Genomic DNA, 226,586 nt, shown 5'->3' with positions numbered 1-226,586 from the left:
ATCGGTTTCAAGAAGTTCCTCGGTGAAGAGGCGCGCCGGCTCGGTTTCGACTTCACCGACTCGGGCTATGTCGTGGTGATCGGCTACGGCAAGGGCAAAGAGCGCGTCGGCATCGTCACGCACGGCGACGTCCAGCCGGTCGATGCGGCCAAGTGGAAGCAGTCGCCCTTCAAGCTGGACCGTACCAGCGAACCGGGTAAGCTGATCGGCCGCGGCGCCGAGGACGACAAGGGCCCGATCGCCACCGCGCTCTACGCGATGAAGGCGATCAAGGACCGCAAGGTCAAGCTGGACAAACGCATCGAGCTTTACGTGTACATGGCCGAGGAATCGGACTGGGGCCCGCTGGAGCAGTACCTCAAGACGCACACGCCGCCACAGATAAATATCACCATCGACGCCGAGTACCCGGTTGTGACTGCGGAAAAGGGCTGGGGCGCGCTGACGCTCACAATGCCGCCTGTCGCCGGCAAACCCGCGCCGGGACCAGCGCTGAACGAATTTACCGGCGGCTCATTCGGCAGCCAGATTCCCGAGGACGCATTCGCCGTGATCGACAACGCCACCCCGGCACTGGCTGCACGGATCAAGGCGCGCGGCGACACCCACAAGGGTATGCGCTACACGTTCGACTGGGAGGGCCAGCGCCTGCGCGTGAAAGCGCAAGGGCTGTCGGCGCACTCGTCGAAGCCGGAAGACGGTGTCAACGCCATCGCCATGCTGGCAGACGCGCTGGCCGTTCAGAACTGGGAAGGCAGCGCGGCGGCCAATATGGCGAGCCTGGTCGCCGAGCTGGTAGGCACCGGCCTGTATGCCGAAAAATTCGGCCAGGCTGCCTACAAGGACGACTTCATGGGGCCGATGACCTTGTCCCCGACAGTGCTGAAGCAGGCCGCGAATGGGCTGGAGCTGAACATTAACCTGCGGCGGCCGCAAGGCAAGCCGGGTGAGCTGCTTCGGCAGCAATTCGACAGCGCCTTCAACGCATGGAAGGCGACCCGCGCGCCCGGTGCGACCATGAAGGCCGTGATCACCGAGCCATGGCTGCGTCCGGACGCACCGCAGGTTCCGACGCTGCTCAACGTGTTCTCGCACTACACCGGCATCAAGGATGCGAAGCCGGTGTCGATCGGCGGCGGCACCAATTCAAGGCTGTTCCCGAATGCCGTCAGCTTCGGCCCCGGCATGCCCGGCGAGGTATATACCGGGCATTCGGAGCACGAGTTCATCACGACCAGGCAGCTGATGCTGAACCTCGAGATGTACACCGCGGCGCTGGTGGAACTGGCCCGCTGATTATCGCTTGGTGTTGGCGGCAAACATCCACAGCACGGCTTCGCGGAACTCCGCGCTCCAGAAGCCCTCATTGTGCTGCGCACCCGGCACGATCTTGTAGACCAGGTTGTCCGCCGGATGTCCGGTCTTCGCGATCAGGTCGGCCATGCTCAGCGCATCGCCGACCATCGATCCGCCTTCCTCGCCGCCCATCAGCATGAACACGCGCGCATCTTTCGGCAGCTGTTTCGCCTTGACGAAGTCAAACACCGGCTTGGCGGTCCAGTAGGCTGGCGAGAATACGCCGGCTTTGCTGAACACTTGCGGATACTGGTTGATCGCGTAGTGCGAGATCAGGCCGCCCATCGAGCTGCCCATGATCGCAGTGTTGGCGCGGTCGGGCAGGGTGCGGTAGTCCTTGTCGATCATTGGCTTGAGCACCTTGACGATGAAGTCCATGTACTTTTCGCCTTCGCCCGGGCCGAAGCGCTCGCTGCTCCACGCGTTCAGTTCCGTCATGCGCTTGTCCTGGCCGTTGTCGATGCCGACCACGATCAGTTCCAGCTGGCCTGACTTCGACAGCGCGTCCATCGTTTCGTCGACCTTCCATTCGCCCGCGTACGCGGTGGCATTGTCGAACAGGTTCTGCGCATCGTGCATGTAGAGCACCGGATAGCGCTTGCCGGAGGTCGCGTAACCTGGCGGCAGGTAGAGCCGCACCTGGCGCTTGCGGTCGAGGCCCGGCATGCCGAGTTCGGAGGCGAGCAGCGTTACGCCCGGCAGCGCGGTGGAGGGGCGGGCGCCAGGCGCGGTGTCGGCGGCCATGGCCGGCATGGACAGCGCGGCGCCAGCGATCAGCGGCAGCAGTGGTTTGATCAGCGATTGCATAGTCAGTGCCTTCCTTTAGTGTGATTAATGGGACGTCGCCAGGGCTGGCGACAATGCGCCGACCTGCTGCTGTTCGCGCACAAGCATCCACAGCGCGCCGGAGATTGCCAGGCACGCGCCGCAGATCACGAACAGGACAGCCTTGTCGGCGGAGCGGTTCAGCACGAAGCCGATCCCGGTCGACATCAGTTGGGGAATCACGACCGACAGGTTGAAAAGACCCATAAAATACCCCATCCGGCTCTTGTCGACCTTTTCGCTCATGATCGCGAACGGCAGGCTGACGATCGCAGCCCAGCCGACGCCCACCAGCGCCATCATCAGGTACAGCATCGCCGGCGTACGCGCCGCAAAGGCGATGCCGAAGTACGCCAGCGCCATGATGGCGACACAGGTAACCTGGGTGCGTACCCGTCCGAAGCGCACTGCCAGCGGCGCCAGCACCAGTGCCGGCAGCACGAAGCCGACCACGTTCATCACGGCGAACGAGATCGCGATCACCTTGCCGGACTGCGCCGAGGCTTCGGCGGCGGTTGCGGTAGCCGGGACGATGTGCTGCTGGATGAAGGCGATGATGTAGACGAACATGGCCTGCACGCCGATCCACGAGAAGCCGTGCGCGAAGTAGATGCGCCACAGCTGGCCCCACTCGGTGCCGGTGGCGGCCTCGGCTTTGCTTGGCGCGGCCAGCACCCGCGGTTCCTCGACAAAGAACATCGGCACGATCGAGAACACCAGCACGATCACCACGCCGACCGAGATCAGTACATAGTTGTCGATGAAGGCGCCGATCAGGTAGGCCATCACGCCCCAGAAGCCGGAGATGGTCTGCATCCACGTGAAGCCGCGCGTGCGCGCTTCGCCGTCCGGCGTGACGTCGGCGATCAGCGAGCGGGTAGGGTTGAAGCCGATATTGATCGACAGGTCGAGGGTCAGTGCGACGATCACGGCCACGACCAGCAGGTTGCCGATGCCGAGCACCTCGCTGACGACATCGATGCGCGGAAGCAGGAACACCATCAGCGCCGCCAGCGCGCCGCCGACCATGATGAACGGCCGGCGCCGGCCGCCCCAGAACCAGGTCTTGTCGCTGATGAAGCCGATGATGACCTGGCCAAGGATGCCGGCCAGCGGGCCGGCAGCCCAGACAATGCCGATCTCGTGGATCGCCAGGTTATATTTGGTACTTAGCAGCCAGCTCAGCGCTGAAATCTGGATGCACAGTGCGAAGCCCATCGCCGTTGACGGCAGGCCAATGATCGCAAAAAATGAATTGCTCAGGCGCTTTTGCATGTCGAGCATATTTGTCTCCATCAATGTTCTGTTATTTGACTACAAAAGCAATCGAATTGTTGCCCTACTCTGATCATTCTACTATGAAGAGGATTGGATTGACACCCAGAAAAGGCCATGTTATTTTGCTACAAATACCCGCCATCCTGCCCGTTCGACGATTCCTGCACGAACGAACCGCCCCCGGATACCGCATTGTGCCGTTGCAGTCGACGTTGCTTACCGACGCCGCGTGTTTTCTGCAACACCTGATCGGATATCATGCAGCGGCGCACAGGCGGCATCGGCCGCGGCAAGCCGGTGATCGGCGATTGAAACACAGGCCCGGAACTGGGCAGGTCTATTTGGGGACAATGCAATGAAGATGGAACTATCAACGCTCAAGCCGCGCCTGAGCTTCTGGCAGCTGTGGAACATGAGCTTCGGCTTTTTCGGCATCCAGTTCGGCTTCGCGCTGCAAAACGCGAATACCAGCCGCATATTTTCGACCCTTGGCGCCACGCCCGACGAACTGCCGCTGTTCTGGCTGGCCGCGCCGGTGACCGGGCTTCTGGTGCAGCCGGTGATCGGCTACCTGAGCGACAACACCTGGCACCCGTACTGGGGACGCCGCCGCCCGTTCTTCTTCCTCGGCGCGATCTTCGCGTCGATCGCGCTGTTCATGATGCCCAACTCGACCAGCCTGTGGATGGCCGTCGCGGTGCTGTGGATGATGGACGCCGCGATCAATGTGTCGATGGAGCCGTTCCGCGCTTTCGTCGGCGACAAGCTCGATACCAGCCAGCAGACCGCCGGCTTCGCGATGCAGACCTTCTTCATCGGCTGCGGCGCGGTGGTGGCGTCGTTGCTGCCGATGATCTTCTCCGACTACTTCGCGGTCAGTAACGTGCCGGTCGACGGCATGATCCCGGACACCGTGCGCTACTCGTTCTACATCGGCGCGCTGGTCTACCTGCTGTCGGTGATGTGGACCGTGTTTACCGCCAAGGAGGCGCCGCCCGAAGACCTGGCGCAGTTCCGCGCCGAGCGCAAGGCGTCCGCGGGCCTGGGCAAGGCGATCACCGAAATTCTCGGCGGCTTCTCGAAGATGCCGAAGACGATGGTGCAGCTCGCGCTGGTGCAGTTCTTTACCTGGATCGCGCTGTTCTCGATGTGGATCTACACCGGCACCGCGGTGGCTGACAATGTGTGGGGCACCACCGACGCGCAGTCCACCGGCTATCAGGATGCGGGCAACTGGGTTGGCATCATGTTTGGCGTGTACAACGGCGTGTCGGCCCTGGCGGCGTTCATCCTGCCGATGTTCGCGCGCGCCACCAGCCGCAAGTTCGTGCACACCACCTGCCTGATCATCGGTGGCCTGAGCCTGGCGAGCATCTTCATGATCACTGATAAGTACACGCTGATCTACCCGATGATCGGCGTCGGCATCGCATGGGCCAGCATCCTGACCATGCCGTACGCGATCCTCGCTGGCGCGCTGCCGGCCAAGCGCATGGGCTACTTCATGGGGCTGTTCAACTTCTTCGTCGTGATCCCGCAGATCGTCAGCGGACTGCTGCTCGGATGGATGACCACCCAGTTCTTCGGCGGCCATACCGTCAAGACGCTGATGCTGGGCGGCGCCTGCATGGTCATCGCAGGCATCCTGACCCTGTTCGTGACCGACAAGGCCCCTGCGGCCAAGTAAAGCGCCACAATCCATGCGCCGTCATTTTTCGTCCTGTCGTATCGTCTTTTCAACATAAGACCCGCCGACAGGACGACAAATGACCATCCATAACGTCAAGACCAATCCCTTTGCCGGGCAGCGCCCCGGCACTTCCGGCCTGCGCAAGAAAGTGGCCGAGTTCCAGCAGCCTGGATACCTCGAGAACTTCGTGCAGGCCATCTTCAACACGCTGACCGATTACGCCGGAAAGACCCTGGTCGTGGGCGGCGACGGCCGCTTCTACAACCGCCAGGCGATCCAGGTGATCCTGCGCATGGCCGCCGCGCACGGCGTCGGAAAAGTGCTGGTGGGGCAGGGCGGTATCCTGTCGACGCCTGCATTGAGCTGCGTGGTGCGCAAAGCGGGCGCGTTCGGCGGCATCGTCCTTTCGGCCAGCCACAACCCGGGCGGGCCGCAGGGCGACTTCGGCATCAAGTACAACAGCAGCAACGGCGGACCGGCCTCCGAACGCATCACCGAGGCCATTTACAGCAATACCCTGGCCCTCGACAGCTACAGCATCAGCGATGCCGGGCCGGTTGACCTCGACCGCCGTGGCCTTGTGCGGATCGAGCGGATGGACGTCGAAGTGATCGACCCGGTTGCCGACTACGCGCAGCTGATGGAGGCGCTGTTCGACTTCGACGCCATCCGCGCCCTGTTCAAGGGCGGCTTTCGCATGTGCTTTGACGGCATGGGTGCGGTATCGGGCCCGTATGCGCGCACCATCATCGAAGGGATGCTTGGCGCGCCGCAGGGCACCGTCATCAACGGCACGCCGCTGGAAGATTTTGGCGGCCACCACCCGGACCCGAACCCGGTCAACGCCGCCGAGCTGATCGCGCTGATGAACGGCGCGAACGCGCCCGACTTCGGCGCGGCTTCCGACGGCGACGCGGACCGCAACATGATCGTCGGCCGCGGCATCGCGGTGACGCCATCGGACAGCCTGGCGATCATCGCGGCGAATGCGCGGGTGGCGCCCGGCTACCGGGATGGCATCGTCGGCATAGCACGCTCGATGCCGACATCGTCGGCGGCGGACCGGGTGGCGCGCGCGCTTGGCGTGCCGTGCTACGAGACGCCGACGGGCTGGAAGTACTTCGGCAATCTGCTCGATGCGGGGATGGTCACCCTGTGCGGCGAAGAGAGCTACGGCACCGGGTCGGACCACATCCGCGAAAAAGATGGCGTCTGGGCGGTGCTGTTCTGGCTCAACCTGATCGCGGCCAACGGCAAATCTGTCGATGCCATCGTCCGCGAGCACTGGGCGCGCTTCGGCCGCAACTACTACTCGCGCCACGATTACGAAGCGGTCGACGCGCGCGCCGCGGCGGCCTTGATGACCGGCCTGCGCGCCACGCTGCCGGCCCTGGCGGGCAAGGCCATCGGCAGCTACAGCGTCGATTTCGCCGACGACTTCCTTTACACCGACCCGGTCGATAACTCAGTGTCGGCGCAGCAGGGCGTGCGCATCGTAATGACCGATGGTTCGCGCATCGTGTTCCGGCTGTCCGGCACCGGCACCGAAGGCGCCACGATCCGGCTTTACCTGGAGCGCTACGAAGCCGACCCGAAGAATCATGCAATACCAACGCAGGAAGCGCTGGCCGAACTGGCGGCGATTGCAGACAGCGTGGCGGGACTGCGCGCACATACTGGCCGCGAAGGGCCGACAGTCGTCACTTGAACCCACCTACATCAACAGGAACGATATCAATGAAAACTACCGCACTAGCCGTTTCCCTTGCGCTGGCACTTGGCACGATGGCGCAAAGCGCCGTGGCCGCGCCAATGGCCAAGCCCTTCCTGTGGGATAACGCGACGGTATATTTCCTGCTGACCGACCGCTTCAACAACGCCGACAAGACCAACGACCTGGCGTACGGCCGCAAGGCGGACGCAGCGCCGATGCGCGGCTACCAGGGCGGCGACCTGGCCGGTGTGACCAGGAAGATCGAGGAGGGCTACTTCAACAAGCTTGGCGTGACCGCCATCTGGATCACCCCGCCGGTCGAACAGATCCATGCCAGCACCGATGAAGGCACCGGCAAGTCGTACGGCTTCCACGGCTACTGGGCGAAGGACTTCACCAAGGTCGACGCCAACCTCGGCACCGAGGCAGACCTGAAGAAGCTGGTCGACACCGCGCACGCGCACGGCATCCGCGTGCTGCTTGACGTGGTGATGAACCACACCGGCCCGGTCACCGAACTTGACCCCGCATGGCCGGACGAATGGGTGCGTACCGGGCCGACCTGCACTTACAAGGACGCCGTCACCACCATTCAGTGCACGCTGGTGAAGAACCTGCCGGATATCCGCACCGACAGCGTCAACCCGGTGGCGCTGCCGCCGCAGCTGGTGGAGAAGTGGAAGAAGGAAGGGCGCTACGAGCGCGAAGTGAAGGAGCTCGACGAGTTCTTCGCGCGCACCGGCTACCCGCGCGCGCCGCGCTACTACCTGATGAAGTGGCACGCCGACTGGGTACGCGAGTACGGCTTCGACGGCTTCCGCGGCGACACGGCCAAGCACACCGAGCCTGGAATCTGGCTCGAACTGAAGAAGGTCGCCAGCGAAGCGTATGAAGACTGGAAGCGCGCCAATCCGAAGAAGAAGCTCGGCGACGACAAATTCTTCATGACGGCCGAGGTGTACAACTACGCGATTGGACACGCGCGCAAGTTCGACATGGGAGGCGCCAACTACGTCGACTTCTTTGCGAACGGCTTCGACAACCTGATCAACTTCAGCATGAAGGACGACGCAAAGCAGGGCTACGAGAAAGTGTTCGCATCCTACTCGGAGCAACTCAATGGCGCGCTGAAGGGCTATTCGGTAATGAATTACATGAGCTCCCACGACGACGGCCAGCCGTTCGACGCGATGCGCGCCAAGCCGTACGAGACCGCCAACCTGCTGCTGCTCGCACCGGGCGCGGCGCAGGTCTACTACGGCGACGAAACCGCGCGCGTGCTCAAGCACGAAGGCGCGGAAGGCGACGCCAACCTGCGCACCTTCATGAACTGGAAAGACCTCGCCACCAATGCCAAGCGCAACGGCTACCGCGTCGCCGAGGTGCAGCGTCACTGGTCGCTGCTCGGCAGATTCCGGGAAGCGCATCTCGCGGTCGGCGCCGGCGTCCACAAGAAACTCGCGGACGGCCCATACACCTTCTCGCGCACGCTGGAGCGCGGCGAGCTGCGCGACAAGGTCGTCGTCGCGCTCGATGTGGCGCGGGGTAAAGCGGTGCCGATCACGGTAGCCGGCGTGTTCAACGACGGCGAGACCGTGCGTGACTACTACTCCGGCAAGCACGCAGTGGTGAAAGGCGGAAAGGCCTCCTTCACCGCCAGCAACGGCGTGGTGCTGATCGCTAAATAAGCAAGGACTGCACCGAAAAGGGAAGCGCGGGAAATTATCGCAATTCAATTTTTGGTGCATTTCATACAATAGGGTATCCTTGTCATCACCCAGTTTTTGCTGATAGTGATGACCAAAGACCTCGACAACGAACAGAAGTACAGCCGCACTGCGTATGCCGATGGCCCGCGCCTGCTGGCCGACATCGGCGCCACCCACGCGCGCCTGGCGCTTGAAACCGCTCCCGGCGTGCTGCGCGCAGTGCGCGTCCTGAAGTGCGACGATTTCGCGGGCATCGTCCCGCTGCTGCATTCCTACCTGGCCGACCACACCGGCACGCGCATCAACCACGCCGCCTTCGCGCTGGCCAATCCGATCAGCGGTGACTTGATCCGCATGACCAATCGCGACTGGCAGTTTTCGACCGACGAGGTGCGCCGCGAGCTTGGCCTGAACACGCTGCTGATCGTAAACGACTTCACCGCGCTGGCGATGTCGCTGCCCGGCTTGTCGGGCGACGATGTGATGCAGGTTGGCCCCGGAGCGCCTGCCGATAATGCCGTCATCGGCGTGCTGGGACCTGGCACCGGCCTTGGCGTGTCGGGCGTAATCCCGACCCTCGATGGTTTTGTCACGCTGGGCAGCGAGGGCGGCCACGTCAATTTCGCACCGGCCGACGAGCGTGAATTCGCGATCCTGCAGTTTGCGTGGAAGGAATGGTCGCACGTGTCCAACGAGCGGCTTATCTCGGGACCCGGCATGGAGATCATCTACCGCGCGCTGGCGCAGCGTAACGGGCTCGATGTCAAGCCGCGTACCTCGCCCGAGATCATCAGCGGCGCGCTGGAGCAGAAGGACGCGCTGTGCATCGAGGTGCTCGAATGCTTTAGCGGCATGCTGGGCGGCGCCGCAGCCAACCTGGCGGTGACGCTGGGCGCGTTCGGCGGTATCTTCATCGGCGGCGGTATCGTGCCGCGCATGGCCGAGTGGTTCGCCAGCTCGCCGTTCCGCGCGCGCTTCGAGGCGAAAGGCCGCTTCACCGACTACCTGGCGCAGATCCCGACCTACGTCATCATGACCCCGAACCCCGCGTTCTACGGCGTGGCGACGATCCTTTCCGAACACCTGCGCGGGCGCAGCGGCGCAAACACGCTGATGGAGCGCGTGCAGCACCTGCAGCACGAATTGTCGCCGGCCGAGCAGCGCGTGGCGACGCTGGTGCTCGAGCATCCGCGTAAAGTGCTGAACGAGCCAATCGCCGAGATCGCGCGCCTGGCCGATGTCAGCCAGCCGACTGTCATTCGCTTCTGCCGTTCGCTGGGTTTCCTCGGCCTGGCCGACTTCAAGCTGAAGTTCGCCAGCAGCCTGACCGGGACGATCCCTGTGCGTCACAGCCAGGTGCGCCGTTCCGACAGCACGCACGACTTGTCGGCGAAGGTGATCGACAACACGGTGTCGGCAATCCTGAAATTCCGCGACCAGCTGGATGTGGTGTCGATCGACCGCGCCATCCACCTGCTGCGCAAGGCGAACAAGGTCGAGTTCTACGCGATGGGGAATTCACGCGTGGTGGCGCTCGACGGCCAGCACAAGTTCTTCCGCTTCCGTATTCCGACGTCATCGTATGGCGACTCGCACCTGTTCACGCTGGCCGCCGAGTTGCTCAAGCCGGGCGATGTGGTGATCGCCATTTCCACATCGGGCAAGCTGCCCGAGTTGCTGGCGGCCGTCGATGCGGCCCGCGCCGCAGGGGCCGATGTTATCGCCATCACCAGCAGCAAATCGCCGCTGGCGAAGAAGGCGACGATCTGCCTGTCGGTCGATCACAGCGAAGACAGCACCACCTTCCTGTCGATGATTTCGCGGATTCTCCAGCTGCTGCTGATCGATATCATTTCGGTCGGCATCTCGCTCGGCGCGCAAGGCGGCCAGGAGGAGGGGGAGACGGAGAACAAGCGCCTGCTGATCTCCCACACCGACGTTTGACGGTCAGCCCTGGAGGGCCTGTCATCCCTGGCGTTCCGGATTCCTGCTGCGCGGTCCTTGAACCCGCAGCCGATTTGTGGTGCCATGCAGATTATGCCTGTTGTTGGGCACCTGTCATGGAGGCACTGCAGATGCAAAACAAACTGTCCATACGCCGGCGCCGCATCCTGCAGGCGATGGTCTCGCTCGGCGCCGGCGCAACGATGCCTGTGTTCGCTGCTCCGGCGCCCATCGCGACGCGCGCCATTCCCTCGTCCGGTGAGGCAATTCCGCTGATCGGCCTTGGCAGCTGGATCACCTTCAACGTCGGTAACGACCCGGCGGGGCGGGCGGAGGCCACCGACGTCATGCGCAATTTCCTTGCGGCGGGCGGACGAATGATCGATTCGTCGCCGATGTACGGCTCGGCGCAGGAGGTCATCGGCAATGGGCTCTCCACCCTCGGCCGGCCGGCAGCGGTTTTCTCCGCCGACAAAGTCTGGACCAGCTCCGGCGGCCGGCAGCAAATCGCCGAGTCGCGCCGCCGGTGGGGCGTGCCAAAATTCGACCTGCTGCAGGTGCATAACCTGCTCGACTGGGAACGCCAGCTGCCGCTGCTGTTCGCGATGAAGAAGGCAGGGCAGCTGCGCTATGTCGGCATTACCACTTCGGAAGGCAGGCGCCACGCCGACATCGTCAAGCTCATGGCGAGCCAGCCGATCGACTTCGTGCAGGTCACCTACAACGCCGTCGATCGCGAGGTCGAGCAGCGCATCCTGCCGCTGGCGCGCGAGCGCAAGATCGCCGTGATCGCCAACCGGCCGTTCCGCCAGGGCGACCTGACCCAGGCCTTGCGGCGCCATCCGCTGCCGCCATGGGCTGCGGAGATAGGCTGCAAAAGCTGGGCGCAGGTGCTGCTGAAGTTCATCGTCTCGCATCCCGATATCACGTGCGCGATTCCGGCGACCTCCCAGGTGGCTCACGTTCGCGAGAACATGGCCGCAGGCGCTGGGCCGATGCCCGATGCTGCCTTGCGCAGCCGTATCAGCGCGCATGTGGGGCGCCTGGTGTGAGCGAGTGGGCTAGCTACACGCTGTCCGATTTCCTGATGTTCTCGGCGCGGACCTACTTTCGCCTGATCGAACTCCATAACGTGGCCGTCTGGCCGCTGCACCTGCTCGCCGCCGCGCTGGGCGTAGCGGTGGTGATGCTGGCGCGGCGCGGCGATGAACGCAGCGGCCGCATCGCGGCGATGTTGCTGGGCGCATGCTGGCTGTGGGTGGCGTGGGCGTTCCACATCGAGCGCTATGCGACGATCAATTCGGCGGCGCCGTATTTTGCAGCTGGATTCGTGCTTCAGGGCCTGCTGTTGCTCGTCGCCGGCAAACTGCAGTCGCCGCCCAGCCGCCCCGGTCTCGGCTTGCTGATGGTGGCGTTGCTCGGCTACCCGCTGCTGGCGCTGGCCAGCGGCCGCCCATGGCAGCAGGCCGAGATGTTCGGCATCGCCCCCGACGCCACTGCGGCAGTCACCCTGGCCCTGCTGGCGCTTTCCCGGCGGGCTCACTGGACGCTGTGGCCGGTGCCCCTGTTGTGGAGTGCTGTCAGCGGCGCGACCTTGTGGACCATGGGCGTGGCCCTTTTCTGGGTAGTGCCGCTGATCGCCGTGCTGGCGTTGCTGCTTACTCTACGAAGACCACCGCCGTCCGCGCAGGCACGCTGAAGGTGCCGGTGGCGCTGTCGTAGGCTGCTTCGGTCACGCGCTTGTCGGACTTGTGCGCCGGGTGAATCCGCAGCGTTTTCCCCTTCGCTTCCGCCACCGTCACTTTGTGCGCTACTTTGTCGACGTTGATGAAGTAGCTTACGCCTTTGAAGTTCGCACCAGCGTAATCCTTGCCGTCAATGTGCGCGGCGATCACGGTGGGTTCCTGCCCCGGACCGGTATTCAAGAAGCGCAGGCGCTGCTTGATGTCGTCCGCGGTGCGCAGGCGGAACAGCGTGCTGCTGGCGCGGATCGCGAGCAGGTCGCGGAACACATCGCGTGCATATGCGATGTCCGCAGGTGATGGCTTCAGCGCGGTATTGGCCAGCAGTGGCTTGAGCAGCGCAAAGTCCTTGCCGTTGTCTTCCTCGCGCGGCAGGCCGGTGCCATAGTAGTTGTCCTGGTAGCTCCAGTCGATGCGGTTGAACCAGTCGCCGGAGTTGAAGCTGTTCCGGTCGAGCGACTTGGAGCGCAGCGTATCGATCCCGGCGTGGTAGTACGCCACGCCCTGGCTGAAGGCGTTGATGGCAGCGCCCAGCATCTGCACGCGCGCACGGTCCGCAGTGCTGGTGGCGAGCGGCAGCTTGAAAACGTTGATGTCGTACAGCGTCTGGTTGTCGTGGTTCTCGACGTAATTGACTGCCTCGCCGGGCTGGCTTGCGTAGCCGGCCGGCTGGCCGCCGTAGTCGATGTCCTGCAGGGTCTTCTTTTCGCCCTTGTAGGTCGTCAGCGGGAAGCTGCGCAGCGATCCGGCCAGGCCCACGCGCACCATGTCGGCGCTGTGCATCAGGTCTGCGACCGGGCGCTTGGCGACGGCGCCGTTCGGGTCGTACACCAGTCCGTTGATGTAGCCCTGCAGCTTGATCAGTTTGTCGCCCGAGTCGCCGGCCGACCCGCCGCGCACATGGTCGCGCGAGCGGTCGCTGAAGGTGCCGATGCCGCTGCCATTGAGCGAGAGCTGCGACGCCTGCACAAAGCGTGCGCCGTCGGCCACTTCGCCAAAGTTCCAGCCTTCGCCAATCAGCTGTACATGGCGGCCGGCGGCCTTGTCGACGCGCTTTTGCAGCTGCTCCATCACGGAGCGCGGCTGGTGGCCCATCAGGTCGAAGCGGAACGAGTCGATCTTGTATTCGCGCGTCCACAGCTCGGCCGAATCGACCATCAGCTTGCCCATCATGAGGTTTTCGGTCGCGGTGTTGTCGCAGCAGGTCGACTGCTCGACGCCGCCGCTGGCGTTAAGGCGGTGGTAGTAGCCCGGAACGATACGGTCGAGCACCGACTTTTCTTTCTGGCCCGAGGCGAAGGTGTGGTTGTAGACGACGTCCATGCCGACCCGCAGGCCGGTGCGGTGCAGGTTCATGACCATGCCGCGGAACTCGATGATGCGCTTGGCGCCGTCGGCCGGATCGCTGGCGAAGCTGCCTTCCGGCGCGCTGTAGTGATACGGGTCGTAGCCCCAGTTGAAGCAGTCGGTATCCGCGGTCTTTTGCACCAGCGCCTGCTGCGCGTCGCTGTCAGGCGCGCCGGCAGGCTTCGGCTGGGCACAGTCCAGTTCGGGCACGCTGCCGATGTCGTACACCGGCAGCAGGTGAACGTCGGTCATGCCGGCCTTGGCGAGGGCGGCCAGGTGCTTCATGCCGTTTGACGTGAACTCGCCGAATGCCGCGTACTTGCCGCGCTTGTCCGCGCTTACCGTGTCGTCGTTGATCGAGAAGTCGCGCACATGCAGTTCGTAGATCGTCATGTCGGTCTGCGCCTTTACCGTCGCGGGCGCCTTGTGGCTGTCCCAGCCCTTCGGCTTGAGCGCCGGCGCCGCCAGGTTGGCGATGTAGCTGCGCTTGGAGTCGGTGGTCAGGCTGACCGAGTACGGATCGGTGACCAGGTTGCGTACAACGCCCATGCCATCGACGACGACATCGACCGCGTACGTGTAGTATTTGCCGCTCATGTCGAGCGGCTTCGACGCCGACCACACGCCGGTACTGGCGTCACGCTTCATCTGCTCGATACCGGTGGCGCGCGCGCTGCCATTGTCATACGTGCAGATCGAGACATCGCGCGCGGTCGGCGCCCACAGCTTGAAGGTGGTCCGGCCTTTGCCGAGTGTTGCGCCCAGGTCGCTGACTTTCGCCGCCGATGCATACAGTGCGTCGAGCGCGCCGGCGGACTGGATGCGCGTGGCAGCGATCACCGTGCCGTCCGCGGCTTCCTGTACCAGTACCAGCTGCTGCCGGTGCAGTTCGGCCGTATCTTTCGCGGCCACCGCAAGTACCGGTCCTTGTGCGACGTACTTGAAGCGCTTGCCGGCATCGGACGGCACCGCGCCCTTGAACGCGGCCAGCGTCAGCGCGCCTGCGGCGCCGCTGACTTTCGCGCCTTTGACAGCGGTGACGCCGCCGATTGGCGAGTGATACAGCTTGAAGCGTCCGGCAGCATCCGCGCCAGGCCACTTGACCAGCCGAGCGTTCAGCCACACGGCGCGCGCGTCGTATTGCGCGGGCGCCGCCTGCACCACCGTTTGAAACGACGCGGCGTCGCATGCTTCGATCGGCGCTGCGGCGCTGGCTGCGCAGGCTGCCGTGCTGGCGAGCGACACGACGATGAGGTGGGTAGGGAAGTGGCGCATTGGCTGTCTCACGAGTGATTGTTCTAAAATTACAGACTGTATGGACGTAAAGCGTCCCGCTGTCTCAATGGTAGCGCAATCTTTGTAGCTTTACTACGTGGATTTGAAATGCCCCTCCCAGGACGGGAGGGGCTACTTCGATCAGGCCGTGGCGGCCTTGGTGTCGACGCGGTAGTTGTCGACCATGCGGTAACGCATTGCATACAGGCCGAAAGCGACGGCCGCTGCAAACGCGAATGCGGCAAAGAAGAACATCTGGAAGGCCATCACGCCGACCCCGCTGTTGGCGATCTGCGCGAGCACCGCCTCATTCTTGACTGCCTGGTTGACGATCAGGACCCACAGGCTGCCGATGGTGGTGGACAGGAACCAGAACGCCATGATCACGCCCTTCATCGAGGCAGGCGCCTGGCTGTAGGCAAACTCAAGGCCGGTCGCCGACACCAGCACTTCGCCGAACGTGAGCAGCGCGTATGGCAGGATCTGCCATGCCATCGACATTGGCTCGCCGCCGTCCATCGCGACCTGGATCATGCCGATCACGATCCACGACAGCGCCGAGAACACGATGCCGACCGTCATGCGCCGCAGCGCGGTTGGCTCGATGCCGACTTTGCGGATCAAGGGGTACAGCACCAGGTTGTTGAACGGGATCAGGATCATCACCAGCAGCGGATTCAACGCCTGCATTTGCGCCGGCAGGATGGTGAACTCGGTACCGAACGCGGCGACCTGCGGGACCATCGCCTGGGCCTGGACGATCCAGGTGGAGGCTTTTTGGTCGAACAGCGACCAGAATGGCGTCGACAGGGCGAACACGATCAGGATGCGCAGTACTGCGCGCACGCCGTCGACCGCTTCGTCAGGGTGGATTCCACGTGCGCGTTCGAGCTGCATCGAGGTGCCGATGCCGCCGCCAGCGAGCAGCAGGACCACCGCGGTACAGGCGGCGATCACGAAGCCCCACTGGAAGCTCATCGCAAGCGACGCGACGGCGGCCGCCGCGCCGATGCCCGCAACCACCAGGCCGGGACGCGATTGCCCTGGCCTGGCGGCCAGCAGCGCGGTGCGCGCCACGCGGGTGAACGAGTTCGGGTCTTCCGGCGCAGGCGGTACATTGATGTACTTTTTGCGGCCGGACCAGAACACCATGGTGGCGATGAACATCAGGATGCCGGGAATGCCGAAGGCGATCGACGGGCCGAAGTCCTTCAGGAAGATCGGCATCAGCAGCGACGCGAAGAACGAGCCGAAGTTGATCATCCAGTAGAAGATGTCGAAGACGACTTTGGCCTTGCCCTTGTTGGTCTGGTCGAACTGGTCGCCGACGAACGAGGAGATCAGCGGCTTGATGCCGCCGGAGCCGAGCGCGATCAGGAACAGGCCGAAGTAGAAGCCATTCAGGTTGTCGTCCCAGATCGCCAGGCAGGCGTGGCCGGCGCAGTAGACAAGGCTGAGCCAGAAGATGGTGTCGTATTTGCCGAAGAAGCGATCGGCCAGCCAGCCGCCCAGCAGCGGGAAGAAATAGACGCCGATCACGAACGTGTGGAACACATGCTTGGCTTCGCCCGCGCGGTCCGGTTCCGGCATGAACAGCAGCAGGGTGCTGATCAGGAAGGGGGTGAGGATGTTGCGCATCCCGTAAAAGCTGAACCGTTCGCACCCTTCGGTTGCGATGATGAACGGGATTTGCCGGGGTAGTTTCCCCGTCCCGTCTTGAATTTCTGCCTGCGACATTTTCGCTCCGAATGTTTAAACCAGACGCGATGCTAAGCCGAAGCACAAATGCTGGCAACATAAAATTGTTGAGCTTTAAACATACCTGTAGTTTGACTACCCGTCTTCAAGCATCCCATCGCGCAAATGAGTTCTAAGTCGTTGATTCGACAGGTTATGTAGGGTGAATAGCGCTGTAGAGGGAAATTGTAAAACATCGACAAGTCATGTATATTGTGTACAAATTCTTGTCTCGCATTTCACCGGACCCGCCATGAACAAAGACATCGCCCCACATTCCGACGAAAAATCCACCTGGTATCGTGAAGCAATCATCTATCAGGTCTACCCACGCAGCTTCCTCGATTCCAACGGCGATGGCATCGGCGACCTGCCGGGCATCACCTCGAAGCTCGACTACATCGCGAGCCTGGGCGTCGATATCGTCTGGCTGTCGCCTTTCTTCAAGTCGCCGATGAAGGACTTCGGCTACGACATTTCAGACTACTGCGATGTCGACCCGATGTTCGGCACCCTGTCCGACTTCGACGCGCTGATCGCCAAGGCGCACAGCCTGGGCCTGAAGATCATGATCGACCAGGTCATGTCGCACACCGCCGAAGCGCACCCGTGGTTCGCCGAGAGCCGCAAGAGCCGCGACAATCCGAAGGCCGACTGGTATGTGTGGGCCGACCCGCTCGCGGACGGCAACCCGCCCAACAACTGGCTGTCGGTGTTCGGTGGCTCGTCGTGGCAGTGGGACAGCCGCCGCAAGCAGTACTACCTGCATAACTTCCTCGCCAGCCAGCCGGATATGAACTTCCACAACCCGGAAGTGCAGCAGGCGCACCTCGATGCGCTGCGCTTCTGGCTTGCGCGCGGCGTTGACGGCGTGCGCATGGACGCATGTAACTTCCACTTCCACGACACCAGGCTGCGCAGCAATCCGGCGGCGACCAAGCGCGATACCGCGACGGTCACCGACGTGAACCCCTACGGCATGCAGTCGCACGTCTACGACAAGACGCAACCCGAAAACCTGGCCTTCCTGCAGAAGATCCGCACGCTGCTCAACGAATTTGGCGCGGTGGCGATCGGCGAAGTCGGCGCCGACGACGCGCTCGGCGTAATGGCGGAATACACCGCCGACAACGACAAGCTGCACATGGCGTACAGCTTCAACCTGTTGACGCCGCAGTTCTCCGCGGCGCACATCCGCACCCAGGTCGAAGAATTCGAAGCCCGCGTCAAAGGCGGCTGGGCGTCGTGGTCGGTCGGTAACCACGACGCGATCCGGGTGATGACGCGCTGGGGCGGCGACAATCCATCGCCCGCGCTGGCCAAGATGGTGCTGGCGATGCAGCTGTCGCTCAAGGGCACGCCGTGCCTGTATCAGGGCGACGAGCTGGCGCTGGCCGAAGCCGACGTGCCGTTCGAGCTGCTGCAGGACCCGTATGGCATCACGTTCTGGCCCGAGTTCAAGGGCCGCGATGGCTGCCGCACGCCGATCCCGTGGACCGATGAAAAGCCGAACGCGGGCTTCACCACCGGTAAGCCATGGCTGCCGGTAGCCGAGCCGCACATCGCGGTGGCGGCGTCGCTGCAGGAGGACGATCCGGAGTCGCCGCTCAATTTCGCGCGCAGGGTAATCGCATGGCGCCGCAATACGCCGCAGCTCACGCGCGGCGAGATCGTGTTCTTCGATGCGCCCGAGCCAGTGCTGGCGCTGCGCCGCGACCTGGCCGGGTATCCGGGCGTGGTGGCGGTCTTTAACCTGGGCGCGACGCCGGTCGAGGTGGACCTGCCGGCCGTCGCTGGCGCGGTTGCGATGACCGGGCACGGACTGCAAGGCAGCGTGAACGGCACCAAGGTCACCTTGCCGGCCTTCGGCGGCTGGTTCGGCAAAGCCGAATAACAGGTGGCCGCAGGGCGGGTGGGCGAAAGCGCACCCGCCGTTTTTTTATGCAGATTCGGGCAAGCGCCAATAAAACCATGACCAACCTCGCCGACACCGCCAAACTCTCGCGCACCGCCTTTGCCGACGGCCCGCGCCTTCTGGCCGACATCGGCGCGACCCACGCCCGCCTCGCACTCGAGACCGCCCCCGGCGCGTTCGGCTCGGTGCGCGTCCTGCGCTGCGACGACTTCGAAGGCATCGTCCCGCTGCTGCAGTTCTACCTCGCCGACCACGGCGGCATCACCCTTCACCACGCCGCGCTCGCGGTGGCCAACCCGATCAACGGCGACCAGGTTCGCATGACCAACCGCGCGTGGGAGTTCTCCACCGACGCGGTGCGCCGTGAACTGGGCCTGCACACCCTCCTGATCGTCAACGACTTCACCGCGCTGGCGATGGCCCTTCCAGGCTTGAAGCCGGCCGACCTGATGCAGGTTGGCGCGGGCACTGCCGGCGCCAACGCGGTCGTCGGCGTGCTCGGGCCGGGCACCGGCCTTGGCGTGTCCGCCGTGATTCCGACGGTGGACGGCTTCGTCACCCTGGGCAGCGAAGGAGGGCATATGAACTTCGCCCCGGCCGACGAGCGCGAATTCGCCATCCTGCAGTACGCATGGAAGGAGTGGTCGCACGTGTCCAACGAGCGCCTGATCTCGGGGCCGGGCATGGAGATCATCTACCGTGCGCTGGCGCTGCGCAACGGCATCAAGACGGCGCCGCGCACCTCGCCCGGCATCATCGCCGGGGCCCTCGAAGAACGCGACCCGCTGTGCCTCGAGGTGCTGGACTGCTTCAGCGGCATGCTGGGCGGCGCCGCCGCCAACCTTGCCGTGACGCTGGGCGCGTTCGGCGGCATCTTCATTGGCGGTGGCATCGTGCCGCGCATGGGCGAGTGGTTTGCGACATCGTCATTCCGTGCGCGCTTCGAAGCGAAGGGACGGTTCTCGGATTACCTGGCGAGCATTCCAACCTACGTGATCACCACGCCGCACCCGGCGCTGTACGGCGTCGCGACGATCCTGTCCGAGCACCTGCGTGGGCGCAGCGGCGCCAACACGCTGATGGAGCGCATCGCCCACCTGCAGCACGAGCTCACGCCCGCCGAGCAGCGCGTGGCGAAGCTGGTGCTTGAGCAGCCGCGCCTTGTGCTCAACGAGCCGATCGCCGAGATCGCGCGCTTTGCCGACGTCAGCCAGCCGACCGTCATCCGCTTCTGCCGCTCGCTGGGCTTCCTCGGCCTGGCAGACTTCAAGCTCAAGTTCGCCAGCAGCCTGACCGGTGCGATACCGGTGCGGCACAGCCAGGTACGCACCGGCGACAGCACGCACGACCTGTCGGCGAAGGTGATCGACAATACGGTGTCGGCGATCCTGAAGTTCCGCGACCAGCTGGACGTGCGCTCGATCGACCGCGCCATCGAACTGGTGAGCAAGGCGAACCGCGTAGAGTTCTACGCGATGGGCAATTCGCGCGTGGTGGCGCTGGACGGCCAGCACAAGTTCTTCCGCTTCCGCATTCCAACGTCGGCGTACGGCGACTCGCATCTGTTTACGCTGGCCGCGGGCCTGCTCAAGGCGGGCGACGTGGTGATTGCAATTTCAAATTCGGGACGTTTGCCGGAGCTTCTGGAGGCGGTCGATGCGGCGCGCGCAGCCGGCGCCGATGTGATTGCGATTACCGGCAGCGGTACGCCGCTGGCCAAGCGCGCCACCGTCTGCCTGGCGGTCGACCATGCCGAGGACAGTACGACCTTCCTGTCGATGATCTCGCGGATGCTGCAGCTGCTGTTGATCGATATTGTTTCGGTCGGGCTGTCGCTCGACGGCAGCGGCAAGGAGCTGGGCGAGGCCGATCACCGCCGCATGATGATCTCGCACCTCGATAGCTGACGGTTACTCGCCGATCATCTCGCCCGAGGTGCGCTCCATCGGGCGCTTCTCCTTGCGCCACTGTTCGAGCGTGAGCGGGGTGTCGGTGCCGAAGTCTTCGACCAGGATTTCGTGGTCCCGCTTCGATACCAGGAAGCTCTCCCACGGGTGCGCGGCATCGCTGCCGTTTTCGACGAAGCTGAACTGCCAGTAGTGCTTGCCCTTGACGACGCGCGGCGCGCTGTCGTATTCGATCAGCGCACCGCGTACCTTGCCGGCCGAGGCTTTCTCCAGCTGGCTGGACCACGCCTGCAGCTCCGGCAGTGCCATCAACGCCGTCATGGCCTGTTCGCGGGTACGGGTCGCCCCAGGATCGACCGCGCTTGCCGACGCCGCCGGCGCCGCAGGCGCTGGCGCCTCGCGGCAGCCACCCAGCACCGAAACGAGCGCGATGGCTGCGAGCAGGGCTGCTGCCCGGACGCGCTGCTTGGACGATTCCTGCTTGAGCATGTTGACACCCTTTTTTATAGTTGCGGCCATACTAAAGCAAAGGCATGGCGGCGGCAATCATGCTGGGCTGGGAAGTAGCCGGACACATCCTTTGAGCTAGATCAAGTGCTTGAGCGAGCGCAAACAATAGATAAGAAGATAATGGACGCATCTTCTTTATAGGAGTGCGACCGTGAAACTTTTAGCGAAACGACTGATCTCGGGACTACTTGCCGCCTCCGCGCTGGCTTGCGCACCAGCCAGCGCGGAAATCATCAGCTTCGACGGCCTGCGCACGCCAGGACCGATGCCGGCCGTGTACCGCAACGTCGCGTGGGAGCAGGGCTGGTATTACCTGACCTCGGCTTTCCCGCCTTTCAATGCGCACACCCGGCCGACGCGCGTGTTCAGCGATGCGGCCGAAAAGAGTTTTACGTTCCTTGATGGCGACAAGATCTTCAAGGGTGCCTGGTTCGCCGGGTATTACTACGTCTCGTTTAATCTGTATAACGACGGGATGCTGGTGCATTCTTCGCCGATGCTGGAAATGTTTGGCGACGGGCCGGTGCAGTTTCTGGCCAGCGGCTACAAGGGATTTGTCGATACCGTGACCGTGGTAGGCGTGGCCGGCGGCTATGTGATGGACGATGTGACTTTCCGCGGCGAGGTGCCTGAACCGGGCGTGCCGGAGTTGTTTATCGCGGGGATGCTGGCGGCGGCGGTGCTCAATGTCGGCTTCCGCAAGACCGCAAAGGCCGGCGAGGCCGTCATCCCCGCACAGGCGGGGATCCATACCGGGCTGGATAGTCAAGGCCTGTGAGAATCGGGCCGTGTATGGGTTCCCGCTTTCGCGGGAACGACGGGGGTCGCGAGCACATTGAAAAAGCCTGCAAGGCGTAACCTTGCAGGCTTTTTTTGTGCTGCTGGGAGCAGGGCGCCTGGAACAAGCGCCCCTGTCCGGCAAAATTACATCATGCCGTCCATGCCACCCATGCCGCCCATGCCGCCCATACCGCCCATGCCGCCCATCGCTGGCTTGTCTTCAGCCAGTTCGCAGACCATGGCATCGGTGGTGAGCATCAGGCCAGCGATCGATGCTGCGTTCTGCAGTGCCGAGCGGGTGACTTTAGCTGGATCCAGCACGCCCATTTCGACCATGTCGCCGTAGGTGCCGTTTGCTGCGTTGTAGCCGAAGTTGCCCGTGCCAGCCAGAACAGCTGCAACAACAACCGATGCTTCTTCGCCAGCGTTCTGGACGATCATGCGCAGTGGCTCTTCCATTGCACGCAGGACGATCTTGATACCAGCATCCTGGTCAGGATTGTCGCCCTTGATGCTCAGGTTCGAGCGTGCGCGCAGCAGTGCTACGCCGCCGCCAGGAACGATGCCTTCTTCAACCGCTGCGCGGGTTGCGTGCAGTGCATCTTCAACGCGTGCTTTCTTTTCCTTCATTTCGACTTCGGTGGCTGCGCCAACCTTGATCACTGCAACGCCGCCTGCCAGCTTGGCAACGCGTTCCTGCAGCTTTTCACGGTCGTAGTCCGAGCTTGCTTCTTCGATCTGTACGCGCACCTGCTTGACGCGTGCTTCGATCGAGGATGCTTCGCCAGCGCCGTCGATGATGATGGTGTTTTCCTTGCCGACTTCAACGCGCTTGGCCTGGCCGAGTTCTGCCAGCGTGACCTTTTCCAGGGTCAGGCCGACTTCTTCAGCGATGACCTGGCCGCCGGTCAGGATAGCGATGTCTTCCAGCATTGCCTTGCGGCGGTCGCCGAAGCCTGGTGCCTTGACAGCAACGGTCTTCAGGATGCCACGGATGTTGTTGACAACCAGGGTTGCCAGCGCTTCGCCTTCGATGTCTTCGGCGATGATCAGCAGTGGACGGCCAGCTTTGGCGACTTGTTCCAGGATTGGCAGCAGGTCACGGATGTTCGAGATCTTCTTGTCGCACAGCAGGATGAACGGGCTGTCCTGGATAGCAACTTGCTTGTCCGGGTTGTTGATGAAGTATGGCGACAGGTAGCCGCGGTCGAACTGCATACCTTCAACGATGTCCAGCTCGTCGTTGAGCGACTTGCCGTCTTCAACGGTGATAACGCCTTCCTTGCCGACTTTTTCCATCGCTTCAGCGATACGCTCGCCGATCGAGTAGTCCGAGTTAGCCGAAATCGCGCCAACCTGGGCGATTTCCTTGGTGGTGGTGCATGGCTTCGAGATCTTGGCCAGCTCTTCGACGGTAGCAGCAACTGCCTTGTCGATGCCGCGCTTCAGGTCCATCGGGTTCATGCCGGCGGCAACGAACTTCATGCCTTCGCGAACGATTGCCTGCGCCAGTACGGTTGCAGTGGTGGTGCCGTCGCCGGCGTTGTCGCTGGTACGCGAAGCAACTTCCTTGACCATCTGCGCGCCCATGTTCATGAGCTTGTCTTTGAGTTCGATTTCTTTCGCAACCGAAACGCCGTCCTTGGTGACGGTAGGCGAGCCGAACGAACGCTCGAGCACAACGTTGCGGCCTTTCGGGCCCAGGGTGACTTTGACTGCGTTGGCGAGGATGTTGACGCCTTCAACCATTTTGGCGCGCGCTGCGTCGCCGAATACTACATCTTTAGCTGCCATGTTTGTTTCTCCGTTAAATTCGTTGGTGGGTCAAACGGTGCCGCTGATTACTTGACCAGCACGGCCATGATGTCTTCTTCGCGCATCACGAGCAGTTCTTCGCCTTCAACCTTGACGCTCTGGCCCGAGTATTTGCCGAACAGTACGCGGTCGCCAACTTTGACTTCCAGCGGACGCACATTGCCGTTTTCCTGCACTTTACCGTTGCCGACAGCGAGGATCTCGCCCTGGTCCGGCTTTTCAGCGGCTGCATCAGGGATGATCAGGCCGGACGCGGTTTTGGTTTCCTGGTCGAGACGCTTGACGATGACGCGATCGTGCAAAGGGCGAAGGTTCATGCAAAACTCCTTAGTTTTCAATGGTTTGACTTACTGTCGACGGAAACAGCGGGGCCGTTTCCTGCCGCATACGTGCCGTTCCAGAGACTGCAACGGCCAGAAAGAGTTGTTAGCACTCTCTACTAACGAGTGCTAATTATAGGGACGGTCAGGGTGGTTTTCAAGGCGCTAAGTGTTTTATTTAACTAATACCCTTGATCTTGCGCAAACGTCATGCTCGCCTGGCGGAAACTGTTGTCGTACAGATTGCATGAATAAAGTCCCCTAACGTACTGAATCGGTTGACGGAAATTCCCCGCCACCACTATAGTTACGGGATGATTTCCGAATTCCAAGACCTATCCGAAAAAATCGACCGGCTTGCCGAGCTGACGACGTCGCTCCGCCGCGAAAATGCCCTGCTGCGCCAATCGAATGCCCTGCTGGGGCGTGAGAACGAAGCCTTCATGGAGCGCCTGTCCGAGGCTCAGCGCCGGGTCGAGGCGCTGCTGGCCCAACTGCCCGCGCCTGACGCCGACGACGACGCAACCATCAAAGAGGCCGCCCAATGATCCATCTCGACGTTACCATCATGGGTACCCCGTATCGCCTGGTGTGCAAGGAGGGCGAGCAGGCCACGCTGAGAGAGGCGGTGTCCTACCTCGACGCCCGCATGACCGCGCTGCGCGACTCCGGCAAGGTGAAGGGCAACGACCGTATTGCCGTCATGGCGGCGATCAGCGTCGCGGCCGAATTCCTGTCGGTAAAATCGCCGCAAGGCGGCCCGCTTTCGGACATGTCGATCCTGGAAGTCAAGCAGAAACTGAGCGCGATGCATACCGTGTTGGACAGCGCGCTCACGCCGCAAGAAAATCTGTTTTAACAGCCCAAATTCGTTTGACACGGCGACACATCGGAGTAAACTTCGTTCCACCCTGCGGTGTTCGCGATTGCCATATATTCCTTGAACCATTTATGTGCATCGGTTGCGGAATTTTGTTCGATGGGCGTGAGCGTCGCTAGTCCGACGAACCCGAAATTGAACTAACTGTGACCACCTTGAACCATCAGGTTCGGGATGCCGGCAAAAACGGCACAGGCGGGGCTCTTATTCCAAAAGCGGTTGCAAGCATTCGATGCGCAACCGCTTTTTTTTATGGGCGCGTATTTCTCGCGCCAACTTTCAACGGGGAGTGCGGATGGCGTATTGGCTGATGAAATCGGAACCGGACGAAGTCAGCTTCGCGGACGTGCTGGCGGCGCCTGGAAAAACGGTGGCGTGGTTCGGCGTGCGCAATTACCAGGCACGTAATTTCATGCGCGACCAGATGAAGGTCGGCGACGGCGTCCTGTTCTATCACTCCAGCTGCGCGGTGCCTGGCGTGGCCGGGATTGCGGAAGTGGTCAGCGACCCGTATCCCGACGCCTCGCAATTCGACAAGAAAAGCCACTATTACGATCCGAAAGCCACGCCTGAGCAGCCGCGCTGGGTATCGGTCGACGTCAAGGCAGTCGAACAGGGCAGCTATCTGCCGCTGTCGGAAATGCGCACCATGGCGGAGCTGGAAGACATGGTGCTGCTGCAAAAGGGCAGCCGGCTGTCGATTACGCCGGTCAGCGCGGGGCAGTGGAAGGCAGTACTCAAGCGGCTTCGCGCGGCCAGCTAGCTATTGGCCATTCCGGGCCATCATCCCATCCTGGATACAGGCAGCGCAGGTAAACGGCGCCGCATATTCTCCCTGGCTGGTCGTCCGGCGTAGAATGGATGGATTCAGTCAGGAAACTATCGCATGAAATCAATGAGTAAGATTGCCGCACGACGGAGCGCCACCTGATGGATGTCGGCTTGATCGCAATGCTCCTCGTGATGGGAACGGCGGGCGGCTATGCCGCCGGCCTGCTGGGCATCGGCGGCGGCATGGTGCTGGTGCCCTTCCTCACGATGATTTTAACCTCGCGCGGCTTTCCTCCCGAGCTGGTCGTACACATGGCGATTGCGACATCGCTGGCGACCATCATGTTCACGTCGCTGTCATCGGTACGCGCGCACCACAAGCATGGCGCGGTGTTGTGGCCGGTCGTGCGCAAGCTGGCGCCGGGAATCCTGATAGGTTCGTGGATCGGTCCCTGGATCGGCAAGCAGCTCGATACGTCCGCGCTGGCGCTGGTGTTCGCGCTGTTTGTCGCGTTCTCGGCAACCCAGATGCTGGTGAATAAAAAGCCGAATGCGTCGCGCGATCTGCCCAAGGCCCCGGGCATGTTTGCAGCAGGCGGTGTGATCGGCATCGTTGCCGGCCTGGTTGGCGCAGGCGGGGGATTTATCTCGGTGCCGTTTATGGCCTGGTGTAACGTCAAAATTCATAACGCGGTTGCGACCAGCGCAGCGCTCGGATTCCCGATCGCGCTGGCCGGCACGCTGTCGAACGTTTATTTTGGAATGGGCGAGCCGCGCCTGCCGGAATACTCGCTCGGGTATATTTATTTGCCGGCGCTGGCCGTTATCGCCGCGGCGAGCGTGACGATGGCGCCGATGGGCGCGCGCGCCGCGCATAAAATGCCGGTGGCGAAGCTGAAGCGGATATTCGCGGTGATCCTGTATGCGCTCGCGGCCTATATGTTGTGGAAGGCCTTTTCCTGACAACGCTTGCCTTTCCTGGATGCAACGAATAGTATTGACGAGTTTGTAATTTTAATAACCCGTCATGTTCAAACTAGCGTCGTCCCTTCTCATGCTGGCCATCGGCGCGCTGGCGCATGCCGAGCCGGTTATCAGCCCTGCGACATCCGCGCCGGCACCTGTGATTTTTGCCGACCTGCCGTATTTGCCCGGTACGACATTTGCAGCGCTCTCGCCTAACGGTCAATATATCGCCATGATCCGATACGAGGACGGCGATTCGACGGTAATGGTTGCGGACGTGGCTGACCTGAAGTTCAAGCCCGTCGCCAAGAACAAGAAGGGGCGCGATGGTTTTTGGACATTCAGCAAAGTACCATTGGCCGTGCACTGGATCGGCAATGACCTGCTGGCGATCAACTATAACAAAGGCGCCGATGCGATAACCCGCGATGGGAAGTTTGTCGCCAATCTTGGCGATCGGGTGATCAGGAGCCTTCCAGGCTCCGATCCGGCAGCGCCGATGGTCATGGCCTACGCGGACCTCGACGATATGTCGCTGGTCCGCGTGAACGCCCGCAACGGGCGCAAGGACCACCTGAGTTTTCCCATGAGCGGCAAGCCGATCGCGTATGCATTCGATGCGCGGGGCGAGCCGCGCGCAGTCACCATGATCGATTCGTCCTTTTGGAAAGATGCGACGACCATCACCAACTGGTTCAAGCCGCCGGGCAAACAGGATTGGCAGAAGCTGGAGGAATCCAGGGTCGTCGACGATTTCTGGATCCCGCTGCACGTACCGGCCCAGGAAAACACCATCGTGATTTCTTCGCGGCGAGGACGGGATACCTACGCTATTTTCGAATACAACACCCAGACTAAATCCATCGGCGAGATGATGGCCGGGCACCCCTCGCTCGACATCGTGCGCGCGGTAGGGATGGATAAATCAACCTTCGAGCTGGTGTCGACCAGCGGCATGCGGCAAACCCAGGTGTGGTTCAATCCCGAATGGGCTGCCCTGCAAAAAGCGATCGATAAGCTGTTCCCGAAACACCACAATGTATTGAACGGCGATTTGAAAAGTAATGTACTGGTACATTCGCGAAGCGATGTCGATCCGGGCGCCTGGTACGTCCTGAACGTCGCCGCCATGTCGCTGCGCCATGTCGGCAGCTACCATTCGACCATTCATCCGGAATCGATGCGGCCGATGGCAAGCATGTCTTACCCAGTCAGCGACGGCTTTGTGGTACCCGCGTTCCTGACCTTGCCCGACGTGAAAACGCGTCCCTTGCCTACGGTCGTCATGATCCACGGTGGTCCAACCGAGCGTGATGAGTGGGGGTTCAATCCCGAAGTGCAGATGCTCGCGGCGAAGGGATATGCGGTATTCCAGCCCCAGTTCCGCGGCTCCACCGGCTTCGGCAGGAAATACGAGGAGGCCGGCTACGGGCAGTGGGGGCTCGGGATGCAGGACGACGTCACTGCCGGGGTCGAGTACCTGATCAAGAAAGGCATCGCGGACCCTAAGCGGATTTGCATCTACGGCGCCAGCTATGGCGGTTATGCGGCGATGTGGGGCCTGGCCAAAACCCCCGAGCTGTATCGTTGCGGTATCAGCTTTGCAGGGGTGGCTGACCTGGAGCTGATGTTCCGTGACTCTTCAAATCGCAATTCCAATAAAGCCGCCGCCGCGGTCCTGCGTCACCGGATCGGCGACCCGAAACTCAACAAGCAGCAGTTCGACCAGGTGTCGCCGCTCAAGCACGCAGGCCGAATCGTCGCGCCTGTGCTGTTGATGCATGGTGACGAAGACCAGATTGTGCCGATTATCCATGGAGAGAAACTGCGCGACGCCCTTATCGTGAATGGCAAGCGGGTTGAGTGGCGGAAGTTTGAAGGTGAAGGCCACGGCACTTCCACACGCGCCAACCTGCACACCTACTACAATGCGATGACCGCGTTTCTTGCCAAGCATATCGGACCCGGCGAAACCACTCCAACCCCGGCAGCCGCGCCGAAAACGCCACCCTGACAGGGCGGTCGCGACTAAGCGCGCGGCATTGAACCCGTGATAAGCGATTTCTCCATCCGGATCAACGGGATTTCAACCCCGTTGACGTCGACCGGATTGGGCGCCAGCGCGTGGTAAGCGCTCACTTCGTACAGCGGCACGCCGCTCAGCGTGGCCATTAACCCCACACGCGTGAAACCTTCGGCGGCTGCGGCTGTCTCACAGCTTAACAGGATGAGTTTTGCCACGCCCCGGCGTGCGAACTCGGGGTGCGTGTACATCGCGCGCACCCGCGCCGGGTCGCGCGTCGGGTCGAGCAAGGCCGGGTCGCGTGCGTGCACGCTGTTGTCGCCGCCGTACAGCGTGGCGCGCTTGCTCCAGCCGCCGCATCCGATCAGCCGTCCTTCGCATTCCACGACGAAGTAGGTGCCGTCACGCACCAGCTGGGTATCGAGTCCCATGATGGCGCGGCTGGCTTCAATCTGGGCATCGGTCAGGAACGACTTTTGCAGCGTGCCGACCGCCGCTGCAATCAGCGCCGGCAGGGCAGGCAAGTCGCGGTCTTCGGCTACCCGGATGGCGAAGCCAGCCATGTCGCTTAAGCCCGCGCAGGTGCGCGGCCTTCGCGCGAGTACGTCCATACCAGCATCGCGATGGCGGCGATGATCATCGGCAGCGACAGCATCTGGCCAGACGTGATCGGCAGGCCCGCAACCGTCACTTGCCAGTCCGGCACGCGGAAGTACTCAGTGAAGAAGCGTGCGCAGCCGTACAGGAGCGTGAACACCGCGCCGACCGCCAGGCGCGGGCGCGCCTTGCGTGAGTACATCCACAGCAAGATAAACACCAGCAGGCCATCGACCAGCGCCTGGTACAGCGGCGATGGATGGCGCGGCCCCTCGACACCAGGCCACAGCATTGCCCACGGCAGGCTGGCATCGGCGATGCGGCCGGGCAGTTCGGCGTTGATGAAGTTGCCGATGCGGCCAGCGGCGTAACCAAGCGGCACCAGCGGGGCGATGAAATCCCAGACGTCGAGCACATTGCGTTTTGACTTGCGCGCCCACAGCGACATCGCTACCAGCACGCCGAGGAAGCCGCCGTGGAACGACATGCCGCCCTGCCAGATCTTGAAAATATCGATCGGATTGGCGAAGAAATGCGCGGGTTGATAGAACAGCACTTCGCCCAGCCGGCCGCCGACCACCACCCCAAGCATGCCGTAGAACAGCATGTCGTCGAGGTCCTCTTTCTTCCAGCCCTGAGCGGCAATGTGCGGCTGCTTGATGCGCACGCGTCCCAGCAACAGGAAGAGGCCGAAAGCGACCACGTACATCAAGCCATACCAATGGATGGCGACAGGGCCAAGTTGGAGGGCAACGGGATCCGGCATCGGATGGGTCAGCATGTCTATATATTCTTTCTTAATAAGTCGAGGAAGCCTTGCAGCACGGGTGACGGGTTATCGCGGCGCCAGGCCAGGCCGGTTTCCACCAGCGGTGTCGGGTCGTGCAGCGCCCGGTATTCTACGCCGGGTCGCATCAAGTTACTGACGGATTGTGGCACAAGTGCCAACCCCATGCCTGCCGAAACGAGACTGACGATGGTCTGCATCTGGATCGCCTCCTGTCCGATCTGCGGCGTGATGCCTGCCGCGCGGAAAACGGCGAGGATGGCGTCGTGCAAGGCCGGTGCGATCGGGCGCGGGAAAATGATCAGCGGAATCCGTGGCAGGTCTTTCAGCCAGACGGCGCCGGGCTTGCCCAGGCCGTCGAGGCCGGCGGGAGCGGCCAGGATCAGCGGTTCGTCGAGAACCTTGAGGTAGTCGAGCACGCCCTCGGCTTTCTCCGGCAGCGGCGGAATGATCAGTCCCGCATCGACGCGCTCGCGCAGCAAGTCATCGACCTGGACGTCCGAGGTGGCTTCCTGCAGCACAATCTGGACTTGCGGGAAAGCCGCGCGATAGTTGCGCAGGAAGGGCGGCAGTACGCTGTAGTCGGCGGAGGACACGAACGCGAGCGCAAGGCGGCCCGATTCGCCGCCGGCCGCGCGCGTCACCAGGCCGGGAAGCTCCGCCGCCTGGGCGAGCATGCGGCGCGCTTCGGGCAATAACGCCTCACCCGCGGGCGTGAGCGCCACGGCGCGGCGGCTGCGGATGAACAGCAGCGTGCCAAGCATGTCTTCCAGCGTCTGGATCGCTTGCGACAGCGGCGGCTGGGTCATGTGCAGGCGATCGGCCGCCTTGCCGAAGTGGAGCTCTTCGGCGACGGCCACGAAATAGCGTAGTTGGCGTAGCTCGATATTCACTGATATGCGTTTCGTTTCAATATGCTGCCTGTGATATGCGTAGAGTATCACAGCGCTATGTATTCGGTATTTGACTTGCTACCGTGTCGGAGGCATTCTGACAAGATCAGAAAACAGGAGTCCACCATGGCCGACACGCCGCGCTACAACCGCCGATCCCGCAACGTTACCGAGGGCATCGCCCGCAGCCCGAATCGCTCGATGTACTACGCGCTGGGCTACCAGGAAGCCGATTTCGACAAGCCGATGATCGGCATCGCCAACGGCCATTCGACCATCACGCCATGCAACTCGGGGCTGCAAAAACTGGCCGACATCGCCATCAGCGCCGTGCGCGAAGCGGGCGCGAACCCGCAAGTATTCGGCACGCCAACCATTTCGGACGGCATGTCGATGGGCACCGAAGGCATGAAGTATTCGCTGATCTCGCGCGAAGTGATCGCTGACTGCATCGAAACCGCGGTCAACGGGCAATGGATGGACGGTGTCATGGCGATTGGCGGCTGCGACAAGAACATGCCGGGCGGGATGATCGCCATGGCGCGCACCAATGTGCCGGCCATTTACGTCTATGGCGGCACCATCAAGCCGGGCAACTGGAAGGGCAAGGACCTGACCATCGTATCCTCGTTCGAAGCGGTCGGCGAATTCACCGCCGGACGCATGTCGAAAGAAGACTTCGACGGCATCGAGCGCAATGCCTGCCCGTCGTCGGGCTCGTGCGGCGGCATGTACACCGCCAACACGATGTCGTCATCGTTCGAAGCGCTGGGCATGTCGCTGATGTACTCGTCGACGATGGCCAACCCGGACGATGAAAAGGTCGGCTCGGCGGCCGAGTCCGCACGTGTGCTGGTGGAAGCCGTCAAGCGCGACCTCAAGCCGCGCGACATCATCACCCGCGCCTCGATCGAGAACGCGGTCGCGCTGATCATGGCGACGGGTGGCTCGACCAATGCGGTGCTGCATTACCTGGCGATTGCCCATGCGGCCGAAGTTGAATGGACCATCGACGACTACGAGCGCATGCGCCGCAAGGTGCCGGTGATCTGCAACCTGAAGCCGTCCGGGCAATACGTCGCGACCGATCTGCACAAGGCCGGCGGCATCCCGCAAGTGCTCAAGCTGCTCCTCGACGGCGGCATGCTCAATGGCGATTGCATGACGATCACCGGCCGCACCATCGCGGAAGAGCTTGCTAATGTGCCTGCGCTCGACCCGAATCAGGACGTAATCCGCCCGCTCGACAAGGCCCTGTATGCCGAAGGCCACCTGGCTATCCTGAAGGGCAATTTATCACCCGAAGGCTGTGTCGCGAAGATCACCGGGCTGAAGAATCCGGTGATCACCGGTCCGGCGCGCGTATTCAACGATGAGCAGTCTGCGATGGCGGCCATTCTTGCCGACCAGATCAAGCCGGGCGATGTGCTGGTGATGCGCTACCTCGGCCCCAAGGGCGGGCCGGGCATGCCGGAAATGCTGGCGCCGACGGCCGCGCTGATTGGCAAGGGCATGGGCGACTCGGTCGGGCTGATCACGGACGGGCGCTTCTCGGGCGGCACCTGGGGGATGGTGGTCGGGCACGTCTCGCCCGAAGCCTTCGACGGCGGCACGATTGCGCTGGTACAAGAAGGCGACTCGGTGACGATCGACGCGCACCAGTTGCTCATCCAGCTCAACGTCCCGGACGACGAGATCGCGCGCCGCCGCGCCGAATGGAAGCAGCCTGCGCCGCGCTACACCCGCGGCGTGCTGGCAAAGTTTGCCGCTTTGACATCGAGTGCCAGCAAAGGTGCCGTCACCGGATAACAACGAGCAAAACTTCCAAAATCGGGGACAGACCGGGGCGCGCAGACCACCATTTAACTTCCAAAATCGGGGACAGACCACCATTTTAGAATGTTCTGAAATGGTGGTCTGTCCCCGATTTTGGAATATTACTTTTTGGTCTTGTCGAAGCTTTGCTTCACGCGCGCCTTGCGGCGCTGTTCGTCGACGTTGTGTTCTTTTTTCTTGTCCAGCCCGAGCAGCTTTTCGATGAATTCGAACCAGATGAACGCAACTACCATCAGGCCAACTATCCACCACCAGGAAATCTCGGCGAATCGCCAGACTTCGAAGTAGCGCAGTGGTATCAAGAGAACAATAATAATGATGAGTGGCATTCGAAACTCCTTTTCTTGAATGCATCTTACAAACTTTCGACTGCCTCGGGGGAATTTCGGTGTGTCCTTGGTGCAACATCAAGTCAACCGCCCAGGGGGCTGCTGCGTTAATCAAAGTGAGAGCCCGCCTGTGAGTTTTCGGCTTACGCGGTAGAATGCATTTGGTAGTCATTGTTATCTTGGAGAATTAAATGAAACGGTCCCTGTTGGTAGTTTTGGCAATGTCGGCGCTGGCTTCGTCAGGCGCGATGGCGAGTACAGACCTGGCGAAGGCCAAGAACTGCATGGCTTGCCACGCGGTTGCGAACAAGCTGGTTGGCCCTGCGTTCAAAGACGTCGCAGCCAAGTACGCCGGCCAGAAGGATGCGGAAGCGAAGCTGACCGCGAAAGTGCTCAAGGGCGGCTCCGGCACCTGGGGCGCGGTCCCAATGCCAGCGAACCCGCAGGTGAGCGAAGCTGAGGCGAAGACCCTCGTCAAATGGATCATGGCGCAGAAGTAATTATTCGCCAGCCAATAAAAAACGCGCCGAGGCGCGTTTTTTTACGTCCATCACTGCCTGGCCGGAAGCGCAGCTCCCGGCCAGGCCTGTGATTAATAGATGACGTCCATCTTGGTCTTCTTGCCGCCCTTGTAGGTGAACAGGGTCAGCGCGCCGTTCTGGATGTCGCCCTTGGTGTCGAACTGGATGTTGCCCGTCACGCCCTGGTACTTGATCTTCTTCAGTTCAGGCAGGTACTTGGCCGGATCGGCCGAGTTGGCGTTCTTCATCGCCGTCGCCATGACCATCACAGCGTCGTAGACATATGGCGCGTACAGCTGGACGTCGGCGTTGTACTTCTTCTTGTAGCGCGCCCGGAAGTCGGCCATGACCTTCTCTTGCGGACCCTTGACGCCGCCTGCTTCAGCGCAGGTGATGTTGCCTTCGCCCAGGCCATCGCCAGCCAGGCGCGACAGTGCCTCGGTGCAGATGCCGTCGCCGCCCATGAACTTGGCCTGGATGCCCAGCGCCTTCATTTGCTTGAGCATCGGGCCGCCGACCGCGTCCATGCCGCCGAAGAAGATCAGGTCAGGCTTCTTGGCCTTGATCGAGGTCAGGATGGCGGTGAAGTCGGTCGCGTTTGGATTGGTAAATTCCTTGCCGACGATTTTCACGCCTGGGAACTTCTTCTTCGCACCTTTGACAAACTCGTCAGCCACGCCCTGGCCGTAGGCCGAGCGGTCGTCGATGACGGCGATACTCTTGGCCTTCAGGTTGTCGACCGCATACGCGCCCAGCGTGCCGCCCAGCTTGTTGTCGTTCGCGACGACGCGGAATGCCGACTTGAAGCCCTGCTTGGTATATTGCGGCGTGGTTGCCGATGGCGAAATCTGTGGGATGCCGGCGTCGTGGTAGATCTTCGATGCAGGAACGGTGGTGCCCGAGTTCAGGTGGCCGATCACGCCGTGCACTTTGGCGTCGACCAGTTTCTGCGCCACTGCGGTGCCTTGCTTCGGATCGGCGCCGTCGTCTTCCGTCAGCAGTTCGAGTTTCACTTTCTTGCCGCCCAAGGTGAAGCCGTTGGCGTTCAATTCCTCAATTGCCATCTTGGCGCCATTCTCGTTGTCCTTACCGAGGTGCGCGCTGGCGCCGGAGATCGGGCCGACGTGGCCGATCCGAACGACTTCCTGGGCGCTGGCCGAACCGGCGAAGGCGATCGCGATAGCGAGTGGAATGAGTTTCGTCGTGAACTGCATATACTTCCTCCAATGGATAGAAAACGGGCGTTCGTGACGCCTTTATAAATTTTACGTAGGCAAAAGGTACAACAATTTAAAAGCTTAGCAAAGGCTAAACTTCAATTTTATTGGCCGTGCCGGGTTAACGCACCGACCCGGGGAGCGGTGCACCAGAATTTTGCGCCAGTTGTAAGCAGATGAAAGTGTTCAGGACGCTGGGGTGGGCTCCCGGGTGCTGCTGACGGCTTTGTATGCGCCAAGCGCGCCAATAATGCCGATGCCGGTATGGATCAACATCAACCACCACAGGCTCTGGGTCAGGTAATACGCAATCGTGAAAATGAAGGCGGAAATGATGCTGCTGATGAGCTGTTGCGGGCTTTTGTACCCATGCGCGAGGCCATAGGCGATGGCCGCTGCGGCTATCGCGGGGAACGCGCCAATCAATGGTGTCAGCACCGCTAGCAGGAAACCCCGGTACAGCAGTTCCCAGCCGGTGCCGACGAATAGCGATGCCACGAAAAACATTCGCAGCTCGGCAGCGGTTCGCGGCATCGCGTCACTGTCCATAACCTGCGATTCCAGTTCCGCGCGCTTGTCGTCTGTCAGTGACCTGGACGACATGGCGCCGGCCAGCCAGAGCACGGCGAGGAGAATCAGCGCGCCCACCAAGCCCCAGAATCCAGCGCGCGATAACGGCCAGTCGAGGCCCAGCGAATCCGCGCTGCGCCCGGCGAACATGGTAACGGCTGCCAGCATCGCCAGCAGGATCGCAATTTCCACGATCGTCTTCAGGTAGCGCGGGGCACGCGTAGCGGTCGCCTGCTTGTTCAGGCTCTTCCAGATACTCCGCGCGGGCATGACCGCAACGAGATAGGCAGCGAGGATAAGTTCCGGCATCGGCAAGGTCCGCGCTTTCAAGTAAGGACAACGATCGGCAGGGCAGCCACGCTTATCCGCCCTACATGGAGAAATCCGACGCTTACTTCTTGAGCGTCTGCAGGTGCGTCAGTTCCTGCGCCACCGCGCGCACGACGATCTTTTCGATGGTCTGCTGCAGTCCCTGCTGAATCTCGGCCGTCAGCCCCGCCACGGCGTGCCGCAGCACTTCTTCCATGCTGTCCTTGAGCCGCTGCTCCAGCACGAAGTCGACCCGGCCCTGCAGCTGCTGCAAGATCCGCTCCGACAGGCGCCGCTCAAGCAATGTCCATTCCGGCTCGGTCCAGGTATCGATTGCGCGCTGTTCGAGGTCCGCGTGCAGCGTGCCTTGCGCCGGCAACGCCGCCGCGGCTGGCGCCTCCTCCTTGTCGAATACCTCGGTCAGTACCGGAATGCTCGCGTCGAATGCCTGGTTGCTCATGTCTGTCCTGCGACGAAATGGGTCAGTGGGTAGGATTGCTGTTTGTAGGCGACGTAGCGCTTGCGGCCCGCCGCGGCGTCGTCTTCGTCAGTCGAAATAATCTCGAACACGCGCTGGAACTTGTCCACCGTCGAGGGCATCCGGCGCGTCAGGTTGACCAGCATGTCCGCGTGCGGGAACGCCGCTTCTTCATCGTGGGTGACGATGACCGGCGTATGCGGGGCGAGCGCGTCGCCCGCCATCACATGCGGCAGGAAGTCGGTCGGCGACACCGTCCACAGCGCCTCGTTCAGCGCCGCGGCCTGCGCGGCGTCTTCGGCCAGCAGCACCAGCTTGCCGCGCGCGGCGAGGGCCTTGCGGGTCAACCTGCAGGCGTAGGCCAGCTTGTCGGGGATGTTGGTATGGAAGTCGATGCGTGTCATGGGGTCAGAATTGGAACGCTGGCGTAGTGGATTTTTTCTTTTCGCGTGCCTGGGCTTCGCGCGCGGCAGCAGCGCTGGCTTCGGCGTCGGCGGCCTGCGCCGCTTCGCGCTGCTGGCGTTGAAGGGCTTCCGGCGATGGGCCGGTCGCTGGCGGCGCGGCGGCAACGGCTTCTGGATGGCGATAGCGCGATGGCAGCATGCTCTTGGCCGGGTAGGCGGCATTGGTCAGCGCGCTGTTCCACTCGCCCGTCTCGAATCCCAGCAGCTTGCTGCGACCGACCAGCAGCAGCGGCAACTGGCCATCGCTGCCTGCTTGCTTGAGTTTGTCCTGGTCCGCCGCCGTGGTCACCGTCTTCTCGGTAAACGGAATGCCGCGCGCCTTGAGCAGCGCCCGGCCCGAGTCGCAGCCCGAACATTTGGGCATCGTGTACAGCGTCACCGGCGAGGTGCGCGCGGCGCGCGCCAGCTCGTAAGGCAGCGGCACCAGCACCGCATCGGCGCCGCCATACGGCTTGACCTCGGCCTGCTTCGACGCCGGAGGCGTGTCGCTGTAATGCGTCACGCCCTTGGCGTCGACCCATTTGTAGATCTGCGCGCTGGCCGATGCGCCAGCCAGCAGCAGCGCCGCGCCAAGCGCCGCCGGGATCAGCTTTGCGATATTCATGGTCTTAATCAGCCTTCATGCCGCTATGCCGCAGCAGGGCATCGATTTTCGGTTCGCGGCCGCGGAAGGCCTTGAACGATTCGAGCGCCGGACGCGAGCCGCCCATGGCCAGGATCTCGCGCTGGAAGCGCTTGCCGGTTTCTTCCGACAGCGTGCCGCCGCCTGCTTCGACCGCTTCTTCAAAGGCGGCGTACGCGTCGGCGGACAAGACTTCGGCCCACTTGTAGCTGTAGTAGCCGGCGGCGTACCCGCCCGAGAAGATGTGGCCGAACGAGTGCTGGAAGCGGTTGAACGCGGGCGGCATCATCACCGAGAACTTCTCGCGCACGTCGTTGATCAGCTCCTGCACGCTGCGCGCGCTGGCCGGATCGTAGTCGTAGTGCAGGTGCATGTCGACCAGCGAAAACTCGACCTGGCGCAGCGTCTGCATCCCGGACTGGAAGTTTTTCGCGGCCAGCATCTTGTCGTACAGGGCGCGCGGCAGCGGTTCGCCGGTCTTGACGTGCGCCGTCATGTGCTGCAGTACGTCCCACTCCCAGCAGAAGTTTTCCATGAACTGCGACGGCAGTTCGACCGCGTCCCACTCGACGCCCGAAATGCCCGACACGCCCAGCTCTTCGACTTCGGTCAGCATGTGATGCAGGCCGTGGCCGAATTCGTGGAACAGCGTGGTCACTTCGTCGTGCGTAAACAGCGACGGCTGCAGCTGGCCGTCGACCGTCGCCGGCGGCGTGAAGTTGCAGGTCAGGTAGGCGATCGGCGTCTGGATCACGCCGCCGGTATCGAGCTTGCGGCCGCGCGCGTCGTCCATCCAGGCGCCGCCGCCTTTGCCGGCGCGGGCGTACAGGTCGAAGTAGAACTGGCCGACCAGCTGGCCGTCGCGTTCAATGCGGTAGAAGCGCACGTCCGGATGCCACACCGGCGCGCTGTCAGGCTTGATCTCGACCGAGAACAGGGTTTGCACGAGGTGGAACAGGCCGTCGATGACCTTCGGCTCCGGGAAGTATTCCTTCACTTCCTGCGCCGAGAAGGCATAGCGCTGCTCGCGCAGCTTTTCCGACGCATAGGCGATGTCCCAGGCTTCGAGCTTGTCGATGCCCAGTTCGGCGCGGGCGAAGGCGCGCAGTTCATCGAGGTCGTTCTGCGCGTACGGGCGCGCGCGGTAGGCCAGGTCTTGCAGGAATTCGATCACGTGCTCGGGGCTTTGCGCCATCTTCGGCACCAGCGATACTTCGGCGAAGTTGCGGTAGTCGAGCAGGCGCGCTTCTTCATTGCGCAGCTTGAGCAGCATCGAGATGTTCTCGCTGTTGTCCCACTTTTCCATTTCGCTGAAGAAGGTGCCTTGTTCCGACGCCTTGGTGGCGCTGGCGCGGTAGATGGTCTCGCGCAGCTCGCGCTTGTCGGCGAACTGCAGCAGCGGGAAGTACGACGGGAAGTGCAGCGTGAACTGGAAGCCTGCCTTGGCGTCGGCTTCGGCGGCGGCGCGCGCGGCCTGCTTGACGTCGTCCGGCACGCCGGCCAGGTCGGCTTCACTGTCGACCAGCAGCTTGTAGTCGTTGGTTGCGTCGAGCACGTTCTCGGAGAAGCGGGTCGACACCGCGGCCTGCTGTTCCTGGATGTCGGCGAAACGCTCCTTGCGCTCGGCCGGCAGCTCGGCGCCGCCGAGGCGGAAGTCGCGCACCGCGTTGCCGACCAGTTTCTGGCGCGCCGGCGACAGCGATGCGAAGTCCGGGCTGGCGGCGATCGCCTTGTATTTGGCGAACAGCGCTTCGTTCTGGGCCAGCGCGGTCCAGAACTCGGTCACTTTCGGCAGGTTGTCGTTGTAGGTGGCGCGCAGCTCGGGCGTGTCGGCCACGTTGTTCAGGTGGTTGACGATGCCCCAGGCGCGGCCCAGGCGCTCGGTGGATTCTTCCAGCGGCACCACGAAATTATCCCAGCTGACGTTGTCGCCCGGGGCTTCGAGGCTGGCGACAACGGCGCTGGCCTTGGCGATCAGTTCGTCGATCGCTGGGGTTACGTGTTCGGGCTTGAACTGATCAAAGCGCGGCAGGCCGGAAAAGTCGAGGAGGGGATTTGCAGTCGTAGTCGTCATGTCATTTTCCAGTTCGTTGATCGCGGCCTTGCCGCGCAAATTAAATTCGTTCAGCCGCTTCCACCGTATTCATCAGCAGCATCGTGATCGTCATCGGGCCGACACCGCCCGGCACTGGCGTGATGTACGACGCCACGTCGCGCACCGCGGCGGTGTCGACGTCGCCGCACAGCTTGCCGTTGTCGTCGCGGTTCATGCCGACGTCGATCACGATCGCGCCCGGCTTGACCATGTCGGCCGTCAGCGTGTTGCGGCGCCCGACCGCTGCGACCACCACATCGGCCTGGCGGGTGTGGTACGCCAGGTCCGGCGTCGCGCTATGGCATATGGTCACGGTGGCGTTGGCTTGCAAGAGCAGCAGGCCCATTGGCTTGCCCACCGTGTTGCTGCGGCCGATGACCACGGCGTGCTTGCCGCGCAGGTCGACGCCGGTGCTTTCGATCAGCTTCATGCAACCGTACGGCGTGCACGGGCGGAAGCCGGTCAGCCCGGTCAACAGTTCTCCGGCCGACAGCACCGAGTAGCCGTCCACGTCCTTGGTCGTCGAAATCGCTTCAATGACCTTGTGCGGATTGATGTGCTTCGGCAGCGGCATCTGTACAAGGATACCGTGAATCGACGGATCGGCGTTCAGCGACGCGATGCGGTCGAGCAGGGCGGCTTCGCTCAGGTCGGCGTCGTACTTCTCCAGCACCGAGTGGAAGCCGACGTCGCCGCAGGCCTTGACCTTGTTGCGCACATAGACCTGGCTGGCCGGGTCTTCCCCGACGAGGATCACGGCGAGGCCGGGTTGCTTGCCCTTGGCGGTCAGCGCGGCGGCGCGCTGGGCGATTTCCGCGCGCAGTTGTTGGGAGAGGGCGATTCCGTCGATCAGTTGAGCAGGCATGATTGGCAATGGGGCAGGGAAAATAGCGATTATAAGGCGTGGGGCGTAAGGTGGCGTCCATCGACGTCATTCCCGCGAAGGCGGGAATCCATGCTGAGATGCCATCGCGATAGGGCGTCGTTCACAAACCAGTCGATTTTGCATAGGTTCCCGCTTTCGCGGGAACGACGGCGAAGGCATATTCCACAATATGAAATGATCTTCCGCAATTTGAAAATCTTCAAGAGTGCTGTTAGAATTCCTGCACTAATTAATGGTATTTTTAAACACTTAGCAAAAACGTCCGCCAGCGATCCCGGGATCGGGTAGGGCACTAACAAAGGAGACGCACCAATGTCAGCTCAACTCGACCAGTTGACGGCACAAGCCGCCAACGATCCGGATACGCTCGAAACCAGGGAATGGCTCGATGCGCTCGAAGCGGTCATCGAAAACGAAGGCCCTGAGCGCGCGCACTACCTGATGGAGCGGCTGGTCGACCTGGCCCGCCGCCGCGGCGCCACCATCCCGTTTTCCAGCAATACCGCCTACGTCAACACCATCCCCACCCATCTCGAAGAGCACTGCCCGGGCAACCTGGAATTCGAAGAGCGCCTGCGCTCGTGGATGCGCTGGAACGCGATGGCGATGGTGGTCAAGGCCAACCGCGCCGACGGCGACCTGGGCGGCCACATCTCGTCGTTCGCCTCGCTGGCGAACATGCTGGGCATCGGCTTCAACCACTTCTGGCGCGCTCCGAGCGAAGGCCATGGCGGCGACCTGCTGTACATCCAGGGCCATTCCTCGCCAGGCATCTACGCGCGCGCCTACCTTGAAGGCCGCATCACCGAAGAACAGTTGCTGAACTTCCGCCGCGAAGTCGACGGCAAGGGCCTGTCGTCGTACCCGCACCCGAAACTGATGCCGAAATTCTGGCAGTTCCCGACCGTGTCGATGGGCCTGGGCCCGCTGATGGCGATCTACCAGGCGCGCTTCCTGAAGTACCTGCACGCGCGCGGCATCGCCGACACCGAAAACCGCAAGGTCTGGGTGTTCTGCGGCGACGGCGAGATGGACGAGCCGGAATCGATGGGCGCGATCGGCATGGCCTCGCGCGAGCGCCTCGACAACCTGGTGATGGTGGTCAACTGCAACCTGCAGCGCCTTGACGGCCCGGTGCGCGGCAACGGCAAGATCATCCAGGAACTCGAAGCGGACTTCCGCGGCGCCGGCTGGAACGTCGTCAAGGTCATCTGGGGCCCGGGCTGGGACGCCCTGCTGGCCAAGGACAAGGACGGCATCCTGCAGCGCGTGATGATGGAAACCGTCGACGGCGAATACCAGAACTACAAGGCCAAGGACGGCGCCTACGTGCGCAAGCACTTCTTCGGCAAGCACCCGGAGCTGCTGAAGATGGTCGCCAACATGACCGACGACGACATCTGGCGCCTGACCCGCGGCGGCCACGATCCGCACAAGATCTACGCCGCCTTCAAGAACGCGCAAGACAACAAGGGCACCCCGACGGTGCTGCTGGTGAAGACCGTCAAGGGCTTCGGCATGGGCAAGTCGGGCGAGGCGCGCAATACCGCGCACCAGACCAAGAAGCTCGACGACGAGGCGATCCGCGAAATGCGCGACCGCTTTGCGATCCCGATCCCGGACGACCAGCTGAAAGACATCCCGTTCTTCAAGCCAGCCGACGATTCGCCTGAGATGATGTACCTGCACGAACGCCGCAAGGCACTGGGCGGCTACCTGCCGCAGCGCCGCGAGAAGGCTGAAGAAGTCCTGCCGGTTCCGGAACTGGCGGCCTTCAAGAATGTGCTCGACGCCACCGCCGAAGGCCGCGAAATCTCGACCACGCAGGCTTTTGTCCGCATCATCTCGACACTGCTGCGCGACGAGGCCCTGGGCCAGCGCATCGTGCCGATCCTGGTGGACGAATCGCGTACCTTCGGCATGGAAGGCCTGTTCCGCCAGATCGGCATCTTCAACCAGCAGGGCCAGTTGTACGAGCCGGTCGACAAGGACCAGGTCATGTACTACCGCGAAGACAAGGCCGGCCAGATTCTCCAGGAAGGCATCAACGAAGCGGGCGGCATGAGCTCGTGGATCGCGGCGGCGACGTCGTACTCGACCAACAACCGCGTGATGATCCCGTTCTACACGTTCTACTCGATGTTCGGCATGCAGCGCATCGGCGACCTGGCCTGGGCGGCAGGCGACATGCGCGCGCGCGGCTTCCTGATGGGCGGCACGGCCGGACGCACCACGCTGAACGGCGAAGGCCTGCAGCACGAAGATGGCCACAGCCACATCATGGCGGCGACCATCCCTAACTGCATGCCGTACGACCCGACCTTCGCGCACGAAGTCGCCGTCATCGTGCAGGACGGCCTGCGCCGCATGGTGGCCGAACAGCAGGACGTGTTCTACTACATCACCCTGATGAACGAGAACTACACGCATCCAGGCCTGACGGCCGGCAGCGAAGAAGGCATCCTGAAGGGCATGTACCTGCTGCAGCAAGGCGACGCCAATGCCAAGCAGCGCGTGCAGCTGATCGGCTCGGGCACGATCCTGCGCGAATCGATTTTCGCCGCCGAACTGCTGCTGAAGGACTGGGGCATCGCGGCCGATATCTGGTCGGCGCCTTCGCTGACGCTGATCGCGCGCGACGGCCAGGATTGCGAACGCTGGAACCTGGTCAACCCGACCGCAGCGGCGCGTGTTCCTTACGTGACGCAGCTGATGGAAAACACCAGCGGCCCGATCGTTGCTACCACCGACTACATGCGCCTGTTCGCAGAACAGATCCGCGCGTTCATGCCGAAGGGCCGCACTTACCGCGTGCTCGGCACCGACGGTTTCGGCCGCTCGGACAGCCGCGTCAAGCTGCGCGAGTTCTTCGAAGTGAACCGCCACTACATTACCGTTGCGGCGCTGAAGTCGCTGGCGGAAGAGGGCAAGATCGAAGCGTCGGTTGTCGCCGACGCGGTAGCGAAGTATGGTATCGATCCAAACAAGCCAAATCCGGTGACTCAATAACGCCACCACGTCGTTCCCGCGAAGGCGGGAACCCATGCGCCGCGCGCCAAGCCGCGTGAGCATAGGTTCCCGTTTCCGCGGGAACGACACGCGGTTAACTCAAATAAGAACGGAGCAACGATATGAGCGTAGTGGAAGTTAAAGTCCCGGATATCGGCGACTTCAAGGAAGTCGAAGTCATCGAGTTGATGGTCAAGGTAGGCGACACCATCAAGGTCGATCAGTCGCTGGCCACCGTCGAATCCGACAAGGCCAGCATGGAAATCCCGTCCAGCCACGCTGGCGTGGTCAAGGAAATCAAGATCAAGGTCGGCGACAAGGTCGCTGAAGGCTCGCTGCTGCTGACGGTGGAAGCTGCCGAAGGCGGCGCAGCGGCCGAAGCGCCTGCGGCGGCACCAGCGCCTGCGGCGGCACCAGCTGCGCCAGCACCAGCGGCCGCACCTGCCCCGGCTCCGGCCGCAGCACCGGCCGCAGCACCAGCGTCAGCACCGGCTCCAGCGCCCGCGGCTGAAGCGCCAGTCTCGAACGGCAAGGCACACGCATCCCCATCGATCCGCAAGTTCGCGCGCGAACTCGGCGTCGACCTGACCCGCGTGCCGGGCAGCGGTCCTAAAGGCCGCATCACCCAGCAGGACGTGCAAAGCTTCGTCAAGGGCGTCATGTCCAGCGGCGCGCCGGGTAACGGCTCAGCGGCGGCCAGCGGCGGTTCCGGCGTCGGCCTCGACCTGCTGCCGTGGCCGTCGCTCGACTTCTCCAAGTTCGGTCCGACCGAACTGCTGCCGCTGTCGCGCATCAAGAAAATCAGCGGTCCGAACCTGCACCGCAACTGGGTGATGATCCCGCACGTGACGCAGTTCGACGAATCCGACGTCACCGACCTCGAACAGTTCCGCGTCGATTCGAACGCCGCACTGGCGAAGGCCAAGTCGACCGTCAAGCTGACCATGCTGGCGTTCGTGATCAAGGCCAGCGTCGCCGCGCTGAAGAAGTACCCGGCGTTCAATGCGTCGATCGACGGCACCGGCGCGAACCTGATCCTCAAGCAGTACTACAACATCGGCTTCGCGGCCGACACGCCGAACGGCTTGATGGTCCCGGTCGTCAAGGACGCCGACAAGAAGTCGATCTCGCAGATCGCCACCGAAATGGCCGAGCTGTCCGGCGCCGCGCGCGACGGCAAACTGAGCCCGGCCAACATGCAGGGCGCGACCTTCACGATCTCGTCGCTGGGCGGTATCGGCGGCACCGCGTTCACGCCGATCATCAACGCACCGGAAGTGGCGATCCTTGGCCTGTCCAAGTCGTCGATGAAGCCGGTGTGGGACGGTGCGGCATTCCAGCCGCGCCTGATGCTGCCGCTGTCGCTGTCGTACGACCACCGCGTGATCGACGGCGCCATGGCCGCACGCTTCACCGCATACCTGGCCGAAGTCATGGCCGACCTGCGCAAGTCACTGCTTTAAGGAGATCGGGCGAATGAGCACTATCGACGTTAAAGTTCCAAATATCGGCGACTTCAAGGAAGTTGAAGTCATTGAAGTCATGGTCAAGGCCGGCGACACCATCAAGGTGGACCAGTCGCTGGTCACTGTCGAATCGGACAAGGCCAGCATGGAGATTCCTTCGACCCACGCTGGCGTGATCAAGGAAGTCAAGGTCAAGGTCGGCGACAAGATCGGCGAAGGTTCGCTGATGCTGACGCTCGAGGAATCGGCCGGCGCGCCGGCTGCCGCGGCACCCGCCGCAGCACCGACTGCCGCAGCACCGGCTGCCGCTCCGGCGCCTGCGCAAGCTGCTCCTGCTCCTGCGGCAGCGGCGCCTGCACCTGCACCGGCCGCGATCCCGGCCGGCAGCTACACCGGCAAGGTCGACATCGAATGCGAAATGATGGTGCTGGGCGCAGGCCCTGGCGGCTATTCGGCGGCATTCCGCGCGGCCGACCTGGGCATGAACACGGTCCTGATCGAGCGCTACCCAACCCTGGGCGGCGTGTGCCTGAACGTGGGCTGTATCCCGTCCAAGGCGCTGCTGCACGTTGCTGCCGTCATCGACGAGACCAAGGGCATGGCCAAGCACGGCGTATCGTTCGCTGCGCCTCAGATCAACATCGACGAACTGCGCGCCTACAAGGACGGCGTGGTCTCCAAGATGACCGGCGGCCTGAACTTCATGGCCAAGTCGCGCAAGGTTAATGTGGTGAATGGCGTCGGCCAGTTTGTCAGCCCGAACCACATCGAGGTCACCGCGTCGGACGGCAGCAAGAAGGTCATCGCGTTCCAGAAGGCGATCATCGCTGCCGGTTCGGCCGTGGTGAACCTGCCGTTCGTGCCGGAAGATCCGCGCATCGTCGACTCGACCGGCGCGCTGGAACTGCGCCAGGTGCCGAAGAACATGCTGGTCATCGGCGGCGGCATCATCGGCCTCGAAATGGCGACCGTGTACTCGACCCTTGGCGCACGCATCGACGTCGTCGAAATGATGGACGGCCTGATGCAGGGCGCGGACCGCGACATGGTCAAGGTCTGGCAGAAGTTCAACGAGAAGCGCTTCGACAACATCATGACCAAGACCAAGACGGTCGGCGTGGAAGCGCTCCCGGAAGGCATCAAGGTCACGTTCGAAGCGGCCGAAGCCGGCGCCACCGCGCCTGAGCCGAAGATCTACGACATGGTGCTGGTGGCCGTTGGCCGCAGCCCGAACGGCGGCAAGGTCAGCGCCGACAAGGCTGGCGTGACCGTCACCGACCGCGGCTTCATTCCGGTCGACGGCCAGATGCGCACCAACGTGCCGCACATCTTCGCGATCGGCGACCTGGTGGGCCAGCCTATGCTGGCGCACAAGGCGGTGCACGAAGCGCATGTGGCCGCGGAAGCGGCGCATGGCGAGAAGGCCTTCTTCGATGCCAAGGTCATTCCATCGGTGGCGTACACCGATCCGGAAGTGGCATGGGTCGGCATTACCGAAGACGAAGCGAAAGTCAAGGGCATCAAGCTGGAGAAGGGCCACTTCCCGTGGAACGCCAGCGGCCGCGCCGTGGCGAACGGCCGTGACGAGGGCTTCACCAAGCTGCTGTTCGACGCCGAGACCCATCGCATCGTCGGCGGCGGCATCGTCGGCACGCATGCAGGCGACATGATCGGCGAGATCGCGCTGGCCATCGAGATGGGCGCCGACGGCGTCGATATCGGCAAGACGATCCACCCGCACCCGACCTTGGGTGAGTCGATCGGCATGGCGGCGGAAGTGTACAAAGGCGTGTGCACCGATTTGCCGCCGCCGCGCAAGCGCTAACCTGTCGTCCCCGCAAACGCAGGGACCCATACCAAGCGTGCGAAGCGCTTCAGCATGGGTTCCCGTTTTCACGGGAACGACGTGCAAAAAAGGGGGCGGACAATTTGTCCGCCCCCTTTTTCATTCTTGCATCCTACCGGACGCCAATCAGCCCAAGGCTGCCGTCATGTGTTCTTAGTTATAAATCGTCGAACGCGTCGGGATATCGATACTGCCCGAGCGCGCAGCGTCTGCATACGCGCGCATTTCCTGAACCATCGCTTCCATCTGGTCGCTCCCTGGATTTTGCAGGAAACCCTTGAGGCGATCGGTCAACGATGCTTGCTGATCGCGCCATTCATAACGTGCTGACTTGCTCATACTGCCTCCCTGTGGCACGGTCACCCGAGCCTATTATTCATTCTTAAAAAACGTCCCTTGGAGGCGTAAGCATGCCAGAACGTCAATAACTCATCCGTGCGATAGCGCACATTGACGATTACAATTGGCGTCTCGCGATCTTTTCCCGAAAGACTCCATGAAACAGTTTCTCGCTCCCCTGATCCTCGCCGCGGCAGTCGCCAGTGCCGTAGCCGCGCCTGCGCCGCCGGCCGCACCCGAGCTGGCCACGATGGCCAAGCGCTTCGAACAAGTCGACATGCGCGCCGATATTTCGCACCTGTCAGCCGGCGACAAGGCCGCCATCGCCAAGCTGATCGAAGCGGCGAAGATCATCGACACGCTGCAGCTGCGCCAGCGCTGGGCTCACAACGAAGCGCTGTGGGAAGCGCTGAAGAAGGACACTACGCCGCTCGGCAAGGCGCGCCTCGACTACTTCTGGCTGAACAAGGGCCCATGGTCGCACCTGGACGAGAACAAGTCCTTCATGCCGCCGCAGTACAAGGGCATCACGATCCCGGCCCACAAGCCTGCGGGCGCGAACTTCTACCCGGCAGGCGCGACCAAGGAAGCGCTGGAGGCCTGGATGAACGCCTTGCCGGTGCAGGACAAGCAGGACGCGCAGTGGTTCTTCACGACCATCCGCACCGGCCCTGACGGCAAATTCAAGGTGGTGAAGTATTCGGACGAATACCGCCCCGAGCTCGGGAAGCTCGCCAGCCTGCTGCGCGATGCGGCCGCCTCGACGGATAACGCCTCGCTCAAAAAATTCCTGACGCTGCGCGCCGACGCCTTCCTGTCCAACGATTACCTTGAGTCCGACTTCGCATGGATGGACCTCGATTCGCCGGTCGACGTCACGATCGGCCCTTACGAGACCTACAATGACGAGCTGTTCGGCTACAAGGCGGCGTTCGAAGCGTACGTGAACATCCGCGACGACAAGGAGACGCGCAAGCTGGACTTCTTCGGCAAGTACATGCAGGAGCTGGAAGACAACCTCCCGATCGACCGGAAGTACCGCAACCCGAAGGTCGGTGCGATGGCGCCGATGGTGGTGGTGAACCAGGTGTACGGCGCGGGCGACGGCAACATGGGCGTGCAGACCGCCGCCTACAACCTGCCGAACGACGAGCGCATCATCAGCAAGCGCGGCTCCAAGCGCGTGATGCTGAAGAACGTGCAGGAAGCGAAATTCAAATCGACCCTGACACCGATTGCGAAATTGGTGCTGCGCCCGGAAGCGCAGAAGGATCTCGACTTCGACTCCTTCTTCACCCACATCCTCGCGCATGAAATCATGCACGGCCTGGGCCCGCATGCGACCAAAGTCGACGGCAAGGATTCGACCCCGCGCCAGGACCTGAAGGAGGCCTATTCGACCATCGAGGAAGCCAAGGCCGACGTCACCGGCCTGTGGGCGCTGATGTACATGATGGACAAGGGGCTGCTGAAGGACACCCTGGGGCAGGGCGAAGCGGCCGAGCGCAAGCTGCACAACACCTTCCTTGCGTCGGCGTTCCGCACGCTGCACTTCGGCCTGACCGATTCGCACGCGCGCGGCATGGCGATCCAGCTGAACTACCTGCTCGACAAGGGCGGCTTCATTTCGCATGGCGACGGCACCTTCTCGGTCGACTTCAAGAAGATCCGCCAGGCCGTGACCGACCTCGATCGCGAGTTCCTGACGATCGAAGCGACCGGCGACTATGCGCGCGCGAAGGCGATGATGACCCGCTACGTGGTGATCCGCCCGGATGTCCGCAAGGCGCTAAACAAGATGAAGAAGGTGCCGAACGACATCCGGCCTGTCTTCAGTACGGCGCAGGCCCTCGCGGGCAAGTAAAAAAAAGGGACGGGCCAAGGCCCGTCCCCACAGCCAGGCGCGCGGCGCTCAGTCGCCGGCGAACGCCACTTCGCGCTTGCGGCTCAGGGCCGGCAGGGTCACCGCCGCCAGCGCAACCACGGCCAGCGCCAGCATCGTCGCGCTGAGCGGGCTCTCCACGAAGACCATTGGGTCGGCCCGCGACAGCAGCATCGCGCGGCGCAGGTACTCTTCCATCATCGGTCCGATAATGAAACCCAGCAGCAGCGGCGCAGGCTCGCAGTCGAGCTTGGAACACACATATCCGAACAGGCCGAACAGCGCCATCATGTAGACGTCGAAGTTGTTGTTGTTCAGGCTCAGCACGCCAATCGAACAGAACAGCAGGATGGCCGGGTACAGCATGCGGTACGGCACCATGATCATGCGCACCCAAAGTCCGATCATCGGCAGGTTCAGCACCACCAGGAAGGCATTGCCGATCCACATGGACGCAATCAGGCCCCAGAACAGCGCCGGCTGCTCGGTCATCACCGCCGGGCCGGGCTGTATGCCCTGGATGATCATCGCGCCGATCATCAGCGCCATGACCGGGTTGGACGGAATGCCCAGCGTCAGCATCGGGATGAACGAGGTCTGGGCGCCGGCATTGTTTGCCGCTTCGGGAGCCGCCACGCCTTCAATCGCCCCGTGGCCGAACTGGGCCGAGTTCTTCGACACCTTCTTCTCGATGGCATACGATGCGAACGAGGCCAGCAGCGCGCCGCCGCCCGGCAGCAGGCCGAGCACCGAACCAAGTGCCGTGCCGCGCAAGGTCGGCGCGATTGAGCGTTTGAGGTCGTCGAGGGTAGGCATCAATCCCGTCACCTTCTTGATCGTCAGGTCGCGCGTGGCCTCGTTTTCGAGGTTGCGGATGATCTCGCCAATGCCGAACATGCCCATCGCGACAACCACGAAATTGATGCCGTCGGCCAGCTCCGGCATCTCAAACGTGTAGCGGGTGGCGCCCGAGTTGATGTCCGTGCCGACCAGTCCCAGCATCAGCCCCGTCACCATCATGCCGAACGCCTTGAGCATCGAGCCGCGCGCCAGCACCACCGAGGCAACCAGGCCAAGCGTCATCAGCGAAAAGTATTCCGCGGGACCGAACTCCAATGCGACTTCGGCCAGCGGCGGCGCAAACCAGGCGATCAGGAAGGTAGACACGGTGCCGGCAAAAAACGAGGCGATGGCAGCGATCGCCAGCGCGCGGCCGGCATGGCCCGCGCGCGCCATCTTGTTGCCATCGATCGCCGTCACGACCGACGACGCTTCGCCAGGCAGGTTGATCAGGATGGCGGTGGTTGACCCGCCGTACTGGGCGCCGTAATAGATACCGGCCAGCATGATGAGCGAGGACTCGGGCGGCAGGCCGAAGGTCAGCGGCAGCAGCATCGCGATGGTGGCTGCGGGGCCGAGGCCCGGCAGCACGCCGACCGCGGTGCCGACGAACACGCCGAGCAGGCAATACAGCAGGTTGTGGATCGTGAAGGCGATGTCGAAACCGATCGCCAGGTTGCTGAAGACTTCCATTATTTTTCCCTTAAACGCCGAACCACGTGCCAAGAACTGGCAGCGGCAAACCAAGAGCCTTCACGAACAACATGATGCTGACGGCGGCGCTGCCGAACGCCAGCAGCGCCGACTCTTTCCAGGTGAATTTATGACTGGCGTATGCGCTGACCATGATCAGCACCGGGATGGCGACGGCAAGGCCGCCGCCCCGAAGCAAAAAGGCGAACAGCAATACTGACCCGAGCACGAGGAAGAGTTCCTTGAAGGCGACCTTCTCCAGCGCCTGGCCGTGTCCGATCATCGCCCGCACGGCGGTCGCAAATCCGATCGCCGCCAGCATCCATCCGAGCATCGTCGGGAAGAAGGCCGGCCCCATCCTGCCCGCGCTGCCCATCGCATACTCGCGCGCGATGTACACGCCGGCAAGGCCAAAACAAAGAAACATGATCCCCGACCAAAAGTCTTTCGGGCTTCGAATGGATAACGACAAGTTGCTCTCCTAACAGGTGACGGAACGCCGGTGGGCTTACTGGGCCTGGATGCCCGCGCGCTTGATGATCTTTCCCCACTTCACGGTATCGGTGACGACCGCCTTGGCCAGGTCATCGGAGGTACCCAGCCATGGGGTGACGCCGATCTTGCGCAGCGACGCGACGACGGCCGGGTCGGCCATGGTTTCCTTGACGCTCTTTTCCAGCAGGCGGGTGATCTCGACCGGCGCTTTGGCAGGCATGAAGATGCCGAACCAGCCCCACAGGTCATAGTCCGGCAGGCCGGCTTCGGTCATGGTCGGCACGTCCGGCAGCGCCGGGATCCGCTCGGCCGACGTCACGGCGAGGGCCTTGACCCGGCCGCCGGCGACCTGGGGGATCGCCAGCGAGGCATCGGCCATCACGAAGTCGGTGCGTCCGCCGATCAGGTCGATGATCGCGGGAGGCACGCCCTTGTACGGCACGTCCAGCGCATCGACGCCGGCCAGGTGGGTGTACAGCGCGCCGGCCACCTGGCCGGTCGCGTTGCCGGTGCCGTAAGAATATTTGCCCGGATTCTTCTTGAGCATCGCGGTCAGCTCGGCCAGGCTGTTGGCCTTGGTTTTGGCCGGATTGACCAGCACGACGAAGCCGAGCGTGGCAACCGGCGAGATCGGCGTGAAATCCTTGACCGGGTCGAATGGCAGCTTCTTGAACAGGTGGACGTTGGCAACCGGCGCCGAGTTGGGCGTAAACAAGATGGTATAGCCGTCCGGCTCGGCCGTCGCGACTGCCATCGCCGCGATGTTGCTGAGCGCGCCAGGCTTGTTGTCGATATACACTTGCTGGCCCAGCGTCTTCTCCATCCGGCCGGCGACCAGCCGCGCGACGCTGTCGATGCCGCTGCCGGCCGGGTAGCCGAGCATCATCCGGATCGGCTTGGACGGATAGGCCTCGGCCGCGGCAACCGGCGCGGCGAACGACAGCATGGATACCGCTTGCGCGGCTAATGCGAACTTCAGGAAGGTACGTTTCATGTTTTGTCTCCTGTGTATGTCTGTTTTATTTTGATGGCCCGGTTCAGAAACGGGCCGAGAGGGCAGTCGCCGCAAGGGTTGCGGCGAAACTGCTTGCTGCTTGTCCTGACATTTCAGGGGCAAGGTTCAGGTATTGCTTGACGGCTCTCAGCGTCACCGCGCTGTTGGCCAGCATTGTCGCCACCAGCTTGCCCGCTTCGGCGTCCAGGTCGGCCGCGGCGACCACTTTGCGCACCAGGCCGGCGGCCAGCGCCTGCTGCGCGTCGAGCGCCTCGCGGCTGTACACCATGTGCGCCAGCACCTTCACCGGCACGCGCCCGATCAGGGCGGTCATCACGAGGGTCGGCGGAATGTCGCGCTCCATTTCGGGAATCGCAAACGTCGCGGTGTCCGCGCAAACGGTGATGTCGCACACGCAGGCCAGTGCGCAGCCGGCCCCGGTTGCGCGTCCGCGCACCACGGCGATTACCGGCGGCGGGGTATTGCGGATCGCGTCGTACAGCGCCAGAGGCGGCGCCGCGACGACCTTGCGGATGGTCTCGGCCGACGGCTTCGGGCCGAGCGTCGGAATCGGCGAATCGCGGCCGCCGCAGAAATCGTCGCCACTGGCAGACAGGCGCACCAGCTTGACCGATTCGTCGATGCCGGCCAGCGCCGCGATGATCGCGTCGCCCATTTCGAGGCTTAGGTAGTTGGCCTGCGCGGGACGGTTCAGGACGATGTCGAGCACATCGCCCTCGTGTCGAATGATCACCTGTTCAGATGCCATCTGTACTTCCTTCGCGGTTGTGGATGATCGACCAGATCACGGCCGGCGTGGCCGGCATCGGGATTTCGTCGCTACTGATGTCGCGCAGCGCGTCGGCCAGGGCGTTGAAGATGGTGGCGGTGGCCGGCGTGATGCCGCTCTCGCCGCCGCCCTTGACGCGCAGCGGGTTGCCGCTGGTTGGGTCTTCGGTGAATTCGAGCGACAGCGGCGGCACGGCGCCGGCGCGCGGCACGCCGTAATCCATGTACGATCCGGACATCACCTGGCCGCTGTCGCGGTCGACGTGGTAGCCCTCCGAGAATGCCTGGCCGATGCCTTGCGCCAGGCCGCCGTGGACCTGCCCTTCGAGGATCAGCGGGTTGATCGGCTGGCCGACGTCGTCGATCGAGGTGTAGTGGGTCAGTTCGACATCGCCCGTTTCCGGATCGATTTCAAGTTCGCACACGGCGCAGCCTGTCGGATGGGCGGGAATGCGGGCGTCGATCTCGACCACCGCCTTGAGCGGCGCGGACGCGGCCACGTCGAACAGGCTGGCGCTGCGGCCCGACTGCGCATCGCGGTAGCTGCCATCGGCATACTGCAGCGCGTCTTGCGCCACGCCGAGCAGGCTGGCCGCGGCCGGCATGCCGTCGGCGATGATCTGGGCCGACGCCTTGACCAGCAAGGTGCCGCCAAGGCGCATGGTGCGGTCCGAATGCGAGCCGCCACCAAGGCTGACGAAGGCGGTGTCGCCGGTACGCAGGCGCACCGAGTCGAGCGGCACGCCCAGCTGGGCCACGACAACCTGCGCAAAGGTCGTCGCATGTCCCTGGCCCTGGGTCTGCGTGCCGGACACGATATCGACGATGCCTTCCGCGAGGATGCTCATCTCCAGACGCTCGCGTGGCGCGCCCACCGGCGCTTCGACGTAGTTGGCCATGCCGATGCCACGCAGCTTGCCGGCCGCGCGCGAGGCGGCGCGGCGCTCTTCAAAGCCGGCCCAGTCGGCGACGACCAGCGCGCGTTCCATATTGCCGGAGAAATCGCCGCTGTCGTAGGTCAGTCCCATCGGGCTGAGGTAAGGCAGCATCGCGCGGCTCACCAGGTTGCGGCGCCGGATCTCGATGCGGTCGATGCCCATCTCGCGCGCGGCGACATCGAGCATCCGCTCCATCATGTGGTGCGCTTCGGGACGCCCCGCGCCTCGGTACGGCCCGGTAGGGACCGTGTTGGTCATCACGCCGGAGATGTGTACCGCCGCCACCGGCACATGGTACACAGTGGTCATCACGCGGGTGCCATTTGCCATCGGCACATACGACACCGTGTGCGCGCCGACGTTGCCGATCCATTCGTTGTCGACCGCGAGAATGCGGCCCTCCTTGTCGAACGCGATGGCCGCGCGGGTGATCTGGTCGCGGCCCTGGTAATCGGACAGGAATGCTTCGCTGCGGTCGCCCGTCCATTTCACAGCGCGGCCGACGTGCTTCGCGCCCCATACCACGGCCAGCTGTTCGACGTTGACCATGCTGCGCGGCCCGAAGCCGCCGCCGACGTCGGGACACACCACCCGGACCTTGTCGGCCGGCGCGCGCAATGCGCCCATCAGGCACAGCTTCTGGCGGTGCGCGCCCTGGCTGCCCGAGATCAGGGTATAGCTCTGTGCGGCCGCGTCGTAGACGCCGATGGCGGCGCGCGGCTCCATCTGGCAGTTGACGATGCGGCTGTTGCGAAATTCGCGCCGCACCACATGCGCGGCCTGCGCGAACTGCTGCTGCGCCGCGTCGCGGTCGCCCAGCTGGACCTGGAAGCAGATATTGTGCGGGGCGCCTTCCCACAGTTCAGGCGCGCCCTCCTGCATTGCGGCGTCGGCGTCGACGACCGCGCCCAGTCCCTCGAAGTCGACCTCGATCAGTTCGCACGCGTCGCGCGCTTCCAATGCCGTGGCCGCAATCACCATCGCCACCGGTTCGCCCACATGGCGTACCTTGTCGACCGGCAGCGGCAGGTGCAGCTGGTTGAAGATGGCGCCGGTCAGCGACGTGGTGAAGGCCGGCTGGGTATGGGCGATGGCGTCGGCCGGATTCGGCACATGATGGATGCCCTGGAAGCCGGCGTCGAGATAGTCCTGGCCGGTCAGCACCGCCAGCACGCCCGGCGCGGCGCGCGCGGCGTCGACGTTGATCGAGCAGAGCAGGGCATGCGCGTGCGGCGAACGCAGGAAAGCGGCGTACACCTGGCCGTCAAGGTTGATGTCGTCGGTGTACTGGCCGTTGCCCGACACCAGCCGGCGGTCTTCGAGGCGCGGCAGCGGCTGGCCGATCATGGCTTCACCTCCGCGAGGTCAGGGTACATCCGGTGCGCGGCGTGACGCACCGCTTCGATGATATTGACGTATCCGGTGCAGCGGCAGATATTGCCCTCCAGCGCCGTGTGAATGGCTTCATCGGACAGCGACGCCGGCCGCTCGCGCAGGAAGTAGTCGATCGCCATCACCATGCCCGGCGTGCAAAAGCCGCATTGCAGGCCGTGGCACGCGATGAAGGCGTCCTGCACCGGGTGCAGGACGCCGTCCTTCGACAGGCCTTCGACCGTGGTCACGGCGCCGCCGCTGGCCTGGGCTGCCAGCACCGTGCACGACTTGACCGCGACGCCGTCCAGGTTGACGGTGCAGGCGCCGCATTGCGACGTATCGCAGCCGACATGGGTGCCGGTCAGGCCGCATTTCTGACGCAGGAATTCGACCAGCAGCGTGCGGTCCTCGACCTCGCTGCCAACCGGTTTCCCGTTTACCTGGAATTCAACGCGTACCATAAATTCACCCTTCGGCGCTGGCGTCCGCCAGCGCGCTGACGTTGGTATTGAAGCGCTTGAAGAATTCATCGGCCAGCTTGTTGGCCACCGACGACACCAGGCGCGAGCCGATCTGGGCCAGCTTGCCGCCCACTTCAGCGGTCGACAGGTAGGTCAGTTCGGTGCCGCCTTCGATGTCGACCAGGCTGACTTCAGCGTTCATCTTGCCGAAACCGGCGATGCCGCCTTCGCCCTTGCCGGATATCTTGTAGCTGATCCCTTCGATGCGTTCGGACAGGATCAGGTTGCCCTTGAATTTGGCCTTGACCGGGCCCACTGCGGCCACCACGACTGCGAGGAACTCGTCCTCGCTGACGGCGGTGAACGATTCGCAGCCGGGTACGCATGCCTGCAGCATCGCCGGGTCGTTGAGGCAGCGCCACACGATGTCGCGCGGGGCCAGGATTGATTGGGTACCTTTGAATTCCATGTTTGTCTCCTGTTCGTATTCTGTATGGCGTCAGGCGCCTTTGAGCACGGCCGCTAGCGCGCGCCGTGTGAAAACCTTCACCAGGTTGGCGCGGTAGCGGGCCGGTGCGGTCGCGTCGTCGAGCATCAGGTCCGGATCGATCGACAAGCCTGCCAGCGCGGCGTCGCTGAAGTCCTCTGCCAGCGCCTGTTCGGCGTCGTGCCAGCGGAACGCCGCAGGCCCGGCCCCGGTGACGCCAACCCGCACGTCGCCGCCAAGCTGCGACACGAACACGCCGGTGACGGCATAGCCCGAAGCCGCATGGGCGTATTTCAGGTAGGCGGCGCGCTCGGGGCGCGGGAACTCGATGGCCGTGACCAACTCGCTCTCCTGCAAGGCCGTCTCGAACATGCCGACGATGAAGTCCTCGGCGGCGATACGGCGCGAGCTGGTGACGACGGTCGCGCCCAGCCCGAGCAGGGCGGCCGGGTAGTCGGCCGCCGGGTCGTTGTTGGCCACCGAACCGCCGATGGTGCCGCGGTTGCGCACTTGCGGATCGGCGATCAGGCCGGCCAGCGCAGCGAGCGCCGGGATCTCGCGCCGCACCACATCGGATCCGGCGACCTGGGCATGCCGGGTGGCGGCGCCGATGCGCAGCACGCTGGCGTCATAGGTGATTCCCTGCAGTTCCGGCAGGCGGGTCAGGTCGACCAGGTGCGACGGCGCGGCGAGGCGCTGCTTGAGCGTCGGCACCAGCGTCATCCCGCCGGACAAGGGCTTGGCCTCGGGATTCGCTTCAAGGAATGCGATCGCTTCGTCGAGCGAGGCGGGGCGAAAATAAGTTAATGCGTACACTTTGTCTCCACGGCGCGCGCCATCACGGCCGCTGTAAGAAATCCTGGATTGCCGCTGCCAGTGCCAGCGGGGTTTCGTGCATCGGGTAGTGGCCGCTGTTGGCCATCGTTTCCAGCTCCGCATTCGGGTACCACGCCAGCCAGGTTGCGAGCATCACCTCGGCAGTCAGGGTCGGGTCGAACTCGCCGACGATGACCTTCACGCGGGTCGGATTATTTTGTACCAGCGGCGAGAAGTCGACGGTGGCCCATTGCTTCAGGTAGCCGCCGAAGGCGGCGCTGGTGGAGCTGGCCACCGAGCGCTCGGCCTTCTGCGCAATCCATGTTTTCGGCAACCGGCTTCCGGTCGAGAAATTGATGATGAATTCGCGCCTGGCGCGATCGCCGACCGCGCTTTCGAACATCTCCAGGCGGGCGGCGTCCATGCGCGAACTGCACGCCGGCACCGCCGTCACCGCCACCATGCGGTCGATGCGGTGCGGCGCCGCCAGCATCACGCGCTGGATCGCCGCGCCGCCCATCGAATGGCCGATCAGGGAAAAGCGCTTCCAGCCCAGGTGGTCGGCCAGGCGCACAACGTCGCCAGCGACTTCTTCGAACGTGTACTCGCCGTCGAGCTGCTTCGACAGGCCGTAGCCGCGGTAATCGAACAGCACGAAGGTGAATGCTTCGCCGTCCAGCGCTTCAAGCGTGGTGCGCCAGTCGTCGGCGACGCCGAACCAGCCGGCCATGACCATGACCTTGTGCGGGCCGTTCCCCAATTGTGCGTAACCGTTCAACATGCGAGTCTCCCTTGTCTTTTTTTATCAGTGCCGTGCGGCGCGGATCCGGCCGCGGCATTCGCCAAAGCCGATCGGCACCGCGCCGCCGTGCGCCGCGCGGGCGCGGAAAATCATTTCGTCGCCATCTTCAAGGGCGGTGCGCAGTTCGCCGTTACCGAGCTGCAGCGGGTCGCGCGAGGCGTTGGTCAGTTCGGTGATGCAGGCGCGCGCGAGGTCGCTCTCGCCGGAAATCGTACCGCTGCCGATCAGGTCTCCCGGGCGCAGGTTGCAGCCGTTGCTGGCGTGGTGGGTCAGCATCTGGCCGAAGGTCCAGTACAGGTTCTGCAGGTGGGTACGGGTGATCAGCGTCGGCTGCTGGCCGGCGCTGCGCTGCTTCGCTGTCGATAACTGCGCGTCGAGTTCGATGGCGATGCCGCCTTCGGCCTGGTCGCTGGGGCCGTCGAGGTGCGCCAGCAAGGCCGGGTCGCCGGGTGCGCGCGCTGGCGCGGGCAGGCGGAACGGCAGCAGCGCTTCCTCGGTGACGATCCAAGGAGCGATCGAGGTGTGGAAGCTCTTGCCGAGGAACGGGCCGAGGACCTGTTCCCACCACTGGATGCTTTTCGCCGACCAGTCGTTGAGCAGGCAGTAACCGAAGATATGCTCGCGCGCCTGGTCGATCGGGATCGGCGTGCCGAGCGCATTGCCGCGGCCGACGAAGGCGCCCAGTTCAAGTTCGAAGTCGAGCATGGGCGCCGGCCCGAACACGACCTGGCCCTGCGCATCCTTGTACTGGCCGTGCGGACGAATCACCTCGGCGCCGCTGACGCGGATTGACGACGCGCGGCCATGGTAGGCGATCGGCAGCGACTTGAATGCGGCCGGAAGCGGATCGGCCAGGCCCTTGAAGCGGCCATGGCGTTCGGTGTGGTGGAGCGACGTCAGGAAGTCGGAAAAGTCGCCGATATCGCACGGCAGCTGCATCTCCAGCTGGCCGATATCGAGCAGGATGCGCTGCTCGGCGGCGCGTGCAGCGGCCAGTTGCGGGCCGTCGGTGCGCAGCAGGTCGGACAGCTGCGCGCGCAGGGCGCTGGCGTAACGCGGTTCGAGCGCCATCAGGCGGTTCAGGGTGCCGCCCGCCGTCGCTTCGACCGCCACGGCGGCGTCGCCATCGAGCAGCCCGGCCGCCAGCGCCGCGTCGAGATCGACGACACGGTCGCCGATCGCCACGCCGGCGCGGCGCTTGCCGCCTTCGGTAAATACGCCGAACGGCAGGTTTTGGATCGGGAAGTCGGCGCCTGGCAAGTTGGCCGATTCGACCCAGGAACGGCGCGCCGGGTCATGTGTCGCGTTGCATTGTTTCATCGCCATCAGTCCTTGTGCATACGCCGCGCGGACTTGTCGCTGGTCCATTCGGCGAGCCGGGTGTGTGCGCTTGCATTATAGGCCTCGTGCTGTTCTTTGGTTCCTACAGGAACCGTAAACTCGAGCCGGAAACCGTTCGGGTCGAAGAAGTAGATCGACTTGACGAAGTGATGGTCGGTCACGCCCACCACCGCCACGCCGGCAGCTTCGAGGCGCTGCTTCATCGCGGCCAGCTGATCGAGCGACGCGAGGCGCAGCGCGATGTGGTTGACCCATGGCGGCGTGTTGGGCGAGGGGTCGGCGCACTGGTCGTCGCCAAGGTCGAAGAAAGCGATGTTCGAACCGTCTGCCATCTCGAAGAAGATATGGACATACGGGCAGTATTCGCCGGTGCTGGGCACGTTGTCGGCCTGGATCACATGCACCAGGCGCATGCCCAGCAAGTCTTCGTAGAATGCGCGGGTCTGTTCGGCATCGCGGCAGCGCCATGCGAAGTGGTGCAGCCCGAGCACCTGGGGAATGGCTGGCATGTGGTCTCCTTGGTTCATGGCGTAATCAGAGCGCGACGGCATCGACGTCATAATTGAACAGCCACTCGTAGCGTTCGCGCACCCGCTCTTCGTTCCATTCGCGTTCCACGTACTCGGCCGCGCCCTGTGCGTCGGCCAGGGCCGGATTGTGGAAACGCTTGGTATTGGCGGCCGAACCGATCACCACTTTCGCGGTGCGCTCGTGGCGCGCGTTTTCGTAGCTGGCGAAAGCCGTCGCCGGCGAATCCGGGTACATCGCAAGGGCGCGCGCCAGGATGTAGCCGTCTTCGATCGCCATGCCCGCGCCCTGCGCCAGGAAAGGCAGGGTCGGATGGCAGGCGTCGCCGAGCAAGGTGACATTTCCCTTGGTCCAGACCGGCATCGGATCGCGCACTTTCAGCACCCATTTGTATGGCACGTCGATGGCCTTGATGAGGGTGTGCACGTCCTCGTGCCAGCCTTTGAAATCGCCCAGGCACTCCTCGTGGGTGCCGCGTTCAGACCACGATTCGACTTCCCAGCGGTTGCCTTCGACGGCGCCGACGAAATTAATCAGTTCGCCGTTGCGCAGCGGGTACTGGATCACGTGGGCGCCGGGACCGACCCAGTTGGTGCCGTAAGGCGCACGCAGGCGCTCCGGCAGGTCGGACGCCTTGATCACGCCACGCCATGCCATGACGCCGGAGTAGCGCGGCGCGTCCGGGCCGAACTGCGATTCGCGGGTGCCCGAATGGACGCCGTCGGCGCGGATCGCGATCGCGGACTCGTACACGGCGCCGTTGGCGGCGCTGATGGTGACGCCGCCGGCGTGCTGTACGTTGCCGGTGACGCGCACGCCGAGCTTGATCGCATCGGGTTTCAGGCGCATCACTTCGTTTGCCAGCGCCGCATGCAGGTCGGCGCGGTGCAAGGTGAAGTAGGGATAGCCGTAGGCCAGCCGCGAGTTGGCGCCGAGGTCGAACAGCGGCCAGATCTGGCCGGTATTCCACAGGCGCACGCGCTTGCCGATCGGCTCGGAGGCGATCGCTTCGAGCGCCGGCCCCAGCCCCAGGCGGTACAGCACGCCGGTGGCGTTGGCGCTCAGCTGCACACCGGCGCCGATTTCCTTCAGCTCCGAGGCTTGCTCGAGGATCGTGACGTCGAAGCCCTTCCTGAGCAGGGCGATCCCTGCTGTCAGCCCGCCGATACCGGCGCCAATGATCGTTATTTTCATCATCTATTCCACGCTTACGAGCGTTCCAGGTTGAATGTTGTGTGCGGCAGCGAACTGGTTCCTGAACGGCAATTCCTGATCGCCAGCCCGGCTCTGCGGGGGGACGGGATGAACGTAATATATAGAGGCGAACGGCTTCTAAGAAGCAAAAAGATTCTATCGATTGATAGGAGAATGCGAACAATCGCGCACCGGCGGCACGGCATGCGCGCGTGCGCGGGGGCGGCGCGCGACAGTCCTCCCGAGGGCGCCGGGGAGCGGCGCCGGGAGGGGTGTTTCAGCGGGTTGGCCGGCGCGCGTCAGGCGCCCGGAACGTCGGCTTTTTTCTTGCGTGGGGCGGGTTTCGCGCCGCGTGACTTGTTGGCGAATGTCATCGCCACTTCGGCGAAGACGGCCGACAGTTGCTGCAGCGTTTCCATGTTGCCGCGCCCGCTCTGGGTGATGCAATCGAACGATAACTCGATCATCGGATGGATCGAGTCGAACCGTACCCGGTAGCGCTGGCAGGTGGCGTACGATACCGACGGCAGGATCGCCAGGCCGAAGCCCGCCTCGGCCATCGCAATCGCCGTCTCGAGGTGGTTGACCACCATGCGGCTGCTTGCAGAAACATATTCGGAGGCGAGGTTGGCGTCGACGATGCGCTGGATCGGATTGTCGGACGGGAAGCAGATCAGCGGCGCGTCCTGCAGGGACTTCCAGGTCACGGCGCCGTTCTCGGGCCTGGCCCAGGCGAACGCCTGGTCGAGCGGCGAGACCATCACCAGGTGGGTCGGGAACACCAGCACGCGGTCGATGCCGGAGGTTTTGTCGAAGAAGGCGCCGAACGCGACGTCCAGGCTGCCCGATTCGACCCGCCGCAGCAGCTCGCCCGGCGGCAGGTCGGTCAGCTCGACCCGTACACCCGGATGGGCTTCGAGGAACCTGCCGAGGACGGTCGGCATCATGCTGACCGCGATGTGCGGCGTGACGCCGACGCGCAGCACGCGCCGCTCTTCGCGCCCCATGCGGGCCACCTCTACCGCGCTGTTTTCGAGCACCTGGACGATGTGGGCGGCGGTCGGCACGAACACGCGGCCGGCCTCGGTCAGGTTGACCGTGCGGGTGGTGCGGTCGAGCAGGCGGCACTGCAACTGGGTTTCGAGTTCCCGGATAATGGCCGACAGCGCGGCCTGGCTCAGGTGCAGCCGCTGCGCCGTCTTGGTAAAACTGGAACTCTCGGCGACACCGAGGAAGACCTTAAGTTGTCTGAGAGAGAGATTCATCAAGACATTTTAAAGGACTTCGCGCTACCTGCGGAAATGGCGTGATGGTGCCGGCGGGTCCGCCCGTGCGCTGCCGTCACGGCGGCCAGGGGCGGCTCCAGCGGATGTCGGCGAGCCAGGCATGGCGGGCCAGGTGGCGCTGCGCAAACGCATCGATGGCACCCTGGTGCTGTTGCGTCAGGCTGATCTCGTCGAGCCCGTGCAACAGGCAGCGCTTGGTGAACGGCGCGATGTCGAATCCGTAGGCCGCCCCGGCCGGATCGCTGACCAGCTGGTTTTCGAGGTCGACCGTGAGCGCAAAGCCGGGGGTGGCGGCGACCGTGTCGAACAGCGCGCCGACTTGCTGTTCCGGCAGGCAGATGACCAGGATGCCGTTCTTGTAGCAGTTCTGCATGAAGATATCGGCGCAGCTGACGGCGATGATGACGCGGAAGCCGTATTGCCGCAGTCCCCATGGCGCATGCTCGCGCGAACTGCCGCAGCCGAAGTTGCGGCGCGCCAGCAGCACGGAGGCGCCCTGGTAGCGCGGCTGGTTCAGCACGAAACCGGGGTCGAGCGGACGGGCGGCGTTGTCCATGCCGGGTTCGCCGGTATCGAGGTAGCGCCACGAATCGAACAGGTTCGGCCCGAACCCGGTCCTGGCCAGCGATTTCATGAACTGCTTCGGCATGATCGCGTCGGTATCGACATTGTCGCGGTCGAGCGGGGCGACCAGGCCCGTCATCAGGGTGAATTTTTCCATGCCAGTTCTGCTCCTTCGTTATTGACGCCCATGATGCGCGTCACGTCCACGAACCGGCCTGCGATGGCCGCTGCTGCCGCCATCGCAGGACTGACCAGGTGGCTGCGTCCGCCCGCGCCCTGGCGGCCTTCGAAATTGCGGTTCGAGGTGGACGCGCAGCGTTCGCCCGGCGCCAGCCGGTCGTCGTTCATCGCCAGGCACATCGAGCAGCCTGGCGACCGCCATTCGAACCCGGCGTCGAGGAATACCCGGTCCAGTCCTTCCTGTTCGGCCTGGGCCTTGACGAGCCCCGAGCCCGGGACGACCATCGCCAGCCGGACGTTGGCAGCGATGCGGCGGCCCATTTTCTGCACGACCGCGGCGGCCATGCGCAGGTCTTCGATACGGCTGTTGGTGCATGAGCCGATGAACACCTTGTCGAGCGCGATGCTGGCCAGCGCCGTGCCGGGCGCCAGGTCCATGTAGCGCAGCGCGGCCTCGGTGGCGGCGCGCCGCGACGGGTCCGCCTGCAGCGCCGGATCGGGCACGTCGCCGTCCACGCCGGCCACCATCTCGGGCGAGGTGCCCCAGGTCACCTGGGGCCGGACCGCCGCCGCATCGATGTCGATCACGCGGTCGAAGCGGGCGCCGGGATCGGACACCAGCGTGCGCCAGTGGGCGAGCGCTTCGGTCCAGCCGGCGCCTTCGGGGGCGAACGGCCGGCCGCGCACGTAGTCGATGGTGTGCTGGTCGACCGCCACCAGCCCGGCGCGCGCGCCGGCCTCGATCGACATGTTACAGAGCGTCATCCGCGCCTCGACCGACAGGCCGGCGACCGCGGCGCCGGCAAATTCGATCGTGTAGCCGGTCGCGCCGGCGGTGCCGATCTGGCCGATGATGTACAGGGCCAGGTCTTTCGCGGTGCACCAGGGCGCCAGCGCATTGGCGACCCTGACCAGCATGTTCTTGCTCTTCCTTAGCGCCAGCGTCTGGGTTGCCAGCACGTGCTCGACCTCGGAGGTGCCGATGCCGAACGCCAGCGCGCCGAGCGCCCCGTGGGTGCTGGTATGCGAATCGCCGCACACCACCGTCATGCCCGGCAGGGTCAGCCCCTGTTCCGGCGCGATCACGTGGACGATTCCCTGGCGCGGGTCGGCCATGCGGAACTGGGGAATGCGATGGGTGCTGCAATTGTGTTCCAGCCGTTCCACCTGGGCGCGGGCCAGCGGATCGCGGATCGGCGCCGCGCGGCCGGTGGTCGGCACATTGTGGTCGCAGACGCCGAAGTTGGCCAACGGCCGCTGCACCGGCCGGCCGGATTCGGCGAGGCCCTCGAACGCCTGCGGGCTGGTGACTTCATAAAGGAGGTGGCGGTCGATATACAGCAGGGCGGTGCCGTCCTCGCCGGTATGCACGAGGTGTTCGTCCCATAGTTTGTCGTACAGCGTACGGGGTGTCGTCGTCATGTTGTGCGCACTGGGACCTGGAAAAAAGCCTCCCACGACGCGTGCGTCGCGGGAGGCCCGGGGCAAGGATCAGAAGGTGTGGGCCAGTCCGGCGACGATGCCGCTCATGGCGCCGCCCGGCAAGGTCTGGACGCTGCTGCTGACGCCCTGGCGGCTGGCGCCGTCATTGCTGGAACGGGCGAGGTTCAGGTAAGCCTGGGTACGCTTGGACAGGTCGTAGTACAGCGACGCACCGATCAGCGTCGCCTCGTTCGGCGTGTCCTTGACGTCGGTCTTGACCAGCCAGGCGCCGATACCGAGCTTGCCGGCGATCGGATGGCGCAGGCCAACCCAGCTCAGGTCGGTGGTCGCATCGAGCGCGGCCAGTTCGTTCTTGCGGCGCATGAAGCCGGCGTACAGCGTGGTTGCCGACAGCATGTATTTGGCGCCGGCGTAGGTCCGGGTATCGGTCTCGCTGGCGATGGCGGCGCTGGTGCCGTTCTGCTTGTCGTAGCCGAGGCCGACCGTGAACGGGCCGCTGGCGTAGGCCGCGTTGGCGCCGATCTGGCGGCCGATTTTCGAGTTGCCCGCCACTTCGCTCTGGGTGCCGCCGCCGGCCACCGCATCGCGGCCGAAGCTGTACAGCAGTGCGGAGCTGAAGCCGCCGCGCTTGAACGCGTACTTGACCGAGTTGTCGGCGCGCTGGGTGAAGAACGCCATGTCCGGTGCGACAGCGCCATAGCTGGTATAGCCCAATGGCGCGAACTGCAGGTGCAGGTCGAAGATGGCGTTGCGCTGGCGGCCGATGGTCACGGTGCCGAAATCGCCCGACAGGCCCACCGTCGCGGCGCGGCCGAACAGGCGTCCGCCTTGCAGGCTGACGCCGGTATCGGGGGCGAAGCCGGCTTCCAGGTTGAACAGCGCCTTCAAGCCGCCGCCAAGGTCTTCGGTTCCGCGGAAGCCGAGGCGCGATGCCTGCTGGTTGTTGATGGTCATGCGGGTCTGCGACTCTTCGGCAGCGCCGTTGGCGACGCCGGAAAGATGTTCGATGCCGAGGTCGACGATGCCATACACTTGCACGCTCGACTGCGCCGACGCCATCTGCGACGACATCGCGATGCCTACCGCTACGCACGCCTTAACCCACTGATTCAATCCCTTTTGCGACATATCTCTTCTCCTGATAGTTATAGTTTTCAGTAATCCGGCACGACCTTGGCGAGGCGTTGAAAGCTGAACCGTTCAACAGAATGTAGAGGAACTTGATGCTCAACAGAAGCGCAAATAATCTATCGATCAATCGAAAAAAGTGAAGGATGAAACGCGCGGGCCATGGCGCGCAGCCGCCGTAAACGCAACATGCGGCGCAGGCGCCGCATGTGTTGGAAGGGACGGCAAGGCCGGCCCCGGCTGGCGCGCTTTACTTTGCCGCGCGCATGATGGTGGTGTACTCCACCAGCTCTTTGCGGATGCGCTCGCCGAGTTCTTCCGGCGTGCTTGGCACGACGTCGGCCCCAAGATTGGCGGCCAGTTCGTGGATCCGCGCGCTTGTCTGCACCGCCTTGATCTCCTTGTTCAGCAGGTCGATGACCGGCTTCGGCGTGCCCGCTGGCGCGACGATGCCGAACCAGACTTCCAGGCTCAGGCCGGGGAAGCTCTCTTTCAGCGTCGGCAAGCCCGGGGCCGCTTTCTCGGTTCGTTCCTCCGCGGTCGACGCCAGCGCGCGCAGCTTGCCCTGGCGGACATAAGGAAGCGCCGAGGCGCCGCCTTCGAAGAACACGTCAACCCGGCCGGCCAGCACGTCGGTAATCGCCGGCGCGCTGCCCTTGTAGGGCACGTGCATGAACTTCACGCCGGCGCGTTTCTGGAACATCAGCGCACCCAGATTGGTCGAGGTGCCGTCGCCGATGGTGGCCACCGTGAGTTCGTCCGGCCTGGACTTTGCGAGCGCGATCAGTTCAGGTACCGTTTTTGCAGCGACCGAAGGGTGCACCACCAGGAACAGCGGCGAGGAGAACAGCATGGATACGGGCGCGAAATCCTTGACCGGGTCAAATGGCACTTTCTTTTGCGCGATCGGGTTCAGCACAAGGCCCGACTGGGTTCCCATGAACAGGGTGTAGCCATCGGGTGCCGCCTTTGCCGCGGCGGCGGCGCCGATCGCCTGGCTTGCACCTGGCATGTTCTCGACGATGACTGCCTGGCCGAGCCGCTCCGACAGGCCCTGGGCGACCAGGCGGGCAAACGAATCACCCAGTCCGCCGGGCGAATACGGCACGATGAATTTGATCGGGCGGTCGGGATACGCGGCGTGCGCCAGCGACGGCGCGGCGACGGTGCTGGCAAGTGCGAACGCCAGTGCGGCGCCGGCGCTGCGCACGACGGCGCGGCGGGTCTTGTCGATTTTTTTGAATGCCTTGTTCATTTTGTCTCCTGGTTTTTAATGGTGCGGCTAATGCATGGATAGCAAAACACGTTACTCAAACTGGTAGCGGCCCTCCTTGTCGCGGCCGATCGCGCGGCTGGCGCCGGTGTCTTCGATCCAGCGGACGATCTCGCGTCCGTCGCGCGTGCCGGTTGCCGCCATCAGCGCGGCGAAGGTCTTCGGTCCGTCTTCCAGCGCCGCGCCGAGCGACGCGAAGCGCGCGCCGTCGTAAGTCGGCGGGGCGGGGACCACGTGCTCGATCGACCGTGCCTGGCCCGGGCGCAGGAACGGCAGGGTCATGTCGAAGCCGGCCTTGGCGGTGTAGTGGGAACCGGCCAGCGACGGATCGAGCGGCATGGCGCGCATGCGGTCCTGCAGCACCAGGTTGGTGTCGGCCTGGAAGCGGGTCGCCAGCGCCCATTCCATTTGCTCGTCGGAGAAGATGTCGATGTCCGGATCGACGACAAACACGTGCTTGACGTTGGCCAGGCACGAGAACACTGCCGCGATCGCGTTGCGCGCCTCGCCGGGCACGCGCTGCTGCAGCGCGATCCGCACATTGAACATGCCGCCGGTGGCGGGATTGGCATACACCGCCTTCACCTCGCGCACCGCGACTTCAAGCGCGCGCCACACGGTCGCCTCGGTGCGCAGCGCGCACAACTGCGAGGTGTCGGTGTTGGCCATGGTGCGCCCGCTGATGGTGGCGGTCTGGAACACCGGGTCGCGGCGGTGGGTGATCGCGGTCAGGTGGAACACCGGGTTGAGCTTGACGCCGCCGTAGTAGCCGAGGAACTCGCCGTACGGCCCTTCCGGTTCGACGTGGCCGCGCTCGTCCAGATAGCCTTCAAGGATGAACTGGGCATCGGCCGGGACGCGCAGGTCGTTGGTGACGCATTTGACGACGCCCAGCGGGGCGTCGCGCAACGCCGCGATCAGCGCCAGTTCATCGGTCGGGATGCGCATGGTGGCGGCGACGTGGTCGATCGGGTGGGTGCCCACCGCAAATGCGATCGGCAGGCGTTCGCCGCGGCTCGCATGGTCGATGTAAATCGCGCGCAGGTCGGACGGCGCCACCAGGTCGATTCCTGCGGTGCGGCGCCCGCGCAGCATCAGGCGGCGCACGCCGACGTTGGTCCAGCCGGTGTTGGGGTCGACCACGAAATCGATCGACGCGGATACATACGGCGCACCGTCGAGGCCATGCTGCAGGTGGATGGGCAGTTTGGTGAAGTCGCACTGGTCGCCTGTCAGGACCACTTGCTGGACCGGCGCAGCGTCGCCCGCCACCTCGACCAGTTCGCCTTTTTTTCCAAGGCGCCTGAGCACCTCTCCCAGCAGCTTGTCGGGCGTGGTGCCGAACGCCGTCGCCAGGCGCTTGCGGCTGCCGGCGACGTTGCCGGCCAGCGGCACCGATTCGCCGGCGGGGCGCTCGAGCAGCACGACCTTCGGGTTGCCTTCCATGAGGCTGGCCGCATCGGCCAGGTCGGTCGGGCCGGCGAACCGCACAACCTCATCGGCGCCGAGCGCGTCGATGAAGCGGCGCAGGTCAAAGCGCTCCATATCCACTGCGCTTGCCGTTGCTGCCGCGGCGGCGCGGTCAGCAGGTGTCGATCCTGTACTCATCGTATCTCCGTGATGTTATGGGCATGCCCCGGAATGCCGGGCTTCCGCATTTTGTTACCCCTGAATCTATCTGAGTAAGACTAGGAAATGAAGCAACAATATTTGATTGTCTGATCGAAAAATGTGAACAATCCGGACGTACTCCGGAGCCCTTTGCTCTGGTACCATTCGCCAACATTGGAGAGTCCTCATGCACACAAAAACGCCCGCACGCCCACGCCTCGTTGTTGGAATCAGCGGCGCCTCCGGGATCATCTACGGCATTCGCATGCTTCAGGTCCTGCGCCAGCTGGACGTGGAAAGCCACCTCGTCATGAGCAAATCGGCACAGGTCACGCTGACCCATGAAACCGACATGAGCGTGGCCGACGTCAAGGCGCTGGCCGACGTCAATTACTCGAACACCGATATCGGCGCCGCCATCTCCAGCGGATCGTTCAAGGTCGACGGGATGGTTGTCGCGCCGTGTTCGATCAAGACGCTGTCGGAAATCGCCACCGGTGTCACCAGCAGCCTGCTGTCGCGCGCGGCGGACGTGAACCTGAAGGAACGCAGGCGCCTGGTGCTGATGGTGCGCGAAACCCCGCTCCACCTGGGGCACCTGCGCAGCATGGCCGCGGTCACCGAGGCTGGCGCGATTGTCTATCCTCCGGTACCGGCGTTCTACGCGCGACCTGCCAGCCTTGAGGAAATGGTCGATCACTCGGTCGGACGGGTGCTCGACTTGTTCGGCTTCGACGCCGGCACGGTTCGGCGCTGGAACCCGAACAGCAGCGGTGACTGAGCGGAGCGACGTCGCCCGGGTTTTTTGCGATGTACAGATTTAACTAATAGTAGTTTTTTCTCAATAGTGTGTGCAAATCGATTGCTATATTTTAATAGATGTTGCGCATCGCTAATATCTTCGTGCTAGAGTTGAGCTGTTGCCATGCGGAATTAATGTGTCGGCAGCAGCGTACGGACGCCTTCCGGTTATATTTCTCTACCGTCCACCACCATGACTAACTCCGGTTTAACGATCCGCGCCCGCCTTGCGCTGGGCTTCGGCGGCGTATTTGCGCTGATGCTGATCCTCGGCGCGCTCGCCGCAATGCGCGTCAACAACATCGATACCAGCCTCAATCGCATCAATGATGTCAACAACGTCAAGCAGCGCTACGCGATCAATTTCCGCGGCAGCGTCCATGACCGTGCGATCGCCTTGCGCGATGTGGTGCTGGCTGGCGATACCGCGGCGACCCGTCCGCACATCGACCTGATCAAGAAGCTGGAACAGAACTACCTCGATGCCGCCGGTCCGCTGGACGCCATGTTCCAGGGCCGCACCGATATTTCGGAAGAGGAAAAAGCGGCGCTGGCCGGCATCAAGGACAGCGAGCGCAAGACCCAGCCGCTGGTGGCGCGCGTGATCGAGCTGCGCCTGGCCGACAATACTGCCGAGGCGACCACGCTGCTGTCCGCGCAGGCCGCGCCGGCGTTTGTCGAATGGCTCGCCAGCATCAACCGCCTGATCGACCTGGAAGAGAAGCTGAACAAGGATGAAGCCGGCTACGCTACCGGGATCGCGCGCTCGTTCCAGCTGTGGATGCTGGCACTGTGTGCCATCGCCATCGCGATTGGTTCTGCCGCGGCGTGGTTCATCAGCCGCGGCCTGCTGCGCCAGCTCGGCGGCGAGCCTGGCTATGCCGCGGCAATCGCCGGCAGCATTGCCGCTGGCGACCTGTCGGTACGCATCGATACCCGGCCCGGCGATACGTCGAGCCTGCTGTTTGCGATGAAGGGGATGCGCGACGGCCTGATGGATATCGTCTCCCAGGTGCGCACCGGCACCACCGCGATCGCGACCGCGTCGACCGAAATCGCGGCCGGCAATCTCGACTTGTCGGGAAGAACCGAAGCGCAGGCCGGCACGCTGGAAGAAACCGCGTCGTCGATGGAAGAACTGACTGGGACGGTGCGCCAGAACGCCGACAATGCACGCCAGGCCAACCTGCTGGCGGTGTCGGCCTCGGAAGTGGCGGTCAAGGGTGGGGCGGTGGTGTCGCAAGTGGTCGATACGATGGCGTCGATTAACGAGTCGTCGAAGAAAATCGTCGACATCATCGGCGTGATCGACAGCATCGCGTTCCAGACCAACATCCTGGCGCTGAACGCGGCGGTGGAAGCGGCCCGCGCCGGCGAGCAGGGCCGCGGCTTCGCCGTGGTTGCGACCGAGGTGCGCAACCTGGCGCAGCGGTCGGCCGCGGCGGCGCACGAGATCAAGAGCCTGATCGGCAGCTCGGTCGAGCGCGTCGAAGTGGGCGCCAAGCTGGTCGACGAGGCAGGCGCGACGATGGAAGAAATCGTTACCAGCGTCAAGCGCGTGACCGACATCATGAACGAGATCAGTATGGCGAGCCAGGAACAGACCGCAGGCATCGAGCAGGTCAACCAGGCGATCGGCCATATGGACGAGGCGACCCAGCGCAACGCGGCGCTGGTGGAGCAGGCCACGGCGGCGGCGGCATCGCTGCAGGACGAGGCGCAGGCGCTGGAGCAGGTGGTCAGCATCTTCAAGCTTGATGCGTCGCAATCGGCGAGCGTGCACACAATGAAGCAACCCGCGCCGGCAAAGCGTCCGGCTGGACGCGCGCCGCAGGCAGTCCAAAAGATCGCCAGCTACTAAGGCCGATGGGGGGCAACTGGCGGCACCGGCCAGCTGCCCCCGGCCGGCTGCCGCACCTACTAATTATGCAAGGTTGCAGTTTTATTTCTACGCAGAAATAAACATCAAAAGAGGGCTCAGGAGGGCTATAGAATTGCCGTAAGGCATTTATGGACCTGTAAGGAGCCCGCCATGTTGAAGACCCTCTTCATCGCTTCCCTGTACCTGTTTTCCTCCCCTTCCCTGGCGTCGGCAGAGCTGACCGAGCAGGAAATTCGCTGGCTGAAAGCGGCATCTCCCGTGCTGGCTTACTCGAAGCGCATCAACCTTCCCATCGATGTTGTCGTCCAGCCAAACGCGCCGGCGGGCACGGTGCCGTTCGCGATGGGCTTTGTCGATGGCCGCTGCAAGCTGGTGCTGTCGATGCGCGGCAATCCCGACGCCGAAAGCGTGCTGAAAGATGTGCCGGAATCGCAGCATCGCCTGCTGATCGAGGCCATGGCCGCGCATGAGCTTGGCCACTGCTGGCGCTATGCGCAGGGCGCCTGGCACCAGCTGCCGGCCGGCTTTACGGAGGTGGGCGAGGAGTTCGCGAACGACAAGTCGCTGCTGGAGGCGGCCAAGGCGCTGCGCGAAAACCGCCGCGAGGAGGGTTACGCCGACCTGGTCGCGCTGGCCTGGACCAAGCAGCGCAATCCTGATCAGTATGGCAAGGTGTTCGGCTGGCTCGCATCGGTGCGCGGACACGCGCCGCAGGTGCGCACCTCGCACGACACCTGGGCGTGGGTCAAGCTTGCCAGGGACGGCAATGTTTTCGCAGCTACCGACAACCCGTTCGAGGATGCGCGCGCGACCTGGAGCCGCGGCCTGCTCGAGGATGAGTAAGCGATGGCGCACTGTCTGCGCGGCGCTGGCGCTGTCTTGCGCCAGCTGTCCCGCGCCGGCCGCCGAGGCCAGCGAACAGCAATGGATCGCCGCCGCGCGCCACGCGGTGGCGTTCGGCAAGGCGCACGGACTCGATATCGTGATGGAAGTCGAGCAGGGCAACGGCTTGTCGGGCCACACGCCGATCGGGGTGTGGAATGACAAGGGCCGCTGCACCCTGGTGGTGTCGGTGCGCGACAACCCGACCGCGCGGCGCCTCGAAGCGATGATCGATCCGGCGCTGCTCGAGCTGTTCCTGAAAGGCGCCGCGATCCACGAGGTGGGCCATTGCTACCGCCGCCTCAACGGCTATCCGCACAATGAAAGGCTGCTGCCGGTGGTGGCCTGGATCGCGCCGGTGCGCAACTGGTTTACGCGCCGCATCCGCACCGAGGAAGTATTTGCCGACATGACCGAGATCGCCTGGCTGGCACGCTACCATCCCGAACACTATGACGCGATGCTCGACCAGATCCAGCGCGTGCGGCGGCGTTTCTTCGAGCCGAAGCACGACACGCTTGCGTGGCTGGATGCGGCGCGCCGGGACGGCGCATTTGATTCCCACGGGAATATTTTTGCTTTGGCAGAAGTGCGAATGTTAAAATATTAATAACCCTTTGTGTTCGTTCTCGCACAGAACCGTCGCCAAAACGGGCGTTTAATCGTGTACCAACAATACACATGAAGGGACACCACCATGAAAGCATTTACCGCAACCCTGCTCGCCGCTGCCATCAGTGCCAGTTTTTCCGTCCATGCTGCCGATGCCCCAAGCGATCCTGCCAGCTACAAGAACATGACCCAGAAGGCCGCCGCCGACTACAAGGCCGCTGCCGCAACCTGTACTGGCATGACCGGCTCGGCGCGCCAGGTTTGCGTTGAAGAAGCGAAGGTGGCGCGCGCCCGTGCCGACGTCGATGCAGTGGCGCAGTATCGCAACACCCAGCAAGACCGTACCAAGGCACGCACCGCGCTTGCCAATGCCGACTATGCCCTGGCCAAGGCCAAGTGTGCAGTAGTTACCGGCGCGGAAAAGGAAAGCTGCGTCAACACCGCGCACACCGTGCATACCGCGGCGCTGGCCGATGCCAAGGCTGACCGCAACATGGCCGTTGCCAACACCAATCCAGCCAGCCCTGTCACCACCACCGACACCCGCGATCCAGCCAAGGCCGCCGCGGTCGACAAGTGCGCCCAGATCGCCGGCCAGCCAAGCACCGGCTGCCTGATCCAGCATGAAGGCAAGACCATCGCCGACCGCACCGAACGTGCAGCCGACCGCGCCGAGAACGCCACCGAACGCGCAGTAGCGCGCGCTGACAACGCCACTGACCGCGCGGCGGTCACTGCCGGTACCGCTGCCCAGCGCACCGAAAATGCTGCCGAGCGTGCCGGCGATCGCACCGAGCGCATGGCCGAAAACGCTGCGGTCAAAACCGAGCGCGCTGCCGAACGAGTCGGCGACAAGACCGAGCGCATGGCCGAAACCGCTGCCGTGAAAACCGAGCGCATGGCGGAAACCGCCGCCGCGAAGACCGAGCGCATGGCTGAAACCGCTGCTGCGAAAACCGAACGCGCTGGCGAGACCATTGTTGAAAAGTCCAAGAACATTGCTGCAGCCACCAAGGAAAACGTGACTGACGCGGTGATCACCACCAAGATCAAGGCCGACCTGTTCGCCGAGCCGGAGCTGAAGGCGCTGGCGATTGATGTCGACACCGAAAACGGCGTCGTCAACCTGAGCGGCTTCGTGTCGTCGAAGGCGGCGGCCGAGCGCGCGGTGAACCTGGCTAAAAGCGTCAAGGGCGTGACCAAGGTGCAAAACTCGCTGCAAGTGAAGTAATTTCGCGGGCTAACCGGCCTGCAACAAAAAGGGAAGCTGTGGCTTCCCTTTTTTTATCCTCGTGCATCCCTGAAAGCTTTACTCCCGCAGCGGGTACGGCAGGGTATAATTTTTCCCGTGAACAGACTAGAAGCCTTTGGATATATCGCCGCCCAGGCCGCCCGCGGGGAAATGACCTTTCCCACCAGCGTGAATGCGGCCGTGCGCCTGCAACTTGCCCTGGATGACCCGAACTGCCATATCGAGGACGCGATCAAGCTGGTGCTGAGCGAGCCGCAGCTGGCCGCGCGCACGGTCGCGCTGGCCAATTCCGCGGCCTTCAACCCGAACGGCGACGCCCCCATCACCAATGCGCGCGCCGCCGTCATGCGGGTCGGCTACCGCAGCTTGCAGACCCTGGTGGCCAGCCTAGTGGTGCGCCAGTTCGGCGCCCGCATCGTCGACCCCGCCATCCGCGCCAAGGCCGAACAGCTGTGGGAGCATACCGCCCACGTCGCCGCGCTGGCGCAGGTGATCGCCAAGCGCGTCACCTTCGTCAACCCCGACACCGCCGTGTTCGCCGCGATCATGCATGAGGTTGGGGGCTTTTACTTGTTGTCGCGCGCCGATGAATTCCCCGGCCTGCTCGATGACGATCCCGAAAAATGGTCGGAGCTGTGCGAAGAGGTGGTCAGCCGCGAAGTGCTGAAAAAACTCTCCGTGCCCGACCCGGTCCGCAGCGCCATCGAAGCCTTGCGCGACGCATGGCTGAGCATGCCGCCTTGCACTTTGCTCGACACGCTGATTCTCGCCAACCAGTTTTCGCCGGTACCGTCGCCGCTGGCCGCGCCGGTCGAGAAACCGCCCAACCATGAAGACTCGGTGCTCGACTTCGTGCTCGACGGCGATACCCTCGAGAGCATCCTCAAGGAGTCGGCCGACGAAGTGCGCTCGATGAGCAGCGCGCTGCTGGTCTGACCTGAGCCGATTCGGCCGCCCGGCCGGAACCTAATCCCGCGCCCGGCTTCTAACCCGACAAGCGACTGTTGTCCTGTCCGGGAGAAGCATGGTCCGTCCTACCCACATTCACGCGCCCATCTGGCGGTGCGCGCTGGCGGCCCTGCTGCTGATCGTGCTGTGCATGCCGGCGGCGCGCGCCGCCGCGCCGGTCTCGGTGCTGACCATCGACGGCGCCATCGGTCCGGCCAACGCCGATTACGTCGTGCGCGGCATTGCCCGCGCGGCGCGCGACGGCAGCCAGCTCGTGGTCTTGCAGGTGGACACGCCAGGCGGCCTCGACACCGCGATGCGCGAGATCATCAAGGCCATCCTCACCGCCCCGCTGCCCGTGGCAAGTTACGTGACGCCTGGCGGCGCGCGCGCCGCCAGCGCCGGCACCTACATCCTGTATGCCAGCCATATTGCCGCCATGGCGCCGGGCACCAATATCGGCGCGGCCACACCGGTGCAAGTGGGCATTGGGCCCGGCCCCGACAGCGGCGGGCCGCGTCCGCCGCCGGACAAGGAAGGCGCCGGCAAGGGCGGCGCCGCCAGGGACGACAGCGCGGCCGGTTCCATGGCGCGCAAGCAGATGAACGACGCCGCCGCCTACATCCGCAGCCTGGCTCAGATGCGCGGGCGCAATGCCGACTGGGGCGAACGGTCGGTGCGCGAATCGCTCAGCCTGCCCGCCGAGGAGGCGCTGCGGTTGCAGGTGATCGACCTGATGGCGCCCGACGTGGCCGTGCTGGTCGCGGCGCTTGACGGGCGCAAGGTGCAGGTGCAGGGGCGCGAAGTTACGCTCAATACGCGCGGCGCGCCGCTCAACGCCGCCCAGCCCGACTGGCGCACGCGCGCGCTGTCGGCGCTGACCAATCCCAGCATCGCACTGATCTTAATGACCCTCGGCATTTACGGCCTGATGTTCGAGTTCATGAGTCCGGGCGCGGTGGCGCCTGGCGTCATCGGCGCGCTGTGCCTGCTGCTCGGCCTGTACGGCTTGCAGCTGCTGCCAGTCAACTACGCTGGCCTCGCCTTCATCCTGCTCGGTATCGCCTTCATGATCGGCGAAGCCTTCCTGCCCAGTTTCGGGGTCCTCGGGCTGGGCGGAGTGGTGGCGTTCGTGGCCGGCGCGCTGATGCTGATCGACACCGACTTGCCCGACTACGGCGTGCCGCTGGGCCTGATCGCGGCGGTGGCCATCGTCAGCGCCGTGCTGATCGGGGCGACCGCCAGCATCGCCCTGAAAACCCGGCGCCGCGCTGTGTACGGCGGGCCCGACGATATCCTCGGCAGCGTCGGCGAGGTACTCGACGACAGCATTGGCGGCGAGGCCTGGGCCAATGTGCGCGGCGAAACCTGGCGCGTTGCCAGCGGCGCCGCGCTCAGGCGCGGGCAAACGGTACGCGTTGTCGGTCAACGGGGCGTGCTGCTCGATGTGGTGCCGGCCAACCATCAATAACAAGGAGAACAAGCATGATTTTCGAATTCAGCTTTGGCGCGGGGCTGTTGTTGCTGATCCTGGTGACGCTGTTCGGGATGTCGGTGCGCATCCTGCGCGAGTACGAGCGCGGCGTGGTATTCCAGCTGGGCAGGTTCTGGCGGGTCAAGGGACCGGGGCTGATTTTGCTGATTCCCGTAATCCAGCAGATGGTGCGGGTCGACCTGCGTACCATCGTGCTCGATGTTCCCACCCAGGACGTGATCTCGCGCGACAATGTGTCGGTGAAAGTTAACGCGGTACTGTACTTCCGGGTCATGGACCCGGCGCGCGCGATCATCCAGGTAGCCAATTTCCTCGAGGCCACCAGCCAGCTGGCGCAAACGACCTTGCGCTCGGTGCTAGGCAAGCATGAGCTCGACGACATGCTGGCCGAGCGCGAGCGGCTCAACATCGACATCCAGCAGGTGCTCGATGCCCAGACCGATGCGTGGGGAATCAAGGTGGCCAATGTGGAGATCAAGCATGTCGACCTGGACGAGTCAATGATCCGGGCGATCGCGCGCCAGGCCGAAGCCGAGCGTGAACGGCGCGCCAAGGTGATCCATGCGGAAGGGGAACTGCAGGCGTCGGAAAAATTGATGCAGGCGGCCGAGGTGCTGGCGCGGCAGCCAGGGGCGATGCAGCTGCGCTACATGCAGACCCTGACGACGCTGGCGACCGACAAGACCTCGACGGTGGTGTTCCCGATGCCGATCGAACTGTTCGAACTGATTGCCGGCCGGATTGCCCCGGACCGGCAGCGCGCTACTTGACGGTCACCACTTCGACGTCGAAGATCAGCGTCGCGTTCGGCGGAATGCCGGCGGTGCCGCTCGCGCCATAGCCGAGCGCCGCCGGGATCACCAGCGTGCGTTTGCCGCCGGCCTTCATGCCAAGCAAGCCGCGATCCCAGCCTTGAATGACCCTGCCAGCGCCTACCGTGACGGAAAACGGGGTGCGGCCGGCCGAGCTGTCGAACTGGGTGCCGCGCTTGTTGGCGGCGGTTTCGCTATACAGCCACCCGGTGTAATGCACCGTCACGGCGCCGCCTGGTACGACCTCTGCGCCGGTGCCCACGGTGATGTCGGTGGTGACCAGGCCATCCTGCGGGGTCGCTGCCAGCGCGCCGGCGGTGCGCGCTGCATTGGTGGCGGCCACGATCAGGCTGCGGGTGCCGCCGTCGTAAGGTGCATAGCTGAACGCGATGCCGGTGGCGCTCTGGCCCTGCAACGCGCAGGTGCCGGCGCCGAACGACCAGACGACGTCGAACACATTCTTGCCGGTCGCGCGCGGGCTAAACTTGCCGGTATAGCTGCACATGGCCGTGGTGGCGCTGAAGGTGCCGTCAGCATTGACCCGCATGATGTGATGTCCCATCGGCCCATCCATGCGCTGGCTGCCCTGGATCTCGGCGATGCTGGCCGGGGCGTTGTAGCGGTAGATTGATTCGGCGATGCCGGCGCCGGTAAATGGCAGGGTGCTGGCGGCGATCGAGATCGTTCCGTTCAGGCTGCTCATCGGGGCATAGCTTGCGGTCAGCGTACCTTGTACGGCCGGGTTAGGCCCAAAGTCCTTCAGCTCGCCGGTAGTGAATGAACCGGAGACCGAGGTTCCTTTGCCATGCACAAAGGCCACTGGCGCCAGCGCACCCGGTGTCGCGCTGCCGTAGAAACCCCAGTACTGGCCGTCTTCCAGCACCAGCGAATTGAACAAGCGGCCGCTGGCCGTCAGCTTGCCCGCATACATGCCCTGCGCGCCCAGCTGCGAGACCATGGTATTCAAGGTCGACTCCACATTGGCCTGGAAGGCGCCGAGGTCGGTCGACAGGTTGACCGTACCCAGCAGGTTGCGGACGATCACGTTGGCATCGAGGCCGCTGTAGGCGAGTTCGCGTTGCGGGGTATTCAGGGCGGTGGTGAAGCCGGCCGCGACCGCAACCTTGTTGTTGATGATGTCGCGGTCGGTGGTCTGGGCGGCGGCCATGATCTGAATCGCCGCGTTGGCGCGCGTCATGCGGCCTTCGTCGAGCGCCTGTACCCAGAACGCCTTGCCACCGGTATCGGATGCGCGCCCGAACAGGTTGCGGTACACCGCTTCGATGAACACGTTGTTGTCGCCCGCGTACAGCGCCTGCGATTCGGCGCTGGTGCCGAAGACGTTGACGACATCGCGCAGCGCGCTGTTGCCGCCATAAGCGACTGCAAGCTGGCCGATGTTGGTCGGCGCGCCAAGGTTGCTCAGATGTTGCGAGAAGTACGCCAGGCCGCCCGGATCGGCGGGCCGGCCGAAATAGGCGACATAGACCGATTGCACGAGATTGACGTAGGCGCTCGCTGCCTGCGTTTGCGTGGCCACCGAGGCGGACACGCGCGAGGCGGTGGTGGCGGGCTGGGAATCGACGCCGCGGTCAGCGCCGCACGCGGCCAACAGAAGAGACAGGGTACTCAGGGCTGCATACTTGATCGGCTTGGTCATCACGCGCTTTCGGTCAGCAAAAGGTGGCTTGTAAATCTGAAAGATTATACCGGGGGCAAATGTAGAAGACTTTCGCTAATTTGTAAGGCAGGCGGCGAAGTCCTCGAACGCGCCGTACGCAGGGTCGGTGGGGCGGGTGGTTCCGCACAGGTCGGCGCCGGCCAGCGGCACCGCGCCGCGCCTTGGCGGGTCGCCGCGCCAGCGCAGGTTCATGCTGTCGGCTGCGACAAACAGCGCGCGCAACGGGTGCGCTCCGGTCAGCAGGCGGGTGACGCCGGTGTCGAGGTTGTCGTCTGCGTCGATGGCCGCGCCGGCGCGCGCGACGATCCGCCCATCGATGATGTTGCCGTGGATGGTGGCGCTGCTTTCCGGCGACAGCACCGCCACGCCCGCGGTGTCGAGCACGGTATTGTGGGTGATCGCCGTTGCCGCGGCGCGCTGCAGGTGGATGCCTTCGTCGGAGCACGACGCGACCAGGTTGGCGTCGATCACGCCGCCATCCTGTTCGGCGGCGCAGCGCTTGCCGCGGCATTGCGACACCGTGCTGCCCGCGCCGCCCAGCGACACGCCGATGCGCAGCCCGGGCGCGCCGCGCAGGCGCTGCTCGCACACCACCACATTGCGCTCGATGCGGTTGCCCTTGCCGCCGCCGCGCGCCTGCAGGCCGTAGCTGGTGCGGTCGCCTTTTTCCTTGGCGAAGTCGCTGACCAGGTTGGCGCGAATCGCCCAGTTGCTCGCGGCGACAAGCTCGATCGCGCTGACGGAACCGACGGTGTCGCGCGCGCTGGTATTGCGGATCGAATTGTGTTCGATTACCCCGTTGTCTGGATAGGCACTGCCATTGCCGTCAATCTTGAACGGCGTATTGAAGTCAGTCACGGTGTTGTTTCGGGCGACGAATCCGGCGCCGCCGCCGATCACGTGGAAGGCATGCTCGCAGCCTGCCTGCACGTCGCAGGTGCCGCGAATGTGCAGGTTTTCAAACGTCCAGTTGGGCGAAGCGATCAGGAAGCCTTCGCGCAGTTCGAACTCCAGCGTCACGGTGCCGGGCCTGCCGGCGCGCACCGTGACGCCGCTGGCGCTGCTGGTTGCCAGGTAGGGGCGGCCGTTGAAGCGGTAGGTGCCAGGCGCAAAGGTGATCACGTCGCCAGGCTGGGCCTTTTCGAGCGCGCGGATGGCGGCCTCCTCGTGCTCGACCGGCACCACGTTGCCGGCCGACGCAGGACCGATCGACAGCGCCTGCGCGCCGACCCGCAAGGCGGGCAGCGCCGCCAGCGGCGCGCCGCGGTCGCGCTCGTTGAACGTACGGGCGACCCAGGCGCCCAAACCGGTCAAGCCGGCGCCGGCCAGGCGGCCCTCCAGCACAGGACCCAACTGGCGCGGCGGCAGCGCCATGCTTTCCAGGGTCCACGCGATGGCGGCGGCGATGAAGACGACGATCAGCAGCAGGGCAATGGCGATTTTTTTAAACGGTGGCGAACGGCGCCGGGATTTCTTGGGCATTGGATCTTCTTAGTTGCGGCCGATGGCTTCGCGCAGGCGGTACCAGGCGAGGCCGGCCAGCTCGTAGCTTGCGTAGTAGGATTTCTGCAGTGCCGATGCGCTTGGCACGAAGTCCAGCGGCGTCAGCGGTCCAGCGCCATAGAACATGGTTGGCGCAGCAATGACCTGCAGGCCGCTGCGCGCGAACACGCGCTCGGCGCGGGCCATGTGCATGGCGTCGGTGACCAGCAGGATACGCTGCACCTTGGCAGCCTTCAGGATGCGTGCGGAAAATAGCGCGTTTTCAAACGTGGTGTCCGAGGCTTCCTCGACCCACATGACAGGCGTGCGGAAATCGTCGCGCAAGGCGCGCGCCATGCTGCGCGCTTTCGGCTCGTGGCCCGCCGAGGCATTGCCGCCGGTGACCAGCAATGGCAGGCCGGTCTGGTGCTGCAGGCGCGCGCCGTAGCGCAGGCGCGCCAGCGCGGTCAGGTCGGGAATGTCGTGGCCGCCGTACTCGGGCGCGTGTTCCAGCCGGCCGGCGGCAAGCACGACAATGGCGCCGGCGCCCTCGACGCGCGCCAGGTCGAGCGGCGGCGCCAGCCGTTCCAGCGGGGCGATCAGCAGGCGCGCGCCGGCATTGGTAAACAGCACCAGCAGCAATCCCAGCGACACCCCGGCCAGCGCCCGGCCAGCCCGCGGTTTGCGGCGCAGGAGCGACAGTCCGACTAGCAGGCCCAGCAGCAAGCAAACCGGCGGCAGCAGGACAACATGGGTGAGGGTGGAGACGAGCAGGTCGGTGTTCATGTTGCCATTTTAAATGGCAACCTTGTTCTCCAACAAAAATCAATCGAACGGGGCAAAAACCCGGGGCCGGGCGCCGGCCCCGAGCTTGCTCAATTCATCGCGAAACGCACGGGATGCACGACGATTGGCGCCTGCGATAGCGCGCGGTCGCCCTTGCGGGTGTCGATCAGCAGGTAGCCGGTCACTTCGCCGTCAACCGGTGGCGACAGGACCACCCGATACTTCTCGTCGAGCGAGACAAAATCATAGTCCCCCACCGCAATCACTTCGGTGCGGGAGCCGTCGCCGACCTGGATGAACTTGCGGTTAATGCGCTTCATCATGGACATCGTGTCGCCGTTGGACAAGTCGTAGACGCCTTGCAGGCTGTCGAATTCGCCGCTTCGCATGCGGCTGAATTTGGCGGGCAGTTCGATCGACCGTGGCGCATCGCGGGTGATCGTAACCTGACCGAGGTCGGACGGCGTTTGCGCTGCGGCAGGCAACGCAAAGGCGGCGAGGGCTGCGGCTATTACCAGGGATTTCATGACATATCTCCAGAACCGTTGCCGGCCGGGCTGTCGTCGAAAAGGCACTCGGCGAGCGGAATGTCTGAACATGGCAACCACAAGGCACAGGTTCATCAGGTTGAAAAAAGGGTGCTCGCCCAGGCGGCAGGCCGCGAGGCGCTCCCGTCTACTAGCACTATAGGACGGAATTTCGGCGGTGTAGGAGAAGATTACGGTCCCGTCCGCTGGGCGTGTCAATTGACATGTCGGCCGTGCCCGCTTGCCGTGCCTGCGTTGCGCCAACTATTTCAGATCCAGCGTAAAGTCTCTTATCGAAATCACAAATGACGCTGGAGAAGATCATGAAATGGGAAGGCAATCGCCAAAGCGATAACGTGGAAGACCGGCGCGGCAGCGGTGGCGGCGGCGGGTTTGGCCTGGGCGGCAAGTCGATCGGCATCGGTACCATCGTGCTTGCGCTGATTGGATCGGCCGTGTTCGGCGTTAATCCGCTGACGATGCTCGACATGTTGAGCGGCGGCTCGGGACAGGTCGCTCCAGTCCAGCAAGGCCCGGCCCAGGCGCCGCCGGCATCGGACCGCAAGGCGGCGATGGTGTCGACCGTGCTGGCCGACACCGAGGATACCTGGTCGGAGCTGTTCCGGGCGAATGGCGGCAGCTACGTCAAGCCGAAGCTGATCCTGTTCTCGGGCGCCACCCGCACCGCGTGCGGCACCGGCCAGAGCGCCAGCGGCCCGTTCTACTGCCCGGCCGACCAGCAGATCTATATCGACCTCAGCTTCTACCAGCTGATGCAGGACCGCTTCCAGGTATCGAGCGAATTCGCGCAGGCGTATGTGATCGCGCACGAGGTCGGCCACCACGTGCAAACGATTACCGGCATCTCCGAGAAGGTGCGCGGCGCGCAGCAGCGCATGGCGGAAACCCAGGCCAATCAGATGTCGGTGCGCATGGAGCTGCAGGCCGACTGCTACGCCGGCTTGTGGGCCCACCACGCCAACCGCTCACGCGCCATTCTGGAGCAGGGTGACGTGGAAGCGGCACTGCACGCCGCCAGCGCGATCGGCGACGATGCGATGCAGCGCCGTTCGCAAGGACAGGTGGTGCCGGACTCGTTCACGCACGGCTCATCGGAGCAGCGCGCGCGCTGGTTCAAGAAAGGCATCGATAGCGGGCAGGTGGAAGCCTGCGATACGTTCAGCGCGAAGCAGCTTTGAACGTGGCAGGCGCTAGCGGAAAAGAACCATGTCGGTACCCACGACGGCCGCCACCGTCACCGACGCCACCAGATAGCACAGCAACTGGTCTTTCCAGGTGGTGCCGATCCGCTTGCTGCCGGCCCACGCAAGAACGACCAGCAGGCCGCTGACCAGCGCCGGCAAGGTCCATGCGGGCAAGCCGAAGTAGAGGCTGAGACGGGCTTCGTCGTTCAGGAAGTACAGGCTGACCAACGACGCCACGACCCGCATGAATGCGGCCTGGTAGAGAAATGCGAACGCCAGCTGCGACTGCGTTCGCTTGAGAACGGCGTACGCAACGACGCCCTGGAGCACGGTGACGGCCGGACCGCCCAGGTCGAACATGGCTCGCGAGAACGGGATGACGGGAGACAGGGTAGAGACGCCATTCAGGCGGAAGCTCATCTCAAAGCCGAACAATTTGCCGACTGCCCAGTGGCCCAGTTCGTGCGCCAGGGTGGTGACGACACCGGCAATGAACAAGGTGATATAAAACTGTAAACCGAAGAGACGCGCTTTTTTCATGATTGTCGCGTGATGTCTCACGGCAAGAAATGGAATGCCGATAGTACAACATTCCACTTTGCCTGACCCGCCTTTGTTAACTGCGGGTCAGTGCGTCACGACAATCAGTCTTCGTGGTGGGTTTTCTCGTACTCGTCGGCTTCGGCCTTGGTCTTGTGCACGATGCCGTCCGGATGCTCCGGCGGCATGTACAAGGAGTACAGGCGCATCGGTGAGTCCGTCGAGGTGTTGATGACGTTGTGCTCGGTGCCGGCTGGAATGACAACGGCCGTTCCATCTCGCAACTCGTGCCGCTCACCGTCCAGGATCGCCACGCCTTCGCCTTCTTCGACGCGGATGAACTGGTCGTGTCCGGTATGGTGCTCCATGCCGATTTCTTCGCCCGCCTTGAGGGTCATGATCACCAGCTGGCTGCGCTTGGTGGTGTAGAGAACTTCGCGGAAGTTATCGCTCGCGAGCGTCTTTTCTTCAATGTTGATGCTGTAGCCTGACATGCTGATTTCTCCTAACGAGTGAAAATGTGGACTGATTCATCATAATTCAAAAAAGCTAATCGAGCAGGACGCGCGCGTCGCCGGACCCGGTGTTGCCGGCAGGGCGAGGTGCTAAACTACGGCCTTCACACACAGGCCTCACTCCATGACCAAGAACAAACAAGCTCCCGCCCCGAAAACCACCGACGCGCCAGGCGGGCGGCCGGACAATCCCTTCCTCGACGCCGGTTTCTACTCGCGCATGCGCGACTACACCGAGCGCGACGCGGCGTTCTCGAAGGAATTGAAGGCGATTGCCGAGCACGGCGCCGGCAAGGAAGGGGCCAATCCGCTCTACGCGCCGTCGCTGGCGGTGCTGCGCGCGGTGGTCAAGAAAGGCCTGTCGCTGGAAGACATCCTCAAGCGTATCGTGGCCGGTGTGGAATCGGGCTCATGGGAATCGTGGCTGGCTGCTTACGGCTTCGAACTGCGCGGCGTGAACTATGCCAAGACCGAGCCGCGCAACGCACGGCTGGCGCTGGACCTCAGCCTCGGCTCGAAGGCCACCGCGGCCTTCGCCAATGCGGGAATCCCGAACTGGCGCAGCCTGGCAGCGGAAGACTGCGCGCAGGTACAAATTGAAAAGCCAACCGAAAAAACGCCCGCCAAGGCGTGGGCGATTTTTGTGCTGGACGCGCCGGACTGATTACTTGCCCAGCAGCGCCAGGGTATGCGTCCATTGCGCATCCCAGCCGTCAAGGAAGGCGTGCGCTTTGAACGTTTTGCTTAAACGTGAGATCGGTACCCGGTACATGTCGTTCAGTCCGAGCGCCAGCGTGACCGGATTCCACAGCGCATGCTTTTTCGATTTCCTGATGCTGCCCTTGATGCGGGCGCCTTCATCGCCAAAGATTCCGCCGCCATCGGCAAGCGCCTTGGCAAGGTCAATGCGCACCAGCATGCCGAAGGCGGCCAGGACCTGTTCCGTGTTGATGCCGTCGCGCGATTCCTGCGCCGTCTCGATCTTGACGGGCTTGGGTTCCGCATCGCGCTTGAGTTGGGCGGCCAGGCGCTCCAGGTCCTTTTTCTGGAAACGCAACTCGTCGAGCGAGCGTCTAAACCCAGGTGGCGGCAGCGTTGCCACGATCTTGTAGGCGTCCTTGGTCATCGTGATCAGCACATCGTCGCTGCCGGCCGCAAGGCGCTGGGTATCGCCTTCGAAGAAAACCGGCGCCGCATAGCCGCCATTGGCGTCGCCGAACAGCTCGGGATAGGCGGCATCGTAATCGAGCCAGACATAAGGAGTCAGTCCGCTTTCGATCAGCCGCGCCAGCGTCCAGGGGCCGGCGGCCTGCTGCTCCAGCCATGCGCAGGCTTGTTCAGTCGTGGCGCGGAAGGGAAGGTCGGTAGTGGTCATTGTCGTGCCGATCGCTGCGAGAATTTAAAATGGCTTAGAGGGTAACATTTAAAGGCCGGACGTTGGACCAACTACAGCAGGGATTTCTATTAACCCGTCACTGGCGCGATACGGCAGCCGGGACGGAAGTCGACTTCTGGCTCGCGACCGATAACGGACCGCGCCAGATCAGGCTTGCGCCGCATCCGTCCGTCGCCTTCATTCCCGACGAACAGCGCGAACAAGCCGAGAAGGTGTTACGCGACGAGAAATCCTGGGAACTGCGCCCGCTGTCCCTCGCCGATTTCCATCACCGTCCTGTTATCGGCCTGTACTGTGCCCAGTACCGCCAATTGCTCAAGCTGGCTAAGCGCCTGCGCGAATATGGCATCGACGTCTACGAATCCGATGTGCGCCCGCCCGAGCGCTACCTGATGGAACGCTTTATCACGGCGCCGGTCTGGTTCGGCGGCCGCGTCGCGGACCAGCGCGGCCCCTTGCTCGATGGTGTCTTGAAACCTGCGCCGGGATACCGACCGCGCCTCACGCTGGCATCGCTGGATATCGAAACGACAGCCCACGGCGAGCTGTATTCGATTGCGCTGGAAGGATGCGGGCAGCGCCAGGTGTATATGCTCGGGCCGCCGAATGGCGGCAACCAGGAACTCGACTTCGACCTGGAATACTGCGGCAGCCACGCGGTAATGCTGGAGAAGCTCAACGCCTGGTTCGCGCGCTACGATCCCGATGTCATCATCGGATGGAACGTGGTGCAGTTCGACCTGCGCGTGCTGCAGCGCCACGCCGAGCGGAACAAGGTACCCCTGCGACTGGGCCGCGACGGCAGCGAGATGGAATGGCGCGAGCACGGCAAGCAGCAGCATTACTTTGCGGGCGTGGCCGGGCGCCTGATCATCGACGGTATCGAAGCGCTCAAATCGGCGACCTGGAGTTTTTCCTCATTCAGCCTGGAGCACGTGTCGCAAACGCTGCTCGGTGAAGGGAAGTCGATCGACAATCCATATCAAAGGATGGCCGAGATCGACCGCCGCTTCGCCGAGGACAAGCCGGCGCTGGCGAAGTACAACCTGAAGGACTGCGAACTCGTCACCCGCATCTTCGACAAGACCGAGCTGCTGACCTTCTTGCTGGAACGCGCCAGCGTGACAGGCCTGGCGGTGGACCGCAGCGGCGGCTCGGTGGCGGCGTTTGAACACCTGTACATGCCGATGATGCACCGGCAAGGCTATGTCGCGCCGAACCTGGGCGACATCGCCGGGGAAAACAGCCCGGGCGGCTACGTGATGGATTCAAAGTCGGGACTGTACGATTCGGTGCTGGTGCTCGATTACAAGAGCCTGTACCCCTCGATCATCCGCACCTTCCTGATCGATCCAGTGGGGCTGGTGGAGGGCGTGCGCGACGGCGACGAGAATACGGTGGAGGGCTTTCGGGGAGCGCGTTTCTCGCGCACCAAGCACTGCCTGCCGGCGATTGTCACGCAGATCTCGGACGGCCGCGACCAGGCCAAGCGCGATGCAAACAAGCCGCTCTCGCAGGCGCTGAAAATTATCATGAACGCGTTCTATGGCGTGCTCGGATCGAGCGGCTGCCGCTTCTTCGATCCGCGCCTGGCGTCTTCGATTACCTTGCGCGGCCAGGAGATCATGCACCTGACGCGCAAGCTGATTGAAGACAAGGGCTACGAGGTGATCTACGGCGACACCGATTCCACGTTCGTCTCGCTGAAAAGCGCGCACGCGGATGGCGACGCCGATGTGATCGGCCGCGAGCTGGTGAGGCATGTGAATACGTGGCTGGCCCAGCACCTGCGCGACGCATTCGCGCTTGAAAGCGCGCTCGAACTGCAATACGAAACGCACTACCGGCGCTTCCTGATGCCGACCATACGCGGTTCCGACGAGGGCAGCAAGAAGCGCTATGCCGGACTGATCCGCCGCGCCGATGGCAGCGAGGAAATGATTTACAAGGGTCTCGAGACAGTGCGCAGCGACTGGACGCCGCTGGCGCAGCAATTCCAGCAAGCGCTGTATTCGAAGATATTCAAAGGCGAGCCATACCAGGATTATGTGCGCGACTATGCGAACCGCACGGCAAGTGGTGAGCTGGACGAGTTGCTGGTGTATCGCAAGCGCTTGCGCCGGTCGCTCGAGGACTACGAGCGCAACGTTCCGCCGCACGTGCGCGCGGCGCGTATTGCCGACGAATACAACCGCGCGCAGGGGCGGCCGCTGCAATACCAGAACGGCGGCTGGATCAGGTATGTGATCACGCTGGCGGGGCCCGAACCACTCGAAGTGCGGCGCTCGGCGATCGATTACGAGCACTATCTGACGCGCCAGCTGCAGCCTGTCGCCGACGCCATTTTGCCGTTTGTCGACGACGACTTCGACACGCTGACCAGCCGCCAGAAAAGCCTGTTTTGATGCCAATGCCTGGGTGAATCCGTGGCGGGCGCATCAATAAATTTCTTTTCTGGAAACAATCACTTAAAATGCGGTTTTCCCATATCGGGCACGGCAGCGTCTCGTCGCTGGCGCGCCATGGTGTTTTTCGGTTGACGCGCCGTCGCAGCAGCGAGGGAGCAGGCCCACACGTTCATGAAGGGGTGATAGATGGAAGGTTTTATTGAAGCGCTCAACGGCATCATCTGGAGCAATGCACTCATTTACCTGTGCCTGGGTGCCGGTTTGTTTTACTCCATCCAGACCCGATTTGCCCAAGTGAGGCACTTCAAGGAAATGCTGCGCCTGCTGTTCAAGCGCAAGGGCACCAGCTCCGGCATTTCATCCTTTCAGGCGCTGGCAGTGTCGCTGTCCGGACGCGTTGGCGTGGGCAATATCGCCGGTGTCGCCGCAGCGATCGGTTTCGGCGGCCCTGGTGCGGTCTTCTGGATGTGGGTCGTGGCCTTCCTTGGCGCGAGCACAGCCTATGCCGAGTCCACCCTCGGACAACTGTATAAAGTCGAGGAGAACGGCCTGTATCGCGGCGGCTCGGCGTATTTCTTCGAGCGCTGCCTTGGCTGGAAGTGGCTCGGTATCGCCTTTGCCGTCGCGGCGGTGATCGCGTGCGGCATCTTCCTGCCTGGCGTGCAGGCCAATGCCGTCGGCAACGCCGTGACCCAGGTCTTCGGCAACGGTGACCTGGTCGACACCTTCCTGGGCCAGGCCGGCATCAACAAGCTGATTGGCCTCGGCGTCATCCTGGCGTTGCTCGCGGTGATCATTTTTGGCGGAATCAAGCGCATCGCACACTTTGCCGAATTCGTCGTCCCGTTCATGGCACTGGGGTACATCATTCTGGCCGTGATCGTTATCGGGTTCAACATCGACAAGCTGCCGGGTGTATTCAGTCTGATCTTCTCGGATGCATTCACCGCCAAGGCGGGTTTGGGCGCGGCCATCGGCTGGGGCGTCAAGCGCGGCGTCTATTCCAACGAAGCCGGCCAGGGCACCGGAACCCATGCCGCAGCGGCTGCTGAAACCGAGCACCCATCCCAGCAGGGCTTGGTTCAGGCGTTTTCGGTATATGTCGATACCTTGCTCGTGTGTAGCGCAACGGCGGTCATGATCCTGATCACGAACCAGTACAACGTACAGGGTACGCTGCCGGCTGGCCAGTTCATCGTGCAGAACCTGCCGGCGGCCACCGAGATCGGTTCGGCGGCATTCACCCAGATGGCGTTGCAGAGTACCTTCGGCGGCTTCGGGCCGATCTTTGTCGGCGTGGCACTGTTCTTCTTCGCCTTTACGACGATTCTCGCGTACTACTACATCGCCGAAACCAACATCGCCTACCTGAATCGCTTCTTCAAGCGCGGCGTGCCAATGGTGATTGTGAAAGTGATGATCATGGTGATGGTCGCGTATGGCACGATCAATACCTCGGGCTATATCTGGAACCTTGGCGACATCGGCGTCGGCATCATGGCCTGGATTAACATCATCGGCATCCTGATTATTTTCTTCATCGCCAAGCCGACCATGCTTTGCCTGCGAGACTACGAGGCGCAGTTGAAGGCCGGGGGACCGATCACGTTCGATCCGGCCAAGCTTGGCATCAAGAACGCCACGTTCTGGGAAAAGCGCGCAGCGGCGGCGAGAAAATAGCGGCTGCGCGGCAGCAGTGCCATCAAGCGCTCTTGTTGATTCGGGGCTGGCCTGCCGGCAGAAACGCCGGTTTTAACGTCAGCCTCTAATTCCAACGGGGACACCGGTGGTATGCTGCGGCGTCACTTTTTCGCAGAACAGTCATGGCAATCAAACTCAGTAAAGACACCGAAGAACGCCTGCTTGTATCACTGCAGCGCTACTGCGCAAATAACTTCGACGAAGAAATCGGCAACCTGAAAGCGCAGTTGTTGCTCGATTTCTGCGTGCGCGAGATCGGGCCGTCCATCTACAACCAGGCAGTCCAGGACGCGCAGAAGGTGATGCAGGAAAAAGTCACCGAGCTCGAAACCAATTGCTACGAGACCGAGTTTGCGTACTGGCAGAAGAAGCGGTGATGCCTACGGCCGCGATTCGGGCTTTGGATGACCATGAATTCTGAAGCGTCGATGAAATGACAATGGACGGCGTACGCCTTTCGGATCGGCCAACAAGGGAAGCGCTAGCTCATTGTGGGCAAGAAGTTCAAGCTCCCACGTCGTGCCTCCGAAAAACTCGAAGCGCACGACATTTGGTGGCAGTAGTTCGAGGTGGCCGAACGAGCCGGTTGAGTACATTGCACCGAGCGTCGCGGAGTCGACGAGGGTCAGGCTTGAATTGAACAGGTAGATTCGGAGAGAATCTTCGTTCGGGATGTCGTCCGTAACGAAAGCCAGGTAGTAATCATGCCACTCGATGGCGGCTTCAAGAACCGCGCCATTGATCCGTTTTGCTGTCGCCTTGCCGTGAACGACAATCTCGCTCTGTGGCATGGTTTGATCGGTCAATGGCCGGACCAACTTGAGCGAGAATTGCGACGATGGTAGAAATTTCAAGGGTTTCACCAGAACGAGGTCACGCCAAAAGCGGCCAACGCGCCTCCCGCAAACGCGCCTACGGCAACGCAGATCGGAGCCCCAGGGCCGCAAGCAAGGCCGGCCAGCGCGCCGCCCGTAATCCCTCCAGCGACACCCGCTCCTGTTGTCAATATTTCCTTCTTAGCCGCCGCTACCTTATCGTGCGAAGTGGCGATATCGTACACCGACAACGCTAACGAAAGACCGAGCACGCCTTTCCCTGCAAATGACAGCCGCGACATTGCTTTCGTCACGGACACGTTGGATCTGGCAGCCGAAGCGACAACGGACGCGTATATCGCGTTCTTTTGAGGAAGAGAGAGCGTCGAGAATTTGACCGATTGCCCGTGAGCTCGCGTCGCTTGCAGCGCAATAATTTCATTGAGCGTTTTACCGTTGGTCTTCAACTGCTGTGCCATTGCTCGACCCACGGGGCTGCTTCGTGCTCTTATAACTTCCATGACCAAATTTCGCGTTTCCTGAGCCTGTTGCGCTGCTTGGGCCCAGCTGATACGTCCACTTTTCGCCTCAGATCGAAGTTTTTCCGCCATTCGTTTTATCTCGCGAGTGTAGGCAAGGCGGGCAGACGAATCAACTGTGAGATGTGCACCGATATTTGCCGCCTGTGCCTCCATCGAATCAATTGCCTTATTGAAAGTGCTGCGGTCTGAGGAGTTGGTTGCAACTTGCATGGCTGTTCTCCTTTCATCTGAAAGGCAAGCATACGGAGCCGCTTGAATGCTAAGTTGCGCAGAGTCAATCAGTGCTCTAAACGGATCAGATCCCCCAAACAAAAAAAGCAGTTACGATCACTCGTAACTGCTTCATTTTGCTTGCTGCGCATTCGTGGTAGGCCGTGCGGGATTCGAACCTGCGACCAACGGATTAAAAGTCCGCTGCTCTACCAGCTGAGCTAACGACCCGAAAGAGGCAAGATTATAGCGCGGGTTTTGCGTTTGCGCTAGAGTCTTGTTGCAATACAACGAAAATCAGGTGAGTGCCGCAGTGACTTTCAGCACTTCGTCGGCCGTCGTCACCCCTTCGATGATCTTGTAGGCCCCGGCGATGCGCAGCGGCTTCATGCCGTCGGCCACGCTCTGCTGGCGCAGGCCGAGCAGGTCGGTGTCTTCGCCGATCAGCTTGGTGAAGTCCTCGGTGATCGTCAGCAATTCATAGATGCCGGTACGGCCGCGGTAGCCGGTTTGGCGGCATTCCGGGCAGCCGATCGGACGGTACACGGTCTGCGGCTTGGGAATCTTCCAGGCGCCGCCGATGCTTTCCCATACGTCGTCATTGATGTGGCCGTCGGGCGCCTTGCAATGCGCGCACAAGGTGCGCACCAGGCGCTGCGCCATGATGCCGATCAGCGTCGCTTCCAGCAGGTAGTAGGGCACGCCCAGTTCCAGCAGGCGCATCACGGCCGATGGCGCGTCGTTGGTGTGCAGCGTCGACAGCACCAGGTGCCCGGTCAGCGCCGCCTGAATCGCCATTTCGGCGGTGCCCAGGTCGCGGATCTCGCCCACCATGATGATGTCCGGGTCTTGCCGCATCAGCGCCTTGACGCCGTCGGCGAAGGACAGGTCGATGCCCGGTTGCACCTGCATCTGGTTGAACGACGCTTCCACCATCTCGATCGGATCTTCCACCGTGCAGACGTTGACTTCCGACGTGGCCAGCGCCTTGAGCGTGGTGTACAGCGTGGTTGTCTTGCCGGAGCCGGTCGGGCCGGTTACCAGGATGATGCCGTGCGGCCTGGTGGTCAGGTCGTCCCAGCGGCGCGCGTCGTCCAGCGGGAAGCCGAGCTCGGGCAGCGTCTTGACCACCACTTCCGGGTCAAAAATACGCATCACCAGTTTTTCGCCGAACGCGGTGGGCATGGTCGACAGGCGCAGCTCGACTTCCTGCCCGCCGCTGGTGCGGGTTTTGATGCGGCCGTCTTGCGGACGGCGCTTTTCGATGACGTCCATGCGGCCAAGCAGCTTGATGCGCGCGGTCATCGCGATCATCACCACTGCGGGCACCTGGTAGACCTGGTGCAGTACGCCGTCGATGCGGAAGCGGATCACCGCCATGTCGCGTTTTGGTTCGAGATGGATGTCGGAGGCGCGCTGCTCGAAGGCGTATTGCCACAGCCAGTCGACGATGTTAACGACGTGCTGGTCGTTGGCGTCGACTTGCTTGTTCGACTTGCCCAGTTCGACCAGCTGCTCGAAGTTGTTGCGCAGCGCGAGGTCCTGGCCGGTGCTTTTGTTGGCATCCTTGATCGACTTGGCGAGGCTGAAAAACTGCGAGATGTACTGCGCAATGTCGAGCGGATTGGCAAGTTGCAGCTGGACCTTGCGGCGCGAGATCTTGGAGATCTCGGCTTCCCATTCGGTCAGGAACGGATCGGCGGTAGCAACCGTCAGTGTCGTCGCGCTCAGTTCCAGCGGCAGGATATTGAAGCGCGCGGCGTAGCCTGCGGACATCACATCGGCCACTTTGGTGAAGTCGATCTTGAGCGGGTCGATGCGGACGAAGGGCAGGCCGACTTTGCTGGCCGTGTATTCGCTGAGCAGATCGAGGGTGAGCAGGCGGTGCGGCGGCTGGGCCGAGATCAGTTTGCACTGGGCGATGCTGGAGAGCGGGTGCATCGAGCCGACCGCGTTTTTCAGGATGCCCTGCGCTTGCGTGAAGCTGGCCTTGACGTTGGCCTTTTCGACGATGCCGTCGGCCAGCAGCCAGGAGAAGATCGTCTGGAGGTCGAGCACGCGGTGCCCTTTGGCTCCCGATGCTGCCGTTATTGGTTTCACGTCTGCGTTCAAGCCGTCTCTCCGTGCTGGCGCTGCTTGTTATTCTGCTGCCTGGATCCCTTTGACCCACGACTTGGCCGGCAGCTTGGTGGTGGCGACGATCTGCGCCGCGCGCGCCTTCAACGCTTCCACGTCAAGGGCAGGGCGCTGCTTGAAGCAGATCGCGACCACATTACCATCATGCACTTCTGGCAGGCAAATTACTGCGTCGAAAGCGAACTTCATCGCCTTGATGTTCCGGGCGAAGCTTGGGTGGTCGCCGAACAGGTTGACTGTCATGATGCCGCCGTCGGCGAGGCACTGCTCGCATGCCTGGTAGAACTCGGGCGTGTCGAGCACCGGGCCGCGCGCGGTGGCGTCGTACAGGTCGCACTGGAGGACGTCGTACTGGCCATGGTTGGCTTCGTCGTGCACGAAATCGAGCGCGTCCATTTGGACCACGTTCAGGCGCTCATCGTTCGGCGGAAGTTTGAACATCGTTGCGCAAATCGTCATCACCGATTCGTTCAGCTCAACGGCCGTCACGGTCGCGTCAGGGAACTGGCGGTAGCAGAATTTGGTCAGTGTCGCGGAGCCCAGGCCGAGCTGGACGATGCTGCGCGGCTGTTCGATGAACAGCATCCATGCCATCATTTGCTGGGCGTATTCAAGCTCCGGCCAGTCAGGCTTGCGGATGCGCATCGCGCCTTGCACCCATTCGGTACCGAAGTGCAGGTAGCGCACGCCGTCCTGTTCGGACAGCGTAACGGGGGCAAATTTGGGCTTGCGGGCGGGCTTGCGCGACGATTCGACTTGTTCGATGGATTTGCGTTTGATGAGCATAATGCGGCCTGAGGAGATCGGGGCATTATAGCTCGCGGCAAATTGTAGGGCGGATAAGGCACCGCCGCATCCGCCGAATTGACCTTACCTTCAAGTCAGTTCGGCGGATGCGCGGGGGCGCCTTACTGATTCATGTCCGGCTCGACCGACACGCGCAGGCGGACACGGTTGCCCGGATCGCGCGGCATCACGGTCGTGTAGTTGCGGCCACGATAGTCATACGTGACTTCATAGCCATTGGTGCGCGATTCGATCGCTTCGACCGTGCGGCACTGACGCACTGCCTGCTCTTGATACCCGGCCTGCGGTACCGCGCGGCCATCGTTCTGTACCTTGTCGCCGACCATGGTGCCGGCGACGACGCCGACAGCGGTCGCGGCAGCTCGGCCGGAGCCGCCGCCGACCTGGTTGCCCAGCAAACCACCGGCGATCGCGCCGAGGATCGCGCCGCCGTGGCCGCGTTGCTGTTGCTGCGCGATGGGTACCTGCACGTATTCGGTGCGGCATTCCTCGCGCGGCGCGCGGATTTGCTCGAGGCGCGGCTTGACGCGCACGACATTGGCGTACTCTTCAAACTCGGCGACCTGGGCTTGCGCCAGCGGCAATGTGCATACGCCAAGTACGGCCACCATCATTTTAGTTTGCGTGTTCATCTGGTACCTCGTCTGGATTCGATGTAGTGAAAGTAGGACTCCGATATGAATACTAATACGCCGAGACCTAGCTGATTGATCCATGTGGCAACCAGATGTAACAGGACGGAACGGCCCAGTCTGGCGAAGATGCCGCCAAGTTGATGCATTTGCACGGAAATATTTCTAAATTTTCACAAATCTGGTGCGGTTAATCACATTCGGGTTGATTCAACTACCACAAAACGTTACCCTTATATGATTCGCAGACATATTGGCGCGTGGCAATCAACCTGGGAGATGAGTGTTTGTACCTACAAACGCGGAGCGCATCAGCATCGGAAAAAGAAAAAACACCCCGTTCATCAGGTCGACTTGAGGGAAAAATGAGTTTGTTAATTACAGTGCCGCCTAACCTAGTGCAGTCCATTCGTGCGTTCCGGGTAACGGAGTTGCAGGAGGAAGCCGCTCGCCTGGGGCAGCACTTTTTGTATGCTCACTGCGCCGGCACGTTGACGAAACAACAGGTGTGCGCGCGCATTGGCGAAAACTTTCATTTTCCTAAGCCAGCAAGCAAGAATTTTGAAGCCCTGCGTGTCTCGCTGACCGACACCATCAACAAGGCAGGTAGCCAGCCCGGCTTCATCGTCGTCATCGAGCAATTGCCTAATACGCAAAAGTTCGACAAGGAGGCGCGCGAGATATTGCTCGACGTATTCCGCGATGCCGCTGACTTCTGGGCCGAGAAGAAGGTCCCGTTCCGGGTCTTTTACTCGTTCGAGTAAGCCTGCACAGGCGTTCCACCAGCGCGGCATGGTGTATGCTGCGCCGCAACAATTTTAGCCCCATTCCTTGGTCAGGCCTGCCTGCCGGGGTACAATGCGCGCTATGAAAAACATTGTCATCCTTATTTCCGGTCGCGGCAGCAACATGGAAGCGGTCGTGCGTGCAGCGCGTTCAGAACAGTGGCCGGCGCGCATTGCGGCTGTGATCAGCAACAAAGCCGATGCCAAGGGCCTCGAGTTCGCCCAGGCGCATGGTATCGACACGGCCGTGGTGCAGAACAAGGATTTCGCCACGCGCGCCGAGTTCGATGCGGCTTTGCAGGAAGTGATTGACGGTTTTTCACCTGACCTGGTCGTGCTGGCGGGCTTCATGCGCATCCTGACCGCCCCGTTCGTCGAACACTACGAAGGGCGGATGTTGAACATCCATCCGTCGCTGCTGCCATTGTTCCCTGGGCTGCACACGCACCAGGCGGCGATCGACAGCGGCGTGGCGGAACACGGCGCGACCGTGCATTTCGTCACTGCCGAGCTGGACCACGGCCCGGTCGTGGCGCAAGCAACAGTCCCGGTCTTGCCGGGCGACACCGAAGACACGCTGTCGGCACGCGTGCTGGTCGAAGAACACAAGCTGTATCCGTACGCCATCCGACTATTCGTCGAGGACCGGCTCAGCATCGTCGGCGGCGACGTTCGCATTGCCGACACAGTAAAAATTTAAGCGAAGGAATTACATGAGACTGCCACCAGCGATCCTGGCCAATACGGAAGAAGTACTGCGCGAGATTTTGCGTTTTTCGGCGCCTGCCGACACCACCTTGTCGCGCTATTTCAAGGATCACCCACGCCTGGGCGGCCGCGAGCGCGGCGCCATCGCAGAAGGCGTGTACGCAGTGTTGCGTAACAAATCGTTCTTCACCGATTTTGCCGGATCGGGCAACGGCATGCGCCGCCTTGCCATCCTGGGCCTGTCCGAAGCGGTCGGCGCCGAGTCGATGGGCGGCCTGTCGGAAGAAGAAGTTGAATTCCTCACCCGAATCAAGGAAATCGACCGTACCCTGATGCCGGCGCAGAAACGCGCGAACCTGCCCGACTGGCTGTACGAGAAATTCGTGGCCCAGTATGGCGAGGCGGAAACCGTCATCCTGGCCGAAGCGCTGAACCAGCCAGCACCGCTGGACCTGCGCGTCAACTCCATCAAGGCAACCCGCGATGAGGTCATGAACGAACTGGCGCAGGCGCCGATTGCCGCCGAGCCAATGCCGTTCGCACCGCTGGGACTGCGCATCCACAAAAAGCCATCGCTGCAAAACCTGCCGCTGTTTAAGTCTGGCGCGATTGAAGTGCAGGACGAGGGCAGCCAGGTGCTGTCGCAGATCGTCGGCGCCAAGCGCGGCGAGATGGTGGTCGACTTCTGTGCGGGCGCGGGCGGCAAGACGCTGGCGCTGGGCGCGCTGATGCGCAACACCGGCCGCCTGTACGCGTTCGATGTGTCCGAGAAGCGCCTCGCCAAGCTGAAGCCGCGCCTGGCGCGCAGCGGCCTGTCGAACGTACATCCAGTGCAGATCGCGCACGAACGCGACGTCAAAATCAAGCGCCTGGCCGGTAAGGTCGACCGCGTACTGGTCGATGCGCCGTGTTCCGGCCTCGGCACCCTGCGCCGCAATCCTGACGTCAAATGGCGCCAGAAGCCGGAAGCTGTCACCGAAATGCACGACAAACAAGTGGCGATCCTCGATGGCGCCGCGCGCCTGCTGAAAGGCGGCGGACGCCTGGTCTATGCGACCTGCTCGCTGCTGGACGAAGAAAACGAGCGCGTGGTCGAGCAGTTCCTGGCCAAGCATGAAGACTTCGCGCTGGTGCCAATGAACGTCGTTCTGGCCGAGCAAAAAATCGAGCTGGAGATGGGCGACTACCTGAAGCTGCTGCCGCACAAGCACCAGACCGACGGCTTCTTCGCAGCGGTACTTGAGCGCAAGAAGATGGCCAAGCCGGTAGCGCCTGTCGCTACTGAAGAGACTGACGCCGAAGAAGAGTAAGCGCAGCCGATGCCACTGTCGAACCTGCTTAACGACCTGCTGACCGACATCCGCGACCCGCACCTGCTTTGGCAGGCCGTGGCAATCGCGGCATGTGTGGGTGCTGGCTGGTTCCTCGCGCGCCTGATCCGCAGCAATGTCGCAAACGACAGCGTGGACGACGGGCGCAGCGGGGTTGTTCGCGCTGGCGTCGCGAGTTTCGGACATGTGCTGGCGCCATTGCTGGTGGTGGCGCTGATCTTTATCGCCACGCTCGCGCTCAAGCCGTTCCTGCACAATGTGTACCTGCTGCGGGTGGCCTTGCCAGTGTTCGGTTCGCTGGCGGTGATCCGCCTGGCGTTTTACCTGTTGCGCCGGGTGTTTGCGCGCCATGGCCACATTGGCGCAACTATCCTCACGTTTGAAAAAATCTTCGCACTGCTGGTGTGGCTTGCCGTTGCGCTGCACCTGACCGGGCTCTGGCCTGATGTGTTCGCCTTCCTGGACGACACTGTCCTGCCGCTGGGGCGCAACAAGGTGTCGCTGGCCACCATTCTCCAGGCCGCCGTGTCGGTCATCATTTTCCTGATGCTCGCGCTCTGGGCCGGCACTGCGCTGGAAGAGCGCTTGATGCGCGTCGAAGGCCTGCACACCTCGCTGCGGGTGGTGATGGCAAGGATGAGCCGCGCGGTGCTGATCCTCGTCGCCGTGCTGGTGAGCCTGTCCATGGTGGGCATCGACCTGACCGTGTTGTCGGTATTCGGCGGCGCGCTGGGTGTCGGCCTTGGCCTGGGCTTGCAGAAGATCGCCAGTAACTACGTGTCCGGCTTCATCATCTTGCTTGAGCGCAGCCTGGCCATTGGCGACACCATCACGGTCGACAAGTACACCGGCAAGGTAGCGCGCATCAATACGCGCTATACGGTCTTGCGCAGCCTGGATGGAACCGACTCGATGGTGCCGAATGAAATGCTGGTTTCCGGCGCGGTCATCAATTCTTCGCTGGCCGACAAGAAAACCCGGGTCGTCACATTGATGACTGTCGGGTTCGACGCCAACCTCGATGCCTTGTTGCCGAAACTCGAAGCCGCATGTGCCGCGCTGCCGCGCGTCATGGCCGAGCCCGCACCAGCCGCGATGCTCAACCGTTTCGCGCCAAACGGCCTCGAACTGGAAGTGGGAATGTGGATCGCCAACCCAGACTTGCGTGGCAGTGTGTTGTCAGAAGCGAATATGAAGTTATGGTCGCTTTTACAAGCAGAAGGCATCTCGTTCCCGAAAACTAGCGCCGTTCCTGATAAAGCCTGATGTGCGGCGTCGAAATGATTGGTGACAATCGTGCCGTGCGTCAGTAGATCAGCGTAAAATGTGGATTCCCTGCGCGTTGTGAAATAAATGCTGCGTGGTGGGAACATCCACATTTTGGAGCAGGAATGAATTTGTTCAGCAACATCGTAAATGCAGTGCTTGATTTTCTCTCGACTGGCATCGTTGGCCTCACCGGTTGGCAAGTTGTTATCTACACCCTGATCGTCACCCACATCACGATCGCCGCGGTCACCATCTACCTTCACCGTCACCAGGCGCACCGCGCGCTGGAACTGCACGCTATTCCCAGCCATTTCTTCCGTTTTTGGCTGTGGCTGACGACCGGCCAGGTCACGAAGGAATGGGCGGCGATCCACCGCAAGCACCACGCGAAGTGCGATACCGAAGAAGACCCGCACAGCCCGGTCACCCGCGGCATCAAGAAGGTGTTCTTTGAAGGCGCCGAGCTGTACCGCGCTGAATCGAAGAACCTGGAAACCATGCAGAAGTATGGCCACGGTACGCCCGACGACTGGATGGAGCGTAACGTCTACACCAAGTACAGCTGGATGGGCGTTGTGCTGCAGCTGGTGATCAACGTCGCGCTGTTCGGCGTGATCGGCCTGACCATCTGGGCGATCCAGATGATGTGGATCCCGATCACCGCGGCCGGCATCATCAACGGCATCGGCCACTACTGGGGCTACCGCAACTACGACTGCGCCGACGCGGCGACCAACATCATTCCGTTCGGTTTCCTGATCGGCGGCGAAGAGCTGCACAACAATCACCACACCTACGCGACTTCGGCCAAGCTGTCGTCGAAATGGTACGAGTTCGACATCGGCTGGGGCTACATCCGCATGCTGGAAATGGTGGGCCTGGCGAAGGTGAAGAAGCTGGCGCCTAAGCCAGCCTTCGAACACGGCAAGCTGGTGGCGGACTTCGACACCTTGCAGTCGGTGATCGCCAACCGCTACGACGTGATGGCCAAGTACGCCAAATCGGTCAAGCATGCGTGGCGCGAAGAAGTTGAGCACCTGAAGCACAAGGCGGAGCCGCGTTTCCTCAAGTCGAGCCGCAAGCTGATGCAGCGCGAGCCGGGCAAGCTGGAAGCGCCGCACAAGCAGCAACTCAGCGAGCTGTTCCAGCATAGCAAGGCGCTGGAAACGATGCACACAATGCGCGTCGAGCTTGGCGCGATCTGGGAACGCTCGCACTTCACGCGCGACCAGTTGCTGCACCAGCTGCAAGACTGGTGCGTGCGCGCGGAGGCGTCGGGCATCAAGTCGCTGCAAGAGTTCTCGATGAGGCTGCGTAGCTACGCTTAACGAAGCGCTGCGCCTGTAAGTGAAACGGCTCCTGACGGAGCCGTTTTTACGTTTACGCCAATTCGGCGGAAGAGGGCGTAGCCCGTCATCCGCCGCTTTCATCTCATCCCTAAAAACAAAAAGCCGCAAACTTGCGTCTGCGGCTTTCGTCGAACCAGTTACCAGATCAGTATTACTTGATCTTGGTTTCTTTGTACATCACGTGCTTGCGTGCTTTAGGATCAAACTTCATGATCTCCATTTTTGCAGGCATCGTGCGCTTGTTCTTGTCGGTGGTGTAGAAGTGACCCGTGCCTGCAGTCGATTCCAGCTTGATTTTGTCGCGGCCAGTTTTTGCCATGATAGCTCCCTAATTTATACTTTTTCGCCACGAGCGCGCATGTCGACCAGAACTGCGTCGATGCCCACTTTGTCGATGACGCGCAGACCAGCGTTAGACAAACGCAGGGAGACCCAGCGGTTTTCCGACTCTACGAAAATACGACGGTTCTGCAGGTTCGGCAGAAAACGACGTTTGGTTTTGTTGTTAGCGTGCGATACGTTGTTACCAACCATCACGCCCTTTCCAGTAACTTGGCAAACACGTGCCATAGCGCACTCCTTGAAGATATCCAAAATTGGAAAAAAGAGAGTATAGCGTGAAAACCATCAGTGAATCAATGACTTGTGAAAAACAATGGTGACATTGCGCCACTCAATAATTTAACAATTGTGAATTCATGCCAAGGTCCTTGATTTGCTTGGGTTTCTCGATAGCAGCACGTCATATCCGGCCATGCCCGGCAAATGAATGTATGTGTGGTCCGGCCACAACAAAGTGATCAGGCACGACGGCATCTACCAGGGCCAGGCCTGCAGCAGGGGCCGGGTCGGCATCAGGTCCGATTCGCTGGGCTCGGACTCATTGAAGCGTCAACGCTGGCGTGGCTACTCCTTGGGCCGGAAGGTCGCAGCATGCACAAGAACTCACGATTTAGAGGATGGTCTAGAATAAGGATTTGCCATGTAGGAAACAGTACATAATGCGTGGATCCGAATTTGCCGAGCTCAAAGCCTTTGTCGCGGTAGTCGAGCGCCAGAGTTTCGCACGGGCGGCAGAGCACCTCGGCCTGTCGCCGTCCGCGCTCAGCCAGACGATTCGCCAGCTGGAAAGCCGCATTGGCAGTCGCCTGCTCAATCGCACCACGCGCAGCGTCGCGCCGTCGGCAAGCGGCGAGCAACTGTATCAGCGCCTGGCCCCCTTGTTCCGCGAAATGGCCGTGGCGGTTGCCGAAGCCAGCGAGGCCGCCGGGCAGATGAGTGGCACGCTGCGCATCAACACGCTCGGGCTCGGCGCCCGGACGATCATCGCCCCTCGGCTGGCCCGTTTTCATCAAGCCCACCCTGACGTCGTGCTCGACATCGTGGTCGACGACGCGTTGGCCGATATCGTCACCGGCCGCTTCGACGCGGGCATCCGCGTGGGTGGACAGCTCGAGAAGGACATGGTCGCGATCCGCCTGACGCCGGATATGAAGATGGTCACGGTGGCGTCCCCGGACTACCTCGCGCGTCGCGGTACACCGACATCGCCTGCCGACCTGCACCAGCATGACTGCATCAACTGGCGCCTGCAGATGGAAGGCAGGCAGTATCGGTGGGAGTTCAGGAAGCGCGAGCAGAGTCTCGAGATTGCGGTCGATGGGCCGGTCGTCACCAATCACGCCGACATCGGCATTGCCGCCGCAGTGAGCGGACTGGGCATTGCCTATCACTTCGAGCGAGACGGCGTCGGCGAGCTCCTGGCGCAGGGCCGGCTGGTCCAGGTCCTTGCGGACTGGTCGATCACTCGGCCCGGGCTGTTCCTGTATTACCCGAACAGGCAGCATCGGCCCGCTGCCCTCGGTGCTTTCATCGACTGCCTGCTGGACCGCGCGCCCTTCGATCAGCCCTGACCGGCCCTTCCCACGCAGCAGCCTGAGCGAGACATTATGTACGCGTTGCTACATAGCCCATACGAATTCTAGAATATTCCCTAATCTAACCGCGACGCGCATCATGGGTCTTCGATCACCAACTGGAGCCATGAACATGCACACCTTGACGCTGCCCGATCCCATCGCGACATACTTCGCCTCCGAACACCATCCTGAAGCCCTGGCCCAGTGCTTCGCAGCGAACGCCACCTTGAAGGACGACGGCCATACCTACGCGGGCGTCGACGCCATCACGGCCTTCCTGGCTGCGGCATCGGCCAAGTACAACGCGACGACCGTGCCGTTCGACCTGAAAGATGAGGACGGCTTCCACCTTGTCCGTGCCAAGGTCACCGGCAACTTCCCCCGTAGCCCGGCGAATTTGTCCTACCGGTTCGGCCTCGAGCGCGGCCTGATCGACTCGCTGGAGATCACCGTATGAGCTTCGACCTCGAACTGGAAGGCAAGCGCGCCCTGGTTACGGGCGGCACCAAGGGCCTGGGCGCCGCCCTCGTCAAGAGTCTGCAGGATGCGGGCGTGGAAGTGATGACGTCGGCGCGCGCCGCACCAGACAAGCCGCTGCCGGGCGTGACCTACGTGACGACCGACTTGTCGAGCGCCGAAGGCGTGGCCAAACTGGTCCATGCGGTAAAGGAGCGCTGGGGCGGCGTCGACATCCTGATCAACAGCCTCGGCGGCTCGACCGCTCCCGCAGGTGGTTTCGCGGTCCTCGACGACACGGTCTGGTTCAATGAGCTGAACCTCAACTTCATGTCCGCGGTGCGCCTGGATCGCGCACTGCTGCCGGGAATGCTGGAAAAGGGCGCAGGTGTGGTACTGCACGTGAGCTCGATCCAGCGCATCCTTCCGCTTTGGACGTCGACGACCGCTTATGCTGCTGCCAAGGGCGCCCTCTCGACCTACAGCAAATCCCTGTCGAAGGAGGTGACGCCGAAAGGTGTGCGCGTCCTGAGCGTCTCGCCGGGCTGGATCGAGACCGAGGCGTCGGTCGAGTTCGTCGAGCGCATGGCGCGCGAACACGACACCGACTACGAGGGCGGCAAGAAGCTGGTCATGGACTGGCTCGGCGGTATTCCCGTCGGCCGCCCCGCCAAGCCGCAGGAGGTGGCCGATTTCATCACCTTCCTCGTGTCGCCGCGCGCTGCATCCATAGCGGGCTCGGAACATGTGATCGATGGCGGGACGGTGCCGACCGTGTAGATGTCGACTTGTTACATCTGCCCATGTTCGGCAAAGGAATGCACTTGTGGTCCCGCCACAACAAAGTGATCGAGCACGCGGACATCGACCAGGGCCAGTGCCTGCACCAGCGCCCGGGTGAGCATCAGGTCCGATTCGCTGGGTTCGGCCACGCCGGAAGGATGGTTGTGGACCAGCATCACGCTGGCCGCGTTGTATGACAGCGCCTTCTTGACCACTTCGCGCGGATAGACGCTGGTGTGCGTCAGTGTGCCGGTGAACATTTCATCCTTCTGAATCAGGCGGTTTTTCACATCGAGGAACAGGACAACAAACGATTCATGATGCTGGCGTCCCAGCTGCAGGCTCAGGTAACTGCGTACCGCGGCAGGGGAGGCGAGCAAGTCGCCGCAGCGCAGTTGTTCCCCGAGCGCCCGTTGCGCCAGTTCCAGCACGGCCTGCAATTGCGCGTATTTTGCCGCACCCAGCCCTGGGACCGCCGCAAACTCGCGCAGGCTCGCGTTGAACATGCCACCCAGCGAGCCGAAGCGGGTGATCAGGTCGCGGCCGAGGTCGACCGCACTCTTGCCCTTGATGCCAACGCGCAGGAACACCGCCAGCAACTCCTGGTCCGACAGGGCAGGGGCGCCGTCCCTGATCAGGCGTTCGCGCGGGCGCAGGTGTTCCGGCCAGTCCTTGATACCCATGGCGTTCCTGTCTGAAGTGGCGGTCAATGAGGCAGGCGCGGGCGCGGTGGCTTACAATACGGGATTACCGATTTTTGCCCTTATTATGTCCAGCCCATCCGCACCAGTTGTCAACGCTTCGTCCTACCTCACGCTGCATTATCGGCTCGCGACGATGGACGGTACTGATCTGATTACTACTTTTGGCGGGAACCCGGCGACACTGATGCTGGGCCAGGGCCAGCTGGCGCCGTTCCTCGAGGCTTGCCTGCTCGGTTTGCCGGAAGGGACCCACAAGACCTTCGAACTGGCGCCAGGCGAGTCGTTCGGTGAACGCAGCCCGGAGCTGGTGCGCCCGGTCACGCGGGCCACGCTGGACGAAAACTCGGCCCCGGACGCGGACTACAAAGTAGGCGACCTGGTCGACTTCGCCGCACCTGGCGGCGGGCGTTTCGCCGGCGTTCTGCGCGAACTGGGCGACGAAAGCTGCATGTTCGACTTTAACCATCCGCTGTCGGGCCAGACGCTCAAATTCGAAGTTAACCTCATCTCGGTGTTGTAACAGGATCATCATGGAAAACGAAATTCTCCTGGCCCAGCCGCGCGGTTTCTGCGCCGGCGTGGACCGCGCCATCGAAATCGTCGAACGTGCATTGCTGCAGTTCGGCGCGCCAATCTATGTGCGCCACGAAATTGTCCACAACGCCTATGTGGTGGACGACCTGCGCAACAAGGGCGCGATCTTCATCGAGGATCTCGACGATGTTCCAGCCGGCAATACGCTGGTATTCTCGGCCCATGGCGTCTCCAAGGCGGTACGTGCCGAAGCGGAAAGCCGCGGACTGAAGATTTTCGATGCCACCTGCCCGCTGGTGACCAAAGTGCACGTCGAAGTGGCCAAGATGCGCAAGCAGGGCTGCGAGATCGTCATGATCGGCCACGACGGCCACCCGGAAGTGGAGGGCACGATGGGGCAGACCGACGCCGGCATGCACCTGGTCGAAACGGTCGCCGATGTCGCCACCTTGCAGGTCGGCAACCCGGACCAGCTGGCCTATGTGTCGCAAACCACCCTGTCGGTCGATGACACTGCCGACATCATCGCCGCGCTGAAAGTGCGCTTCCCGAACATTATCGAACCGAAGAAGGGCGACATCTGCTACGCCACCACCAACCGCCAGGAAGCCGTGAAGTTCATGGCGCCGCAGGTGGATGTGGTCGTGGTCGTGGGCAGCCCGAACAGCTCGAACTCGAACCGCCTGCGCGAAGTGGCCGACAAGATGGGCACGCCGGCGTATATGGTCGACAATGCCAGCCAGATCGACCCGGCCTGGCTCGAAGGCAAGATCCGCATCGGCGTGACCGCCGGCGCCTCGGCCCCGGAAGTGCTGGTCCAGGCGGTCATCGACCGCCTCAAGGAACTGGGCGCCCGCAGCGTGCGCGCGCTGGAAGGCGTCGAGGAGCACGTGACCTTCCCGCTGCCGAAGGGACTGGACGGGAGCAAGCCGAACGCTGTTTAGTCGGAAATATTTACAGTTGCCAGAAGAATATTTCGTGGACGTTTGATTTTCCGGTGTTAGTTTTTACCAAACCTCGCTATGATGATGGCGCTCGGAATTTTTGCTGTCCGGTGCGCCGGCAAGTGGCGCGCGGGGGAGGTGATTGCAGCGGAGACATGAAACACGTGTAATCCCGGTCGGGATGCGGCGTTTGTGAAGCGCGTCAGGCCATGAGCGGCACTTCGGAGATCTCTCCGGGGTGCCGTTTTTATTAGATCTATAATAAAAGAGGCAAGCAAAACCATGGATACCTTTATCCAGCAGATCATCAATGGTCTGGTGCTCGGCAGCATGTATGCGCTGGTGGCACTGGGCTACACCATGGTGTACGGTGTACTTAATTTGATTAACTTTGCGCACGGCGACGTGCTCATGATCGGCGCCATGGTTGGCCTGTCGATCCTGAAACTCCTCGATGTCTTCATGCCTGGCTTGCCCGGCGCAGTGCAATTGGCGATCGCCATTGCCGGTGCGATTCCGGTCTGCATGCTGGTCAATATCATCATCGAACGTGTCGCTTACCGCCGCCTTCGCAACGCTCCCCGCCTCGCTCCCCTGATTACCGCCATCGGCGTGTCGACCCTGCTCACCACCTTCGCGATGATGATCTGGGGCCGCAACCCGCTGCCATTCCCGCAACTGCTGTCGACCGAGCCGATCGCCATTGGCGGCGCCGTCATTTCGCAGACCCAGGTCTTGCTGCTGGCGCTGGCTGCCGTGTCGATGGGCGCGCTGGTGCTGCTGGTGGAGAAAACCAAAATGGGCCGCGCCATGCGCGCCACCGCCGAAAACCCGCGCGTCGCCGGCCTGATGGGCGTGGACTCGAATAAAGTGATCGTTGCCACCTTCGCCATCGGCGCGGCGCTGGCCGCGATCGCCGGCGTGATGTGGGGCGCGAATTATTCGTCGATCCAGTTTGCGATGGGCTTCCTGCCTGGCCTGAAGGCGTTCTCGGCCGCGGTACTGGGCGGCATTGGCAACATCTACGGCGCGATGATCGGCGGCGTGCTGCTCGGCCTGATCGAAGCGATGGGCGCAGGCTACATCGGCGACCTGACCGGCGGCTTCCTCGGCAGCCACTACCAGGACATCTTCGCTTTCGTCGTGTTGATTATCGTGCTCACGATCCGGCCGTCCGGCATCATGGGCGAGCGCGTCGCTGACCGCGCCTGATCGAAAAGGACTAGGACATTCATATGAAACTTCTCTCTTTCGACGTCGAACACAACCCGCGCAAGGCCTACACCAGCATGGCCATCGTGCTGGCGCTGCTGCTGATCTTCCCGTTCGTCGCCCAGAATTTCGGTAATTCGTGGGTGCGGATCGTCGACATCGCCCTGCTGTACATCATGCTGGCGCTGGGCCTGAACATCGTGGTCGGCTTTGCCGGCCTGCTCGACCTGGGCTACATCGCGTTCTTCGCGGTGGGCGCCTACCTGACCGGCCTGCTGGCATCGCCGCAGTTTGCCGCCTTGCTCGAATCGATCGTCTACCAATACCCGGTGCTGGGGGAGTGGCTGGTGGCGGTCATGGGGCCGGAAATTGCCGAAACCGGTATTCACCTGTCGGTGTGGTTCATCGTGCCGCTGGCCGCTGCGATGGCCGGGTTCATGGGAGCACTGCTCGGCGCGCCAACCCTGAAGCTGCGCGGCGACTACCTGGCCATCGTGACCCTGGGCTTCGGCGAGATCATCCGTATCTTCATGAACAACCTGAACGACCCGATCAACTTCACCAACGGGCCGCAGGGTATCAACATGATCGACCCGATCCGCATCTTCGGCGTCTCGCTGGCCGGTGAGCCGGGTTCCAAGGCAACCGTCTTCCTCGGCGAGTACGCGATGCCGTCGGTGAATGCCTACTATTTCCTTTTCCTGTTCCTGTGCATTGCCACCGTCTTCATGACCTCGCGCCTGCAGCATTCGCGCCTCGGCCGCGCCTGGGTGGCGATCCGCGAAGATGAAATCGCCGCCAAGGCGATGGGCATCAACACCCGCAACGTCAAGCTGCTGGCCTTCACGATGGGCGCCTCGTTCGGCGGCGTCGCCGGTGCTATGTTCGCGTCGTTCCAGGGCTTCGTGTCGCCGGAATCGTTCTCGCTGATGGAATCGATCGCGGTGCTGGCGATGGTGGTGCTGGGCGGTATCGGCCACATCCCTGGCGTGATCGTCGGCGGCATCTTGCTGGCCGCGTTGCCGGAAGTGCTGCGCCACACCGTCGAGCCATTCCAGATGGCCGTGTTCGGCAAAGTGCTGATCGAAGCCGAAGTGCTGCGCCTGCTGCTGTACGGCCTGGCGATGGTGCTGATCATGCTGCTGCGCCCGGCTGGCCTGTGGCCATCGCCGAAGCACGAAGACCGCCCGCAAGCGGCCGAGACCAACAAGCCAGACGCCTTTCCGGCCTGATTGAGGAAGACGAGCAATGAGCGAACACAACCTGTTGAACATCGCCGGCGTCAACAAGCGCTTCGGTGGCCTGCAAGCGCTGACCGACGTCGGCATCCAGATCAAGCAAGGCCAGATCTATGGCCTGATCGGGCCTAACGGCGCCGGCAAGACGACTTTCTTTAACGTCATTACCGGGCTGTACCAGCCCGACACGGGCACCTTCGAGCTGGACGGCAAGCCATACTCGCCGTCGGCGCCGCATGAAGTGGCCAAGGCGGGCATTGCCCGCACCTTCCAGAACATTCGCCTGTTTGGCGAAATGACCGCGCTGGAAAACGTGATGGTCGGTTGCCACGTGCGCACCCACCAGGGCGTGTTCGGCGCGATCTTCCGCCACAAGACAGCGCGCCAGGAAGAGGCGGCGATCCGCCTGCGTGCCCAGGAACTGCTGGACTTCGTCGGCATTGGCGCCTTCGCCAAGCGCACCTCGAAGTTCCTGTCGTACGGCGACCAGCGCCGCCTCGAAATCGCGCGCGCGCTGGCGACCGAGCCGAAGCTGCTGGCGCTCGACGAACCGGCCGCCGGCATGAACGCGACCGAAAAGCTGGCGCTGCGCGAGCTGCTGGTGAAGATCAAGAACGAAGGCAAGACCGTGCTGCTGATCGAGCACGACGTCAAGCTGATGATGGGCCTGTGCGACCGCATCACGGTGCTGGAATACGGCAAGCCTATCGCCGAAGGCTTACCAGCCGACATCCAGAAGAACCCGGCTGTGATTGAAGCCTACCTCGGAACAGGCCATTAATATGAGCGAAAACATTCTCAAGATTCAGGGGCTGAAGGTTGCGTACGGCGGCATCAAGGCGGTCAAGGGCATCGACCTCGAAGTCAACAAAGGCGAACTGGTCACCTTGATCGGCGCCAACGGCGCCGGCAAGACGACGACGCTCAAGGCGATCACCGGCACGCTGCCAGACTGCAGCGTCGAGGGCGTCATCAGCTACATGGGCCAGCCGCTCAAGGGCCAGCATTCGTTCCAGCTGGTCCAGCAAAAGCTGGCGATGGTGCCGGAAGGCCGCGGCGTGTTCACGCGCATGTCGATTTACGAAAACCTGCAGATGGGCGCCTACACGCGCAACGACAAGGCGGGCGTCGATGCCGATATCGAGAAGTGGTTCACCGTGTTCCCGCGCCTGAAGGAGCGCGCCTCGCAGCTGGCCGGCACCTTGTCGGGCGGCGAGCAGCAGATGCTGGCGATGGCGCGCGCGCTGATGTGCCATCCGACCCTGCTGCTGCTTGATGAGCCGTCGATGGGCCTGTCGCCGATCATGGTGCAGAAGATTTTCGAAGTGATCCGCGATGTGTCGAAGCAGGGCATTACGATCCTGCTGGTGGAGCAGAATGCGAAGCTGGCGCTGCAGGCGGCCGACCGCGGCTATGTGATGGATTCGGGTTCGCTCATCATGACCGGCAACGCCGAAGACATGCTGCACGATCCACGCGTGCAGGCCGCTTACCTGGGCGAGTAAATTCCCGCGCGGGTAGCGCTGCCAGCGCCGCTGACATGCTTCATCGCGCATAGCCAAAAAAAATGCCTCGCAACCGCGAGGCATTTTTGCTTACTGCTGGCGAAAGCGTATTACACCTTGGCGGTCGCGCGTGCGGTCGCTTTTTCAGCCGCTTGCGAGAACTGGGTCACTGCTGCGGTAACGTTGGTTTCCACGACCTGGGCGGCTTGCTTGGCGGTCTTGGTGAACTGCTCGTAACCGGCGCTGGCGTTGGTCAGGCCTGCCTTGAACGCGGCAACGGCGTTTTCGGTGCCGGCTGGTGCGTTTTTGGTGACTTCGTCAACCAGCGACAGAACCTTGCGGCCGCCTTCAGCGATCTGTTCCTCAGCGGCGCGGGTGAACTCTTGCTGCGCGCCGGTGGCGATGGCAGCAACCTGGCGGCCGTACGACATCGCCTTTTCAGCGGTTGGCTGAGCCTGGGCTGCGGACAGGGTGAAGAATTCTTGTGGGTTCTTTGCGCTCATCAGCTGCTTGGCGGTCTGCGACGACTCTTCCAGCGTGGCTTTGGCCGCGGTCAGGTTCAGTTCAACCAGCTTTTCCATGCCTTCGAAAGCTTTGGTGGTCAGCGACGAAAACATCGCGAACTGGGCTTCCATGTTGGCTTTGGTGGCGTTCGAAATTTGTTCAGGGAATGCAAACATATTTATTCTCCAGATGTATTGATAACGTTTTATTTAGTCAATGTTGCCAAACTACCGGTGAAGCAGGAATCTCGATATCTTGGCCGCGTTGTGCAGCGCAACAAAGTCCTATTTTAATGAAATTGAACCGCAAGTCAAGCGATGATTGTGCGGTGCACCATTTAATTTCACGCGATTTTCCGGATATCGTTTCTCATAAGAATGTTTACCGTCGCCATGGTGATTATCTGTGAGGATTGACCGGGCCGCTACGCCCCTGACCCGCCCATGTTAGACTGATTTTTTGCGCAGCGGACATATTATGCGAGCGCACCGCAACGTTTAGCCGCGCTTGAGCGCTTATTGATCTATGTCAAACGAAACTGCTGCAAATGTTGCATCGCGTCACTCGTCGTGGCTGTCGCCGATCCCGATCTTGTTTGTTTTCTTGTGGAGCACCGGCTTCATCGTGGCCAAGTTCGGCCTCCCGTATGCGCCGCCGCTGACCTTTATCGTCTTGCGCTGCGCGCTGGTGCTGGCCGTCCTGCTGCCGTGGGTGCTGCTGGTCCGGGCGCCGTGGCCGACCGGCAGCATCATGCACCTGGCAGTCGCCGGCCTGCTGTTGCAGGCCGGTTACATCGGTGGCGTGTGGTGCGCGATCAAGCTGGGCATGCCTGCCGGGGTAACGGCGCTGATCGTCGGCATGCAGCCGATCCTGACAGCGGCCGCGGCGCCGCTGATCGGCGAGAAGGTCAGGCGGATCCAGTGGGTCGGGCTGCTGCTTGGGCTGGCAGGCGTGGCGCTGGTGGTGTATTCAAAGATGAACCTGACCGGATTGTCTGCACTGCCGATCGCGCTGACCCTGTTCGCACTGTTGTCCATCACCACGGGCACGATGTACCAGCGCCATTTCTGCCCGCAATTTGACTTGCGCACTGGCACCGCGGTCCAGTTTAGCGCCTCGTTGGCGCTTATTCTGCCGCTGGCATGGCTGTTCGAGGGGCTCGATCCGGGCTTTGCCACAGTAGAATGGACCGGCGAATTCATCGGTGCGCTGCTGTGGTCCGGCGTGGTGCTGTCGATCGGCGCCACGTTCCTGCTGTTCAAGTTAATCCGGCGCAGCGCGGCCACGTCGGTCACCAGCCTGATGTACCTGACCCCGCCCACCACCGCCATCATGGCGTGGCTGGTCTTCGGCGAGTCGCTCAGCCTGGCCGGCGTGGCCGGCATGCTGGTCGCCGTCGCCGGTGTCGCATTGGTTGTTAGAAAACAGGAGAAATCATGATCGCAAGCCAGCAACAGGAAATCGTCGACGCCGCCATCACCTCGCGCCGTTCAATCCGTGCATTTCTGCCGACCGAGGTGGCGCGGGAAGATATCGAGAAGATTCTTGAGGTCGCGTCGCGCGCCCCATCGGGCACCAATACCCAGCCCTGGAAGGTGGTCGTCGTCACCGGGCAGGCAAAGCAGCGCTTGTCCGATGCGATCACGGCGGCCTACGCCGACCCGGCCCAGGCAAAGGAGCACACGGAAGAGTACGCTTACTATCCGCGCGAATGGATTTCCCCGTTCATCGACCGGCGCCGCAAGGTGGGCTGGGACCTGTACGCGCTGCTCGGTTTGACGCGCGACAATAAAGCAGGGATGGCCGCACAGCATGCGCGCAACTACCGATTTTTTGACGCGCCAGTTGGTCTACTGTTTACCATCGACCGTGTGATGGACCAGGGTTCCTGGCTCGATTACGGCATGTTCCTGGAAAATATCATGATCGCCGCGCGCGGGCGCGGTCTCGATACCTGTCCGCAAGCGGCATTTACCCAGTTCCACCGCATCATCGCTGATCAGCTGGACTTGCCTGCCAACGAGATGGTGGTATGCGGGATGGCGCTGGGTTTTGCCGACAGTAGCAAGATTGAAAATTCACTCATTACCGAGCGCGAACCGGTCTCGGGCTTCACGCGGTTTCTTGAATAAACGCGTATAGTGTTGAAACAGAAGAGATATTTGTTGTTCATTGCGCATTCTCTGTTGCGCCGGGCTCGCCTCAAATGTTAAATCGCTTGTGCTTGCCGAGTGTTTTGCTACACTGCAACTAGATGTGAATCCGTCGGCTTCAAAGGAAGGTCAAGATGTTTAAGTTTGCCTTGAGTGCTTTTATTTCCCTGTTGTTTGCCCTGACCCCTGCAGAGGCGGCCAAGGTGGAGCAGCGCAGCAGCTCGGCGACAGTCAGCAAGCAAAAGGCCAAGAAAAGCGCTGCCAAGAAGCAGCGCTACAAGCGCAAGGAAGCGGCCTCCAAGCGCGTCAACGTGAGCACGCGCGGCAAAGCCGTGCGCCGCGTGATCACCGTGCGCGGCAAGCGCAAGGTTGTGTACCAGAGCGCGACTTACGCCGCGCCCGTCGTGCGCGCAATGACCGCGGGCGACAAGGCCGGCCTCAACCTCACGCGCGATCCGCTCGACCTGTCCTCCAGCGTCGCGCTGGTGCTTGACCAGACCAATTCCGAAGTCCTGTTTGAAAAGAACGCCGGCGTGGCGTTGCCGATCGCATCGATCACCAAGCTGATGACCGGCCTGATCGTCGTCGAGGCGCAACAGGACATGGACGAGACGCTCACCGTCACGGACGACGATGTTGACCGCGAAAAGTTCACCACCTCGCGCCTGCGCGTCGGCTCGCGCCTGACCCGCCGCGAAATGCTGCATATCGCGCTGATGAGCTCGGAAAACCGCGCCGCTGCCGCGCTGGGACGCAATTATCCGGGCGGCATCCAGGGCTTTGTCGCCGCAATGAATGCCAAGGCGCATGAGCTGGGCATGTCGGACACCCGCTATGTCGACTCCAGTGGCTTGTCGAGCCGCAATGTGGCCAGCGCACGCGACCTTGCCAAGCTGGTCATGGCGGCGCACCAGCAGCCGCTGCTGCGCGAGTTCTCGACCGATCCGGCCTCGTCGGTCGCGGCGAGCGGCCGCCAGGTCCAGTACCGCAATACGAACTATCTGGTGTCGTCGCCGGACTGGGATATCGGCTTGCAGAAGACCGGCTTCATCAACGAAGCAGGGCGTTGCCTGGTGATGCAGACGATTATCCAGGGCCGCGCCGTCATCATGGTGTTCCTCGATTCCAAAGGCAAGCAGTCGCGTACCGCCGATGCCGGACGGATGCGGCGCTGGCTTGAAGCGCTCAAGCCGCCTGGCTTGTCATAAACAGCCCCTAGAAAAAGCGGAACCCAAGGGTTCCGTTTTTTTTTGCCGCCACGTCGTGCCCGCGCAGGCGGGCACCCATACCAGGGGTGCGGTAACCGCGAGACCCCCGATCCGCTACCCGGCTTCTGTATGGATTCCCGCCTGCGCGGGAAGGACGGAGGGGATGCCGCATTTAACGGTGGCATCGCCATGTTTTGCCTGCACGCGCTGCTGTTACCGCACCGGCGAATAGCCCAAGGTGGCCGAAATTTGCGCCGCGGTCGTGACCAGGTCTTCCAGCCATTCTTCCTGCAAGCGATCGGCCGGCGCAGAAATCGATAACCCGGCGACCAGCTTGCCGGAATCGTCATGGATTCCCGCCGCCATACAGCGCACGCCAAGTTCCAGTTCTTCATTATCGCGCGCATAGCCGCGCGCCCGCACCAGGCTCAGCTCGCGTTCGAGCTTCGACAGATCGGTGATCGAATTTTTGTTGTGCCCGGCCAGGCCGGTGCGCGTGGCATACGCGCGGATCGCTTTCGGCTCGTCCACCGACAAGAACAGTTTGCCGGTCGAGGTCAGATGCAGCGGGCCGCGGCCGCCAATTGCCCGCACCACCTGCATGCCGGAGCGCTCGGAAAAGGCGCGGTCGATGTAGACGATCTCGTCACCTTGCCGTACAGATAAGTTAATCGTTTGCTGGGTTTTCTTGTGGAGGCCGCGCATGAACTCGAGGGCGGCCTCACGGACAGACAGCCGGCTCTTGACCACGTTGCCCAGTTCGAGCAGGCGCATGCCGAGGCGGTAGGTCCCTGGTTCGACGCGATCGACAAAGCGGGTAACCACCATATCGTTCAGGATCCGGTGCGCGGTCGACGGGTGCAGGCCAGACACCTTCGACAATTCCTTCAGGCTGACCGGGTCGGAATAGGTCGCGAGCGCATCGAGCAAGGCGACCATCCGCTCGATGACCTGGATCGACGTCTTCGCTGGTTCGACAGTTTCCATTTTCATGATGTGGTTGGTGCGGTGCAGTATAAGTACGTTCTTTATACCACAATGTGAAAAGAACTGGCAATCGCCCTCTCTGGGGCATAATAGGAAATCGACAAGCCGATATAGAACCCCATGGAACAACAACCAGTCAGTCAATTCAAAAGCAAGGGCGGATTCCGGCGCATCATTGCCGCCTTCGTCAACTCGATCGATGGCTTCCGCGCGGCTTGGGGCAACGAATACGCGTTCCGCCAGGAAGTGATCGTTGTGCTGATCGCAACCGTCGTGGCACTGATGCTTCCCATCTCGGCATTCCAGAAAGTATTCCTGATCTCGGTGCTGCTGCTGGTATTGCTGGTCGAAATCATCAATTCGGCAATCGAGGCCGTCGTCGACCGCATTTCGCTCGAACGCCATCCGCTGTCCAAACGCGCCAAGGACCTGGGCAGCGCGGCAGTGGCGCTGTCGATCATGATTGCTGCGCTGGCCTGGATTGTCGTTCTGTCGAATCGTTATTATTAAATAACCAGATAGTTTGTTTAGAAATCTCGATCTGGCGCACAATACAACACTGCCATTTTTGCCATGATCAAGGGCTTTTTAAACTTTCTACTGGGAGAAGACGATGACATTACGTTTAGGCGACACCGCACCTGATTTCGAGCAGGACTCTTCAATCGGCAAGATTCGCTTCCACGAGTGGGCAGGCGATTCGTGGGTGGTGCTGTTTTCGCACCCTGCCGACTTTACGCCCGTCTGCACCACTGAACTCGGTCTGACCGCGAAACTCAAGCCGGAGTTCGACAAGCGCAACGTGAAAGCGATTGCCTTGTCGGTCGACCCGGCCGAGCAGCACAAGGTCTGGATCAAGGACATCGAAGAGACGCAAAAGACCGTAGTCGGCTTCCCGATCATCGCCGATGCCGACCGCAGCGTGTCCACGCTGTACGACATGATCCACCCGGAACAGTCGGCCACCGCCACGGTGCGTTCGCTGTTCATCATCGACCCGAACAAGAAGATTCGCCTGACCATCACTTACCCGATGAGCACCGGGCGCAACTTCGACGAAGTGCTGCGCGTGATCGATGCCCTGCAGCTGACCGATGGCTACACGGTCGCCACGCCGGGCAACTGGAAGGATGGCGATGACGTCATCATCCCGCTGACCGTGCAGGACCCGGAAGTGATCAAGCAAAAGTATCCGAAGGGTTTCAAGGCCGAGAAGCCGTATTTGCGCCTGACGCCGCAGCCGAACAAGTAACACGCCGCGGGCCGCGCCGCAAATCGCCCGAAACCGCATAAGCAAATGAGGAAGCTGTTGTTTGGTTTACAGCTGAGCCCCTTTACCCTGTTGGTAACTTTGGGGGTTCTTCATGTTGCTGACGTACATCGTTTCGGGTTTTGCGGTCGGCCTGCTGGTCGGGATGACCGGCGTCGGCGGCGGCTCCCTGATGACGCCGCTCCTCACGCTGATGTTTGGCGTGCCGCCTTCGGTTGCCGTCGGCACCGACCTCGCATTCGCCTCCATCACCAAAACCGCTGGCACCTTCACCCACCGCCTGCGCGGCACTGTGCACTGGGACATCGTCAAGCTGCTCTGCATCGGCGCCTTGCCAGCTGCGCTGGTGGCCACGCTCGCGCTCAACCATTTCGGCACCCTGAACGCCGAGATCGGCCAGCTGATCCGCTATTCGATCGCCGGCTCGGTCATGCTGACGGTCGTGGCGCTGGTGTTCAAGGGCAAAATGCTGGCCTGGATAAACGCCAAGCCAGAACGCCAGCTGCAGGGAAGGGCGCTGGCGTCCGCCACCATCATCTCTGGCGCCGTGCTCGGCATCCTGGTGACCGTGTCCTCGATCGGCGCCGGCGCCATCGGCGCGACCCTGCTGGTGATGCTCTACCCACGCCTGACGTCGGCCGAAGTGGCTGGCACCGACATCGCTTACGCGGTGCCGCTGACCGCGATTGCCGCACTCGGCCACTGGTGGCTCGGCTCGATCAACTGGGAACTGCTGGCGATGCTGCTGGTCGGCTCGGTGCCAGGCATCACCCTTGGCTCGTGGGTTGCACGCGCGGTGCCTGAGCGCTTCCTGCGCGGCCTGCTCGCCATGACACTCACCGGCGTGGCCGCAAAACTGATCTACTGAACACCTAATACCTGAATCGTCTATGCAAATGACGATTACTTCGTTGGTATTATCAGCATGGCATGAGACGATCGTTCCTTATCTGCACTATGCAAAGCAAAGGGATCCAATGCCCGTAACAATCACCACGCCGCGCAGCGCGCCATTCCGGGTCATGCCCGGTTTTGGACTGACGCTCGGCTTCACCATCCTGTACCTCGCGCTGATCGTCCTGATCCCGCTGTCGGCGGTATTCCTGAAAACCTTCACGATGACGTGGGAGGCTTTCTGGGCCGCCGTCACCTCCGAGCGCGTGATGGCCTCGTACCGCCTGACCTTCGGCGCATCGCTGATCGGCGCCTTCATCAACGTGATTTTTGGGGGCATCGTCGCCTGGGTGCTGGTGCGCTACCGCTTCCCGGGCAAGCGCTTCATCGATGCGCTGGTCGACCTGCCCTTCGCGCTGCCAACCGCGGTGGCAGGCATTACGCTGACCGCGCTGTATTCGTCCAACGGCTGGATCGGCCAGTACCTCGACAAGGTCGGCATCAAGGTCGCCTTCACGCCGCTTGGCGTGGTCGTCGCGCTGACCTTCATCGGGCTGCCGTTCGTCGTGCGCACCGTCCAGCCGGTGCTGGAAGAAGCCGAGCGCGAACTTGAAGAGGCGGCCGCCAGCCTTGGCGCCTCGTCGTGGCAGACCTTTGCGCGCGTGGTGTTCCCGAACCTGATGCCGGCGCTGCTGACCGGCTTCGCGCTGGCCTTCGCGCGCGCCACCGGCGAATACGGCTCGGTGATCTTCATCGCCGGTAACCTGCCGCTGGTGTCCGAGATCACGCCGCTGTTCATCATCACCAAGCTCGAACAATACGACTACACCGGCGCCACCGCGATCGCCGTGGTGATGCTGCTGGTGTCGTTTGTATTGCTGCTGTCGATTAACCTGCTGCAGGCGTGGACGCGCAGAAGGGCAGGCAAGAAATGAGCGCCGTGATCCCTGAATCGAAGCCAGTCGCGGTACGCCGCGGCGAATTGCCGGCATCGTCGAACGTGTTCGAGCCGGCGTGGGTGCGCCGCACGCTGATCGCCATCGCGCTGGTGTTCCTGACCCTGTTCCTGTTTGTGCCGCTGGTTGCCGTGTTCGTGCAGGCGCTCGGCAAAGGCTGGGACGAATATTTTGCCGCCATCGTCGACCCGGACGCCATCTCCGCGATCAAGCTGACTTTGATCGCGGCGGCCATCTCGGTGCCGCTGAACCTCGTGTTCGGCGTCTGCGCCGCCTGGTCGATTGCCAAGTTCGAATTCCGCGGCAAGAACGTGCTGCTCACGCTGATCGACCTGCCGTTCTCGGTGTCGCCGGTGATCGCGGGCCTGATCTATGTGCTGATGTTCGGCGCCGAGGGATGGTTTGGCGCCTGGCTGATGGAGAACGACATCAAGATCCTGTTCGCGGTGCCGGGCATCGTGCTGGCCACTGTGTTCATTACCTTCCCGTTTGTGGCGCGCGAACTCATTCCGCTGATGCAGGCGCAAGGCAACGAGGAAGAAGAGGCCGCGCTGGTGCTGGGCGCGTCGGGCTGGAGCACGTTCTGGCGGGTGACGCTGCCGAACATCAAGTGGGGCCTGCTGTATGGCGTCATCCTGTGCAACGCGCGGGCGATGGGCGAGTTTGGCGCGGTGTCGGTGGTGTCCGGCCATATCCGCGGCGAGACCAATACCATGCCGCTGCACGTCGAAATCCTCTACAACGAATACAACTTCACCGCGGCCTTCGCCGTCGCCTCGCTGCTGGCCTTGCTGGCGCTGGTGACCCTGGCGATCAAGACCTTCGTCGAATGGCGACTGCACGAATCGACGCCGACAGACACCGCAGCAGCACGCATTCTGGAGCAATGACATGACCATCGAAGTCAGGAACATCAACAAACGCTTTGGCGAATTCGTCGCCCTCGATAACGTCTCGCTGCAGTTCCCGCAAGGCGAACTGACCGCGCTGCTCGGGCCTTCAGGCTGCGGCAAGACCACGCTGCTGCGCATTATCGCGGGCCTTGAGCACCCGGACTCGGGCCAGGTGCTGCTCGACGGCGACGACGCATCAGCGCGCCATGTGCGCGAGCGCCAGGTCGGCTTCGTGTTCCAGCACTATGCGCTGTTCAAGCACATGACGGTGTTTGAAAACGTCGCGTTCGGCCTGCGCGTCAAGCCGCGCAAGGAACGGCCGAGCGAAGACCAGATTCGCCAGAAGGTCAAGCAGCTGCTCGAACTGGTGCAGCTGGACTGGCTGCACGACCGCTATCCGCCGCAGCTCTCGGGCGGGCAGAGACAGCGTATTGCGCTGGCCCGCGCGCTGGCGGTGGAACCGCGCGTGCTGCTGCTCGACGAGCCGTTCGGCGCGCTCGACGCGAAGGTGCGCAAGGAACTGCGGCGCTGGCTGCGCCGCCTGCACGACGAGCTGCACGTCACCAGCATCTTCGTCACGCACGACCAGGAAGAGGCGCTGGAAGTGGCCGACCAGGTGGTGTTGATGAACAAGGGTACGGTGGAGCAGCTTGGCACGCCGGACGCTGTGTACAACCATCCGGCATCGCCTTTCGTGTACAGCTTCCTGGGCAATGTGAACCTGTTCCACGGACGCGTGCACGAGGGCGTGCTGGCCAGCGGCGGCGTCAATTTCGATGTGCCGGACCACGCCGGGGTGCAGGACAGCCAGGGCATCGCGTACGTGCGACCGCACGACCTGGATGTGGATCGTTATGTCGCTGGCGCCGAGGGCATCGTGGTCAAGCTGCGCCGCGCGCATGCGATTGGTCCGCTGGCGCAACTGGACCTTGAGCGCGAAGATAACGCGCAGCTGATCGAGGCGGTGATTCCCAACGAGCGCTTCGCGCAGCTGCAGCTGAAGGAAGGCGAGACCTTGCTGGTCAAGCCGAAGCGGATGCAGGTGTTTGTGGATCAGGGTGCGGATATCTAAATGCTGGCAAATCGGCGGATGACGCGCTACGCGCTGTTCCGCCCTACGTTTTGTCACCTGCCTGCGTCTAGCTGGAAGGGATGAAGCATCGCCTTGGTATCAAAGACGCGGGACAACTTCGCAATCGCGGCGCATGCGGCAGGCAGGGTCTATTGTCCAGGATTCGTGATGCGGGCATGGATCGCGTTGATCGCCTCGACCACGCCAGCCGGCAAGGTTACCTGCGCGGCGTCGATGTTTTCCTTCAGTTGTTCGAGCGTCGTCGCTCCGATGATCGTCGATGCGACGAACCAGCGCGAATAGCACCAGGCCAGCGCCATCTGCGCCGGCGTCATGCCGTTTGCGCGCGCCAGGCCGACGTACTCCTTCACCGCCTGCAGCACGGGTGGCCGCAGGTAGCGCGGGCTCCAGGTGGGCGGGAAGATCGTCAGCCGGCCGTGCGCATTCGGGTTATCGAGATATTTGCCACTGAGCTGGCCGAACGACAGCGGGCTATATGCCAGCAGGCTGACGTTCTCGCGCATGCAGGTTTCGTCCAGCAGGCTGGTCTCGAAGCCGCGCGCGGTCAGGTTGTACAAATTCTGGATTGTCGCGATGCGCGGCAGGCCCTTCATCTCGGCCTGCCGGGTGTATTCGCACACGCCCCAGGCGCTTTCGTTCGACACCCCGATATTGCGGATCCTTCCGTCCTTGACCAACTGCGCCAGCGCCGCCAGCGTCTCTTCGATCGCAACGCCGGCGCGCTCCTTCTCCGGGTCGAAGGCGGTCGCGCCGAACACCGGCACGTTGCGGCTCGGCCAGTGGATCTGGTACAGGTCGATGTAGTCGGTTTGCAGACGCTGCAGGCTGGCGTCGACCGCCGCGCGGAGGTTGGCCGCATCGAGATTGTTCTTGCCGTCCCTGATCCAGTGCAGCGCCGGGTTTGGCCCGGCGATCTTGGTGGCCAGGATAACCTGCCCGCGCTTGCCCGACTTCTTCAGCCACGATCCGATAAAGCGCTCGGTCGAGCCTTGCGTCGCCGCGCGCGGCATTACCGGGTACATCTCGGCGGTGTCGATAAAGTTGATGCCGCGTTCCAGCGCATAATCGAGCTGGCTGTGTGCTTCGGCTTCGCTGTTTTGCTCGCCGAACGTCATTGTGCCCAGGCAGATGCTCGACACCTCCAGCGTGCTGTCACCGAGGATCACGCGCTTCATTTGACTCCCCTGAGTGCATCGGCGCATTCCCTTACCAGCGCCGGGCCGGCGTAGATCAAGCCGCTGTACAGCTGCACCAGCGAGGCCCCCGCGACGATCTTGGCTTTTGCATCGGCGCCGCGCATGATGCCGCCGACGCCGATGATCGGTATCGCGTCACCCAGTTCGCGCTTGAGCGCGCGCACGATGATCGTCGACTGCTGGAACACCGGCTGGCCGGACAAGCCGCCCGCTTCCTCGTGGTGGCGTTCGTTCTCGACGTCGCGGCGGCTGATGGTGGTGTTGGTGGCAATGACGCCGTCGATCTTGTGGCGCAGCAGGGCGGCGGCGATGTTGGTGATCTGGTCGGCGTCGATGTCGGGGGCGATCTTGAGCGTCAGCGGCACGTATTTTTTATGCTGGTCGGACAGGCGCAATTGCGCCTGCTTGAGCCGCGCGAGCAGGGTGTCGAGTTCGGACGCGTCCTGCAGCTGGCGCAGGTTCTTGGTGTTTGGCGACGAGATGTTGACCGTCACGTAGCTGGCGTACGGGTAGACCTTTTCAAGGCAGATCAGGTAGTCGTCGGCCGCGCGTTCGATTGGCGTGTCGGCGTTTTTGCCGATGTTCAGGCCAAGCACGCCTTCCTTGTTCTGGTAAAAACGCGATGCCTGCACGTTGGCGACAAACGCATCGACGCCGCCGTTGTTGAAGCCCATGCGGTTGATGATGGCCTTCTTGGCCGGGATGCGGAACATGCGCGGCTTCGGGTTGCCCGGCTGCGCGCGCGGGGTCACGGTACCGATTTCAATCGAGCCGAAACCCAGCGCCGCCAGGCCGTCGATATAAGCGCCGTCCTTGTCCAGGCCCGCAGCCAGGCCGACCGGGTTGGGGAAGGTGATGCCCATGACGGTGCGCGGGTCGGGCGCAGGCTTGCGGATCGCGCCCGTCAGGCCGAGGCTGGCGGCACGGCGCAGGGCCGGCAGGGTCAGGTTGTGCGCCGATTCGGCGTCCATTGCGAACAGCATCGGGCGGGCAAGCGCATACAGCAGTTTTTCAGACATGGGGTGCTTTAATTGAACAGACTGCCCATTTTACCGTGAGTGGGCGGCGCCGCCTATCGGTCGAGCAGGCTCCAGCTGCCGTCGATGCGCGCTTCCAGAGGGCGGAAATTGATTTTGTAGGCCATTTTGGGGCTTTGCTCGATCCAGTAGCCCAGGTAGACGTGGGGCAGGCCGAGCTCGCGCGCCTGGCCAATTTGCCACATCACGTTGTAGGTGCCGAAGGAGGCGCCGGGCAGGTCGGGGTCGAAGAAAGTGTAGACCGACGACAGGCCATCGGACAGCACGTCGATGATCGAGACCATCCGCAAGGTGTTGTCGGGTTCGCGGAATTCAACCAGCCGCGTGTTGACCCGGCTCTGCAGCAGGAACTGGGCGTACTGGTCGCGGCTGTCCTGGTCCATGCCGCCGCCTGGGTGGCGGGTGGTCTGGTAACGCAGGTAGAGCGCATAGTGTTCGTCGGAGAAGCTGAGGTTGGCGACGCTGGCGACCAGCGCCGCGTGCCGTGCCCATGCGCGGCGCTGGCCGCGGCTGGGGACGAACTGCTCGGCCTTGACGCGCACCGGAATGCAGGCGTGGCAGCCGTCGCAGTAGGGGCGGTAGGTGAAGATGCCGCTGCGGCGGAAGCCGTTTTTAACCAGTTCGGAATAAACGTCGGCGTTGATCAGGTGCGACGGGGTGGCGACCTGCGAACGCGCGTGCCGGGCGTCAAGGTAGCTGCACGGGTAGGGCGCGGTTGTGTAGAACTGCAGTGTGGCGAATGGCAGGTCGTTCAGGTGCGTCATGCGGATGCTTTCGTTCCCGATTGGTTTACCCTGGTTCTATTGTAGCGAAACTTTACCAAGTTTTGCGCGCGTCCGTTAAAGGACACACCGGTTGCCACACGGCGATTTCATCCTGTGCGATCGCCCCTCGTAAATGGTCGAGAAAGGCGGCGCGCGGTATCGGCGCGGCGCCAAGCGAGGCCAGGTGCCCGGTCTCCTGCTGGCAGTCGACCATGCGCACCCCTTCGTGGCGCAGGAAGGCGACCAGGTAGGACAGCGCAATCTTGGAGGCGTCGGTGACGCGCGCGAACATCGACTCGCCATAGAACATGCGGCCGATGCAGACGCCGTATGCGCCGCCGACCAGTTCGCCATCGAGCCAAAGTTCGGACGAGTGGGCGTGGCCGATCGCGTGCAGGCCGGTATAGCCGCTGATGATTTCCTCGGATATCCAGGTACCGGGCCCGTCCTTGCGAGGGGCGGCGCAGGCGCGCATGACTTGCTCGAACGCCGTGTCGAAGGTGACCTGCCAGCGCCCGCCTTCGACCCGGCTGCGTTCGACCTTGCGCAGGGTCTTGCGCAGGCTGTCGCTGATGCGGAAGTTGTCGGTATGGAGCACCATGCGCGGGTCGGTAGACCACCACAGGATGGGCTGCCCTTCGGAGAACCAGGGGAAGATGCCGTTACGGTATGCGGCCAGCAGCCGGCGTGGCGACAGGTCGGCGCCAGCCGCAAGCAGGCCCGGCGCGTCCATGGTCAGGGCCTCGGACACGTCGGGGAAGGGCGTTGTCGTTTCAAGCCACGGAATCATGATGAGCGTTTAACTGGCGTCGCTGGACATGCGCATCGAGCGCACGAGGTCGCGGCTATGGAAACCGTAGGCGCCGCCCTCACGCATTTTGACGCGGTCGGCGAAGAACAGTTCCAGCGTTGTGCGCACCGTGGGGAAGGCCAGGTCGTCCCACGGGATGGTGTCTTCCGAGAACAGTTGCACATCGAGACTTTCGATGCCGGCCGCGAAGTCCAGGTCGCGCAGTCGCGCGAGGTAGAACAAATGCACCTGATGAACTTGAGCAACATTGAGCAAGGTGAACAGCTCGCCCAGTTCGACATTGGCGCCGGCTTCCTCTTCGGTTTCCCGAACGGCGGCCTGGGCGGTCGTTTCCTCGTTCTCCATGAATCCGGCCGGCAATGTCCAGTAGCCATAGCGCGGCTCGATTGCGCGCTTGCACAACAAGATTTTCAGCTCGCCATCGGCTTCCCACACGGGGATTGAGCCGACCACCAGTTTCGGGTTTTGGTAATGGATCGCCTCGCACTGCACGCACACATAGCGTGGCCGGTTGTCGCCTTCGGGAACGCGCAGGTCGACAGGATGGGCACACTCGGAACAGAATTTCATAATCGCTTGAGAGAATGGTATTTCGCTTACTTTACACCGATTGCGCGTGCTGTGCCGTTACCGCCAGGAGGGTGAAGCTTGACGTGCATGCTGCTATCGCACATCTTCTTCGGATTGATATTGCCTAAAAAGGCAAACTCCCCTATAATGATTGCACAGACGCGGGGTGGAGCAGTCTGGCAGCTCGTCGGGCTCATAACCCGAAGGTCACAGGTTCAAATCCTGTCCCCGCAACCAGTATTCTAAAGCCGTTGAATCTTGCAAAAGATCAACGGCTTTTTCGTTTCCGCCTCCGTTTGTGGGCAGCGAAATTAGCTGAGCGTGGCCCACAGATGGGCGGCAGCCATCGTGCGGTGCGGCTTGTACTGCGCGAGCAGCGCTTCGGTGCGCGCCATGTCCGGCTTGGCGTCGTCGGCCAGCAGGCGTTGCAGCGCAGTACGGATGGCGACGTCGCCGTGCAGCGAGCAATCCGGGTAGCCGTAACCGCGCAGCAGCGCGTAATTCACCGTCCATGGACCGATGCCCTTGACCGCCAGCAGCGCGGCACTGGCGGCGTCGATGTCGTCCGTGCGTTCAAGCGACAGGGAGCCGGCGTCCACCATCTGCGACAGCCGCAGCAGCGTTTCCGCTTTCGAACGTGAGAATTTTCGCGTGGTCAGGTCGTCCACCGATAGCTTCGCGACATCTTCCGCCTCGGGGTAGCACCATAGGCCGCTACTGTGCCGGCGCCCGGCCTGCAGGATAAAAGTGCGGCGCAGGGCGATTGCGAAGCTCAGGTTGATCTGCTGCCCGATGATCGCCCAGGTGAGCGCTTCAAAGATGGTTGCGGACTGCACGATGCGCAGGCCCGCATTGCCGCGCACGGCCTCGCCAAGCAGGGGATCGCTCGCCGCCGCCTCCACGAACGGCGCCGGGTCGATGCGCAGGCCAAGGATGTTCAGCAGGGCGTCGTCGAGCAGCGCGCTGGCGCGCGGCGTGAGCGCTGCGTCCGCAGCGACGCCAATGCGCGCCTCGCGTGGCGACAGCGCGATATCGAGCGCCACCGGCACGCCGCCGAGGACAACGCCTTTGCTGATGCGGCCCTGCGATACCCGTTCAGCCACACCCTCGGCATCGCGCCCATGAAATGCGATGACGTCGCTGCTGCGGTAGCCATCCGGAAGCGCTATCGATATCTGGTGCAATGCCATGCCTATTTGCGTTTGAACGAGAGCGGCACGAAAGCACGGCCCAGGAAGGCCGGACGGAAGCCGGTGACCAGCGCCGTACCCGTGATGACGATTGCCGCGCCCAGGACCGTGTGCCAGCCCACCACCTCGCCGAGGAACAGCGCCCCCCACAGGATGCCGAACAAGGGATTGAGGAAGGTGACCGTCAGCGCGGATGTCGGTCCGACATCCTGGATCAGTTTGAAGTACAGGATGTAGGCGATGCCGCTGCACAGGACGCCCAGCGCGAGCGCGGCGCCCATGATGCCGATGGTCGGTTGCGCCGGCGCCGGAAAGAACGGCAGCACCGGTATCACCAGCAGCGTTGCGGCCCACATGCTGCCGTGCGCGTTGGCGAACGGCTCGACGCTCCTGGCCGTCTTGGCATAGGCGCTGGCGACGCTGTAGCTGACGGCCGCGACCAGTGCCGCCGCGATCGCGAGGCCGGCGCCAGCACGCGAGGTGACCTGGTCGAAGCCGACCAGCAGCGCCACGCCTGCGGTGCCGAGCAGGAGACCAAGCGCGCTGCGGCCGGAGATGGCCTGGCGCGACCACAGCGCGCCGATGAGCGCGCCCCACATCGGCGCGGTCGCGTTCAGCACCGACAGCACGGAGGCGGACAAGGTACGCGCGGCAAACGCGAACAGCAGGAAAGGGAACGCTGAGTTAAGCAAGCCGAGGACCAGGTAGTGCTTCCAGTTGGCGCGCAGGTCGAGCCGCTTTTTCAGGAACACGCCGACAATCGCCAGGAACACCGCCGCGAAGCCGACCCGGTATTCAATCAGTACCGCCGGACCAAGCACCGGCGCCGCGATGCGCATGAACAGGAATGAGCTGCCCCAGATCGCTGCAAGCAGCACGAGACGGAGCATGTTGGCGGTGTTCATTCGCAGATCCTGGTTCTTCAAATTGTTATTGTGCTGCGCCTTTGCCTGCGCCGATAGCCGGTTCTTGCTGTCGAATCAGGCCTGGCCGTCGGCGTGCTTCACGCGCAGCTGCTGCGGCACGCCGTTCTTGATGGCGGTCAGTTCGGCCAGGATCGAGATGGCGATTTCGGACGGCGTCTTGCTGCCGATGTAAAGGCCGATCGGCCCATGCAGGCGCGCCAGCTGTTCATCGTTCAGGTCAAACTCCTTGAGCCGTTCGCGCCGCTTGGCGTTGTTCAGGCGCGAGCCAATCGCGCCGACGTAGAAGGCGTCGGATTTAAGCGCCTCCATCAGCGCCAGATCGTCTAGCTTTGGATCGTGGGTAAGGGCGACGACTGCGCTGCGATGGTCGAGCTGCGCTTCGATGACCAGGTCGTCCGGCATGGCGTGCACCAGGCGCACGCCGGGCAGGTGCCAGCCGGCGCGGTATTCTTCGCGCGGGTCGCATACGGTGACGTGGTAGTCCATCGCGGTGGCCACTTGCGCAAGGAAGCGTGACAGCTGGCCGGCGCCGATGATGAACAGGCGCCAGCGTGGACCGTGGATCGTGGTCAGCACGCCGCCGGCGATCTGCTGTACCGCGCCGGACGGCGCAGCTGTCAGCGTCACCGCGCCGCTTTCCAGGTCGAGGTTGCGCGCCACCAGTTCGTGCCGGTCGAGCCGTTCCAATAAGTCGATGATGGTGCTGGCGCTCGACAGCGGCTCGATGGCGAGTTCGATGGTGCCGCCGCAGGGAAGGCCGAAGCGGTGCGCCTCGTCGGCGGTAATGCCGTAGCTGACGATCTCGGGAATGGTGCGGGTGATGCCGCTCTGGCGCACGCGCTCGATCAGGTCGTCTTCGATGCAGCCGCCCGATACCGAGCCGACCACCCGGCCGTCGTCGCAGATGGCGAGCGTGGCGCCGATCGGACGCGGGCTGGAGCCCCAGGTCTTGATGACGGTGATGAGTTCGCAGCGGTGGCCGGCACCGATCCAGCTTGCGGCGGTTTTGAGAACCTCGAGGTCTATGCTATCCATCGTTCGAATATACTGTGTGCTCCAGGACTAAGGAGCGAGTGGGAAGATGGACAATCATAAAAGAAAAGACGATGGCTCGCCGAAGTTCGGCCGTTTATTGCTTGTGCTGGTGGCGACCGTGGCAATGCTGGGCGTGCTGACCTACGTCATGGCGGTGTTTTTCCCGGATTTCCCGAGTTGACTTCCATGCTTCGTTCCCGCGCACGCCTGGGCGTGGGCGGGAACGGGGTCAGGGTACCAGCGGCTTGCCGTCGGCCTTCTTGGCCTTGATCTCGGCGATCGTCTTCTGGATGACCGCAATGCGGTATGCGGTCGCCGGGTGGTTGGCGACATAGCCATTGAGCACCGTTGCCGGGTAGGTCGAGGCCAGGCGCTTCCAGAACTCGGTCGCGCCTTCGATGCGGTAGCCGGCGCGCGCCAGCAGGTACATCGCCAGGCTGTCGGCCGCGCCGTCAAGCTCCTGCGGCATGGCCTTGATGCCGCCGCTGCCGATCGTCACCGAGGTGTCGGGGCGCGTGCTCATCAGGTTGTCGATGATGCTGCCGATGGTGCTGGCATTGCGCTGCGAGGAAGCATGGCCCAGCATGTTGTGCGCCATGCCCTTGGCCATCAGGTAGGCCAGTTCTTCATCCGCTTCGACGAAGTTGATCATCCCGCGCGTGATCATCACGCGCGATCCGTCCGCGTACGAGTTGATGTTGTCCGAATTGCCGAGTTCAATGCCAAAACCGCAGGCGCGCGTGACGGGAATCGACAGCTGCTTCTGTTTGTTGTCGCGTTCGACGACGAACGGCAGCGTGGACTGCCTGCGCACCAGCGGTCCGAACACGCCGCCGGCCAGCGTCGACGCATTCGCGCCGGTAGGCAGTGGCTTGCCGCCAGCCGAAATCAGGCGATCGCCGATTTCAAGGCCGGCCTTGGCCGCGCCGCTGCCGGCCAGGACGCCGGTCACCTGCAGGCGTTCGTTCATGTCCAGCGCGAGGTGCGCCGCTTCGTTGTATTCGCCTGGATAGGAATAGCGGTTCTTGGCGAAGAAGCCAAGCAGGTTGCGCGCCTGGCTTTTGCACAGTGGCGCGTTGTTGATCAGCAGCGGCGCCGCGACGCGGTACAGGCGGTCCTGCAGGGCCGCCATTTTGGTCAGCGTCTGCGCGGCCGCGGCCATGCGCGGCGTGATGACCGGGCGCTGGTCTTCCTGCGCGGACGGGCCGGGCTTGATTGGGAAAGCTGGTGCAGACGGCTGGATGGTGCCGCATGCCGACAGGAGTAGTGCCAACGATATGCCCAGCAATGCCGGGCTGTGACCGATGAAACGGGTCATGGTAATCCTCACTTTATTATTGTTTTCCGGTGCTTCCGAAACCGCCGGCACCGCGTTCGCTTGCATCGAAATCTTCGACGACATTAAAGCCAACCTGCAGTACCGGTACGATGATCAGCTGGGCGAGGCGCTCCATCGGGTTGAGCGTGAAGGCGGCCTGGCCGCGGTTCCATGTCGATACCATCAGTTGTCCCTGATAGTCAGAATCAATCAAGCCTACCAGATTCCCCAAAACGATGCCGTTCTTGTGGCCCATGCCACTGCGCGGCAGGATCATGGCAGCGTAGCCTGGATCGCCCACGTGGATCGCCATCCCGGTCGGTACCAGGATGGTCTGGCCAGGTGCGATGGTGATGGGTTCGTCGATGCAGGCGCGCAGGTCGAGGCCCGCGCTGCCTGGCGTTGCATACGCCGGCATCTGGTCTTTCATGCGCGGGTCGAGGATCTTGACGTCGATTGTTTTCATTGATGATTCGGTTATGTGAGCAGGGAGCGCTTTTCGATGCGCTTTGCGATTTCTGAAATCAGCTGGCGCGCCAGCGTGAGCTTGTCGGCGCGCGGCAGCACGGTGTGGCCGCTCTCGTCGAACAGCACGATCGTATTGTCATCCTGCCCGAAGGTGTGGTGGCCGATATTGCCAACCAACAGAGGAATGCCTTTTTTCTCGCGCTTGACGGCGCCGTATTCGACCAGGTTTTCCGATTCGGCGGCAAAGCCGACGCAGTACGGCCAGCCGGAGATCGAGGTGGTCGCGGCGACCGCGGCGAGGATGTCCGGGTTTTGCTCGAATTGCAGGTTGGGTGCGGCGCCGCCGTCCTGCTTTTTCATCTTCTGGTCGCTGGCGTTGGTGACGCGCCAGTCGGCCACCGCGGCCACGCCGATGAAGACGTGCTGGCCGCCGACCGCCGCCATCACGGCGTCGTACATCTGGGCCGCGCTCTGGACGTCGACGCGGCGCACGCCGTGCGGCGTCGGCAGGGTAGTGGGGCCCGAGATCAGGGTCACGTCGGCGCCCGCTTCGCGCGCGGCGCGGGCGATGGCGTAGCCCATTTTTCCGGACGAGAGATTGGTGATGCCGCGTACCGGGTCGATCGCTTCAAAGGTCGGACCGGCGGTCAGCAACACGCGCTTGCCGGCCAGGACCTTCGGCTGGAACGATGCGATCAGCTCGTCGAGTAGTTCGTCAGGTTCGAGCATGCGCCCGAAGCCGACTTCGCCGCAGGCCTGCTGGCCGGCGGCTGGGCCAAAGATGCAGACGCCGTCCTGCTCAAGCTGGCGTACGTTGCGCTGGGTGGCCGGGTTTTCCCACATCTCGACATTCATCGCCGGCGCGACCAGCAGCGGCAGGCGGCGCGGGCGTGCCAGGCACATGGTCGAGAGCAGGTCGTCGCACACGCCATGGGCCAGCTTGCGGATGAAGTCCGCCGAACACGGCGAGATCAGGATGGCGTCGGCATCGCGGGTCAGGTCGATGTGGGCCATGTTGTTGGCCATGCGCGGGTCCCACTGGTCGGTGTAGACCGGGTTGCCGGACAGGGCCTGCATGGTCACGGCGGTGATGAAATGGGTGGCGGCCTCGGTCATCACGACCTGCACCGAGGCGCCTTCCCTGGCCAGCGCGCGGCACAGCTCGGCCGCCTTGTAGCAGGCTACCCCGCCGGACAGGCCGAGGACGATCTTCTTACCCTTGAGGTCCATCGTCATTGCCATCCCTTTGCTTAGTTCTTGTTCACGCGCCGCAGTTCGTCGTAGATGAACAGCACTGCGCCGATGAAGATGGCGCTGTCGGCGATGTTAAACGCCGGGAAGTGGCCCAGGCTGCCGAAGTGGAAGTCGAGGAAGTCGATCACGTGGCCATAGGCCACGCGGTCGATCACGTTGCCGATCGCGCCGCCCATGATCAGCGCCATCGCCCAGCAGAACATGCGCTGGCCAGCGTTCTTGCGCAGCTGGGTGATGATGAAGACCACCGCGATGATGCCGATCGCCGTGAAGAAGTAGCGCTGCCAGCCGCTTTCGTTGGACAGGAAGCTGAAGGCGGCGCCGCGGTTATACGCCAGCACCAGGTTGAAGAACGACGTGACCACGCGTTCTTCGCCATACACGAACAGCCTTTCGATCGTGATCTTGGTGATCTGGTCGAGCAGGATCACGATCGCCGCGATGCCCAGCCAAGGAGTCAGGCTGGCGCGCGCTTTCGAGGACGTGGAGAACGTTGTTTTTTTAGTTGCCATTGGTGGTCAGTGAAATGGTTTATGCGAAGGCGCGTTTTTCGCCGCCGCCGAACAGGTTGCTGTAGCAGCGGCCGCACAGGCCCGCGTGCTCGGCGTGGGTGCCGACATCAGCGCGGTAGTGCCAGCAGCGCTCGCACTTCGGAGCGCTCGATGCGGTTACCGCAACCGCTTCGTCCGCTTCGGCGGCGACTTGTTCGACGCTGGCGCTGGAGGTGATGAACACGAACTTGAGGTCCTGATCCAGGCTTGCCAGCGCCTTGTACTTGTCGCCGGACGCCTTGATGGCCAGTTCGGCCTGCAAGGACGAGCCGATCGCTCCCGAGCCGCGTACTTCTTCGAGCTGCTTGGTCACTTCGGCGCGCACTTCGCGCAAGGTGGCGTACTTGGCCAGCAGGGTGGCGGCGTCCGCCACTTCCGGCAACGCCCAGTAGGTCTGCGTGAAGATGGTTTCGTCGCTGTCCTTGTAGGCCTGTTCGCCGGCGAAGACCGCCCATGCCTCTTCGGCGGTAAACGACAGCATCGGGGCCATCAGGCGCAACAGGCTTTGCGTGATGTGCCACAGCGCGGTCTGCGCCGAGCGGCGCGCGTGCGAGTCGATGCCGGTGGTGTACAGGCGGTCCTTCAGGATGTCGAGGTAGAAGCCGCCCAGGTCTTCCGAGCAGTAGTTCTGCAGGCGCGAGACAACCGGGTGGAATTCGAACGACTCGTAGTGCTTGCCGATGTCGGCCTGCAGCGTGGCCATGCTGGCCAGCGCGTAGCGGTCGATTTCAAGCAGGTCGGATACGGCGACGGCGTTGTTCGCGTGGTCGAAGTCCGAGGTGTTCGCCAGCAGGAAGCGCAGCGTGTTGCGGATGCGGCGATACGATTCGGTCACGCGCTTGAGGATCTCGTCGCTGATCGACAGCTCGCCGGTGTAGTCGGTCGAAGCGACCCACAGGCGCAGGATGTCGGCGCCGAGCGTGTCGGAGATCTTTTGCGGCGCCAGCGTGTTACCCAGCGACTTGGACATCTTCTTGCCCTCGGCGTCGACGGTGAAGCCGTGCGTCAGCAGCGCCTTGTACGGCGGCTGGCCGTTGAGCATCGAGGACGTCAGCAGCGACGAGTGGAACCAGCCGCGGTGCTGGTCCGATCCTTCGAGGTACAGGTCGGCCGGGAACTGCGACTGGGCCGCGTGCGAGCCGCGCAGCACGGTCTGGTGGGTGCTGCCGGAGTCGAACCAGACGTCGAGCGTGTCCTTGTTCTTGATGTACATGGCGGCGTCGGCGCCGAGGAAATCGGCCGGCTCGACTTTCAGCCAGGCGTCGATGCCTTCCTTTTCGATCAGCAGCGCGACTTTCTCGAGCAGCTCAGGGGTGTTCGGGTGCAGTTCGCCGGTCTCCTTGTGGATGAAGAATGCCATCGGCACGCCCCACTGGCGCTGGCGCGACAGGGTCCAGTCGGGACGGTTGGCGATCATGCCATGCAGGCGCGCCTGGCCCCAGTCAGGGAAGAACTGGGTTTCGGAGATGCCCTTGAGCGCGGTCTCGCGCAGGGTGGGGCCGCCGTCCTTCGGCGTGGTGTCCATGCCGGCGAACCACTGCGAGGTGGCGCGGTAGACGATCGGGGTCTTGTGGCGCCAGCAGTGCATGTAGCTATGGTCGAACATCTTCAGCTCGAACAGCGCGCCCGCTTCGGTCAGTGCGGTGCAGATCGGCTTCGAGGCTTCCCAGATCGTCATGCCGCCAAACAGCGGCAGGGTCGAGACGAAGCGGCCGTCGCCCATCACCGGTGTCAGGATCTCGTCGTCCTTCATGCCGTGCTCTTTGCACGAGATGAAGTCGTCCTGGCCGTAGGCAGGCGCGGAGTGCACCACGCCGGTACCGCTTTCGGTGGTGACGTAGTCGGCCAGGTACAGCGGCGAGCGGCGGTTGAAGAACGCGTCGGCCGCGTGCAGCGGGTGCTTGAACTCGATGCCGCCGAGCTTTTCGCCGGTGGTGGTGGCGACGACTTTGCCTTCGAGCTTGAAGCGCAGCAGGCAGGCTTCGACCAGGTCGGCGGCCAGGATCAGCAGCAGCGGCTTGCCGTCGCGGCTGGACTCGACCAGCGCGTAGGTGATTTCAGGGTTGACGTTGAGCGCCTGGTTGGACGGGATGGTCCATGGCGTGGTGGTCCAGATGACGATGAAGCCGTCGCCCGCAGGCAGCGCAGGCAGGCCGAAGGCGGCCGCCAGCTTTTCAGGCTCGGCGAACGGGAAGCCGACGTCGATGGCCGGGTCGCGCTTGTCCTGGTATTCGACCTCGGCTTCGGCCAGCGCCGAACCGCAATCGAAGCACCAGTTGACCGGCTTCAGGCCGCGGTAGACGTAGCCCTTCTCGAGCATCTTGCCGAGCGAGCGCAGTTCGTCCGCCTCGTTACGGTAGGCCATGGTCAGGTAAGGGTTATCCCACTCGCCCAGTACGCCCAGGCGGATGAAGTCCTTTTTCTGGCGCTCGACCTGTTCGGTCGCGTAAGCGCGGGCCTTGGTCAGCACTTCGGCGGTCGGCAGGTTTTTGCCGTACTGTTTTTCGATCTGGATCTCGATCGGCATGCCGTGGCAATCCCAGCCCGGCACGTAGGGTGCGTCGAAGCCGGCCATGGTGCGCGCCTTGACGACCATATCCTTCAGAATCTTGTTGACCGCGTGGCCGAGGTGGATGTCGCCGTTGGCGTACGGCGGGCCATCGTGCAGCACGAACATCGGGCGGCCCTTGGCGGCCTTGCGCACGCGCTCATAGACCTTCTTGTCCTGCCACTGCTTGACCCAGCCCGGCTCGCGCTTGGCGAGGTCGCCGCGCATCGGGAACGGGGTGTCCGTCATGTTGACCGGATATTTGCTCTCCGGTTTTTTGGCGCCTTTCGGGGCTTGCTGTGGTTTTTGCTGGTCTGCTGCTGGTTTGCTGGTATCGGACATATTTTTCTTCAATCGTGTGTATCTGGTTTTTCGGGAACAGGCGTGCCGCAAGCGGGCAAGATCGTCCCGGTCAAATTCGGTCGGTGGCGGTCAGGGCGCCGGCGCGCTGCGCGAAATAATCGCGCGCCTGGCCCGAGTCGCGCGCGATGGCGGCGGTCAGGGTGTCGAGGTCGTCGTACTTTTCCTCGTCGCGGATTTTTTCGAGGAACTCGACGCGCACCAGTTTGCCGTAGCAGGACTCGGCGTAATCGAACAGGTGCACTTCGAGCAGAACGCGGCCGCTGTCGTCGACAGTGGGGCGCACGCCCATGCTGGCGACGGCCGGCAGCGGCTCGGGGCCGAGGCCGTGGACCTGCACCACGAAGATGCCCGACAGGGCAGGGCGGTGCGCCACGCGCAGGTTCAATGTGGGGAAGCCCAGCGTGCGGCCCAGCTTCTGGCCGTGGATCACATGGCCGGAAATGGCGTACGAATGGCCGAGCAGTTCGCGCGCGGTGGCCAGGTCGCCTTCGGCCAGCGCGCTGCGCACGGCGGAGGACGAGATGCGGCGCGTGCCATGCATCACGGTCGGCAGGGTCTCGACCTCGAAGCCATGGCGCAGGCCGGCTTCCTTCAGCATCGCGATATTGCCGGCGCGTTTGGCGCCGTAGCAGAAGTCCTCGCCGACCATCAGCCATTTGACGTGCAGGCCTTCGGCCAGCACGCGCCGGGTGAAGTCATCAGGCGCGATGGAGGCGAAATGCTCGTTGAAGTGTTCGACGATGACGCGGTCGATGCCGGCGGAAGCGAGCGACTCGAGCTTGTCGCGCAGGTTGGCGATGCGCCTGGGCGCCTTGGACGGATCCCCCATGCGCTCGGCGAAGAACTCGCGCGGATGCGGCTCGAAGGTCATCACTGCCGCCTCGACGCCGAGTCTGGACGCGGCTGCGCGCACGCGCGCCAACAATGCCTGGTGGCCCAGGTGGACACCGTCAAAGTTGCCGATCGTGAGAGCACAAGGCGCGCGCGCCCTGTCATTGGGAAGTCCCCGAAAAACCTTCATAGGATGTGTGGCCGGAAAATCTGCTGCTAAAGAGTGGATTATACGGTCAAGTTGCGTGTTGCACACTGTATAGGGGAGGGAGGGTCCGCCTGACACCCTCGTGAAATTCCAAAATCGGGGACAGACCACCATTTTGGAACATTCCAAAATGGTGGTCTGTCCCCGATTTTGGAATATCTTGGAACATTCCAACATGGTGGTCTGCGTGACCCGGTCTGTCCCCGATTTTGGAATATTTTGGAACATTCCAACATGGTGGTCTGCGTGACCCGGTCTGTCGCCGATTCTGGAATGTCGTGCGATGAAAAAAGGCGCTGCCGGCTTTCGCTGGCAGCGCCCTTCAGGGCTTGTCTCGCGGGACGATTACAGCGACATGATCGTGTAACGCGCGATTTCGGCCGTGCCGTCCTTGCCGCCAACCGTGCGCAGCGTGGAGACAGCTTTCGACTTGTTGCCAGCCATGGCGTATGCCTGGCCCAGACGCAGCTTGGCGTCGTCAGGACGCTTCAGGCCGCCAGCTTTGATCGCCGCATCCATCATCGCGATGCCTTTGGCGGTGTCGCCAGCGCTGACCAGCGCGTAGCCAAGCGATACCAGGCCGTCTTTGTCGCCGGTCTTGACCATGTCGGCTTCGTTGGCTGCTGCCTTGGCTTTGGTTTCCGCCAGGTTCTTGTCAGCCAGCTCCTTCAGGCGCTGGTGACGCGCAGCGTCAGGACCGACGCCCAGGATGCCTTCCTTGTAGCCGCGGGCGATGACCTTGACCGCTTCGCCGGCCGCGCCGTCACGCAGAACCAGCTGGGCCAGTTCCATGTACTCGTTCGGCTTTTTCAGCATGTTGTGGTGCATGCGCAGGCGCAGCACGTCAACCGACAGGCGCGAGGAGAACCCTGGCTTGCCCGAGATGCGGTTCAGCAGGATCAGCCAGTAGCTTTCCTTCGGGTAGTAGGTCGCCAGCTTTTCAACGGTGTTGATGTAGGCGTTCTTGTCGCCAGCTTTGTTCTGGATGTTGGCCAGCATCTGCAGCTGGTCTTCCTGCGGACGGCGGCCGGCTTTTTCGTCGGCTTGCAGGTCGGCCTGGAGCAGGCGGGTGGCTTCGCCGGTCTTGCCCATGGCGAAGTAGTTCTGGATCAGGTAAGCGCGCAGCTTCGGATCGTTACGGTCCTTGAGCTGGCGTTCGATCGCGGCGTTGGCCTTGCCAAACTCGCGGGCACGCATGTAGATGCCGATCAGGCCTTCGGAGAACTGGGCCTTTTCGCTCGCGCCGAGCTTGCCCGATGCGATCAGGGCCTCGAACGAGCGGGCAGCGGCGTCGTAGTCGCCGGCAGCGGAGGCCGCAGCAGCGCGCACGCGCTCGATCAGGTAAGCCTCATTGCTGGTCTTGTTGCTGACGTTGTCTGCTTTACGCAGTTCGGCCAGGGCTTCTTTGTTCTTGCCCGACTTCATCAGCCTCTGCGCATTTTGCAGGGGGGTGCCGATTTCAGCGCGCACAGCTTCAGCAGCGTGGGCGACCGACAGGCCGATGACGGGAGTTGCAGCGGTAAAACCGAGAGCGGCCATGACGAGGCCAAGGTGCGCGATGCGGGATTTGATCATTTAAGTTCTTTCAATCAAAAGCGAAACAGCAGGGAATCCCTGCTGTTTCTCACAGGGAAACCCTGCGTTGTACGTCAATCAAACGATAGTGACTTACTGGAACTGTTCGTTGCCGACCATGCCGATCTTGGTCACGCCAAGACGTTGTGCAGAAGCCATGACACCGGCGACAGACTTGTAAGACACCAACTTATTAGGACGCAGATGTACTTCTGGCTGGTCTGCCATCGCTGCGACCGAAGCAAGCTTCGACTCAAGCGTAGCACGATCTGGCACAACCTGGCCGTCCCATAGGACGGTGCCATCGAAGTCGACGTCGATGGTCACGACGACAGGCTTGATATTGCTTGGCGGTGGATTGCCAACAGGCATGTTCAGATTGACCGAGTGGTTTTGTTTCGGAATCGTGATGATCAACATGATAATCAAGACCAACATTACGTCGATCAGGGGTGTCATGTTCATTTCCATCATCGGTTCCGGATCGCCACCAGCTTTTGGAGCTCCGACACTCATACTCATAATGTTTCCTTTGTACTGTTGGGACTATGCCGGCCAGGCCTCCCGGAGGAGGGCCTGGGCGGAGGAAGGATCTTAACGACCGCCAGTTTTATCTGGTGGTTCGGTAATGAATCCAACCTTCTGAATCCCAGCACGCTGTGCCGTGTAGATCACCTTGCCGACGTATTCGTAGCGGGTTTCCTGGTCGCCACGAACATGTACTTCAGGCTGCGGCAGCTTCACGGCTTCCTGCTTCAGGAATTCGAACAGCTCCGTCGTATCGGCCAAACGCTTCTGGCCCAGATACATGTCGCCATCCTTGTTAACAACGATGTTGACGTTGGTAGGTTTAGTCTTCAGGGCCTGGTTGGTTTCCGAAGGCAGTGCAACTTTTTGCAACTTCAGAACAACCGGGCTCGTGATCAGGAAGATGATCAGGAGAACCAACATAATGTCGACTAGCGGCGTTGTGTTGATTTCTGACATTACTACATCTTCATCTCCGTCTGCATTGCCGACGCTCATTGACATGATTTACCCAATCTTTTTAGCACCAGCAGCACGACCTGCTTCGCTGGTGGACATTGCACCGGAGATCAGTACCGAGTGAACGTCGGCGCTGAACGAGCGAACATCTTCCATTGCCGTCTTGTTACGGCGAACCAGCCAGTTGTAACCCAGAACCGCAGGAACTGCAACGAACAGACCGAACGCGGTCATGATCAGTGCTTCACCAACTGGACCTGCAACCTTGTCGATCGACGCGTTACCCGACATACCGATCGCGGTCAGCGCGTTGTAGATGCCCCAAACGGTACCGAACAGACCGATAAACGGCGAGGTCGAACCAACGGTTGCCAGGAACGACAGGCCGTCTTGCAGACGCGACTGAACTTTGTCAACAGCGCGCTGGATCGACATCGTTACCCAGGTCGACAGGTCGATCTGCTCAAGCAGGGCGCCGTCGTGGTGCTGGGTTGCCTTGGTGCCGGTTTCAGCGATGAAGCGGAACGGGCTGCCTTCTTTCAGGGTTGCCGAACCAGCTGCGATCGACGACGACTTCCAGAACTTGGCCTGGGCTTCTTTCGACTGCTTCATGATCTTGGCCTGGTCGATCAGCTTGGTGATCAGGATGTACCACGAACCCATCGACATGATCGACAGGATGATGAAGGTCGACTTGGTGACGAAGTCGCCTTCTTCCCACATGGCTTCAACGCCGTACGGGTTGTGGACTTCTTCTTTTTCGCCAACTGCGACGTCGGATGCTGGTGCTGCGTCAGCGGCTGCAGCATCGACTGCTGGAGCTGCTGCGTCTGCTGCTGGCGCTGCTGCGTCAACTGGAGCTGCCGCTTCAGTCGCTGGTGCAGCAGGTGCGTCCGCAAACGCTGGTGCCGAAACCAGCGCGCCGGCTGCCGTAACCGAGAACAGGACAGCCGCCAACATAGCGGACAAACGGGTATTCTTAAACATGCTTCCTCCAAATTTATAAAATAATCAGTTCGCTGAACGTATCGACAACGAAAATCACAGTGTGAGACCTGAATGCTGTCTCGGTTTTTATTCCAGCGTCCAGACGTATTGCATTGTCATCCAAGCTTGTTCCGGTTTGCCGTCGGTCATGCCCGGCTTGAAACGGCACTTCGAGATGCCGCTTACCGCCGCTCGGTCCAGGTCGCGGAAGCCAGACGACTTCACGATCTTGGAATCTGCAACCCGGCCGTCGGTACCAATCAGGAACTGCAGTGTCACGGTGCCGGTTTCTTCGTTGCGCAGGGAGGCTTTCGGCCATTCTGGTTTTGCGCAAGTACTGAAATCGGCAACCGCTGCCACGCGCATCGGAGCGGCGGCTTTGGCAACTGGCGCTGCTGGTGGTGCCGGCGGAGCCGGTGCGGTAAGCTCGTTGGTTGCCGGCTTGACACTGGTCGCATTCGAGATCGTGTTTTGCACCGGCGGAGGCTGCTGCACGTTCACTTCAACCGGTGGAATGAATGGTGGCGGTGGAGCCTTCATTTCCGGTGGTGGTGGCGGCGGCGGTGCTTCCGGTGGTGGCGGAGGCGCTACCTCTTCAATAATCTTTGTCTCCACAGCTTCGGCCATCTTGGTGACCATGCGGGTACCCAGACCGCTGACGACGGCATATCCCACGAGCGCGTGGAAGAGGACGACGACCGCGATGCCGGTCAGGTTCTTCCCGGGATCCTTTTCATGCGAAAAATTCATGCCTGCTTTCTCCAATACCAACTCTTTTTGTTGCTACTAAACCCACAAAACACGACGAAACCTTGAGCCGCATCCGGGACATCGAAGAATTATACCTACGAATTCTTTTTTTCACATATGTTTTTGCATGCAAAAACCCCCGCGCAGCAGGCCCTTCCTGGATGCGGAAGGATGCCGAGGGGGCCGGTCAGCGTGTTCAAGAATGTAATAAAACTACGATTTACAATCTGTCGTGCAATTGCGTGGGGGCCGTTGTAAATTTGCACTGCCCAGTTGATGGCGATGCATTACTCCAAAACTCTTTCAGTCTGCCGAATTTTAGTCAGAGAGGCATGGCTTTTATACAAACTATAGCCATTTTCAGTCAGCGGTGGCGCGCTATTGCGGGCTCGGCGCGTAGGGGCGAGGGAGGGAAGGCGGGGCGCCCGGGCATAACTTTTGGTCATGCCCGGGGCACCACTCTATATATGCTACATGTCAGTCGCGCAGGCGTTTCTCGCGCTTGACTTCGAGGCTGCTGACCACCTGCCCGGCCGGGTCGACCGTTTCGAGCCGCACATCGAAGCCCCACAGGCGGGCCACGTGGCGCAGCACTTCCTGGGCTTGCTGGTTCAGCGGACGGCGCTGGAACTGGCTGTGGCGCAGGGTCAGCGCGCGGTCGTCGCGCGTATTGACCTGCCAGACCTGGATGTTCGGCTCGCGGTTGCCCAGGTTGTACTGCTCGGCCAGCTGCTGGCGCACGTAGCGGTAGCCGGCTTCGTCGTGGATCGCCGAAATGCTCAGCTTCTCGTTCTTGTCGTCGTCCAGCACGGCGAAGAAGTGGAAGTCGCGGATCAGCTTGGGCGACAGGTACTGGGCGATGAAGCTCTCGTCCTTGAAGTTGCGCATCGCGAAGTCGAGCGACTTTTGCCAGTCGGTGCCGGCCATGTTGGGGAACCACTCGCGGTCTTCGGGTGTCGGGTCTTCGCAGATGCGCCGTATGTCGCTCATCATGGCAAAGCCCAGTGCATACGGATTGATGCCGCTGTAATACGGGCTGGTGGCGGCCGGCTGGAACACCACGTTGGTGTGGCTCTGCAAGAACTCGAGCATGAAGCCGTCGCCGACCACCCCCTCTTTATATAGCTCCTGCAAAATCGTGTAGTGCCAGAAGGTGGCCCAGCCCTCGTTCATCACCTGGGTCTGGCGCTGCGGGTAGAAGTACTGCGAGATCTTGCGCGTGATGCGCACCAGCTCGCGCTGCCATGGTTCGAGCAGCGGCGCGTACTTCTCGATGAAGTACAGCAGGTTTTCTTCCGGCTCGGACGGAAAGCGCGGCACCGCTTCGTCGGCCACTTCCTCGTCGCGCCGCGGCACCGTGCGCCACAGCGCATTGACCTGCGACTGCGCATATTCCTCGCGTTCCTTCTGGCGCGCGTTCTCCTGCGCCATCGACAGCTTGGCCGGACGCTTGTAGCGGTCGACGCCGTAGTTCTGCAGGGCGTGGCAAGAATCGAGCAGCAGTTCGACGGCATCGATGCCATGGCGCCGCTCGCACTCGGCGATGTAGTTCTTGGCAAACACCATGTAGTCGACGATGGCGTCGGCATCGGTCCAGGTGCGGAACAGGTAATTGCCCTTGAAGAAGGAGTTGTGCCCATAGGCAGCGTGGGCGATCACCAGCGCCTGCATCGGCAGGCTGTTTTCTTCCATCAGGTAGGCGATGCAGGGATTCGAGTTGATCACGATCTCATAGGCCAGCCCCATCTGCCCGCGCTTGTAGCTTTTCTCGGTGGTCAGGAAGTGCTTGCCGAACGACCAGTGGTTGTACGACACCGGCATGCCGACCGAGGTGTAGGCATCCATCATTTGCTCGGCGGTGATGATCTCGAGCTGGTTCGGATAAGTGTCGAGGCCAAACCCCCTGGCCACGCGGCGGATTTCTTCGTGCGCGTGCTCGATCAGGTCGAAGGTCCACTCCGACTGTTCGGGCAGGGCGCGCGGATTTTTCGGGTCTCTAGGCATCGCTGAATCTCTTTACGCTATTTCACCTGTTTCTTGAACAACTCGCGGAACACCGGGTAGATGTCGGCCGGCGTGACGATCTTCTGCATCGCGAAGTTGCGGTGGTGGTCCAGCACTTCGGCGTACTGCTCCCACAGGTTCTGCTGCGGGCCGTCGGTGATCTCGACATAGGTGTAGTACTGCACCTTCGGCATGATGTTGTTGACCAGAAGCTGCTTGCACAACACCGAGTCGTTGTCCCAGTTGTCGCCGTCGGACGCCTGCGCCACGTAGCTGTTCCAGTCGCCGTTTCCATAGCGCTCGGTGATGATCTTTTGCAGCAGGTGCAGCGCCGACGAGACCACCGTGCCGCCCGATTCGCGCGAGTGGAAGAATTCATTCTCGTCGACCTCGGCCGCGGCGGTGTGGTGGCGGATGAACACCACGTCGATCTTGTCGTAGGCGCGCTTGAGGAACAGGTACAGCAAGATGAAAAAGCGCTTGGCGGTGTCCTTGCGGCCTTCATCCATCGAGCCGGATACGTCCATGATGCAGAACATCACGGCCTGGGTGCTGGGCTTCGGCACCTTGATGCGGTTGCTGTAGCGCAGGTCGAACGGGTCGATGAAGGGAATCGCATTGATGCGCGTATGCAGGTGGTGTATCTGGCGCTTGAGTTCGGCAACTTGCGGGTCATCTTCCGGCACGCCGTCGGCCAGCATGCGGGCCAGCTCCTGTTCCAGCCGCGCCACTTCCTTGCGCGAGCCGCCGCCCACCGCGATGCGCCGTCCGAGCGCGCCGCGCAGCGAGCGCAGCACGTGGATGTTGGACGGCGTGCCCGACATGTTGTAGCCGGCGCGCTGGTTCTTGAATTCAGGGGTCTGGGTCAGCTGCGTCTTGATCATGTTCGGCAGCTCGAGATCTTCGAAGAAGTAGTTCATGAATTCTTCGCGCGTCAGCTCGAACATGAAATCGTCTTGCGAGGTTTCCTCGCTGTTGCCGGCGCGGCCGCGCCCGGCGCCGCCGCCGCTGCGCGGGCGGTTGAACTGGTCGCCTTTCTGGTACTCGGTGTTGCCAGGGTTGACGGTTTCCCAGACGCCGCCATGGGCATGGCCGAAATGCGGCTCTCCCACGTCCTTGACGGGGATCGAAACCTTCTCGCCATTTTCAATGTCGGTGATCGAGCGGCCCTTGATGGCGCGCCCGACCGCATCCTTGATCTGGCTCTTGTAACGCCGTAGGAAGCGCTCGCGGTTGATCGCTGACTTGTTCTTGCCTTGCAAGCGTCGGTCGATGAGGTAAGTCAAAGCGGACCTCCTTCAAATTCGCGCCTGGCCGGCGCTGGTCCGGCCAGGTGTCCGGGTTACGACGACTTCCGTACCCGCAGGTACCATTCGCACAGCAGGCGTACCTGCTTGGCGGTGTAGCCTTTGTCCACCATGCGCGCGACGAAGTCGGCGTGCTTGTTGGCGTCTTCGGCACTTGCTTTCGCATTGAACGAGATTACTGGCAGCAGTTCCTCGGTGTTCGAGAACATCTTTTTCTCGATCACGGTGCGGAACTTCTCGTAGCTGGTCCAGGCCGGGTTTTTCCCGCCGTTGGTGGCGCGCGCGCGCAGGCCGAAGTTGACGATCTCGTTGCGGAAATCTTTCGGATTCGAGATCCCGGCCGGCTTCTCGATCTTTTCCAGTTCGGCGTTCAGCGATTCGCGGTCGAAGCTCTCGCCGGTGTCCGGATCGCGGAACTCCTGGTCCTGGATCCAGAAGTCGGCGAACGTGACATAGCGGTCGAAGATGTTCTGGCCGTACTCCGAATAGCTTTCGAGGTAGGCGGTCTGGATCTCCTTGCCGATGAAGTCCACGTAGCGCTGGGCCAGGTGTTCCTTGATATACGAGAAGTAGCGCTGCTCGGTTTCGGGCGCGAACTGCTCGCGCTCGATCTGCTGCTCCAGTACATACAGCAGGTGCACCGGATTGGCGGCCACTTCCGAATTATCGAAGTTAAACACCTTCGACAGGATCTTGAAGGCGAAGCGGGTCGACAGCCCGTTCATGCCCTCGTCGACGCCGGCGTAATCGACATACTCGTGGATCGACTTGGCCTTCGGGTCGGTGTCCTTCAGGTTTTCGCCGTCGTACACCAGCATTTTCGAGAAGATGCTGGAGTTTTCCGGCTCCTTGAGGCGCGACAGGATCGCGAACTGCGCCATCATCTTCATGGTGCCGGGCGCGCACGGGGCTTTCTCGAGCGACGAATTGCGGATCAGCTTTTCGTAGATATGCACTTCGTCCGACACGCGCAGGCAGTACGGCACCTTGACGATATAGATGCGGTCAAGGAAAGCCTCGTTGTTGCGGTTGTTGCGGAAGGTTTTCCATTCCGATTCGTTCGAGTGCGCCAGCACGATGCCTTCGAACGGAATCGCGCCGAAGCCTTCGGTGCCCTTGTAGTTGCTTTCCTGGGTGGCCGTCAGCAGCGGGTGCAGCACCTTGATCGGCGCCTTGAACATCTCGACGAATTCCATCAGGCCCTGGTTGCCCAGGCACAGGCCGCCGGAGTAGCTGTACGCATCGGGATCGTCCTGGGCGTAGTCTTCCAGCTTGCGGATGTCGACCTTGCCGACCAGCGAAGAAATATCCTGGTTGTTCTCGTCGCCCGGTTCGGTCTTCGAGATCGCGATCTGCTTGAGCACCGACGGATAGCGCTTCACCACGCGGAACTTGTTGATGTCGCCATTGAACTCGTGCAGGCGCTTGACCGCCCATGGGCTCGGAATGGTGCGCAGGTAGCGCCGCGGGATGCCGTAGTCTTCCTCGAGGATGACACCGTCTTCGTCTTCATTGAACAGGCCGAGCGGCGATTCGTTGACCGGCGAGCCCTTGATGCAGTAGAACGGCACCTGTTCCATCAGGTGCTTGAGCTTTTCGGCGATCGACGACTTGCCGCCGCCGACCGGGCCGAGCAGGTAGAGGATCTGCTTGCGTTCCTCGAGTCCCTGGGCGGCGTGGCGGAAGTAGGAGACCACCTGCTCGATCACCTCTTCCATGCCGTAGAACTCGGCAAATGCCGGATACAGCTTGATCACCTTGTTGGCGAAGATGCGCGACAGGCGCGTGTCGTTGCGGGTGTCGACCAGCCTTGGCTCGCCGATCGCCGCCAGCATGCGCTCAGGCGCGCTGGCGTAGGTGAGGGGATCCTTCTTGCACAGTGCCAGATACTCGGAAAGCGAATATTCCTCTTCACGGGTACGCTCGTAGCGAGCTGCGTAGTTGTCAAAAATGGTCATTTGAATGTCCTTTAATGTGCTTACACTGATCACTGTCTTGGCAGCCGGCATCCGGCGTCCTGTCCAGGCCCTGGTCTTGGCGGCAGGATCGACGTCCCCCTTCTTGTTTGGCGTCCTGAACATTTTTTGTAGCAACGCTGCTGACCAAAAAATGGATGACGAAAATTATTTTTGTGTCCGGGTTGCCCGGCTTTTTTTGCGGCTGAAAAAAATTCTTCTTACGCCTGTGAAATTTATTATGTGCCTATTGGTTCTCGAAGTCAAAGCAATGTCACGCTGTCGTGGCATACTATGGTAACGCACTGATTCATAAGCATAAAAACCGTTTTTTGACGAGTTCGCCAATGTCGTTACAGCACCGTCGCGCGGCGTTTTGCAAGCCCCCGAGTGCCCCGTGATATTGAACAGGGAAGGTGCGTCGAGTTCACAATTATGTCTTGGATAGTGCCCGATCTGGAGGGCCCGTGGCGCACGAAAATACAGGGTGTTTTTGCATGCGAACCGCACTTTTTCCCCAGTGAACTGAAGAGGTGGCGCGGGTGCGCTACACTGCCCGGTACGATGAACCGCATTGCGACAAATTACGGAGAAATACGATGCTCGACGAACAGATGCGCAACATTTTGCAGCAGATGCCGAAGGCCGAATTGCACATCCATATCGAGGGCTCGCTGGAGCCCGAACTCATCTTTGCTTTGGCGCAAAGAAATAGCGTTTCTTTGCCTTACGCATCGGTCGATGAGTTGCGCAAAGCGTACGACTTTACGGATTTGCAATCCTTCCTCGACATTTACTACGCCGGCGCGAGCGTGCTGCTCAAGGAGCAGGACTTCTACGACATGACGGCCGCCTATCTGGCGCGCGCCCAGGCCGACAATGTGCGCCACGCCGAGATCTTCTTCGACCCGCAAACCCACACCGCGCGCGGCGTGCCGTTCGAGACCGTCATCAACGGCATCTGGCGCGCCTGCCAGGACAGCCCGGTCAGCGCCACCCTGATCATGTGCTTCCTGCGCCACCTGTCCGAAGACGACGCCCTGGCCACGCTGGACGAGGCGCTGCCGTTCCGCGACAAGTTCATCGGCGTGGGGCTCGACTCGTCCGAGCAAGGCCACCCGCCGGAGAAATTCTGCCGCGTCTTCGAGCGCTGCCGCCAGCTGGGCCTGCGCCTGGTCGCCCACGCGGGCGAGGAGGGGCCGCCGGCCTACATCGAAACCGCGCTCGACCTGCTCAACGTCGAACGGATCGACCACGGCGTGCGCTGCCTGGAAGACGCCGAGCTGACGGCGCGCCTGGCGCGCGAGCAGATCGCGCTGACCGTCTGTCCGCTGTCGAACATCAAGCTGCGCGTGTTCGACACGATGGACGAGCACAACCTCTTGCAGCTGCTCGACGCCGGACTGGCCGTCACCGTCAACTCGGACGACCCGGCTTACTTCGGCGGCTACATCAACGACAACTTCCTGAGCGCCTTCGATTCGCTGCCGCTCGGCGTCGAACATGCGCGCACGCTGGCGCGCAACAGCTTCAGCGCCGCCTTCCTCGAAGGCGAAGCGAAGCGGGGCTACCTCAACGAGGTCGACCGCTTCTTTCAGCAAGCCACCGCAAGCAAGGACTGAAAGACATGCTGATCCAATCCCTGCGCATGACCGCGCGCGACTGGCGCGCCGGTGAGCTGCGCTTCCTGCTGATTGCCCTGATCGTCGCCGTCTCGGCGCTGTCGGCGGTCGGCTTCTTCATCGACCGCATGCGCACGGGCCTGAACCGCGACGCCCACCAGCTGCTCGGTGCCGACCTGCTGGTCGGCGCCGACCAGCCGGTCAGGCCGGAATGGCGCCGCGAAGCCGAGCGGCGCGGGCTGGTGCTGGCCGACACCGTGGTATTTCCGAGCATGGCGCAGGCCGGCGAGGGCGAAGCATCGCTGGCGCAGCTGTCGTCGATCAAGGCGGTCTCCAAGGGTTATCCGCTGCGCGGCGCGGTCAAGATCACGCGCGACCCGGCGCAAGCTGGCGAGGCGCTGGGCGAGCGCACGGACGACACGCCCGCGCCGGGCACCGTCTGGGTCGATCCGCAAATCCTTACGGCGCTGAGCACCTCGGTCGGCAGCGCCATCACGGTGGGCGACAAGCGCTTCACGATCACCCAGCTGATCGCCGCCGAACCCGACCGCGGCGCCGCGTTCGTCAATTTCGCCCCGCGCGTGATGATGTCGCTCGACGATCTGGAGGCAACTGGCCTGGCCGGTCTCGGCTCGCGCGTGACCTACCGCATGCAGGTGGCGGCGCCATCGAACAACGACATGGCGCGCGTCTCCGATTACGAAGCCTGGCTCAAGGAGCAGATCACGGCCGGCCAGGTGAAGGGCGTGCGCATCGAGTCGCTCGAAAGTGGCCGTCCCGAGATGAACGCCACCCTCGACCGCGCCGACCGCTTCCTGTCGCTGGTCGGCCTGCTGTCGGCGATGCTGGCCGCGGTGGCGGTGGCGATGGCCGCGCGCCGCTTCATGCTGCGCCACCTCGACGCCTGCGCCATGCTGCGCTGCCTCGGCCTGACCCAAAACCAGGTCACCGCGCTCTACCTGATCGAATTTACCCTGGTCGGCCTGGCGGGCAGCCTGGTGGGCGTGCTGGTTGGCTTCGGCGCCCATTACATCCTGCTCGAACTGCTCGGCCAGCTGGTCGCCGCCGACCTGCCGCCGGTCTCGCTGCTGCCCGCGTTCCAGGGCGTCGCCACCGGCATGCTGCTGCTGGTCGGGTTCGCGCTGCCGCCGGTGCTCCAGCTGCGCAACGTGCCGCACAACCGCGTGATCCGCCGCGAACAGGCCGCGCCGAAGCCGATGGCCCTGGCCACGTACGGCTTCGGCGTCTGCGTGTTCATCGGCCTGCTGCAGTGGCAGGCCGGCGACGTCAAACTGGCGCTGCTGACCGCGGCCGGCTTCCTCGGAGGCTTCGCCTTGTTCGCCCTGGTGGCCTGGCTGGGCCTGAAGTCGCTGCGGCGCCTGCGCGGCGCAGTCGACAACCAGAGCTGGCGTTTTGCGGTGACGTCGCTGCAGCGCCGTCCCGGCGCCACCATCGTGCAGGTGGTCTCGCTGGCGCTTGGCCTGATGGCGCTGCTGATCCTGACGGTGGTGCGCGGCGACCTGACGCAAGCCTGGCGCAGCGCCACGCCGCCGGACGCGCCTAACCGCTTCGTGATCAACATCCAGGACGACCAGAAGCCGCAGATCGAACAGCGCCTGCGCGGCGCCGGCGTCAAGGAGGTGACGCTGTACCCGATGATCCGCGGCCGCCTGACCACCGTCAACGGCCAGCCGATCACCAAGGATACCTACGAGACCGACGGCGCGCGCCGCATGTCCGACCGCGAGTTCAACCTGTCGACGATGAAGGACATGCCGGAAACGAACGAGATCGTGGCGGGCAAATGGTTTACCGACGCACCCGGCGTGGCCGAGGCGTCGGTCGAGCAGGGCATCGCCAAGACGCTGCGCCTCAAGCTGGGCGACGTCCTGCGCTTCAATATCGGCGGGCTCGATGTCGACGCCAAGGTCACCAGCCTGCGCAAGCTGGAATGGGGCTCGATGCGGGCTAACTTCTTCGTCATCATCAATCCGGCGGCGATGGAATCGGCGTCGCAGACCTACATGACGGCCTTCCACCTGCCGGGCGACGGCGCTCAGCTGGGCAATTCGCTGTCGCGCGAGTTTCCGAACCTGACCGTGATCGATGTCAGCGGCATCATCCGCCAGGTGCAGGAAGTGGTCGACCAGGTGGTGGTCGCGGTGGAGTTCCTGTTCATGTTCACGCTGGCTTCAGGGGTGCTGGTGCTGTATGCGGCGCTGATGGGATCGCAAGATGAACGCACCCGCGAAGCCGGCCTGCTGCGCGCGCTGGGGGCCACCAAAAAGCAGCTGCAGCAGGCGCAGTGGATCGAGTTCTCGCTGGTCGGCGGCCTGGCAGGGCTGCTGGCGGCCACTGGCGCGGCGGCGCTGGGCTGGGCACTGGCGACGTACCAGTTCAAGTTCCCATGGACCTTCAGCCCGACCGTGTGGCTGGCCGGCGTGGTGGTTGGCGCCTTGTGCGCGATTATCGGGGGCTGGCTGGGACTGCGCATGGTGCTCAGGCAGCCGCCGTTGCAGACCTTGCGCGAAGGTTGATGTCCGGCGGATGGGCGCCAGGCGCCCATCCGTCCTACGGTCCCTGGTGGGTCCGCAAAAACTCGTTGTATGAAAACGTCTCCTCCGCGATCATCCCTGGCTCAAGCCTGAACAGCGCCCAAAAATACGTCTGATCGCCCTGGCACACCTGCGCCGGTTCGATGTACTTGTGCCAGCCATTGGCAAACGCCTCGGTGTACATGCCATCGCCGTCGTGGAAGTAGGGGATCACCCGCCGTTCGCGCAGCGCCTCGAGCAGCGACGGCGGCGCCTCGTTGTCGCTGGCGATTTCGTAGTGGGCATTCATGCCCGCCTCGGTCTCCACCACCAGCAGCATCGCCTGCCCGTCGGTGTCGTACATCAGCAGCCCGGCCGGATTGGGGTACAGGTAGTGCTCGACGATCCCGTGCTCGGCCACCAGGTCGCGCACCAGCGCGGCGACCGCCGGATCGGCCACGAAGCTGTAGCTGTGCAGCGCGAGCAGGTCGCGCAGCGGTTCCGAGCGCGCTGAAAAATACTCGCGCTGCAGCGCGCAGATCTCGGCCTCGAGGCGGTCCAGCGCGTTCTCGTCGCTCTTTTTGATGTAGCGGTCGATCAGCCCGCGGTTGAAGGCGTCGACTGCGACCTTTTCGTCGGCCGCCCCGGTGAACAGGATCTTCTTGCAGGGCAGGTGGCGCACCGCTTCGCACAGTTCGACGCCGTTCATCTGCGGCATCGAGTAATCGACCACCAGCACCGACGGCGTCATGAAGCGCTTGGCCTGGAAGCTGATGCGGTGGATCTGTTCGAGGTCGAGCGCGACGCTGCATTGGGCCATCTTGCGCGGGTAGGTGTCGTAGCTGGCGCTCAGCGTCCCCTCGGCCTGGCCGAGTTCAGTGGTCTGCCGCGACAGCCAGGCCAGTGCGCTGCTGGTGTTGTGGAAGGCGACGCTGGCGAGCGTCGGGTCGAGCTGGAAGGACAGGCTGCGCAGGAAGTTGTCGCTGTCGTCGATCAGGACGGTCAAGCTGGGATGGTGGTAGATGGGCAGGGACATGGCGGTGTCGTTCAGGTTAGGCGGCCAGCGCGGAGGCGGATTCGGCCAGGTGGATGCGGGGGAATTCGAGCACGAACATGGTGTAGCCGTTTTCGCGCGAGGTGAGCCGGATGTTGGCGTTCCATGCGCCCATGATCTCCTTGCACAGGGCCAGCCCGATGCCCGATCCGGAGCTTGGCGGATAGGAGTAGAAGCGATCGAACACCAGCGGCAGCTGCGATGGCGCGATGCCGCAGCCGGTGTCGATGAACAGCAGGCGCGGGGTCTGGCGGGCGCCGTCCACGATGATCCGGATGCGTCCCTTGCCGGCCCGGTGCAGCGCCTTGAGCGAGTTCCGCAGCAGGTTGAGGACGATCACAACCGACAGCTCGTAGCGGCCGGCGAAGCTGAAGTCGGCGCGCAGGTCGATGCTGACCGCCGTGCGCTGCGAATTGCTGGCGAAAGGGTAGCGGCGGATCACCGATTCGACCACATCGGCCATCGAGACGTACTCGTTCGCTTCGAGCTGCTGGTTGACCGCCGTGGCCGACAGCAGGAACAGGTCGATCATATGGTTCATGTGGCGGACCTCGAACTGGATGCGCGCCATCGCTTCGCTCATCGCGTGCCAGTCGGCCTCGCCGGGCAGGCCCGGTTTGCCCAGCCGCCGGTTGATGCCGCGCGCGTTGGCGTCGATCGTCACCAGGGGGGTGCGCAGCTCGTGCGAGACCGCCGCCAGCCCGTGCGCCATGCCAGCGAGCTTCTCTTGGGCCAGCACGCGGCGCCCGATCTTGGCGATCGACACCACCAGCATCGTGAAGCCGTACAGCGGCAACTGCTCGAGCACCGCTGGGCTGAGCAGGAAGGCCGGATCATCGACCAGCGCAAACGCCAGGCAGGCGAGGGCGGTGCCGGCCAGGTAGGAGCACAGCGCCCACAGGGTATGGAAGTGGAACAGCACGATCAGCCCGATCAGCAGCGACTGGGTCCACACCGCGGCGCCGTGGTTCATCAGGTACATGAAGGTGAAGAAGAACGGCAGCACATAGGTGACGCTGAGGAAGATGTACGCAGGCATCACCTTGGGCGGGAACGGTTCGCGCGACCAGACGGCGGGCAGGCACAGCGCAGCACCAAGCAGCCGCAGCGGCAAGCTTTCGAACTCCTGCGGGAACCACCAGGTCCAGACCGCGTAGTACAGCGGCAGTGCGATGCAGCCGACCCAGGCCAGCATCATGAAACGGGTCGATGCGTGGCTGTACTGGCGATCCTGACGCACCAGCCACAGCAGCATTGTCTGCTGCCGCTTGCTGGCCGCCGCCTTGACCTTGTCCGTCCATTGCGCCATGTAAATCGTCCATTGTTACGCGCAGCATCCATTTACGGTTGAGCTAACGCAAATTGATAATTCTCAACCCCGATCTTGTCGTACCTTTGCTATCGGGCACTTGATTTGCCTCAACGTTGCGCGCCGCTGCTGAATTGTTGAGCAATGCACGCACACAATGAACTCCTTTTACAGAGGAGAAATCATGACCTTCGCCGCCCGCCAGCAACGCCTGTTTGTCAGTGCCGAGCACTGCCTCCCGCCGTTCGTCACCCGCCGTATGGATGAGCATTACGTGACCCGCGTCCAGCAGCTGCTGGGCGGGGAACACTTGCATGTCTGGAAGCCTGCCGACGCGGCCGCCATCATGCTCGCCGGGAATGACTACCTGTGCATCTCTTCGGAGCAATCCTTGCTGGCCGCGCAGGCACGCTGCCTGCAATCGAGCCAGGCTGGCCTGCTGATGTCGTCCGTCTTCCTGCAGGAAGGCAGCCGCCAGCATGCGCTGGAAGCCAGGTTTGCCCAGTTCATGGGCGCCGAGGACGGCGTGCTGACCCAGTCCGGCTGGGCGGCCAATGTCGGGCTGATCCAGACGCTGGCCGAACCGGGGGTGCCGGTTTACCTCGACATGCTGGCGCACGCCTCGCTGTGGGAAGGGGTGCAGTCGGCGCGTGCGGAAGGGGTGCCGTTTTTGCATAACGACGCCGGCAACCTCGCGCGCCAGGTCGACAAGCATGGCGGCGGCGTGATCGTCGTCGACGCGCTGTACAGCACCAACGGCAGCGTCGCGCCGCTGCATGAGATCGTCGACATCGCCCAGCGCAGCGGATCGATCCTGATCGTCGACGAATCGCACTCGCTCGGCACGCACGGGCCGCGCGGCGCCGGCATCGTGGCCGAGATGGGCCTGGAAGACGATGTGCACTTCCGCACCGCCTCGCTGGCCAAGGCCTTCGCCGGCCGCGCCGGCTACATCACCTGTTCCAGCAAGTTCAAGGGCTACTTCCTGTCGGCCTCGCGCCCGGCGATCTTCAGTTCCTGCCTGCTGGAACACGAGCTGGCATGGTTCGACGCGGCGCTCGACCTGATCGGCGATGCCGACCAGCGCCGCGCCGCGCTGCACGCGCATGCCCGCCAGGTGCGCGCAGGCCTGCGCGAACTTGGCTACAACGTCGACGACGGGACCGAGCAGATCGTCGCGCTGGAAGCCGGGCCCGAGCCGAAGACGCTGGCGCTGCGCAAGGCGCTGGAGCGGCGCGGCGTGTATGGCGCGGTGTTCTGCGCCCCGGCCACCGCGAAGAACCGCTCGCTGGTTCGCCTGACCCTGAACTCGGGCATGACCGCGCAGCAGATCAGCCGCCTGCTCGACGCCTGCGACGACATGCGCAAGGAAGTCGACCTCGATAGCTGGTCGTCCACGCGCCGGTCGCGCCGCCTGACCCTGGTCTGAACGCCGCAGCACACCATAAAAACACCGATAGGAGTGTCCAAAATGTCCACCTTGTTCCTGTTCGCCGCAATCTCCCTGTTCTTCCTCGCCGTCTACGCGCTGTGCGCGGGCGGCGCCTACCTGCTGGTCTGGAGCGTGGGGCGCGAGCGCTACGCGGCGCAGCGCATCCAGAAGTACCCGCGGCCGGCGCAGGTCGGGCGCGAAATCGCCTGGTCGGTGCTGTCGATCCTGATCCTGTCGTCGCTGCTGACGATCACCTGGCTGACCGCGCAAGCGGGATGGAGCCTCGGCTATTTCGAGGTTGACCAATACGGCTGGACCTACCTCGCGGTATCGGTCGCGGTCATGGCGGTGGTCCACGACACCTACTACTACTGGGCGCACCGCCTGATGCACCACCCGAAGGTGTTCCGCCATGTGCACAAGCTGCACCATACCTTCACCAACCCGACGCCGTTTGCCAGCTACGCGTTCCACCCGCTCGAAGCGGTGGTTGAAGTGGCGTGGTATGCGCCGCTGGCCTTCGTGCTGCCGGTCCACCCGGTCGCCGTCGCCGCCTATATCGTCATCCTCACGGTGCTGAACGTGATCAGCCACCTCGGCTACGAGTTCTACAGCCCTGGCGTCGCGCGCTGGTTCATCACCAGCACCCACCACAACCTGCACCACGCCCGCTCCAAGGGCCACTTCATGTTGTACTTCAACCTGTGGGACCGCTGGATGGGTACCAACATGCCTGAATACGAGGCCGCCATGCAGCGCAAGGAAGACGAGCCGGTTGCGCTGCGCTATCATGGCGCACATGAGTGAACCTACTACCCTGTATGAAGTGATTGGCGGCGAGGCGCGCGTTCGCGAACTGGTCGACCGGTTTTACGACCTGATGGAGCTGGAGCCGGAATTCGCGGGCATCCATGCGCTCCACCCGAAGCCGAACGACAGCTCGCGCGACAAGCTGTTCATGTTCCTGTCCGGCTGGATGGGCGGGCCCGACCTGTTCGTCGAAAAGTACGGCCATCCGCGCCTGCGCGCGCGCCACCTGCCGTTCGCCATCGGGTCAAGCGAGCGTGACCAGTGGCTGCGCGCGATGGCGTGGGCGATGGAAGATGTCGGCATCGAGGAATCGTTGCGGCTGCGGCTGATGGAATCATTCTTCCAGACCGCCGACTGGATGCGCAACAAGGCCGGCTGACGCGATGACCCAACTTGAATTCCTGGTACTGGCCGCCCTTGCCGCCATCGTCATCGCGCTGCAGGTGTTAATGCTCCTGCGCGGGCGCGGGCGCGATTCCGAGCGCATGGAGCGCGAACTGCGCGGCGAACTACAGGCCAGCGCGCAGGCCACGCGCCAGGAACTGGGCGCCACGCTGGCCCAGTACCACGGCGCCACCGTCCAGCAGCTCGACAGCCTGCGCCAGCAAAGCATGCTGCAGGCGAGCAGCGGGCGCGAAGAGCAGGCGGTCGCCCTCAAGCGCTTCGCCGACACGCTCCAGCGCACCCTGACCACGCTGACCGAATCGCACTCGCAGCGCATGATGGAAGTACGCGCGACGCTGGAATCGAAAATCAAGGACCTGCAGACCGATAACGCGACCCGCCTCGAAGAGATGCGCAAGACGGTCGACGAAAAGCTGCATGCCACGCTCGAGACGCGCCTGACCGAATCGTTCAGGCAGGTGTCGGAACGGCTCGAGCGGGTGCACCAGGGCCTGGGCGAAATGCAGCAGCTGGCGCTGGGCGTGGGCGACCTGAAACGCGTGCTCACCAACGTCAAGACCCGTGGCACCTGGGGCGAGGTCCAGCTTGAAATGCTGCTGGAGCAGGTGCTGACGGTCGACCAGTACGCGAAGAACGTCGAGACCGTGGCGGGCACCAACGCGCGCGTCGAATTCGCGATCAAGCTGCCCGGCCTGACCGACGGCGGCGCGCCTGTGTGGCTGCCGATCGACGCCAAGTTCCCCAAGGAGCAGTACGAACGCCTGGTCGACGCTGCCGACCGCGCCGACGCCGACGGTGTCGCGCTGTACGGCAAGGAACTGGAAAAAGCGGTGCGCAACGAGGCCAGGACGATCTGCGAAAAGTATGTCTCGCCGCCGCACACCACCGATTTTGCGATCCTGTTCCTGCCCACCGAAGGCCTGTATGCCGAAGTAATGCGCCGGCCGGGCCTGGCCGACGACCTTCAGCGCAAGCTGCGCGTGTCGATCGCAGGCCCGTCGACCCTGGCCGCGATCCTGAACAGCCTGCAGATGGGTTTCCGCACCCTGGCGCTGGAAAAACGATCCTCCGAGGTGTGGGAAGTACTCGGCGCGGTGAAGACGGAATTCGGAAAATTTGGCGATGTACTGAGCGCGACCAAACTGACATTGGAGCGCGCGGCCAAGAATATCGAGAACGCCGAGGTCCGCAGCCGCCAGATGGCGAAGCGGCTCAAATCGGTGGAAGCTCTGCCAAGCGAGGCGGCCCAGCTGCTGCTTGGTCCGGAGATTGAATCTGCGGACAGCGACAACGTTTAGCGCCGTCCCCGCGCACGCGGGGACCCATAGGGCATTAACACTCAGCACACGCTCCTGCCTCCGCCGGAGCGGCGTGCATTGACGGAGCGAGCATGCGCAACAAGGTCGTCACGGCAGCAGAAGCGGTGCAGCGGATTCGCGACGGGGCCACAGTCGCCACCGGCGGCTTCGTCGGCGTGGGGTTTGCGGAGAACATCGCGGTGGCGCTCGAACAGCGCTTCACTTCCACCGGGCTGCCGCGCGACCTGACCCTGATCTACGCCGCCGGCCAGGGCGACGGCAAGGACCGCGGCCTGAACCACTTCGCGCACCATGGCCTGGTGCGGCGCGTGATCGGCGGGCACTGGGGCCTGGTGCCCAAGCTGCAGGCGCTCGCCATCGACAACCAGATCGAGGCCTACAACCTGCCGCAAGGCGTCATCAGCCAGCTGTTCCGCGACACCGCCGCCGGCAAGCCGGGCCTGCTGTCGTCCGTCGGGGTCGGCACTTTCGTCGACCCGCGCTACGGCGGCGGCAAGATCAGCGCGCGCGCCCGCGACGAGCTGGTGGAACTGATGATCATCGGCGGCGCGGAGTACCTGTTCTACAAGGCGCAGCCGATCGACGTGGCCATTATCCGCGGCACGACCGCTGACACCAATGGCAACGTCACGATGGAAAAGGAAGCGCTGACGCTCGAAGCGCTGGCCATTGCGATGGCGGCGCATAACTCGGGCGGCATCGTCATCGTCCAGGTCGAGAAGGTCGTCGACGCAGGCACGCTCAACGCCCGCCAGGTGAAAGTGCCCGGCATTCTGGTGGACTACGTGGTCGTCTCCGAAAAACCCGAATATCACCAGCAGACCTTCGGCACCGCCTACAGCGAAGCCTATGCCAGCCATGTACGGCTGCCACTGGGTTCGATCAAACCGGCTCCGTTGTCGGAGCGTGTGATCATCGCCCGGCGCGCGCTGATGGAGCTGAATGAAGGCGACATCGTCAACCTCGGCATCGGCATGCCCGAGGGCGTCGCGCAGGCGGCGGCCGAACGGCAAATGCTCGACAAGATCACGCTCACCGCAGAAGCGGGCGTCATCGGCGGCATGCCGGTATCCGGTCTCGATTTTGGCGCGGCCATCAACGCCGAAGCGGTGATCGACCAGCCCTACCAGTTCGATTTCTACGATGGCGGCGGGCTCGATGCCGCGGTCCTCGGGCTGGCGCAGGCCGATCGCTTCGGCAATCTCAACGTCAGCAAGTTCGGCTCGCGCCTGGCCGGTGCCGGCGGCTTCATCAACATCAGCCAGAATGCGAAAAAAGTGGTGTTCGTCGGGACCTTCACTGCCGGCGGACTGCAGATCGCCATCGAAGACCGACGCCTGCGCATCGTGAAGGAGGGCAGCACCCGCAAGTTCGTCGCCGACGTCGAGCACCGCACCTATTCAGGCGCGCATGCCTACGCACGCGGGCAGCAAGCCCTTTATGTCACAGAGCGCTGCGTATTCAGACTGGTGGAAGGTGGACTCGAACTGATTGAGATCGCGCCAGGCATCGACCTGGAGCGCGACGTGCTGGCGCAGATGGATTTCACCCCTGCGGTAAGTCCATCGCTCGCGCTGATGGCCGATGCTGTCTTCGCCGCCTGATGTCAGCGATGTTCCTCGCTCAGGCGGCGCTCGAGCCGGCTGTCCGGGATGAGCCAGACCACGGCGGCTCCGGCGTACACCGCGAAGCCAATCCATGGATGAACGAACGAGAGCGCAACGCCGCTCAGGTACAGCACGACCGACAGGATGCCCTTGCGGTCCGAACCGATTGCCTCGGCCAGCATGGTGTTCTCTTGTTGACGGCTGAGGCTACGCACCAGGACATCGTAGGCGACTGAACACATGAACAGCACGAGTCCGTATGCGGCGACGGGCAGGGTGGCAAAGTGATTCTCGCCCATCCAGCCGGAGACGAACGGGATCAGCGAGAGCCAGAACAGCAGATGCAGGTTGGCCCACAACACCCGGCCACTGATCGCCTGCACCGAATGCATCAGGTGATGGTGGTTGTTCCAGTAGATGCCGACATAAATAAAGCTGAGAATATAGCTGAGAAATACCGGCCATAAGGGCGCCAGCGCCTGCAGGTCTGCCGCGTGTGGCACCTTCAGCTCCAGCACCATGATGGTGATGATAATTGCGATGACACCGTCGCTGAATGCTTCCAGCCGATTCTTGCCCATCAGTTCTCCAGATTAATCTGATTGCTGTTTTATCGACTTGTCCTGCAAGGCTGGGCTCTTCAATCGGTCGGCAGGATGATTCACACCGTCGTTGACCGGGACTTCGGCAAGATCGTAGGGATTGACACCGTCGAGGCAGCCGACGTTGTAGCCATATTGATGCGGGTTGGAGCGCCGCTGGTGGTGCGTGTAGATACCGCAGTGGGAGCAAAAGTAGTGCCTGGCGGTGTGGGTGTTGAACTCGTACAGCCGCAAGGCATCCTGGCCCTGGATGATGGTGATTCCCGCGAGCGGCACCGAGGCCACAATCGCGCCTTTGCGTCGGCAGATCGAGCAGTCGCAGCGGCGCGGGTCGACGATTCCGTCAGGCAGGTCGAGTTCGAGTACCACGGCGCCGCAGTGGCATGACGCGCGATGCCTGGGCTTGATCTCGGTACCGCCAACGGTCTTAATCATGGCCGCTCCAGTAGGGACGTCATCAGCTAAATCAAGCCTTCAAAGAGAATCACGTCAACCATATCGCCAATGTCGACGTTGCCCTGTTCATCGTGCAGCACCACCATGCAGTTCGCCTCCGACATCGAACGCAGGATGCCCGAACCCTGCGAGCCGGTGATGCTGACCTGCTGCTCGCCGTCCTCGTTGATCGACAAGACGCCGCGCTGGTACTCGGTGCGCCCCGGCTTCTTGCGCAAGGCGCCGGCCGACCTAACCTTCAGCAGCAGCTGCGGCGCGTCGGCTCCCATCATGCGCAGCAGCGCTGCGCGGGCGAAGAAGTAGAACGACACCATCACCGCCACCGGATTGCCGGGCAGGCCGAACAGGAAGGCGCTCTTGCCGTTCGAGCTGATGCGCCCGAACGCCAGCGGGCGCCCTGGCCGCATGCCGATCTTCCAGAACGTCACGTCGCCCAGTTCCGCCATGATCTGCTTGGTGTAGTCGGCCGCGCCTACCGACACGCCGCCGGACGTGATCACCGCATCGACGTTTTCGCACGCGCTGCGCAGCGCTTGCTCCAGCGCCTCGGGATCGTCGCGCACGATGCCCATGTCGACGATGTCGCACCCAAGCCGCGTCAGCATGCCGAACAGGGTGTAGCGGTTGCTGTCGTAGACGCAGCCAGCTGCCAAAGGCTCGCCGATGGAACGCAGCTCGTCGCCGGTCGAAAAGAACGCCACGCGCAGGCGCCGCATCACCGGCACCTCTGCGATGCCGAGCGAGGCGATCAGGCCAAGATCGGCCGGACGAATGATCTTTCCCTTTACCAGCGCCGCGCTGCCGGCCATCAGGTCCTCGCCGGCGAAGCGGCGGTTGTCGCCAGTGCGAATGGTGCCGGGATTAATCGTGATCCCGGACTCGCCGATCGCGGCCACATGCTCCTGCGGTATCACGCTGTCGCAGCCTTCAGGCATCACGCCGCCGGTCATGATGCGGACGCATTCACCGCTCTGCGGCACGATCTCCGAGGGACGGCCTGCGTACACCGTGGCGATCACTTTCAGCGTCGTCGCCGACGATTCGCTCAGGTCGGCACCGCGCAGCGCGTAGCCGTCCATGGCGGAGTTGTCGTGCGCCGGCACGCTGATCGGCGAGACGATGTCGGCGGCCAGAACCCGGTCCAGCGCCGAGCGCAGCGCGACCTGTTCAATCGCGCTCACAGGCGTGATGAAGTCGTTGATGATGCGCTGCGCGTGGCGCACCGGGAGTGCATCGGGATCGTAGCCTGACAGGCAGCTGGTGACGTCGTTCAGTGTCGTGTTCTTCATTCTTGTTCGCTCTCGAACTGCTGCAGTTCGCGCAAGGTATTAATGTTGCGGAAGGCGCTGGCGTCGCCGAAGCGCACGCGTACGACCTTGATCGCGCCGTACCAGCCGTCCATGCGGCGCCCGCCCGTTGCGAGGAAGGCCGCCAGGTGGGGCAGGGCGGATCTTTTAACCAGCGCGAATACCGGGTGCGGCTGGACACGCATCGCACCGCTGTCGTCCGGCTCCTCGGTTTCGGCCAGTGCGAGGTCGGCGCCGCTGGTCTCCAGTGCGGCCGACAGGCGCGCGACAAGATCCGTCGGCAGGAAGGGCGAGTCGCAAGGCGCGGTCACGAGATAGTCGGTGGCGCAGCGGCGCAGGCCCGTCTCCAGTCCGGCCATGGGACCCTCGAAGCCTTGCAGGTCGTCGGGCCAGACCGGAACGCCAAACGCCGCGTACTGCTCAAGGTTCTGGTTGGCGTTGATGGCAACGGCGCCAACCTGCGGCGCCAGGCGCTCGATGATGTGTGCGGCCATCGCCTTGCCGCGAAACGGCTGCAGGCCCTTGTCGACATGGCCCATGCGGCTACCGCGTCCACCGGCCAGGATCAAGCCGGTTATTTGTTCGGGTAACGGCATTGGCTCAGCCTCCGATGTAAGACATCTCGACCTTCGGCCCGCCGAGAACCAGGCCATCGGTATTGATCGTGCGCGTTTCGGAATAGCGGTCGGTCCGCGCACGCCAGATGTGGGCGATCGCAGTCGACATCTCGGCGTCGCTGCGGCCTTCGCGCAGCAGGGCGCGCAAGTCGCTGCCGCGGGTCGCGAACAGGCAGGTGTACAGCTTGCCCTCGGTCGACAGGCGCGCGCGCGAGCAGTCGTGGCAGAAGGCCTGGGTCACGCTGGAGATCATGCCGATCTCGCCGCTGCCGTCGGCATAGCGCCAGCGCGCCGCGGTCTCGCCGGTGTAGTTGGCGCCGATCGGCAGCAGCGGCATCTCGGCCGAGATGCGCCGCACCACTTCTTCGGACGGCACCACCTCGCGCATGTTCCAGCCATTCGACGCGCCGACGTCCATGTATTCAATAAAGCGCAGCACATACGGGCTGCCTTTGAAATGGCGCGCCATCGGCACGATTTCCTGGTCGTTCATGCCGCCCTTGACGACCATGTTGACCTTGATCGGACCAAGCCCGGCCTTGTGCGCCGCTTCCAGGCCGGCCAGTACATCGGCGACCGCGAAGTCGACATCGTTCATGCGCTTGAAGGTGGCGTCGTCGAGCGAGTCGAGCGAGACCGTCACGCGGTTCAGGCCCGCGTCTTTCAGCGACTGCGCCTTTTTCGCCAGCAGCGAGCCGTTGGTGGTCAGGGTCAGGTCGAGCGGTTTGCCGCCTGGCGTGCGCAGTTCGGCGAGCATGCCGATCAGCCGTTCGAGATTTTTGCGCAGCAGCGGTTCGCCGCCGGTGAGCCGGAGCTTTTCAACGCCGTGCGCAACGAACAGGCGCGCGATGCGGGTGATCTCTTCGAAGGACAGCAGCGATGTCTGCGGCAGATAGGCGTAGTCCTTGTCGAATACTTCCTTCGGCATGCAGTACACGCAGCGGAAATTGCAGCGGTCGGTAACCGAGATGCGCAGGTCGTGCAGCGGACGCGCGAGCGCATCGCCCAGCAGGCCGGTGGGCGTTTCCAGCACGCGCGGAATCGCTGGCGCGGCGTTGCGTTCGTCACGGAACAGGATTGTTTTTTCAGTCATTTCAATACGATAGCATGAGGCCAGCAAGGGCGCAGGCGGCAATCAATTTGATGGTGCCAACCTTGAAGCGGAATAAGGCGATGCACGCGGCGGCGCTGATCGCGGCCGCCGGCCAGTCAATACGGCCGCCAGTGACGAACACATGCTGGCCGAAGAACAGCGCCAGGCTGACAACGACGCCGACCACGGCGGCGGAGATCGCGGTCAGTGGCGCGGTCATGCGGACATTGCCGCGTGTCGACTCGACCAGCGGGCCACCGGCAACGATGAAGATGAAGGACGGCAGGAAGGTGAAGAAGGCGGCGACCGACGCTCCGGCAATGCCCGCAAGCAGCAAGCTGTCGTGCCCGAAGAGCGCGTGCGTCCAGGCGCCGACGAAGCCGACAAAGGCGACGATCATGATCAGCGGGCCAGGCGTGGTTTCGCCGAGGGCCAGGCCATCGATCATCTGGGTTGCCGTGAGCCATTGGTACTGCTCGACCCCGCCCTGGTAGACGTAGGGCAGCACGGCATAGGCGCCGCCGAAGGTCAGCATGGCGGCCTTGGTGAAGAACCAGCCCATCTGTGCGAGCGTGTGCGCGAAGCCGTAGCGGCTGGCCAGCAGCAGCCAGACGGCTGCGCCCAGCGCGCCGCCGACCAGCGCCACTTTCAGCAGGTGCCGTGGCGCGAAGCGCGCGTGGGCCGGGGTAGGGGTGGCGTCGTCGATGATGGCCAGGCCGTAGGACGCATTGCTGCTGGGAGCGGCGCCGCCGGGCTGGAACAGGCGCGGCCGCACGCGGCCGCCGACCAGTCCGATGACGGCCGCCGCCAGCACGATCGCCGGGAACGGCAGGCTGGCGACCGCAATGGCGAGGAAGGCGGCGACGGCAATCGCGATCATTGCCGGGTTGCGCAGCGCGCGCGTGCCGATGCGCCATGCCGCGGCCAGCACGATGGCGACCACGGCGGGTTTGATGCCATACAGGATGCCTGCCACCAGCGGCAGCGTGCCATAGGTAAGGTAGATCCAGGACAGCAACATCAGCAGCAGCAGCGACGGCAGCACGAACAGTACGCCAGCGATGATGCCGCCGCGCGTGCGGTGCATCAGCCAGCCGATGTAGACGGCCAGCTGGGTGGCTTCGGGACCGGGCAGCAGCATGCAGTAGTTAAGCGCGTGCAGGAAGCGCTGCTCGGAGATCCAGCGCCGGCGTTCGACCAGTTCGGTGTGCATCATCGCGATCTGGCCGGCAGGGCCGCCGAAGCTGATGAAGCCCAGCTTGAGCCAGTACCAGAAGGCCTCGGACAGGCTGACAGGGGGAGGGACGATGTCGCGCGGGAATGTCATGGTGAATTCGGCGGATGCGTGTTTTGCTTGTCCGCCCTGCGTCAATCATTGCTACAAATAAAAAAGGGAAGCACGAAGCTTCCCTTTTTGCATTTCAACGCGCCATCGGATTACTGACGGGTGTCGATCTGGATCAGCGGTTCGTCCGCTTGCGGCGGCAGTGGCTTGCGTTCGCGCGGCTTGCGTACCGGTGCTGCGACCTGGGCCGCTGCTTCCTGCGCTGCGCGCAGTTTTTCCGGATCGGTCGACGCCATCACCAGGCCTGCCGAACCGAGCAGCTCGTTGATGTCGGCGATCGGCGCCGGAGCAAGCGCAGCCGCAGGAGCAAGCGCGGCGGCTGCCACAGGGGCAGGCGCTTCGACTTTTTCTGGCTCGGCTGCAACTGGCTCGGCGACCAGTTCCGAGACCGGATCAGGCGTGAAGATCGTTGGCTCGGCGTACGACGGCGCTGCCGCTACTGCTACCGGCTCAGGGGCTGGCTCAGGTGTTGGCTCAGGGGTTGGCTCAGGGGTTGGCTCAGCAGCCACTGGCGCGACCACCACAGGCGCGGTCGCGGCAGGTGCTGCAACGTCGGCTGCTGCCGGCGCCGCTTCGACTGGCGCGGCAACTTCCGCAGCAGCCGATGCTTCGGCCATTGCTTCCGATGCAACATACTCTGCCGACGGTACTGGTGCGGCGCCCGTTTCGGCGACGTCTGCAGCAACAACCGAGGTTGCCGCCATTGGCGCTTCCGCTACCGGTGCTTTCTCTTCGGCGACTGGTTCAGGCGTTGCAACGGCGGGAGCCGCTGCCACGTCCGCTTCGGCAGCAACGGTGAACGTTGCTTCAGAAGCTTGTTCGCCGTCAACGTCGCCTTCCTGGCCTTCCATGCCTTCGCCCAGCTCGCGGTCGCGGCGATTGCGGTTGCGGCCACCACGGCGGCGGCGGCGGCGCGGCTCGTCGCCACCTGCTTCGACTTCGATTTCTTCACCGTTCGGACCGATGGTCATCACGGTTTTCGGCGCCAGTGCTTCCTGCTCGGCAGGCACGCCAACATTGATGGCCGCTGCCGCTGCTGCTGCCACGACAGGCGCTACCGCCAGTTCGTCGGTGCGGCTTTCGATCGCCGGCGTGCGCTCGGCACGCTCGCGCGGCTGGCGGGCCGGGCGTTCAGGACGCTCGGCGCGCTCCGGACGTTCGGCACGCTCGCCACGTTCGGCGCGCGGCGCCGCTGCTGCCACCTCGGTCTGCTCGCGTGGTTCACGCGGCGGACGCGGCTGGCGCGGTGGACGCGCTGGCTTGGTGTCGGCGTCTGCCGCCTTGACGGTCTCGTCCTGGCCGGCCTTGCCTGGTTCGCGCTCTTCGCGCTCACGGCCGCCTTGCTTGCCGCCACGGCCACGGCCACGCGGGCCACGGACATTGCGGTCGCCACGGTCGGCGGCTGCCGGCTTGCTTGGGGTCGCCGGAACGACAGGGGCTGCGGCAACGGTTTCTTCGGGACCGAAGAAGAAGGCTTTCACTTTCGCGAGGAAGCCCAGTTCGGCCGGCGCGGTCAGCACCGGAGCGACAACCTTCGGTACTTCGACGGTCGAGCGGTCGACCATCGGCGCAGGCTGGGCCGGGGTGATCGTCTTGACGACGGCTTCCTGGCGCGGCTTGACGTCTTCCTTCTGGCGCTTGCTGTAGGCCATGTCGGTGTCGGCGGTCTCGGCCAGGGTGTAGCTCGACTGGGTGTCTTCGAGGCGCGGGTCGTCATGCTTGATGCGCTCGAGCTTGTAGTGCGGCGTGTCGAGGTGCTTGTTCGGGATCAGGATCACGCTGATGCGGTGACGGTTCTCGATCTTCAGCACTTCGCCGCGCTTTTCGTTGAGCAGGAAGGCGGCGACGTCCACAGGCACTTGCACGTGGATGGTGGCCGAGTTTTCCTTCATCGCCTCTTCCTGGATGATGCGCAGGACTTGCAGGGCGGACGATTCGGTGTCGCGGATGTGGCCGGTGCCGGAGCAGCGCGGGCAGGTCACGTGGCTGCCTTCGGACAGCGACGGACGCAGGCGCTGGCGCGACAGTTCCATCAGGCCGAAGCGCGAAATCTTGCCCATCTGGACACGCGCGCGGTCGTGGTGCAGCGCGTCTTTCAGGCGGGTTTCCACCTCGCGCTGGTTCTTCGCCACTTCCATGTCGATGAAGTCGATGACGATCAGGCCGCCAAGGTCGCGCAGGCGCAGCTGGCGCGCCACTTCTTCGGCCGCTTCGCAGTTGGTGTTGAAGGCGGTCGTTTCGATGTCCGAGCCGCGGGTTGCGCGCGCCGAGTTGACGTCGACCGAGACCAGCGCTTCGGTGTGGTCGATCACGATGGCGCCGCCCGATGGCAGCGGCACGGTGCGCGAATACGCGGTTTCAATCTGGTGCTCGATCTGGAAGCGCGAGAACAGTGGCACGTCGTCGCTGTAGCGCTTTACGCGGTGCACCATGTCGGGCATCACGTGGCTCATGAACTGATGGGCCTGCTCGTAGATGTCGTCGGTGTCGATCAGGATCTCGCCGATGTCCGGCTGGAAGTAATCGCGGATTGCGCGGATCACCAGCGACGATTCCTGGTAGATCAGGAAAGCGCCGTTGCCTTGCTTGCCGGCGCCTTCGATCGCGCGCCACAGCTGCATCAGGTAGTTCAGGTCCCACTGCAGCTCTTCGACGTTGCGGCCGATGCCGGCGGTGCGGGCGATCACCGACATGCCTTGCGGCAGGTCGAGCTTGTCCATCGTTTCGCGCAGTTCCTGGCGTTCTTCGCCTTCGACGCGGCGCGATACGCCGCCGCCGCGCGGGTTGTTCGGCATCAAGACGAGGTAGCGGCCGGCCAGCGAGATGAACGAGGTCAGGGCAGCGCCCTTGTTGCCGCGTTCTTCTTTCTCGACCTGGACCATGATTTCCTGGCCTTCGCGCAGCGCATCCTTGATCGACGCATTGCGCACATCGACGCCTTCGCGGAAATAGGTGCGGGCCACTTCCTTGAATGGCAGGAAACCGTGGCGGTCTTCGCCGTAGCTGACGAAGCAGGCTTCCAGCGACGGCTCGATACGGGTGATGACGCCTTTGTAGATATTCGACTTGCGCTGTTCGCGGCCGGCCGTTTCGATATCGATGTCGATCAGTTTCTGACCGTCGACGATCGCTACGCGCAGCTCTTCTTGCTGCGTAGCGTTAAATAACATACGTTTCATTTTTTATTAACTCCGCGGCCCGCGAGGGCCGATCCAGTGCCGCTTGTTAAAGCGGCAAAAAGTACACGGGATGTACGCTAGAAGTGGAGATGCCGGATGTGGGTATGCCTAAGCGTACGGCGCGCTGACGCTGCGCGTCATGGCCGTAACAGGCGCTGTGGGGTCGATCGACATGCCGAGTGCACGCATCACCTGCAACTTGCCGAATGCAGCCCGGTCGAACGTGGGGCACGGCTAACAGCCAGGCGGTGAGCAAATCAATGGCCAGACCGCGGTTTGGCGAACATACAAAGGCTTGGATACCCAGGCATTGCTGCCTTTACCTCACAAGCCTCAAGTACGAAGCGAAAATCCGGTCGGGCGAAAACGACAAGCGTTATCGACGCCATCATCCGGCGAGCCCGCCTACAGGCCGGCTTGCCGGTACTTATCCTTAAAATTCCAAGCAATCCAATTCAGCACTCATGCGCGGTATCCGATTACAACTACGGTGCAACCCTGATTCGCGCAGGAATGTGCGTACACATTTTTTTCCATCGAATTTGCAATTTGGCGAGGCCGATGGAGACGCCCCTGTGTAAAATATCGTTTTAATTCTTACACCAGCAGAGGTTTGACCGCCGCCTGTCGATTATATATTCAAAATGAAGGACTTAGAGAGAATTTCTGGGAAGACAGAGCAAATGAAGATGCAAAAAGATGTTGTTCCCCCTTCATCACAGCCGGCGCCACTCCAACCGCAAGCCCAGTTCGTCACCATCACCGAAGAAGAAGCAGGCCAGCGTATTGACAACTACCTGCTGCGCATCTGCAAAGGGGTGCCCAAGAGCCACGTCTACCGCATCCTGCGCTCGGGCGAGGTGCGTGTCAACAAAGGCCGCATCGACCAGATGTACCGCCTCGAAAGCGGCGACGTGGTCCGCATTCCGCCGGTCCGGATCGCCGAGAAGGCCAGCCAGGCCGCCGTTCCGGGCGCCGAATTCGCGATCCTCCATGAAGATGCGCATCTGCTGATCATCGACAAGCCATGCGGCGTCGCGGTCCATGGCGGCTCCGGCGTGTCCTACGGCGTGATCGAACAGCTGCGCGCATCGCGCCCGGACGCCAAGTTCCTCGAACTGGTGCACCGGCTGGACCGCGAGACCTCGGGCCTGCTGCTGCTGGCGAAGAAAAGGTCAGCACTTACTAACCTGCACGAGCAGATGCGCGACGGCCTGACCGACAAGCGTTACCTGACCATGGTGGCGGGCGACTGGCAGAACGCGCGCCAGCATGTCAAGTTGCCGCTGCATAAATACACCACCGCCGAAGGCGAGCGCCGCGTCTGCGTACAGGCCGGCGGGATGGAGTCGCACACGGTGTTCAGCCTGCTGCGCAAATGGCAGCGCTTCGCCCTGCTGGAGGCCGAGCTGAAGACCGGGCGTACCCACCAGATCCGGGTACACCTCGCATCGTCGGGCTTTCCGATTCTCGGTGACGACAAATACGGCGATTTCGCGCTCAACCGGATCCTGCTCAAGGCCGACGACAGTCGTGGGGCGCTCAAGCGCATGTTCCTGCACGCGCACCAGATTACGTTTACCCACCCCGAGACCGGCAAGCCGATGACGATAAATGCACCGCTGCCGGCAGAATGCGAACGTTTCTTGGTAAGCTTGGGAAAACCGCTTACCACCGCGAAACGCTAAAACAAGAATGCGGGCTGATTTTTCGGCCCGCCGACACCTATTTGGACAGGAGCTGGCCGCTGACGCGGCCGGAGAAAATGGCAAGAAAGCAATTTGATCTGATCGTCTTCGATTGGGACGGCACGCTGATGGACAGCACCGCCACCATCGTCAAATGTATTCAGGCAGCAGCAAAGGATCTCGGCCTGCCGGTTCCCAACGATGAAGCGGCGTCGCATGTGATCGGGCTGGGCCTGTTCGAGGCCATGCAGGCCGTCATGCCTGGCATCGACCCGGCCATGTATCCACGGATGGTGGAGCGCTATCGCTTCCATTTCCTCTCAAAAGACCACGATCTGGTGCTATTTGACGGCGTACGCGAGATGCTGACCGAGCTGTCGCAACAAGCCTATTTCCTTGCGGTGGCGACCGGCAAGAGCCGGGTCGGACTAAACCGCGCGCTGAACGCCGTCGGCTTGCTCTCGCTGTTCGATGCAACTCGTTGCGCCGACGAGACATTTTCCAAGCCGCACCCTGCAATGCTGCAAGAATTGACCAGGGAATTAGGCCAGGACCTGCGCCGCACCGTTATGATCGGCGACACCACGCACGACTTGCTTATGGCCAATAATGCCGGCGCGGCCGGCATCGCGGTTCAGTACGGCGCCCATCCGGTCGACCAGCTCGACGCTTGCTTGCCGATGTACTCGGCCAGCAGCGTCGCGGAATTGCACCAGTGGCTGGCAGAGAACGCCTGATGGCTGGCGACGCGGCGCACGAAGTGTTCATCTGCGCATCCGACGCCGTGGCCGAAGGCGGCAAGGGCGTGCGCTTTCCGGTGCAGGCCTTTGGCGACCCGGCCACCGGTTTCGTGGTGCGCTACGACGGCAAGCCCCACGCCTACTTGAATCGCTGTGCCCACGTACCGATCGAACTGGACTGGGCGGAGGGCGAGTTTTTCGAGTCGAGCGGACTGTACCTGATGTGCGCCACCCATGGGGCGATCTACGTTCCCGACAGCGGCCTGTGCGCTGGCGGGCCGTGCAAGGGTGGACGGCTGCGCCCGATTGCTGTGCGTGAGCATGATGACAAGATTTTTTGGCAGCCGGACGATCTGATCGGCCTGCCGCAAGCGACGTAACTGTGTGAACCATAAGCGAGTATGAACGAGACCCCAAGCCACCAACCCGACAGCCGCAGGACGCCACGCGAGATCAGCTCCAACTGGGAGCGCGAGACGCTGGAAAAGCTGATGTTCGCCACCTTGAAGGAGCAGCGCGCCGCGCGCCGCTGGCATATTTTCTTCCGCCTGCTGATGATCGGCATTGCGGTGGTTGGCCTGTGGATTTTCTTCGACCTGAGCTACCCCGGGTCGGACGACGAGACACTGGGCCGTCACACCGCACTGATTGAAATTGAAGGCAATATCGACGAGGAAGGCAGCGGTGCGGCCGACAATGTGGTGCCTTCGCTGAACAAGGCGTTTTCCGATAGCGGCTCGGTCGCGGTCGTCTTGCGCATCAACAGCCCGGGCGGCAGTCCAGTCCAGGCCGGCATTATTGTCGATGAAATCAAGCGCTTGCGGCTGGGGTATCCGGCCAAGCAGCTGTACGTGGTGGTGGACGAGATGTGCGCCTCCGGCGGGTACTATATCGCCGCCGCGGCCGATCGCATTTTCGTCAACAAAGCGAGCATCGTGGGCTCGGTTGGCGTACTGATGGACGGCTTCGGCTTTACCGGCACGATGGAGAAGCTGGGTGTCGAGCGCCGCCTGATGACTGCCGGCGAGAACAAGGGTTTCCTTGATCCGTTCAGCCCCCAGTCCGATAAACATAAGGCGCACGCCCAGGCGATGCTCAATGAAATTCACCAGCAGTTTATCGCGGTGGTGCGCGCCGGCCGCGGCACGCGCTTGAAGGAAACGCCGGAGACCTTCTCCGGCCTGTACTGGAGCGGTGCGAAAGCGGTCGAAATGGGCCTGGCGGATGGTTTCGGAACCGTCGACACCGTCGCCCGCGATATCGTCAAGGTGGAAGACATTGTCGATTACACGGCCCACGAAGGCCTGCCTGAGCGGGTATTGAAGAAATTCGGCGCGGCAGTCGGCCAGGGGGCCGTGAAAGCTATGGGCCCGGGCAATCTTCCGCAACTGCGGTAATTTACCACCGAATATTTTCCTTGTATGTTCAGACAGGTGTTCTATATTTAATCCTGTAGTTCATTCTAAGGGGGACGCTATTACCAATCCACCGTGTTGGCATCATTTCAATTGAAGCGAACTACCGCTGCATACCAAATGCGGTACTGAGAGAATTCTCATTCCTCGTAGTGCGTCCTGTGAAGGGACTTGAAAACGGCGGCGCAATGCCGTCGTTTTCATTTTTTTGCGTGGGTTTTCGCTGGCGCCAGGGTGGGCCAGCGGCGGGTGGGGGTATCAGCGGGGGAATTGGTACAGGGTCGGACGGACGATGCCCGTTCCGGCGAGGGCAGCGGCATCGTGGGCGTCGACCGGCAGCGAAAAACCGCCGCGTTCTATCCAGTCTTGCAAACCTTGCTGGGTTTTCACCAGCCAGCGTGCGCGGGCGGACTGATTGTGCGGCAGCGCCATGTCGGCGCACTGTTGGCGGCTGCCATCCTGCCAGCGCTGGATCACGAATTTCGCGACAACCTGGGCGGCATGGCTGCATGCCGCCTCGTCTTCCGTCCACGTTTCGTCAGCACAGCCCATATTCGCAAGGTCCCTGGAGGCATCAAGATGGGGCGCAGAATCTTGTTTGAAGCTCATGCTGTTTCCCCTTTTGTATGTTGTCGGCTTCGCGTTCGTCTTAAGGACGAGCTAGGTATTTTTACCAGAATCATTCAGCCGATTCCTAATGAAGTTTCAGTGTAACAACCCGAAACTGGTTACTCTTGATCCTCCTCAAACGTGCAGCTTGTGCCGACTCAAATTCTCCAAAACAATGAACTTTCCCGGCGGCACTTCTTACGGCATGCTTTCGAGGCGTCTGGCGTTCTGTTAAAGTCTCGCCCATGAGCAAATTATCCCTGGACCGCATCCTGCAATCGCAGGGTTTCGGCACCCGCAAATACTGCCGCGCGCTGATCGAAGATGGCGAAGTGGCGATCAACGGCGAGACTCACGACAAGTTCAAGACCATCGTCGACACCGACGGCCTGGTGCTGCAGGTTTTCGACGAAGAGTGGAAGTACCGCGAACGCGTCTATATCGCGCTGAACAAGCCAGCCAATTTCGAGTGTTCGCGCAAGCCGAGCCACCATCCTGGCGTGCTGACGCTGTTGCCCGAGCAATTTACCTGGCGCGATGTGCAACCCGTCGGCCGCCTCGATCACGACACCACGGGCATGCTGCTGATGTCGGACGACGGCCCGTTCATCCATGCCCAGTCGTCGCCAAAGCGGCACATTCCCAAGATCTACCAGGCGACGACGGCCGACGCCGTCACGTCCGAGTTGATCGGGCAATTGCTCGCCGGCGTGCAGCTGCATGACGAACCGGCGCCGCTGGCGGCCGTGTCGTGCGTGCAGCGCGGCGACAAGCTGCTCGAGATCGTCCTTGAACAGGGCAAGTATCACCAGGTCAAGCGCATGCTGGCTGCGGCCGGCAACCACTGCAGCGCGCTGCACCGCTCGGCCATCGGCAACCTGACGCTCGAGGCGCTCGGCCTGGCCGAAGGCGAGTGGTGTTTCCTGGAACAAGCCCAGCTCGACCTGCTCGTCCCGCAAGGCCCGGCGACAGCATGAAACTGGCCACCATCAACGACGGTTCGCGCGACGGCCAGCTTGCCGTCGTTGCGCGCGACCTGAAAACCGCGCACCTGGCCGACGGCATCGCCCCGACCATGCAGGCCGCCCTCGACGACTGGGCCTTCATCGCGCCGCAGCTCAACGAACTGTCGCAGCTATTAAATAGCGGCCGTGCCCATCGGCCCTTCGACTTCGACCCGGCCAGGTGCATGGCGCCGCTGCCGCGCGCTTATCAATGGGCCGACGGCTCGGCCTACGTCAACCATGTCGAACTGGTGCGCAAGGCGCGCAACGCCGAGATGCCCGAGTCGTTCTGGGAAGATCCGCTGATGTACCAGGGCGGCAGCGACGATTTCCTGGGGCCGATGGCCGACATCGTGCTGGCGCATGAAGAGTGGGGCATCGACTTTGAAGCGGAAGTGGCGGTGATCACCGGCGACGTGCCGATGGGCGCGACACCGGACGAAGCGCACCAGCAGATCAGGCTCTTGATGCTGGTCAACGATGTGTCGCTGCGCAACCTGATCCCGCCGGAACTGGCGAAGGGTTTCGGCTTCCTGCAATCGAAACCGGCGTCGAGTTTTTCGCCGGTGGCGGTCACGCCCGATGAACTGGGGGACGCCTGGAAGGGCGGCAAGGTGCACCTGCCGCTGCGCTCGACCTGGAACGGCAAGCTGGTCGGCCAGCCGCATGCCGGCGTCGACATGGTGTTCAATTTCCCGCAGCTGGTCGCACACCTGTGCAAATCGCGCAATGCGCGCGCCGGCACCATTGTCGGCTCGGGCACCGTGTCGAACAAGGACGCCAGCCGCGGCTACTCGTGCATCGCCGAGAAGCGTTGCCTGGAGATGATCGCCGATGGCATTGCCAGCACGCCGTTCATGCTGTTTGGCGACGCCATCAAGATCGAGATGCTCGATGCGGCCGGAAAGTCGATCTTCGGCGCGATCGATCAGACCGTGAAGCAGTTGGAGGCGAAGCGCTCGCGCTAAGCGAACAAGGCTGGTGGAATCGCCGAATTGATCTGACCGACAAAAGGGGAAGTGCATGCTGACGTCCGATATGGCCAGCAACTGGCCGGCTCAATCCCTACCTTCCAGCAACATCGGCGCGATCCGCGTCGCCGCCGGGCTAGTCCAGGGGCTGGTGTTGTATCTGCTGTACCAGTCGTTCAAGGCCAAGGCATGGCCATCGTCTGAGCCGTTGCTGGCCGGGCCGCTGGTGCTGGTGTGGCTGATCGTGCCCATCCTCTTCATCGCCAGCATCGGTGCGCTGAATCGGCGCCAGCTGCTGACCTGGATCCCGGTTGCCGCGGCGATCCTCGGCGCGCTCGGCGCCTACGATGTCTGGCGCGCGGCCGGCCCGGGCGCCGTCGCTTCACCGTCGAACGATAATCCGTCCAACCTGACCGGCCAGCTGATCGTGGTCTGCATCTCCGGGTTCTTCATCGCGCAGTCGCTGGTGATGGCCGGCGCCGGCGAACGGCGCCGCATCGCTTCCTATCCGGCCTATTTTGAAACCGCATGGAAGCAGTTCGTCCAGCTCTCTTTCAGTGCCTTGTTCGTCGGCGTCACCTGGCTGGTGCTGCTGCTCGGTTCCGAACTGTTCATGCTGATCAAGCTCGACTTCCTGCGCCAGGTAATCGGCGAATCGTGGTTCGTCATTCCGATGATCGCGTTGGCGTTCTCGTGCGCGATGCACATTACCGACGTGCGCCCGGCCATCGTGCGCGGCATCCGCACCTTGCTGCTGGTGCTGCTGTCATGGATACTGCCGGTCGCAGTGCTGGTCATCGGCGGATTCCTGGCAAGCCTGCCATTCACCGGCCTTGAACCGCTGTGGGCCACGCGCAGCGCCACCGCGGTGCTGCTCGGCGCGGCCGCCGTGCTGGTCGTACTGGTCAATGCGGCGTATCAGGACGGCGCGCCGGATGTCGCCGCGGCGCCGGTAGTACAGGGCAGCGTGCGTGTGGCCTCGGTCCTGCTTGCGCCGATTGTGCTCATTGGCTTGTACGCGCTGAGCCTGCGTGTGGGCGATTACGGCTGGACTACCAGCCGCATCGTCGCGGCCGCATGCCTGGCCGTGGCATCGATCTATGCCGCCGGTTATGCATGGGCGGCGCTGCGGCCGGATCGCCGCATCGCCATTTCCACCACCAACATTACCAATGCATTTGTGGTACTTGGAATGCTGTTGACGCTGTTCTCTCCCTTGGGCGACCCGGCGCGCCTGTCCGTGGCAAGCCAGGTGGCACGTCTGCAGTCGGGCAAGGTCGCGCCCGACAAGTTCGACTTCGCCTACCTGAGGTTTGAAGGAAAACGCCATGGCCACGTGGCGCTGGAACAACTGCGCGCTAATTTCCAGGGCCAGGATGCGCAGCTGGTACGCGACAAGATCGCAGCGGTCCAGAAAATGAACGGGCCTGTACACCAGCAAGCCGATCTGCTGGCGCAGCCGGTGCCTGTCCGGCTCAGCGAGAACGCGCGCGTGTGGCCAAAGGGGAGCCGCTTACCCGCAAGCTTTCTCACGACCAACCTGAATCTGTTATCCGGATCGCCTTATCCGGCCTGCCTGCGCGGCGAGCGCGGCGCGTGCGACCTGGTACTGCTCGATCTCACAGGCGACGGCAAACCGGAAATCGTCATGCTTGGCGCCTTGCCGGAGCCAAATGCCGTGGTGGTGAGCGAGGTCAAACCCGGACAGTGGCGGCCGCTCGGCACGCTGCCGTCGAGCCTTGCTGCATGCGCCTCACTCAGGCAAGCCTTGATCGACGGCAAATACACCCTGGCGGCACCCGTCATGCGTGAGCTCGACATCGGCGACATGCGCCTGGCCGTGCGTCCGCACTGGGAGCCCGAGCTGTTTACCTGCCCGGACTAAGCTACGGCGGCGCGAAAGTTACGCTCCGCCGACCAGGCATTGCTGGCCCGTGTCAACAGCACTGCCTCGGCATCGGCCAGCAAGTTGTCGGCATCGGCAATGCACCACATGGCATCGAATAACTGGCGGCGCAAATCCGGATCGGCAATTTCCGCCAGCACGCGGTCGATCGCCGCGTCGTCCAGCTGGACCGCATCGTCAAGCTGCGACGACAGCAGGTCGTCGCACAAGTCTTGCAGCATGCCCTGGAAGCGGGCCAGGTCGATGTCGATATGGTCGAGGATCTTGCTGCTGTCGAGGGCGGCAAGCTCGGAGACCGCCAGCTTGCCGTCAACGATCATCGTCAGGGCAAGCAGTCGGCCGGCGGCGTCCGGACTGTCGGGCGGGTAGGCGCGCATGGTATTCCTATCTTAAACGTGGTCTGAAAAAATGGGCCCTGGCATGCAGGGCCCAGCGCTTACTTCTTCTGGCGGGTGACCCAGACGCTGGCGAAGCAGCTCGACGCGATCAGGAATGCCACCACCATCAGCGATGCCTGCACCGGCAGGTGGTACCACGGCATGATCAGCATCTTGGCGCCAATGAAGGCCAATACCATCGCCAGGCCATACTTGAGCAGGTGGAAACGGTCAGCCACGTCCACCAGCAGGAAGTACAGCGCCCGCAAGCCGAGAATCGCGAACAGGTTCGAGGTGAACACGATGAACGGATCGGTCGTGATGGCGAAGATCGCCGGGATCGAGTCGACCGCAAAGACCAGGTCGGTCGCTTCGATCAGCAGCAGCACCAGGAACAGCGGCGTCACGTAACGCACGCCATTCTTGACGACGACAAAGCGCTCGCCGTGGTCGCCGTCGGCCACCTTCAGGTAGCGCCGGGCCAGCTTGAGCACCGGGTTGTTTTCAACGTCCGGCTTGGCGTCGACCGCGACCAGCATGCGCAGGCCGGTGATCAGCAGGAATGCGCCGAACACGTACAGCACCCAGCTAAATTCGCTCACCACCCAGGCGCCGGCCATGATCATGATGGCGCGCATGACGATCGCGCCCAGCACGCCGTACAGCAGCACGCGGCGCTGGTACTGCTGCGGGACCTGGAAAGCGGTAAAGATCAGCAGGAAGACGAACACGTTGTCAACCGACAGCGCCTTTTCGATCAGGTAGCCGGAGAAGAACTCGAGTGCCTTCTGGTCGGCGATCTCGCGTCCCACGGTGCCGTTCAGGTACCACCACAGCCCGAAGTTGAAGAGCAGCGCCAGGCTGACCCAGACTCCCGACCAGATCGCCGCTTCCTTGACCTTGACCTTGTGCGCCTTGTTGCCGCCGAAGACGAACAGGTCGAGCGCCAGCATGACCAGCACGAAGACCACAAAACCGGCCCACATCGGGCCGGTGGCGATGGTCTCGAGACCATTGACTGCTGTTGTGCCATCCATGGCATCCCCCTTATTGATTTGACAGGACGATGTTAAGCGCTTTGGATACATCGAGCAAATCGAATATACTTGTTCTATTCATCGAAAAATACGATGTATTGCAGAAGGGGGACCGATGGCAGCCATCAATTTCAAACACCTGCGCTATTTCTGGATCGTGGCCAGGACCGGCAGCATCGCGCGCGCCGCCCAGCAGCTGCACGTCACGCCGCAGACGATTTCCGGCCAGCTCAGCGAATTTGCCGAGTCGCTCGGCGTCGAACTGTTCCGCCGCAGCGGGCGCAACCTTGAACTGAGCGATACCGGGCGCCGCATCCTGGCCTATGCGGACGACATTTTCAGCACCGAGGACGCCTTGCTGGAGGCGGTGCGCGACCAGTCGCGCGCCACCACCACGTTCCGGGTGGGCTTTGCCGACTCGGTCTCGAAACTGATCGCCTGCCGGCTGGTCGAGCCCGCGCTCAGCCTGCCCGACGCGGTCTACCTGGTCTGCCGCGAAGGCCGGCTGGCCGGGCTGCTTGCCGACCTGGCGGTGCACCGGCTCGACATGGTCCTGGCCGACCGGCCGATCCCGGCCCACCTGAGCGTGCGCGGCTATAACCACCTGCTGGGCGAGAGCGGCATGACCGTGTTCGCGACCGCCGCGCTGGCGGCCACGCTGGCCGGACCGTTTCCGGCCTGCCTGGACGGCGCCCCCGTGTTGCTGCCCGGCGAAGATTTCGCCATCCACCACCGGCTGCTGCAATGGTTCGGGGCGAACAACCTGCACCCGCGCATCGTCGGCGAATTCGACGACAGCGCCATGATGAAAACCTTCGGCCAGTCGGGGGCAGGGTTGTTCTTCGCCCCCAAGGTCATCGCGGCGCAGGTATGCAGGCAATACGGCGTGGTCGAGGTGGGGCGGATCGATGGCATCGTCGAGCAAGTCTATGCGATCACCACCGAGCGCCGCCTGAGCCATCCGGCCACCGTCGCCATCAGCCAGGCCGCCCGGCATCAGCTGTTCGCTTGAGAAGTTGCCGATTCGCTAACAAGCCTCCGCAACTGGCGCCGATATAACCGGCCTTTGCACCCCTGTTCCTGCGATTGTCCTGAAGCAATATCACGAATAATGTGACCTTCAGGCGAAATGCCAACAGGAGTGTCAGATGTCAGACGAAAGCGACGCAGAAAAGACCGAACCCGCGTCAGCCAGAAAACTGGAGAAAGCGCGTGAGGAAGGCGATGTGCCGCGCTCGCGCGAAGTCGCGACGTTTACCGTCCTGATGGCGGCCGGCGCCGGCCTGTGGCTGACCGGCGGCGGGCTGGTGCGCCAGCTGAATGCCACCATGGTGTCGGGCCTGGCGCTTACCCGTGAACAAATCTACAACCCAACCCTGCTGATCGAACGCGTCGCCTCCGATATCGCCCAGGTCATGCTGGCCTGCCTGCCGCTGGCGATCGCCATCATGGTCGTCGCGCTGTGCTCGCCTCTGCTGATCGGCGGCTGGCTGTTCTCCAGCAAGGCGTTCATGCCGAACTTCGGCAAGCTCAACCCGATCAAGGGTATCGGCAACATGTTTTCCAAGAATGCCCTCGTCGAGCTGTTCAAGGCGATCGCCAAGACCGTTGTGGTCGGTGCGGTCGCTTACCTCGTCGTGGTCAGCCAGAAAGACGCCGTGATCGGCCTGGCCGTCGAGGAAATTCGCTCGGCCAGCGCGCACCTGGTTGACCTGATGGGATCGGCGTTCCTGTTCATCGTCGGCGGCCTCGGCCTGGTGGCAGCGATCGACGGTCCTTACCAGATGTGGCACTACGGCGACAAGCTGAAGATGACGCGCCAGGAAGTGATCCAGGAATCGAAGGAATCGGACGGCAACCCTCAGATCAAGGGCAAGATCCGCCAGCTGCAGCGCGAGATGGCCCAGCGCCGCATGATGGACGCGATCCCGACCGCCGACGTGGTCGTCACCAACCCGACCCACTATGCTGTGGCACTGAAATACGCCGATGGCGAGCGCGGCGCGCCGCGCGTGGTGGCCAAGGGCGCCGACGTGATCGCGGCGCGCATCCGCGAACTGGCCAAGGAAAACAATGTGCCGATGCTGGAAGCGCCGGCACTGGCCCGTGCGCTGCACAAGCATACCGAAATCGGCGACGAGATCCCGGAAGCGCTGTACTCGGCAGTGGCCGAAGTGCTGGCCTACGTGTTCCAGCTGCGTGCCTTCAAGAAGGGCGACGGCAAGCATCCCGACCGTCCGGGCAAGCTGCCTGTACCGCCAGAGCTCGATCCGCACGACCCGGCATCGCAAAAGAAACCAGAGACGAATAACGGAGCACCTCGATGAACAGCATGAAACTTCCAGCCTGGATGCCCAACATGAAGGGCGGCGCGACCTCGATGGCCGCGCCGATCCTGATCATCATGCTGCTGGGGATGATGATTCTGCCGCTGCCGGCATTCGTGCTCGACCTGTTCTTCAGCTTTAACATCGCCCTGTCGGTGATCGTGCTGCTGACCGCGCTGTACACCGTCAAGCCGCTCGACTTCATGGCGTTTCCGGCGATCTTGCTGGTTTCGACCATGCTGCGCCTGTCGCTCAACGTGGCCTCGACCCGCGTGGTGCTGACCGAAGGCCACACCGGCGCCGGCGCTGCCGGTAAAGTCATCGAGGCCTTCGGCCACTTCCTGATCGGCGGTAACTTCGCGGTCGGTATCATCGTCTTCATCATCCTGACCATCATTAACTTTACCGTCGTCACCAAGGGCGCCGGCCGTATCGCTGAAGTGGGCGCCCGTTTTGCCCTGGACGCGATGCCAGGCAAGCAGATGGCGATCGACGCCGACCTCAACGCCGGCCTGATCCCGGAAGACGAGGCGCGCCGCCGCCGTACCGAAGTGGCCCAGGAAGCCGAGTTCTACGGCGCCATGGACGGTGCCTCGAAGTACGTGCGCGGCGATGCCGTCGCCGGCATCATGGTGACCGTCATCAATATGATCGGCGGTTTGCTGGTCGGTATGCTGCAGCACGACATGGCCTTCGGCGACGCCGCCCAGACCTACACCCTGCTGGCCATCGGTGACGGCCTGGTGGCGCAGATTCCATCGCTGATCATTTCGACCGCGGCCGGTATCGTCGTCTCGCGCGTGGCCAGCGACCAGGACGTCGGCACCCAGCTCGTCAGGCAGCTGTTCGCCAAGCCGGAAGTGCTGTACATCACCGCCGTCATCGTCGGCGGCATGGGCCTGATCCCGGGCATGCCTAACCTGGTGTTCCTGCTGCTCGCTGCCATGCTGGGCGGCGCAGGCTACGCCGTTTCGATGCGCGACAAGGCGCCCAAGGTGGACGAGGCCGCCGCTGCCGCCGCGGCGGCAACGACCACCTCCACCGCCGCGCCGGAGCAGGAAGAAGCGACCTGGCAAGACATCATGCCGGTCGACACACTCGGGCTGGAAGTCGGCTACCGCCTGATCCCGCTAGTGGACAAGACCCAGAACGGCGAGCTGCTCAAGCGCATCAAGGGCATCCGCAAGAAATTCGCCCAGGAAGTCGGCTTCCTGGCGCCGCCGGTGCACATCCGCGACAACCTCGAACTGAAGCCGTCGGCTTACCGCATCACGCTCAAGGGCGTGGAAGTGGGCAGCGGCGAAGCGCTCAACGGCCAGTTCCTCGCGATCAATCCTGGCATGGCCACCGGCAACCTGCCGGGCCTGGTCACCACCGACCCGGCGTTCGGCCTGCCGGCCACCTGGATCGACGCCGGCCTGCGCGACGAAGCGCAGAGCATGGGGTATACCGTGGTCGACGCCGGCACCGTGGTTGCCACCCACATGAACCACCTGATCACCACCCACGCGTCCGAACTGCTGGGCCGCGGCGAAGTACAGGCATTGCTCGATCACATGGGCAAGGAATCGCCGAAGCTGATCGAAGACCTGGTGCCGAAGCTGGTGTCGCTGTCGACGCTGCAGAAAGTGTTGCAGAACCTGCTGGTCGAGGGCGTGCACATCCGCGACATGCGCTCGATCGTCGAAACGCTGGCCGAATATGCCGTGCAGACGCAAGACCCGAACGAGCTGACCGCGCTGGTCCGTATCGCGCTGGGCCGCGCCATTGTCCAGCAACTGTTCCCGGGCACCAATGAGCTGTCGGTGATGACCTTGGACAACCGCCTGGAACGCCTGCTGATGCAGGCGATGGGGGCGGGCGGCGACGGCAGCGGCATCGAGCCCGGCCTGGCCGACACCATCGCCCAGCAGGCTGGCGCTGCCGCCCAGCAGCAGGAAGCGCTGGGGCTGACGCCGGTGCTGCTGGTGCCAGGTCCGCTGCGTCCATTGCTGTCGCGCTTCCTGCGCCGCGCCTTGCCGCAGTTGAAGGTGCTGTCGCATAACGAAGTGCCTGAGACCAAGACCATCAAGGTCACCAGCCTGGTGGGCGTTCCTGGTTAATCAACATCGGCGGATGCGCGCTGCGCGCTTATCCGCCGATTTCCCGCCCCCGCATCGCCTAAGTCCTTGATATTCGAGGCCCGCGCCTCCGCGGCACTGAAATAACCCCCATTTCCCCGCCTTTTCCCCCGATGGTTTCTTCAAGGCATCGTCAATAATGATTCCTATGTGATCGACAATGTGCGCCATGTGGCGGCACGTTAAGCAGGTATCCGGGAGTTGAGCAAAATGAACGTCAAGAAATTTACCGCCACTACGTCGCGTGAAGCCCTGCGCAAGGTACGCGATGCCCTCGGGCCGGACGCCGTCATCCTGTCGAACCGCCCGGTCGATGGCGTGGTCGAGATCCTGGCCCTGGCCAGCGACGACGCCGCCTCGGTCTCGGCGCCGGCGCCGGACACCGAAATGGCCCAGCCGCGCCCGAGCCTGCAGATTCCCGCCGAGCCGTTCGTCAACCGCCGCGCCGCCGCGCCGCAAGATCCGTATGTCTCGCACGCGGCGCCGGCGCCGGCCTTCGACATGGCCCAGATGTCGTCGCTGATGCAGGCGGCCATCGCCCACGCCAAGGACAGCGCCGCCGCCGAAATGAGCGGCATGATGGAAGAAATTCGCGCCATGCGCGGCCAGATGGAAGCCCAGCTGGCAGAAATCGCCTGGGGCGCGACCGCCCAGCGCGAGCCGCAAAAGGCCGGCGTGCTGCGCGAAATGCTGGCGGCCGGCTTCTCGGCCAGCCTGTCGCGCTACCTGATTGAAAAGCTGCCGGCTGGTAAGGACGCGGCAGACAGCCTTCGCTGGATCAAGACGGTGTTGAACCGCAACCTGACCACCCTCGAGAACGAAGACGAGATCCTGGAAAAGGGCGGCGTGTTCGCGCTGGTCGGCCCGACCGGGGTCGGCAAGACCACCACCACCGCCAAGCTGGCGGCCCGCTGCGTGATGCGCCATGGCCCGGAGAAGCTGGCCCTGATCACCACCGACGCCTACCGGATCGGCGCCCACGAGCAGCTGCGCATCTACGGCAAGATCCTCGGCGTGATGGTGCACTCGGTAAAGGACGAAGCCGACCTGCGCATCGCCCTGAAAGAACTGCGCAACAAGCACACCGTGCTGATCGACACCGTCGGCGTCTCGCAGCGCGACCAGAACGTGGCCGAGCAGGTCGCGATGCTGTCGGGCACCGGCGCCGACGTCAAGCGCCTGCTGTGCCTGAACGCCACCTCGACCAACGAAACCCTCAACGAAGTCGTGCGCGCCTACCAGGGCAGCGGCCTGGCCGGCTGCATCATGACCAAGCTGGACGAAGCGGCCTCGATCGGCAACGTGCTCGACGTGATCATCCGCCAGAAGCTGAACCTGTTTTATATCTCGAACGGCCAGCGCGTGCCGGAAGACCTGCACCTGGCCGACCGTGGCATGCTGGTCGACCGCGCCTTCCGCCTCAAGCGCGACGCCGCCGCCACCCAATTCTCCGATGCCGAGCTGCCGCTGTTGATGGCCGCCACCAGCACCGCGCGCAATGACCGTTCGCTGCGCGAGGTGCATCTTGGCTAACTTCGACTTCGACCAGGCCGAAGGCCTGCGGCGCATGCTGGCCGGTCCCAAGCCGCGCATCGTCACTTTCCTGTCCGCCACCGAGCAAGACGACAAGGGCGCCATGCTGGTCAACCTGGGCGCCTCGCTGGCCCACGCCGGCAGCGACGTGCTGCTGGTCGACGCCTGCGAGCGCGGCTACGGCGTGACGCGCCGCCTCGGCATCGACAGCGAGCACAGCCTGCTGTCGGTGGCGCGCCAGGAATGCGCGCTGAACCAGGTGATTCACCAGGCCCCGCAGGGTTTCGGCGTGGTCACCATGCTGCACGGCGTGCGCTACGACGCCAATGACGCGCGCCGCGTGGCCAAGACCTTCGACGTGCTGGTCAAGCAGTCCGGCATCGTCATGGTCGATGGCGAGCTGGCCAGCGACGACAGTTTCCCGTTGCCGGTGATGGCCGAATCCGAGATCGTGGTGCAAGTGTCCACCAGCGCCGAATCGATCACCAATGCCTACTCCCTGATCAAGCGCTTGTCCCAGCAATATGGCCGCCGCCCGTTCGGAATCCTGGTAACTAATGCTTCTGAGACAGAGGCGAAGGTGGTATACGATAATATGGCAACCGCGGCAAGCCGTTACCTGGCAGTGCAGCTGACGTCGATGGGCTCGGTGCCCGCCGACGAACACCTGCACCGCGCAGCGCGGCTGGGCCGTTCGGTGGTGGATGCGTTCCCGTTGGCCGGGGCATCGGTGGCGTTCCGCCGCCTGGCGGGCCGCTTCGCGCTGCCTGGCATGCCACAACTTGGCCGGACCGGCGGCAATATCCAACTGGGCGCTTAACAAACAATTGAACATGTACACGGTCAAAGGCAAAGCGGACAAGAACCATTTACTGACGGAGCACATGCCGTTGGTAAAGCGTCTTGCCCACCACATGAAGGCCAAGCTGCCGCCAAGTGTGGAAGTCGATGACCTGGTTCAGGCCGGCATGATCGGCCTGCTGGACGCGATCAGCCGCTACGAAGAAACCCACGGCGCGCAATTCGAAACCTACGCGGTGCTGCGCATCCGCGGGGCGATGCTCGACGAGCTGCGCAACAGCGACTGGCTGCCGCGCTCGATGCGCCAGAACATGCGCAAGATCGAAACCGCGATGGCCACCCTGCAGCAGAAGCTGGGCCAGCCGCCGACCGAGTCGGAAGTGGCCAAGTACATGAAGATGTCGCTGGCCGAGTACCAGGACATGCTGTCCGACGGCGGCGGCCACCAGCTGGTCTACTATGAAGATTTCCATTCCGAGGAAGGCAGCGACAGCTTCCTCGACCGCTATGCGGTTGACGACGCCGATCCGCTCGCCACGCTGATGGAAGGCGACTTCCGCCAGGCCGTGATCGATGCGATCGACGGCTTGCCGCCGCGCGAAAAGATCCTGATGAGCCTGTACTACGAAGAAGAATTGAACCTGAAGGAAATCGGCGCCGTCATGGGCGTATCTGAATCGCGCGTTTCGCAGCTGCACACCCAGGCGGTGTCGCGGCTGCGCGCGCAACTACGGGAGCAGGCGTGGACTGGGCCAGCATAGCGGGTGTCGTCATCGCGCTGGCCGGGCTGCTGCTCGGCCACAGCATGGATGGCGGAAAGTTTGCATCGCTGGTACAGCCGGCGGCGTTTTCCATCGTGGTGGTCGGCACCTTTGGCGCCGTGCTGCTGCAAAACGAAGCGGCCACCTTCATGCGCGGCCTGCGCATGCTGCGCTGGGTATTCAAGCCGCCGCCGAGCCGGCGCATCAAGCTGGCGCGCGAAATCACCGCCTGGAGTTCGCAGGCGCGCCGCGACGGCCTGCTGTCGCTCGAACAATATATGCAGGGTACCAGCGACAAGTTCATCCAGAAGGGCTTGCGCCTGGTAATCGACGGCATCCACCCGACCAAGCTGCGCGGCATCCTTGAAATTGAACTGACGGCCTACGAATTCAGCCAGCGCCAGGCGGCCAAGATCTGGGAATCGGCGGCCGGCTACGCGCCGACCATCGGCATCCTCGGCGCCGTGCTCGGCCTGATCCACGTGATGGAAAACCTCAGCGATCCGTCGCGGCTGGGCAGCGGCATCGCGGTGGCGTTCGTCTCCACGATCTACGGTGTCGGTTTGGCCAACCTGTTCTTCTATCCGATCGGTAACAAGCTCAAGGGCATCGTCGCCGAGACCGTCACGCAATACGAAATCCTGACCGAAGTGTTCTACGACATTGCCAGCGGAGACCATTCGCGCGTGGTGGAAGAGCGCGTCGCCAGCCTGCTGTCGCGTCCCTGATTGCTGCCCATGGCGCGCAAGAAATACCAGGAGGACAACGAGAACCACGAGCGCTGGCTGATCTCGTACGCCGATTTCATCACCTTGCTGTTCGCGTTCTTCGTGGTGATGTACGCGATCTCGGTGGTCAACCAGGGCAAGTACAAGGTGTTTTCGGAATCGGTTGGCGAAGCCTTCGGGCGCAAGGAAAAAGCCCCCCCCGGCAGCGCCGCCATCGAGCCGCTGATCCCGATGGACAACATCGCCGCGCGCCGCAAGCTGGAAGCGATCCGGCGCGAACAGTCGCGCCTGGGCTTGCTGGCAAAAAAGCTCGATACCACCTTGTCGCCGCTGGTCAAGGCCGGCAAGGTCAGCGTCACCCAGACCGGACGCGGCGTGACGGTCGACATCAATGCCAACGCGCTGTTCGCGCCGGCCGACGCCGCCATCACCCCCGAGGCGCGCCAGCCGCTGTACGCGATTGCCCAGCTGCTGGCCGACGATAACCACGCGGTGCAGGTGGAAGGCCACACCGACTCGATACCGATCAGCAATTCGGTGTTCCCGTCGAACTGGGAGCTGTCCGCCGCCCGCGCCAGCAGCGTGGTACGCTTGTTCATCGACAGCGGCATGCCGCCGGCGCGCCTGACCGCTGTCGGGCACGCGGCCAATGTGCCGATCGCGCTGAACGACACGCCGGAAGGGCGCAACCGCAACCGCCGGGTTGCCGTCACCATCATGTCGTCCTTCGCGGAGCCGCGCTAAGGAGACAATCAGTGAAACAGGCAATGTTCGCCGCGCTGGCGCTGGTGATCGCGTCGGCCCTGGCTGGAGGCAAAATGACAGGCGTGAACGAGCAGGTAGCTGTCGACACGGCCGGTGGCAAGGTCGTCGTGCGGCTGGCCGTCGCGAACCACGGCACCCACCCGGTCCATGTGCCGAAGGCGATCTACCAGGACGACGAACTGATCGCACCGGTGTTCGACATCCGCGACGCCAGGACCGGCAAGAACATCACGTACATCGGCCGCAAGGTCAAGCGCGGTCCGATTACCAAAGACGATTACCTCCAGGTTAAACCGGGCGCCACCGCAAGCAACAGCATCGACATCACTTCGAGCTACGATTTCCTGGCGGGCGAACATGCCTACACGCTGGCCTTCCCGGGCAGCGTCATCAACGATCTCGCACAGATCGACGCGCCGCGGGGGCTGCCGGTGATGCCGGTCAGCTTCGTTTTCCGCAAATAGGCGCGCCAGAATGGACAAGGCCGGCATTGCTGCCGGCCCTGGTTCAGGCTTTTCCGTTTGCCCTTACTTGACTACAACGCTGGCGTATTTTCGCCAAAGTATTCGTGACTGTCTGCGTTGTCGATGGCCTTGGCAGGATCGCTGATCGCCAGGCTGGCCGCGCCCGACTGGCCATACACCCAGTCATCCGTGCCGGCGACCGCGTTGAAGTGGCTCATCTCGTGGATCAGGGTGCCGCCCTTGGAATCGGTGCCGGTCATCGGCGCGGTCCAGAACGCCTTGCAGACGTAGATCTTGTAAGGCTGGGTTGGATACACGTAGGCGTAGTAGTTCTGCTTGCACTTGCAATCGACCACTACCGGCTTGTTGTCGAAGCCATCCTTGATGGCGTTGAAATTCGACTGCACGGTGGCATAGCGGGCCGCCGTGTAGGCGCCGAACCACTTGGTGTAGCGGGCGCCGGCCGTGCCGTTGGCCAGGTAGGTGACGCTGCCATTGGCCATCGTCTTGGCCGCCGTGATCGCCGAGGTGATGGTGGACTGCTGCGATGCGGTGCAGTTGCTGAAGCCCAGCGACGCGGTGCCCGGCTGCGACGGCGCCTTTTGCAGCTCGAACGGGCTGCCGACCACGGTGCCGCGTGCCAGCCGGCCATTGATCCACAGGCCGACCGGCGCCGATTCGATCTCGTCCACACCGCGCGCCGTGGTTTTGGCGACGCCGCCCTGGAGGTTCGAGAATATGTTCATCGCCGCCGAGTGATAGCGGATCGTGTAGTCGCCCGTGACGCTCATGTCGTACAGGCCGGTCAGCTCCACCTTGGCGGTGTGCGAAGCGCCCGGCTTGAGCAGGTAGTAATCCTTGGCGGTCGGGGCAGGGCGCTTGTAGTGCGCCCCCAGGTAAGGCACCGGCGCGCCGTCGCGCGTGACGTCGAACAATGCCTCCTCGACGCCGTCGAACGGCGTGTGCCACTTGAGGATATATTGCGGGGTGGCCGAGGTGTTGGTGATGGTGACGCGGACGAACACGTCGTCATCCTTGTTGAGCGAGCTTTTTTCCGGCGCAATGCTGACAGTCACGCCGTTCGACGCGGCCTGTGCTGAGAAGCACGCCGCAACGGCAACGATGGACACCCCTGCCTTGACCAAATGGTTCCAGTTCATGTAGTTTCTCCGAGTAAGGTTTCTTATTTTGATCGCCGAGGTCGTCGATGCCGGAAGGCGCGAGTGCTGCGCTGAAATTGGCGAACTCAACGGAACCATCCTCACACTTTGCGGTTTCCATGTAAACATTGAATAGTTGGAAATTGTGTCATTTCGGCGAATACTCCACGTATTTGCATCGGCATGTTTCTTAAGTGAAATTTTATTTTTCTTCTTTGAAATCAAGCTTGTACGTGCGGAAATGAACTGATGAGTGTGACAACAGAATGTTAAATTCTGAACATATCCGGAGGGGGCGTCTTGCAGGGGGGGGGCGTCGTGGCGAACTGAACAGCCATGGTCACAGTTTCGGACCGCTAAGTAAACCGGGATGTAGGCCAATCCTGCGTGCTGTTGAGATATGTCAAACAGCAGGGGCAATGCAAAACGGCCGCAGCTTGCGGCCGTTCACTATCCCGGGGCGTGGCGTTTAACCGACCACGAAGCGCCGCGACGGGCCGCCGGGCGCGGTCTGGCCAGTCGGCCCGTAGACTGCGGCATCGCCGGCGTTGGCCGGCTGGCGCATGGCGTTGAGCAAACCCTGATTGTGCGTCATCTGTTTGTTGATGAGCATGCCATTGACGCGGTTGACTTCCTTGGCTTCGCGGGTACGCGCCAGCAGCTCGTTCCAGGCCGCAAGGGCGCCGCCATTGGCCGGCTGCGCGACCCACTCCTGCATTCCGGTTTCTTCGGCCGGGAATCCGGCCAGGGCGAGCGCTTCGTGGCGCCGGTTGGCCAGCACCGCCAGTTCGTTCATCAGCTCCGCCTTGCGCGGGGTGATGGCGTTCAGGCTCTCGATATCCGCGCCGATCAGGCATTGCTGTTCCTGTTGCATCAGGTCGAGCAGGGAAGAAACCAGCTGTTGTTCGTCGTGCAGGGTATCGAGTGGGCTTGCCATGGGGTCTTTAGCGTTTGCGAGAATGCAGCAGGTCGCGCACTGTTTCCAGCAAGCCGTCCGCTACTTTTTCAGAATTTACCTGGAACTGGCCATCCGCGATGGCGAGCTTGATGCGTTCGACTTTCTTGGTGTCGAACACAGCACCGCTGCCGGCCACGCTGGCCAGGGCTTGTCCCTGCGACGACAGGCGCACATTGTCGGTCGCCGCCGGCGTCGACATTGGCGCTGCCTTGTCAGTCCCTTTGGCGCCCGAAGAAGGCGCATTGGACACTGGCAGGGAGGTGTTGTTTTTAAGTGTATCGTTGATTTTCACAGCATCGTCCTTCTCTGGCGGAGCAGAAACTCCTTCGGGTATGCGTATGTTACGGCGCTTTACCGGTAAACTTTAGCCAAACCTGAGAAATCGGAACATTCAGAATGCCACCTCGACCTGGCCGCCCGCGCGCGCCAGGCCGCTGATGATCGCGCCTGCCGGCGTGCGTGCCTGCACCACCTGGCCGTCGGCCGCGGTACCGATCGCCCGCGCTTCCGCCGAGACGCTGAAACCATTGCCGTACGACACTACTTTGACCAGCTGGCCCTGCTGCACGACTGGTTTGCTGCGGAGCATGTCAAGCCGCAGCGGCGCCCCGGAAGCCAGCGATACCGCGCTGGTGCGTCCGACCGCCTGGGCGATATCGGTTACCACGCCGTTCGGCAGGGCGGCAAGGTCGCCGCTGACGACGGCCAGTTGCGACTTGTCGATTTCCTTGCCTTGCGCCAGTGGCACGGCGGCGGCGACATACTCGCCCACCACGCTCACCTGGGCTTGAATATACACCGTCCACGCCGCTGGCGCCGCACAGCGCACGCCCACCGTGGTCTTGCCCCAGGCGCGCGCGCCGGGCTGCTGGAAGGCTTCGGGAGCGGGGCAGGCCGCCAGGCTCATGCGCTGGTCGATCTTGCCTACATTAATGCCGACTTTGCCCGGCAGGCCGGCGCTCTGGGTCGTCAGGTACTGCGCGACCACCTGGCGCAGCGCGCCGAGGTCCTGGCGCGCCGCCGCCGGCTGCTGCGCCAGCGCCAGCGGGGAGGTCAGGAGTAATACGGTAACTAGCGTCGATTTCATTGGCTCGGCCTTGTGGAATGAGAACATCTTAGGGCGCGCGGCGGCTGCCTGAATCCTTGAATAGCCCCCTTTTGCATGCCCTTATCCATCGATTGACTGGTGTTGCCCGGACGTACTATCGATCCTGTCATAACAAGACCGTTGCGCCAAACCGGCCGGCAACGGACAGATGGAGGCTGGCATGATTGGCAAACTCGACGATTACCTGCGGTTCAACGAAACGGCGCTGAGCCTGCGCTCGCAGCGCCAGCAGCTGCTGGCATCGAACATCGCGAACGCGGACACGCCGCACTACAAGGCCCGCGATATCGATTTCAGCGCTGCGCTGCAGGGTGCGCTGGCGCGCAATACGCCGCCGGCTGGCGTGCTCAAGGCCACCGCGCCCAACCACATGGGCGGCGCCGCCGGCAACCCGGACATCCTGCCCAACGGCACGCCGGTGCAGTACCGCGGCACCGTCCAGGGCGCGGTCGACGGCAATACGGTCGACATGGACGTCGAGCGCAACCAGTTCACCGACAACGCGATCCGCTACGAAGCGGGCATCACGCTGATCAACTCGCAAATCCGCGGCATGCTGGCAGCCATCCAGGGGCAATAATCATGTCGCTATTTAATATCTTTAACGTTTCCGGCTCAGCCATGAGCGCCCAGGCCCAGCGCCTCAACACCGTGGCCAGCAACCTCGCCAACGCCGACAGCGCCACCAGCGCAAGCGGCGAAGCCTACCGTGCCAAACAGGTCGTGTTCGAAGCGGTGCCAACCGCCGGCGGCGGCACCGGCGTCAAGGTGCAGCAAGTGATCGAGGATGCATCGCCCCTGAAACAGGTGTACGACCCGAAACATCCGGCCGCCGACGACAAGGGCTATGTGTCGATGCCGAATGTGAACGTGGTCGACGAAATGGTCAACATGCTGTCGGCGTCGCGTTCTTACCAGACCAATGTGGAAACCATGAACGCCGCCAAATCCCTGCTGCTCAAAACGCTGACGCTCGGTCAGTAACCAATAAGAAGCCACCATGACAACGATCTCGAACGACCTGCTCAACGCGGTCAACCCAAGCAAGAAACCGGCCGCCACCGGCAGCGTCGAGGAAGCCACCGACAAGTTCATGACCTTGCTGGTCACCCAGCTGAAGAACCAGGATCCGCTGAACCCGCTCGACAACGCCCAGATCACCAGCCAGCTGGCCCAGCTGTCGACGGTCACCGGCGTCAACAAGCTGAACACGACGCTGGAATCGCTGAAGGCGAGCTACCAGGCGTCCGAGGCGCTGCAGGCGGCCAACATGATCGGCCACGGCGTGCTGGTCAACGGCGACCGGGTCCAGCTGGCGGACGGCAAGTCCATCCTCGGCGTCGAACTCGACAGCGCGGCAGACAAGGTCGAGATCATCATCACCGACCCGACCACCGGCAAGGATATCCAGACGATTGACCTGGGCAAGAATGAAGCCGGCGTCTTCCCGATCGTCTGGGACGGAGTGCTCGACCCGAAGAACGTCGATGCCGAGGGCAAGCCGATCACCATGAAGAACGGCGAATACCTGATCCGTGTCGTCGCCACCCGCGGCGGCGAGCAAATCGACGACGCGCGCACCCTGTCCTTCGACAGCGTCGCCAGCGTCACCACCAGTGCCAAGGACGGGGTCAAGCTGAACCTGCCGTCCCGAGGTGTCGTCACGATGGCCGACATCAAGCAAATCCTTTAAGCCGCCACAACAAATCTCAGGAGAATATTATGTCTTTCCAACAAGGTCTTAGCGGCTTGAACGGCGCTGCAAAATCGCTCGACGTCATCGGCAACAACATCGCCAACGCCAGCACGGTCGGCTTCAAGGGTTCGCAGGCCCAGTTCGCCGACGTGTATGCCGCGTCCTTGAACGGCGTCACCGGCAACACCGCCGGTATCGGCGTGAAAGTGGCCAACATCGCCCAGCAATTCACGCAGGGCAATATCGAATCGTCCAACAACCCGCTCGACATCGCGATCAACGGCGCCGGCTTCTTCCGCACCGTGGTCAACGGCACCACCCAGTATTCGCGCAACGGCCAGTTCCAGCTCGACAAATCCGGCTTCATGGTCAATGCCCAGGGCGCCAAGCTGACCGGCTACCAGGCCGGCGTCGGCGGCGGCATCATGGCTGGCGCCCCGGCGCCTATCCAGATCAACGCCGGCGACCTGACCCCGGTCGCGACCAGCGAGATCGATATCCAGCTCAACCTCGACTCGCGCGAGCTGCCGCCGAAGAACACCCCGTTCGACGTGGACGATCCGGAAAGCTACAACAAGCAGATTCCTGTCGACGTGTTCGATACCCTGGGCAATGCCCATGTGCTGTCGACCTTCTATGTCAAGACGGCCGCTGGCAAGTGGGATGTGTATGTGGCCAACAACGGCGTCGAAGCGAACAACCTGACCGTCGCCACCGCCTCGCAAGGCACCGGCGCGGCGTTTACCGCCGTCAATAATGCACGCGACGCCTGGACCACGGCGACGCTGGCGGTGCCGCCGGTGCCGGCAACCATCGCCGCGGCCCTGCTGACCTATGCCAATGCCGCATCGGCGATGGTGTCGGCAGCGGCCGGCACCGCCGGCGCCACCCCTGCCAACCAGACCGCCATCACCACGGCAGGCACGACCGCCGCTGGCGTCGTCGGCAATACCCCGGAAGACGTCGACCAGGCCATCGCCGGCGCGGTCCGCGTCGGCGCCACCCGGGTTGGCGAGCTGGCGTTCGACAGCAATGGCGGCTTGACCACCGCCATGCCGTTCACCATCAACCTGCCGATTTTCCCTGCGACCGGCGCCTCGACGCCATTGCCGATGGAAATAGATTTCACCAAATCGACCCAGTACGGCACCGAAACGAGCGAAAAGAAGATCGTGCAGGACGGCTACACCGCCGGCCAGCTGCAGCGCTTCAGCGCCGGCGCCGACGGCATCATCCTGGGCCAGTACAGCAACGGCAGGACCGCGGCGCTGGGCCAGATCGTGCTGTCGAACTTCGCCAACCCGAACGGCCTGACGCCGCTGGGCAACAACGCGTGGGCCGAATCGTCGATGTCGGGTTCGCCGCTGACCGGCGCGCCGACCACTGGCAGCCTGGGCGTGCTGCAGTCGTCCGCGGTCGAGAACTCGAACGTCGACCTGACCGCTGAACTGGTCAACATGATCACCGCGCAGCGCGTCTACCAGGCCAACGCGCAGACCATCAAGACCCAGGATTCGGTGCTGCAGACCCTGGTGAACCTGCGTTAAATCGTTAATACTCACGTCGTAATTTAGCCGTCGTTCCCGCCTTCGCGGGAACGACCGGAGGAGGTCATCATGGATCGCTTAATCTACACCGCCGCCAGCGGCGCCAAACACATCCTCGAGCAGCAGGCGACGACGTCGAACAACCTCGCCAACGTCACCACCACCGGCTTTCGCGCCCAGCTCGACTCGTTCCGCGCGGTGCCGGTGGTGTCCGATGGCCTGCCGACGCGCGCCTTCGTGGTCAATTCGACCGTCGGTTCGGACTTCGCGTCCGGCCCGCTGCAGCTGACCGGCCGCGACCTCGACGTGGCCGTCAAGGGCAAGGGCTGGATCGCGGTGCAGATGGCGGACGGCAGCGAAGCCTACACCCGCGCCGGCGGCCTGCAGATGAATGAAAACGGCTTGCTGCAAACGGCCAAGGGCCAGGCGGTGCAGGGCGATGGCGGCACCATCACCATCCCGCCCGAAGTGACGGTGACGATCGGCGGCGACGGTACCATTTCGACCATTGCCACCACCACCAAGCCCGGCGCCCCGACGGTGCTGGGCCGGATCAAGCTGGTCAATCCGAACGAGCAGGACCTGGTGCGCGGCGACGACGGCCTGTTCCGCCTGAAGGACGGCAGCGCCGCCCCGGCCGACCCGCGCGTGGTGGTGGCCGGCGGCGCCCTCGAAGGCAGCAACGTCAGCCCGGTCGAGTCGATGGTTACCATGATCTCGCTGGCGCGCTCGTTCGAAACCCAAATGAGCCTGCTGAAGAATGCCGAGAATAACGCCGCGAAAGCAACCCAGATCCTCGCTTTGAATTGATAGGCCGGGGCGGATAATGATTCTATTGTGCAAGGCTTGGTCGATTTCGTCGGCAGCCGAAACAGGAGAAGAAAATGATCCGTTCCCTTTTTATCGCGAAAACCGGCCTCGAAGCGCAGCAGACTAACCTCGACGTCATCACCAACAACCTGGCCAACGTCAGCACCAATGGCTTCAAGCGCTCGCGCGCGGTGTTCGAAGACCTGCTGTACCAGAATGTCCGCCAGCCGGGCGCCCAATCGTCGCAACAGACCGCGCTGCCGTCGGGCGCGCAGATCGGTACCGGCGTGCGCGCGGTCGCGATCGAACGCATCCACACCCAGGGCAATCCCCAGCAGACCGGCAACTCCAAGGACGTCATGGTCAACGGGCCCGGCTTCTTCCAGATCCTGCTGCCGGACGGCACCGCCGCCTACACCCGCGATGGTTCGTTCCAGTCGGACGCCAATGGCCAGCTGGTGACCTCGTCCGGCTACGTTGTCCAGCCTGCCATTACCGTACCGGCCAATGCGCAGTCGCTGACCGTCGGCCGCGACGGCACCGTCTCGGTCACCTTGCCCGGCACCAACGCGCCTTCGCAGATCGGCACCTTGCAGCTGTCCACCTTCGTCAATCCGGCCGGGCTGGAGTCGAAGGGCGAGAACCTGTACGTGGAAACCGGCGCGTCGGGCAACCCGAACACCAACACCCCGGGCACCAACGGCGCCGGCACCCTGATGCAGGGCTATGTCGAGACCTCGAACGTGAATGTGGTTGAGGAAATGGTCAACATGATCCAGACCCAGCGCGCTTACGAAATCAACAGCAAGGCCATCACCACGTCCGACCAGATGCTGGCCAAGCTTGCCCAGCTCTAAGCCGGGCCGGAGAATCCTCATGAAGGCAATCATCTTCCTTCCAGCGCTGGCGCTGGCGCTGGCCGGCTGCGCGGCCACCCCGACCTCGATCGTCCAGGTGCCCACCAGCGCGCGCCCGATCCCGTCGGACCTGCCGGCGGCCAACAACGGCGCCATCTTCCAGAGCGCCAGCTACCGCCCGGTCTTCGAAGACCGCCGCGCCCGCCACATCGGCGACCTCTTGACGATCAACATCATCGAGCGCACCTCGGCCGTCAAGGCAGGCGCCAGCTCGGGCGACAAGACCGGCACCGTCAGCTTCACGCCGCCTGGCGTGCTGCGCAATGCGCTCGGCGCGGCCGTCGCCACCGACGCGGCCACCAAGTTCGCCGATTCGGACAAGCAAAGCGCCAGCAACACCTTCAGCGGCACGATGGCGGTGACGGTCACCGAAGTGCTGCCGAACGGTAACCTGATCGTCGCCGGCGAAAAGCAGATCGCGATGAACAAGGGAACCGAGTTCATCCGCTTCTCCGGCATGGTCAGCCCGGACACTATCACCACCGGCAACATGGTGTCCTCGACCCAGGTGGCCGACGCGCGCGTCGAATACCGTACCAACAGCAAGATCGACCGGGCCGAAATCACCGCCATGGCATCGCGTTTCTTCCTGTCGCTGTTGCCGTTCTGATCGGGTATGACCATGCAAAAAATTCTCTCCGCCGTCGGCCTGTGCGCCGCCATGCTGCTGCCGCAACTGGCGCACGCCGACCGCATCAAGGACCTCGCCAGCATTGCCGGCGTGCGCCAGAACCAGCTGATGGGCTACGGCATCGTCGTCGGCCTCGACGGCACCGGCGACCAGACCACCCAGACCCCGTTCACGGTGCAGTCGATCGTCTCGATGCTGCAGCAGATGGGCGTGAGCCTGCCGCCGGGCACCAGCCTGCAGCTGAAGAACGTGGCGGCGGTGACGGTGACGGCATCGCTGCCCGCCTTTGCGCAGCCGGGCCAGACCATGGACATCACGGTCTCGTCGATCGGCAACGCCAAAAGCCTGCGCGGCGGCACGCTCCTGATGACGCCGCTGAAAGGCGCCGACGGCCAGATCTACGGCATGGCGCAGGGTAACCTGCTGGTCGGCGGCGTCGGCGCCGCCGCCGGCGGCGCGCAAGTCCAGGTCAACCACCTCGCGGTCGGCAAGATTTCCGGCGGCGCAACCGTCGAGCGCGCAGTCGCCTCGAACCTCGGTGAAAACAACCAGATCCGGCTGGAACTGAAGGAAACCGACTTCCAGACCGTCAGCCGCATGGTCGAGGCGATCAACAACCATTTCGGCCCCGGCATTGCCACCGCGCTGGACGGCCGCGTCGTGCGCGTGATGTCGCCCTCGTCGAGCGACCAGCGGGTGTCGTTCATCGGCATCCTGGAAGGCCTGGAAGTGAACCCGGCCAAGGTGGCCGCCAAGGTCATCATGAATGCGCGCACCGGCTCGGTGGTGATGAACCAGGCCGTCACGCTCGACAGTTGCGCGATTTCGCACGGCAACCTGTCGGTCAGCGTCGGCATGGATACCGAGGTCAGCCAGCCAAACCCCCTTTCCGGCGGCCAGACCGTGGTCACCCGCAACCCGAGCATCGACATCAAGAAAGAACCGGGCAAGGTCATCATGGTCAAGGCCGGCGCCTCACTGTCGGAGGTGGTCAAGGCGATGAACGCCATCGGCGCCACCCCGCAAGACCTGCTGGCCATCCTGCAGGCGCTCAAGGCCGCCGGTTCGCTGCGCGCCGAGCTCGAGATCATCTAAGGCAACGCCATGGCCATCCAGACCAACGACCTGTCGAGCAAGCTCGCGTTCGATACCAAGGGACTCGGCGAACTCAAGCAATCGGCCAAGGCCGGCTCGCCGGAAGCGCTGAAAACCGCCGCGACCCAGTTCGAAGCCATGTTCATCAACATGATGCTCAAAAGCGCGCGCGACGCCACCCCGCAAGAGGGCATGACGGACAACCAGCAGACCAAGACCTTCACCACGATGCTCGACCAGCAGCTGAGCCAGAACCTGGCCAAGCGCGGCGTCGGCCTGGCCGACATGCTGATCCGCCAGTTGTCGAACCAGCAAATGAACGCCCAGGCGATGGCCATCGGCAGCGAGCCCGGCGCCCAGGCGCCTGCCATCAACGCGCTGCCGCCCGCATTCGACGCCGCCGCGCTGACCAAGCCGGCCGCCGCGCTGGCGCTGCCGAAAGCGGACGCGACGCCGTTCGCCTCGGCGGTGGCCGCCACCCCGGGCGTCACCGCGAGCGGCCGCAGCCAGGCCAGCCACGTGCGCAACTTCCAGGACAAGCTGGGTAGCCACGCCGACGAAGCCAGCCGCGCCACCGGGATTCCGGCCAAGTTCATGCTCGGCCAGGCCGCGCTCGAGACCGGGTGGGGCAAACGCGAGATCAAGAATGCCGACGGCAGCACCAGCCACAACCTGTTCGGCATCAAGGCCGGCCCTGGCTGGAAAGGCAAGGTTGCCACCGCCGTCACCACCGAGTATGTCAACGGCGTGCCGCGCACCCGGGTGGAGAAATTCCGTGCCTACGACAGCTACGCCGACAGTTTCAAGGACTACGCCAAGCTCATCACGCACAACCCGCGCTACGAAAAGGTGCTGGCCAACGCCACTGACGCCAGCGGCTTCGCCCAGGGCTTGCAGCGCGCCGGCTACGCAACCGACCCGATGTACGCGGCAAAATTAACCCGCATCATCAAGCACTCGCTGGCCTGACCCCGGGGGCAAGTCGACCCCGGCAAGCAGGGCTTGCAATCTTGATAAGTCAAGTTTTGCGCGCGGCTGCCGTTATATAGATACAACAATGGAAAGACACTGACACCATGGCTGGAAATCTCCTCAGTATCGGCAAGAGCGGACTGTTCGCGGCGCAAGCGGGACTGTCGACGACCGGCCATAACATCGCCAACGCGTCGGTGGCCGGCTACAGCCGCCAGGTGGTGGTGCAGTCGTCCGGGATCGCCCAGGACTTCGGCTACGGCTTTGTCGGCAGCGGCACCCAGATTGCCGACATCAAGCGCTATTCCGACCAGTTCCTGAACACCCAGGTGCGCAATGCGCAAGCCTCGCTGAGCGCGACCGATGCCTACAACAGCCAGATCAGCCAGATCGACAACCTGCTTGCCGACACCAGCGCCGGCCTGTCGCCGGCCCTGAAAAATTTCTTCGCGGGCATCCAGGATCTCGCGGCCAATCCGAGCTCGACCGCTGCCCGCCAGGCGGTGCTGTCGAATGCCGAATCGCTGGCGTCGCGCTTCCAGTCGCTCGACGGCCGCCTGCAGGAGATCCGCGACGGCGTCAATTCGCAGATCACGACCAAAGTTACCTTAATCAATTCCTACGCTTCCCAGATCGCCGAGCTGAACGAACAGATCGGCAAGTTCACGCTGTCCAACGGCAGCGCCAAGCCGAACGACCTGATGGACGCGCGCGACCAGCTGGTGCTTGAGCTGAACAAGGAGGTCAAGGCCAACGTCACGCCGGGCGCCAACAACAGCCTGACTGTCTCGATCGGCGTCGGCATGCCGCTGGTGGTCGGCTCGAAGCCGTTCGAGCTGGCGGTGGCGACCTCGCCAACCGATCTGAGCCGTGTGCAGATTGGTTACATGACTGGCAGCAAGATAACCGTGTTGTCCGATAGTTCGCTGCCAGGCGGCGCGCTGGGCGGCATTCTCGAATTTCGCAACAACACGCTCGACCGCGCGCAAAATTCGCTCGGCCGCATCGCGATCGGCATCGCGGAGACGTTCAATGCCCAGCACGCGCTGGGGCAGGACAGCAAGGCCGAGATGGGGGGCAAGTTCTTCTCGATCGGCGAAGCGGTCGTCGGCGCCAGCCTGACCAATACGCCGGTGGCCAACCCCGCCACCGCGCCGTCGGTCAAGGCAAGCGTGGTCGATTCGACCAAGCTGACCAACAGCGACTACAAGGTCGAATACCGCAGCGGTTCGTACTGGGTGTCGACCACCTCGGGCGGCACCCCGGTCCAGATCAATCCGTTCCCGCAAACCGAGCCGCAAGTCATCGACGGCATCGCTTTCGACATCGAGAACGCCGCCACCGAAGGCGACTACTTCGTCGTGCGTCCCACCATCGGCGGCGCGGCCAACTTCAACGTGGTCGTCAAGGACATTGCGCGAATTGCCGCCGGTGCGCCGGTGGTCACCAATACGCCGCTCGACAACAAGGGCAGCGCCAAGATCAGCGAAGGCTCGATTTCCAGCGAATACCTGGGCGGCGCACCGGCGCTGCCGCTGACGCTGACGTTCGACGAGGCCTCGGGCGAACTGCAGGGCTTCCCGGCCGGCGCGACGGTTTACGTCAGCTCGAACGGCGGCGCGCCGCAACCGTTCGTGGTCGGCACCGACCCGATCCTGTACAAGGCAGGCGACAACTACAACATCGGCGGCGTCAACGTCAGCTTCAGCGGCAAGCCGGCCGAGGGCGACAAATTCACCATCAGCGCCAACCCGAATGGCGCCTCGGACAACCGCAACGCCCAGGCGCTCGGCAAGCTGCAGACCAAGAACATCCTCGACGGCGGCCGGGCCACCTACCAGTCGGCCTACGCCGAGCTGGTCAGCTTTATCGGCAACAAGACGCGCGAAGTGCAGGTCAACAGCGAAGCCGGCAAGGCGCTGCTTGGCCAGGTGACCGCCTCGCAGCAGGAAGTCTCGGGCGTCAACCTCGATGAGGAAGCCACCAACCTGCTCAAGTACCAGCAAGCCTACCAGGCGGCCGGTAAAGTCATGCAGATCGCCAGCACCCTGTTCGACACGCTGTTGTCGTTACGTTAAACGCACGCTCGGAGTCATCATGCGCATCAGTACCAACACCATGTTCGAAACGGGCACCAATCAGATGGGCTCGCTGCAAAGCCAGCTCGCGCGCACCCAGATGCAGCTGTCCACCAACCGGCGCATCCTGACGCCGTCGGACGACCCGGTCGCCTCGGCGCGCGCGCTGGAAGTGACGCAATCGCAAGCGGTGAACACGCAGTACGGCGTCAACCGCCAGAACGCGCGCTCCTCGCTGTCGCAGGTCGAGCAAGCGTTGGCCAGCACGACCCAGCTGATCCACGACATCAAGACGATCGCCGTCAGCGCCGGCAATGGCACGATGCTGCCGGCCGACCGCCAGGCGCTCGCCATCGACCTGAAGGGCCGCCTCAACGACCTGCTTGGCGTGGCCAACACCGCCGACGGCGTGGGCGGCTACCTGTTCTCGGGTTACAGCACCGGCTCGCCGCCATTCTCGCTGGTCGACGGCGGCGCCGCCTACCATGGCGACCAGGGCATCCGCAAACTGCAGGTCGCCTCGTCGCGCGAGATCGCCGTCAGCGACTCGGGCAGCTCGGTGTTTGAAAACATCGCGACCGGCAACGGCACCTTCCAGACCTCGGCCGCCAGCGCCAACAAGGGAGCGGGCGTGGTCTCGTCGGGCGCGATCACCGACGCCTCGCTGATCAAGGGGCACGACTACCAGATCGAATTCACGGTGACGGGCACGCCGGCGGTCACCACCTACACGGTGACTGACCTGTCGCGCGCGGCCGAAGTTCCGGTACCGGCGCCGGTGGCGCTGAACGTGCCGTTCGAAAGCGGCAAGCAGATCGCCTTTGAAGGCGTGGTGTTCGACATTGCCGGCGCGCCGGCCAGCGGTGACATCTTCAACGTCAAGCCGAGCGAAAAGCAATCGATCTTCACCACGCTCAGCCAGCTGATCGACACGCTCGGGCTGCCGGCCAACGGTCCCAAGCAAGCCGCGCTCTCCAACGGTCTCAACATGGCGATGGACAACCTCGACGCCGCGCTTGAAAACGTGCTGTCGGTGCGCGCCGGGGTCGGCTCCAGCCTGAAGGAGCTCGACTACCTCGACGGCGCCGGCGAGGACCGCAACATCCAATATTCGGAAGCGCTATCGGACCTGCAAGACCTCGACATGGTCAAGGCCTACTCGCTGTTCCAGCAGCAAAAGATGACCTTGGAAGCATCGCAAATGTCCTTCAAATCGCTGTCGGGGCTATCGCTGTTCAACTACCTGCGCTAATAACGCAGCACCACTCTAAAACTTCCAAAATCGGGGACAGACCACCATTTTGGAACTTTCGTCGTTCAGTTGACGCAGGGAGAGTACTTCCAAAATCGGGGACAGACCACCATTTTGGAAGTTTTGCTGTTCAGTTGACGCAGGGGGAGTGCGCTGCCCAAACCGTGTGTAAAGTCGAAGCGTCCAACTTCTGGAGTCGTCATGGCACGGCGCGCTCGACTTGTGATCCCCGGGGTACCCCTCCATCTCATTCAACGCGGGAACAACCGCCAGGCGTGCTTCTTCTCGGAACGCGACTACCTCGTTTATTTGAGGATGTTGCACGCGTGCGCCATCGACGCTTGCTGTGCTGTCCACGCCTACGTGTTAATGACCAATCACGTGCACCTGTTGATCACGCCTGAGGCCCCTCATTCCCCGGGCATGTTGATGAAGGCACTCGGGCAGCGCTACGTGCAATACGTCAATCGACGATATGGAAGAACGGGCAGCTTGTGGGAAGGGCGTTTCCGGTCGTGCATCGTCGATGATGAACAGTATCTTTTCATTTGCCAGTGTTACGTTGAGCTAAATCCGGTTCGCGCGGGCATGGTTGATCACCCTGTGCACCACGCCTGGTCAAGTTATCGGGCCAATGCAGAGGGGGCCGTGAACGCCCTGGTCACGCCGCATCACCTCTATATGAACCTTGGTCGCGACAGTAACGAGCGCCAAAAGGCTTATCGCGATCTGTTCGAGCAAGAATTGCCATCAGAGCAGGTGGATTTTATTCGGCGCGCGACCAACGGAAATTTCGCCGTTGGCGACATGCCCTTCATAAAGTCGGCGGCGGAGGTGCTGGAAAAGTATGTGACGCCGCGGACCGTGGGCAGGCCGCGGCGATGGTGATCGTCCCCGGACCGGACTAAAACCGACGATTATTCCAACAGAGGCGCAGTCGGAGCAAGCCTGGCCAGATTTTCATAATGTTCCAAAATGGTGGTCTGTCCCCGATTTTGGAATAATTCGAAATGTTCCAAAATGGTGGTCTGTCCCCGATTTTGGAATGTTTGGGGGGGGGGGGAATTGCAGGCTAGGGGGCCGCCGCTGGCAATGCCGGCAACGTCGGCGCCGTGCGTTGCGCCGCGCTCCTCGGAATCAGGCGGCTCGCTTCGATGCCTTGGTTGAAGAGCGTCTGGATCGGCCCGCCAAGGTAGGGCAGCACGATGCTGATCACCAGCAGCCCCACACCCAGCGATATCGGGAAGCCGATGCCGAAAATGTTGAGCTGCGGGGCGGCGCGCGTGAGGATGCCTAACGCGATGTTGCAGATCAGGAGGGCGGCGACGATCGGCAGCGATAGCTGCAGCCCGGCGCTGAAAATCTTGGCGCCCCAGCGTACCATTTCATAGGGCGCGCCCACCGAGATCGGCGTGGCGGAAACCGGCAGCGTGAAGAAGCTTTCGGCCAGCGCTTCGAGCAGGATCAGGTGGCCGTTGACAGCGAGGAAGGCCATCGTCGCGACCAGCGCCAAGAACTGGCTGACCGCCGATGAGCGCCCCTGCGTCATCGGGTCGAAGAAGCTCGCGAATCCCAGGCCCATGGTCAGGCTGGCAACTTCGCCGGCCATCTCGACGGCGGCGAACACGATGCGGATGGCAAATCCCATCGCCAGGCCGATCAGCATTTCCTGGATCAGGATCAGCAGCCCCGACCACGACAGCGGGTCGACCGCCGGCGCGGCAGGGATCGCGGGGGCCATGATCAGCGCCAGCATCACGCCGAGCGCGATCTTGACGCGCGCAGGGACGCTCTTGTTGCCGAACAGGGGGCTGGAGGCGATCAGCGCGAGGATGCGCGTCAGCGGCCACAGCAGGGCCGCGATCCAGGCGCTCATTTCGCCGGAGGTGAGCGTGATCATCGCGCTGTTCCCGCGCAACGCCGGGCCGGCATCAGCCGATCAGTCCCGGGATGCCGCTGAAGACGCCGCGCATGTAGTCGAGCATGACGGCCAGCATCCATGGCCCCGCAATCAGCAGCGCGACAAAAATGCCGACCAGCTTGGGGATGAACGATAGCGTCGCTTCGTTGATCTGCGTGGCGGCCTGGAAGATGCTGACGATCAGGCCGATGATCAGCGCGACCAGCAACATCGGCGCAGCCACCATCAGCGTGACTTCCATCGCCGTGCGGCCCATCGTCATGACGCTTTCCGGGGTCATCGGCGTCTCCTAGTAGAAACTTTGCGACAGGGAGCCGAGCAGCAGCTGCCAGCCGTCGACCAGCACGAACAGCATCAGCTTGAAGGGCAGCGCGATGACCGCCGGCGACATCATCATCATACCCATCGACATCAGCACGCTGGCAACGACCATGTCGATGATCAGGAACGGGATGAAGATCGCAAAGCCGATCTGGAACGCGGTCTTCAGTTCGCTGGTGACGAACGCCGGAATCAGCACGCGCAGCGGAATGTCTTCCGGCCCCTGCAGCGCTGGGCTGCGCGAGATCTTGACGAACATCGCCAGGTCAGCCTGGCGGGTCTGCTTGATCATGAAGGTCTTGAGCGGCGCCACCGCGCGGTCCATCGCTTCGCCTATCTGGATTTCGTTTTTCTGCAGCGGCTGGTAGGCATCGACGTAAATCTTGTCGAACACCGGCCCCATCACGAACAGTGTCAGGAACAGCGCAAGGCCGATCATCACCTGGTTGGGCGGCGCGCTCTGGGTGCCGAGCGCCTGGCGCAGCAGCGACAGGACGATGATGATGCGGGTAAAACTGGTCATCATCAGCAGCACCGCCGGCAGGAACGACAGCGCCGTCATCAGCAGCAGCGTTTGCACCGGCAGCGAGTAGGCGGTGCCGCCGCCTGGCGCCGGGGCGCTGGTGAAGGCAGGAATCTGGGCGATGGCGGCCACCGGCAGCGCGATCGCGCCTGCTACCAGCAGGCATTTGAGCGCCGTCGAGGCGCTGGGGATCAGGTGCTGCTTACTTTGCATTGCGCTTGTCGATCGTTTGTTTGAGCCAGTCGCCGAAGCCGCCCGCCATCGGCAGGCCAGGCTGCACCATCGGTTGGGTGTCGACGCTGTGTTGCTTGGGCATGGTGGCGAGCGCGTTGACCCGGCCTGGCGAAGCGCCGACCACGATCCACTGGTCGCCGACTTCGACCACCAGGATGCGCTCGCGTCCGCCCAGGTTGAGCGCGCCGACCATGCGCAGGTTGGCGCTGCCGCCAGCCGCTTTCGGGCCGTAGCGTTTCAGGAACCACGCCAGCGCGGCCAGCAGGGCCAGCACCAGCAGCAGGGCGAAGGTGGTTTGCATCAGGCTGCCCGCCGCCGAGGCGGTTGGCTGCGCGGCCGGCTGCAGGGCCGGCTGGGCAGGGCGCGGCGTGACGAACTGCGATTCGGCAGGCGCCGGCGCCGGCGCGCCAGCGGCAGTCGCCGCGGGAGCGGCAGTCGCGTCGGCAGGCGTGGTGACGGCAGGCGCGGCTGCGGCGTTGACGGCAGGCGGTGACAGGACGGGAGCGGCGGCGGGAGCGGGAGCGGCGACGGCGGCGAGCGGCGCGGCCAGGCCGCACAGCAGCGCAGCCGCGGTAAGCAGGCGCAGCGTCATTTGTTGAGTTTCCGAATCCGTTCCGACGGCGTGATGATGTCCGTCAGGCGAATACCGAACTTGTCGTTCACCACCACCACTTCGCCCTGGGCGATCAGGCAGCCGTTGACCAGCACGTCCATCGGCTCGCCGGCCAGGCCGTCGAGCTCGACCACGGAACCTTGCGCCAGTTGCAGCAGGTTCTTGATGGCGATCTTGGTGCGCCCCAGTTCCACCGTCAGCTGGACCGGAATGTCGAGGATGAAGTCGATATCGTTGGGCGTGTCGTTCTTGGCGCCCTTGTTCGAGAAGTCCTTGAACACGGCGGCAGTGGCCGCTTGCTGCTTTTCGAGCGCGTCGGCTTCCGCCTTGGCCTGCTCGGCAATGGCGGCGCCCCAGTCATCGTCCATGCTCTGGTCGTCTTGATTATCGGACATGTTGCTCTCCTGTGTTTCCATGCCGGCGCAACAGGCGCCGGACTCGCTTTACTTCAAGTTGTCTGAATTGGCCAGCAGCTTCTCGACCTTGAGCGCGTACTGGCCGTTCAGCACGCCATACGTGCATTCCATCACCGGCACGCCGTCGACCGTCGCTTCAATCTGTTCGTTGACGTTGAGCGGAATGATGTCGCCCACCTTCATGTTCAAAATTTCGTCGAAGGAGGCGCGGCCGTGGCCGAGGGTCGCCACCAGTTCCACTTCGGCGATCTGGATCTGCTGGGTCATCAGGCGGATCCAGCGCTTGTCCACTTCCAGCGCCTCGCCCTGCAGGCTGGAGGTCAGGGTGTCGCGGATCGGCTCGATCATCGAGTAGGGCATGCAGATGTGGATCTGGCCGCTCACCGAGCCAAGCTCGACCGTAAACGTGGACGACACCACCACCTCGTTCGGCGTGGCGATGTTGGCAAACTGGGTGTTCATCTCTGAACGGATATATTCGAACTCGACCGGGTAGACCGGTTCCCACGACTTGGTGTAGGCCTCGAACACGATATCGAGGATGCGCAGGATGATGCGCTGCTCGGTCTGGGTGAAATCGCGTCCTTCGACGCGGGTGTGGAAGCGCCCGTCGCCGCCGAACAGATTGTCCACCAGCAAAAACACCAGGCCTGGATCGAACACGATCAGGCCGGTGCCGCGCAGCGGCTTCATGTGCACCAGGTTCAGGTTGGTCGGCACCACCAGGTTGCGGATGAATTCACTGTACTTCGATACCCGCACCGAGCCCACCGACACCTCGGCGCTGCGGCGGATGAAGTTGAACAGGCCCACGCGCAGCAAGCGCGCGAAGCGCTCGTTGATGATTTCGAGCGTCGGCATGCGGCCGCGTACGATGCGCTCCTGGGTCGCCAGGTTGTACGTGCGTACACCTGAGGCTTCCTCGGGCGCGTCGGCGTCGTCCTGATCGCCGTTGACGCCCTTCAGGAGGGCATCGACTTCTTCCTGTGAGAGGAAATTATCGGCCATGTTCTGCTGACTGTTACTGAATGATGAAACTGGTGTACAGCACGTCGGACACCAGCTGCGGTGCGCCCTTGTCGACGAACGGCTCGTTGACCGCGGCGATGATCTCGCTCGACAGCTGGCGCTTGCCTTCCGGCGTATTCAGTTCCGAGGCGCGCTTGGACGACAGCAGCAGCAGCACCCGGCTCTGGATCTTCGGCATGTTGGCCTTGATCAGGTCGACCTGTTCCAGCGTCGGCACCTGCAGCGTAAACTGGATCTGAAGATATTGCTCGCCGTCTTCAGGTTGCAGGTTCACGACAAACTTTTCAAGCGGCACGTACACTGGCGGCTCCGCCGGCGCAGCTTCCTTGACCGCGGCCTTGCCGTCGGCGCCGCCTTGCATGAAGTACCAGGCCGCGCCGCCGCCGCCGGCAATCAATACCAGGACGGCAACAACGATGATGATGATCAGCTTCTTCGGAGAAGATTTTGGAACTGCTGCCGCATCTGCTTTCGGATCAGCTTTCATTTTGTCATTTGCTTTCAAAGGAACTCAACCGGCTTTAGTGATTCACGCCGTCATTATGTCATTATCGGGAATAAACGCGGCGGCGAATTGCTTGAAAAGAGGCACTAAGAATGCCCACCTCCAAGCTTGCCTGCGGCGGCGAAGGGCGGGCCGGCCGGCCCGCCCTGTGTGATCATGCAAATGTGTCAACCATTCCTGGCAATCCGCCGCTGCGCATCGGCCGTCCCGGCTGATGCTCGGCCACATCGACCGGGGTGCCGCCAGCGCCTGCGCGGCCACCCGGACGGCCAGGCTGGTCGCCCGGGGCCTGGCGCTGGTCCGGCGTACCGGCGTCGACCGTCGCATTGCCCAGCGCGATACCGCTCTCGCTCATCATTTCACGCAGTTTCGGCATCGCGTTTTCCAGCGCCTGGCGCACTTCCAGCTGGTTGGCCGAGAAGGTCACCGTGGCCTGGTCGTTGGTCACGCTGAGGACCACCTGCATCGGGCCCATGTCGGGCGGGTTCAGGGTCAGGGTCGCGCTCTGTTCCTGGCCTGCGACCATCCACACGATCTTCTGGCTCACCTGGTTATCCCAGGCCGGCGTTCCGACCCGTGCCGCGATGCGGTCGCCCGCCACGCCGGCCGCGGCCTGCGCGATGTTCAGCGACGCCTGTTGAATCGGCGAGCTCAAAGGCGACACCGCGGCGGCCGTGTCCTTCAGCGCTGCCGGCTCGGCGCGTTCCTGCGCGAGCAGGCCGGCGAAGGCCGTGGCGCCGGCTTCGGCTTCCGGCTGCACGGCGGCGGCAGCGGCGGCCACGGTCGCGGTCGCGGCCGACGTCGCATCGGCGCGTTGGCGTGGCGTGCTGGCGGCGCCGTCGGCTGCCGGCTGTTCGCCCAGCGCCTGCACGGCGCCCTGGGCAAACTGCCCGGCGAGGTCGAGCGGCAGCGCGGCGCTGCCATCGGCACCCAGGCCAGGCGCCTGCGCGCCCGCGGCGCCGCCGGCGGCCACCGGCGTTACGGGAACATCTTTTGCCACGCCCTGCAGCTGGTTGAAACTGGCCACCAGCGCCAGCATGTCGGTCACCGGCAGCTCGGCCGGGCGTGCGTCCGCATCGTCAACGCTGTCGGCGGTCTTCTTTCCCGCTGGCGCTGCCGTCGCGGTCTTGTCCTGGCTGTCGGCTTTGGCGTCGGCCTGGCGCGGGCTGTCGGCTTGCGCCGGACGGCCCGGGTCCTGCTTTGGCGCGGCGGCTTTCTCGGCCGGCCTGGACTGCGCGGCCGGCCTGGCCTGGGCAGGCGCCGGGGCGGCGTTCTGGCGCTGGTTGATCTCGCGCGACAGCGCCTGGCTGAACTGCGCGGCGCCCTTGTCGGACTGGCCGGGAGCCGGGGTGTTCTGGCGCGCCGGCGCCGGCGCGGCGCTGGAAATCTGGGGCAGGAGATTCTGTGTTTGCATGATGCTGTCCGTCGGTTCGTTGTTGGTCAGCGCTTGAAGTGCGCCTGCCGTGCTGCGTGTTCGTCCATGGCCTTCTGGTCGCGCTTGTTCTCGAGCCGCAGCGTCTCGGCCGCCGCGCGTTCATTCAGCGTACGGTACGACAGGCGCTTGCGCTCACTTGCCTGCCACGCCGTCTTCTCGATGCCGCTCTTGTACTCGGCATGCTTGATCACTTCGCGTTGGCCGTTGATGGCGTTGTCCAGCTTGTCCACGAAGGCCACGAAATTCCGGTGCGCCATCGGGGTGATGCCAGCCATCTGGGCCTGCTCGAAACGGTTCGCGTAGTCGTCGCGGTACCCGAGCAGCATCTCCAGCTTGGCTTGCCCGTCCTCGACCAGTTTGAGCGCGGCGCCGAGGCGCTTGGCTGCTTCGTCGGTCTCGCGCTGCGCGAGCTCGATCAGGGTGTCAAGTGCTGAGGATTTAGGCATGTTGGATCAGATTATAGGCGCCGCCACGGCGACCCAATCAGTCGAACAGAGAGGTAAGTTGGGCCAAACTCTGCTGCATGCCGGTGTTCTCGTGGATTTCCTGGCACAGGAAGGACTCGATCTTGTCATGCAGCGTGATGGCCTGGTCCAGCACCGGGTCGCTGCCGGACGCGTACGCGCCCACGCTGATCAGGTCGCGCGAACGCTCGTAGCGCGAATACAGCTGCTTCAGGCGGCGCGCCTTCATCTGGTGCTCGTGCGAGGTAATCGTATGCATGGCGCGGCTGATCGACTGTTCGATGTCGATCGCCGGATAGTGCCCGGCCTCGGCCAGGTGGCGGTTCAGGACGATGTGGCCGTCCAAAATACCGCGCGCCGCATCGGCGATCGGATCCTGCTGGTCGTCGCCCTCGGACAGCACGGTGTAGAAGGCGGTGATCGAGCCGCCGCCCTCGAGGCCGTTGCCGGCCCGTTCGACCAGCACCGGCAGCTTGGCGAACACCGACGGCGGATAACCCTTGGTGGCCGGCGGCTCGCCGATCGCCAGCGCGATCTCGCGCTGCGCCATCGCATAGCGGGTCAGCGAGTCCATGATCAACATGACATTCTTGCCCTGGTCGCGGAAGTGCTCGGCGATGGCGGTCGCATACGCGGCGCCCTGCAGGCGCATCAGCGGCGGGCTGTCGGCCGGCGCCGCCACCACGGCCGAGCGCGCGCGGCCTTCCGGCCCGAGGATTTGCTCGATGAATTCCTTGACCTCGCGGCCTCGCTCGCCGATCAGGCCAACCACGATCACGTCGGCGGTGGTGTAGCGGGCGATCATCCCGAGCAGCACCGACTTGCCCACGCCGGTGCCGGCGAACAGGCCAAGGCGCTGGCCGCGGCCGACCGTCAGCATCGAATTGATGGCGCGTACGCCCACGTCCAGCGTCTCGGTGATCGGCGCGCGGTCGAGCGGATTGACCGGGCGCGCGTTGATCGGCGCGACTTCGTCGCTGCCGAGCGGGCCGAGGCCATCGAGCGGGCGGCCCGCGCCGTCGACCACGCGGCCCAGCAGCTTGTCGCCGACCGGCAGGTGGCGCGCACGGTCGCTTGGGCGGCGGCGCGGATGCGGCACGCTGCCGGGACGCGGCACCGAGGCTTCGACCGGGTACACGCGGGTGCCCGGCACGATGCCTTCGACATCGCTTTGCGGCATCAGGAACAAACGGTCGCCGTCGAAGCCGACCACTTCCGCCTCAACCCGGGCGCCGCTGGGCAGGGGGACGGTGCAGGCGCTGCCCACGGCCAGGCGCAGGCCGACGCACTCCATCACCAGGCCGGCCACGCGCGTGACCCTGCCGCATACCTGCATCGGTTCGACGAAGCCCACCAGCGCGTCGCAGTCGCGCAGGTAAGCGCGCCAGCGCGCGGTGTGGCGGTCGGCCTGGCCGGTCATCAGCCGAGCCACTCGACGTTTTTGCCGAGCGACTGCGACAGGCGCTGCCAGCGCGAGGCGGCCTGCGCGTCGATCTGGTTGCTGGCCGTGTCGATCTTGCAGCCGCCGCGCGCCACGCCGGCGTCTTCAACCACGCGCCAGCCTCCCTTGTCGAGTTCTTCGCCGATCGCCTCGCGCACCAGCGCAGTGTCTTGCGGGTTGAGCATCAGGATGGCCGGCTGCTGCAGCACCGGCAGGTAGCCTATCGCTTCGCGCACCGACGGGATCAGCAGTTCGGGCTTGACCTCGAGCGCGGTGCGCAGCATGCCCTTGGCAAGGTGCAGGGCCAGCTCCAGCACGTCGCCGGCGATGTTCTCGTCGGCCTGCGACAGCGCCGCGCCGAAGGTGAGGGCCAGCGCCTTCACGTGTTCCAGTTCGGCCGCCGCTTCGGCGCGGCCGACCGCCAGCGCGTCGGCGTAGCCAGCGGCGTGGCCCTCGTCGTAGCCTTCCACGCGCGCCTGCTCGCGGATGCCGGCCAGTTCTTCGACGGTCGGCAGCATCGAGGCCGGGTCCAGCAGCATTTCTTCGGGCTGGTCGTCGGCCGGCACCGCCACCGGGCGCGGGTCGAATGAGTTCATCTCCCAGCGCTGGTACGCGGTCTGCATCTCTTTTGGAATGGTCGCCATCAGATGAACGAATCCTCGCCTTTGCCGCCCAGGACGATCTGGCCTTCATCGGCCAGGCGCCGCACGATCTGCAGGATCTGCTTCTGCTGCGATTCCACTTCCGACAGGCGCACCGGCCCTTTCGATTCCAGGTCTTCGCGCATCATCTCGCTGGCGCGCTGCGACATATTGCGGAAGATCTTTTCGCGCAGGTCTTGCGAGGCGCCCTTGAGCGCGATGATCAGCATTTCGGACTGCACTTCGCGCAGCAGCAACTGGATGCCGCGGTCGTCGATGTCGATGATGTTATCGAACACGAACATCTCGTCCATGATCTTCTGCGCCATGTCGTTATCGTAGTTCTTGATGTTGTCCATGACCGAGCTTTCCTGGTCGCCGCTCATGAAGTTGAGGATCTCGGCTGCGGCGCGCACGCCGCCCAGCGACGACTTCTTGATGTTCTCGTTACCCGACAACAGCTTGGTCAGCACGTCGTTGAGCTCGCGCAGCGCGGCCGGCTGCACGCCGTCGAGGGTGGCGATGCGCAGCACCACGTCGTTGCGCAGGCGGTCGGTGAAATTGCCGAGGATCTCGCAGGCCTGGTCGCGCTCGAGGTGGACCAGGATGGTCGCGATGATCTGCGGGTGTTCGTTGCGGATCAATTCAGACACCGACGACGCATCCATCCACTTCAGGCTCTCGATGCCCGACGCGTCCTTGCCGCCCAGGATACGCGACAGCAGCACGGTGGCCTTGTCGTCGCCCAGCGCCTTGGTAAGCACCTGGCGGATGTACTCGTCCGAATCGAGGCCGACGGTCGAATTGAGTTCGGTCTGTTCGCGGAACGACTCGAGCACCGTCACCACCTGCTCGTGCTGCACGCTCTTCATGGTCGCCATCGCGGCGCCCAGCTTGAGCACCTCGCGCGGGCCGAGGAATTTCATCACTTCCGCCGCTTCCTCCTCGCCGATGGCGAGCATCAGGATCGCAGCCTTGTGGATGCCGTTATCATTCATTTGCGCCTACCCATGCTTTCACTACGTTTGCCACGACGCGCGGATCGTCCTTGGCCAGCGTCTTCGCCATGGCCAGGTTTTCGCGGTAACCGCGCGCGATATTGGTTTCTGCCTCTTCCAGCTGGATGCGCTCGACTTCCGCCTTCACCGCCTCTTCCTTCGTCATTTCCGGTTCGCTCGACACCGGCGGCACGGTGATCTCGTCGAACCTGCGCAGCACCGGGCGCAGCAGGGGACGCAGCAGGCGGAAGTACAGGAAGCCCAGCACCAGCGCCAGCAGCAGGTAGCGGCCCAGCTCCTTGGCCAGCGGCAGGTTGTCCGGATCTTCCCACCAGGCCAGCTTCAGTTCCGGCGCGGCCGGCTTGTCGACGCCGTCGAACGGCGCGTTGGTCACGTTCAGGGTGTCGCCGCGCGCCTGCGAATAGCCCATCGCCTCCTTGACCAGGTTATTGATCTGGACGACTTCGGCCGCGGTCAGCGCCTTGACGGTCACCTTGCCGGTCTTCGCATCGACGATGCGGCGGTAGTTGACCAGCACGCCGACGGTCAGGCGCTTGATGCCGCCCATCGGGCGCTGCTCGTAGCGCACGGTCTTGTCGACTTCATAATTGGTGGTCGAGTCCTTGCGGGTAGGGGCGGCGGTAGCGCCGCCTGCCGCAGGGGCCCCGGCGCCGTCGAGCGGCGCGGTGGCCGCGCCCGGAGGCTGGTTCGACAGCGCGCCCGGCACGCCCGACGCGTTGGCGCCGCCCGGGCCGTTCGCCTCCGACACTTGCTGGCTGCGGATCGCCGACGCTTCCGGCGGCGAATTCGGCTTGTAGCTTTCGGCGGCGGTGTCGACCTGGGCGAAATCGATATCGGCGGTGGCCTCGGCGCGCACATTGCCCTGGCCGACCAGTGGGGTGATCAGCGATTCGACCTGTTTGATGATGCGCTGCTGGATCTCGGCGACATACTTCAGCTGGTTCGGGTCGAGCTGCTTGGTGCCGCCGGCCGGCTTGCCGTTCTCCGACAGCAGGTTGCCGGCCTGGTCGACCACGGTGACGTTCGACACCGGCAGTTCCGGCACGCTGGAGGCGACCAGGTGGACGATCGCCGACACCTGGGCGATGTCGAGGACGCGGCCCTGCTGGAGGTTCAGCAGCACCGACGCGGTCGGCCGCTGCTGTTCGCGCACGAACACCGACGGCTTCGGCAGCGCCAGGTGCACGCGCGCCGAACCGACGGCGGCCAGCGACTCGATCGAGCGCGCCAGTTCGCCTTCGAGCGAGCGCTGGTAGTTGACTTGTTCATGGAACTGCGACACGCCCAGCTTCTGGTTCTCCATCAGCTCGAAACCGACGTTGCCGCCTTTCGGCAGGCCCTGCGACGCCAGTTTCAGGCGCGCGTCATGCACATGCTCGGACGGCACCAGGATCGCGCTGCCGCCTTCGGAAAACTTGTACGGAATGGCCATCTGGTCGAGCGAGGCGGTGATCGCGCCGCCGTCGCGGTCGGAGAAGTTCGAGAACAGCACCTTGTAGTCGGGCTGCTGGCTCCACAACCAGATCGCAGCCATGATCGCCAGCACAGACGCAATTGCGGCGCCGAGCAAGAAATTCTTGCCCATCTGTGTCTGTAGGAACGTCGGCTTTGCTTCCGGGGTGTCGACAAGTACGTCCGCTGTTGCTGCTGCCATGTTGGTATCCGAGGTAATAAGTGGACCCAGACCTGTGCGAGGAATGGGGCTTAGACAGGATTATGCTGGTGTACGGCAACATTCAAAGGGAGGAACAGGGGGGGGATTAGGCCCTTCCTCGGCCTGAAATGCCGCTCTGTCCACTGCTATTCTGGCAGCCTGAGATAGCGTGTACGCAATTGTACCCGCGCGCAGGCGCATTGATGCGGCCTGACAATGCATGAATCGGAGAAAACAACATGGACGTGACATCGATAGGTGCCGACCGGATCCAGTCAATGATGGCGCAGCTGAAAGCGGCGGCGACCAAGCCGGCCGGCGCGCCGGTCGCGCCGGTCGGCCCTGGCGCCGAAGCGCCGGCGGCCAGGGTCAACTTCGCCGACGCGCTCAAGAGCTCGCTCGACCATGTCAGCGAAGTGCAAGGCAAGGCGAAGGAGCTGGGCCGGGCGTTCTCGATGGGCGACGACAGCGTCAGCCTGTCGGACGTGATGATCGCGATGCAAAAATCGAGCATCAACTTCCAGGCCACGGTACAGGTGCGCAACAAGCTGGTATCAGCCTACCAAGAGATCATGAACATGCAGGTATAAACAATCCGCAACGAGTCAAACTGCCAATGTTCCAAAATCGGGGACAGACCACCATTTTAGAACGTTCTAAAATGGTGGTCTGTCCCCGATTTTGGAATTAGCCTATTTTGGAAATGTTGCTTAGTTCAGTCCGGCGAGGCGGGCGTTGCGTTCGCGCTCGAGCTTGGTGATGTAGCGCTGGACGTTGGCCAGGTTGCCACGCGAGATGTCGACAAAGGCGCAGCCGAGCCGGCGGTTCGATTTGCTGTTCAGTAGCGTCAGGTCGAGCGAGTTGCGTATCCGGAGCGTCGTCGTGACCGTGCCAATCTCCGGCAGCTCGATCTTGCAGCCTTCGTAGGTGTTGCCGATCGTATTGCCGAGCACGAACTTGTTGTCGAGGATGGCGATGCCGCCGCAGCTGATGTCGGCCAGCGGGAAGATGTTGCTGCCGCCGCCGAGCTCGAACGGCATCGGGATCACCGCGCGCACCGGGTTGCTGACCGGCGTCGGCATGCGGTAGAACTCGCGCCGCTGCAGCCGGATCATCGAGTCCGGCAGCGCCATCGTAAACGCGGCCGTGCCTTCGTGGTTGGCCGCTTTGACGCCGCCGTCGGCAGCGAACAGGATGCGGATCTTGTCGAGCGAGGTCTCGAACGAGATGCGCTCGGCTTGCGCGATGCGCTGGTTTTGCGCGGCGTCGATCGCGCAGTCGAGATAGACCTTGCCGCTGTCGCCGTCGACCGCCAGGATCGAGGTGACGCAGGTCTCCGCCTGGCCCCGGATCAGCATCGTGACGAGCTGCTTTTTTTCCGAAATGTTGCGCAGCAGTGCGATGATTTCTTTGCGCGAGTGCACGCGGTAGTCATGCCAGTTATCGAGCTCGAGACCGTTGGATTCTTGCATGAGTGTTTGCCGCTGTTCTTATGGTGTGTCGATGAGCCGGGCCGAGTCAGGCGCTGGCGCCCCGGACGTTTTCCCAGATTCAATATGATATAGCCATGCCAGCAGTTCCGCAATCGCGCGGTACAGCTGCGGCGGAATCTGGCGGTCGAGGTCGATCTGCATGAGCAGGGCGACCAGTTCTTTCGATTCGTGCACGAACACGCCCGCTTCGCCGGCGCGCTTGATGATTTCCGCTGCCAGCAAGCCCTTGCCCTTGGCCACCACCATCGGCGCGGCATCGTCGCCCGAGTAGGCCAGCGCGACGGCGCTCTGCTGTTTCTGGTTGGCGAGCGCGTCAGACATCCGATTCCCTGGCGCTGTGGATGTCGAGCGAGGCGAGCGGGCTGCCGGCCGCGCCCAGCGCGGCCGCCAGTTCGCCGGCGCGCGCGCGCAGCAGCGCCCGGGTCTCGCCCGAGTCGGCCTTGAGCTGGATGTGCAGCTGGTCGCCGCTGATCACGACGCTGGCGGCGATCTCGCCCAGCCCGGCGAAGCGCAGGCGCAGGCCGCTGCGCCAGCCGGGCTCGGCGTCGCCCGGCTGCTGCCGTCCGCCTTCAGGTGCGTCCTTGTGGATTTCCCATTGCATGTCCTGGCCGGGCCAGACTTGCCCTTGCCAGGCGACGCGGCCGTTCTCATGCGTGGCCAGCTGCTGGCTGACGAGCTGGGCGGCGACGGGGTCGGTCTCGGCCAGCATGCCCTTGGGCACGCCGTCGGCCAGCGCGCGCTGCATTTGCGGCTCGCGCAACAGCTCTGGCAGCGCCCGCTTGCCGTCGGCCCATTCGGCGACGTGCGATTCGTAAAACAGTCCGCTCTGGGCCAGCGCGCCTTGCAGGGCCTGCGCCAGCCGCGCCGGCTCCGGCGTGCCGGGACCGGCCAGGGGTGCCGCCGAGCGGATCGCCGCCGCCTCGCCGGCCGGCCCCTGGGCCGCGGCCAGGATGCGCGCGATGCTGCGCCCGGCATCGCTGAGCGAGACATGGGCGTTGCGCGGGTCCGCCCCGGCCGGGTCGGCGCCCGGCGCCAGCTGGGCCTTGAAGGCGGCCAGCGCGGCAGGGCCGCCCGCGCGCAGGTCGGGCAGGTCTTGGTGGACCAGGGTAGGGTGGATCAGTTGCCCGGCGCCGGCTTGCTGGAATGCGGGACGCGGACTGGTGCTGACCAGGGTCATCGGCAGCTCGGTGCCGGGCTGGGTGCCCGCAGGCAGCGCCATGCGGGCGTGCTGCTCGGCCACGCGGACCAGGAAACTGCCGTCGGCCAGGCGCGCCAGCACCGCGACCGGCATTGATTTGCCGACCTGGGTTTGCAGCTGGCGCTCGAATGCTTCCTGGCGCAGGTCGCCGGCCGGCAGCGCAGGGATGACCGGGGCGATCCGGTCGACCGCCTTGACGCTGAAGCGTTCCATGGCCGGACCTGGCGGTCCTTACACCGCGCCGTAGGTGCTGGACAGGCGGCGCTGGGTTCCGGTGTTATTGATCAGGGCGGACAGGTGGGCCATCCACGGCATGGTCAGGTCGCGGATCTTGCGGTCGTCGGCCAGCAGGCGTTTGATGTATTCGACCTTGCGCTGGCGGCTGTCGGCATTGAGCGCGATCGCCGCTTCGTTCTGGCGCAGCGTTTCGACGCAGGCGGCGCAGCGGCTTTCCAGCTCGACCAGGCGGTCCCAGTCGCTGTCGCTGGCGGCGGCCACCATCTGTTCGGTCAGGCCGACCATCGATTCGTAGGTCGACAACACTTCTTGGCTGGTCATCATGGTTCAGGCGCTCGCAAGGACAGGGGCGTTGGACTGCTCGGCAGCCGGGGGCGGCGTGGCGCCGATCGCGTTCCAGGTGTCGCGCAGCTCGCTGAGCAGGCGCAGCACTTCTTCCAGCACTTCCGGCTGGTTGTTCAGGTTGGCCGTCAGCAGGCGCCGGCCCATGTATTCGTAGAGCGAGTCGAGGCCTTCGGCGATCTGGCCGCCGACTTCACGGTCGAGGCTGGCGCGCAGGCCGTTCTCGACGATCTGGATCGCTTTCGAAATCGCCGCGCCCTTGGCTGGAATATTGCCGGCTTTCATATGCGTCAAGCCGTTGCGCACTGCCACGATGGCGCCGTCGTACAGCATCACGATCAGCTTGTGCGGGCTGGCTGCCATCACGCCGGTCTCGACGCCTACCTTGGCGTATGCATTCGCGCCGCTCTTCATTGATCCGAACATAGTCTTCCTTCCAAATGCCGTTGTTATCCGACTGCTTAGCCCGACAGATTGGCCAGCTGGGCGAGTTGTTGCGTTAAGTAATTGCTGGTCGACGTCATGCGCGAGATCGTCACGTCCAGCGCAGTAAATTGCTTGGTCAGCCGTTTTTCGATGCCTTGCAGCTTGAGGTTCAGCGCATCGCGCGACTTGCCGATGTCCTTGATGGTGTTTTGCAGGCTGTTGGTCTGGCCATTGATCAGGCCCGACGAACTGGTGAAGTTGTCCATCAGGCGGGTCAAGATGTCGGCATAGCCCTGCGAGAAGCTGACGGTGCCGCGGTCGGCTGGATATGGCCCGCCGGTGATTTCCATTTTCAGCCCCGACAGTGTCGAGCCGGCGCCAGCGGTCAGCAACTGGCCGGAGCCGGTGGCGGCGACGCCGTCGATCGTGCCGGCCACATCGGTACCGTCGGTATCGGTCGGGCTCGGCACCAGGCTGTCGGCGGCGTTGCCGCTGACGTCGACTTTCGATGCCGAACCATATCGGTTCGACATGATGGTCAGCTTGCCGTCGGCGTCGGCGCTGACCGCCACCGTCACGCCGCCGGCCTTGAATTCGGAGGCGCCGTTGATCGCGCTTTGCAGGTAGGCGGCCAGCGATTGCGCGGTATAGGTGTTCGGGGCCAGGGTCAGGCTGGTGCTGACGCCGTCGACGCTCAGGTTGAGCTGGTCGTTGCTGCCCAGCGTGATGACCGGGTTGGCGGCGGCGCCGCCGCTGACCTGGCCGCGGGTGGCCAGCGCGCTGACGAACAGCGCGCCGGTGCCCGGCTTGGTGGTGGTGGCCGAGCCGATGTATTTGACCAGGCTGTCCGACGAGGTGCCGATCGAGGCGAACAGGCCGGCCAGGTCGTCGAAGCTGGTCTCGATCGCCTTGGTCAGCTTGGCCGAGTCGAGCGCCATCGAGCCGTCGCGCTGGAACGTCACGCCGACCTGGGTCAGGTTGGTGAGCGCGCCGCCGCCGGTCAGCGAATCGCCGAGCATCGTCCGCACCTGGCTCTGGATGTTACGCACCGATGCTTCGCCCAGCAGGGCGCCGCCCACTTTGGTGGCAGGGTCGTAGGCGGTCAGCGTCTTGATCGTCTTGTCGAGGTCGTTGTAAGCCTTGACCAGCGAACTGACGCCATTCTGGATCGCCGAGGTATCGCGCGCCACATTGACGGTGGTGCTGCCGATCTTGTTGATGGTCAGGCTCACGCCCTGGATCGCCTCGGCCACCGTCTTGTTCCTGGCGGTCACGGGAATGCCGTTGACGGTCAGCGCGGTGTCCTGGGCGGCGGTACTCTGGGTCATGTTCTGGGCGCCGGCCGGGTCGTAGGCCAGCAGGTCGGCCAGCGCGGTGTCGCCGGCCGGCGCGGCGGCGTCGCGCGCCACCGAAATCTTCATCGTCGAGGTCGCGCCGGTGGCGTTCGAGGTCATGACCAGGTGATGCGGGTTGCCGCTGCCGTCGGAGACGATGGTGGCGGTCACGCCAATATTGGCCTTGTTGACGGCGTCGCGGATGCCTTGCAGCGAATTGTTGGTGCTGTCGATGACGACGCTGCCGCCGCTCTGCAGCGAGTCCTGGGTGAACGCGCGCGGGTCGAGCGGCGGGACGGCGAGCGGATCGTCGACATACACGCCGTTGGCGAGCTTGCCGCCGGTGACGGTGCCGAACTGGAAGGTCAGGGTGGTCTTGGCGCCGTCGCCGATCGGCGCGGTGGTGGTGGCCTTGCCGGCGGTCGCGATGGTTTGCGCCTGCGCCAGCTTGGTGACGTCGACCGTGTACGACCCGGCCACCGCCTTGCTGCTGGCGGTGCCGCTGAGGATGCTCGCGTCGGTGGCGGTGGCCGTGACGCCCTGGAACTTGGACGGCAGCTTGAGCGCGTCGAGCGTGCTCTGGAAGGTGCTCAGGGCGCCCTTGAGGGTGCCGAACGCCGAGACTTTCGCCAGGTAGTTGGCTTCCTTCCTGGCAAGCAGGTTCAGCGGCCGCGCTTCGACAGCCATCAACTGGCTGACGATGTCAGTCACGTTGAGGTTCGATCCAATGCCGGGTGATGAAAGGGCCATGACAACTCCTGCGGAAAACGATAATGTAAATTATTATCGGCAGGATTCAACCCGACTTTAGAGGGGATAATCCCTGCCAGTTCGGGTATTCGGCAATTAACTCAGGCCTTTTGCCTAATCAACAAGCCTTGCAGGCGATCGAGCGCCTTGGCGATCTCCAGCGCTTCCACGCTGGGCATTTGCCGGATCACTTCCTTGGTGTCCATATCGACCACCTTGACGACGGTGCGCTTGCTGTCGGTGTCGATCGAGAATTCCAGGCTCGGCGACATCGCCTGCACGGTCTTGTTGATCGTCTTGAGGGCGTCGTTCACTTCGGCTGGGGCCGGCTCGGCATCGACCGCGGTGACGGGGTTGCGGGTCTCGGTTGCCAGCACCGGGCGCGCGGCGGGCGCGGTAATCGGGTTGGCCTGACGGTCGTAGGATTCGGTTTTTGGTGTTACGCCACCAAATGACTGGACTTGCATGGCAATCTCCTCAACGAAAAATTCCCCGGACGGTAAAACCGTCCGGGGATTGCATCAACGCTACGTTGTGTCTACTGATTAACCACGCAGCAGGGACAGTACGCCGTTTGGCAGCGAGTTAGCCTGGGCCAACATCGCGGTGCCGGCCTGCTGGAGGATCTGGCCGCGGGTCAGGTTGGCCGTTTCCGCTGCGAAGTCGGTGTCCTGGATGCGGCTACGTGCGCTGCTCAGGTTTTCCGACGTTGCTTGCAGGTTGCTGATGGTGTTGGTGAAACGGTTCTGGACCGCACCCAGCGACGCACGGGCGTTGCTGATGTTTGCCAGAGCTGCATCGATCACCTTCAGTGCATCGTTGGCGCCGCTTGGGATGCCGTTGGTCATCGCGGTGACGTCGATCGACGCGACCGACGACAGGGCGCTGCCCTTGACGGTGGTGTCGTCCAGGACGCCGGCTGCGCTTGCCGTCGCGGTGAACGCCGACGACGAGCTGAACGTGACCTTGGCGCCGACGGTGGTTGCTTCGTCGGCAGCCGCCAGGGTCACCGCGGTGCCGGTGCCGCCGTCGGTGGTGCCCATGCCCTTGACTGCGATCGCGTTGTTGGTCGTGGCATCGTTGTTCTTCACGCCGATGTCATAGCCCTTGTCCTGGGTCAGCTTGATTTCGCCGGTCGACAGGTCGGCAACGGCGGTGATGCCGGTCGAACCAGTCTGGTCGTTGATGGCCTTGGCCAGTGCGCCGACGTCCTTGCTGTTGGCCAGGGTGGCGCCGACAGTGATTGGGTTTGCCGAGCCGTCAGCTTTTGGCGCGCCTTGCAGGGTCAGCGAGACGCCGCCAGCGACGAAGCCGCTCAGGGTTGCCGAGGTCTGTGCCGACGCGGTTACGCCGGTCAGGCCTGCAGCTGCGTTGACTGCGTCAGCGATGACCTTGCCCGAATCGCCGGCGGTCACGGTGACGCTGGTCGAATTGCCGTTGCCCTGGATGTCGAGGGTGCCGGCCGAAACGTTGTTTGCCGGGATGGTGCCGTCGGTGGTCTTGGTGGCTGCGTCAACCATGGTGCCGCCGGTGTTCTTGGCCAGCGTGTTGTTGCCGATTGCCGAAGCCTGGGCGCTGCCGATCGAGAAGTTGATCGTCTGGTTGGCGTTAGCACCGACCTGGAACTGGGCGTTGCTCAGGGTGCCGTCGAGGACGTTCTGGCCGTTGAACTGGGTCGAGTTAGCGACACGGTTCAGTTCCTGTTGCAGCTGGGAGACTTCTTGCTGAACCGAAGCGCGGTCCGACGACGAGTTGGTGCCGTTGGCAGCTTGTACCGACAGGGTACGCATACGCTGCAGCAGGTCGGTTGCGGTCGACAGGCCGCCTTCAGCGGTCTGAGCCAGCGAGATACCGTCGTTGGCGTTACGTGCTGCCTGGTTCAGGCCGTTGATCTGGCTGGTCATGCGGTCCGAAATCGCCAGGCCTGCTGCGTCGTCTTTAGCGCTGTTGATACGCAGGCCGGAAGACAGGCGCTGCAGCGAGGTAGCCAGCGAGCTCTGGGAGGTGCTCAGGTTACGCTGCGAGTTCAGGGATGCGGTGTTGGTGTTGATGGTCGATGCCATGGTAATTCTCCAGACGATGCTACTTGTATTTCGGGGTGGGCGACGTGCCTCTGATCACCTTGGTGTGCCTCTGTGTTTTGAAGCAATCACACCGCAGTTGAATCTGGTAACGGTGGCTCCCTGAAAAAGTTGATGGAGAAAAACACTATTTTTTTCATTTTTTTGCCCTCAGATTTCCGCAAGCGGCCCCGCTAAACGACAGGAAAAAGCCAAACTTGAGGGCAAAATAAATTAAATTTGATGGCTGACAAGGTCGATTTTTGTTGGCGTAAAACTAACGTAGGGCGGATAAGCGAAAGCGCATCCGCCGAATTGTGCGCCATGTTGACGCTCAACCCGGCGGATGCGCTTCGCTTATCCGCCCTACCTTGTATTTTTGCTATTCTGCGACGACGACGCGGTTCTTGCCGGTCTGCTTGGCCTGGTACATTGCGCGGTCGGCGCGGGTGACCAGCGCGTCCTGCGGCTCGTCCGGCAGGCGCAATGCCACGCCGGCCGAGAAGGTGATCAGGATCTTCTCGTTTTCGTGCAGGAAGAAGTGGCGGGTCAGCTCGCGCTGCAGCCGCGTCATCGTCTGCGCCGCCGCTTCGATGGTGGTTTCGGGCAGCAAGATCACGAATTCCTCGCCGCCGAAGCGGGCGATCACGTCCATCGAGCGCAGGGTGGCCTTGACGATCTGCACCAGGTGCTTGAGCGCGCCGTCGCCGGCGATGTGGCCGTAGGTGTCGTTGAGGCGCTTGAAATCGTCCAGGTCCAGCACCGCGATGCACAGCGGGGTGCCGCGGCGGTCGGCGCGCGCGGTTTCGCGCTCGAACACGTCGTCCAGGCCGCGGCGGTTGAGGCTGCCAGTCAACTGGTCTTCGCGCACCAGTTCGCTCATCAGGCGCAGCTTTTCTTCCAGCGTGTGGATGCGCTGCTCGGCATCGTGCATTTCCTGGCGCGCGGCCATCATCCGGTCGCGCGACTTGAGCGCTTCGGCCTGGACGGCGCGGGTTTCGCGCAGCACATTGTCGAGCACCGCGTTGAGCTGGTCGATATCGGTCGCCTGGCTGATCTGTTCGGAGTAGCCGCCGATTTTTTCATGGAAGTCGCCGGTGGTCGCCGCCACCGAGCTAAGGCGGTCGATGAAGGTCATCATCATGTTCTTGACGGTGAGCTTGACGTCCGACAGGCTGTGCTTGAGCTGGCCCTGCTTGTAGATCACTTCCTTCATGCTGCGCATGGCGTCCTCCAGCGCGCGCTGGTCGAGCGGCCCGGCGATCAGTTCCTGCACCATCTCGACCTGGCCGCGCAGCCAGCTGTCTTCGTCGAGCAGTTCGCTGACGTTTTCCAGCAGCAGGCGGAACAGGCGCAGCAGCATTTCCTGCTGCTCCTGCGCGTCGCCGCCGCGAATCTCGATCTGGTAGCACAGCTGCTTCAGGCGCAGCGCGATGTCGTTGAGCGCCGCTTCGTTGTGGGCGGTCTTGACGGCCGCGCCCAGCGATTCGGCTTCGCTGACCAGCGCGGGCGAGCCGGTCAGCAGGGAGGCGACCGCAAACACCAGGGTGCGGCTGAGCAGGTCGCGCAGCAGGCGCGCTTCCGGCTCGTCGGCCAGCACCGCCAGTTCGAACGGCCCCGGCTTCTTGGCCTGCTTTTCCAGCAGCTGGGTCAGGCCGCGCGCGAAACCGTCCCAGTCGCGTGCCTTGATGGTGCGGTCGAGCCGGCGCCCCGCTTCGCCCATTTCGCCCGTGGTTTCGCCCAGCCGGGCGGTGAATTCCCCCAGTGCCAGCTCGGCGCTGGCCCCCGCCGCGGCCTTGGGCTCGACGATGCCGGCGATATCGTTGTAAATTTCGCGGTACGCCTCAGGCGTTGGCGCAATGCGGCGCGTGGCAAGGCGGCGAAACGCCTCGCGGGCGATATCGGCTGGGTTTTGGGCTGGGCTGGACATGGGTCGCTCTAAGATGGCGTTGAATTATCCTCATGATAATCCGCTTCCCAGGCTGCCATCGCGCCGATAAGAAGAGGTAAACACCCCTTACTTCTCGGCATTACTATGGACGGCCGAATAACTATTCGATCAGCTGGTTCTTGATCGCGTAATGGGTCAGTTCGGCACTGTTCTTGAGCTTCATTTTCACCAGCAAGCGCGCGCGGTATTCGCTGATGGTCTTCACCGACAGCGACAGCTCTTCGGCGATCACGCTGACCGTCTTGCCCGAGGCAATCATCGTCAGGGTCTGGTACTCGCGGTCGGACAGGGTGTCGTGCAGCGCCACCGCGTGGTCTTCGCCGACCTGGGCCGCCAGCTCCTGGGCCAGCGCCGCGCTGACGTATTTCTGGCCGGAGGCGACCTGGCGGATCGCCGTCACCAGTTCCTTGGGCGCGCTTTGCTTGGTCAGGTAGCCGGCCGCGCCCGCCTTGAGCGAGCGGATCGCGTACTGGTCCTCGCGGTGCATCGACAGCATCAGCACCGCCATGTCGGGATGCTCTTTTTTTACCTGCTTGAGCACGTCGATGCCGCTCTTGTCCGGCATCGAGATGTCGAGCAGCATCACGTGGCACTTGGATTTGCGAAACAGCTTGATGGCGTCGAGCCCGTTTTCGGATTCGCCGGCGACGATAATGTCGGGAGAATCGGCCAGGATCTGCTTGAGCCCTTCCCGGACGATGGCGTGGTCGTCGGCGATAAATACGCGGATAGTTGCTTTTTGATTCATTTCGCGAGTGGCTGACGTTCTTTGGTCTTGATGGTCACTATCGTGCCACCTCCGCGCGCCTGCGACAAGGCCATCGTGCCGCCCAGCGCCCGGGCGCGCTCATGCATGCCGCGCAGGCCGAACGACTGCGGCTTGAGGCGGTCCGCTGGCGCGATGCCGACGCCGTCATCGGCGATCGCCAGCACAATCTCGTGGCGGCGCCGCTGCAAGGTGACATTGACCGCGCTTGCCTTCGCATGCTTGGCGATATTGGTCAGCGCTTCCTGGAAAATCCGGAACAGCGCCGCGGCATGGTCGCTGGCCAGTTCGATGTCCTTGTCGTCGCAGCTGAAGCTGCAGCGGATGCCCATCTGCTTGTCGAACTCGGCCACCTGCCATTCGAGCGCGGCGACGATGCCGAAGTCGAGGATCGACGGGCGCAGGTCGAGCGTGATGCGGTGGATGGCGTCAATCGTGCGGTCCACCAGCGAATCGACGTAGGCGGCCTTGTCGGCCAGGTCCGGCTGGCCGGGCGGCAGGCGGTTGACCAGCATCGCCAGCGCCATCTTAATGGCGGTCAGGTTGCCGCCCAGGTCATCGTGGATTTCGCGCGCGATGCGGGTGCGTTCTTCTTCCTTGACCTGCTCGATATGGGCGGTCAGCTCGGCCAGGCGGGCGCGCGAACGCGCCGTTTCTTCCTGCTCCAGCTTGCTGGCCGTGATGTTGCTCATGATGCCGTCCCACTGCACGCTGCCCGGCGCCGCGGCCGACACATGCGGGGTGGCGCGCAGGTTGACCCATTTTTCGTCGTTCCAGGCGTCGATGAAGATGCGGCCTTCCCAGTTCCACACCGACAGCGCGCTGGCCGAGGCGTTCATCGAATCGAGGTAGCCCTTGCGGTCCTGGGGAAGGATCAGCTGGAGGAAGCGCTCCGGCATCTCCTGCAGTTCGCCCGCGTGCAGGCCAAGCAGGGCGGCGCAGCCGTCGCTCAGGTAGGGGAAGGCGACGCTGCCGTCCGCATCCAGCGCGAATTGGTAGACCAGGCCGGGCGTGTTGGCGGCAAAGCTGGGCATCGCGTCGGCGTGGGGCGGCGGGCTTTGGGTCATCGAACGGCCATTCTGTTGGGGACGCAAGAATGATACGTTAAAACAAGCTGGCCGGGGCGTGCCCTTGGACCAGGGTGCAGGACGCGCATAAAGGGTGGCTGGCCGTTACAATAGGCAGATGAACAAGGCATTTGTGAAAGAGACCGACAACGACGACGACGAGGAAGCGCTCGCCCTCGCGCAAGCCATTCCTGCCGGCGCCAAGAACTACATCACGCCGGCCGGCTACCAGCGCATCAAGGATGAGTTGCTCCAGCTGATTGACGTCGACCGTCCGGAAGTGGTGCGCGTGGTGCACTGGGCGGCGTCGAATGGCGACCGCTCCGAAAATGGCGACTATATATATGGCAAGAAGCGCCTGCGCGAGATCGACCGGCGCATCCGCTTCCTGACCAAGCGCATGGATTCGGCCGCCGTGGTCGATCCCGGCGTCCACCATGGCAACGACCAGGTGTTCTTCGGCGCCACCGTCACCTATCGCAACGCCGCTGGAGAAGAGCACACCGTCACCATCGTCGGCATCGATGAGCTCGACCCGCTCAACGGCAAGATCAGCTGGGTCTCGCCGGTCGCGCGCGCATTGACCAAGGCGCGCGAAGGCGACACCATTACCCTGCAAACCCCGCTTGGGGCGGACGAACTCGAGATCCTGGCAGTGGAATACCCGCGCCCGATCGAAGACTGACACTGGAACTACCATCAACCATCGAACCGACACCGGCATGGACGCGCTGAAGGCGCTGCGCGCCGCCACGGCCGAACGCCACACGCTGCTGGACACCGGCCTGCCGCTGGCAGGCGAGTCGCCGACGCTGGACGACTACGCCAGCCACCTGCGCATGCTGCGCGCCTGGCTGGCGCCGATCGAAGACTGGCTGGCCAGCGGGCCAGGCCCGGCCGACGCGCTGCCTCCGCTGCGCCGCATCCCCCTGATTGATGCCGACCTCAACCACGTGTCGTTCGCCCCCAGGCGGGAATCCATGCTGAGCGATCAAACCAGTTGGCCGGAAGACGCCAGCGCCGCCTACCGCTGGGGCGTCGCGTATGTGGCGGAAGGCTCGCAGCTGGGCGGCGCGGTGCTGTACCAGCGCCTCTCAAGCCAGCTGGCGCCGCATCCGCTGAGCTACCTGCGCGGCGAAGCGGCCGGACCGGGCCCGCGCTGGCGCAGTTTCATGCTGGCGCTGAAAGAGAATGTGAGCAGCGAGGAAGAGGTGGCCGAGGCCTGCGCAGGCGCCTGCGATGCCTTCGACCGTATCCTTGCGCTGAGATAGGAAAGGAGGGCGGCCTACGGGCGCTCGCGTTCGACCCGGTTGACGCCGGTCACGCGGCGCAGGTTGCGGATCAGGTGGGCCAGGTGGACCCGGTCCTTCACCTGGATCGTGAAGCGCAGCTGCGTCATCACGTGTTCGTCGTCCTCGTCCATCCCCACGTAGGTGATGTTGGCATCGGACTCGCCGATCTCGGCGGCCACGCGCGCCAGGATGCCTTTTTCGTTGTTGATCAGCAGGCGGATGCGGCAATCGAAGCGGCGGTTCAGCTCAGTGCCCCACTTGACCGGGATCCAGCGGTCCGGCTCCTTGGCGCGCAGGCGCTTGGCCGGCACGCAGTCGGTGGTGTGCACCACCAGCCCCTGGTCGCGGCGCAGCTGGCCCATGACCTGGTCGCCCGGAATCGGCAGGCAGCATGCGGCCAGCTGGACCGACACGCCTTCGCTGCCGTAGATCGTCACCGGCTCGAGCTCGTTGGCATCGAGCGGCGACATCGGCTGCAGGCCATTGAATTCATCGATCAGGCCGAAGATGTGGCGCGCCACCAGCGCGGCGACGCGCTTGCCGATGCCGATGTCGGCATACAGTTCTTCCATCGACTTGGCCGACGACTCGTTGAGCAGCTTCTCGATGGTCGGATCGGGCAGGTCGGGATTGATGTTCAGCTGCGTCAGCGCCTGCGCCAGCAGCTCGTGGCCCAGTTCAACCGACTCGGTCAGGTTAATCGTGCGCAGGTGGTGGCGGATCGCCGAGCGCGCCTTGCCGGTGCGGACAAACGCCAGCCAGGTCGGGCTAGGCTGCGAATCCGGGTCGGTCTCGATTTCGACGATGTCGCCGTTGCGCAGTTCGGTGCGCAGGGCCGCGGCCTCGTTGTTGATCTTGACCGAGACCGTATGGTCGCCGATGCCGGTGTGGATGGTGTAGGCGAAGTCGAGCGCGGTGGCGCCGCGCGGCAGCGCGATGATCTTCGACTTCGGCGTGAACACGTAGACCGAGTCCGGGAACAGGTCGACCTTGACGTGTTCGAGGAATTCGGCCGAGTCGCCGGTTTGCTGCTGGATGTCGAGCAGCGACTGCAGCCACGCATGCGTCTTCTGCTGCAGGTCCGACATGTTCGAGTCGCCGGTCTTGTACAGCCAGTGCGCCGCCACGCCCGATTCGGCGGTGCGGTGCATTTCCTGGGTGCGGATCTGGAACTCGACCGGGGTGCCGTACGGGCCGATCAGCGTGGTGTGCAGCGACTGGTAGCCGTTCAGCTTGCGGATCGCGATGTAGTCCTTGAACTTGCCCGGCATCGGCTTGTACATGCCGTGCAGGGTGCCAAGCGCCACATAACAGTTGGCGAAATCGTCGACCACCACGCGGAAGCCGTACACGTCGAGCACCTGCGAGAACGACAGGTGCTTGTTGCGCATTTTCTTGTAGATGCCGTACAGGGTCTTTTCGCGGCCGTAGACTTCGGCCTGGATGCCCGCGCCGGCCAGCGTGTTCTTGACCGATTCGAGGATCTTGGTGACCACTTCGCGGCGGTTGCCCCGCGCGGCCTTCACGGCCTTGGCCAGGGTGCGGTAGCGCAGCGGGTACAGGTGCGAGAACGCCAGGTCCTGCAGCTCGCGGTAGATATTGTTCAGGCCGAGCCGGTGGGCGATCGGCACATACACTTCCATCGTCTCGGCGGCGATGCGGCGCTTTTTGGACGCCGCCATGTGCTCGAGCGTGCGCATGTTGTGCAGCCGGTCGGCCAGCTTGATCAGGATGACGCGCACATCCGAGGCCATCGCCAGCAGCATCTTGCGGAAGTTTTCCGCCTGCGCTTCGATCAGGCTCTGGAATTCGATTTTCTCGAGCTTGGACAGGCCGTCGACGAGGGAAGCGACCGGCGCGCCGAAGCGCTCGATCAGCTCGTCCTTCTTGACGTCCTGGTCTTCCATCACGTCATGCAGCAGGGCGGCCATGATCGCCTGGACGTCGAGCTTCCAGTCGGCGCAGATTTCCGCGACCGCGATCGGATGGGAAATATAAGGTTCGCCCGACTTGCGGACCTGGCCCAGGTGCATCTCGTCGGAAAAACGATACGCTTCCTTGACCTTCTTCAGTTCGGAGGGGCTGAGGTATTCGGCCAGCTTGGCCGACAGCTGGGTAACCGAGGCAACGCCGGGCGCAGGGGCTGGCGTTGCAGGTTCATGCTGCCTGGAGCCCGGGCGCGGAGCCCGGGTGGTGGGAGTGCTGGTATGTGTCGAATCCGGTGTAGTCAGGCTCATACGCAAGTTCAATCAGCCGCAAGTGTAATGAATGGAGAACATAATAGCGGATGACGAAGTCCAGGCACGCCCGGGCACTTACATTGGGACCTTCTTGAGCATTTCCAGGCCGACCTTGCCGGCAGCGATTTCGCGCAGCGCGACGACGGTTGGCTTGTCCTTGGCATCGACCTTCGGAGTGTGGCCTTGCAACAACTGACGAGCGCGATACGTCGCGGCCAGGGTCAGCTGGAAGCGGTTAGGGATATTTTTCAAGCAATCTTCAATAGTAATACGGGCCATGGTAACTCCTAGATTCGGTCTATACGGGGGTGTGCTTGCCGTGTCACGCTTGCTGCGCGTGGATACCCAGTTGGGCAAACAGCGAGGCGTTGCGCGCCGCTTGCTGGGCAAAACGGCTGCGGGTGGCTTTGACGATCGCGCTTATCTCAGCCAGGGCGACGTTGAACTCTTCATTGATAATAACATACTCGAACTCCGGAGCGTGAGCGATCTCGCCGCCGGCGGCCAGCAGGCGCCGCGTAATGATGTGCGGTTCGTCGGTGCCGCGCTTGTGCAGGCGCTCTTCCAGGGCGGCGATCGACGGCGGCAAAATGAAAATGCCGGCCGCGTCCGGGAACTGCTTGCGCACCTGGCGCGCGCCCTGCCAGTCGATTTCCAGCAGAATATCCGTACCGGTCTTCATTTCCTTCTCGACCAGCAGGCGCGAGGTGCCGTAATAGTTGCCATGCACTTCAGCCCATTCCAGGAACTCGTCGCGCGCGGTGCGCTCGATGAAGTCTTCGGCGGTGGTGAAATGGTACTCGCGGCCATCCACTTCGCCCGGGCGGGGCGCGCGGGTGGTGGTCGAAATCGACAGCTTGATACCTGGCTCCTGCGCCAGCAGCGCATTGACCAGGGTAGATTTGCCGGCGCCGGAAGGCGCTGCGACCACGAACAGGCTGCCGGAGAAGCCGGAGGGAGCTTGCATGGGTATCCTTTTAGTATTCCAGGGGTTAATGCCTAGTATACCGTTTCCGCCCGATTGCAACGATGATCTTTTTGCCGCTGGTCAAAGATCCTCCGTCGTTCCCGCGAAAGCGGGAACCCATGCGGCTCATCCTGGTTGGCGAAGTATCGGTTCCCGCTTACGCGGGAACGACCCGTCATTCCAGGTTCCGAACCTGCTCGCGCATTGAGGTGCTTGCCGGCCTGGCCGCCTTTCAGGATGTGGCGGGTCTCGCGCGATGATCTTTTTGCCGCTGTTCAAAGACCTTCGTCGTTCCCGCGAAAGCGGGAACCCATGCGGCTCATCCTGGTTGGCAAAGTATCGGTTCCCGCTTCGCGGGAACGACCCGTCAATTCCAGGTTCTGAACCTGCTCGCGCATTGAGGCGCTTGCCGGCCTGGCCGCCTTTCAGGATATGGCGGGTCTCGCAACGATGATCTTTTTGGCGCTGTTCAAAGACCGCCGTCGTTCCCGCGAAAGCGGGAACCCATGCGGCTCATCCGGGGCGGCGAAGTATCGGTTCCCGCTTACGCGGGAACGACCCGTCGATTCCAGGTTCTGAACCTGCTCGCGCATTGAGGCGCTTGCCGGCCTGGCGGCCTTTCAGGATATGGCGCGTCTCGCAACGATGATCTTTTTGCCGCTGTTCAAAGACCGCCGTCGTTCCCGCGAAAGCGGGAACCCATGCGGCTCATCCGGTTCGGCGATGTATCGGTTCCCGCTTACGCGGGAACGACCCGTCGATTCCAGGTTCTGAACCTGCTCGCGCATTGAGGCGCTTGCCG

The 226,586-nt window shown here is 63.1% G+C and carries 217 protein-coding genes, 2 tRNA genes and 1 other RNA gene (1 of these 220 running past the window's edge); 99 read left to right on the top strand and 121 right to left on the bottom strand.

Annotation, left to right across the window (positions count from 1 at the left end):
* Positions 1–1,296: the 3' portion of a dipeptidase gene (locus I4X03_RS18305; protein ID WP_223469688.1), read on the top strand. Its footprint begins 198 nt before the window's first position; the window shows 1,296 of its 1,494 coding nt (coding positions 199–1,494); its start codon lies beyond the left edge, outside the window; the stop codon is at positions 1,294–1,296.
* Here the strand turns inward: I4X03_RS18305 and I4X03_RS18300 are convergent, their stop codons facing one another.
* Together I4X03_RS18300 and I4X03_RS18295 are read right to left on the bottom strand one after the other, a co-directional pair.
* Entirely contained in the window at positions 1,297–2,163 is an 867-nt protein-coding gene (locus I4X03_RS18300) for an alpha/beta hydrolase (protein ID WP_223469687.1), read from the bottom strand.
* A 24-nt stretch (positions 2,164–2,187) separates the two neighbouring features.
* Complete coding sequence (locus tag I4X03_RS18295) at positions 2,188–3,465, bottom strand: MFS transporter (RefSeq protein WP_223469686.1); 1,278 nt, start codon at positions 3,463–3,465, stop codon at positions 2,188–2,190.
* Positions 3,466–3,820: 355 nt separating this feature from the next.
* On the opposite strand from I4X03_RS18295, the gene I4X03_RS18290 reads away from it, so the two are divergent.
* The 6 genes from I4X03_RS18290 (at position 3,821) to I4X03_RS18265 (ending at position 12,215) form a co-directional block, all read left to right on the top strand.
* Positions 3,821–5,146, top strand: coding sequence for an MFS transporter (locus I4X03_RS18290; RefSeq protein ID WP_370660531.1), 1,326 nt, complete (start codon positions 3,821–3,823; stop codon positions 5,144–5,146).
* Positions 5,147–5,225: 79 nt separating this feature from the next.
* Positions 5,226–6,857, top strand: coding sequence for an alpha-D-glucose phosphate-specific phosphoglucomutase (locus I4X03_RS18285; protein WP_223469684.1), 1,632 nt, complete (start codon positions 5,226–5,228; stop codon positions 6,855–6,857).
* A gap of 29 nt (positions 6,858–6,886) precedes the next feature.
* Positions 6,887–8,551 (top strand): alpha-amylase family glycosyl hydrolase, encoded by a 1,665-nt coding sequence (locus tag I4X03_RS18280; RefSeq protein ID WP_223469683.1) that lies wholly within the window; start codon positions 6,887–6,889, stop codon positions 8,549–8,551.
* Positions 8,552–8,659: 108 nt separating this feature from the next.
* Entirely contained in the window at positions 8,660–10,516 is a 1,857-nt protein-coding gene (gene glk / locus I4X03_RS18275) for a glucokinase (RefSeq protein WP_223469682.1), read from the top strand.
* A 131-nt stretch (positions 10,517–10,647) separates the two neighbouring features.
* Positions 10,648–11,568, top strand: coding sequence for an aldo/keto reductase (locus I4X03_RS18270; protein ID WP_223469681.1), 921 nt, complete (start codon positions 10,648–10,650; stop codon positions 11,566–11,568).
* Entirely contained in the window at positions 11,565–12,215 is a 651-nt protein-coding gene (locus I4X03_RS18265) for a DUF6064 family protein (RefSeq protein ID WP_223469680.1), read from the top strand. The genes I4X03_RS18270 and I4X03_RS18265 overlap by 4 nt, the downstream gene beginning before the upstream one ends.
* On the opposite strand, the gene I4X03_RS18260 is transcribed toward I4X03_RS18265, so the two are convergent.
* Positions 12,175–14,880 (bottom strand): alpha-1,6-glucosidase domain-containing protein, encoded by a 2,706-nt coding sequence (locus tag I4X03_RS18260; protein ID WP_223469791.1) that lies wholly within the window; start codon positions 14,878–14,880, stop codon positions 12,175–12,177. The genes I4X03_RS18265 and I4X03_RS18260 overlap by 41 nt on opposite strands.
* A gap of 141 nt (positions 14,881–15,021) precedes the next feature.
* Positions 15,022–16,617, bottom strand: a complete 1,596-nt coding sequence (locus I4X03_RS18255) for a POT-type proton-dependent oligopeptide transporter (protein WP_223469679.1) — start codon at positions 16,615–16,617, stop codon at positions 15,022–15,024.
* Positions 16,618–16,870: 253 nt separating this feature from the next.
* Between I4X03_RS18255 and I4X03_RS18250 the strand changes: the two genes are divergently transcribed.
* Positions 16,871–18,511, top strand: a complete 1,641-nt coding sequence (locus I4X03_RS18250; RefSeq protein WP_223469678.1) for an alpha-amylase family glycosyl hydrolase — start codon at positions 16,871–16,873, stop codon at positions 18,509–18,511.
* A 77-nt stretch (positions 18,512–18,588) separates the two neighbouring features.
* Positions 18,589–20,439 (top strand): glucokinase, encoded by a 1,851-nt coding sequence (gene glk / locus I4X03_RS18245; protein WP_223469677.1) that lies wholly within the window; start codon positions 18,589–18,591, stop codon positions 20,437–20,439.
* 3 nt (positions 20,440–20,442) lie between these two features.
* Here the strand turns inward: glk (I4X03_RS18245) and I4X03_RS18240 are convergent, their stop codons facing one another.
* Positions 20,443–20,928 (bottom strand): hypothetical protein, encoded by a 486-nt coding sequence (locus I4X03_RS18240; protein WP_223469676.1) that lies wholly within the window; start codon positions 20,926–20,928, stop codon positions 20,443–20,445.
* Between the two features lie 172 nt (positions 20,929–21,100).
* On the opposite strand from I4X03_RS18240, the gene I4X03_RS18235 reads away from it, so the two are divergent.
* A complete protein-coding gene (locus I4X03_RS18235; RefSeq protein WP_223469675.1) occupies positions 21,101–21,727 on the top strand; it encodes a hypothetical protein in 627 nt (208 codons plus the stop codon).
* 146 nt (positions 21,728–21,873) lie between these two features.
* Here I4X03_RS18235 and groL read toward each other — a convergent pair whose 3' ends face one another.
* Together groL and groES are read right to left on the bottom strand one after the other, a co-directional pair.
* Positions 21,874–23,523: a chaperonin GroEL gene (gene groL, locus I4X03_RS18230; RefSeq protein ID WP_223469674.1), complete on the bottom strand. Its 1,650-nt coding sequence runs from the start codon at positions 23,521–23,523 to the stop codon at positions 21,874–21,876.
* A gap of 47 nt (positions 23,524–23,570) precedes the next feature.
* The gene (gene groES / locus I4X03_RS18225) at positions 23,571–23,861 is read right to left on the bottom strand and encodes a co-chaperone GroES (protein ID WP_223469673.1); all 291 of its coding nucleotides are present in this window, start codon (positions 23,859–23,861) and stop codon (positions 23,571–23,573) included.
* Between the two features lie 317 nt (positions 23,862–24,178).
* Between groES and I4X03_RS18220 the strand changes: the two genes are divergently transcribed.
* The 6 genes from I4X03_RS18220 to I4X03_RS18195 all read left to right on the top strand — a co-directional run bounded on the left by I4X03_RS18220 (position 24,179) and on the right by I4X03_RS18195 (position 28,495).
* On the top strand, positions 24,179–24,412 hold the full coding sequence (locus tag I4X03_RS18220) for a DUF904 domain-containing protein (RefSeq protein WP_223469672.1): 234 nt from the start codon (positions 24,179–24,181) through the stop codon (positions 24,410–24,412).
* Complete coding sequence (locus I4X03_RS18215; RefSeq protein WP_223469671.1) at positions 24,409–24,723, top strand: cell division protein ZapA; 315 nt, start codon at positions 24,409–24,411, stop codon at positions 24,721–24,723. Before I4X03_RS18220 ends, I4X03_RS18215 begins: the two co-directional genes overlap by 4 nt.
* Before the next feature lie 46 nt (positions 24,724–24,769).
* Positions 24,770–24,950, top strand: a non-coding RNA gene (gene ssrS, locus I4X03_RS18210) — 6S RNA.
* A gap of 89 nt (positions 24,951–25,039) precedes the next feature.
* A complete protein-coding gene (locus tag I4X03_RS18205) occupies positions 25,040–25,507 on the top strand; it encodes an EVE domain-containing protein (protein WP_223469670.1) in 468 nt (155 codons plus the stop codon).
* Between the two features lie 167 nt (positions 25,508–25,674).
* On the top strand, positions 25,675–26,478 hold the full coding sequence (locus I4X03_RS18200; protein WP_223469669.1) for a sulfite exporter TauE/SafE family protein: 804 nt from the start codon (positions 25,675–25,677) through the stop codon (positions 26,476–26,478).
* A gap of 64 nt (positions 26,479–26,542) precedes the next feature.
* Positions 26,543–28,495 (top strand): alpha/beta fold hydrolase, encoded by a 1,953-nt coding sequence (locus I4X03_RS18195; protein ID WP_223469668.1) that lies wholly within the window; start codon positions 26,543–26,545, stop codon positions 28,493–28,495.
* A gap of 14 nt (positions 28,496–28,509) precedes the next feature.
* Here I4X03_RS18195 and I4X03_RS18190 read toward each other — a convergent pair whose 3' ends face one another.
* Genes I4X03_RS18190 through I4X03_RS18180 form a run of 3 tightly spaced genes read right to left on the bottom strand, consistent with a single transcriptional unit; the run spans position 28,510 to position 30,781 of the window.
* The gene (locus tag I4X03_RS18190; protein ID WP_223469667.1) at positions 28,510–29,067 is read right to left on the bottom strand and encodes a GNAT family N-acetyltransferase; all 558 of its coding nucleotides are present in this window, start codon (positions 29,065–29,067) and stop codon (positions 28,510–28,512) included.
* Positions 29,068–29,072: 5 nt separating this feature from the next.
* The gene (gene lgt / locus I4X03_RS18185; RefSeq protein ID WP_223469666.1) at positions 29,073–29,882 is read right to left on the bottom strand and encodes a prolipoprotein diacylglyceryl transferase; all 810 of its coding nucleotides are present in this window, start codon (positions 29,880–29,882) and stop codon (positions 29,073–29,075) included.
* A gap of 2 nt (positions 29,883–29,884) precedes the next feature.
* On the bottom strand, positions 29,885–30,781 hold the full coding sequence (locus I4X03_RS18180; RefSeq protein WP_223469665.1) for a LysR family transcriptional regulator: 897 nt from the start codon (positions 30,779–30,781) through the stop codon (positions 29,885–29,887).
* Between the two features lie 126 nt (positions 30,782–30,907).
* Here I4X03_RS18180 and ilvD point away from each other — a divergent pair, with 126 nt between their 5' ends.
* Positions 30,908–32,590: a dihydroxy-acid dehydratase gene (ilvD, locus tag I4X03_RS18175; RefSeq protein WP_223469664.1), complete on the top strand. Its 1,683-nt coding sequence runs from the start codon at positions 30,908–30,910 to the stop codon at positions 32,588–32,590.
* Between the two features lie 128 nt (positions 32,591–32,718).
* On the opposite strand, the gene I4X03_RS18170 is transcribed toward ilvD, so the two are convergent.
* Positions 32,719–32,946, bottom strand: coding sequence for a TIGR04438 family Trp-rich protein (locus I4X03_RS18170; protein WP_223469663.1), 228 nt, complete (start codon positions 32,944–32,946; stop codon positions 32,719–32,721).
* A gap of 191 nt (positions 32,947–33,137) precedes the next feature.
* Here I4X03_RS18170 and I4X03_RS18165 point away from each other — a divergent pair, with 191 nt between their 5' ends.
* Positions 33,138–33,446 carry a c-type cytochrome gene (locus I4X03_RS18165; protein WP_223469662.1) on the top strand — a complete coding sequence of 103 codons (309 nt, stop codon included), beginning with the start codon at positions 33,138–33,140 and terminating at the stop codon, positions 33,444–33,446.
* A 92-nt stretch (positions 33,447–33,538) separates the two neighbouring features.
* On the opposite strand, the gene I4X03_RS18160 is transcribed toward I4X03_RS18165, so the two are convergent.
* The 7 genes from I4X03_RS18160 to folD all read right to left on the bottom strand — a co-directional run bounded on the left by I4X03_RS18160 (position 33,539) and on the right by folD (position 40,087).
* Positions 33,539–34,681, bottom strand: coding sequence for a branched-chain amino acid ABC transporter substrate-binding protein (locus tag I4X03_RS18160; RefSeq protein WP_223469661.1), 1,143 nt, complete (start codon positions 34,679–34,681; stop codon positions 33,539–33,541).
* Between the two features lie 189 nt (positions 34,682–34,870).
* Positions 34,871–35,563 (bottom strand): CPBP family intramembrane glutamic endopeptidase, encoded by a 693-nt coding sequence (locus tag I4X03_RS18155; protein WP_223469660.1) that lies wholly within the window; start codon positions 35,561–35,563, stop codon positions 34,871–34,873.
* Positions 35,564–35,645: 82 nt separating this feature from the next.
* A complete protein-coding gene (locus I4X03_RS18150) occupies positions 35,646–36,023 on the bottom strand; it encodes a DUF2486 family protein (protein WP_223469659.1) in 378 nt (125 codons plus the stop codon).
* A complete protein-coding gene (locus I4X03_RS18145; RefSeq protein WP_223469658.1) occupies positions 36,020–36,445 on the bottom strand; it encodes a DNA polymerase III subunit chi in 426 nt (141 codons plus the stop codon). Before I4X03_RS18145 ends, I4X03_RS18150 begins: the two co-directional genes overlap by 4 nt.
* Positions 36,446–36,449: 4 nt before the next feature.
* Positions 36,450–37,109, bottom strand: a complete 660-nt coding sequence (locus I4X03_RS18140; protein ID WP_223469657.1) for a glutaredoxin family protein — start codon at positions 37,107–37,109, stop codon at positions 36,450–36,452.
* Between the two features lie 4 nt (positions 37,110–37,113).
* On the bottom strand, positions 37,114–39,201 hold the full coding sequence (locus tag I4X03_RS18135) for a M3 family metallopeptidase (protein ID WP_223469656.1): 2,088 nt from the start codon (positions 39,199–39,201) through the stop codon (positions 37,114–37,116).
* Positions 39,202–39,241: 40 nt separating this feature from the next.
* Positions 39,242–40,087 carry a bifunctional methylenetetrahydrofolate dehydrogenase/methenyltetrahydrofolate cyclohydrolase FolD gene (folD, locus tag I4X03_RS18130; protein ID WP_223469655.1) on the bottom strand — a complete coding sequence of 282 codons (846 nt, stop codon included), beginning with the start codon at positions 40,085–40,087 and terminating at the stop codon, positions 39,242–39,244.
* Between the two features lie 333 nt (positions 40,088–40,420).
* Between folD and aceE the strand changes: the two genes are divergently transcribed.
* From aceE to lpdA, 3 genes are all read left to right on the top strand, one after another.
* A complete protein-coding gene (gene aceE / locus I4X03_RS18125) occupies positions 40,421–43,117 on the top strand; it encodes a pyruvate dehydrogenase (acetyl-transferring), homodimeric type (RefSeq protein WP_223469654.1) in 2,697 nt (898 codons plus the stop codon).
* Positions 43,118–43,239: 122 nt separating this feature from the next.
* Positions 43,240–44,580 (top strand): dihydrolipoyllysine-residue acetyltransferase, encoded by a 1,341-nt coding sequence (gene aceF, locus I4X03_RS18120; protein WP_223469653.1) that lies wholly within the window; start codon positions 43,240–43,242, stop codon positions 44,578–44,580.
* A 13-nt stretch (positions 44,581–44,593) separates the two neighbouring features.
* Positions 44,594–46,408 carry a dihydrolipoyl dehydrogenase gene (lpdA, locus tag I4X03_RS18115; protein ID WP_223469652.1) on the top strand — a complete coding sequence of 605 codons (1,815 nt, stop codon included), beginning with the start codon at positions 44,594–44,596 and terminating at the stop codon, positions 46,406–46,408.
* Positions 46,409–46,582: 174 nt separating this feature from the next.
* On the opposite strand, the gene I4X03_RS18110 is transcribed toward lpdA, so the two are convergent.
* Positions 46,583–46,768: a hypothetical protein gene (locus I4X03_RS18110; protein ID WP_223469651.1), complete on the bottom strand. Its 186-nt coding sequence runs from the start codon at positions 46,766–46,768 to the stop codon at positions 46,583–46,585.
* A 157-nt stretch (positions 46,769–46,925) separates the two neighbouring features.
* Between I4X03_RS18110 and I4X03_RS18105 the strand changes: the two genes are divergently transcribed.
* The gene (locus I4X03_RS18105) at positions 46,926–48,632 is read left to right on the top strand and encodes a DUF8614 domain-containing protein (protein ID WP_223469650.1); all 1,707 of its coding nucleotides are present in this window, start codon (positions 46,926–46,928) and stop codon (positions 48,630–48,632) included.
* 48 nt (positions 48,633–48,680) lie between these two features.
* Here the strand turns inward: I4X03_RS18105 and I4X03_RS18100 are convergent, their stop codons facing one another.
* The 18 genes from I4X03_RS18100 to I4X03_RS18015 all read right to left on the bottom strand — a co-directional run bounded on the left by I4X03_RS18100 (position 48,681) and on the right by I4X03_RS18015 (position 67,884).
* A complete protein-coding gene (locus I4X03_RS18100) occupies positions 48,681–50,183 on the bottom strand; it encodes a tripartite tricarboxylate transporter permease (protein WP_223469649.1) in 1,503 nt (500 codons plus the stop codon).
* Positions 50,184–50,193: 10 nt separating this feature from the next.
* Positions 50,194–50,655, bottom strand: a complete 462-nt coding sequence (locus I4X03_RS18095; protein WP_223469648.1) for a tripartite tricarboxylate transporter TctB family protein — start codon at positions 50,653–50,655, stop codon at positions 50,194–50,196.
* Positions 50,656–50,691: 36 nt separating this feature from the next.
* Positions 50,692–51,672 carry a Bug family tripartite tricarboxylate transporter substrate binding protein gene (locus I4X03_RS18090; RefSeq protein ID WP_223469647.1) on the bottom strand — a complete coding sequence of 327 codons (981 nt, stop codon included), beginning with the start codon at positions 51,670–51,672 and terminating at the stop codon, positions 50,692–50,694.
* A 43-nt stretch (positions 51,673–51,715) separates the two neighbouring features.
* Entirely contained in the window at positions 51,716–52,441 is a 726-nt protein-coding gene (locus tag I4X03_RS18085) for an enoyl-CoA hydratase/isomerase family protein (RefSeq protein WP_223469646.1), read from the bottom strand.
* Positions 52,431–54,746 (bottom strand): xanthine dehydrogenase family protein molybdopterin-binding subunit, encoded by a 2,316-nt coding sequence (locus tag I4X03_RS18080; RefSeq protein ID WP_223469645.1) that lies wholly within the window; start codon positions 54,744–54,746, stop codon positions 52,431–52,433. The genes I4X03_RS18085 and I4X03_RS18080 overlap by 11 nt, the downstream gene beginning before the upstream one ends.
* Positions 54,743–55,234 (bottom strand): (2Fe-2S)-binding protein, encoded by a 492-nt coding sequence (locus I4X03_RS18075; protein ID WP_223469644.1) that lies wholly within the window; start codon positions 55,232–55,234, stop codon positions 54,743–54,745. Before I4X03_RS18075 ends, I4X03_RS18080 begins: the two co-directional genes overlap by 4 nt.
* A gap of 4 nt (positions 55,235–55,238) precedes the next feature.
* On the bottom strand, positions 55,239–55,703 hold the full coding sequence (locus I4X03_RS18070) for an SRPBCC family protein (RefSeq protein ID WP_223469643.1): 465 nt from the start codon (positions 55,701–55,703) through the stop codon (positions 55,239–55,241).
* Between the two features lie 30 nt (positions 55,704–55,733).
* Positions 55,734–56,537 carry an FAD binding domain-containing protein gene (locus I4X03_RS18065; protein ID WP_223469642.1) on the bottom strand — a complete coding sequence of 268 codons (804 nt, stop codon included), beginning with the start codon at positions 56,535–56,537 and terminating at the stop codon, positions 55,734–55,736.
* 22 nt (positions 56,538–56,559) lie between these two features.
* Positions 56,560–57,318, bottom strand: a complete 759-nt coding sequence (locus tag I4X03_RS18060; RefSeq protein ID WP_223469641.1) for an alpha/beta fold hydrolase — start codon at positions 57,316–57,318, stop codon at positions 56,560–56,562.
* 24 nt (positions 57,319–57,342) lie between these two features.
* Positions 57,343–58,659, bottom strand: a complete 1,317-nt coding sequence (gene fahA, locus I4X03_RS18055; RefSeq protein WP_223469640.1) for a fumarylacetoacetase — start codon at positions 58,657–58,659, stop codon at positions 57,343–57,345.
* Between the two features lie 5 nt (positions 58,660–58,664).
* On the bottom strand, positions 58,665–59,189 hold the full coding sequence (locus I4X03_RS18050; protein WP_223469639.1) for a VOC family protein: 525 nt from the start codon (positions 59,187–59,189) through the stop codon (positions 58,665–58,667).
* Between the two features lie 25 nt (positions 59,190–59,214).
* On the bottom strand, positions 59,215–60,402 hold the full coding sequence (locus I4X03_RS18045) for an FAD-dependent monooxygenase (RefSeq protein WP_223469638.1): 1,188 nt from the start codon (positions 60,400–60,402) through the stop codon (positions 59,215–59,217).
* A 299-nt stretch (positions 60,403–60,701) separates the two neighbouring features.
* Complete coding sequence (locus tag I4X03_RS18040) at positions 60,702–61,667, bottom strand: LysR family transcriptional regulator (RefSeq protein WP_223469637.1); 966 nt, start codon at positions 61,665–61,667, stop codon at positions 60,702–60,704.
* A gap of 76 nt (positions 61,668–61,743) precedes the next feature.
* A complete protein-coding gene (gene leuD, locus I4X03_RS18035) occupies positions 61,744–62,409 on the bottom strand; it encodes a 3-isopropylmalate dehydratase small subunit (RefSeq protein ID WP_223469636.1) in 666 nt (221 codons plus the stop codon).
* Positions 62,391–63,854: a 3-isopropylmalate dehydratase large subunit gene (gene leuC, locus I4X03_RS18030; protein WP_223469635.1), complete on the bottom strand. Its 1,464-nt coding sequence runs from the start codon at positions 63,852–63,854 to the stop codon at positions 62,391–62,393. The genes leuD and leuC overlap by 19 nt, the downstream gene beginning before the upstream one ends.
* Positions 63,855–63,923: 69 nt before the next feature.
* Positions 63,924–64,988, bottom strand: coding sequence for a porin (locus I4X03_RS18025; protein ID WP_223469634.1), 1,065 nt, complete (start codon positions 64,986–64,988; stop codon positions 63,924–63,926).
* Positions 64,989–65,253: 265 nt separating this feature from the next.
* Positions 65,254–66,258, bottom strand: a complete 1,005-nt coding sequence (locus I4X03_RS18020; protein WP_223469633.1) for a Bug family tripartite tricarboxylate transporter substrate binding protein — start codon at positions 66,256–66,258, stop codon at positions 65,254–65,256.
* A gap of 51 nt (positions 66,259–66,309) precedes the next feature.
* A complete protein-coding gene (locus tag I4X03_RS18015) occupies positions 66,310–67,884 on the bottom strand; it encodes a UbiD family decarboxylase (protein ID WP_223469632.1) in 1,575 nt (524 codons plus the stop codon).
* Positions 67,885–68,074: 190 nt separating this feature from the next.
* Between I4X03_RS18015 and I4X03_RS18010 the strand changes: the two genes are divergently transcribed.
* From I4X03_RS18010 to I4X03_RS17975, 8 genes are all read left to right on the top strand, one after another.
* Complete coding sequence (locus I4X03_RS18010) at positions 68,075–68,668, top strand: UbiX family flavin prenyltransferase (protein WP_223469631.1); 594 nt, start codon at positions 68,075–68,077, stop codon at positions 68,666–68,668.
* 213 nt (positions 68,669–68,881) lie between these two features.
* Positions 68,882–70,549, top strand: a complete 1,668-nt coding sequence (locus tag I4X03_RS18005) for a methyl-accepting chemotaxis protein (protein WP_223469630.1) — start codon at positions 68,882–68,884, stop codon at positions 70,547–70,549.
* 171 nt (positions 70,550–70,720) lie between these two features.
* Complete coding sequence (locus I4X03_RS18000; RefSeq protein ID WP_223469629.1) at positions 70,721–71,413, top strand: DUF2268 domain-containing putative Zn-dependent protease; 693 nt, start codon at positions 70,721–70,723, stop codon at positions 71,411–71,413.
* Positions 71,406–72,062 carry a hypothetical protein gene (locus tag I4X03_RS17995; RefSeq protein ID WP_223469628.1) on the top strand — a complete coding sequence of 219 codons (657 nt, stop codon included), beginning with the start codon at positions 71,406–71,408 and terminating at the stop codon, positions 72,060–72,062. Before I4X03_RS18000 ends, I4X03_RS17995 begins: the two co-directional genes overlap by 8 nt.
* Before the next feature lie 87 nt (positions 72,063–72,149).
* Complete coding sequence (locus I4X03_RS17990) at positions 72,150–73,295, top strand: BON domain-containing protein (RefSeq protein WP_223469627.1); 1,146 nt, start codon at positions 72,150–72,152, stop codon at positions 73,293–73,295.
* A 171-nt stretch (positions 73,296–73,466) separates the two neighbouring features.
* Positions 73,467–74,252, top strand: a complete 786-nt coding sequence (locus I4X03_RS17985; RefSeq protein WP_223469626.1) for an HDOD domain-containing protein — start codon at positions 73,467–73,469, stop codon at positions 74,250–74,252.
* 88 nt (positions 74,253–74,340) lie between these two features.
* Positions 74,341–75,735 (top strand): NfeD family protein, encoded by a 1,395-nt coding sequence (locus tag I4X03_RS17980; protein ID WP_223469625.1) that lies wholly within the window; start codon positions 74,341–74,343, stop codon positions 75,733–75,735.
* A gap of 14 nt (positions 75,736–75,749) precedes the next feature.
* Complete coding sequence (locus I4X03_RS17975; protein WP_223469624.1) at positions 75,750–76,529, top strand: slipin family protein; 780 nt, start codon at positions 75,750–75,752, stop codon at positions 76,527–76,529.
* Here the strand turns inward: I4X03_RS17975 and I4X03_RS17970 are convergent.
* The 4 genes from I4X03_RS17970 to I4X03_RS17955 all read right to left on the bottom strand — a co-directional run bounded on the left by I4X03_RS17970 (position 76,522) and on the right by I4X03_RS17955 (position 81,047).
* Positions 76,522–78,231 (bottom strand): FKBP-type peptidyl-prolyl cis-trans isomerase, encoded by a 1,710-nt coding sequence (locus I4X03_RS17970; RefSeq protein WP_223469623.1) that lies wholly within the window; start codon positions 78,229–78,231, stop codon positions 76,522–76,524. The two genes, I4X03_RS17975 and I4X03_RS17970, sit on opposite strands and share 8 nt — an antisense overlap.
* Positions 78,232–78,306: 75 nt before the next feature.
* Entirely contained in the window at positions 78,307–79,734 is a 1,428-nt protein-coding gene (locus I4X03_RS17965; RefSeq protein WP_223469622.1) for a right-handed parallel beta-helix repeat-containing protein, read from the bottom strand.
* A gap of 9 nt (positions 79,735–79,743) precedes the next feature.
* The gene (locus I4X03_RS17960; protein WP_223469621.1) at positions 79,744–80,520 is read right to left on the bottom strand and encodes a YdcF family protein; all 777 of its coding nucleotides are present in this window, start codon (positions 80,518–80,520) and stop codon (positions 79,744–79,746) included.
* A gap of 89 nt (positions 80,521–80,609) precedes the next feature.
* A complete protein-coding gene (locus I4X03_RS17955) occupies positions 80,610–81,047 on the bottom strand; it encodes a hypothetical protein (RefSeq protein ID WP_223469620.1) in 438 nt (145 codons plus the stop codon).
* Positions 81,048–81,370: 323 nt separating this feature from the next.
* On the opposite strand from I4X03_RS17955, the gene ypfJ reads away from it, so the two are divergent.
* Positions 81,371–82,246: a KPN_02809 family neutral zinc metallopeptidase gene (gene ypfJ / locus I4X03_RS17950; RefSeq protein ID WP_223469619.1), complete on the top strand. Its 876-nt coding sequence runs from the start codon at positions 81,371–81,373 to the stop codon at positions 82,244–82,246.
* Positions 82,247–82,258: 12 nt separating this feature from the next.
* On the opposite strand, the gene I4X03_RS17945 is transcribed toward ypfJ, so the two are convergent.
* Together I4X03_RS17945 and I4X03_RS17940 are read right to left on the bottom strand one after the other, a co-directional pair.
* Positions 82,259–82,792 carry a hypothetical protein gene (locus I4X03_RS17945; protein WP_223469618.1) on the bottom strand — a complete coding sequence of 178 codons (534 nt, stop codon included), beginning with the start codon at positions 82,790–82,792 and terminating at the stop codon, positions 82,259–82,261.
* A gap of 104 nt (positions 82,793–82,896) precedes the next feature.
* Complete coding sequence (locus tag I4X03_RS17940; RefSeq protein ID WP_223469617.1) at positions 82,897–83,286, bottom strand: cupin domain-containing protein; 390 nt, start codon at positions 83,284–83,286, stop codon at positions 82,897–82,899.
* Between the two features lie 145 nt (positions 83,287–83,431).
* Here I4X03_RS17940 and I4X03_RS17935 point away from each other — a divergent pair, with 145 nt between their 5' ends.
* A complete protein-coding gene (locus I4X03_RS17935) occupies positions 83,432–83,971 on the top strand; it encodes a hypothetical protein (protein ID WP_223469616.1) in 540 nt (179 codons plus the stop codon).
* Here the strand turns inward: I4X03_RS17935 and I4X03_RS17930 are convergent, their stop codons facing one another.
* A complete protein-coding gene (locus I4X03_RS17930) occupies positions 83,972–84,682 on the bottom strand; it encodes a hypothetical protein (protein ID WP_223469615.1) in 711 nt (236 codons plus the stop codon).
* A 62-nt stretch (positions 84,683–84,744) separates the two neighbouring features.
* Between I4X03_RS17930 and I4X03_RS17925 the strand changes: the two genes are divergently transcribed.
* The 3 genes from I4X03_RS17925 to I4X03_RS17915 all read left to right on the top strand — a co-directional run bounded on the left by I4X03_RS17925 (position 84,745) and on the right by I4X03_RS17915 (position 89,189).
* Positions 84,745–87,108, top strand: coding sequence for a DNA polymerase II (locus I4X03_RS17925; RefSeq protein WP_223469614.1), 2,364 nt, complete (start codon positions 84,745–84,747; stop codon positions 87,106–87,108).
* Positions 87,109–87,297: 189 nt separating this feature from the next.
* Entirely contained in the window at positions 87,298–88,791 is a 1,494-nt protein-coding gene (locus I4X03_RS17920) for an alanine/glycine:cation symporter family protein (protein ID WP_223469613.1), read from the top strand.
* A 143-nt stretch (positions 88,792–88,934) separates the two neighbouring features.
* Complete coding sequence (locus tag I4X03_RS17915) at positions 88,935–89,189, top strand: DUF2164 domain-containing protein (RefSeq protein ID WP_223469612.1); 255 nt, start codon at positions 88,935–88,937, stop codon at positions 89,187–89,189.
* Between the two features lie 3 nt (positions 89,190–89,192).
* On the opposite strand, the gene I4X03_RS17910 is transcribed toward I4X03_RS17915, so the two are convergent.
* The 6 genes from I4X03_RS17910 to I4X03_RS17885 form a co-directional block, all read right to left on the bottom strand.
* On the bottom strand, positions 89,193–89,666 hold the full coding sequence (locus tag I4X03_RS17910) for a hypothetical protein (RefSeq protein ID WP_223469611.1): 474 nt from the start codon (positions 89,664–89,666) through the stop codon (positions 89,193–89,195).
* A gap of 5 nt (positions 89,667–89,671) precedes the next feature.
* Positions 89,672–90,379, bottom strand: a complete 708-nt coding sequence (locus I4X03_RS17905) for a hypothetical protein (RefSeq protein WP_223469610.1) — start codon at positions 90,377–90,379, stop codon at positions 89,672–89,674.
* A gap of 155 nt (positions 90,380–90,534) precedes the next feature.
* A tRNA-Lys gene (locus tag I4X03_RS17900) sits at positions 90,535–90,610 on the bottom strand.
* A 66-nt stretch (positions 90,611–90,676) separates the two neighbouring features.
* Positions 90,677–92,479: a type IV pilus assembly ATPase TfpB gene (gene tfpB, locus I4X03_RS17895; RefSeq protein WP_502572556.1), complete on the bottom strand. Its 1,803-nt coding sequence runs from the start codon at positions 92,477–92,479 to the stop codon at positions 90,677–90,679.
* A gap of 39 nt (positions 92,480–92,518) precedes the next feature.
* Positions 92,519–93,301 carry a spermine/spermidine synthase domain-containing protein gene (locus I4X03_RS17890; RefSeq protein ID WP_223469609.1) on the bottom strand — a complete coding sequence of 261 codons (783 nt, stop codon included), beginning with the start codon at positions 93,299–93,301 and terminating at the stop codon, positions 92,519–92,521.
* Positions 93,302–93,423: 122 nt separating this feature from the next.
* Positions 93,424–93,954: a glycine zipper 2TM domain-containing protein gene (locus I4X03_RS17885; RefSeq protein WP_223469608.1), complete on the bottom strand. Its 531-nt coding sequence runs from the start codon at positions 93,952–93,954 to the stop codon at positions 93,424–93,426.
* 365 nt (positions 93,955–94,319) lie between these two features.
* On the opposite strand from I4X03_RS17885, the gene I4X03_RS17880 reads away from it, so the two are divergent.
* From I4X03_RS17880 to I4X03_RS17860, 5 genes are all read left to right on the top strand, one after another.
* Positions 94,320–94,718 carry a barstar family protein gene (locus I4X03_RS17880; protein WP_370660530.1) on the top strand — a complete coding sequence of 133 codons (399 nt, stop codon included), beginning with the start codon at positions 94,320–94,322 and terminating at the stop codon, positions 94,716–94,718.
* Positions 94,719–94,821: 103 nt separating this feature from the next.
* The gene (gene purN / locus I4X03_RS17875) at positions 94,822–95,439 is read left to right on the top strand and encodes a phosphoribosylglycinamide formyltransferase (RefSeq protein ID WP_223469606.1); all 618 of its coding nucleotides are present in this window, start codon (positions 94,822–94,824) and stop codon (positions 95,437–95,439) included.
* Between the two features lie 13 nt (positions 95,440–95,452).
* Positions 95,453–96,757, top strand: a complete 1,305-nt coding sequence (locus I4X03_RS17870) for an RsmB/NOP family class I SAM-dependent RNA methyltransferase (protein WP_223469605.1) — start codon at positions 95,453–95,455, stop codon at positions 96,755–96,757.
* Between the two features lie 9 nt (positions 96,758–96,766).
* Positions 96,767–98,044: a mechanosensitive ion channel family protein gene (locus I4X03_RS17865; RefSeq protein ID WP_223469604.1), complete on the top strand. Its 1,278-nt coding sequence runs from the start codon at positions 96,767–96,769 to the stop codon at positions 98,042–98,044.
* Between the two features lie 125 nt (positions 98,045–98,169).
* Entirely contained in the window at positions 98,170–99,375 is a 1,206-nt protein-coding gene (locus I4X03_RS17860) for a DesA family fatty acid desaturase (RefSeq protein WP_223469603.1), read from the top strand.
* A 172-nt stretch (positions 99,376–99,547) separates the two neighbouring features.
* On the opposite strand, the gene rpmG is transcribed toward I4X03_RS17860, so the two are convergent.
* Together rpmG and rpmB are read right to left on the bottom strand one after the other, a co-directional pair.
* Entirely contained in the window at positions 99,548–99,718 is a 171-nt protein-coding gene (gene rpmG, locus I4X03_RS17855) for a 50S ribosomal protein L33 (protein ID WP_197422130.1), read from the bottom strand.
* An 11-nt stretch (positions 99,719–99,729) separates the two neighbouring features.
* A complete protein-coding gene (rpmB, locus tag I4X03_RS17850; protein ID WP_169465122.1) occupies positions 99,730–99,966 on the bottom strand; it encodes a 50S ribosomal protein L28 in 237 nt (78 codons plus the stop codon).
* Between the two features lie 431 nt (positions 99,967–100,397).
* Between rpmB and I4X03_RS17845 the strand changes: the two genes are divergently transcribed.
* The 3 genes from I4X03_RS17845 to I4X03_RS17835 all read left to right on the top strand — a co-directional run bounded on the left by I4X03_RS17845 (position 100,398) and on the right by I4X03_RS17835 (position 102,551).
* Positions 100,398–101,309 (top strand): LysR family transcriptional regulator, encoded by a 912-nt coding sequence (locus I4X03_RS17845; protein WP_223469602.1) that lies wholly within the window; start codon positions 100,398–100,400, stop codon positions 101,307–101,309.
* Between the two features lie 136 nt (positions 101,310–101,445).
* A complete protein-coding gene (locus I4X03_RS17840; RefSeq protein ID WP_223469601.1) occupies positions 101,446–101,772 on the top strand; it encodes a nuclear transport factor 2 family protein in 327 nt (108 codons plus the stop codon).
* Entirely contained in the window at positions 101,769–102,551 is a 783-nt protein-coding gene (locus I4X03_RS17835; RefSeq protein ID WP_223469600.1) for an SDR family oxidoreductase, read from the top strand. The genes I4X03_RS17840 and I4X03_RS17835 overlap by 4 nt, the downstream gene beginning before the upstream one ends.
* An 11-nt stretch (positions 102,552–102,562) precedes the next feature.
* Here the strand turns inward: I4X03_RS17835 and radC are convergent, their stop codons facing one another.
* The gene (gene radC, locus I4X03_RS17830; RefSeq protein ID WP_223469599.1) at positions 102,563–103,237 is read right to left on the bottom strand and encodes a RadC family protein; all 675 of its coding nucleotides are present in this window, start codon (positions 103,235–103,237) and stop codon (positions 102,563–102,565) included.
* Between the two features lie 85 nt (positions 103,238–103,322).
* Here radC and I4X03_RS17825 point away from each other — a divergent pair, with 85 nt between their 5' ends.
* The 6 genes from I4X03_RS17825 (at position 103,323) to I4X03_RS17800 (ending at position 108,691) form a co-directional block, all read left to right on the top strand.
* Positions 103,323–103,778, top strand: a complete 456-nt coding sequence (locus I4X03_RS17825; protein WP_223469598.1) for an FKBP-type peptidyl-prolyl cis-trans isomerase — start codon at positions 103,323–103,325, stop codon at positions 103,776–103,778.
* Between the two features lie 10 nt (positions 103,779–103,788).
* Complete coding sequence (gene ispH / locus I4X03_RS17820; protein WP_223469597.1) at positions 103,789–104,736, top strand: 4-hydroxy-3-methylbut-2-enyl diphosphate reductase; 948 nt, start codon at positions 103,789–103,791, stop codon at positions 104,734–104,736.
* Positions 104,737–105,018: 282 nt separating this feature from the next.
* Positions 105,019–105,948, top strand: coding sequence for a branched-chain amino acid ABC transporter permease (locus tag I4X03_RS17815; protein WP_223469596.1), 930 nt, complete (start codon positions 105,019–105,021; stop codon positions 105,946–105,948).
* Positions 105,949–105,971: 23 nt separating this feature from the next.
* The gene (locus I4X03_RS17810; RefSeq protein ID WP_223469595.1) at positions 105,972–107,180 is read left to right on the top strand and encodes an ABC transporter permease subunit; all 1,209 of its coding nucleotides are present in this window, start codon (positions 105,972–105,974) and stop codon (positions 107,178–107,180) included.
* Between the two features lie 16 nt (positions 107,181–107,196).
* Entirely contained in the window at positions 107,197–107,967 is a 771-nt protein-coding gene (locus tag I4X03_RS17805) for an ABC transporter ATP-binding protein (RefSeq protein WP_223469594.1), read from the top strand.
* 1 nt (position 107,968) lies between these two features.
* The gene (locus I4X03_RS17800) at positions 107,969–108,691 is read left to right on the top strand and encodes an ABC transporter ATP-binding protein (RefSeq protein ID WP_223469593.1); all 723 of its coding nucleotides are present in this window, start codon (positions 107,969–107,971) and stop codon (positions 108,689–108,691) included.
* 110 nt (positions 108,692–108,801) lie between these two features.
* Here I4X03_RS17800 and phaP read toward each other — a convergent pair whose 3' ends face one another.
* The gene (gene phaP, locus I4X03_RS17795) at positions 108,802–109,371 is read right to left on the bottom strand and encodes a TIGR01841 family phasin (RefSeq protein ID WP_223469592.1); all 570 of its coding nucleotides are present in this window, start codon (positions 109,369–109,371) and stop codon (positions 108,802–108,804) included.
* A 349-nt stretch (positions 109,372–109,720) separates the two neighbouring features.
* Here phaP and I4X03_RS17790 point away from each other — a divergent pair, with 349 nt between their 5' ends.
* The 3 genes from I4X03_RS17790 (at position 109,721) to pbpG (ending at position 112,556) form a co-directional block, all read left to right on the top strand.
* Positions 109,721–110,635, top strand: a complete 915-nt coding sequence (locus tag I4X03_RS17790) for a DMT family transporter (RefSeq protein ID WP_223469591.1) — start codon at positions 109,721–109,723, stop codon at positions 110,633–110,635.
* Positions 110,632–111,327: a nitroreductase gene (locus I4X03_RS17785; protein ID WP_223469590.1), complete on the top strand. Its 696-nt coding sequence runs from the start codon at positions 110,632–110,634 to the stop codon at positions 111,325–111,327. The genes I4X03_RS17790 and I4X03_RS17785 overlap by 4 nt, the downstream gene beginning before the upstream one ends.
* Positions 111,328–111,482: 155 nt before the next feature.
* Positions 111,483–112,556, top strand: coding sequence for a D-alanyl-D-alanine endopeptidase (gene pbpG, locus I4X03_RS17780; RefSeq protein ID WP_223469589.1), 1,074 nt, complete (start codon positions 111,483–111,485; stop codon positions 112,554–112,556).
* A 213-nt stretch (positions 112,557–112,769) separates the two neighbouring features.
* Here pbpG and I4X03_RS17775 read toward each other — a convergent pair whose 3' ends face one another.
* The gene (locus I4X03_RS17775) at positions 112,770–113,549 is read right to left on the bottom strand and encodes an IclR family transcriptional regulator (RefSeq protein WP_223469588.1); all 780 of its coding nucleotides are present in this window, start codon (positions 113,547–113,549) and stop codon (positions 112,770–112,772) included.
* Between the two features lie 114 nt (positions 113,550–113,663).
* On the opposite strand from I4X03_RS17775, the gene I4X03_RS17770 reads away from it, so the two are divergent.
* From I4X03_RS17770 to I4X03_RS17745, 6 genes are all read left to right on the top strand, one after another.
* A complete protein-coding gene (locus I4X03_RS17770; RefSeq protein ID WP_223469587.1) occupies positions 113,664–114,053 on the top strand; it encodes a diacylglycerol kinase in 390 nt (129 codons plus the stop codon).
* A 103-nt stretch (positions 114,054–114,156) separates the two neighbouring features.
* Positions 114,157–114,795, top strand: a complete 639-nt coding sequence (locus I4X03_RS17765; protein WP_223469586.1) for a peroxiredoxin — start codon at positions 114,157–114,159, stop codon at positions 114,793–114,795.
* A gap of 112 nt (positions 114,796–114,907) precedes the next feature.
* A complete protein-coding gene (locus tag I4X03_RS17760; RefSeq protein ID WP_223469585.1) occupies positions 114,908–115,681 on the top strand; it encodes a sulfite exporter TauE/SafE family protein in 774 nt (257 codons plus the stop codon).
* Positions 115,682–115,790: 109 nt separating this feature from the next.
* Entirely contained in the window at positions 115,791–116,642 is an 852-nt protein-coding gene (gene cysT, locus I4X03_RS17755; RefSeq protein ID WP_223469584.1) for a sulfate ABC transporter permease subunit CysT, read from the top strand.
* Positions 116,639–117,553, top strand: a complete 915-nt coding sequence (gene cysW / locus I4X03_RS17750; protein ID WP_223469583.1) for a sulfate ABC transporter permease subunit CysW — start codon at positions 116,639–116,641, stop codon at positions 117,551–117,553. The genes cysT and cysW overlap by 4 nt, the downstream gene beginning before the upstream one ends.
* Before the next feature lies 1 nt (position 117,554).
* On the top strand, positions 117,555–118,628 hold the full coding sequence (locus I4X03_RS17745; RefSeq protein ID WP_223469582.1) for a sulfate/molybdate ABC transporter ATP-binding protein: 1,074 nt from the start codon (positions 117,555–117,557) through the stop codon (positions 118,626–118,628).
* A 149-nt stretch (positions 118,629–118,777) separates the two neighbouring features.
* Here the strand turns inward: I4X03_RS17745 and I4X03_RS17740 are convergent, their stop codons facing one another.
* Genes I4X03_RS17740 through I4X03_RS17720 form a run of 5 tightly spaced genes read right to left on the bottom strand, consistent with a single transcriptional unit; the run spans position 118,778 to position 123,027 of the window.
* Positions 118,778–119,824, bottom strand: coding sequence for an aldo/keto reductase (locus I4X03_RS17740; RefSeq protein WP_223469581.1), 1,047 nt, complete (start codon positions 119,822–119,824; stop codon positions 118,778–118,780).
* Positions 119,821–120,864: a quinone-dependent dihydroorotate dehydrogenase gene (locus I4X03_RS17735; protein ID WP_223469580.1), complete on the bottom strand. Its 1,044-nt coding sequence runs from the start codon at positions 120,862–120,864 to the stop codon at positions 119,821–119,823. The genes I4X03_RS17740 and I4X03_RS17735 overlap by 4 nt, the downstream gene beginning before the upstream one ends.
* Positions 120,865–120,917: 53 nt before the next feature.
* Positions 120,918–121,646, bottom strand: a complete 729-nt coding sequence (locus tag I4X03_RS17730) for an arginyltransferase (RefSeq protein ID WP_223469579.1) — start codon at positions 121,644–121,646, stop codon at positions 120,918–120,920.
* Between the two features lie 52 nt (positions 121,647–121,698).
* Positions 121,699–122,436: a leucyl/phenylalanyl-tRNA--protein transferase gene (gene aat, locus I4X03_RS17725; protein WP_223469578.1), complete on the bottom strand. Its 738-nt coding sequence runs from the start codon at positions 122,434–122,436 to the stop codon at positions 121,699–121,701.
* 9 nt (positions 122,437–122,445) lie between these two features.
* The gene (locus I4X03_RS17720; RefSeq protein WP_223469577.1) at positions 122,446–123,027 is read right to left on the bottom strand and encodes an NUDIX hydrolase; all 582 of its coding nucleotides are present in this window, start codon (positions 123,025–123,027) and stop codon (positions 122,446–122,448) included.
* Between the two features lie 160 nt (positions 123,028–123,187).
* Here I4X03_RS17720 and I4X03_RS17715 point away from each other — a divergent pair.
* Positions 123,188–123,264, top strand: a tRNA-Met gene (locus I4X03_RS17715).
* Between the two features lie 74 nt (positions 123,265–123,338).
* Here the strand turns inward: I4X03_RS17715 and I4X03_RS17710 are convergent.
* The 3 genes from I4X03_RS17710 to I4X03_RS17700 form a co-directional block, all read right to left on the bottom strand.
* Positions 123,339–124,217, bottom strand: coding sequence for a DNA-3-methyladenine glycosylase family protein (locus tag I4X03_RS17710; protein ID WP_223469576.1), 879 nt, complete (start codon positions 124,215–124,217; stop codon positions 123,339–123,341).
* Positions 124,218–124,219: 2 nt separating this feature from the next.
* Positions 124,220–125,122 (bottom strand): DMT family transporter, encoded by a 903-nt coding sequence (locus I4X03_RS17705; RefSeq protein WP_223469575.1) that lies wholly within the window; start codon positions 125,120–125,122, stop codon positions 124,220–124,222.
* 75 nt (positions 125,123–125,197) lie between these two features.
* Complete coding sequence (locus I4X03_RS17700) at positions 125,198–126,178, bottom strand: XdhC family protein (RefSeq protein WP_223469574.1); 981 nt, start codon at positions 126,176–126,178, stop codon at positions 125,198–125,200.
* Positions 126,179–126,224: 46 nt separating this feature from the next.
* Between I4X03_RS17700 and I4X03_RS23110 the strand changes: the two genes are divergently transcribed.
* Positions 126,225–126,359 (top strand): hypothetical protein, encoded by a 135-nt coding sequence (locus tag I4X03_RS23110; protein ID WP_267869622.1) that lies wholly within the window; start codon positions 126,225–126,227, stop codon positions 126,357–126,359.
* Positions 126,360–126,407: 48 nt separating this feature from the next.
* On the opposite strand, the gene I4X03_RS17695 is transcribed toward I4X03_RS23110, so the two are convergent.
* From I4X03_RS17695 to I4X03_RS17650, 10 genes are all read right to left on the bottom strand, one after another.
* Positions 126,408–127,496 carry a M48 family metallopeptidase gene (locus tag I4X03_RS17695; RefSeq protein WP_223469573.1) on the bottom strand — a complete coding sequence of 363 codons (1,089 nt, stop codon included), beginning with the start codon at positions 127,494–127,496 and terminating at the stop codon, positions 126,408–126,410.
* A gap of 16 nt (positions 127,497–127,512) precedes the next feature.
* Positions 127,513–127,962: a dUTP diphosphatase gene (gene dut / locus I4X03_RS17690; protein WP_223469572.1), complete on the bottom strand. Its 450-nt coding sequence runs from the start codon at positions 127,960–127,962 to the stop codon at positions 127,513–127,515.
* An 11-nt stretch (positions 127,963–127,973) separates the two neighbouring features.
* Positions 127,974–129,194, bottom strand: a complete 1,221-nt coding sequence (gene coaBC / locus I4X03_RS17685; RefSeq protein WP_223469789.1) for a bifunctional phosphopantothenoylcysteine decarboxylase/phosphopantothenate--cysteine ligase CoaBC — start codon at positions 129,192–129,194, stop codon at positions 127,974–127,976.
* A 20-nt stretch (positions 129,195–129,214) separates the two neighbouring features.
* Positions 129,215–129,730 (bottom strand): signal peptidase II, encoded by a 516-nt coding sequence (gene lspA, locus I4X03_RS17680; RefSeq protein WP_223469571.1) that lies wholly within the window; start codon positions 129,728–129,730, stop codon positions 129,215–129,217.
* A gap of 19 nt (positions 129,731–129,749) precedes the next feature.
* Positions 129,750–132,659 (bottom strand): isoleucine--tRNA ligase, encoded by a 2,910-nt coding sequence (gene ileS / locus I4X03_RS17675; RefSeq protein WP_223469570.1) that lies wholly within the window; start codon positions 132,657–132,659, stop codon positions 129,750–129,752.
* A gap of 70 nt (positions 132,660–132,729) precedes the next feature.
* The gene (locus I4X03_RS17670; RefSeq protein WP_223469569.1) at positions 132,730–133,701 is read right to left on the bottom strand and encodes a bifunctional riboflavin kinase/FAD synthetase; all 972 of its coding nucleotides are present in this window, start codon (positions 133,699–133,701) and stop codon (positions 132,730–132,732) included.
* A 363-nt stretch (positions 133,702–134,064) separates the two neighbouring features.
* Positions 134,065–135,294 carry a tetratricopeptide repeat protein gene (locus tag I4X03_RS17665; protein ID WP_223469568.1) on the bottom strand — a complete coding sequence of 410 codons (1,230 nt, stop codon included), beginning with the start codon at positions 135,292–135,294 and terminating at the stop codon, positions 134,065–134,067.
* A 93-nt stretch (positions 135,295–135,387) separates the two neighbouring features.
* Positions 135,388–135,816: an ExbD/TolR family protein gene (locus I4X03_RS17660; RefSeq protein ID WP_223469567.1), complete on the bottom strand. Its 429-nt coding sequence runs from the start codon at positions 135,814–135,816 to the stop codon at positions 135,388–135,390.
* A 72-nt stretch (positions 135,817–135,888) separates the two neighbouring features.
* The gene (locus tag I4X03_RS17655) at positions 135,889–136,326 is read right to left on the bottom strand and encodes an ExbD/TolR family protein (protein WP_223469566.1); all 438 of its coding nucleotides are present in this window, start codon (positions 136,324–136,326) and stop codon (positions 135,889–135,891) included.
* Between the two features lie 3 nt (positions 136,327–136,329).
* Complete coding sequence (locus I4X03_RS17650; protein WP_502572555.1) at positions 136,330–137,004, bottom strand: MotA/TolQ/ExbB proton channel family protein; 675 nt, start codon at positions 137,002–137,004, stop codon at positions 136,330–136,332.
* A gap of 56 nt (positions 137,005–137,060) precedes the next feature.
* Between I4X03_RS17650 and I4X03_RS23420 the strand changes: the two genes are divergently transcribed.
* Positions 137,061–137,216 carry a hypothetical protein gene (locus I4X03_RS23420; protein ID WP_502572554.1) on the top strand — a complete coding sequence of 52 codons (156 nt, stop codon included), beginning with the start codon at positions 137,061–137,063 and terminating at the stop codon, positions 137,214–137,216.
* Positions 137,217–137,355: 139 nt separating this feature from the next.
* Here I4X03_RS23420 and I4X03_RS17645 read toward each other — a convergent pair whose 3' ends face one another.
* The 4 genes from I4X03_RS17645 to I4X03_RS17630 form a co-directional block, all read right to left on the bottom strand.
* Positions 137,356–138,018 (bottom strand): energy transducer TonB, encoded by a 663-nt coding sequence (locus tag I4X03_RS17645; protein ID WP_223469564.1) that lies wholly within the window; start codon positions 138,016–138,018, stop codon positions 137,356–137,358.
* A gap of 477 nt (positions 138,019–138,495) precedes the next feature.
* The gene (locus tag I4X03_RS17640; protein WP_223469563.1) at positions 138,496–140,022 is read right to left on the bottom strand and encodes a SpoVR family protein; all 1,527 of its coding nucleotides are present in this window, start codon (positions 140,020–140,022) and stop codon (positions 138,496–138,498) included.
* Between the two features lie 17 nt (positions 140,023–140,039).
* Positions 140,040–141,308: a YeaH/YhbH family protein gene (locus I4X03_RS17635; protein ID WP_223469562.1), complete on the bottom strand. Its 1,269-nt coding sequence runs from the start codon at positions 141,306–141,308 to the stop codon at positions 140,040–140,042.
* A gap of 56 nt (positions 141,309–141,364) precedes the next feature.
* Complete coding sequence (locus I4X03_RS17630; RefSeq protein ID WP_223469561.1) at positions 141,365–143,287, bottom strand: PrkA family serine protein kinase; 1,923 nt, start codon at positions 143,285–143,287, stop codon at positions 141,365–141,367.
* Between the two features lie 596 nt (positions 143,288–143,883).
* On the opposite strand from I4X03_RS17630, the gene I4X03_RS17625 reads away from it, so the two are divergent.
* Both I4X03_RS17625 and I4X03_RS17620 read left to right on the top strand, forming a co-directional pair.
* Positions 143,884–144,906, top strand: a complete 1,023-nt coding sequence (locus I4X03_RS17625) for an adenosine deaminase (protein WP_223469560.1) — start codon at positions 143,884–143,886, stop codon at positions 144,904–144,906.
* A 5-nt stretch (positions 144,907–144,911) separates the two neighbouring features.
* Entirely contained in the window at positions 144,912–147,443 is a 2,532-nt protein-coding gene (locus I4X03_RS17620) for an ABC transporter permease (RefSeq protein WP_223469559.1), read from the top strand.
* Between the two features lie 34 nt (positions 147,444–147,477).
* Here the strand turns inward: I4X03_RS17620 and I4X03_RS17615 are convergent, their stop codons facing one another.
* Both I4X03_RS17615 and I4X03_RS17610 read right to left on the bottom strand, forming a co-directional pair.
* On the bottom strand, positions 147,478–148,476 hold the full coding sequence (locus tag I4X03_RS17615) for a response regulator (RefSeq protein WP_223469558.1): 999 nt from the start codon (positions 148,474–148,476) through the stop codon (positions 147,478–147,480).
* Between the two features lie 16 nt (positions 148,477–148,492).
* Entirely contained in the window at positions 148,493–149,803 is a 1,311-nt protein-coding gene (locus I4X03_RS17610) for a sensor histidine kinase (RefSeq protein WP_223469557.1), read from the bottom strand.
* Positions 149,804–149,987: 184 nt separating this feature from the next.
* Between I4X03_RS17610 and cqsA the strand changes: the two genes are divergently transcribed.
* The 5 genes from cqsA (at position 149,988) to I4X03_RS17585 (ending at position 155,373) form a co-directional block, all read left to right on the top strand.
* Positions 149,988–151,232 carry an alpha-hydroxyketone-type quorum-sensing autoinducer synthase gene (gene cqsA / locus I4X03_RS17605; RefSeq protein WP_223469556.1) on the top strand — a complete coding sequence of 415 codons (1,245 nt, stop codon included), beginning with the start codon at positions 149,988–149,990 and terminating at the stop codon, positions 151,230–151,232.
* 42 nt (positions 151,233–151,274) lie between these two features.
* A complete protein-coding gene (locus tag I4X03_RS17600; RefSeq protein ID WP_223469555.1) occupies positions 151,275–152,042 on the top strand; it encodes a sterol desaturase family protein in 768 nt (255 codons plus the stop codon).
* Positions 152,026–152,424 carry a group II truncated hemoglobin gene (locus I4X03_RS17595; RefSeq protein WP_223469554.1) on the top strand — a complete coding sequence of 133 codons (399 nt, stop codon included), beginning with the start codon at positions 152,026–152,028 and terminating at the stop codon, positions 152,422–152,424. Before I4X03_RS17600 ends, I4X03_RS17595 begins: the two co-directional genes overlap by 17 nt.
* Before the next feature lie 4 nt (positions 152,425–152,428).
* Positions 152,429–153,748, top strand: coding sequence for a DNA recombination protein RmuC (locus I4X03_RS17590; protein WP_223469553.1), 1,320 nt, complete (start codon positions 152,429–152,431; stop codon positions 153,746–153,748).
* Between the two features lie 92 nt (positions 153,749–153,840).
* Positions 153,841–155,373 (top strand): acyl CoA:acetate/3-ketoacid CoA transferase, encoded by a 1,533-nt coding sequence (locus tag I4X03_RS17585; RefSeq protein WP_370660528.1) that lies wholly within the window; start codon positions 153,841–153,843, stop codon positions 155,371–155,373.
* A 2-nt stretch (positions 155,374–155,375) separates the two neighbouring features.
* Here the strand turns inward: I4X03_RS17585 and I4X03_RS17580 are convergent, their stop codons facing one another.
* The 7 genes from I4X03_RS17580 to I4X03_RS17550 form a co-directional block, all read right to left on the bottom strand.
* Positions 155,376–155,957 carry a TMEM175 family protein gene (locus tag I4X03_RS17580; protein ID WP_223469552.1) on the bottom strand — a complete coding sequence of 194 codons (582 nt, stop codon included), beginning with the start codon at positions 155,955–155,957 and terminating at the stop codon, positions 155,376–155,378.
* Positions 155,958–155,969: 12 nt separating this feature from the next.
* Positions 155,970–156,413 (bottom strand): GFA family protein, encoded by a 444-nt coding sequence (locus I4X03_RS17575; RefSeq protein WP_223469551.1) that lies wholly within the window; start codon positions 156,411–156,413, stop codon positions 155,970–155,972.
* A gap of 26 nt (positions 156,414–156,439) precedes the next feature.
* Positions 156,440–157,723 carry a molybdopterin molybdotransferase MoeA gene (gene moeA / locus I4X03_RS17570; protein ID WP_223469550.1) on the bottom strand — a complete coding sequence of 428 codons (1,284 nt, stop codon included), beginning with the start codon at positions 157,721–157,723 and terminating at the stop codon, positions 156,440–156,442.
* A complete protein-coding gene (gene mobA / locus I4X03_RS17565; RefSeq protein ID WP_223469549.1) occupies positions 157,720–158,337 on the bottom strand; it encodes a molybdenum cofactor guanylyltransferase MobA in 618 nt (205 codons plus the stop codon). The genes moeA and mobA overlap by 4 nt, the downstream gene beginning before the upstream one ends.
* 4 nt (positions 158,338–158,341) lie before the next feature.
* Complete coding sequence (gene moaA, locus I4X03_RS17560; protein WP_223469548.1) at positions 158,342–159,451, bottom strand: GTP 3',8-cyclase MoaA; 1,110 nt, start codon at positions 159,449–159,451, stop codon at positions 158,342–158,344.
* A gap of 1 nt (position 159,452) precedes the next feature.
* Entirely contained in the window at positions 159,453–160,778 is a 1,326-nt protein-coding gene (gene chrA, locus I4X03_RS17555) for a chromate efflux transporter (RefSeq protein ID WP_223469547.1), read from the bottom strand.
* Between the two features lie 110 nt (positions 160,779–160,888).
* The gene (locus I4X03_RS17550) at positions 160,889–163,975 is read right to left on the bottom strand and encodes an Rne/Rng family ribonuclease (RefSeq protein ID WP_223469546.1); all 3,087 of its coding nucleotides are present in this window, start codon (positions 163,973–163,975) and stop codon (positions 160,889–160,891) included.
* Positions 163,976–164,658: 683 nt separating this feature from the next.
* Between I4X03_RS17550 and I4X03_RS17545 the strand changes: the two genes are divergently transcribed.
* From I4X03_RS17545 to I4X03_RS17530, 4 genes are all read left to right on the top strand, one after another.
* Positions 164,659–165,663 (top strand): RluA family pseudouridine synthase, encoded by a 1,005-nt coding sequence (locus I4X03_RS17545; RefSeq protein WP_223469545.1) that lies wholly within the window; start codon positions 164,659–164,661, stop codon positions 165,661–165,663.
* 77 nt (positions 165,664–165,740) lie between these two features.
* On the top strand, positions 165,741–166,400 hold the full coding sequence (locus I4X03_RS17540) for an HAD-IA family hydrolase (RefSeq protein WP_223469544.1): 660 nt from the start codon (positions 165,741–165,743) through the stop codon (positions 166,398–166,400).
* A complete protein-coding gene (locus I4X03_RS17535; protein WP_223469788.1) occupies positions 166,400–166,783 on the top strand; it encodes a Rieske (2Fe-2S) protein in 384 nt (127 codons plus the stop codon). The genes I4X03_RS17540 and I4X03_RS17535 overlap by 1 nt, the downstream gene beginning before the upstream one ends.
* 21 nt (positions 166,784–166,804) lie before the next feature.
* The gene (locus I4X03_RS17530; protein WP_223469543.1) at positions 166,805–167,800 is read left to right on the top strand and encodes a S49 family peptidase; all 996 of its coding nucleotides are present in this window, start codon (positions 166,805–166,807) and stop codon (positions 167,798–167,800) included.
* Between the two features lie 276 nt (positions 167,801–168,076).
* Here I4X03_RS17530 and I4X03_RS17525 read toward each other — a convergent pair whose 3' ends face one another.
* Positions 168,077–168,427, bottom strand: a complete 351-nt coding sequence (locus I4X03_RS17525) for a hypothetical protein (protein WP_223469542.1) — start codon at positions 168,425–168,427, stop codon at positions 168,077–168,079.
* A gap of 245 nt (positions 168,428–168,672) precedes the next feature.
* Here I4X03_RS17525 and I4X03_RS17520 point away from each other — a divergent pair, with 245 nt between their 5' ends.
* The 3 genes from I4X03_RS17520 to I4X03_RS17510 are packed head-to-tail and all read left to right on the top strand — an operon-like array spanning position 168,673 to position 172,287.
* A complete protein-coding gene (locus I4X03_RS17520) occupies positions 168,673–169,404 on the top strand; it encodes a pseudouridine synthase (RefSeq protein WP_223469541.1) in 732 nt (243 codons plus the stop codon).
* The gene (locus I4X03_RS17515; RefSeq protein WP_223469540.1) at positions 169,401–170,399 is read left to right on the top strand and encodes a fumarylacetoacetate hydrolase family protein; all 999 of its coding nucleotides are present in this window, start codon (positions 169,401–169,403) and stop codon (positions 170,397–170,399) included. The genes I4X03_RS17520 and I4X03_RS17515 overlap by 4 nt, the downstream gene beginning before the upstream one ends.
* A 55-nt stretch (positions 170,400–170,454) precedes the next feature.
* Complete coding sequence (locus I4X03_RS17510) at positions 170,455–172,287, top strand: DUF4153 domain-containing protein (protein WP_223469539.1); 1,833 nt, start codon at positions 170,455–170,457, stop codon at positions 172,285–172,287.
* Here I4X03_RS17510 and I4X03_RS17505 read toward each other — a convergent pair.
* Together I4X03_RS17505 and I4X03_RS17500 are read right to left on the bottom strand one after the other, a co-directional pair.
* Positions 172,284–172,685, bottom strand: a complete 402-nt coding sequence (locus I4X03_RS17505) for a tellurite resistance TerB family protein (protein WP_223469538.1) — start codon at positions 172,683–172,685, stop codon at positions 172,284–172,286. The genes I4X03_RS17510 and I4X03_RS17505 overlap by 4 nt on opposite strands.
* A gap of 59 nt (positions 172,686–172,744) precedes the next feature.
* Positions 172,745–173,722, bottom strand: coding sequence for a TerC family protein (locus I4X03_RS17500; RefSeq protein WP_223469537.1), 978 nt, complete (start codon positions 173,720–173,722; stop codon positions 172,745–172,747).
* Between the two features lie 115 nt (positions 173,723–173,837).
* Between I4X03_RS17500 and nhaR the strand changes: the two genes are divergently transcribed.
* The 9 genes from nhaR to I4X03_RS17455 all read left to right on the top strand — a co-directional run bounded on the left by nhaR (position 173,838) and on the right by I4X03_RS17455 (position 183,221).
* Entirely contained in the window at positions 173,838–174,734 is an 897-nt protein-coding gene (nhaR, locus tag I4X03_RS17495) for a transcriptional activator NhaR (RefSeq protein ID WP_223469536.1), read from the top strand.
* 136 nt (positions 174,735–174,870) lie between these two features.
* Positions 174,871–176,049 (top strand): flagellar biosynthesis protein FlhB, encoded by a 1,179-nt coding sequence (gene flhB, locus I4X03_RS17490; RefSeq protein ID WP_223469535.1) that lies wholly within the window; start codon positions 174,871–174,873, stop codon positions 176,047–176,049.
* On the top strand, positions 176,046–178,151 hold the full coding sequence (gene flhA, locus I4X03_RS17485; RefSeq protein ID WP_223469534.1) for a flagellar biosynthesis protein FlhA: 2,106 nt from the start codon (positions 176,046–176,048) through the stop codon (positions 178,149–178,151). Before flhB ends, flhA begins: the two co-directional genes overlap by 4 nt.
* 228 nt (positions 178,152–178,379) lie before the next feature.
* Entirely contained in the window at positions 178,380–179,702 is a 1,323-nt protein-coding gene (flhF, locus tag I4X03_RS17480; RefSeq protein WP_223469533.1) for a flagellar biosynthesis GTPase FlhF, read from the top strand.
* Positions 179,695–180,522: a MinD/ParA family ATP-binding protein gene (locus I4X03_RS17475; RefSeq protein ID WP_223469532.1), complete on the top strand. Its 828-nt coding sequence runs from the start codon at positions 179,695–179,697 to the stop codon at positions 180,520–180,522. Before flhF ends, I4X03_RS17475 begins: the two co-directional genes overlap by 8 nt.
* 13 nt (positions 180,523–180,535) lie before the next feature.
* Positions 180,536–181,264, top strand: a complete 729-nt coding sequence (locus I4X03_RS17470; protein ID WP_223469531.1) for an RNA polymerase sigma factor FliA — start codon at positions 180,536–180,538, stop codon at positions 181,262–181,264.
* Positions 181,246–181,992, top strand: a complete 747-nt coding sequence (locus I4X03_RS17465; RefSeq protein ID WP_223469530.1) for a flagellar motor protein — start codon at positions 181,246–181,248, stop codon at positions 181,990–181,992. The genes I4X03_RS17470 and I4X03_RS17465 overlap by 19 nt, the downstream gene beginning before the upstream one ends.
* 9 nt (positions 181,993–182,001) lie before the next feature.
* On the top strand, positions 182,002–182,736 hold the full coding sequence (gene motD, locus I4X03_RS17460) for a flagellar motor protein MotD (RefSeq protein ID WP_223469529.1): 735 nt from the start codon (positions 182,002–182,004) through the stop codon (positions 182,734–182,736).
* Between the two features lie 11 nt (positions 182,737–182,747).
* The gene (locus I4X03_RS17455) at positions 182,748–183,221 is read left to right on the top strand and encodes a hypothetical protein (protein ID WP_223469528.1); all 474 of its coding nucleotides are present in this window, start codon (positions 182,748–182,750) and stop codon (positions 183,219–183,221) included.
* Between the two features lie 71 nt (positions 183,222–183,292).
* Here I4X03_RS17455 and I4X03_RS17450 read toward each other — a convergent pair whose 3' ends face one another.
* The 4 genes from I4X03_RS17450 to flgA all read right to left on the bottom strand — a co-directional run bounded on the left by I4X03_RS17450 (position 183,293) and on the right by flgA (position 186,426).
* Positions 183,293–184,381 carry a M35 family metalloendopeptidase gene (locus tag I4X03_RS17450; RefSeq protein ID WP_223469527.1) on the bottom strand — a complete coding sequence of 363 codons (1,089 nt, stop codon included), beginning with the start codon at positions 184,379–184,381 and terminating at the stop codon, positions 183,293–183,295.
* Positions 184,382–184,850: 469 nt separating this feature from the next.
* On the bottom strand, positions 184,851–185,318 hold the full coding sequence (locus I4X03_RS17445) for a flagella synthesis protein FlgN (RefSeq protein WP_223469526.1): 468 nt from the start codon (positions 185,316–185,318) through the stop codon (positions 184,851–184,853).
* Between the two features lie 7 nt (positions 185,319–185,325).
* Positions 185,326–185,631 carry a flagellar biosynthesis anti-sigma factor FlgM gene (gene flgM, locus I4X03_RS17440; protein WP_223469525.1) on the bottom strand — a complete coding sequence of 102 codons (306 nt, stop codon included), beginning with the start codon at positions 185,629–185,631 and terminating at the stop codon, positions 185,326–185,328.
* Between the two features lie 99 nt (positions 185,632–185,730).
* Positions 185,731–186,426: a flagellar basal body P-ring formation chaperone FlgA gene (gene flgA / locus I4X03_RS17435; RefSeq protein ID WP_223469524.1), complete on the bottom strand. Its 696-nt coding sequence runs from the start codon at positions 186,424–186,426 to the stop codon at positions 185,731–185,733.
* A 181-nt stretch (positions 186,427–186,607) separates the two neighbouring features.
* Between flgA and flgB the strand changes: the two genes are divergently transcribed.
* From flgB to I4X03_RS17375, 12 genes are all read left to right on the top strand, one after another.
* Positions 186,608–187,027: a flagellar basal body rod protein FlgB gene (gene flgB, locus I4X03_RS17430; RefSeq protein ID WP_223469523.1), complete on the top strand. Its 420-nt coding sequence runs from the start codon at positions 186,608–186,610 to the stop codon at positions 187,025–187,027.
* A 2-nt stretch (positions 187,028–187,029) separates the two neighbouring features.
* Positions 187,030–187,431: a flagellar basal body rod protein FlgC gene (flgC, locus tag I4X03_RS17425; protein WP_223469522.1), complete on the top strand. Its 402-nt coding sequence runs from the start codon at positions 187,030–187,032 to the stop codon at positions 187,429–187,431.
* Positions 187,432–187,447: 16 nt separating this feature from the next.
* Positions 187,448–188,140: a flagellar hook assembly protein FlgD gene (locus I4X03_RS17420; RefSeq protein ID WP_223469521.1), complete on the top strand. Its 693-nt coding sequence runs from the start codon at positions 187,448–187,450 to the stop codon at positions 188,138–188,140.
* Between the two features lie 29 nt (positions 188,141–188,169).
* Positions 188,170–189,690: a flagellar hook protein FlgE gene (locus I4X03_RS17415; protein WP_223469520.1), complete on the top strand. Its 1,521-nt coding sequence runs from the start codon at positions 188,170–188,172 to the stop codon at positions 189,688–189,690.
* Between the two features lie 69 nt (positions 189,691–189,759).
* The gene (flgF, locus tag I4X03_RS17410) at positions 189,760–190,500 is read left to right on the top strand and encodes a flagellar basal-body rod protein FlgF (RefSeq protein WP_223469519.1); all 741 of its coding nucleotides are present in this window, start codon (positions 189,760–189,762) and stop codon (positions 190,498–190,500) included.
* Between the two features lie 74 nt (positions 190,501–190,574).
* Complete coding sequence (gene flgG, locus I4X03_RS17405) at positions 190,575–191,357, top strand: flagellar basal-body rod protein FlgG (RefSeq protein ID WP_223469518.1); 783 nt, start codon at positions 190,575–190,577, stop codon at positions 191,355–191,357.
* 19 nt (positions 191,358–191,376) lie between these two features.
* On the top strand, positions 191,377–192,027 hold the full coding sequence (locus I4X03_RS17400; RefSeq protein ID WP_223469517.1) for a flagellar basal body L-ring protein FlgH: 651 nt from the start codon (positions 191,377–191,379) through the stop codon (positions 192,025–192,027).
* A gap of 12 nt (positions 192,028–192,039) precedes the next feature.
* The gene (locus tag I4X03_RS17395) at positions 192,040–193,143 is read left to right on the top strand and encodes a flagellar basal body P-ring protein FlgI (RefSeq protein WP_223469516.1); all 1,104 of its coding nucleotides are present in this window, start codon (positions 192,040–192,042) and stop codon (positions 193,141–193,143) included.
* Positions 193,144–193,152: 9 nt separating this feature from the next.
* Complete coding sequence (gene flgJ, locus I4X03_RS17390; RefSeq protein WP_223469515.1) at positions 193,153–194,112, top strand: flagellar assembly peptidoglycan hydrolase FlgJ; 960 nt, start codon at positions 193,153–193,155, stop codon at positions 194,110–194,112.
* 107 nt (positions 194,113–194,219) lie between these two features.
* Positions 194,220–196,193, top strand: a complete 1,974-nt coding sequence (gene flgK / locus I4X03_RS17385) for a flagellar hook-associated protein FlgK (RefSeq protein WP_223469514.1) — start codon at positions 194,220–194,222, stop codon at positions 196,191–196,193.
* A gap of 19 nt (positions 196,194–196,212) precedes the next feature.
* The gene (gene flgL, locus I4X03_RS17380) at positions 196,213–197,445 is read left to right on the top strand and encodes a flagellar hook-associated protein FlgL (RefSeq protein ID WP_223469513.1); all 1,233 of its coding nucleotides are present in this window, start codon (positions 196,213–196,215) and stop codon (positions 197,443–197,445) included.
* Between the two features lie 201 nt (positions 197,446–197,646).
* Complete coding sequence (locus tag I4X03_RS17375; RefSeq protein ID WP_223469512.1) at positions 197,647–198,333, top strand: transposase; 687 nt, start codon at positions 197,647–197,649, stop codon at positions 198,331–198,333.
* Between the two features lie 184 nt (positions 198,334–198,517).
* On the opposite strand, the gene fliR is transcribed toward I4X03_RS17375, so the two are convergent.
* From fliR to fliF, 13 genes are all read right to left on the bottom strand, one after another.
* Positions 198,518–199,345, bottom strand: a complete 828-nt coding sequence (gene fliR / locus I4X03_RS17370) for a flagellar biosynthetic protein FliR (RefSeq protein ID WP_223469511.1) — start codon at positions 199,343–199,345, stop codon at positions 198,518–198,520.
* A 31-nt stretch (positions 199,346–199,376) separates the two neighbouring features.
* Complete coding sequence (gene fliQ, locus I4X03_RS17365; RefSeq protein ID WP_223469510.1) at positions 199,377–199,646, bottom strand: flagellar biosynthesis protein FliQ; 270 nt, start codon at positions 199,644–199,646, stop codon at positions 199,377–199,379.
* Positions 199,647–199,655: 9 nt separating this feature from the next.
* Complete coding sequence (gene fliP / locus I4X03_RS17360) at positions 199,656–200,423, bottom strand: flagellar type III secretion system pore protein FliP (protein ID WP_223469509.1); 768 nt, start codon at positions 200,421–200,423, stop codon at positions 199,656–199,658.
* Positions 200,413–201,036: a flagellar biosynthetic protein FliO gene (gene fliO / locus I4X03_RS17355; RefSeq protein ID WP_223469508.1), complete on the bottom strand. Its 624-nt coding sequence runs from the start codon at positions 201,034–201,036 to the stop codon at positions 200,413–200,415. The genes fliP and fliO overlap by 11 nt, the downstream gene beginning before the upstream one ends.
* Positions 201,033–201,452, bottom strand: a complete 420-nt coding sequence (gene fliN / locus I4X03_RS17350) for a flagellar motor switch protein FliN (RefSeq protein WP_223469507.1) — start codon at positions 201,450–201,452, stop codon at positions 201,033–201,035. Before fliN ends, fliO begins: the two co-directional genes overlap by 4 nt.
* Positions 201,453–201,500: 48 nt before the next feature.
* A complete protein-coding gene (fliM, locus tag I4X03_RS17345; protein WP_223469506.1) occupies positions 201,501–202,481 on the bottom strand; it encodes a flagellar motor switch protein FliM in 981 nt (326 codons plus the stop codon).
* Between the two features lie 13 nt (positions 202,482–202,494).
* Positions 202,495–202,989 carry a flagellar basal body-associated protein FliL gene (gene fliL, locus I4X03_RS17340; protein ID WP_223469505.1) on the bottom strand — a complete coding sequence of 165 codons (495 nt, stop codon included), beginning with the start codon at positions 202,987–202,989 and terminating at the stop codon, positions 202,495–202,497.
* A 172-nt stretch (positions 202,990–203,161) separates the two neighbouring features.
* Complete coding sequence (locus I4X03_RS17335) at positions 203,162–204,421, bottom strand: flagellar hook-length control protein FliK (protein ID WP_223469504.1); 1,260 nt, start codon at positions 204,419–204,421, stop codon at positions 203,162–203,164.
* A gap of 26 nt (positions 204,422–204,447) precedes the next feature.
* A complete protein-coding gene (gene fliJ, locus I4X03_RS17330; protein ID WP_223469503.1) occupies positions 204,448–204,888 on the bottom strand; it encodes a flagellar export protein FliJ in 441 nt (146 codons plus the stop codon).
* Between the two features lie 37 nt (positions 204,889–204,925).
* Positions 204,926–206,326 carry a flagellar protein export ATPase FliI gene (gene fliI, locus I4X03_RS17325; protein ID WP_307735376.1) on the bottom strand — a complete coding sequence of 467 codons (1,401 nt, stop codon included), beginning with the start codon at positions 206,324–206,326 and terminating at the stop codon, positions 204,926–204,928.
* Entirely contained in the window at positions 206,326–206,991 is a 666-nt protein-coding gene (locus I4X03_RS17320; RefSeq protein WP_223469502.1) for a flagellar assembly protein FliH, read from the bottom strand. The genes fliI and I4X03_RS17320 overlap by 1 nt, the downstream gene beginning before the upstream one ends.
* Positions 206,991–207,986, bottom strand: a complete 996-nt coding sequence (fliG, locus tag I4X03_RS17315) for a flagellar motor switch protein FliG (protein ID WP_223469501.1) — start codon at positions 207,984–207,986, stop codon at positions 206,991–206,993. The genes I4X03_RS17320 and fliG overlap by 1 nt, the downstream gene beginning before the upstream one ends.
* A complete protein-coding gene (gene fliF / locus I4X03_RS17310; protein WP_223469500.1) occupies positions 207,979–209,661 on the bottom strand; it encodes a flagellar basal-body MS-ring/collar protein FliF in 1,683 nt (560 codons plus the stop codon). The genes fliG and fliF overlap by 8 nt, the downstream gene beginning before the upstream one ends.
* 239 nt (positions 209,662–209,900) lie before the next feature.
* Between fliF and fliE the strand changes: the two genes are divergently transcribed.
* Positions 209,901–210,251 (top strand): flagellar hook-basal body complex protein FliE, encoded by a 351-nt coding sequence (gene fliE, locus I4X03_RS17305; protein WP_223469499.1) that lies wholly within the window; start codon positions 209,901–209,903, stop codon positions 210,249–210,251.
* Between the two features lie 120 nt (positions 210,252–210,371).
* On the opposite strand, the gene I4X03_RS17300 is transcribed toward fliE, so the two are convergent.
* The 11 genes from I4X03_RS17300 to I4X03_RS17250 all read right to left on the bottom strand — a co-directional run bounded on the left by I4X03_RS17300 (position 210,372) and on the right by I4X03_RS17250 (position 221,285).
* A complete protein-coding gene (locus I4X03_RS17300; RefSeq protein WP_223469498.1) occupies positions 210,372–211,133 on the bottom strand; it encodes a flagellar brake protein in 762 nt (253 codons plus the stop codon).
* An 18-nt stretch (positions 211,134–211,151) separates the two neighbouring features.
* Positions 211,152–211,475 (bottom strand): EscU/YscU/HrcU family type III secretion system export apparatus switch protein, encoded by a 324-nt coding sequence (locus I4X03_RS17295; protein WP_223469497.1) that lies wholly within the window; start codon positions 211,473–211,475, stop codon positions 211,152–211,154.
* Positions 211,468–212,565 carry a flagellar hook-length control protein FliK gene (locus I4X03_RS17290; protein ID WP_223469496.1) on the bottom strand — a complete coding sequence of 366 codons (1,098 nt, stop codon included), beginning with the start codon at positions 212,563–212,565 and terminating at the stop codon, positions 211,468–211,470. Before I4X03_RS17290 ends, I4X03_RS17295 begins: the two co-directional genes overlap by 8 nt.
* Positions 212,566–212,583: 18 nt before the next feature.
* A complete protein-coding gene (locus I4X03_RS17285) occupies positions 212,584–212,913 on the bottom strand; it encodes a flagellar protein FliT (RefSeq protein ID WP_223469495.1) in 330 nt (109 codons plus the stop codon).
* 3 nt (positions 212,914–212,916) lie between these two features.
* A complete protein-coding gene (fliS, locus tag I4X03_RS17280; RefSeq protein WP_223469494.1) occupies positions 212,917–213,357 on the bottom strand; it encodes a flagellar export chaperone FliS in 441 nt (146 codons plus the stop codon).
* Between the two features lie 35 nt (positions 213,358–213,392).
* Positions 213,393–215,441, bottom strand: a complete 2,049-nt coding sequence (gene fliD / locus I4X03_RS17275; protein WP_223469493.1) for a flagellar filament capping protein FliD — start codon at positions 215,439–215,441, stop codon at positions 213,393–213,395.
* Positions 215,442–215,542: 101 nt separating this feature from the next.
* Entirely contained in the window at positions 215,543–215,908 is a 366-nt protein-coding gene (locus tag I4X03_RS17270) for a flagellar protein FlaG (protein WP_223469492.1), read from the bottom strand.
* Between the two features lie 78 nt (positions 215,909–215,986).
* Positions 215,987–217,504: a flagellin N-terminal helical domain-containing protein gene (locus I4X03_RS17265; RefSeq protein ID WP_223469491.1), complete on the bottom strand. Its 1,518-nt coding sequence runs from the start codon at positions 217,502–217,504 to the stop codon at positions 215,987–215,989.
* Between the two features lie 379 nt (positions 217,505–217,883).
* Positions 217,884–219,431 carry a GGDEF domain-containing protein gene (locus I4X03_RS17260; protein WP_223469490.1) on the bottom strand — a complete coding sequence of 516 codons (1,548 nt, stop codon included), beginning with the start codon at positions 219,429–219,431 and terminating at the stop codon, positions 217,884–217,886.
* Positions 219,432–219,552: 121 nt separating this feature from the next.
* Positions 219,553–220,200: a response regulator gene (locus tag I4X03_RS17255; protein ID WP_223469489.1), complete on the bottom strand. Its 648-nt coding sequence runs from the start codon at positions 220,198–220,200 to the stop codon at positions 219,553–219,555.
* Positions 220,197–221,285 carry a sensor histidine kinase gene (locus tag I4X03_RS17250; RefSeq protein WP_223469488.1) on the bottom strand — a complete coding sequence of 363 codons (1,089 nt, stop codon included), beginning with the start codon at positions 221,283–221,285 and terminating at the stop codon, positions 220,197–220,199. The genes I4X03_RS17255 and I4X03_RS17250 overlap by 4 nt, the downstream gene beginning before the upstream one ends.
* A 118-nt stretch (positions 221,286–221,403) precedes the next feature.
* On the opposite strand from I4X03_RS17250, the gene greB reads away from it, so the two are divergent.
* Together greB and I4X03_RS17240 are read left to right on the top strand one after the other, a co-directional pair.
* On the top strand, positions 221,404–221,970 hold the full coding sequence (gene greB, locus I4X03_RS17245) for a transcription elongation factor GreB (protein ID WP_223469487.1): 567 nt from the start codon (positions 221,404–221,406) through the stop codon (positions 221,968–221,970).
* A 37-nt stretch (positions 221,971–222,007) separates the two neighbouring features.
* Positions 222,008–222,556, top strand: a complete 549-nt coding sequence (locus I4X03_RS17240; RefSeq protein WP_223469486.1) for a biliverdin-producing heme oxygenase — start codon at positions 222,008–222,010, stop codon at positions 222,554–222,556.
* Positions 222,557–222,570: 14 nt separating this feature from the next.
* Here the strand turns inward: I4X03_RS17240 and I4X03_RS17235 are convergent, their stop codons facing one another.
* The 4 genes from I4X03_RS17235 to I4X03_RS17220 form a co-directional block, all read right to left on the bottom strand.
* Positions 222,571–224,814, bottom strand: coding sequence for a RelA/SpoT family protein (locus I4X03_RS17235; RefSeq protein ID WP_223469485.1), 2,244 nt, complete (start codon positions 224,812–224,814; stop codon positions 222,571–222,573).
* 78 nt (positions 224,815–224,892) lie between these two features.
* Positions 224,893–225,096, bottom strand: coding sequence for a DNA-directed RNA polymerase subunit omega (rpoZ, locus tag I4X03_RS17230; RefSeq protein WP_223469484.1), 204 nt, complete (start codon positions 225,094–225,096; stop codon positions 224,893–224,895).
* Positions 225,097–225,139: 43 nt separating this feature from the next.
* Complete coding sequence (gmk, locus tag I4X03_RS17225; protein ID WP_223469483.1) at positions 225,140–225,784, bottom strand: guanylate kinase; 645 nt, start codon at positions 225,782–225,784, stop codon at positions 225,140–225,142.
* A gap of 620 nt (positions 225,785–226,404) precedes the next feature.
* Positions 226,405–226,586 (bottom strand): hypothetical protein (locus tag I4X03_RS17220; RefSeq protein WP_223469482.1); only part of this gene is annotated, 182 nt, incomplete at its 5' end.

The sequence above is a fragment of the Massilia soli genome (assembly GCF_016809835.1).
Classification (GTDB): Bacteria; Pseudomonadota; Gammaproteobacteria; order Burkholderiales; family Burkholderiaceae_D; genus Telluria_A; species Telluria_A soli.
This window is presented reverse-complemented; position numbering and strand designations above follow the sequence as displayed.

Coding starts and splice junctions, on each gene's coding strand:
- I4X03_RS18300 (WP_223469687.1), bottom strand. CDS start 2,163: ATGCAATCGCTGATCAAACCACTGCTGCCGCTGATCGCTGGCGCCGCG.
- I4X03_RS18295 (WP_223469686.1), bottom strand. CDS start 3,465: ATGCTCGACATGCAAAAGCGCCTGAGCAATTCATTTTTTGCGATCATT.
- I4X03_RS18290 (WP_370660531.1), top strand. CDS start 3,821: ATGGAACTATCAACGCTCAAGCCGCGCCTGAGCTTCTGGCAGCTGTGG.
- I4X03_RS18285 (WP_223469684.1), top strand. CDS start 5,226: ATGACCATCCATAACGTCAAGACCAATCCCTTTGCCGGGCAGCGCCCC.
- I4X03_RS18280 (WP_223469683.1), top strand. CDS start 6,887: ATGAAAACTACCGCACTAGCCGTTTCCCTTGCGCTGGCACTTGGCACG.
- glk (WP_223469682.1), top strand. CDS start 8,660: ATGACCAAAGACCTCGACAACGAACAGAAGTACAGCCGCACTGCGTAT.
- I4X03_RS18270 (WP_223469681.1), top strand. CDS start 10,648: ATGCAAAACAAACTGTCCATACGCCGGCGCCGCATCCTGCAGGCGATG.
- I4X03_RS18260 (WP_223469791.1), bottom strand. CDS start 14,880: ATGCGCCACTTCCCTACCCACCTCATCGTCGTGTCGCTCGCCAGCACG.
- I4X03_RS18255 (WP_223469679.1), bottom strand. CDS start 16,617: ATGTCGCAGGCAGAAATTCAAGACGGGACGGGGAAACTACCCCGGCAA.
- I4X03_RS18250 (WP_223469678.1), top strand. CDS start 16,871: ATGAACAAAGACATCGCCCCACATTCCGACGAAAAATCCACCTGGTAT.
- glk (WP_223469677.1), top strand. CDS start 18,589: ATGACCAACCTCGCCGACACCGCCAAACTCTCGCGCACCGCCTTTGCC.
- I4X03_RS18240 (WP_223469676.1), bottom strand. CDS start 20,928: ATGCTCAAGCAGGAATCGTCCAAGCAGCGCGTCCGGGCAGCAGCCCTG.
- groL (WP_223469674.1), bottom strand. CDS start 23,523: ATGGCAGCTAAAGATGTAGTATTCGGCGACGCAGCGCGCGCCAAAATG.
- groES (WP_223469673.1), bottom strand. CDS start 23,861: ATGAACCTTCGCCCTTTGCACGATCGCGTCATCGTCAAGCGTCTCGAC.
- I4X03_RS18220 (WP_223469672.1), top strand. CDS start 24,179: ATGATTTCCGAATTCCAAGACCTATCCGAAAAAATCGACCGGCTTGCC.
- I4X03_RS18215 (WP_223469671.1), top strand. CDS start 24,409: ATGATCCATCTCGACGTTACCATCATGGGTACCCCGTATCGCCTGGTG.
- I4X03_RS18205 (WP_223469670.1), top strand. CDS start 25,040: ATGGCGTATTGGCTGATGAAATCGGAACCGGACGAAGTCAGCTTCGCG.
- I4X03_RS18200 (WP_223469669.1), top strand. CDS start 25,675: ATGGATGTCGGCTTGATCGCAATGCTCCTCGTGATGGGAACGGCGGGC.
- I4X03_RS18195 (WP_223469668.1), top strand. CDS start 26,543: ATGTTCAAACTAGCGTCGTCCCTTCTCATGCTGGCCATCGGCGCGCTG.
- I4X03_RS18190 (WP_223469667.1), bottom strand. CDS start 29,067: ATGGCTGGCTTCGCCATCCGGGTAGCCGAAGACCGCGACTTGCCTGCC.
- lgt (WP_223469666.1), bottom strand. CDS start 29,882: ATGCTGACCCATCCGATGCCGGATCCCGTTGCCCTCCAACTTGGCCCT.
- ilvD (WP_223469664.1), top strand. CDS start 30,908: ATGGCCGACACGCCGCGCTACAACCGCCGATCCCGCAACGTTACCGAG.
- I4X03_RS18170 (WP_223469663.1), bottom strand. CDS start 32,946: ATGCCACTCATCATTATTATTGTTCTCTTGATACCACTGCGCTACTTC.
- I4X03_RS18165 (WP_223469662.1), top strand. CDS start 33,138: ATGAAACGGTCCCTGTTGGTAGTTTTGGCAATGTCGGCGCTGGCTTCG.
- I4X03_RS18160 (WP_223469661.1), bottom strand. CDS start 34,681: ATGCAGTTCACGACGAAACTCATTCCACTCGCTATCGCGATCGCCTTC.
- I4X03_RS18155 (WP_223469660.1), bottom strand. CDS start 35,563: ATGCCGGAACTTATCCTCGCTGCCTATCTCGTTGCGGTCATGCCCGCG.
- I4X03_RS18150 (WP_223469659.1), bottom strand. CDS start 36,023: ATGAGCAACCAGGCATTCGACGCGAGCATTCCGGTACTGACCGAGGTA.
- I4X03_RS18145 (WP_223469658.1), bottom strand. CDS start 36,445: ATGACACGCATCGACTTCCATACCAACATCCCCGACAAGCTGGCCTAC.
- I4X03_RS18140 (WP_223469657.1), bottom strand. CDS start 37,109: ATGAATATCGCAAAGCTGATCCCGGCGGCGCTTGGCGCGGCGCTGCTG.
- I4X03_RS18135 (WP_223469656.1), bottom strand. CDS start 39,201: ATGACGACTACGACTGCAAATCCCCTCCTCGACTTTTCCGGCCTGCCG.
- folD (WP_223469655.1), bottom strand. CDS start 40,087: ATGCCTGCTCAACTGATCGACGGAATCGCCCTCTCCCAACAACTGCGC.
- aceE (WP_223469654.1), top strand. CDS start 40,421: ATGTCAGCTCAACTCGACCAGTTGACGGCACAAGCCGCCAACGATCCG.
- aceF (WP_223469653.1), top strand. CDS start 43,240: ATGAGCGTAGTGGAAGTTAAAGTCCCGGATATCGGCGACTTCAAGGAA.
- lpdA (WP_223469652.1), top strand. CDS start 44,594: ATGAGCACTATCGACGTTAAAGTTCCAAATATCGGCGACTTCAAGGAA.
- I4X03_RS18110 (WP_223469651.1), bottom strand. CDS start 46,768: ATGAGCAAGTCAGCACGTTATGAATGGCGCGATCAGCAAGCATCGTTG.
- I4X03_RS18105 (WP_223469650.1), top strand. CDS start 46,926: ATGAAACAGTTTCTCGCTCCCCTGATCCTCGCCGCGGCAGTCGCCAGT.
- I4X03_RS18100 (WP_223469649.1), bottom strand. CDS start 50,183: ATGGAAGTCTTCAGCAACCTGGCGATCGGTTTCGACATCGCCTTCACG.
- I4X03_RS18090 (WP_223469647.1), bottom strand. CDS start 51,672: ATGAAACGTACCTTCCTGAAGTTCGCATTAGCCGCGCAAGCGGTATCC.
- I4X03_RS18085 (WP_223469646.1), bottom strand. CDS start 52,441: ATGGCATCTGAACAGGTGATCATTCGACACGAGGGCGATGTGCTCGAC.
- I4X03_RS18080 (WP_223469645.1), bottom strand. CDS start 54,746: ATGATCGGCCAGCCGCTGCCGCGCCTCGAAGACCGCCGGCTGGTGTCG.
- I4X03_RS18075 (WP_223469644.1), bottom strand. CDS start 55,234: ATGGTACGCGTTGAATTCCAGGTAAACGGGAAACCGGTTGGCAGCGAG.
- I4X03_RS18070 (WP_223469643.1), bottom strand. CDS start 55,703: ATGGAATTCAAAGGTACCCAATCAATCCTGGCCCCGCGCGACATCGTG.
- I4X03_RS18060 (WP_223469641.1), bottom strand. CDS start 57,318: ATGTTGAACGGTTACGCACAATTGGGGAACGGCCCGCACAAGGTCATG.
- fahA (WP_223469640.1), bottom strand. CDS start 58,659: ATGAAACAATGCAACGCGACACATGACCCGGCGCGCCGTTCCTGGGTC.
- I4X03_RS18050 (WP_223469639.1), bottom strand. CDS start 59,189: ATGCCAGCCATTCCCCAGGTGCTCGGGCTGCACCACTTCGCATGGCGC.
- I4X03_RS18045 (WP_223469638.1), bottom strand. CDS start 60,402: ATGAAAATAACGATCATTGGCGCCGGTATCGGCGGGCTGACAGCAGGG.
- I4X03_RS18040 (WP_223469637.1), bottom strand. CDS start 61,667: ATGAATCTCTCTCTCAGACAACTTAAGGTCTTCCTCGGTGTCGCCGAG.
- leuD (WP_223469636.1), bottom strand. CDS start 62,409: ATGGAAAAATTCACCCTGATGACGGGCCTGGTCGCCCCGCTCGACCGC.
- leuC (WP_223469635.1), bottom strand. CDS start 63,854: ATGACGACGACACCCCGTACGCTGTACGACAAACTATGGGACGAACAC.
- I4X03_RS18020 (WP_223469633.1), bottom strand. CDS start 66,258: ATGAACAAGGCATTCAAAAAAATCGACAAGACCCGCCGCGCCGTCGTG.
- I4X03_RS18015 (WP_223469632.1), bottom strand. CDS start 67,884: ATGAGTACAGGATCGACACCTGCTGACCGCGCCGCCGCGGCAGCAACG.
- I4X03_RS18010 (WP_223469631.1), top strand. CDS start 68,075: ATGCACACAAAAACGCCCGCACGCCCACGCCTCGTTGTTGGAATCAGC.
- I4X03_RS18005 (WP_223469630.1), top strand. CDS start 68,882: ATGACTAACTCCGGTTTAACGATCCGCGCCCGCCTTGCGCTGGGCTTC.
- I4X03_RS18000 (WP_223469629.1), top strand. CDS start 70,721: ATGTTGAAGACCCTCTTCATCGCTTCCCTGTACCTGTTTTCCTCCCCT.
- I4X03_RS17995 (WP_223469628.1), top strand. CDS start 71,406: ATGAGTAAGCGATGGCGCACTGTCTGCGCGGCGCTGGCGCTGTCTTGC.
- I4X03_RS17990 (WP_223469627.1), top strand. CDS start 72,150: ATGAAAGCATTTACCGCAACCCTGCTCGCCGCTGCCATCAGTGCCAGT.
- I4X03_RS17985 (WP_223469626.1), top strand. CDS start 73,467: ATGACCTTTCCCACCAGCGTGAATGCGGCCGTGCGCCTGCAACTTGCC.
- I4X03_RS17980 (WP_223469625.1), top strand. CDS start 74,341: ATGGTCCGTCCTACCCACATTCACGCGCCCATCTGGCGGTGCGCGCTG.
- I4X03_RS17975 (WP_223469624.1), top strand. CDS start 75,750: ATGATTTTCGAATTCAGCTTTGGCGCGGGGCTGTTGTTGCTGATCCTG.
- I4X03_RS17970 (WP_223469623.1), bottom strand. CDS start 78,231: ATGACCAAGCCGATCAAGTATGCAGCCCTGAGTACCCTGTCTCTTCTG.
- I4X03_RS17965 (WP_223469622.1), bottom strand. CDS start 79,734: ATGCCCAAGAAATCCCGGCGCCGTTCGCCACCGTTTAAAAAAATCGCC.
- I4X03_RS17960 (WP_223469621.1), bottom strand. CDS start 80,520: ATGAACACCGACCTGCTCGTCTCCACCCTCACCCATGTTGTCCTGCTG.
- I4X03_RS17955 (WP_223469620.1), bottom strand. CDS start 81,047: ATGAAATCCCTGGTAATAGCCGCAGCCCTCGCCGCCTTTGCGTTGCCT.
- ypfJ (WP_223469619.1), top strand. CDS start 81,371: ATGAAATGGGAAGGCAATCGCCAAAGCGATAACGTGGAAGACCGGCGC.
- I4X03_RS17945 (WP_223469618.1), bottom strand. CDS start 82,792: ATGAAAAAAGCGCGTCTCTTCGGTTTACAGTTTTATATCACCTTGTTC.
- I4X03_RS17940 (WP_223469617.1), bottom strand. CDS start 83,286: ATGTCAGGCTACAGCATCAACATTGAAGAAAAGACGCTCGCGAGCGAT.
- I4X03_RS17935 (WP_223469616.1), top strand. CDS start 83,432: ATGACCAAGAACAAACAAGCTCCCGCCCCGAAAACCACCGACGCGCCA.
- I4X03_RS17930 (WP_223469615.1), bottom strand. CDS start 84,682: ATGACCACTACCGACCTTCCCTTCCGCGCCACGACTGAACAAGCCTGC.
- I4X03_RS17920 (WP_223469613.1), top strand. CDS start 87,298: ATGGAAGGTTTTATTGAAGCGCTCAACGGCATCATCTGGAGCAATGCA.
- I4X03_RS17915 (WP_223469612.1), top strand. CDS start 88,935: ATGGCAATCAAACTCAGTAAAGACACCGAAGAACGCCTGCTTGTATCA.
- I4X03_RS17905 (WP_223469610.1), bottom strand. CDS start 90,379: ATGCAAGTTGCAACCAACTCCTCAGACCGCAGCACTTTCAATAAGGCA.
- I4X03_RS17890 (WP_223469609.1), bottom strand. CDS start 93,301: ATGCTCATCAAACGCAAATCCATCGAACAAGTCGAATCGTCGCGCAAG.
- I4X03_RS17885 (WP_223469608.1), bottom strand. CDS start 93,954: ATGAACACGCAAACTAAAATGATGGTGGCCGTACTTGGCGTATGCACA.
- I4X03_RS17880 (WP_370660530.1), top strand. CDS start 94,320: ATGAGTTTGTTAATTACAGTGCCGCCTAACCTAGTGCAGTCCATTCGT.
- purN (WP_223469606.1), top strand. CDS start 94,822: ATGAAAAACATTGTCATCCTTATTTCCGGTCGCGGCAGCAACATGGAA.
- I4X03_RS17870 (WP_223469605.1), top strand. CDS start 95,453: ATGAGACTGCCACCAGCGATCCTGGCCAATACGGAAGAAGTACTGCGC.
- I4X03_RS17865 (WP_223469604.1), top strand. CDS start 96,767: ATGCCACTGTCGAACCTGCTTAACGACCTGCTGACCGACATCCGCGAC.
- I4X03_RS17860 (WP_223469603.1), top strand. CDS start 98,170: ATGAATTTGTTCAGCAACATCGTAAATGCAGTGCTTGATTTTCTCTCG.
- rpmB (WP_169465122.1), bottom strand. CDS start 99,966: ATGGCACGTGTTTGCCAAGTTACTGGAAAGGGCGTGATGGTTGGTAAC.
- I4X03_RS17845 (WP_223469602.1), top strand. CDS start 100,398: ATGCGTGGATCCGAATTTGCCGAGCTCAAAGCCTTTGTCGCGGTAGTC.
- I4X03_RS17840 (WP_223469601.1), top strand. CDS start 101,446: ATGCACACCTTGACGCTGCCCGATCCCATCGCGACATACTTCGCCTCC.
- I4X03_RS17835 (WP_223469600.1), top strand. CDS start 101,769: ATGAGCTTCGACCTCGAACTGGAAGGCAAGCGCGCCCTGGTTACGGGC.
- radC (WP_223469599.1), bottom strand. CDS start 103,237: ATGGGTATCAAGGACTGGCCGGAACACCTGCGCCCGCGCGAACGCCTG.
- I4X03_RS17825 (WP_223469598.1), top strand. CDS start 103,323: ATGTCCAGCCCATCCGCACCAGTTGTCAACGCTTCGTCCTACCTCACG.
- ispH (WP_223469597.1), top strand. CDS start 103,789: ATGGAAAACGAAATTCTCCTGGCCCAGCCGCGCGGTTTCTGCGCCGGC.
- I4X03_RS17815 (WP_223469596.1), top strand. CDS start 105,019: ATGGATACCTTTATCCAGCAGATCATCAATGGTCTGGTGCTCGGCAGC.
- I4X03_RS17810 (WP_223469595.1), top strand. CDS start 105,972: ATGAAACTTCTCTCTTTCGACGTCGAACACAACCCGCGCAAGGCCTAC.
- I4X03_RS17805 (WP_223469594.1), top strand. CDS start 107,197: ATGAGCGAACACAACCTGTTGAACATCGCCGGCGTCAACAAGCGCTTC.
- I4X03_RS17800 (WP_223469593.1), top strand. CDS start 107,969: ATGAGCGAAAACATTCTCAAGATTCAGGGGCTGAAGGTTGCGTACGGC.
- phaP (WP_223469592.1), bottom strand. CDS start 109,371: ATGTTTGCATTCCCTGAACAAATTTCGAACGCCACCAAAGCCAACATG.
- I4X03_RS17790 (WP_223469591.1), top strand. CDS start 109,721: ATGTCAAACGAAACTGCTGCAAATGTTGCATCGCGTCACTCGTCGTGG.
- I4X03_RS17785 (WP_223469590.1), top strand. CDS start 110,632: ATGATCGCAAGCCAGCAACAGGAAATCGTCGACGCCGCCATCACCTCG.
- pbpG (WP_223469589.1), top strand. CDS start 111,483: ATGTTTAAGTTTGCCTTGAGTGCTTTTATTTCCCTGTTGTTTGCCCTG.
- I4X03_RS17775 (WP_223469588.1), bottom strand. CDS start 113,549: ATGAAAATGGAAACTGTCGAACCAGCGAAGACGTCGATCCAGGTCATC.
- I4X03_RS17770 (WP_223469587.1), top strand. CDS start 113,664: ATGGAACAACAACCAGTCAGTCAATTCAAAAGCAAGGGCGGATTCCGG.
- I4X03_RS17765 (WP_223469586.1), top strand. CDS start 114,157: ATGACATTACGTTTAGGCGACACCGCACCTGATTTCGAGCAGGACTCT.
- I4X03_RS17760 (WP_223469585.1), top strand. CDS start 114,908: ATGTTGCTGACGTACATCGTTTCGGGTTTTGCGGTCGGCCTGCTGGTC.
- cysT (WP_223469584.1), top strand. CDS start 115,791: ATGCCCGTAACAATCACCACGCCGCGCAGCGCGCCATTCCGGGTCATG.
- cysW (WP_223469583.1), top strand. CDS start 116,639: ATGAGCGCCGTGATCCCTGAATCGAAGCCAGTCGCGGTACGCCGCGGC.
- I4X03_RS17745 (WP_223469582.1), top strand. CDS start 117,555: ATGACCATCGAAGTCAGGAACATCAACAAACGCTTTGGCGAATTCGTC.
- I4X03_RS17740 (WP_223469581.1), bottom strand. CDS start 119,824: ATGAAGCGCGTGATCCTCGGTGACAGCACGCTGGAGGTGTCGAGCATC.
- I4X03_RS17735 (WP_223469580.1), bottom strand. CDS start 120,864: ATGTCTGAAAAACTGCTGTATGCGCTTGCCCGCCCGATGCTGTTCGCA.
- I4X03_RS17730 (WP_223469579.1), bottom strand. CDS start 121,646: ATGACGCACCTGAACGACCTGCCATTCGCCACACTGCAGTTCTACACA.
- aat (WP_223469578.1), bottom strand. CDS start 122,436: ATGATTCCGTGGCTTGAAACGACAACGCCCTTCCCCGACGTGTCCGAG.
- I4X03_RS17720 (WP_223469577.1), bottom strand. CDS start 123,027: ATGAAATTCTGTTCCGAGTGTGCCCATCCTGTCGACCTGCGCGTTCCC.
- I4X03_RS17710 (WP_223469576.1), bottom strand. CDS start 124,217: ATGGCATTGCACCAGATATCGATAGCGCTTCCGGATGGCTACCGCAGC.
- I4X03_RS17705 (WP_223469575.1), bottom strand. CDS start 125,122: ATGAACACCGCCAACATGCTCCGTCTCGTGCTGCTTGCAGCGATCTGG.
- I4X03_RS17700 (WP_223469574.1), bottom strand. CDS start 126,178: ATGGATAGCATAGACCTCGAGGTTCTCAAAACCGCCGCAAGCTGGATC.
- I4X03_RS23110 (WP_267869622.1), top strand. CDS start 126,225: ATGGACAATCATAAAAGAAAAGACGATGGCTCGCCGAAGTTCGGCCGT.
- I4X03_RS17695 (WP_223469573.1), bottom strand. CDS start 127,496: ATGACCCGTTTCATCGGTCACAGCCCGGCATTGCTGGGCATATCGTTG.
- dut (WP_223469572.1), bottom strand. CDS start 127,962: ATGAAAACAATCGACGTCAAGATCCTCGACCCGCGCATGAAAGACCAG.
- coaBC (WP_223469789.1), bottom strand. CDS start 129,194: ATGGACCTCAAGGGTAAGAAGATCGTCCTCGGCCTGTCCGGCGGGGTA.
- lspA (WP_223469571.1), bottom strand. CDS start 129,730: ATGGCAACTAAAAAAACAACGTTCTCCACGTCCTCGAAAGCGCGCGCC.
- ileS (WP_223469570.1), bottom strand. CDS start 132,659: ATGTCCGATACCAGCAAACCAGCAGCAGACCAGCAAAAACCACAGCAA.
- I4X03_RS17670 (WP_223469569.1), bottom strand. CDS start 133,701: ATGAAGGTTTTTCGGGGACTTCCCAATGACAGGGCGCGCGCGCCTTGT.
- I4X03_RS17665 (WP_223469568.1), bottom strand. CDS start 135,294: ATGATCAAATCCCGCATCGCGCACCTTGGCCTCGTCATGGCCGCTCTC.
- I4X03_RS17660 (WP_223469567.1), bottom strand. CDS start 135,816: ATGAGTATGAGTGTCGGAGCTCCAAAAGCTGGTGGCGATCCGGAACCG.
- I4X03_RS17655 (WP_223469566.1), bottom strand. CDS start 136,326: ATGTCAATGAGCGTCGGCAATGCAGACGGAGATGAAGATGTAGTAATG.
- I4X03_RS17650 (WP_502572555.1), bottom strand. CDS start 137,004: ATGTGGGAAGAAGGCGACTTCGTCACCAAGTCGACCTTCATCATCCTG.
- I4X03_RS23420 (WP_502572554.1), top strand. CDS start 137,061: ATGCTGGTGCTGCGTCAGCGGCTGCAGCATCGACTGCTGGAGCTGCTG.
- I4X03_RS17645 (WP_223469564.1), bottom strand. CDS start 138,018: ATGAATTTTTCGCATGAAAAGGATCCCGGGAAGAACCTGACCGGCATC.
- I4X03_RS17640 (WP_223469563.1), bottom strand. CDS start 140,022: ATGCCTAGAGACCCGAAAAATCCGCGCGCCCTGCCCGAACAGTCGGAG.
- I4X03_RS17630 (WP_223469561.1), bottom strand. CDS start 143,287: ATGACCATTTTTGACAACTACGCAGCTCGCTACGAGCGTACCCGTGAA.
- I4X03_RS17625 (WP_223469560.1), top strand. CDS start 143,884: ATGCTCGACGAACAGATGCGCAACATTTTGCAGCAGATGCCGAAGGCC.
- I4X03_RS17620 (WP_223469559.1), top strand. CDS start 144,912: ATGCTGATCCAATCCCTGCGCATGACCGCGCGCGACTGGCGCGCCGGT.
- I4X03_RS17615 (WP_223469558.1), bottom strand. CDS start 148,476: ATGTCCCTGCCCATCTACCACCATCCCAGCTTGACCGTCCTGATCGAC.
- I4X03_RS17610 (WP_223469557.1), bottom strand. CDS start 149,803: ATGGCGCAATGGACGGACAAGGTCAAGGCGGCGGCCAGCAAGCGGCAG.
- cqsA (WP_223469556.1), top strand. CDS start 149,988: ATGACCTTCGCCGCCCGCCAGCAACGCCTGTTTGTCAGTGCCGAGCAC.
- I4X03_RS17600 (WP_223469555.1), top strand. CDS start 151,275: ATGTCCACCTTGTTCCTGTTCGCCGCAATCTCCCTGTTCTTCCTCGCC.
- I4X03_RS17595 (WP_223469554.1), top strand. CDS start 152,026: ATGGCGCACATGAGTGAACCTACTACCCTGTATGAAGTGATTGGCGGC.
- I4X03_RS17590 (WP_223469553.1), top strand. CDS start 152,429: ATGACCCAACTTGAATTCCTGGTACTGGCCGCCCTTGCCGCCATCGTC.
- I4X03_RS17585 (WP_370660528.1), top strand. CDS start 153,841: ATGCGCAACAAGGTCGTCACGGCAGCAGAAGCGGTGCAGCGGATTCGC.
- I4X03_RS17580 (WP_223469552.1), bottom strand. CDS start 155,957: ATGGGCAAGAATCGGCTGGAAGCATTCAGCGACGGTGTCATCGCAATT.
- I4X03_RS17575 (WP_223469551.1), bottom strand. CDS start 156,413: ATGATTAAGACCGTTGGCGGTACCGAGATCAAGCCCAGGCATCGCGCG.
- moeA (WP_223469550.1), bottom strand. CDS start 157,723: ATGAAGAACACGACACTGAACGACGTCACCAGCTGCCTGTCAGGCTAC.
- mobA (WP_223469549.1), bottom strand. CDS start 158,337: ATGCCGTTACCCGAACAAATAACCGGCTTGATCCTGGCCGGTGGACGC.
- moaA (WP_223469548.1), bottom strand. CDS start 159,451: ATGACTGAAAAAACAATCCTGTTCCGTGACGAACGCAACGCCGCGCCA.
- chrA (WP_223469547.1), bottom strand. CDS start 160,778: ATGACATTCCCGCGCGACATCGTCCCTCCCCCTGTCAGCCTGTCCGAG.
- I4X03_RS17550 (WP_223469546.1), bottom strand. CDS start 163,975: ATGAAACGTATGTTATTTAACGCTACGCAGCAAGAAGAGCTGCGCGTA.
- I4X03_RS17545 (WP_223469545.1), top strand. CDS start 164,659: ATGAAGATGCAAAAAGATGTTGTTCCCCCTTCATCACAGCCGGCGCCA.
- I4X03_RS17540 (WP_223469544.1), top strand. CDS start 165,741: ATGGCAAGAAAGCAATTTGATCTGATCGTCTTCGATTGGGACGGCACG.
- I4X03_RS17535 (WP_223469788.1), top strand. CDS start 166,400: ATGGCTGGCGACGCGGCGCACGAAGTGTTCATCTGCGCATCCGACGCC.
- I4X03_RS17530 (WP_223469543.1), top strand. CDS start 166,805: ATGAACGAGACCCCAAGCCACCAACCCGACAGCCGCAGGACGCCACGC.
- I4X03_RS17525 (WP_223469542.1), bottom strand. CDS start 168,427: ATGAGCTTCAAACAAGATTCTGCGCCCCATCTTGATGCCTCCAGGGAC.
- I4X03_RS17520 (WP_223469541.1), top strand. CDS start 168,673: ATGAGCAAATTATCCCTGGACCGCATCCTGCAATCGCAGGGTTTCGGC.
- I4X03_RS17515 (WP_223469540.1), top strand. CDS start 169,401: ATGAAACTGGCCACCATCAACGACGGTTCGCGCGACGGCCAGCTTGCC.
- I4X03_RS17510 (WP_223469539.1), top strand. CDS start 170,455: ATGCTGACGTCCGATATGGCCAGCAACTGGCCGGCTCAATCCCTACCT.
- I4X03_RS17505 (WP_223469538.1), bottom strand. CDS start 172,685: ATGCGCGCCTACCCGCCCGACAGTCCGGACGCCGCCGGCCGACTGCTT.
- I4X03_RS17500 (WP_223469537.1), bottom strand. CDS start 173,722: ATGGATGGCACAACAGCAGTCAATGGTCTCGAGACCATCGCCACCGGC.
- nhaR (WP_223469536.1), top strand. CDS start 173,838: ATGGCAGCCATCAATTTCAAACACCTGCGCTATTTCTGGATCGTGGCC.
- flhB (WP_223469535.1), top strand. CDS start 174,871: ATGTCAGACGAAAGCGACGCAGAAAAGACCGAACCCGCGTCAGCCAGA.
- flhA (WP_223469534.1), top strand. CDS start 176,046: ATGAACAGCATGAAACTTCCAGCCTGGATGCCCAACATGAAGGGCGGC.
- flhF (WP_223469533.1), top strand. CDS start 178,380: ATGAACGTCAAGAAATTTACCGCCACTACGTCGCGTGAAGCCCTGCGC.
- I4X03_RS17470 (WP_223469531.1), top strand. CDS start 180,536: ATGTACACGGTCAAAGGCAAAGCGGACAAGAACCATTTACTGACGGAG.
- motD (WP_223469529.1), top strand. CDS start 182,002: ATGGCGCGCAAGAAATACCAGGAGGACAACGAGAACCACGAGCGCTGG.
- I4X03_RS17450 (WP_223469527.1), bottom strand. CDS start 184,381: ATGAACTGGAACCATTTGGTCAAGGCAGGGGTGTCCATCGTTGCCGTT.
- I4X03_RS17445 (WP_223469526.1), bottom strand. CDS start 185,318: ATGGCAAGCCCACTCGATACCCTGCACGACGAACAACAGCTGGTTTCT.
- flgA (WP_223469524.1), bottom strand. CDS start 186,426: ATGAAATCGACGCTAGTTACCGTATTACTCCTGACCTCCCCGCTGGCG.
- flgB (WP_223469523.1), top strand. CDS start 186,608: ATGATTGGCAAACTCGACGATTACCTGCGGTTCAACGAAACGGCGCTG.
- flgC (WP_223469522.1), top strand. CDS start 187,030: ATGTCGCTATTTAATATCTTTAACGTTTCCGGCTCAGCCATGAGCGCC.
- I4X03_RS17420 (WP_223469521.1), top strand. CDS start 187,448: ATGACAACGATCTCGAACGACCTGCTCAACGCGGTCAACCCAAGCAAG.
- I4X03_RS17415 (WP_223469520.1), top strand. CDS start 188,170: ATGTCTTTCCAACAAGGTCTTAGCGGCTTGAACGGCGCTGCAAAATCG.
- flgF (WP_223469519.1), top strand. CDS start 189,760: ATGGATCGCTTAATCTACACCGCCGCCAGCGGCGCCAAACACATCCTC.
- flgG (WP_223469518.1), top strand. CDS start 190,575: ATGATCCGTTCCCTTTTTATCGCGAAAACCGGCCTCGAAGCGCAGCAG.
- I4X03_RS17400 (WP_223469517.1), top strand. CDS start 191,377: ATGAAGGCAATCATCTTCCTTCCAGCGCTGGCGCTGGCGCTGGCCGGC.
- I4X03_RS17395 (WP_223469516.1), top strand. CDS start 192,040: ATGCAAAAAATTCTCTCCGCCGTCGGCCTGTGCGCCGCCATGCTGCTG.
- flgJ (WP_223469515.1), top strand. CDS start 193,153: ATGGCCATCCAGACCAACGACCTGTCGAGCAAGCTCGCGTTCGATACC.
- flgK (WP_223469514.1), top strand. CDS start 194,220: ATGGCTGGAAATCTCCTCAGTATCGGCAAGAGCGGACTGTTCGCGGCG.
- flgL (WP_223469513.1), top strand. CDS start 196,213: ATGCGCATCAGTACCAACACCATGTTCGAAACGGGCACCAATCAGATG.
- I4X03_RS17375 (WP_223469512.1), top strand. CDS start 197,647: ATGGCACGGCGCGCTCGACTTGTGATCCCCGGGGTACCCCTCCATCTC.
- fliR (WP_223469511.1), bottom strand. CDS start 199,345: ATGATCACGCTCACCTCCGGCGAAATGAGCGCCTGGATCGCGGCCCTG.
- fliQ (WP_223469510.1), bottom strand. CDS start 199,646: ATGACCCCGGAAAGCGTCATGACGATGGGCCGCACGGCGATGGAAGTC.
- fliP (WP_223469509.1), bottom strand. CDS start 200,423: ATGCAAAGTAAGCAGCACCTGATCCCCAGCGCCTCGACGGCGCTCAAA.
- fliO (WP_223469508.1), bottom strand. CDS start 201,036: ATGACGCTGCGCCTGCTTACCGCGGCTGCGCTGCTGTGCGGCCTGGCC.
- fliN (WP_223469507.1), bottom strand. CDS start 201,452: ATGTCCGATAATCAAGACGACCAGAGCATGGACGATGACTGGGGCGCC.
- fliM (WP_223469506.1), bottom strand. CDS start 202,481: ATGGCCGATAATTTCCTCTCACAGGAAGAAGTCGATGCCCTCCTGAAG.
- fliL (WP_223469505.1), bottom strand. CDS start 202,989: ATGAAAGCTGATCCGAAAGCAGATGCGGCAGCAGTTCCAAAATCTTCT.
- I4X03_RS17335 (WP_223469504.1), bottom strand. CDS start 204,421: ATGCAAACACAGAATCTCCTGCCCCAGATTTCCAGCGCCGCGCCGGCG.
- fliJ (WP_223469503.1), bottom strand. CDS start 204,888: ATGCCTAAATCCTCAGCACTTGACACCCTGATCGAGCTCGCGCAGCGC.
- fliI (WP_307735376.1), bottom strand. CDS start 206,326: ATGACCGGCCAGGCCGACCGCCACACCGCGCGCTGGCGCGCTTACCTG.
- I4X03_RS17320 (WP_223469502.1), bottom strand. CDS start 206,991: ATGGCGACCATTCCAAAAGAGATGCAGACCGCGTACCAGCGCTGGGAG.
- fliG (WP_223469501.1), bottom strand. CDS start 207,986: ATGAATGATAACGGCATCCACAAGGCTGCGATCCTGATGCTCGCCATC.
- fliF (WP_223469500.1), bottom strand. CDS start 209,661: ATGGCAGCAGCAACAGCGGACGTACTTGTCGACACCCCGGAAGCAAAG.
- fliE (WP_223469499.1), top strand. CDS start 209,901: ATGGACGTGACATCGATAGGTGCCGACCGGATCCAGTCAATGATGGCG.
- I4X03_RS17300 (WP_223469498.1), bottom strand. CDS start 211,133: ATGCAAGAATCCAACGGTCTCGAGCTCGATAACTGGCATGACTACCGC.
- I4X03_RS17295 (WP_223469497.1), bottom strand. CDS start 211,475: ATGTCTGACGCGCTCGCCAACCAGAAACAGCAGAGCGCCGTCGCGCTG.
- I4X03_RS17290 (WP_223469496.1), bottom strand. CDS start 212,565: ATGGAACGCTTCAGCGTCAAGGCGGTCGACCGGATCGCCCCGGTCATC.
- I4X03_RS17285 (WP_223469495.1), bottom strand. CDS start 212,913: ATGATGACCAGCCAAGAAGTGTTGTCGACCTACGAATCGATGGTCGGC.
- fliS (WP_223469494.1), bottom strand. CDS start 213,357: ATGTTCGGATCAATGAAGAGCGGCGCGAATGCATACGCCAAGGTAGGC.
- fliD (WP_223469493.1), bottom strand. CDS start 215,441: ATGGCCCTTTCATCACCCGGCATTGGATCGAACCTCAACGTGACTGAC.
- I4X03_RS17270 (WP_223469492.1), bottom strand. CDS start 215,908: ATGCAAGTCCAGTCATTTGGTGGCGTAACACCAAAAACCGAATCCTAC.
- I4X03_RS17265 (WP_223469491.1), bottom strand. CDS start 217,504: ATGGCATCGACCATCAACACCAACACCGCATCCCTGAACTCGCAGCGT.
- I4X03_RS17260 (WP_223469490.1), bottom strand. CDS start 219,431: ATGTCCAGCCCAGCCCAAAACCCAGCCGATATCGCCCGCGAGGCGTTT.
- I4X03_RS17255 (WP_223469489.1), bottom strand. CDS start 220,200: ATGAATCAAAAAGCAACTATCCGCGTATTTATCGCCGACGACCACGCC.
- I4X03_RS17250 (WP_223469488.1), bottom strand. CDS start 221,285: ATGACCCAAAGCCCGCCGCCCCACGCCGACGCGATGCCCAGCTTTGCC.
- greB (WP_223469487.1), top strand. CDS start 221,404: ATGAACAAGGCATTTGTGAAAGAGACCGACAACGACGACGACGAGGAA.
- I4X03_RS17240 (WP_223469486.1), top strand. CDS start 222,008: ATGGACGCGCTGAAGGCGCTGCGCGCCGCCACGGCCGAACGCCACACG.
- I4X03_RS17235 (WP_223469485.1), bottom strand. CDS start 224,814: ATGAGCCTGACTACACCGGATTCGACACATACCAGCACTCCCACCACC.
- rpoZ (WP_223469484.1), bottom strand. CDS start 225,096: ATGGCCCGTATTACTATTGAAGATTGCTTGAAAAATATCCCTAACCGC.
- gmk (WP_223469483.1), bottom strand. CDS start 225,784: ATGCAAGCTCCCTCCGGCTTCTCCGGCAGCCTGTTCGTGGTCGCAGCG.